Origin of the sequence: Streptomyces tsukubensis (genome assembly GCF_003932715.1) — a bacterium.
GTDB lineage: Bacteria > Actinomycetota > Actinomycetes > Streptomycetales > Streptomycetaceae > Streptomyces > Streptomyces tsukubensis.
Genome location: NZ_CP020700.1, coordinates 4,428,920 through 4,659,009 on the forward strand (window position 1 = coordinate 4,428,920; position 230,090 = coordinate 4,659,009).

Here is a 230,090-nt window from a genome sequence, read left to right on the forward strand (position 1 = left end):
GCGTCCCAGGTGGGGACGAGTTCCTGGAAGGGGAGTTCCTGGGTCTCCTCGATGTAGCCGACGGGGAAGATCAGGCAGACCGGGTAGGTCTCCAGGGCGGCGGCCAGGATCATGACGTCCACCAGGGGCAGGGTGGCGCGGCGGCCGGATTCCATGTTGGCGATCACGTTGCGCGGGATCGGGTGCCCCAGCCCCTCGCAGCGGTCGGCCAGGTCCTGTGCGCTCCATCCCCTCCTCCTCCTTCTGCGCCGGACCTCGCCAGCCACGGTGGCCTTGATCCGGTCCACCCACTCCGGAAAGTCGTCTTCTTCATCATCGAAATCGTGTTGTGTCATACAGACACATTAGCTTGAGGATCATCGGTGGAGTGGCCCGGAGCCGGACGTGATGGACGCGTTCGCCGACGGCTGCATCGAAGAGGGGATGCCGCATGCGCGAACACGCCACGGGTGGGCGGCCGAAGGGGATGAGCCGGGAGGAGTTGCTGGCTCTTCCAGTGGCTGTTGACCTGGACACCAGCAACCGTGCGCTCGGGTTGGGGCGGAGCAAGGGGTACGAGCTGGCGAAGCGGGGCGCCTATCCGTGCAAGGTGCTGCGGCTCGGCAACGCGTACCGGGTTGTGACGGCGGACCTGTTGGGCCTGCTCGGCCTGGCGGCGTGAGGGGCAGGGAGCGTAGCAGGCGGTTCTGCGCTGAGCTGACACAGAATCGCTGGACTGTGAAGGGGCGTGGACGTACTGTCCGTGTTCCCCCGGAGCACGGGGTGGACCTCCGGCGGTGCAACGCCGGAGGCCCCGGCAACCCCCATCGGCCTGTCACGAACCAACCCGGCGGCAAGGGCGTGCAAGCCCGCCACCGCCAGAAGAGGAGCCGCCCAGTGGAACACGCCCCCACCGAGCCCTATTCCACCCCCGCCAAGCCGCCGTGGCCCCCGGTCGCGGTCCCCGGCCACCCCGCCGCCCAAGCGTCCCTGCTGGTCAGCCCGGACGCGACGGAGGCCGCTCCGGCAGACATACCGCCCCACAAGACGGCGCCCGATCCGGAACCGACCGCCGGGTCCGCCCTGCTGGACGAACTACGTGCCCAGATAGCCAGGTTCGTGATCCTGCCCTCGCCCGAGGCCCTGGACGCGGTGACGCTCTGGGTGGCGGCGACGCACCTCCAGCCCGCATGGCAGCACGCGCCGCGCCTCGCGGTCGTCGGCCCGGCGAAACGGTGCGGCAAGTCCCGGCTCCTGGACGTGCTCACCGAGACGGTCCACGAGCCGATGCTCACCATCAACACCACCCCGGCGGCGGTCTTCCGCTCGATCACCGAGGAGCCGCCCACCCTCCTGGTCGATGAGGCGGACACCATCTTCGGCACGCCGAAGCAGGCGGAGAAGAACGAGGAGATGCGCGGCCTGCTGAACGCCGGGCACCAGCGGAACCGTTACGTCACCCGGGTCGTCGGCAACGACCACACCCCGCACAAGTTCGCCACCTTCGCCATGGCCGCCATCGCGGGCATCGGTGACCTCCCCGACACGATCATGGACCGCGCCGTGGTGATCCGCATGCGCCGCCGGGCCGAAGGCGAGCACGTCAAACCCTTCCGCTCCCGCCGCGACATCCCGGCCCTGCACGAACTGCGCGACCGGATCGCCGCCTGGGCCCGCCCGCTGCTGGACGAAGCAGCCGACCTGGAACCGGAACTCCCGGTCGAGGACCGCGCCGCCGACACCTGGGAACCTCTGGTGATCATCGCCGACCTCTCGGGCGGGCCCTGGCCCCGCCTGGCGCGGGCGGCGTGTGCGCGGATGGTCGCCGCCGAGGAGCGGGCGGAGGAGGAGAACCCCAGCGGGGCCAAGATCCTCGCCGACATCCGGCGGATCTTCCACGCCAAGGGCGACCCGGAGAGCCTCAGCACCGACGACCTCCTGTTCGCCCTCAACAGCGACACCGAAGCCCCATGGGCCGAATGGGGCCGCAACGGGCTCACACCACGCGGGCTCGGCGCCATGCTCCGCGACTACACCATCGTCTCCGGCAACGTCCGCGTCGGTGACATCCAGCGCAAGGGCTACACCCGCAACAAGTTCGCCGACGCCTGGCGCCGCTACTGCCCCACCGTCCACCCGCTCGACGCCGACCCCGCCACCGCCGAGGGCTGACCCGGCCCCGCCCCGGTTGCCGTCCGTGCCGTCCCTGCCGTGATCCCGCAGGTCAACAGGCATCCGAATGAGACGGCAACCGGGCCCAAGACGGAAACACGATCACTCCCGCCCGCCTGGGCTGCCCAACCGCGTCCCGATCCGTCTCGTGCCGTCCCAGCCGTACCCGCCGTATCGCCGCAGGTCACAGCCCCGCGCTCTGGGACGGGAGACAGACCACACCCGTCCACGACCCGTCCCACCGGGCATGACACCACCGGGACTCTCACCGCCCGGCTGACGTACCCGCCCTGACCTGCGCCTGCAACGGCCAAGACGGCAAATACGGACCACGCCGACAGCCCCACGCACCACCCCAGGAGCACACACCCCCATGGCCCCATCCGCCATACCGCCCGCGCACCCCGGCACCGGTCGCCGAGTGACCAGTTGGGACCGCGCCGCGATCCTCTGCCTCGGCGCCGCCGCCTGCGCCCTCTCGTACGACGCCCTCCAGCAGATGGCCGTCGCCATCCACGTCCGCGGACTCCTCACCTACCTGTTCCCACTCGTCATCGACGGATTCATCGCCTACGGCGTCCGCGCCCTCCTCGTCCTGCGCACCGCCCCGTTCCGAGCCCGCCTCTACGTCTGGGCCCTCTTCGGCACCGCGACCTGCGCCAGCATCTGGGCCAACGCCCTCCACGCCGTACGCATCAACCAGCAGAACCCGCCCGGCACGCTGCACCTGAGCGACCTCACCGTCGGCATCCTGTCCACCCTCGCCCCACTCGCCCTCGCCGGAGCCGTCCACCTCCACATCCTCATCACCCGCGAAACCACCACCGACACAGCACCCCCGCCGGTACCCTTCCCCGGTCCGGAACAGCCCACCAGCGAACTCGCGATAACCCGACGGGGCGGACGGCCGGCGGACGCAACCCTCGACGAACTCGTCGAGATCGGCCGAATCGCCGTCACCGAGCACGGCCGTATCTCCCGCTCCACCGTCCTCCAAGCGATCAGGGACAAGGGCCTCAAGGTCAGCGGAGAGCGGCTCACCGAGGTCATGAACACCCTCCGAGCCGAGAGCGAGACCACCCCCGCCAACGGCTGACCGCACCCCACCGGAACAAGCACGGGGTGGTCGGAACCCTTCCGACCACCCCGGTCACGGACCACCTGTCGCGGACGGAGCCGAGACGCCTCTGAGCTGCGGTCCCGGATGGCGACGAGAAGTTGGCCTGCCACGGAGCCCCTCTCCGCCTCATGCCTGTGGTCTCAGCACTCGCCGCCGTGGCTTTCCCGGACCTATCCGACGACTCCCACCCACTTCACGAGCACACCCCGAGGAGAACCGCCACATGCCCCACCCGGACAGCCCTCAATCCCTCAACCCCCAGGAGACGACCACTGCGGTCACCAGCGCAGCAAGGTATGCCGCTGGACCGTCCAAGGGCCGGTCCCATGCGGATGCCTCCGCCCCGGGGGTGGCGGAGGAGTTCGGGCACCAGGGGGCGCCCGAGGGGGAACTGGCAGCGTTCCCGGCCGCCAGCCCGTTGCCGCGAGCAGCCGAAGCCGCTGCGTTGCATCGCGTCGCCCGTCGTCGCCGGCGTGATTCGAGCGGCCAGCGCAAGCAGCGTGTCGATGCCCGCTACAGCGTCGACGAGAAGACGGCGATCCTCGCCCGAGCCAGGTCACTGAACATCGCCGGAGCCCACTACGTCGGTGCGGTCGTCATGGCCCACATCCACGGAGACCTTGCCCTACCAGGCCAGCGCACCCCGCTCGACGACTACATCGATGAGCTGACCGCCCTCCGCGGGGAGGTCGCCAGGATCGGCAACAACATCAACCAGATCGCCCGCAAGCTCAACGCCGGTGGTCATCCCCAGCCTGGGGACACCGAGCTCCTGGCCCAAGCCGAGCGCACCCTGGCGGACACCGGAACCACCGTCCGCCGGATCGCAGCAGCCGCGAACCAAGCCCTTACAAGGAAGGAGGGCAGGTGATCGCGAGTATCACCAGCGGCAAGAGCACCGCCGGCCTCATCTGGTACCTGTTCGACACGAAGAAGGCCAAGGACCACACCGCCCCGCACCTGGTCGCCTCCTGGGACGGCTTCGCCCCGGACCCCGGCCGGGCCGAGGACTTCGACGCCGCCAAGAAGCTCCTCGTCGCCGACCTCGACCTGCGGGTCAAACAGGCCGGGCGGCTCGGCCGGGCACCCGAACAGCATGTGTGGCACTGCTCGGTGCGGGCCGCGCCCGAGGACCGAGAGCTCACGGATGACGAGTGGGCCGAGGTAGCACGCCGTATCGTCCACGCCACCGGCATCGCCCCCGAAGGCGACCCGGACGGATGCCACTGGGTAGCCGTCCGCCACGCCCCGGACCACATCCACATCGCCGCCACCAAAGTCCGCGGTGACCTGAGTGGTGCCCGCAACTGGCACGACTACCGCAACGCCGACCGCGAACTCGTCTCTGTGGAAAAGGAGTACGGCCTCCGCCAAGTCGCACGTGGAGATCGCACCGCCGCCAAGCGCCCCACCCGCGCTGAACAGGAGAAGGCCCGCCGTCGCGCCCGGGGAACGACCGCGCGTGAGCAGCTGCGTACCACCGTTCGCACCGCCGTTGCCGCTGCTTCCACCATTGAGGAATTCGCTCACCTGCTCAGCCAGATCGACGGTGTGCTCACCCAGGTCGTCTACTTCCCATCCGGGGACGTACGTGGATACAAGATCGCGCTCAAAGGTGACACCAATGCCCAAGGCGATCCCGTCTGGTTCTCCGGCTCCCAACTCGCCCCGGACCTGTCCTTCCCCAAGATCCGAGAACGTCTGGACACCATCGAGTCGGACGCCGACCAGCAACCCAACCGGGACAGGCCCGACCCATGGCACCAGACCATCACCATGATCGAAATCATTCCCCACCACCTGGACCAAGCCGACGACGAAGCCTCCCAGGCCCACCTCCACGCCTTCGGTGAAGTCCTCGACGCCCTTCCCCTCCTTGCACCCCGGCAGCTTCGGACCCAGCTCCGAGACGCCGCCACCGCGTTCGAACGCGCCACCCGCTCCCGCATCCGGGCCGAGCAGAACCAGGCCCGTGCGCTGCGCAGCGCCGCACGAGCAATGCTCCGGCAGCCGCCGCCAAAGGATGGAGCCTTCCTGGCGATGCTTCTCGACGCCGCCGTCCTCGTTGTCATCGCCGCAACTCGCTGGCATCAGCTCCGTCAACACGACCAACAGGTCGAAGCCGCTCATCAGGCTCTGCTGCATCTCCAGGTCGCCTACGACCAGGCCGCCGTCGCTCCATTGACCGCCCTAGCCCAGGGTCGGCCACCCCAACCGGTCGTAGAGCAGTACATCCACCGCGTACGCCGTGCTGTCCCCAGCCAAGCGGAGCGGGTCCTCGCAGACCCTGCCTTCGACGCCCTCGTCACCGTTCTGTCCGAAGCCGAGGCCGCTGGCCATGATCCGGATCGGTTGCTGCGGCAGGCCACCGATCAGCGTGCCCTGGATGACGCCCGCCACCCCGCCCGAGTGCTGACATGGCGCGTACAGCGACTCAGCACAGGTCAGGCGCCCAGTAGCCGAGACCGTGTGGCTCGGGTACGCAGTACCGCCAAACCGAGTAGCGCTCCGTCTCGTCCAGCAGAGTTCACACCGCCACAGCCTTCGGCGCCGGGGCGCCGACGCTGATCATCGGGGCACGAGGCTGTCCCGGATCACCTTGTCGCTGGCGCGTAGGGCCGCCGCCAGTTCGCCGTGCAGATGACCCGGGATGGCCCCGGCTCCCAGCGCGCAGGCCCTGACCAGGGCCCGGCAGTCCTGCGCTTCCCGATCTGTGGCCAGGGAGAGGAAGAGAGGGTGGGCCAGGACCTCACGGGCCGCGTAGCCGTCCTCGGCTTCGGCCGTCCTGCGGTGGAGGGCGTGCACCATGCGCTGCGCGGCGGGTGTTTCGGCGGGACCGACCGCATCGAGAATGGTGAGGCCCAGCCGGATATCGAAAACGGTCATCCCCGACTCTGGCGACCGTTGAAGGTAGGCCGCGATCAGTTCTGCCAGGTGCTCGTCTACCGGCTGCTGGGCATCGAGGCGGCACAGGACGGTCAGGCACGCCGTGACGAGTTGTTCCCAGGGGTCACCGGGCGTGGTGTCGTGCAGGAGCCCTGCTGCCGAGGTCGTGTCGCCGGACACAAGGGCGGCCAGTACGGCTACCTGGCGGCCGTCGAGCATCCGCTTACCGACGCCCCGGTGCGAATCGATGTGTGTCAGAGCCTCGGCCCAGCGGCCGGCGGTGGTCAGGGTGCGGGTGCCGTCGGCGAGGAGTACGCGCCAGAGCCAAGCACGGACCTCTTGGCAGTCGGCTTCGGTCGCCGTGAGGTCCGCTGGTATCCCGACGCCGTCGAAGCGGGCGTGCGCGCCTGCCTCGACGGCTCCGTACAGGTCGAGCAGTCGTTGCCGTCCCTCGTCGGCGCGGCCGGCGCGGATCTGGAGACGGGCGAGGTTGACGACGGGTTCGAGTCCTCGGATCGCGCTCATCGCTGGCAGCGGACAGGCATGGAGGTACGAGGTGGCGTGCTGGTGGCACAGCTCGCGCGCCAGGTCGGGAAGGCCGAGGTCGGAGGCGATGAGCGCGGCCTGGTTGTAGACGGCCGAAGCCAGGCCCTGGTCGGCCTTCCGTACTGCGGTGTCGGCCAGATCGACGAGCGCGCGGATACGTTGGGGCAGGGGTAAGCAGGCGGGGCGGAATCGGGCGACGAGTGGAAAGCGCTGGGCGGTGGGTCCGTGTGGGTCCATGAGTCCCCCGAGGCGTGGTTTGGCGACGGTGCCCGCCCGCCCTGGGCCGACGGGCACCGTCCTCTATCTGTCGGTTGTCACCGCCAGTCGACGACGATCCGGTTCAGCGGGGTGTCGAGGGCGAAGAGACCGGGACGCTGTTCGATGGACGGCGCGTCGAAGGGCTGGATTTCGAAGGTGGCCTCCCGGCAGCGGTACTCCCGGTCCCAAGTGCGGATGGTGTCGGCGACGGTCGCTGCCAGCTCGTCGCTGCCGGGTCCGTGGCCGATGACGCCAAACTCCCAGAGCTTGCCTCCCTCCGGGGTCCTCTTCTCCAGCAGCCGCCGGGCCAGGTAGGTGACGGCTCCCTGGTCGACGGCCGCGGTGGACGAGGGGTACGGGTCCTCCGTCAGCAGCCCGCCCTTGGCGCTCTGCGGGAAGAGCATGCGGATCAGTCCGGAGGGCAGGGAGCAGGTGAGGAACAGCTCCATCCATTCCGGCGACTCCATGGCGCGGACTGTCATACCGGTCCACTCCTCGGTGCGCGGCTGCTCCAGAACGCGGGCGAGGGCATCGGCGTCGATGTCCTGGCCGGCAGGGGCCTGGAGCCGGACGGTGCCTTCGGCGCTGAGCGGGATGACGCGGCGGTCGTCGTCGGCGATACCCCGCCGGAGCGGCATGAAGGTGTTCATCTCACTGCCGAGGGACACCCATCGGCCGTCGCACTGTTCGTACGCGATGGAGCGGGCGACGCTGCCCTTGAGGCGCTGGGGTACGAGCAGTCGTCCGCCGGGGGCGAGCTGTTCCAGCCAGGCGTGCGGCACACCGTGCGCACCGACCGTGGCGATGATCCGGTCGTACGGTGCTCCCTCCGCGTATCCGAGGGCTCCGTCCCTGGTCACGGCCTCGACGTTGGTGATCCCGGCTGCGGTGAGGTGGGCGCGGGCACCCTCCACGAGGTCGTCGTCCACGTCGAGGGTGGTGACGTGGCCGTGCTCGCCGACCAGGTGCGCGAGGAGGGCGGCGTTGTAGCCGCTTCCGGCGCCGAGTTCGAGGACGCGGTCGCCGGGCCGGACGTCGAGCTGGTCCAGCATGAGGGCGACTACCCCCGGCTGGGATGCGCAGGAGATGGAGGTGCCGTCGGTGTCGTACTTGATGTGCACCGGCGCGTTGGCGTAGGCGTCTTCGAGCGACGCGTCGGGCACGAACGCATGGCGGGGGACGGTCCGCAGGGCGGTCTCGACGGCTGCCGTGCGGGCGTGTCCGTTCGCCCGGATCTGGTCGACCAGGGCGTTCCGGAGGCGCTCGGCCTCCGCCGAGTCGGTGGTGATCGTGTCGGTGTTCACCGCGCCGACGCTATCGACGTCCGTTGCTGCTCCGCTGAGGGACGCGGTGTTGTCACTGGTTCCCATGACTACCTCTCGTGCGATGTTGAACAGAGCGCTCTGGTCGTCCCGAAGGAGACCGGCGCGGTTGGCGTGGAAGATCACGTGGTGGGCGAGCACGGCCCGCAGGCCGCGGGTGAGACCACCGTGGTCCGCGAGATCGGCGAGCGCCGCCCCCATCCGCTCGAAGGCGGTGACCCATTCGTCGTGCCTGTGGAACGGGCCGCCCGGGTGGCAGAGACTGCGGGCGTCGGCCGTCATCAACTTTCGTACGGCGGGAGCAAGCTCGGCGGCGCGTTCGGCCGGCAGCGGATCGGTGGCCGGTCGAAGGGCGGCGACCTTTGACCAGACGTCCCCCTGTTCGAACCAGTCGAGGCCGGCACCGCGCAGCATGGAGCTCACCAGCAGGACGACGGTCTCTCGCCGCCCCAGGTGCTTCGGCCCCGGCTGGTACGCCATTAAGTGATGGGAGTCGCTGTGGAACAGTTCGTGGGCTGCGTCCATGGCGGCCTGGCCGCCGAATGCGTCGGTCTCGGGCTCGTACGTACCAGGCCGCCACGATACGACTGAACCCTCACCGACCAGGTCGTCCAGCAGCGACTCCACGACTGGGGCCGGTTCGTCGGCGCGGTACCGCAGGGGCCAGGGCTGCTTGTTCATGAACCACCAGCCGGAGAGCTGTCCAGCCGCCTCGGCGGTGATCAGCGCGGGGGCGAGGCGTTCGGCGATGACGAGCTGGGCGCGCGAGCGGTCGACGAAGGTGATGTTGTGCTGGTGCCAGCGGTCGGAGGGCATCGGGGGTCCTTCGGTCTGTGGATCAGGCGATGAGCAAGCAGGAGTCCCAGGCGGATCGGGGCGGGGTGGCGGTGCTGGGCGCGATGAGCGCCAGGGCGACACCGGCGGCACCGTCGAGCAGGCCAGGATCTCCGCTCCCAAGCGCTGCGCCCGATGGGTGGATCTTGTCCAGGAGCGCCGGGATCGCGGCGCGTATCCGGTCCACAGTCGTGGCATGGGCGTCGTCGGCGACACGGGCGGCGAGGTGGGCAAGCCCCGTGAAGCCGTGGCAGAGGCCCTTGTCCGTTGTGTCCTTGGGCTGGTCGGCGTTGGTGAGGGCGGCCACGAGGGCGCTTTCGGCCTCGATCCGGCGGTGGGTGTCGCCAAGGGCGAGCGCCGCGAGCTGCCGAGCACGGGCGAGGCCAGCGGTCCCGTAGCACCAGGATGGCCGCCGGGGCGCGGGCGGAGTCAGGCGGTCGGCCCGCAATTCGTCCCGGGTGATCCAGTACGGCCACACCGGGCCTGGCCCGGTCTCCCAGCGGTCCAGCCACGTCAGGATGGTGCGCATTGCCGCGTGGTGCCCGCTGACGACGGTGCCGTGCCGGGCGGCCAGGGCCAAGAGGGCGAGTACGCCGCCGATGCCGTGTGCCATGCCGTGGTTGGCGTGACCGCCGGGGAAGCGGTCGTCCGGGTTGCCCGAGGGGCCGGTCTCCGTCCACCAGCCGGGCAGGGTCTCGTCCTGGTCGGTCAGTGGTTCGGTGAGGCGTACGCAGTAGTCGAGCACGGCACGAGTCGTGGGGCCGTCGGGGCTGCGGCGCAGAAGATAGGCCCCGTACCCGGTGAGTCCTCGGATGGCATCGAACTCGGCGAGCCGCAGTAGCCGTCCGGCGTCGATACGGCGATGAGCGGCCTCCAGACGGCGCCGGACGTCGATCACGATCTGTCGGTCCAACGAGTCCAGGGCACTCTGGTAGGCCCCGGGGAGACAGTCCGCCGCGCAGGCCAGGGCATGGGCGAGGGCGGGAGCCCCGTAGAAGGGGTGGCTGTCAGGACCGCTGGTGAGAGGTTGGCGGGAGGCGGAGGCGAGCCAATCGTGAACGCGCTGCCATGACCCGAGGCCACGCGCGGCCCGTTCGATGTGCAGGAGTGCGATGCCGGGAGGGCCATAGGCCAGGTGTTGTCCGTACGCGGGCATGGCCCAGGACCGGGACACATCGGGATCGGCGAGCTGGGACGCGATGGCGTCGACCAGGTCGAGGGCCGGGTGGGTGGTCATGATGGCCTCCCCTTTGTACGGGCGATCCAGGCGAGAGCGGCAGCGCGCGCCAGGTAGAGGCACACCTCTTCCTCGGGGAAGTTCACCGCGACATGCCGTACGAAGTGGACGTGCAAGAGGGACGTCAGAACGTCATCGACGGCGATTCCCTGGGTGTCCCGGCCCGGCAGATGAGTCCGATAGGCAGCAAGGGCCGCGTCCCGGTCCGCCCACCCGGACACGATGGCTTCCCCGCCCGGTGCTCCGCGCAGCGCCGCCCAGTCGCGGCGGGGGTCGGCCAGCCGTACGGCCTCCGTGAACTGCGGGCGCGGTACAGGCACGGGAGCCGTCGGTGGAATGTGGTCGAGCAGCCACCGCATCCCGGCTTCCGTGCTGCCGAGGAAGGCGGAGGCGATGGCGACGGTGTGCGCCACCACCAGGACGCGTTGGCCGGGACGCTGCCTCTGTGTGAGCTGTGTCACCACGGCCCGCGAGTCAGCCCGGAAAACATCCTCGGCAGCCTCCCACGCCGCTCCGGAACCCCAGCGGCCCATCTCTCGGTACGAGGTGGGATAGCGCAGATCGGCAAGCAGGCCGGCCCGGCGCAGTTCGTCAGCCCACCCGCTCACCGCACGGGCGGTTTCGCCGAAGGCGTCCGGATGGGGAAGGGCGATACGGAGACGGAGGTGCTGGGTCGGGTCGCGGAAGCGGATGAACCACCAGCGAGGACTCCCGAGCCGTTCCAGCAGGCCGGGCAGGTGCTGGGCGAGGACGGTGTCCTGGCGGCGGGCATCTCCGTACAGAGTGGCCAACAGTACGGAGGAGGTGGCTGGCGGCTGCATCTGTGCTGGTGAGAGTGCACGAGCCGGGGTAGGGGCGGGCAAAGGCGGCCACGCTGTCAGCCGTACCGCCTTGAGCGGCAGGACGACCTCGTGGGCACGCCCGCCGCACCAGCCGTATCCCTCCGGGGCTTCGACGAGCAGGGCGGTGTGCGCACGGTCGAGGTGCTCGCGGAGCAGCGTTCGGTGACCGGCCTCGTCAAGGTCGAGGAAGAGGTGCTGGTCCCCCTCCACGAGATAGACCTGCCGCGGCAGCCGCCGCCGAACCCGCCAGTCGGCCAAGGCCGCGTCCCACTTGGCGCCGCTGGCCAGCTCCGACGACTCCAGCCGCCAGCGCGCCGGGGCCAGCACCGTACGTCCGTAGCGGAGGCGAGGAAGGAACGGCATCGCTGCGGCGACGCCCCAGTCGAACACGGTGACCTGCGCGCACTGGGCCCGGGACAGCTCGGTGAGAAACCTTGCCAGCGGCGGGGTGTGCGTGCGCAGGTTCAGCGCGTTCATCCCCACCGCTTCGACGCGGTGGCCCCGCTCGGGGGCGGCCAGGTACATCCGACGTCCGTCGCATGCGACCGCGAGGTCGTCGAGGGTGAGCATGTCGGGGTCCGGGGCGCGGTGTTCCTGAAGGCTGATCACGGTGGGCAGAACCTGAGGTGCACGGGTGACGTGAGCGCTCTCGGGGAGCAGGGGTGGGAAGGAGAGCTGCGCGGGCACGGTGTCGCTGTCCTCGGTCGGGAGATCAGCCAGCTCCGTGCTCAGCGCCTCTCGATCGCCAGGTTCCAGCACACCGAGGAAGCGGCCCGTGGAGACGCCTGCCCCGCGTGACACGCTCACGACCTCCAGCCGGAACCGCCCGCGCCGCAAATCGTCCAAGCCGGCCGAGTGCACCCGTACGCCCACTTCAAGGTGCGGCGGCACCCGCGGGTCGTCGGGCCCCACGTCGAGAGCGCCGATCAGCTCGTCGGTGAGGACGACCTCCTCTTGGCCTTCGAGCGCGGCCGTCTGCGCCAGGCGTACGAGTACGTCGTCCCGAGCGGAGACCTGAGGTCGGCGCGCACCGGCCGGAGTGCCCGGGTAGCCGTCGGGATAGCCGATGCCGCTGTCCGCCACGACCTCTTTGAGGGGCACCATCGTGCCGATGCCGTACCGCTCGTAGAACCGCTGGTGATACTCACCCCACGAGGCGGTTCCGTACGGGCGAGTGCTCAACCGGGTCAGGATGAGCGCGGCACGTTCGACTTCCCGGGCAACTGCCTCCGGCAGTACGAGCCGGGCTTTCAGCCGTAGGTCGAAGGCGATGGGGTGGCCGTTACCGTCTGGCACGAGCTTCCGCATCCGTGCGGCGGCGCCGTCCCGATCACCGCGCGTGGTGCAGCCCTCCAAGGCCGCCCGGATCGCAACCAGCTCAGCCACCGTTTTCGAGATCGGTGCAATGCTCTCGGCTCCGACGGCGTCCAGCTGGTCGACGATGTGCCCCAGAGCATCGGTCCCGGTGCTCGGCGCCCACAGGCTGGTGATCAACACCCGCCGTCGGATCAGCTCCGCCAACAGTCGACGAGTCTTCTCCGGCCCGGCCTCTGGGAACTCCGCCCGGAGCTTGCTTAGAAGCACGCCCACCCTGATCGGCGCCTCGGCCGTAGTGAGGGCCGCCTGCACTGGTGCGGTAAGGGCCAGCGATGCCTCGACAGCGCGGGTCTCGTCGCCTCGGTCATCAGACTGAAACGGCACGATGAGCCGGTCCCCACGGACCGACGCAGTGCTGTTGGCGACGACGGGCAGCCGTTCGAGGAGTTCCGGGCACGACTCCAGTCGCTGTACGACCGTGGCCAGCCAGTCTGCCCCAGCCCTGCCGACAAGCACGTGTTCTTCGCCCCAGCTCGCACTGGCCCGCGGTCTGAACGTCGCGGTTGTCACCCCAGCGAACAGCCCAAAGGGAGTCGCCCGGTGCTGGGCCCGCAACAAGTACCGGATCACGGAAAGCACCGCACGCCGAAGGTCCCGTGGATCGGGCCGTTGCCCTGTGCACAGACTCTGCACTTGCGTGGCCAGCGCCGGACTGGAGTGCTGCAAGGTCTCGACGAGGTCCTCGTTCGCCCAGACCGCACGCAGCCACATTGCTTGAGCTGCTGCGGCACCGGGCAACCTGTCGTCCAGGTCGGGGCACGGAGGGACAGCCAGGGGTGGCCGGGCGATGGCGCGTACGAGGGCGGTTGTTCCGGAGCGGAACGCTGCGGTCGTGGTAACCACCGACTACCTCCGTAGGGTGCGGGAACGGGCGGCTGGTGCCGCTGCGCGGAGGCGGCGGCACCAGCCGAACTGGTCACAGACAGGTCAGGCGACGTTGGTGGTGCAGGCTCCGCAGGTGGTGCCGCAGTTGTCGTCGGTCAGGTTGACCAGCCCGGCCGGGTCGGCGATCTCGACGAGGGAGACGTCCAGGTCGAAGCCGTCCGATGCCTGCGGCACCTGGGGGCGGATCTGGGTGAGACTGGGAATGACGGTGTTGCGCGTCATGGTGACTACCTTCTTGTTTGGTGGGTTCACTGATGGATGTGGCCGACGGGTCGTTGATCCGTCGCCGGTGAGCTGAAGCTCGGCCCAGACCTCCTTGCCCCATGGACACCTGTCCGAGCCGTAGAGGTCATAGCCCCAGCAGTCCGACACCGCGTCGATGAGGAGCAGGCCGCGGCCGGACTCGTCACCGTGGTCCGCGTGGCCGGCGGCGGGCAGGCGCTCCGGTTCCCAGTCCACGACTCCGACACGGACTCGCGACGCGCTTGGGCGTCCCACGGTCAGACGGATGTCGTGGCACGAGGTGTGCTTCGACGCGTTCGCGATCAGCTCCGTGACGATCAGCACGGCACCGTCGGCGAGCTCATCGAGGCACCACGCACCGAGTACACGCTGGACGAGCTTGCGGCAGGTCTCAGCGGTGGACGGCTGGCACGGGATGGTCTGGCTGTAGGCGGGGCGCCCGACACGGGCGGCATGAACAGGTGTGTTGAGACTCGTCATGGGGATGGAGCCTTCGGGTTGTCTCTGCGCCCGGTCCGCCCCTTGCGAGATGTGAGCGTGCGGACCGGGCCGTCAACAGCCGCTCGGGATGGTGGGCGGCCGACACCCAGATAACCCCGGCTTCCGTTCGGCTGGTTAGGACCATCAGGCACCCACTCAACGGGTCGACCTAGGGCGATTTGACCCAGCGTTTACCTGATGACTGGGCGGCGCGAGCGCTACCGTGCCGGGATGGATGCCACGCGCAACACCGTTCTTGAGGTGTGGATGGCAGAGCACGGCTACAGCTCCAACAGCCTCGCCGACGCTGTGAACAGGTCCTTAGAGCAGTTGACCGGAAGGTCCGGAGGGCTCGACGGATCATCGGTCCGGGGCTGGAAGGCCGGCCGTGTGAAGTGGCCGAAGTCGGCCACCCGCAAGGCGCTTGAGGAGATCGCCGGTCTGCCCGCCACCGCTTTAGGGTTCGTTCCACGGGGCAGGACTCCGTCGTCCCTGGTTCCACCGCAGCAGGAGGACCCTGACATGAAGCGCCGCACGCTCGTCGGCGGGATCACGGCGGCTGCCGTCGCCGCGGCGTCACCCGGCACCGCGTCGCCACGCAGGATCGGCATGAGCGACGTCGACCGTCTCCAGAAGCGCTTCGCCGAGATCATCGCCAGCGACCACCGCCACGGCGGACAGCTCGGTATCGAACAGCGAGCCGCCGCCCTAGCCGACGAGGCACTGAACCTCCAGAACGCGGGAAGCGCCACCCAACGCGTACGCAGCAGCCTCTACGCCTCCGCAGCAGCATTCCGTTCCTCCGCGATGTGGGCCGCGATCGACGGCCGGCGCTACGACGACGCCAAGACCCACATGCGGGAGGCTCAGACCCTCGCCGAGATGTCCGGTGACCAGACGATCAAGTTCCGCATCTGGAGCCACACCGGAACCATGTACCGGCACCTCGGCCGTCCCGCCGACGCGCTCGCCGCGAACGATGTGGCCCGGAACCTGTTCCTCACCCGACGCGACCCCTTGTTCGCGTCCCTCGGCCTGGCCCGGCAGGGAGCCATCCTGGGCACGGCCCAGGACCGCAGCGGCATGCGCCGAACGTTCGACCAGGCGCAGGAGGCCATGCTGCGCTCCGACCCCACGGACTACCGCCCCGTGTGGATGCTCGCCTTCTACGACCAGGCCGAGCTGGACTCGCTCGCCCTGTCCGCGAACCTGGCCCTGGGCGACTACCCGACCGCCGAATACCACGCCCACCGCTGCCTGGCCGCGCTCCGCCCCCACATGATCAGATCCCGCGCCATCGCGACGACCCGCCTCGCCCACGCCCAGCTCGCCCAAGGGGCCGCGGACGCCGCCACGGCCACCGCGATGAAGGTCCCCACCGACGTCGCCACCCACCACGCCCGGGTAGCACGCATGCTCCAAGAATTCGGCGCAGCCCTGCGCGCCACCGCCCCCGGCAGCACCACCGCGCAAACCTGGACCGAGCACGCCGCCGCCTGGAGGACCACCGCATGACCAAGGCCCCCACCATCGAACTGCGCACCTTCACCACCCTCGACCCCGCCCGCGGCGACCTCCTCGACGTCTACGCCGACGTACGCGCCCCACTCCTCCACCTGCCGAATTACGCGGTCACCACCTTCGGCGAACGCCTGGACCGCCACGGCACCGAACCGGGCTTCGTCGCGGTCCTCGCGTACGCGGACGACGAACCGGTCGGCTACGCCTACGGCAACACCATCGAACGCGGCGACCGCTACTGGCAGCGCACCACCCCGGAGCCGGCCGAGAAGTACACCGAGCGCCCGGCCCTCGCCCTCAAGGAGATCGGCGTCCGCCCCGCCTGGCGCAAGACCGGCACGGCCCGCCGCATCCACGACGCCCTCCTCGACACCCATGATGAGATGAATGTCACTTTGATGGTGAACCCTGCTGCTGGCGACGGAAGGGTGCATGCGCTCTACAGGTCGTGGGGGTACGAGGATATCGGGCAGAGCCAGCCGTCAGTGGCTTCGCCGGTACTCGCAGTGATGATCTATACAGGGCCTTGATCGGCCGGGGCGCATGCGTGGGACTGTGCTGGCACGCGCCGCCTGCACGACAATGACCAACGGGACCAGACGTCCCCTCGTAGCCCGTACACCTTGATGCTCTTGGAGCTCTGGCCGTGACGCTCTCTGTCCCTTCTTCGCTTACCGCGCTCGAAACCGTGTTCAAGCGGGTCATCGAACGTAAGACTGTCCGCGCCGAAGCGACACTGCAGGCAGACATCCGCCAGTTCCTGCTGGATGCGGACCTCAACCTTGGCGAGCAGGATCTCCTGACTCCCGTGCTGGAAGCCCAGGTGGGCGGCGGCACCGGTCACCGCATCGACATCGAGATGGGCGCGACCATCATCGAGGTCAAGAAGGACATCAGTCGCCCAAAGATCCGTAAGGACGCAGTTGCGCAACTTGCGAAGTACGTGCGGGCGCGCACAGAGCAGCGCGAGCGACGGCACGTCGGCATTCTCACCGACGGTGCCGACTGGCGCGCCTACACCCTGGTCAATGACGAGCTGAACGAGGTAAACCACTTCGATGCGCGAGAGCGCAACGTCAAGACGCTGGATCTGGTCCGGTGGCTCGAAGGTGTCCTGGCGACTTCCGAGGGTGCGGCACCTACGCCAGATGCCATCGCAGCCCGTCTTGGAGCGGACAGCGTTGCCCACTCCATTGACAAGGCCATCCTCACCGCCCTGTACGAGGAGAACAAGAGCCTGCCGACTGTCCAGCTCAAGCGCGACCTGTGGGCGCGCCTGCTGCGCAGTGCCCTGGGCGCCCAGTTCGAGGACAGCGATGAACTGTTCATCGAGCACACTCTCCTGGTGAATACGGCCTCGATCATCGCCCACGCGGTGATGGGCATCGATGTGAAGGACACCCCGCCCGCTTCATTGGTCCACGGCCAACTGTTCACCCAGGCGAGGATCTCGGGTGTGGTCGAGTCAGACTTCTTTGGCTGGCCGTTGGAAACGGAGGGCGGCGAGGGCTTTGTTCAAGACGTATCTCGTCGCCTCGCCGGCTTCGACTGGTCACGGGTCGAGCATGACGTGCTGAAGGTTTTGTACGAGTCTGTGATCGCCGCGGAGACCCGCAAGAAGCAGGGGGAGTACTACACGCCGGACTGGCTGGCGGAAGCGACGGTAGTCGAGGCTGTCTCCGATCCTCTGAACCAGCGGATCATGGACCCCTCCTGTGGCTCGGGCACGTTCCTCTTCCACGGCGTCCGACGCTATCTGGCCGCCGCGCAGGAAGCCGGGTTGCCGTTGCGTGAAGCCCTGGACGGCCTCCATGACCATGTTGCGGGCATCGATCTCCACCCCGTCGCCGTGGCACTGGCCCGTGTCACCTACCTCCTCGCTATCGGCCGCAAGACGCTTACCTCTGAGGAGCGCGGTCCGATAAGTGTTCCCGTCTACTTGGGCGATAGCCTCCAGTGGGACCAGCGCACTGACCTCATCGATCACGGCCATCTCGTCATCCAAACCGGCACGGGCAGCCAACTATTTACCAACGAACTGCGCTTTTCCGAGGCCTTGCTGCAGGACGCCAGTCGTTTCGACGCGATCGTCAACGAGCTCGCCGACAAGGCGGCCGATCCGCACCGTGCTCAAGGCAAGTTGTCTTCTCTCGTCTCCCTATTTAACCGCCATGGGGTTTCCAACGCAGACGACCGGGACGAACTGACCGAGAACTTCCGCGTCCTTTGCGAGCTAGTGGACGAGGATCGCAACCACATCTGGTCCTACTATGTTCGAAACCTGGCCCGCCCCATGTGGCTGTCTCGAGCCGAGAATCGTGTTGACGTTCTTGTCGGCAATCCGCCGTGGCTGTCATACCGGCACATGCCTGAGAGCATGCAAAAGACATTCAAGGCGATGATGCAAGACCGGGGCCTGTGGAAGGGATTCGAGGTCGCTACCCATCAAGACCTGTCGGGCCTTTTCATCGCCCGCGCGGTCCAGCAGTACCTACGCGTGGACGGTTCGTTCGCATTCGTCGTTCCCAACCCCGTGCTGGATCGCCCCTACTGGACCGGATTCCGTAGTGGGGATTGGGCTGACCCTGACCACCCCGTCAAGGTTGACTTCACTGGCTCCTGGGACCTGCGTCGGCTGCGTCCGCACTTTTTTCCCCGTGCCGCTGCCGTCATTTTCGGCCGCCGTCGCCCCCTCTCCATCGGGCAACAGGGCAACGATCCTGTGGCGCTGCCCAGGCGGACCGAGATCTGGACCGGGAAGATCGCCAAGAGCGCCGCCCGCTGGGAACACGCCAAGGGCTGGATCACCCGAAAGGCAGGTGAGCTGCGCTACCCCAAGGAAGGGCTGATTAGCTCGCCGTACCGAGACCGTTTCGGGCAAGGGGCCACTGTCGTCCCTAGAGTCCTCTTCTTCGTTGAGGAACAGGCTGCCAGCCCCCTCGGGCTCGGCGGCGGTCGAGTCTCAGTCCGCTCCCAGCGCAGCACTCTGGAGAAGAAGCCCTGGAAGGGACTCCCTGACCGGGAAGGATCGGTCGAGAAGCAGTTTGTCCGGCCCGTCTTGCTCGGCGAACATGTCGTGCCCTACCGGACTATGGGCGCTGGCAAGGTTGTCCTTCCTGTCGAGGGGCCGAAGACGCTCATGGATGGTGGGCATGACCATCTCGACCGATACCCAGATCTGGCGAAATGGTGGCGGGACGCCGAACGACTCTGGGATGACAACCGATCCAGCGAACGGCTCTCGCTGGCCGAGAGGCTTGACTTTCGCAGGGGGCTGACCGATCAGCTTCCTGGCGCGCCCCTGCGAGTGGTGTACGCGAAGGCTGCCATGTACGTCACTGCCGCGCTGGTGGACAATCCGAATGCGATCATCGACCACAAGTTGTACTGGGGAACCGTCGCCACTCGGCAGGAGGGCACGTACTTGCTCGCGGTGCTCAACGCGCCGTACACGACCGAAGTCGTGCGCCCGCTCATGTCTTACGGGAAAGACGAGCGAGACATCGACAAAGCGGTATGGGAGCTGCCTATTCCGGACTTCGACCCAGCGGACGCCAAGCACGCCCGAATCGCGGAGATCGGTGAGGCCGAGTCTCAGCGGATCGCGGAACTGAAGTTCGAGGACAGTAAGAGTTACATCCAGATTCGCCGCGTTCTGCGCGACTTCCTCCTCAGCTCCCCTGATGCTGAGGAACTAGATCAGCTGGTAACCGAACTACTCGGCTGAGATGTGTACCCGCACCGTCGCCTTCCTTCGCCTCCCTAGGAGGAAGAGGAAGGAAGGGGCGACAGGTCCACCGTTGGCAACATTCTGCGTGAGCGCTGCGTGAGCGCTGCGTGAGCGGACTGGGCGGCACTGGGGCGGACCAGGCGTCATGACCATCGCCGTCGAGCGCCCCTGACATGGGGAAACGGGATTCTGCGGCACCGCCCAGCACCAGCAGCGATGATCTTGCGGGCCCTCGTAATGCGTAGGTCTCGGGTTCGAATCCCGAAGGCGGCTCTGAAGAACCTCAGGACTCACTCGCCGTGACCTGGGGTTTTTCGCTTTTCCGGGGGCAGGGGACGGAGTCCGTAGACCCCCGGGGCGAGGGCGCGTGAGGCAGGGGTGTTCCCGGGGGTGGTGGGCAGTTTGGTGCCGGGCGTCTCGTGCGGGGCCCGTGGGGTCCGGGGGTGGGTTCCGGTCGTTCTCCGGGGGAGCGGCGGAGCGGGCGGCTTCCGGGTGAGTGGGGCGGTGGGCGGTTCGTCGCGGAGTTCTGTGTGCCGGTGGGCCCGGGGCGGGGGTTCGCGGGTGGTCCGGAGGCGCGGGCAGCACGGCCTTCCCGGATCAGGGAGGTATACGCCATTCCGTCTCTGTGCGAGCGCGATGGGCCGTCTGTTCGATTTCCGGTGAGGGTGGGGTGTGGTCGACTGTGCCCGGCTCGGCATGACCGTTTCTTTACCCGCTTTCTGTACAGCGGCTGTTTCTGCCTGGCACTCGCCCCCCTGCGCTCTTGCTTAAAGGGGAGGCCACTGCTTGAGCGCGGTATGCCGGTCCGCGGACTTCACCTTCTCTGAGAGGAGTACGGGTCATGGGGTTCATGCGCTACAAAGCGACCGCCTTCAGCTGGGTGCTGGCAACACCGTCGGGCAGTGAGTGGCGGCTGCTGTTCGGGCGGGGCATGGAAGGTGCCCTGATCAACGAGCAGCAGCGGATCGGTTCGGACTATCTCACCGCGCTGGCACCGCAGTTGGTCAACTTCCAGGGACGGGGTCTCGCCCTCGGCGCCGTGCTGCTGTCCCGCCAGGGAGAGAACCGGCAGAGCCTGTTCTTCTCGGGCAACACCTACTACTGGTACGACTGGGAGCAGAAGGCCACCCTGAGCCAAGGGCCCTGGACGACGCTGGCGAACTGGGGCACCGCGCTCCCGGCCGGCTACCGCTCGCAGGTCGACGTCCTGTTCCAGGCGCCGGACGGAGCGGGCGGTTCCCGGCAGACGTACTTCTTCAAGGGCGGGCGGGTCCTCACCCTGAACTGGTCCACGGGTGTGGTGCGCGAGGCCCTGATCACCGACGGTCCGGACGCCTCGGGCTGCGAAGGCTGGGCGCGGTTACCCGAGGACTTCCGCTCCGGACTCGACCATGTGGCGGCGTACAAGCCCGCGGCCGACGGGACCCGGCAGAGCCTGCTGATCAAGGGTGTCAAGGGTGTCCTGCTGAACTGGAAGACCGGGGTCCTGGCCTCCGGCGCGTTCGACCGCCTCGGGGTGCCCGGCCTCGCCGCGCTCGCCGACCACCACCGCGAGTCCATCCGCCCGGTCACCGGCCGCTGGACGGGCACCCTCGGAAACCAGCGGGTAGAGATCCGGGTCGATCTGGAGGGCGAGCGGACCCTGGGGGTGATCAGCGGCGACCTGTTCACCGGCGATACCTGGACCGACTCCTTCCGTACCGCCGCCGATCTCTCCGTCGTACCGGGCCACAGCGACTTCGTCGTCAGTGCCTCGGGCCTGACCTGGGCGAACAACTCACCGTGGACCGATCTCGTCGTCCAGCTCCCCCATGTCGTCGTGAACAGCCCCGCGCGCACCGCCCATGTGGCCCTCTTTGTGCCCGCCTCCTCCGCGATGCTGCAACTGACCTGCTCCTATGCGGGTCCGGCGCTGCGGTCGGTCGAGATGGAGACCGATGCCATGGCGGGCACCCAGGTCTTCCAGAGCTACGACACCTCCCGGGGGTCCTGGGCTCCGCGCGGCTACCGCCACCGCGTGCTGACCGTCGCCTCCGCCTTCGCCGAGGCCGGAATCGAGCTGAAGAACGCGGGCCAGGTCAATGTCGTCGCGCCCGACGCCTCGGGCGCCGATCTGAAGTGGTCGGCGGCCGAGCTGCACGCTGCGATGGAGGCCAACTTCAGTCTCCACCGGGACAGCGAGCAGTGGAAGATCTGGACCTTCGTCGCCACCTACCACACCCTGGACCCGAGGGTCCTCGGAGTGATGTTCGACCAGATGGGCAGAGAACGCCAGGGCATGGCCGTCTTCCACAGCGGCCTGCAGTACGGCAACTACATCGGAGACGCGATGGAGTTGTTCTGCTATGTGCACGAGCTGGGGCATGTCTTCAACCTGCACCACTCCTGGGAGAAGCATCTGTCGGCCCCGCCCGCTCCGTTGGGGCCGAACAACGGCTTCGGCGATCTGTCCTGGATGAACTATCCGGAGGCCTACAACACCGGTACCAGGGCCGGCGTGCAGCACTTCTGGGAGGACTTCCCGTACTCCTTCAGCGAGAACGAACTCCGTCATCTGCGGCACGGCTTCCACCGCCATATCGTCCCCGGCGGCGATGCCTTCCTCGCCAACACCGCACTCGACCTCAGCGCCACCCCGCAGGCGTTCGCCCTGCCGGGCGCCGGTGAGGACCCGGGGCTGACGCTCACGCTGGGCGGGAAGCAGTTCTTCGGCTACGGCGAGCCGGTCATGGCCGAACTGAGGCTCTCCCGTACCGGGGTACGCGGGGATGTGTCCGTGGCCGAGGCGATCGGCCCGGCGGGCGAGCGCACCAAGATCGTGATCACCGATCCGTACGGCCGGACCCGGGTCTTCCGGCCCATCGCCCGTACCTGCTCCGGGCACGGGGACGCCGAACCCACGGTCACCCTCACCGAGGCGAACCCGGCCCTCTACGAAACCGCCTACCTCGGGTACGGCAGCGACGGGCTGTACTTCTCCGAGCCCGGCACCTACCGGGTCACCGCCGTCCACACCGGTCTCGACGGGGCCCGTACCGTCTCGCCCACCCGGACCATCCGGGTCCGTACCCCGCTCGACCGCGCGGACCAGGAAGTCGGGGAGCTTCTCACCGGCGACGACCAGGGCACCCTGCTGGCCTTCCTCGGCTCCGACGCACCCCATCTCACCGCAGGGAACGACGCCCTCCAGGAGCTGATCGCACGCCACGGCGACCATCCGCTCGCGGCCTACGCCCGGCTCGCGCGGGGCGCGAACGCCGGCCGCCACTTCCAGACCATCGGAGACGGCCGCCTGCAGGTCCGCGGGCCCGACACCAAGACCGCCGTCTCCCAGCTCACCGAAGCGATCACCGTCTCCCGTACCGACCAGGACACCGGTCTGGACAACCTCACCCTCAACGCCGCCTTCCGCCGGCTCGCCACCGTCCACGCCAAGGCGGGCGACCTCGAACGCGCCGAGGCCACCCTCGACACCCTCGTTACCCACTTCCAGGAACAGGGCGTCCCCGCCGCCGTACAGCGGCATATCCAGGAACAGGCCGAAACGGCCCGCGCCGGGATCCGCGAAACCGCCGGGGAGGAGCAGGACTCCTGACGCCCGGGGCACACCCGCCTCTGCCCGCCGGAACACCGTCGGCGGGCAGAGGCAGGCGGGGCTCAGGCGCCCGCGGCGCGTGGGGGCCCCGGGTCCACCGGGTGGGCGGCCAGGGCGTGCACGGTGACGTCCATCCACGGCCAGACCGGGAGGGAGGAGATGATCGCGTGCAGTTCGGTGGGGTCGGCGGCCCGCCACAGGCCCCAGTTCTCGGTACGGCCGGGCACCCGCCACATACGGACCAGATGACCGGCGGCGGCCAGTTCGGCGGCATGTGCGCGCTCGGCGGTGGAGACCGCTTCTTTACGGTCCGGGTCCATGTCCTCGGGCCATCCGATGCGGATGTTGACCAGGAATTCCATGATGTCCTCGCGTTCTTGAGGGGGGCAGCCAGGGGGTCAGTGGGCGAAGGGGTCCGCGGGGGTGCCGTGTTCCGTCACCACCGACTTGGTCTGGAGGAATTCGCGTACGGCCTCCACGCCGTTCTCCCGGCCGAGCCCGGACTGCTTGTGGCCGCCGAACGGGACGGACCAGTGCAGCAGCCGGTAGGTGTTGACCCACACCACCCCGGCCTCCAGCCGGGACGCGACCCGGTGGGCCCGGCTCGCGTCCCGGGTCCACAGGCCCGCGGCGAGCCCGTACTCCAGGGAGTTGGCGAGCGCGACCGCCTCGTCCTCGCCGGAGAAGGACTGGACGGTGGCGACCGGCCCGAAGATCTCCTCCCGGCACACCGCCATATCGGCGCGCACACCGGCCAGGACCGTGGGCCGGTACCAGAAACCGCCGTCGTTGTCGGGGCGCTGTCCACCCGTCAGCACCCGGGCGCCGTCCCGTACCGCGCCCGCGACGTACGACTCCACCCGTTCCAGCGCCGCCGCCGAGGCGAGCGGGCCGACGTGGGTCCCCGGATCGCGCGGGTCACCGACCCGCAGCCCCTCCACCGAGGCGGCGAAACGGGCCAGGAACTCGTCGTACACGGACTCCTCGACGAGCAGCCGCGATCCCGCCACACAGGTCTGACCGGCGGCGGAGAAAGCGCCCTGCCGGGCGGCGGTGACGGCCGCGTCGAGATCACCGTCCGCGAAGACCAGATGGGCGGACTTCCCGCCCGCCTCGCAGACGAAACGCTTCATCCGGGCCGCGGCGAGCGCCCCGAGGACCCGGGCGACGGCCGTACTGCCGGTGAAGGTGACCATGGCGACGTCCGGATGCTCGGTCAGCCGCCGGGCCTCCGCCGCACCGCCGATGACGGTGGTGACGACGCCGGGCGGGAAGCCCGCCTCCAGCGCCAGCTCGGCCAGCCGGACCGAGGAGGCCGGGGCCTGGGGCGGCGGCTTCAGGACGACCGTATTGCCCGCGGCGAGAGCGGGCGCCAGCTTCCAGGAGCCCAGGGACAGCGCGCCGTTGAACGGCGTCAGCGCGGCGACCACCCCGAGCGGCTCCTCGCGGATCACCGCGCTCGCGGTGGCGCTCAGGGCGCGGGAGCGGTCCTCCAGGGTCTCTGCGACGGCCGCGAAGTAGCGGTACCAGCGCACCAGCGCCGCCACCTCGCCGCGGGTCGCGGTGAGGGGCTTGCCGTTGGCGCGGGTCTCCAGGGCGGCGAGTTCGTCGCCGTGGGCGGCGAGCACATCCCCGAGGCGGTACAGCAGATCGGCACGGGCGTGCTGGGGCAGTCCCGCCCAGGACGGGGAGCGCAGCGCGCCGCGGGCGGCGGCCACCGCCCGGTCGACGGCCGCCGGGTCCTGCCAGGCGGTGCCCCAGCGGGCGCCGGTCGCCGGGTCCAGGAGCGGGACCTCGCTGCCGCCGGGGGCCGACCGGCGGTCCCCGGTGAACGAGGTCCACTCGGACAGGGGCGTGGTCCCGGGGGACGGGGACGCGGGCGGGGGCGCTGCCGCCGGGCCGCCGGCGGTGGTCGGGGTCATGGTGTCGTGGTCCTCTCGGTGGTGCGTTCGGCGGGCGCGGTGAGCGCGGCCCGTACGCCGGGTGTGTCGTGGTGGTGGCAGGCCACGGTGTGCTCCGGGGCTGCTGTGCCTTCGGCGGTTCCGGCCGGTACGGCGGTCTGCGGCGGCGCCTCGGTGCGGCACACCTCCGTCGCGAAGGGGCAGGCCCGCTGGAAACGGCAGCCCGGCGGCGGGTCGGCCGGGTCCGGCGGTTCGGCGCGGGGCCGGGCCGCCGCGCCGGTGCCGGGGGCCGGGGCCCGCGGGTCGGGTACGGGCACGGCGGCCAGCAGGGAGTGGGTGTACGGGTGGCGGGGCGTGTCGAACACCTCGGCGCACGGCCCGCTCTCCATCACCCGCCCGCCGTACATCACCACGACCCGGTCCGACAGATGCCGGACCACGCTCATGTCGTGGGAGATGAACAGGAAGCTGACCTCGCTGTCCCGGCACAGATCCTTGACGAGGTTGACGATCTGGCCCTGCACGCTGACGTCGAGGGCGGAGACGATCTCGTCGCAGACGATGAAGCGGGGTTCGACGGCCAGGGCGCGGGCGATGGCGGCGCGCTGGCGCTGGCCGCCGGAGAGTTCGTGCGGGTAGCGGTCGGCGAGTTCGGGGGCGAGGCCGACCTGGGCGAGGAGTTCGGCGGCGCGGTCGGCGGTCCGGTCGCGGGGGACCGTGCGGTGGACCTGGACGACCTCGCGGATCATCGCGCCGATCGTCATCCGGGGGTTGAGACTGGCGTACGGGTCCTGGTGGACGATCTGGGCGACGCGCGGCAGCGACCGGTCGGCCTGGAGCCGGTCCAGGGGGCGGCCCTCGATGAGGATGCGCCCGCCGGCGACCGGGGAGAGGCCGACCAGGGCGCGTCCGGTGGTGGTCTTGCCGCTGCCGCTCTCCCCGACCACGGTGGTGATGGAACGGGCCGGGACGGTGAAGGAGACCCCGTCCACGGCGCGGGCGGTACCGGTCACCCGGCGCAGCACTCCGGTGCGCAGGGGGAAGTGGACCCGGAGGTCCTCGACGGTGACGGCGTCCGGGGGGCGGGCGCCGGATTCCGTGCCGATGGCCGTGCCGGTGCCGGTGCCGGTGCTGGTGCTGGTTCCCGTGCTGGTTTCCGTGCCGGTTTCTGTGCCGGTGCCGGCAAGGGGCGGGCCGTCGCCGGTCGTCTCTCTGCTCGGGCGGGCGCTCATACGGGTGCTCCTGCGGGATGCGGCGCGTCGGCGGCGGACGCGGGGTACGGACAGCGGACCGTGTGCGCGGCATGCGCCCCGGGCAGGCGGCGGAGTTCGGGGACGGCGTCGCCGCAGTCGGGGCGGGCCTCGCCGCAGCGCGGCTGGAAGGCGCAGCCGGGGGGCGGGTCCGACGGGTGGGGCGGGAAGCCCGGGATGGCGGGGAGCCGGTCCACCCGGCGGTCCATCCGGGGGACGGCGGCCATCAGGGCACGGGTGTAGGGGTGGCCGGGGGCGTCGAACAGCGCGGTGGTGGGCGCGGTCTCGACGATCCGGCCGCCGTACATGACCGCGATCCGGTCGGTGACCCCGGCGACCACGCCCAGATCGTGGGTGATCAGGACGAGCGCCATGCGCAGTTCGCGGCGGAGGCGGTCGATCAGGCCGAGCACCTGGGCCTGGATGGTGACGTCCAGGGCGGTGGTGGGCTCGTCGGCGATCAGCAGCCGGGGCTCGCGGCTGACCGCCATGGCGATGAGGACCCGCTGGCGCATTCCGCCGGAGAGTTCGTGCGGGTAGTTGGCGAGCCGGTCGCGGGCGCCGGGGATGCCGACCAGGTCCAGGAGTTCGGCACACCGGTCCCGGGCGGCCCGGCGGCTGTGGCCGTCGTAGCGGACGAGGGGCTCGGCCATCTGCGCGCCGATGGTCATGGCCGGGTTGAGCGCGGACAGGGCGTCCTGCGAGACCAGGGCGATACCGCTGCCCCGTACCTCCCGGAACTGCTTCGGGCGCAGCCCGGTCAGATCGCGGCCGTCGAAGGTGATCCGGCCGTGCACCTCGGCGCCCTCGTGGCCGAGCAGACCGAGGACGGCCAGCATGGTCTGGCTTTTGCCGCAGCCCGACTCGCCGACCACGCCGAGGGACTCGCCTTCGGCGACCTGGAACGAGACGTCGCGGACGGTCTCCACCCGGCCCGGTGCGGGGCCCGGTCCGGCGGCTGCTGAGGGGGCCGGGCGGGTGCGGTCGGGATAGGCGACCCTGAGATGTTCCACTTCGAGGACGGACACGGTGGTGCCTCCCGCTACGCGAGTTTGATCTTGGGGTTGAAGTACGCCTGGACCACGTCGACGAGGAAGTTGATGAGGACGAAGGCGATGGCGATCATCAGGATTCCGCCCTGGACGAGGGGGATGTCCCGGGTGGAGATGGCCTGGTGCAGCGCGAGTCCGATACCGGGCCAGGAGAACACCGTCTCCGTGAGGACCGCCCCGCTGAGCAGGAATCCGGCCTGGAGCCCGATGACGGTGACGACGGAGGGCATCGCGTTGGGCAGCACATGGCGGGTGACGACACGGAGTTCGCCGACCCCGCGCGAGCGGGCGGTGCGGACGTAGTCGTTGCCGATGACCTCCAGGACGGCCGAGCGGGTCATCCGGGCGATCACCGCGAGCGACCAGGCCGACAGGGTGATCACCGGGAGCACCATGTGTGCCAGGACGTCCAGGACCCCGCCCCCGCCGCCGATGGAGGTCATTCCGGTGGCGGGCAGCATCCGGAGCTGGAGGGAGAAGACCACGATGAGGACGAGCCCGAACCAGAACGACGGTACGGAGTTGAGGAAGAGCACCCCGACGGTCAGTCCCCGGTCCCGCGCGGAGCCCGGCTTCATGGCGGCCCAGGTGCCGATGGCGACCCCGGCGACGGCGGCGACGACGATCGCGGTCCCGGACAGCAGGAAGGTGTTGAGCAGCCGTTCGGAGATGACCTCGGAGACGGGGCGGCCGAAGGAGAGGGAGCGGCCGAGGTCGCCGCCGAAGAGGTTGCCGAGATAGGTGAAGTAGCGGGAGACCGCGGGCTCGTCGAGCCCCAGATCGGCGCGGAGCGCCTGCCGGTCCTCCTCGGACGAGGTGGGGCCGAGCAGGGCGGTCGCCTGGTCGCCGGGGATGATCTGGCCGAGCGCGAAGGTGGCGACGGTCACCCCGAGGACGACGGGGATCATCTGGAGCGCCCGGCGCAGGGTGAAGGTCAGCATGGCGCCCCTCCTGGGCTGGTGTCGGTGACGGGGCCGCGGGTGCGGCGGGCGGCCCTCATGACCGGCTCCGGCTGCGCGGGTCGAGCCGGTCCCGTACGCCGTCCCCGAGCAGGTTGAAGCCGATCGCCAGGACGACGATGACCAGGCCCGGGATGGTCGCCACATGCGGTGAGGTGACCAGCAGGGCACGGCCGCCGCTGAGCATCTGCCCCCAGTCGGGGGCGGGCGGCTGGGCGCCCAGGCCGAGGAAGGCGAGGCTGGCGCCGAGGATGACGTTCCGTCCGGTCTGGAGGGTGGCGAAGACGGTCAGCCCGCCGAGGAGGTTGGGGACGATATGGCGCAGGGCGATCCGGCGGTGCCGGTAGCCGAGTACGGCGGCGGCCTCCACGTACTGCTCCTGGCGCAGCGAGACGACGCTGCCGCGGACGATCCGGCCGAACTCGGGGACGGTGACCACGACCATGGCGATCACCATGGAGGTCAGACCGGGGCCGAGGGCGACGCCGATGCCGAGGGCGAGCAGGATGCCGGGGAAGGAGAACATCACGTCGAAGACGCGCATCAGGACGCTGTCCAGCCAGCCGCCGGCATAGCCGGAGACCAGGCCGATGAGACCGCCGATCAGCAGCGCGATCAGGGTGGGCACGACCGCGACGAGCAGGGCGAGCCTGCTGCCGTGCATCAGCCGGCTGAGGATGTCCCGGCCGACCTCGTCGGTGCCGAGGAGATGGCCGCCGCTGAAGGGGGCGAGGCCGATGGCCGACGGATCGGTGGCGAGCGGGTCGGCGGGGGCTGTCCAGGGGGCGAGCAGGGCGACCAGCACGGTCAGGGCGACGATGCCGCCGCCGATGGCCGTGGTGGCGTTGCCGCCGCCGGCCGCGCGCAGCCGTTCGCGCAGTCGTTCGCGCAGACGGGGCCGGGACACGGTGCGGGGCACGGGTGCCGCAGTGGCGTTCATGACGGGGACCTCCTCCTCACCCGCGGCGGATGGTGGTGTAGTCGATGTAGACGGACGGCGCCGCGGTGACGCCCTCGACCTTGAGGCTGAGCAGCCGGGGCAGCCGGTCCTGGTAGAGGAAGACCCAGGGCGCATCGCCGGTGATGGTGTCGGCCGCCCGGCGGTAGAGCTCCATCCGGGTCTCCTCCGCGGGTTCGGCGCGGGCCCGGTCGAGGAGGGTGTCGACGGCGGGGTTGCGGTACCAGCCCCGGTTGACACCGTTGGGCGGGTGCAGTTCCCCGCTGAACATCCGCTCCAGGAAGTCGCCGGAGTCGGCACCGGTGGTCCAGCCGTTGAAGGAGCCGTGGACGCCGTTCTTGTATCCGCCGCCCTCCTCGGCGACGAGTGAGGCGAACTCCATGTACTGGACGTCCAGCCGGACGCCGACCTTTTTGAGGTCCTGTTGGATCAGCGACATGATCTCGGTGGCCTGGGAGAAGCCGGGGCCGCTGTCGGGCGCGAGGAGCCGGAGCGTCACGGGGGTGCGCACCCCGCTCTCGGCGATCAGCCGCTTGGCGAGGGCGGGGTCGTGGGCGTAGCCGCCGGTGCCGGTTTTCCCGCTGTTCCCGCCGGTCCCGGTGGTGTCAGCGGTGTTGGCGGGGGCCTGCCGGTAGGCCTCGTTGCCGAGGGGCAGCGGGCCGTGCGACGGGACGACCTGGTCCGCGGTGAGGGTGGCGATGGCCTCCCGGTCCACGGCGTGGTTGAGGGCCCGGCGGAAGAGCGCGTTGTCCGTGGGGGCGGTACGGGTGTTGAGCCGCAGGAAGTACTGGTTGGCGGGCTCGGGGTACTGGACGGTCATGGTGTCCTGCCCGGCGAGCTGACGCACCTGCTGGGCGCCCGCGCTGAGGATGGCGTCCACCTCGCCGGTCTGGGCGGCGATGGCGAGGGTGGTCGGATCGCTGACCGATTCGACGATGATGGACGGGGTCCTGGGAACCCCTCCCCAGTACGCCGTGTTGCGCTTCAGCTCGACCCGTTTGCCGTGGTCGGCGCGGTGCTGGCGGAAGGGGCCGGTGCCGACGGGGTGCAGGCCGACGTCGTCCGGCGCGTGGGCGCGCAGTACCGCGGGGCTGATGAGGGACATCCGGCGGTCGGTGAGCACGCGGGGCAGTCCGGTGTACGGCTTGGTGAGGCGCAGGGCGACGGTGTGCGGGCCGCGGACCTCGACCCGGTCGATCCAGCGGGTCAGGAATTTCATGTTGCCCGCGGCGGTGGCGTCGTAGACCGGTGACTCCTTGACGGAGATCCGGTCGAAGTTCAGCTTCACGGACTCGGCGTCGAAGGGGGTGCCGTCGGTGAAGGTGACGTTCTCGCGCAGGGCGAGGGTGTAGGTGAGGGCGTCCGGGGACACCTTCCACGAGGTGGCCAGGGCGGGGCGCAGCGCGGGGGCCCGGTCGGTCCTGGTGGCGAGGTCCTCGCGGATCAGCGGGTCGAAGAGGGCGTCCACGACCCGCAGTCCCACGGTGCCGGAGAGCCGCTGGGGGTCGAGTACGGGGATCTCGCCCTCGGCGCCGACGACCAGGGTGTCCCGGTCGCGGCCGAAGGAGGGCGGCGAAGCGCAGCCGGCGAGCGCGCCGGTGAGCAGGACTGCGGTGGCGACGAGGGGGGCCAGGGCGCGGCGCACGCCGGCGCCGGCCGGTCCCGGTGGCCCGGTCGGGCGGGAGAACCTCATGGGTGCGGCCTTTGTTCGAGTACGGATGGGCGCGGGTCCGCGGGCGGGTGGTGGAGATCGCGCAGGACGGCGGCGGCTGCGTTCCTGCCGGGCGTACCGGTGACGTAGCCGCCCGGCCAGGTCCCGCTGCCGCCGGTGTAGAAGCCGGCGAGGGGGGTGCGGTAGGCGGCGAGGGCGGGGTGCGGGCGGGTGCCGAAGAGTTCGGTGGGAAGCATGTCCCCGTGGGTGATGTTGCCGCCTTCCAGGCCGAGTTCGGCCGCCATCTCCACGGGGTTCATGAAGCGGTGGTCCACGATCCGGTCGGCGAGGCCCGGCATCAGCAGGCCGAGCTGTTCGATACAGCGCCGCCCGAACCGCTCCGTCCGTTCGGCGTCCCAGGGGCCGTCGTGCGGGTGGTAGGGCGCGTGCCAGGCGTTGATGCTGATCAGATGGGTGCCGCCGGGGGTGAGCCCGGGGGAGGTGAGGGTCGGTGTCAGCCCCCACATCAGGATCTCGTCGCCGGTGCGGCCCGCCAGCGCGGCGGTGATCGCCGCTTCGATGGACCCCGGTGAGGAGCCGAACCGGAACTGGCAGGCGCGCACCGCCTCGGGGTCGGTGCCTTCGGGCAACCCCGCGTACGGCGGCAGGGCGTCGACCTCCAGGACCACTTTGAAGGCGGAGCCGCGCATCGGCTTGCCGAGGACGGCGGTACGGATCCCGGGGTCCATGGCCTCCGCGTCCAGCAGATCGCGGAAGAGGTGGTGCGGGTTGACCGTGGAGATCACCCGCCGGGCGGTGAACTCCTCGCCGGTGGCGGTGACGACGCCCCGTACCCCGTCGGGCCCGTGCAGCACCCGGGCCACCGGGGTGCCGGTCCGCAGCTCCACGCCGTGCGCCCGGCAGGCCCCGGCCAGGGCGTCGACGATGGCGCTCATCGAGCCGACCGGCAGCCCGGTGGAGCCGCGCAGCGCGAGACGTGCGGCGCCGTCGGGTTCCGCTCCGGCGGCCAGCGCGAAAGGCCGCATCATCAGCCCCACGGCGCTGCCCGGCGCGGACGGCGGTACGAGCTGGGCGTTGAGCGCGAGCAGCATGAGCAGCGCCTTGGCCCGGTCGGTGCGGAGGTGGGCGTCGAGCAGGCCGGTCAGACCGCCCTCGAAGACCGCGTCGAAGAGGCGGAGGTCCGCCGGATCGGACAAACGTTTCTTCAGGGTGGAGAGTCCGGGCGGCGGAGTGTCGAGACGGACCCCGAGCCGGGCGCCCAGCCGCTCCAGCCCGCCGATCAGGGCGCGGTAGCGGGCGGCCTCGCCGGGGGCGAAGGCGTCCAGCTGCGCGTCGACCCGGGCGGGGTCCCGCCAGCCGATGAAGCAGCCTTCGTCGAACCGGTGGACCACGGTCGGATCCACCCTCACGAACCGCAGTCCGTGCCGGGCGAGTTCCAGTTCGGCGACCACGGCCGGATTGAGCGAACCGGGCGAGTTCGTGAAGGAGAGCCGGCGGCCGGGCAGGAACTCGTACGCCCCGCAGGGCCCGCCGAGCCCCGGCCGTGATTCCAGGAGCGCGACCTTCAGCCCCGCGCGCCCGAGGTAGGCGGCGGTCACCAGCCCGTTGTGGCCACCGCCGACGATGACTGCGTCGTAACGGTTCATCCCGGCTTCGTCCTCCTGGTTTCGGTGCTGCGGCCGGGTCCCGGCGCGCGGGGGTTCGGGTGCGCGAGGTGCGCCCGGTCGGGTGCGCGGCAGGCACCGGTCCGGCACGGTCCGGAGGTACCGGACCTCGGCGCACGGGGGCGGGTCTCAGGCCGGGGAGGCGGCGGTGAAGCCGTCCTCGAACAGGTCCACCCAGTTGCCGCCGGAGATCCGCTCGACCTCGGCGGCAGTGAAGCCCCGCTCCAGCAGCCGCTCCCGTACCGCCGTGTAACCGAGCCCGCCCGCGAACCAGTCGGGGAACTCGACCGGGCCGGAGATGGGCACCATCGGACTGCGGCTCCACCGCCCCTGCCGCCACCAGTGCAGTTCCTCGTCGCCGTGGCCCGCGTAGTAGTCGGAGCCGAGGCCGACGTGTTCGATGCCGATGAGGTCGACGGTGTAGGCGACCATGTCGCAGAAGCGGTCGACGGTGCAGCCGACGCCGTCCGGGGCGATCCTCGGGTACATGCTCAGACCGACCACCCCACCGGATTCGGCGGTCTGCTTCAGCACGGTGTCGGACTTGTTGCGGAGCGCCAGTTCGACGTCCTCGCCGACGAACGCGCGCGGGTTGGCGTGGGTGACCGCGACCGGCCGCTCGGAGGCCGCGATGGCCTCCAGGGAGGTGCGCTCGTTGCAGTGGGAGATGTCGACGACCATGCCGACCTGGTTCATCTCGCGGATGAGGTTGATGCCGTAGGTGCGCGAGAGCCCGGCGTCCTCGCCCTCCCAGCAGCCCGCCCCGGCGGAGTTCTGGGTGTTGTACGTGAGCTGGGCGATCCGGACCCCTGCCTGGTGGAAGGCGCCCACCAGGTCCAGGTCGTCCTCGAACGGGCTGCTGTTCTGGAAGCCCAGGACGACGGCGGTACGGCCCTGCTCCTTCGCCCGGCGGATGTCGTCGGCGCTGCGCCCCTCGCAGAGCAGGTCGGCGTTCTCGGCGAGCAGGCGCTGCCAGCGGCCCACTTCGCGCATGGTCTCGGTGGAGTCCTCCCAGATGGCGACGGTGGCGTGGATGGCGTTGATGCCGGCGGCGTGCCACTCCTCGAAGCGTTCGCGGGAGGGCTTGACGAATTGCAGGGCGTCGACGAGCACGGGATGTTCTCCTCGGATACGGGGGAGGGGGGAGTCGGTGGCCGGCGCTCTCAGTACTCGGCGATCGCGCCGAGCCGCCCGAGGGCCGGGATCTCGTCGCGCAGGCCGAGATGGCGCAGGGCCCGCCAGAGGGACGCCTGGTTGCTGGTGACGACCGGCACTCCGGTGTCCAGCTCCAGATAGGGCAGTACCTCGAAGGTGCGGAAGGTGCCGCAGGAGATCAGCAGGGCGTCGGCGTCGGGGGCGGCCCGGTGCAGCCTGCGGCCGAGCCGGTAGGCGCTGTCGGCGTCATGGACGCTGGCCTCGTAGGGGTCGGTGATCTGGAGGCCTTCGATCACGGGGACCTCGAAGCCGACGGCGGTGAGATAGACCCGCAGCGCCTCGTTGACCTCGTCGGTGTAGATGCTGCCGACGGCCACGGACCGGGCGCCGACCGCGCGCAGGGCGTCCACCTGCGCCTGCATCATGGTGATCGCCGGGATGCCGGTCTCCGCCGCGATCTCGGCGGTCACCTTCTCGTCGGTGCCGGGGCCGGGGATGAAGGTGCCGGGGGCGCCGCACTGAACGATGAGGTCCACCTTCGCGGTGGCCAGCTGCCGGGACGCCTCCAGGACCTGGGACATCATCTCCTTCAGCCCCTCGGCGTCGACGCGGGGGACGATGGTCCGCGCGTCGGCGAAGGCAACGCCGGTGGGGGCGACGGAACGCCATTCCTCGGCACCTTCGATGGCCGTTGCGGGACGTATCTGCCCAATACGGGCACGCCAGCCGAGCATCATGGACAACACCTCTTTCTGGTGGCGGACGGAAGGGCCGCCGGGCCGGATTCCGGCCACCGATGTGCCCCTCGGCCAATCTGGGACAGTGGACCAGATTGGTTGGGACAACGTACCCACGGGTGCGGAGGTGGGTCAATGGGGTGAAAGAAAGCGCTGAACACGCCATGTGGGCATCATGTTCCGGCCATACGGCTCAGGAGGCCGTACGGCGGTGGGAAAGAAGCGGGCGCCCGAGGGGCGGCCCGGGCCGTCAGGCCCTGTCCGGGCGATCTTGCCGGGCCCGCGACGGCAGCTACGGCGCTCCCTCCGGGCCCGGCGGCCCGGGTGGAGGCACCCCCGGGCGAAGCCCAGGGGGCGTACCCCCACGCTGCGTTGCCGGAATCGCCCGAGTGCTCACCGCCTTGCGATGCACCGCATCCGGTGCCCCACCCGGCCGCAGGGCCCGGGTCGCCGCGGGCCGATCCTCGGAGACCGCCCGGCAAGATCCGAAAGAGACGACCTAGGCGGGCTGGCGCCAGCGCACGGTGATCTCCGCGGCGGCGGCCCGCAGCACGGGCACCAGTTCGGCCATCCGCTGGTCGGTGAGGCGGGCATCGGGCCCGTAGATGCTCAGCGCCGCGACGATGCTGCCCTGTGTCCCGATGGGCACGGCCACTCCGCAGCCGCCCGGGATCCACTCCTGGTGGCTTACGGCGTACCCCTGCTCGCGCGCGGCGTCGATCCGGGCCCTGACGACGGACTCCGACTCGGGCTCGTCGCCCGCCCCCGCGCGCTCGCGCACCAGCTGATCGACCCGCTCGTTCGGCAGCATCGACAGCAGGACCCGGCCGGTGGCGCCGGAGAAGAGGGAGTAGGGGCGGCCGACGCCCGTGATCAGCCGCAGCGGCTGGGGGCTCTCGGCCTCGTAGACGGTGACCCGGCGCCCGTCGACGACCGTGGAGACACAGGCCGTCTCCCCCGTCATGGCCGCGATCCGGGACGCGGTGCCGGAGGCGGCGCCGACGAGATCGCTGTTGGCCGTGTGCTTCCAGGCGAGGGTGAGGGCGGCGGGCCCGATGACGTACTTCCGGGTCTCGTCGGCTACTGCGAGCCCTTCGTGCTCCAGTGATACGAGGATGCGCTGCACGGAGCTCTTGCTGATCGCCAGATCCCGGCTCAGCTCCCGCACCCCGCGCGGCCGGTCCGCCTCGGCGATGGCCTTGAGCACCTGGAGGGCGTGATCGACGATCTGCACCGTGCCCACGGGGCGCGTCCCGGCAGCGGGCACATCGCCGGCACCGCCGGAGTGCCCCGCTTCTCCGGGGGCTGCGGAATCAGGTGCAGTCGCCATGGAAAGCGGCAATCTCCCTCATAGGCACGGGCAGAACACGACCGAAACGCGCCGTGACGACGGACGCGAGCGACCCGTCGACTCCGTGCGGGGCCTGCCCGACGGGGTCGCCGATTCACCAAAACGGCAGTATCACACAGGGGGCCGTGAGTGCCGCAACGCCGTCCACCGGCCTCTTCGGGTCCGGAGGGACCGGGAGACCGGGAGACCGGGAGAGCCGGCCCCGGCCCTGCCCCGGGGGGACGTCCGACTCGGTACGCCTCCGGGGGCCCGGGGCACGACCCGTCGGTCCCGCCCGGAAGCGGCGCGGGCCGACGGTGGCGTACTGAGCGCCGAATACCTCCTGGACAAGGCGTGGGACGCCACTACGGATCCACTCACCAACGCGGTCCGGCTCGTCGTGTACACCCTGCGCCGCAAACTCGGTGAGCCCCGGCTGGTGCACACGGCGATCAGCGCCGGCTACTACCTGGGCACCGAGTGAGCGCGTCCCCCCGGCACCGGCCGGGCCCGGGACGGCCGGGGCGGACCCGGAGCAGCCATGCCCGGCTCTTCCTCGGCTTCGCGGGGCCCTCGCCGTATCGGCCGTGCTGATGGTCGCCGTGATCTACGCCGGAATGCGGTTCGTTCCGACGTACGACTTCCGGGACACCATCCGCCTCTTCGCCGACACGTTCGACACGATGCCGGCCCGGCTGGAAGAGTCCTTCGCCGCGCACCAGCGCTTCGAGGCCAACGCCTCGCACGAACTGCTCACTCCGCCGGCCACCACCCGCGTCGTCCTGCAGATCGCCGCCGCCGACCCCAGCGGCGAAGAGTTCGCGGAGCCGGTTCCGATGCTCGTCGAGACGAACGAACGCAACATCACCATCGCCCGGTCGATCGTGCACGCCCACCACGGCACCGTCACCGCGCACTCCAACCCCGGTGGCGGGCTGACCGTACGGGCGAAGCTGCCGCCGGGTCCGGGGTGACGGGACAGCCGACGGCGGAAGCGAGATCATCGGCGCGCCACGCACTCGGTTCGGGTGCGGGGGCCGCCGGATTGGCTTGTGCCGAAAGGGACGGTGTGGTGGGCATTTAAAATAGCCCCCTTGCCCCTTCTCATTGACCTGCCTGAGGAACCGGATGCGGCGCCGTATCATTTCAGATGGGTGATCGGTGTCGGAAACGGGCGCTGGTCCGGGCCGACGACGAACGTCGGGGCCGGGGCCGTATCGTCGAAACACCGGACATGTCACGAGGAGCGCACCCATGATTCCGCCCGCCTCCCACTCGCTACGCGAGCAGATTCGAGCCCACATCGTGGAGGGCATTCTCAGCGGGCGGTGGCAGCCCGGCGAGCGGATCGTCGAGCGGCGGATCGCGGCAGAGCTCCATGTCGGCCAGACGACCGTGCGTGAGGCGTTGCGCGAGCTGGAGAGCCTGCGGCTCATCGAGTCCTCGCACTACAAGGGTGTGCGCGTGCGGAGCCTGACCGCTGCCGATCTGGAGGAGAGCTACCTCGTACGGGCAGGGCTGGAGCAGATTGCCGCGGAGCTTGCGGTCGGGCGGCTGGCCGAGGACTGCTCGCTGCTGAAGGTGCATGTGACGGCGTTGTACGAGGCGGATCGCGCGAACGACGGGACGCAGCAGGTTCGGCACACCGTCGCCTTCCACCGCGAACTGGTGCAGGCTGCCGGGAACGGCGTGCTCATGCACACCTGGGAGGGATTGGGCATCGAAGTGCTCACCGCGTTGTCGATCCGGTGGCTGGGGACGGTCCACAAGTCCTACGCCGAGGAACACGACGAACTGATCCAGGCGTTTCAACGGCGCGACCCGGCGATCGGTTCGCTGGTCAGGGATCATGTCCTCGGGTGTGCGCCACGCGCCTGAACACGCCTCAACCGGACACGGATTTCTTGTCCACGGCCGTCCGGTGCATCAATCAGTTCTAGATCACCATGCGAATTCAGTGCCGCCGGCGACTGTCCGGGGAGATCACCGACCCGGGGATACATGGCATGCGTGGTAACATGCGGCAAAAGATTCACTGAATCTGCGAGGATTTCATGGCGACGCCTGCCTTCGACCGGGTAAAGCGAAACGGGCAGCATTTCACTCCTCAGGCGTTGGCCGAATTCCTGGCCGAGAGGGTTGTGGATCAGCTGCCGCGCGGGCGTTCGCTGCGCATCATTGACCCCGCCTGTGGTGACGGCGAACTGCTGCTGGCTGCGAATTCCGTCCTTTCGGCCGAAGGGTGGGAGGTCGCGGAGCTGGTCGGCTGTGAACTCGACCCTGCGGTGGCGGCCGAGGCGGAAGTCCGTATGTCCGGTGTCATCCAGGGGAAAGTGCATGTGGGTGATTTTCTGGAGCTGGCCGAAGACGCCGATGCCTATGGGCTTTTCGATCTGGTCATCACCAACCCACCCTATGTGCGGACCCAGGTGCTGGGGGCGGAGCTCAGTAATGCCCTGGCGGCCCGGTTCGGGCTCAAAGGCCGAGTGGATCTCACCCATGCTTTCATGAATCTGTCGACACGGCTGTTGAATTCGAGTGGCACCCTCGCGCTGCTCTGTTCGAATCGTTTTCTCACCACCAAATCCGGTGAAAACATTCGCCGTGTCCTTGATTCCGACTTCACTGTGCGCGAGATTTACGATCTCGGCGATACAAAGCTTTTCAAGGCGGCCGTGCTGCCGGCCGTTGTGATTGCCGGAAAGAAGACGGAAGACGCCGACGCTTCCGAGGGTGCGCGGTTCGCCCGTGTGTACGAGGCGACGGATCTCGCTGCCGAAAAGGAGGTGTCATCCGTGCTGGAATCCATCACGAGCGGTGCCTCCGGGGTCGTATCCGTCGAGGGAAAGAGCTACAAGATCGAATCCGGCTCTCTTGCGCGAGGAGTATCGGGCGCCCCCTGGGGTCTTCGGACGGAGGAGAGCGCCCAGTGGCTCGACGGGATCGCGGAGGGCACCTGGAAGACCTTCGGCGAGATCGCCAAGACCCGCGTCGGTATCAAGACGACCGCCGACGCGGTCTTTATCGGCGATGACTGGGAAGACCTCCCCTCGGATCGGCGGCCCGAGAGCGAAATCCTTCTTCCGCTGGTCACACACGGGAGTGTGCGGCCATGGTCCATCTCGAATGAATCAGCGACTCGCGTCCTTTACCCATACGATCTTGGAAAGGTCAAGCGTGAGCTTCTGCCCATGACCGCCTTCCCCAAGGCGATGGCGTATCTCCTGGGGCATGAGGAGAGGCTGCGGGGGCGTAAGTACGTCGTCGAAGGGGGGCGGCAGTGGTTCGAGATCTGGGTTCCCCAGCGGCCGGCCCTCTGGGCGCAGCCGAAGATTGTGTTCCCGGACATCAGCGAAGAGGCCAGGTTCGCACTCGACACATCGGGATCCGTGATCAACGGGGACTGCTATTGGATCAGTTTCGCCGATCTGCCGTCGGAAGACATCGGCTTCCTGATGCTGGCCGTGGGGAACTCGAAAATGGGCCTGCGCTTCTACGACACCGTGTGTGGAAACAAGCTGTACTCGGGGAGCCGTAGATGGATCACGCAGTACGTCGACCGTCTGCCGCTGCCGGATCCCTCGAATCCGGCAGCCGTTCGGGCTATCGGGCTGGCCAGAGAACTGTCTGAGACCCCTTGGGGGACGGAGGCTGCGGAGACGTTGCGGTCCCGAATCGAATCCGCCCTGGAGGAAGCTTTTTCCGCGGAACCGGATCGTGCTCCATCCGATGAGCAGCCGGACAGCAAGATCCCCTCGCCCGGCGCGGCCCAGGAATCACTTTTCTGACCGACTCGCCGCATGGTAGCCGACATCGGCGGCACCATGCCGATCCGTGTCTTTCTAGCAGAGGTCGAAAAAATTCGGCGGCAGATGGATCTGAAGCTTCCTGTTCTGCACGTTGCCTTCGAACCGCTGAAACGCGGTGAAGAAATCGCACCCCGTCGTCACGACCACCGAATCGACCACGATCGTCCTCTCTGCGGTCCGCTTGGCGTAGACGACGGCATAGCGGCTGTCCCGGTACTGCACCGTCGGCCCGATTTCTTTGGCGAGCGCGGTGCTGTCGGGTGACACAAGACCGAGGTCGACGGTCGGGGACAGCTGCAGCTTCACCTCCAGTGCCTGGCAGAGGATATCGGGGAACTGGCCGCCGTCGGCGTAGGTGGAGAGCTCCAGGAGTTCGCATACGCGCTGTTGAAGCATCACTCCGCGCAGGCGTTCCTGATCCATGCCGGGGTCGGTGAATTCGTAACCCTCCAGCTGCCGCAGTCTGTCGTACAGTGCCGAAATCCCGAGGACGGCACCCTGCGTCGGACGGTCGACCGGGGAGATGCGGAACCGTGTATCCAGCGGGAGGGAACCCACCGGCCCGAAGGCGTCCGTGAAGTTCTCGGTGTCCTCGGCGCTGACCAGCGTCGAGCTCGCCCCGGTGTATCGCAGCTTTGCCTGGTACTTGGAGGTCAGAGTTCCGGTGGTGTCGAGCAGGGCCAGCTCCTGACCCGACAGAACCCGTACGCTCGTGATGAAGTCCTGGCTGTCCAGGCGAATGATCGCGTACCGGCGAGCGGGATCGACTTCCTCGTTCCAGATCTGAAGATTGTTGGCCTTCTGGACATAGATGTCGAGATTCGCGGCAGGGAAACGCGGCTGGGTCTTCCTGAAAGACTTGGGTATCGCATATCCGAGTGCCTGGCAGACGATTTCCTTGGCCCGCTTCGACCGTGTCCTCAGGGGGAGTCCGGCCAGGGAGTATCCGGCCAGTCGATCGTTGAGGCGATTCTGCAGTGCGGCGTTCGAATAGAAGGCCGGTGACTCCGGCTGCTCCTCGGCTCCATAGATATCGCCTCCGCGCCCTTCGATCAGCTCGGCGATTCTCTCCGCTGCCCGCCCGGTCCGCCCATCGGGTCGGCTCATATGGTCAAAGTCCTTCAACGAGTACTCCGGGGTCGATTCTTTGGGTCGACAGACTATAAGGAGCACCCCTGGACGGGTGCGCCGGTGTCCTCGGGGCCGCTCCCGGAGGAGGAGCTGGTTTCGGCCATCAACTCGGCCCCGGACAACGGGAATCGCTCTCAGCCACTCTTTCCGGCCAGGAGCGGGGAGCGGGGACCGTTCCCGGCATCTTGTCGACCGACCCCGCAGGGCAGGGAGTCACCTTGTTCTTCACCACACGTCAGAGCCGTGGGGCGGCGACCGTTACCGCCGCTGTTACGGCAGCGGCGCTTGCCGCCGGGCTGACCAGTACGCATGCCTTCGCGGCTACCGGCGGTTCCGGGAAGTCCGGCGAGGGTACGACCGCCGGGAGCCCGGGGGCCGCCGGGATGCGGTGGGTCACGCTGATCACCGGGGACCGGGTCGGGGTGGACGCCCGGGGGCGGGTCGTCGCCGTCGAGCAGGGGCCGGGGCGGGAGAAGATACCCGTCAGGAGCTGGGCCCAAAAGGGACGTACCTATGTCGTTCCGGCCGATGCCGAGAAGCTGATCGCGCGGGGGACGCTCGACCGGCGGCTCTTCGATGTGACCACGCTCAGCACGCCCGAGAGCCGGCGGGCGTACCGCAAGGGGCTGAAGGTCATCGTCGCGTACGGGGGTGCTTCGGGTCCGGCCGCCCGCAAGGGGGTACGGGCGGATGCCGCGGTGCAGCGGTCGCTGCCGTCGCTCAACGCGGACGCGGTGACCGTGCCCGAGCGGGACGCGGGCGCGCTGTGGGAGGCCCTCACCCGCAAGGCGGACGGGACCGTGGCGGCGCGGACCGCGCCCGGGATCGCCCGGGTGTGGCTGGACGGCGTGCGCACCGCCAGCCTGGACAAGAGCGTGGCGCAGATCGGCGCCCCGAAGGCGTGGCAGTCCGGGTACGACGGGACGGGTGTCACCATCGCCGTCCTGGACTCCGGTGTGGACGAGACCCACGCCGATCTGAAGGGGCAGGTCAAGGGGGAGGCCAACTTCTCCGACTCCCCGGACACCGAGGACCGCAACGGGCACGGCACGCACGTCGCGTCCACCGCGGCCGGTACCGGTGCCGGGGAGGGCGGCAGGTTCAAGGGTGTCGCCCCCGGGGCCAAGCTGCTCAACGGCAAGGTCCTCGACGACTACGGCAACGGCTCCGACTCCGGGGTCCTCGCGGGCATCGACTGGGCGGTGGCCCAGGGCGCGGACATCATCAACATGAGCCTCGGCGGCGCTGACACCCCCGAAGTGGACCTGCTGGAAGCCCATGTCAACAAGGTGTCGAAGGAGAAGGGGGTCCTCTTCGCCATCGCCGCGGGCAACGAGGGGCCGCTCCCCGGCACCATCAGCTCCCCGGGCAGCGCGGACGCCGCCCTGACCGTCGGCGCGGTCGACGACGCCGACAAGATGGCCGACTTCTCCAGCGTCGGGCCGCGGATCGGCGACGGCGGCGCCAAGCCGGACCTCACCGGACCGGGCGTCGACATCACCGCCGCCTCCGCCCCCGGCAGCGCCCTCGCCCAGCGGTTCGGCGAGAACCCGGCCGGCTACCTCACCATCTCCGGAACCTCCATGGCCACCCCGCACGCCGCGGGCGCCGCCGCCCTGCTCAAGCAGCGCAACCCCGGCTGGACGGGCGAGCGCATCAAGTCCGTGCTCACCGGTTCCGCGAAGGACGGCGGCCACGGAGTCTTCCAGCAGGGCACCGGCCGGCTCTCCGTCGACCGCGCCCTGGAGCAGACCGTCGTCTCCGACGAGACCAGCCTCTCCTTCGGCCACCAACAGTGGCCGCACGACGACGACACGCCCGTCACCCAGCAGATCACCTACCGCAACCTCGGCAGCCAGGACGTCGAACTGGACCTGGCCGTCCGCGGTCTCGACCCGAAGGGGCAGCCCGCCGCGGCCGGATTCTTCACCCTCGGCGCGACCCGGGTCACCGTCCCCGCAGGCGGTACGGTCTCCGTGCCGATGACGGCCGACACCCGGATCGGCGGCGACAACAACGGCGCCTACACGGCCACCGTCACCGCGACCGGGGGCGGCCGGACCGTGCGGACCACCGCCGCCGTGGACCGCGAGGTCGAATCGTACGATCTGACCCTCAACTACACGGGGTCCGACGGCAAGCCCAGCAAGGACTTCATCAGCTACGCGGCCCAGCTCGCCGGGGTCGCGGAGGGGCACTTCTTCGACAACAGCGGCAAGCCCACCGTGACGTACCGGCTGCCGAAGGGCGACTACGTCCTCAACTCCATGCGGCTCACCCAGGTCGGGGCGGCCACCGCGCAGGACCGGCTGGTCCACCCCAAGCTGTCACTCACCAAGAACACCACCGTCGAGGTCGACGCGCGCCTCGCCAAGCCCGTCCGGATGAGCATCCCGGACACCCGGGCCACGCAGACCAATGCCCGCTCCTCGTACACCGTCGACAACGGCCGTCAGTTCATCAACTCCACCGAACTGGTCGGCTCCTTCGACCACTACCGGGTCGGACAGCTCGGCCCGAAGCGACCCACCGGCGTCGTGATCGACGAGTCCTTCAACGCCCAGTGGGAGCGCGGGGCCATCCAGTACAACGGCGCCGCGGGCGGCCGGGTGAAGCAGCTCTCCAACGGCCACACCACGAAGTTCAAGGCCACCGACTTCGCCAAGATCACCGCGACGACGGGCGCCTCCGTCAAGGGCAAGAAGGCGCTCTCCACACTGGTCAACGGGCTGGACGGCTGGTCGTCCGACTCGGAGACCCCGCCGTACGCCCTGCCCGGCTCCCGGACCCACTACGCGGCCACCATCGGCAGGACGAACCGCTGGTCCGTGGAGGTGGAGCAGCTCGACGCCGAGGGTTACGGCGAGACGTGGTACGCCAGCCCGGAACGGGACTACCGGCCCGGCACGACCCACCGCATCACGCTCGGCACCGCCGTCCACTCCCCGCTGATGACCCCGTACAGCGGGGTCTTCCGCCGGGACGACGCCCTCTGGGCCGAGGTACCGCTCTTCTCCGACAGCCGGGGCAACGCGGGCGTCTCCGCGTTCACCTCGGCGAAGACCACGCTCTACCGGGGCACCACCAAGATCGGTGAGAACGCGGACGCGTTGCAGGGCGAGGACGGTTTCCACGTCGGCCCGGAGGACGCCCAGTACACCCTGACCACTTCGGTGCGGCGGGACCCGGCCGTCTCCTCCGCCGGTACCCGTATCGACGGTTCCTGGACCTTCCGCAGCGCGCAGACGGCCCCGGACGAGCTGGTGCGGACGCCTCTGTCCACCGTCCGCTTCGGCGCCCCGGTGGCGCTGGACGGCACCGCTCCGGCGGGCCGCAAGGTCACCTTCCCGGTCACCGTCCAGGGACCCGCGGCCGGCAAGGGGCTGAAGGGCCTCGCGGTCTCCGTCTCCTACGACGGCGGAAAGACCTGGCAGCGGGTGCCCGTCACCAAGGGCAGCGTCACCATCAAGAACCCGGCCAAGGGGAAGACCCTGGCGCTGCGGGGCCAGGTCGCCGACACCAAGGGCGGCAAGGCGAGCGTGACCGTGTACGACGCGTACCGGGGTAAGTAGCGCCGGTACGACGTGTGGTGCCGTGCCGTCCGTCCCGCTGTACGGGGGCGGGCGGCACGGCCTTTCCGGCGGTGGCTCTTCCGGCGGTGGCTTCTCCGACGGCCGCCTGACCGAGTGGCCGAGTGACCGGGTGATCCGCCGGTGTCGGTGACGTGCCCGGCGGGGCGGGTGTCCCACGCTTGCCGGTGTGACAGGTGCCGAGGAACGGGCGGGCGGTGACACCGCAGGTCTTCCGGGACCCGCCGCGGTGCTGCCGGGGCTCAGCGACGAACAGGTCCGGGCCCTGCGCCGGGTGGGGCGGGCCTGGGGGCGGGTGTCGTCGCCGCCGGAGGTATGGCACCGGGCGCTGCCGGTGGAGCCGGATCTGGGCGCGTTTCCGGTACGGGCCGAGGCCGGGTCGGCCTGGTTCGGGCGGCTGGTGCCCCTCTCCCCGCTGCGGGCCCGGTCCCTCAGCGGACGGCGGGCGGTGGAGCCCGCGGCCGCGGCCGGGGCGGTCCCGGCGAGCGCGGGCACGGCCGGAGCGGGTGCGGGTGCGGGCGAGACGGTTCGCAGGCTGCTGCTCGGCGCCCCGCTCGCGAGTTCCGCGTTCGTCACCGAGCGGATGCGGAAGCTGGTGGCGCTGCCGGTGCTCTCCGCCGACGCGCTGTCCTCGGTGGCGTACGGGCCGGAGGCGATGCTCACGGTCCTGGTCCTGGCGGGAGCCGCCGGGCTCGCGTACTCCTTCCCGGTCGCCGCCGTGATCGTCTTCCTGATGCTCGCGGTCGGCGTGTCGTACCGCCAGACCATCCGGGCCTATCCGCACGGCGGCGGCTCCTACATCGTCGCGGGCGACAACCTCGGACCGGCCGCGGGACTGGTGGCGGCGGCCGGGCTGATGACGGACTACGTCCTCACGGTCGCGGTCTCCATCGCCTCCGGGATCGCCGCGATCACCTCGGCCCTGCCGGGCCTGGTCCCCTGGACCGTACCCCTGGGCGTCCTGGTCGTCGTGGTCCTCCTGGCCGGGAATCTGCGGGGCATCCGGCAGGCGGGCGCACTGTTCGCCGCCCCCACCTACGCCTTCGTCATCGCGATGTTCGCCCTGATCGGCGCCGGGCTCGTGGACGCCGCCGAGACCGGGTTCCGTCCGGTGGCGCCGCCCGCGCTGCCGGTCACCGAGGCCGTCGGACTGCTGCTGATCACCCGGGCCTTTTCCTCCGGCGCCACCGCGATGACCGGTATCGAGGCGATCTCCAACGCCGTCCCTGCCTTCCGGCCCGTGGAGTGGCGCAACGCCCGCACCACCCTGAGCTGGATGGTCGGACTGCTGATCGCCATGTTCGCGGGGATCGTCGTACTGATCCATCTGACCGGTGTGGTGCCGCACTCTCGGGAGACCGTGCTCTCCCAGCTGGCCCATCTCTCCTTCGGCGGCGGCTGGATGTACGTGTACATCCAGGCGGCGACGGCCGCGGTGCTGCTGCTGGCCGCCAACACCGCGTACAACGACTTCCCCCGGGTGCTGTCGCTGCTGGCCCGGGACGACTACGCGCCCAAGGCCTTTCTGCGCCTCGGGGACCGGCTCGCCTACAGCCGCAGCATCGTGCTGCTGTCGCTGGCCGCGGCCCTGGTCTACATCGCCTTCGAAGGCCGTACGGACGCCCTCATTCCGCTCTACGCGGTCGGCGTCTTCCTCGCCTTCACGCTGTCGCAGGGCGGGATGGTGGTCCACTGGTGGCGGCGGCGCGATCCGCACTGGCGCAAGAGCCTCGTGTTCAACGCCGTCGGAGCCGTACTCTCCGGACTCGTCCTGCTGACCGCCGGGGTCGGCAAGTTCACCTCCGGTGCCTGGGTCGCGCTGATCGCCGTTCTGTTGTTTCTGCTGGTCACCACCCGGATCAGAAGCCACTACACCGCCGCGCGGGCCTATTTGCGGCTCCGTCCGCACGCTGTGGAACTCCCTGCCCGCACCGGCGCCGGGCCGCTCGCCCCGGCGACTCCCGCCGGGGGCCCGCGGGCCGGCCGGGAGGCGAAGAAGGCCAAGAGGGCCGAGAGGGCCGAGAGGGCCGAGAAGGCCGAGAGAACCGGCGAGCCCGAGGAGGCCGAGGAGATCCCGGGGGAGATCCACCATCTGTCGGTGGTCGCCGTCGCCACGCTCGACCTGGCCGGAATGCGGACCCTCGCCTACGCCGCCTCCCTCGGACAGCCCGCACTTGCCGTCCACATCAGCACCACCGAGGACGAAGAGCGCCGCTTCCGCGCCTACTGGAGTCTGTGGGGCGACCATCTGCCGCTCCAGACCGTCCTCTCCCCCTACCGGGCCGTCGTGGCGCCCCTGGTGCACTACATCGAGACCCTGCACCGGCTCAATCCGGAACTGACGCTCACGGTGATCCTTCCCGAGATCGTCACCCGGCACCGGCGGCATCAGTTCCTGCACAGCCGCACCGCGGCCCGTCTGCGCCGCGCCCTGCGCCACCTTCCGAAGATCGTCATCACCACCGTCCCCTTCCATCTGCCCTGACGGCGGGCCGCCGTCCCGGCCCTTGTTAGCGTGGGCCCATGCCGTACAGCGACAGATGTCTCCTACGCCGGCCCCAGGGCGGGGCGCGTAGGAGAGGAAGACATGGCGCACTCACCGCACCGCCGCCGCAAGGGCTGCGGGCTGTGCCGGCCGCACAAGCTGAGGGGCTACGGGCGTTCCGTCCGTGATCCCTGGCCGGTCGCGAGGAAGCTCGGCAGGAAGCGCCGCTTCGGCCGCCGGGACCTGGGAGACCAGGACTAGACCGGACTGACAGGACCGAACAGGCCCTCGGGGCCGGGCTCCGGCCCGGCCCCGAGGCGTTTCGCGGGCCGGGGGCGGGGCCGGTGACCCGTCCGCTAAAGGTTCCAGTGGTCCAGCAGGGCGTCCGTCAGATCGGGGCCGCCGGACGGCGCGCCGCCGGGGCCCTGGAGGTTCTGTTCGGTCCAGATCGCCTTGCCCCGGGCCGTGTAGCGGGTGCCCCAGCGGTCGGCGAGCTGCGCCACCAGGAAAAGACCGCGGCCGCCCTCGTCGGTGATCGCGGCCCGCCGCAGATGCGGCGCCGTACTGCTGCCGTCGAAGACCTCGCAGATCAGCGAGGTGCTGTGGATCATCCGTACGGTGATGGGCTGGGAGGCGTACCGGATGGCGTTGGTGATCAGTTCGCTGAGGATCAGCTCCGTGGTGAAGACGATCTCCTCCAGTCCCCAGGCCTGCAGTTTGGCGGCGCACTCGGCCCGTACCGGCGCGACGGCCGCCGTATCGGAGGGGACCTGCCATTCGGCGATCCGCTCCGGGTCGAGCCGGTGGATCCGGGCCACGAGCAGCGCGATGTCGTCGCGGGGCTGGGCCCCGGGCAGTGCGGTCAGCACGGCCCGGCAGGTCTCCTCCGGGTCGAGGCCCGGCTGTCCGGCGACGGCGTCGATCAGCAGGCCGAGCCCGGTGTCGATGTCCCGGTCGGGGCGTTCGACCAGACCGTCGGTGTAGAACACGATCCGCGCCCCCTCCGGCAGGGTGAACCGGGCGGTTTCGACGGGGAGTCCGCTGCCGGTGCCGAGCGGCGGCGAGACGGGTACGTCGAGGACGACGACGCTGCCGTCGGGGTGGACGAGCACGGGCGGCGGATGACCGGCCCGCGCCATCACGCAGTCCCCGGTGACCGGGTCGTACACGGCGTACAGGCAGGTCGCCCCGGTCACGTCGGGCCCGTCGTCGCCGGGGGTGCGCTCCTGGTCCATCCGGTCGACGAGTTCGTCGAGGTGGCTCAGGATGTCGTCGGGCGGCAGGTCGAGTGCGGAGAAGTTGTGGACGGCGGTACGGAGCCGTCCCATGGTCGCCGCGGCGTGCAGCCCGTGGCCGACGACGTCGCCGACGACGAGGGCGACCCGGGCGCCCGGCAGCGGGATCACGTCGAACCAGTCGCCGCCGACGCCTGCCTGCGCGGGCAGATAGCGGTACGCGACCTCCACCGCCTCCTGGACCGGGAGGTAGCGCGGCATCAGGCTGTGCTGGAGCGTGACGGCCATGGTGTGCTCGCGGGTGTAGCGGCGGGCGTTGTCGAGGGAGACGGCGGCCCGCGCCGCGACCTCCTCGGCGAGCGCCAGATCGTCCGCGTCGAAGGGCTCGCGCGGCCCGGCGCGCCAGAAGCAGACGACGCCCAGCAGGGTTCCGCGGGCCAGCAGGGGGGCGGCGAGCAGGGAGTGGACCCCGTAGTCCAGGAGCCGCCGGGCGCCTTCCGGGTCCTGGGACAGCCAGCCGGGGGCGTTCCGCAGGACCGGTTTCAGGACCGGGCGGCCGGTGCTCATGGCGCGGGCCTGCGGGGTGGCGGGCGCCAGCTCGATACGGGAGCCCTCCGAGTAGAAGGGGGCGCCGTCCCGGACCCCGGCGACGACGATCCGGCGTACGTCGCGCTCCGCGCCGTGCAGCTCCTCGCCGCGCAGCACCGCGTCCACGAGGTCGACGGTGACGAAGTCGGCGAACCGGCCGACGGCGGTCTCCGCCAGCTCCCGCGCGGTGCGCCGGACGTCCAGGGTGGTGCCGATGCGCATCCCCGCCTCGTAGACGACGCCCAGCCGCCGCTGGGCGGCCTCGGCGCGCCCGGACAGCGTCAGCAGCTCCGTGGTGTCGCGTACGGTCGCCACCCGCCCGGACTCCGCCGCGGGGCCGCCGTCCTCGGTGCTCTCGGTGGGGCGCTGACTGATCGCCAGGGTCCGGTTCCCGACTTCGTACAGCTCGTCGGTGGCCTCCCGGCCCGACACCAGCAGATCCGCGATGCCCGGCGGCAGCTCCAGGCCCGCCGCCGCCCGCCCCTCGGCGTCCTCCGGCAGCCGGAGCAGCCGCCGGGCCTCGTCGTTGACGAGCTGCAGCCGGCCGTCGCGGCCCACGATGACGACGCCTTCGCGGACCGAGTGCAAGACCGCGTCGTGGTGTTCGTACATCCGGGTGATCTCGGTGGGCCCGAGGCCGTGGGTCTGCCGCAGCAGCCGTCTGCTGAGCAGGGCGGCGCCGCCGGTGCTCAGCAGGACCGCGGCGCCCGTGGCGCCCAGGACGGCGGGCAGCTGTTCCCGGGCGGCGGACTGGATGGAGGCGACGGTGACGCCCGCGCCGACCGCGCCGACCACGGTCCCGTCCGGCCCGCGCACCGGTACGTACGCCCTGACCTGCGGTCCGAGCGTGCCCACCCAGTCCTCGACCACCGTCTCCCCGGCCAGCAGCGGTTTGATGTCGGTGGAGGTCATCTTGCCGATCCGGTCGGGCAGCGGGTGGGTCAGCCGGATCCCCTGCCGGTTCAGCACCACCACGAAGCTCACCTCGGCGCCCTTGCGGGCGGCCTCCGCTCTCGGCTGGAGCACGGCGGTCGGATCCGGGGAGACGATGGCCGCGGCGGTTCCCGGGGCGTGGGCGAAGCCCTCGGCGAGCGCGAGGGAGCGGCTCCCGGCCTCCTGGTGGCTCTCCTGCCGGGCCATGAGCAGCAGCAGGAAGATCGCCCCGAGGGCGAGCAGGACCACGACGACGAGCTGGAGCACGAACATCTGCCCCACGACGCTGCGCAGCCCGAACACGGACCGCGCCCCGCCGCCGGTTGCTCCGGAGGAGCGTTCGGATCCCGCCATGAATCTTTTCTACACGTATGCACCGTTATGGTGCCTGCGGGGCGGGCGGCCGGTAGGGGGGTCGAGGAGATGCTCCGGGCGGGCGGTAGGGGCGGGCGAGGGTGCCGGGTCCGGCCCGACGGGGGCGGCCCGGCGGGGCCCCCGCCGCTCAGTCCTGGGTGGAGAGGCAGAACGGATGGCCGGCGGGGTCCAGCAGGACCGTGCGCTGCTCGGGATGCGGTTGGGCCGGGGGCTCCACGGCGCCCAGGGCCAGCATCCGTGCCCGGGCCGCCTCCAGATCGTCGACGCCCAGCTCCATATGCGCCTGCTTCCCCTGGGAAGGGTCCGGCCAGGTCGGACGCCGGTAGTCGGCGACCCGGATGAAGCCCAGCCCCGGCGAACCCTCCCGGCCGAGCAGCACGAAGTCGTCGCTGGAGTGGACGACGGGCAGGCCGAGCGCCTCGCCGTAGAAACGGGCCAGCTCGACGGGGTCCGGGCAGTCGAAGTCGACGGACAGCAGACGGATCGCCGGTGCGGTTGCGGTTCCAGTACTCATGGGAGGGACCCTAGGACGGGACCAGGACAGGTCCGGTCCTGGTCATGAGGAACACTGCGGGACGTGATCAGCACTTCCGCCCGTCTGCTCCGACTGGTCTCACTGCTCTCCACCCGGCCGGTCTGGACCTGCAGCGAGCTGGCCGAACGGATGGCGGTCACCGGTCGTACGGTACGGCGGGACATCGCCCGGCTGCGGGAGCTCGGCTACGGCATCGAGTCCGACCCCGGACCCTGGGGCGGCTACCGCCTCGTCGGCGGTGCCCGGGTGCCGCCGCTGATTCTCGACGACGAGGAGGCGCTCGCGGTGGCCGTCGCACTGCGCGAGGCCGCGCTCAGCGGCATCCTCGGCGGCGACGGGGCGGCCGTGTCGGCGCTGCTGAAACTGCGGCAGGTCCTGCCGCCCCGGATCGCGGACCGGCTGGGTGAGATGGATGCCACCTTCGTCCACACGTCCAGAACCGAGGAGCCGCAGATCTCCCACGGCACGCTGCTGGAACTGGCCGCCGCCTGCCGCCGTGGTGAGCGCGCCTGGCTGTCGTACCGCGACCATGCGGGCAGGGACAGCGTCCGGGACGTCGACCCCTACCGTCTGGTGCACACGGGCATCCGCTGGTACTTCGTCGCCCGGGACGTGGCCCGGGACCAGTGGCGTACGTTCCGGGCCGACCGGGTGCTGCGCATACGGCCGACCGGGCAGCCGGCCGAACTCGTCGACCCGCCCGACCCGGCCCTCCTCGTCTCCCGGGGCATCGCGAGCGTCGTCTATCCCCTCTACGGGCGGATCAGGCTGCCGCACCCCATGGACCGGGCCCTGCGCCTGGTCCCCCCGACGATCGGCACCCACCACCCGGACGGACCCGATGCCACGATCGTCGAAATCGGCGCCAACGACGCGGACCAGCTCGCCCGGTACCTCCTCGGCCTGGGCACGCCCCTACGGGTCCTCTCCCCGGACGGGGTACGGGAGGCTCTGCTGCGCCGAACCCGGGAACTGTTCGAGGACAACAGCGGCCGGTCCTCGCAGTAGGGCTGTGGCGCGGGGTCAGGTCGGGGCTCCGTCGATATGCGCGCTGCGAACGGGCTCACGCAATCAACGGCTCATGAGGCGGGGATGAGAATCAGGCGTGGATTCGAGGAGTCCTGACGGGGGTGGAAAGGGAGACGGGAACACGGCCGGTGTGGGCGTCGAGGATGTGCTCCGGGCAGGCGAGGGCGCCGGGTCGGGCCTCCACCGGGGCGGTGGTGATCCGGCCGCAGACGCAGCAGACGGCGGTGACCGGCGGTGAGGGTTCGGCAAGCAGGCCCTCCGGCGTCATCGGGACAGCCGTTCCACGGGCGGCCCCGGGGCTTCCGCCGGGACGGCGAGGACGCACCAGGTGGTCTCTCCACCGGGGCTGGTGCCCCACTCCCGCGCGAGCGCGGCGACCAGCAGCAGACCGCGCCCGCCCTCCTCCTCGTCCCCTGCCGTCCTGGCGACGGCCCGCTCCTGGGTGCCGTCCGCCACTTCGATCCGGAGTTCGTGGGCGCGGTGCTCGACTCGCAGGGTGATCCGGTGGCCGTCTCCGTGCCGGATCGCGTTGCTGACCAGCTCGGAGACGATCAGTGCGGCGTCGTCGGCGAGGTCGGCGAGGTGCCAGCGGCGGAGCCGGTCCGCCGTGAGATGCCGTAGGGGCCGGACCCGGGATTCGTCGGGGGAGAAGCCGATCTCGAAGGCATGGCGCGCGGCCGGTCGTGTCTCGGCCGGGAACAGCCCGTCGGTCGTCGAGGTCATCGGCGTTCTCCCAGGGGGTGCGTCCGGGAGGCGATCGCCCGGAGGCTGGTGACTGGCTGACGCGCTCCGCCGCGGGCGGCACCTGATGCCGCGCAGGGGAGTGCGTCGCGGAGATCGGCTACTTCACCGAACCGCCCAACTACCGTGCGCTCTGTGCGATTTACTGTGCAAGGGCATTGGTAGAGGTGCCGAAAATGGCACATGCCACGGCACCGGACACGGAGTTGTCCGGTGGGTGACAGGGGGTGGAGCCGACCGGAACAGAGTGCGTCGCGGTACCGGGCACAGCCCATGTTGAGCACCGGCAGGACCGGGGAAAGGGTGAGACAGTGGCAGCGAAGCGCGGAGCGACTTTTCGGCGCAGGGAGTTGGGCAAGGAGCTGCGGAAGCTCCGGGAGGAGAGGGGGCAGACCCTGCAGGAGGTGGCCGAGGCCCTGGGCTTCTCCCATACGAAGCTGGCGCGCGTCGAGATCGGGGAGAACGATCTGCCGCGCGTGACCGATCTCCAGCGGCTGATCGACCTTCTCGGACCGGATATGCCCGAGGAGGATCAGGAGACTCTGCTCCAACTGCACCGGGAGTCCCTGAGTAAGGAGCCGTGGACGCCGTACAAGGCGTACATGCCGTCGCGCATGCCGACGTTCCGCGGGCTGGAGCAGGATGCGACGGTGATGCGGGCCTGGCAGCCGTCATTTGTCTTCGGCCTCTTCCAGACCGAGGACTATGCGACGGCGCTCTACCAGATCGCCAAACCGGTCGACGAGACGAAGACCGAGTACGTCGAACAGAACGTCCGGCTGAGGATGGAGCGGAAGGAACTGATCACCCGCACCGAGGACCCGCTGGAGCTGCGGGTCATCATGGACGAGACCGCTGTACGCCGGGTGGTGGGCAGTCCCGAGGTGATGCGGGCGCAGTACCGGGAGATCGTGGAACTCTCGGAGCTGGACCATGTGACCGTCCAGATCCTGCCGCACGATGTCGTGACCTATCGGGCCGAGAGCAACTTTATTCTGCTGGACTTCTCCGAGACCCTCGCCCCCGTCGTACAGACCGATATGTGGAACACGGTCAGCGTCACCGACGAGCGGCGCGAGGTCCAGCGCAATATCCGCCGCTTCGACGCGATGCGGGACAGCGCGCTGCCGCCGGCTCGTACCGCCGGATTCCTGGAACAACTCACACGAGAGCGGGCTTAGCCATCACTACCGACGACATGGCCCTTGGACTGGCCTCCGCAGCCACTTGGTTCAAGTCCTCCTACAGCAACGACTCGGGCGGCGCGTGTGTCGAGATAGCGGATCTGACCGGCCGGGTCGGTGTCCGCGACTCCAAGGAGCCGGGTGGGCCCGTGCTGCTGTTCGGTGCTGCCGCGTTCGCCCGTTTCCTCGCGGGTGCGGTCGGCCGACCGGAGTGCCCGCGGTGACATGCTGGCCGGTATGGCGACCTTCGACGACCGGCCCGCGACCGCCGACGACCTGCTGCCGCTCGCGCTGACCTCGTACGGCCACTTCACCACCCTGCGCATCGAGGCCGACGGAAGGGTCCGCGGGCTCTCCCTGCACCTGGAGCGGCTGGTACGGGACGCCCGGACGCTCTTCGGTACCGCTGTGGACACCGGCCGGGTGCGGAAGCTGATCCGCGCGGCGACGGCCGGGCGGGACCTGCCGTGCACCGTACGCGTCACCCACTACGACCCGGCCCTGAACCTGACCCGCCCGGCGGAAGCCACCGGTCCGCGGTTCCTGGTGACCGTGCGCCCTGCCGGGGAACTGTCGTCGCCGCCGCTCGCGGTGATGAGCGTGGTGTACGAACGCGATCTCCCCCTGGTCAAACACTGCGGGCTCGTCGGCGCGCTGCACGCCCGCCGCACCGCGCAGCTCGCGGGCTTCGAAGACGCGCTGCTGATCGGCCGGGACGGGCTGGTGTCCGAGGGCGTGACCTGGAACGTCGGCTTCGTCGACGCCGATGGCCGGATCGTCCGCCCCGAAGGCCCGGCGCTGCCCGGGGTGACGGAGGCGCTGCTCCCCGGGGGCGCGTCCGAGCCGGTCCCCCTGGAACGGACCAAGGGCATGCGGACGGCCTTCGCGACCAACGCGGCGATCGGCGTCCGCGCCCTGTCGTCGGTGGACGGCACCCCGCTGGACACGGCGCATCCGGTGCTGGATGAGCTGCGGGAGGCGTATCTGGCGGTGCCGGGGGAGGAGTTGTAGCCGGGGGTCAGATCGGGGAACACGGTCAGCGTCACCGGTCGGCATTCGGCATCCGCCGTCCCGAACAGACAGTGGTTGAAGCACAAGCTGAGCCGAACTCTTGACGGGTGGTTCTCGAATACGCCGGAGACCTGCCTTCTGCCGGCGGCAGAACACCGGCCCGACCGGGTCGACGATCACTACAGTCCGGGCTCATGACGACAGTGACAACGCGCACGATCGAATACCCGGCCGACGGCCTGACGATGATCGGGCACCTCGCGCTCCCGGCCGGTGTCGACCGTCGGCCCGCGGTCCTGGTAGGGCCCGAGGGAGTGGGGCTCAGCGATGTCGAGCGCCGCCGGGCCGATGCGCTCGCGGAGCTGGGATACGTGGCGCTGGCCTTCGACCTCCACGGCGGGCGCTACTTGGGTGACCCTGAGGAGATGCTGGCCCGTTGCCTGCCGCTGCTCGCCGACCCCGACCGGATGCGAGGTATCGGCCACGCGGCACTCGACGTGCTCCGCGCCGAACCGCGGACCGACCCGGACCGCTTCGCCGCCGTCGGCTACGGCACCGGGGGCGCGATCGCGCTGGAACTCGGGCGCGACGGCGTCGACCTGCGTGCGATTGCGACAGTCAACGGACTGACCACGGGCCGACCGGGCGAGGCGGCGCGCATTCGCTGCCCGGTGTGGGCCGGGGTCGGGTCGGAAGACCCGATCATGCCGCCCGCGCAACGGGACGCCTTCACCGCCGAGATGCAGGAGGCGGGCGTCGACTGGCGCCTCGTGGTCTACGGCGGCGCCTTGCACGCCTTCCATCACCCACCGGTCGACCACATCGTGCTTCCCGGGGTCGGTTATCATCCTCAGCACGCGCAGCGAGCTTGGCGGGACGTCGTCGACCTGCTCGCCGAGTGCCTGCCCATAACGGACTGATCTGGGCAGACTGGGGTTTGTTTGCAGGTTTCTGGTCCCCGGGCGACGCGCTGCTGGTCGGCTGGATCGGGATCTTCGCCTTTACCGTCTACGGCATCGCCCTGACGGTCGCCGCCCGCTCGTACTGGCTGCGGACGCGTGCCCTGCCGACAGGGGTTTCGGCAGGGCGCGCACCAGGATGCGTGAGCGCCCCCGTGCGCGCACACGCCGTTCCGTCCGGGGACGCCGTGGGAGCCGGGCTCTTACGATGGGCCGGTACGAGACCGCGGGTGTACGAGAGAGAAGCCGGGATGACGGCGTCGTCGAAGCATCATCTGACCATGCACATGACCGGCGGGGCTGTGCAGGTGCCGGCCACCATCCAAGGGGTGCGTGAGGCACTCCCCGACGCACTCCGCGCGCAGTTCACCGCCGAGATCGAGACTGCTCCGGCCGATCAGCTCCAGGTCGTCCTGGTCCGGTGGGCGATGACCATCCCCACCGTGCACGACGAGGCCGAGGAGGCCCTGGTCGCTCGCGTCAGGTCCGGGGACTTCACCGAGGTCACTTTTGCCGAGGACCTCGGGGACGACGAGTACCGGAGCGCCGGATGAGCTACCGCATCGCGTACTCCGACCCGGCCAAGGCCGGACGGGCGGCGCTCTCGGAGGCCGCCCGTAAGGCGCTCGACGCCGGGGTCGCCGCTGTCGCCCGTGACCCGTACGGCTGTTCATCCCATGCGGTCGGCGGCGACCGGAACCGGCGGGATGCCGCGATCGGAAGCATCGCGATCATTCGCTACGAGGTCAGTCCGAGCGTTGTGACCTTCACTGTCCTGCGTGTTGTCGGTCTATAGACGGACGGATGGTGGCGATCCGGCCTCCTGCCGTCCGTGCCCCTCCGGGAAGCCGGAGGGGCACGGACGGACAACTCAGCTGACGACGGCCGCCTGCCGCTCCGTGTCCGACGCCCGCTCACCCTGGGGCTCCGGCCGGGCCGCGGCGTCGGCAGCGGGCCGCCCGGCTCGGCGCACCGCCGTTGCCGCCGACAGGACCACCGGGACCGCGGCCAGGGCGAAGCACAGCCACAGCGGAAGGCGGCCTACCAGCAGGCCCGTGGCGGCCGTCGCGCCCGCCGAACCGGCGTTGAACGCCGTGTTGACCCACGCGCCCGCCTTGGTGCGGCCCGCCGGGTCGGCGGACTCGTCCGCGATCAGATAGGCCGTCGTGATGGCCGGGGCGATGAACAGGCCGCCCAGCGCCGCCCAGACGATGAGTACGTACGGATGGGGCGAGACGCCCGCCGCGGCCAGGGTCAGGCCCAGCGGCACCACGAGGAATGCCAGCCGCAGCCTGTTCGAGGCGCGCCACGGGAGGGCGCCGTAGACCAGACCGCCGACGGCGCTGCCGCCGCAGAGCGCGGCCAGCACCCAGGCGATCGCCTGGGGCTCGTGGTGCGCTTCGGCGAAGGCGATCACCAGGAGTTCGAAGGCTCCCAGGCAGATGCCGACCGCGGCCGAGACGGTGATCGCCTGGCGCAGACCGGGGTTGCCGCGCAGCAGCCCGCGCGGGGCGGGTTCCCCGGAGGGCTGCGCCGGTCCGGCGGGCGCCTTCTCGCGGCCGGTCCAGCCGCGGGCCGCCGGAGAGGTGACCAGGGCGAGCGTTCCGGTCAGGACGAGTACGGCGCTCACCGCAAGACCGGCCGACGGTGCCGCGATCTGCACCAGCAGCCCCACCAGCAGCGGTCCCGCGACGAAGAGGAGTTCCTCGGCGACCGAGTCCAGGCTGTACGCACGCTGCAGGAGCCGCCGGTCGGGCAGCAGGTCGCTCCACAGGGTCCGCATCACCGGGCCGAGCGGAGGCGTACACGCGCCCGCGGGCGCCGCCAGCAGCCCCAGCAGAACCCCGGACGCCCCCGGCCACCAAGTCGCGAACGCCAGCCCGGCCAGGAGCAGCGCATAGGCGGCGGCCATGGGGAGCAGGGCCCGGCGCGGCCCGTACCGGTCGACCAGACCGGCCCGGGTCGGTGAGAGAAAGACGCTGGTCAGCGCGAAGAGCGCCATGACGGTTCCGGCGACGGCATAGGAGCCGGTGGACTCCTTCACCGCCAGCACCAGTGACAGGGAGACCATGCCGTAGGAGAGCCGGCCCAGCAGGGCGGCACCGAAGGTACGGCAGGCATGGCGGGTACGCAGCACAGCGGCGTACGAAGGCGTCGTGGAAGACGAAGACATGATGATGTCCCTCGAAGACAGCGCCGGTTCGACGGCGCTCAAACGTGCATGGGCAGCGAGAGGCACGCCCGGTGGGGGCGCGGCCGACGCTGACTCCTATGCACGGAAGAAGGACATGCGGGCACCGTAGCAGAACAGGGGTTCGGCCGGAACGTTCTCGTCCGCACGGATGTTGGTGATCTTTGCCCATGAGGGCTGATGGCGGTCCACGCCTGGTCAGCCGTCTCCGATGGTGATGCCGAGTTCGTGCACGAGGGCCTGGGCAAGGTCCGTCTGCTGTCCCGACTCGATGCGGACTTTGGCCAGGTTGGCGACGCCGCGGATCTGCGAGAGTTCGTTTCCGCGGAGGTCGGTGTCCCGGTACCGTCCGCCGCCGAACTCGGTGAGCCGGAGTCCGCAGTCCGAGAACACAGCACCGGACAGGTCGCAGTCGGTGAATACGGCCTCGGTGAAGGCGCAGCCGACAAAGGCAACGGGGCCGTCGGCACGCACGTTCTCGAAGCCGGCGTAGTCGAAACGGCACTTCTCGAACAGCACGTCGTCCAGGACCATGCCGTCCAGAGCGGCGCCCATGACCTTGCAGTCGTGGAAGCGGACCCGGGTGAGCTTGCTCCGGCTCCAGCGTGCCGATCCCAGATCACTGCTGTTGATCTCGACGCCGTGGAGATTCAGCGCGTCGAACTCGACATGTTTCGCGCGGACGTCGCTGACTCTGCCGGTGACGAGCTGGATTCCAGTGAGCGCGAGCGAGCGCAGTTCCACGTTCCCGTACGTGAAGTCCTGCACGGTGCCGCGAGGGCTGTCCAACGAATCGACCACGGACAGGTACAGACCGGGCTCATCGAGATCGGGGGTGGTCACAGTGATGCGGCCGAAGGTACGGCTGGCCATGGTGCTCCTTCAACGTGGTCCGCATCCGGTCAATGTTCCCGGCCTCCGTCCCGGCATGAAATGCCGGAAGAAACAGGTGTTCCCATTACCCGGTACCTTTCTGGCCGGCGCCGGAAACCACCCATCTGGCGCGGGTGGAGATGGTTTCGTCATCATGACGAACCCCAAGCTCTACGGGCGGTAGTCATGGGCAAGCACGAGAAGCCCCCACCGGATCTGTCCCAGGGCAAACCACCACCCGGCAACGCCGATGGACAAGTCCCTCCGCCACCGCCTTCCGACGGGAAGCACAAGAAGAAGTAGGCCATGGACAGGCTCGATGCAAGGCGCGCGGAACTCGACCGGGTCATGGAAGAGCGCGGTGCCTGGCCCGACCGGGCGCCGTGGATCCGGGAGGCCGTACGGGCTCTGCCTCGTGACCGCTTCGCCCCGGAGCGGCTCTGGCGGTGGGACGGCCACACCTACGTTCCCGTGGACCGTACCGATGAGCCCGGGGGATGGGCGGACCTTCTCTTCTCCGATCCCGACGCGGCTGCGGTCACCCAGATCACCGAGGGGCTGCCCACATCGAGCCTGTCCTGTCAGGGCATCGTCGTCGACATGCTCGACTCCCTCCTCCTCGAACCCGGACACCAGGTGCTGGAGCTGGGGACGGGGACGGGCTGGAACGCAGCGCTCGCCGCGAGGCGGACCGGGCCCGGCCGGGTCGTCTCGGTCGAGATGGACCCGGAGGTGGGGGAGACCGCTCGCGCCCGGCTCCTGGCGCACGCGCCCGATATCCGGGTCGAGCCGGGTGACGGCTCCCTGGGCGCGCCCGGCAGCGCTCCGTACGACCGGATCATCGCCACCTATGCCGTCGAACACGTCCCGTGGGCCTGGGTCGCGCAGACCCGGCCCGGTGGGCGGATCGTCTTCCCGTGGGGCCGTCTCGGGCACGTCGCGCTCACCGTCGCCGACGACGGCGCTTCGGCACACGGCTGGGTACAGGGCCTGGCGCAGTTCATGCCCGACCGGACCACCGGATCCGGAGCCCGGCCGGGCTTCGCCGAAGTCCGCGGTACGGGGAGACCGGATGACGAGCGCGTCTGGAACCGGGACATCGCCCCGTTGCGGGACGACTGGGACCTCCGGTTCGCGTTGCGGGTCGCCGAGCCCGGCCTTCATTACACGGTGGCGGAGGACAGCGACGGCTGGAACGCCTGGCTTCATGACCAGGACGCCTCCTGGGCGGTGATCGCCGCTCAGGGGGACGGCACGACGATCGCCTCTCAGGGCGGGCCCCGACGCCTGGCCGATCTCTTGGACCAGGTTTGGGGCGAGTGGACGCGGCTGGGCTCTCCCGACCGCTACGCGTACGGACTGACCGTCACTCCCGACCGGCAGTACGCCTGGGCCCTGGACCCCGGGACCGGGCCCCGCTGGTACCGGTCCGCGGGCCCGCTGGATGAGGGCGCCTGACCGGTTCACGGTGCTGCCCCGGGGGATCTCGGGTGCGGGCCGGAGTCGGCTGAAGCACGGGTCCGGCGCGTGGCCGTTGCCGTTCACCGCAGGAGGCGGCACGGGAACGGCCCTCGTCACCCAACCGGTGCAGGGGCGACCTCAACGAGCCCGAGGGCCCTGCTCAGTCGTCTCCGACGGCGCTGTCGGTGCGTGCGGCTAGCCTCACCGCATGTCTCTCACCGTTGAACAATTGGCCGGGTACGTGGACCGGGAACTGGACGGCGATCTGGCGCGCTGGTTCCCCGACGAGCCGTGGGTCGGCATCCCGGAGTCGACCCGTCCGGTCGATCCCTTCCTCGCCAGGCTGCCGGCCGGTGCCGCGACCGCGCTGGCCGGTTTCGACCGCAGGGTCCGCTCGGGAACCCTGCCGCAGTGCCTCGATATATACGACTGGTCGTACGCCTTCGAATTCGAGGCCAACGACTGCCGGATCCTCGACTCCGACTACGAGACGGAGCTGTCCGACGAGGACGTGTGGTCCATCGGCGCCGACGGCGGAGGCAACTACTACGTCGTACTCGCCAATGGGCGGGTCGCGGTGTGGTTCCACGAGGAGGAGGTCATCGAGGCCGATACGCAGTTCGACAACCTCGACGTCTTCCTGTGGTCGATCGTCCGCTACCACGCGGTGCGCGCCGGTGTTCTCGAACTGGCCGCGGTCGAGGCGGACTTCCGCGCCCTCGGGCAGCCCGGAGTGCTGGCGCCGGAGGTCGGGCTGCTCGCCTCACTGTCCTGAGGCCGCGACACCGGGGGCGGCCGTCAGGCGCCCGGCGGCGGTGGGGTCCGCAGGGCTTCGACCGCCAGCCGGGCCGCCGTGCCGATGACCGCGTCCGCCGCCGGGAGCGTCGCCGCCGGGCTGGCCGCCCGGGTGAAGACCGCCACCGCGTAGCGGCCGCCGTCCGGGTAGGCCACCACTCCGACCTCGTTGCGGAGGGTCGGCGCGCTGCCCGTCTTGCCCGCGACCTGGACGTCGTCGAAGGGGAAGCCCGACGCCAGGCGGTGCGGCCAGACCTGGAGGCCGAGGATCCGGCGCATCGCCGCGCAGTGGTCGGGGGCGCCCGCCTCGTCGCGCCAGACGGCGGCGAGCAGGGTGGTCATATCGCGGGGGGTGCTGCGGTTCGTCCGGGCCGGGTCCAGCGCGCGCAGGCCCGCGATCACCCGGGGGTCGGCGAACGCCCTCGGGCCGGCGGGGCCCGCGTCCTTGCGGAGGCTGCCGAGGAAGGAGCCGAAGGTCTCCACCGCCTCCGTACGCGGCATGCCCAGGCGCCGGGTGGTGGCGTTGACCGCATCGAGGCCGACCCGCTCCAGCAGGACGTCGGCGGCCGCGTTGTCGCTGACGCTCATCATCAGAAACGCCGCGTCCCGCAGCGACAGCCGGGCCCCGTCGAGCATGGAGCCCAGGCCCGTCGGGCCCGGCGTGCGGCCGTGCGCGGGGATCTCCGTCTGCTCGGTGAGGTCCAGCCGCCCGGCCGCCGCCGCCTCGTGCAGCGCGACCAGCACGCACAGCTTGTGGACGCTCGCGGTCACCACGGGACGGTCGGCGCCCGCGTCGACCTCGGCGCCGGTGTCGATGTCACGGGCGTGCAGCCAGCCCGTGACCCCGGCCCCGGTGAAGGCCGCGGCGATCCTGGCCCCGGCGCCGGGCGGCGGGGGCGTACGGGGGTGCGATGTCTGCTCGGTCAAATCCAGTACTCCGCTGCGGGGCGCAGGTGCAGGGGGTGCGAGGGCATCGGCACGGCGGCGTCCGATTCGGGCGCCGCGCTACGGCCGAGGGCCTCGGTGACGGTATCGGCGAACGCCCGTACCCCGGCGTCCTCGCCGCGGCCCCGGGGCCAGGCCGCCGAATGCCGCCAGGCCAGCGGGGCACCGGCCAGCGGCCGCCACACCGTCTGCGGGGAGGGGGTGGGGGCGGATTCGGTACGCGGCGCGAACGCCACCGCCCGGCGCGACAGCAGCAGCCCCCGGGTGAAGCTCGTGCCCTGGCCGTGGCGTACCGCCTGCGGGGTGAAACCGTGGCGGGCGCAGGTGGTCAGCAGATCGTCGTAGACCGCCGGGGCCAGCTCCCGCGGGAACAGGATCAGCTCGTACCCGGCCAGCGCGGCCAGTGGCACCGCGTCGAAACCGGCCGCCGGGGCGTCGCCCGGCAGCAGCACGCCCAGATCATGGCGGAGCACCGGGCCCAGTTCGAGACCGGTCACATCGCAGGGGTGCCGGATCAGGCCCACGTCCAGCTCGTGCCGGGCCAGCCGGTCCACCTGCTCCGCCGTCGACAGCTCGTGCAGTTCCAGTTCGACCCCGCGCCCGCGCTCGGTGAAACCGCCGAGGACCGCCGCGACCGTCTCACCGGCGATATCCGGCGACAGCGCGGCGCGCAGCAGCCCGCTGCGGCCCTCCCGGACGCGCCGGGCCGTGGCCGTCAGCGCCTCCGCGGACGCCAGGAGCTGCCGGGCCTCTTCCAGCAGCAGGGTGCCGCTCTTGGTGAGCGTGACCTGACGGGTCGTCCGGTCGAAAAGCCGTACCCCCAGCTCCCGCTCCAACCGCTGGACACGCTGGGACAGCGGCGGCTGGGCCATGCCCAGTCGCCTCGCGGCACGGCCGAAATGTAATTCCTCTGCTACAGCGACAAAGCACTGGACATGCCGGATCAGGTCCACGAGCAGCAATGATATCCGTGCTTGATAAATCCATGACTGATATCGGTCTTGGACGTAACGCCGGACCCGCTGATCTGCTCGGGGTGTCGAACAGCCACTGTGCAGAGGGGTGCGAAAGATGACGAAGATGGATAATTCCGCTGAAGCTGTGGGGCAGGTGCTCGCCGTGTCCCCGGGGCGGTTCTCCCGCCGCGCCGCGCTCGCCGCCCTCGCCGGTCTGGCGGCCGTACCGCTCACCGGCTGTGCCGGGCGGAACGGACCCGCGGAGGGTGCCAAACCCTCGGTGGCGGTGAGCGGACCCGCTCTCGCCGCCGCTGACACCGGCCGTGCCTTCGCCGCGCTGGAGAAGGAGTTCGCCGCCCGGCTCGGCGTCTTCGCCGTCGACACCGGCACCGGCCGTACCGTGCTCCACCGGCCCGACGAACGCTTCGCCTACGCCTCCACCTGCAAGGCCTTCATCGCCGCCGCCATGCTCCGGAAGTTCTCCCTCCGTGAGATGCAGCGGCGCGTCACCTACGGCCCGGAGGTCCTCCAGCCGCATTCACCGATCACCGAACGGAACGTCGGCAAGGACAAGGGCATGACCCTGAGCGAACTCTGCGACGCCACCGTCCGCTACAGCGACAACGCCGCGGCCAACCTCCTCTTCGACGAACTCGGCGGACCCCGCGGGCTCCAGACCGAGCTGCGGTCCGTCGGTGACCGCGTCACCCGCTGCGACCGTTACGAGGTCGAGCTGAGCGACGCCGTCCCCGGCGACCCCCGGGACACCAGCACCGCCCGCGCCCTCGCCACCGATCTGCGGACGTACGTCCTCGGGAACGCCCTGCCGCCGGAGAAGCGGGCCGTCCTCACCGACTGGCTGAAGCGGAACACCACCGGCGACAACGTGATCCGCGCCGGTACGCCGGACGGCTGGCAGGTCGGGGACAAGACCGGCACCGGAGGCTACGGCACCCGCAACGACATCGCGATCGTCTGGCGTCCCGATGCCGCGCCGATCGCGATCGCGGTCCTGTCCCGCAAGGACGTCAAGGGTGCCGAGCACCAGGACGCCCTGATCGCCCGGGCCGCCGAGGTGGCGCTCAACGCCTTCGCCTGAGTGGGCGTCATGGATAGAGCCGTAAGAGGTACTTAGCCGCTGTTTATCCGATGAAATGATCACGCGTGGGGGAGTGAGCAGTCCGTGGACCAAGGTTCGGTGATCACGGAAGGCACCCCTCATGAGACGCATTCCTGGGCGACGGCCCGCCCCGGGCCGTCGGCGCGGCCGGCGCGGAAGCGGTCTGACGGCAGTCTGCTGCGCGTTGGGAGTGGGGTTCTTCGCACTGGCCGCCCCGCCGGTGAGCGCGAGCGCCGCGGATGCTGCGGACGTGGCCGACATCGCGGAGGTCGCGGACGCTGCGGACAGGACTGACGGGGCGGGCGCCGTGACCTCGGAGGCGCCGCGGTCGGATTCCGGAGCGCGCAGGGCCGGGGGTACGGAAAAGGCCGAGCGCCGCGCCGAGAAGTCCCGTACCGCCGGGGACCGTACCAAGAAGTCCCCCAAGCCCAAGCCCAAGGCCAAGCCCAAGGCCAAGCCCAAGGCCGCCCGCACCGGCCGCGCCGACCTCGCCGTGCACTGGGAAGCCGCCACGGAACCCACCGCCACCGCCACCGATACCGCCACCGCCACCGCCCGGCTCGGTGACACCACCGCCACCGCCGGAGCCGCCGGCGCCGAGGCCACCGACAAGGCCCCCGGCCCCCATCCGGACGGCCCCGAGCCCGTCGGGCCCGAAGCCGACTTCACCTACACCTACCGCGTCTCCGTCGTGAACCACGGCCCTTCCCAGGCCGTCGACGTCGTCGTTACCGACCGGCTCCCCGACTCCCTCGTCTTCGTCTCCTCCTCCGACGGCTGTACGGCCGACGGGCAGACGATCACCTGTGGCCCGCTCGCCACTCTCGCCGTCGGCGAGACCCACACCTGGCTGCTCACCGTCCGGCCCGCCGACGACTACACGGGCGACGGTTCCGACATCACCAACGTCGCCACCGTCACCTCCGACACCGAGGACCCCGACAGTGAGAACAACACCGCCGTCCACACCGGCGTCCCCGTCCCCGGCGGCACCGGCAGGGCCGACCTCTCGCTGACGAAGACCGCGCAGCTCCCCCGGGGCCGGGACACCGTCAAGCCCGGCGAGACCTTCACGTACCGCATCACCGTCTACAACAACGGCCCCTCGACGGCCGCCGGTGTCCGCGTCATCGACCCGCTGCCCGCCGCGCTGGCCTTCGTGGACTCCCCGGACGGCTGCCGGATCTCCGACGAGGACGACCGCACGGTCGTCTGCCCGGTGCTGGACCGGCTGCCCGCCGGGGAGTCCACCACCTACGACCTCGTCGTCCGGGTCCGGGAGGACGCCACCACCCGCGGAGGCGGCGGCGGAGGCGGCGGGGACCACTCCGGGCACAGCCGCTGCGCCCTGGAGAACACCGCCTTCGTCACCGCCCTGACCCGGGACCCGGTGCCCGCCAACAACAGCAACCGGCCCGGCACCACCGGCCCCGACGGCGGACCCCTCTACCTCGAACACCCCGGCCACCGGCCCGCCGAGCCCCACCCGCCTCAGAAGCCCCAGGAACCCCATAAGCCCCCGCACCAGCCCCACCAGCTCGCCCACACCGGCAAGGACCTCCCGGGCTGGCTGCCCTGGTCCGCCGGGCTCACCCTGGCCACCGGCGGCGCCCTCGTCCTGCTCTCCCGCCGACACCTCCGCGCCCCCGGGCTGCCGGGCGACCCGGAGGAGGCCCCGCGCCCATGAGACTCCACCCCCGCCGACTCCTGGCGGCACTCTCCTTCGCCCTGGCCACCACCCTGGCCCTGCTGCTCGCCCCGCCGCCCACTCAGGCCGCGGCCCGTGCCGCCGCGCCCCGCGCGATGCTCAGCTTCCCCGTCCACGAGCCCTTCGACAGCGCCGTCGGCAATCTCGGCAGCCTCACCGGCAACGCCAGCTATCAGAGCGGCGGCTGGCTCCGGCTCACCAGCGCGGCCACCAACCAGGCCGGCGGCTGGGAGATGAACGACACCTTCTCCACCGGTCTGGGCATCGTCGCCGAGTTCACGTACGCCACCTACGGCGGCACCACCTTCGACGGAAAGCGCGGCGACGGCCTCACCTTCTTCCTCGCCGACGGCGCCGCAGTCAACGGCACCGGCGCCCCCGGCGGCAGCCTCGGCTACGCCTGCGGCGGCGGCCCGCCCTGCAACCGCGGGGGTGTCCCCGGCGCGTTCCTCGGCATCGGGCTCGACGAGTTCGGCAACTTCTCCTCCAACGGCGTCGGCAACGGCGGCCCCGGCGCCCAGGCCAACCGGATCGTGCTGCGCGGCGGCGGCAACGGGAACACCGGCTACCGCTTCGGCACCTCGGCCGCCGGACCCGGCGGCACCGTCGAGACCCAGGGGCGCGGCGACTACCGCACCGTCCGCGTCACCGTCACGCCCAGCGGCGGCCGGACCCTGGTCTCCATCTGGTCCGACACCGGCCCCGGCACCCCCCTCAACCAGGTCGTCACCGACTACAACGTCTCCGGCATCGCCAACCAGCCCGCCCTCCCCTCGACCCTGAAGGTCGGCTTCTCCGGCGGCACCGGGCTGGCCACCAATATCCACGAGATCGGCGACCTCAAGATCAACGTCCCGGCGGACCTCTCGGTCACCAAGACCGGCAGCCCCGCCACCGCCCGCGCGGGCACCCCCGTCACCTACACCGTCACCGTCGCCAACAGCGCCGCCAACGACGTCACGGGAGCGATCCTGCGGGACGCCGTACCCGGGCTGACCAATGTGACCTGGACCTGCACCGCGACCACCGGCAGCAGCTGCGTCCAGGCATCCGGCAGCGGCAACAGCATCACCGCCTCGTCCAATCTGCTGCGCAACGGCTCGGCGACGTACACCATCAGGGGCACCGCACCCGGCACCCCCGGCCCGCTCACCAACACCGCCACCGTCTTCCCGCCCTCCGACCGCACCGACACCAACTCCGCCAACGACAGCGCGACCGCGACCACCACGGTCACCGCGGTCGCGGACGTGGCGGTGATGAAGGCGGGCATCGGCACCGGGCCGATCACCCCCGGGCAGACCTTCGGCTACCGGGTGACGGCGGGCAACATGGGCCCCTCCGACACCACCAACGTCAGGATCACCGACACCCTGCCGGCCGGACTGACCTTCGTGTCCTCCCCGGACGGCTGTACGGCCTCCGGACAGACCGTCAGCTGCCCGGCCGCGGCGACGATGGCCGCGGGCGGCTCCCAGTCCTGGACGTTCCGGGTGAAACTCGCCGACACCTATACCGGTGACGGCAGCAACCTGGGCAATGTGGCGACCGTCAGCCACGACGTGGCCGACCCGAATCAGGCCAACAACACCACGGGCGCGGTGACCCCGCCGGGCGGGGTGACCGAGCCGCGCGCCGATCTGAGCACGGTGAAGCAGCCGGTGACCACCACGCCCGTCTCCCCCGGGCAGACCTTCGACTACCGGGTCACGGTCACCAACAACGGCCCGTCGGTGGCCCGGGGCGTACAGATCACCGACACCCTGCCCGCGGCCCTGACGTACGTCTCGTCCGCCGACCCCTCCTGTTCGGCCGGCGGGCAGACGGTGAACTGCGCCTCGGCCGCGACGCTGGCCGTCGGCGCGTCCGTGAGCTGGACGTTCCGGGTACGGATCGACCCCGGGTACACGGCGGACGGTACGGCGCTGCGCAATACCGCCACCGCGTCCGCGACCACCGCCGATCCGGTCCCGGGCAACAACAGCGGCACCGGGGGTGTGCCGGGCGGCCGGGTCACCCCGCCCACGGCCGATGTGAAGCTCACCAAGCGAGCCGACTGACCCGGTCCCGTAACCCCGGTGCCCTCCGCATTCCCGGGGCCGCGCCCGCTTCCGTACCCCCGCCCCGCCCCTCTCCGCCTCCTGCCTCCTGCCTCCTGCCTTCCGACTCCCCGCCCCCACGACCCTCCGAGGAATGGACCCGATACGCAATGAGACCGAGCAGCAGACGAGGGCGGCGGCGCCCGCGACCCGTGGTGCGAGCCGTGGTCGCCGCCCTCCTGGCCGGCGCGGCCGTACCCCTGTGGTCCGGCGCCGCCGCGGCAGCACCCCTGACGCCCGCCCGAGTGGTGACGCAACTGGCGGCCCCGGCCGCCACCCCGCCCGGCGGGCTGGTGACGTACACCCTGACCGCGACGAACAACGGCCCCTCGGTCGCGCGTGACGTGGTGGCCACGGACACCCTGCCGGAGGGGCTGGAGTTCGTGTCGTCGGCCGACGGCTGTACGGCGGCCGGGCTGACCGTCACCTGCGGTCCCGAACCGGAGCTGACCGTCGGCGAGACCAAGAACTGGACCTTCGTCGTCCGGATCAGCCCCTCCTACCAGGGCAACGGTTCCGACCTCGGGAACACCGCCACCGCCACCTCCGAGGCCGTGGACCCCGATCCGGGCAACAACAAGACCGACCCGGTGACCCCGACCGGTCCCTTCGACCCGGTCTCCGACCTCAACACCATCAAGACGGCGATCGGTTCCGGTCCGACCGTGCCCGGTGAGGAGTTCCAGTACCGGGTCACCGTCCAGAACACCGGCCCCTCCGACGCCCGGAACGTCACCGCGACCGACAATCTGCCCGCCGGGCTGAGCTTCGTCTCCTCCGGCGACCCCTGTACGGCCTCCGGGCAGCGGGTCACCTGCGGACCGCTCGGAGTGCTCCGCGCCGGGGACAGCGTCTCCTGGACCTTCAAGGTCAAGCTGAGCGACTCCTACACCGGCGACGGCACCAATCTGCGGAACACGGCCACCTCCACCTCCGACTCCGAGGACCCGAAACCCGAGGACAACACCTCGCCGCCGGTGCTGCCGCCCGGCGGGGTCACGCAGCCGCAGGCCGATATCTGGGTCACCAAGCGGCCGACGACCTCCACGGTCATCGCGCCCGGACAGACCTTCCAGTACGCGGTCACCGTCACCAACGACGGTCCGTCGCGGGCCGTGAACGTCACCGGTTCGGACGTCCTCCCGGCCCCGCTGGCCTTCGTCTCGTCGCCGGACGGCTGCACCGCCACCGGGCAGACGGTGAGCTGCGGACCGCAGCCCGCCCTCGCCCCCGGCGCGTCGAAGACCTGGCTGTTCACGGTCCGGCTGGACCAGAACTACCGCGGTGACGGCTCCGATATCCAGAACGTCGCCGTCGTCGACAGCGACACCGGCGACCCGGTCCCGTCGAACAACACCAGCCCGCCCGCCGGACTCCCCGGCAGCGCGGTCAACCAGCCGTACGCGGACCTCGCGGTCACCAAGGAGGCCGTCGGGACGGTGTCCCCGATCCCCGGCCAGACCTTCGACTACCGGATCACGGTCACCAACAACGGTCCGTCGGCGGACGCGTTCAACGTCCGGATCAGCGACGAACTGCCCGCCGGGCTGACGTACGTCTCGTCGTCGCCCGCCGGCTGCACCGTCTCCGGGCAGGCCGTCAACTGCCGCCGGGCCACCCCGCTCCAGGTCGGCCAGTCCGTCGAGTACGTCCTCACGGTCCGCGTCGACCCCGCCTACAAGGGCGACGGCAGCGATCTGCTGAACACCGCCAAGGTCACCGCCGACAACATCGACCCGGCGAGTGAGAACGACACCGACACGGCCACCGTCCCCGGCGGCACGGTCGCGGCCCCGTCCGCGGACCTCGGCATCGTCAAGCGGCCGGTCACCTCGGCGCCGGTCGCGCCCGGCGAGACCTTCGAATACCAGGTGACGGTCACCAACAACGGCCCGTCGCAGGCGGAGGACGTCGAGGTCGACGACGTACTCCCGACCGCACTCACCTTCGTCTCCTCCGACGACGAGTGCATGTCGGGCGACTCGGTGGTCTGCGGACCGCTGCCGACGCTCGCCCCCGGCGCTTCCACGACCTGGGTCTTCCGGGTGAAGCTGGCGCCGGACTACGAGGGCGACGGCTCGGACATCCGGAACACGGCGACGGTCGACTCGTCGACACGGGACCCGGTGTCCTCGAACAACAGCAGTACGACGGGAACGCCGGGCGGCACGGTCCGCAAGCCGACGGCGGACCTCCAGATCACGAAGAAGACTCCGTGATCCCGTGATCGGGAGCCTTGTCCCGTTGGAGAGTTGAGCCGGTCCCGGAGCGGGAAGCCTCCCGCTCCGGGCCGGGCCGGGGCCCGTACCGCCGCCGAAAGGGTGGTGGTACGGGCCCCGGGGCATGCCGTACGGGGGTCAGGAGCGGGGGCGTATCCGGCGGGCGGCCGCCCCCTGCGGGCCCCGCCGCTGCTCCTTCGCCCGCAGGTCCTCCAGCAGCTGGGCCTGGTCGGTGAGGAGCCCGGTGAGGATGGTCCGGGCGACCCGGAGCAGCTCGGCGACCTCGGGGCTGGCGAGCGCGTAGATCACGGCGGAGCCCTCGCGGCGGGTGACGACGAGCCGGGCCCGCCGCAGCACGGCGAGCTGCTGGGAGAGGCTGGCGGCCTCGACCCGGACCTCGGGGAGCAGCTCCGACACCGCGTGCTCCCGCTCGCTGAGCAGCTCCAGGACGCGGATCCGGACCGGGTGGCCCAGGGTTTTGAAGAACTCCGCCTTCAGCTGGTACAGCGGCGCGCTCATCGGTCCGGCCCCGCCGGACGTGTGCGCACCGTGAGCACCGTGAATCGCGTCCCCTGAGAACTCTTCGCCATGCGCTCATCATCGGGCATGGCCCCGGGTCCGTGGGCGGGGCGGCACGTCGTCGCCCGTTCGGCACGTGGCGCCGCAGGGCGCCCGTCAGAGGGGGAGCGTGATCCAGACCGTTTTGCCGCTGCCCGCTTCGTCGGGGAGGACGGACGCGGTGCCGCCGAGACCGAGGGTCAGCTCCATGACCGTCGCGAGCCCGCTGCCGGGCGCCGGGTCGGCGGCCGTGCGGAGGGTGCCGAGGCCGGGCCGGTCCGGATGCCGGTCGTGGACGCCGAAGGCGAAGCTGTCCGGGCCCGCCCCGAGGATGACCGTGAGGGTGGGGGAGAGGTCCGCCGCGTGCCGGACGCTGTTGGTGACCAGTTCGGTGAGGATCAGCAGGGCCGGGTCGACGACCGGGTGGCGGAGCCCGATCCGCCACTCCACCAGGGCCTGTTCGGCGGTCTCACGGGCGGTGCGGACGGACTGGCCCGTGGTGGGGAGGGTGAGGACGAGACGGCGGGGCAGGGTCCGGAGTTCGGCCAGCCCGGGGAGCGACACGGTTCTCGGATCCCCCTCGTACAGCCGGTTCGGCATCAGCTCCCGATTCGGCGTTGCGGTTCGGTACGGCGTTGCGGCATACGGCGGTTGTGCCCATGGTCATCCGTCGGCTGCGGGCACGGCCGATCCGACGGTCCAGCATCCAGCGGATTGCAGGTTTTTGCAATTCGCCAGTCTGCCGGGCCGGGGAGCCCCGGACCGGCCCCGCCCCACCTCTCCGGATCGTCCGCACTTATCGACGATCGCGGCATATGGTTGATATCGGGACTTTTGCTCTGTTTGGACGATCGTCTTCGAACATTTCTTCGAAAAGGTCTATCGTGGGCCCCATCGACATGGGAGGGAGAGTTGTGGCTGGTGAGAGGAGGTACGGATGTCCTTTACGCATCTCCGTACCGCCTCGGGCTACTCCCTCCGCTACGGCGCCAGCCATGTCCACGACCTGGCCCGCCGCGCCGCCGAACGCGGTCTCGACGCGCTCGCGCTGACCGACCGGGACAGCCTCGCGGGCGCGGTACGGCACGCCAAGGCATGTGCCGCCGCCGGGGTACGGCCGCTGTTCGGCGTGGACCTCGGGGTCCCCGCCGTGCCGCAGCCCGGTGCCGCCGGGAGCGGTGACCCGCACCGGACCAGGACGCCCGCGAAGGGCGGCGTCTTCGTCGCCGAGCCCCGGCAGCGGGCCGTCTTCCTCGCGCGCAGCGCGCCCGGCTGGGCCGCGCTGTGCCGGCTGGTGTCGGCCGCGGCGGGCTCCACTGCGGGCTCCGCGACCACCGGTCCCGGCGAGAGCGCGGGCACGGGCGGAGGTACGGGTGCCGCATGGTCCTGCGACGGATCCGACGCGGCGGCCTGGGCGGCTCTCGACCACGCGGCGGGCGGTCCCGGCCGGGACGGCCTGTTCGTGCTGCTCGGCGCCGACTCCGAACCGGGCCGGGCCCTCGCCCGCGGCCGCCCCGACCAGGCCGCCCGGCTCGTCGGCCCCTGGCGCGAACGCTTCGGTGACGCCCTGCGCATCGAGGTCGCCTGCCATGACCGCCCGGGCTCCGGCCCCGGGTCGCTCCGGCTCGCCGCCCGGCTGCTCGGCTTCGCGGAGGAGCAGGGCATCACCCCCGTACTGACGAACGCCGTCCGCTACGCCGACCCCGGCCAGGGCGAGATCGCGGACATCCTGGACTCGGCGCGGCTGCTCGTGCCCGTCGACGCCCGCGACGGCAGCGCCCTCGACGGCGGCGAACGCTGGCTGAAGGACGCCGGTGACATGGAGCGGATCGCCGAACGCGTTGCCGAGGCGGCCGGTGGTGCCGATGCCGTCCGCCGGGCCCGCGCTCTGCTCGCAGCCACCGAGGAGACCGCCGCGGCCTGTGTGGTCGACCCGGGCGAAGCCTTCGGCCTCGGCCGCCTCCATCTGCCCGAGCCGCACCTCATCGGTGCCACCCGGGACTCCGCCGACCGTGAGCTGGCGGCCCGCTGCGCGGGCGCCATGATGCACCGCGGCCACCACCGCGACCCCGGCCGCTGGGACCGTCTGGAGGGCGAGCTGCGGATCATCGCGGGCCTCGGCCTCGCCGGGTACTTCCTCACCATGGCCGAGATCGTCCGGCTCGTGAAGGACATGGGGGTACGGATCGCGGCGCGCGGCTCCGGCGTGGGCTCCCTCGTCGTCCATCTGCTGGGGATGAGCCCGGTCGACCCCGTCGAACACGGGCTGGTCATGGAGCGCTTCCTCTCCCCGTACCGCACCGCCATGCCCGATATCGACCTGGATGTGGAGAGCGCCCGGCGCGTGGAGGTCTACCAGGCAGTGCTGAAACGTTTCGGCAGTGAGCGGGTGGCGACCCTCGCGGTCTATGAGACCTACCGGGCCCGCGGCGCCATCGAGGCCGTCGCCCGGGCCCGCGGCATCGAACCCGACGAGGCCGGGCGGCTGGCCAAGGCATTCCCCCAGATCCGGGCCAAGGACGTCCGCGCGTCCCTGCGCGAGCTGCCCGAACTGCGGGAGGTCGCGGGCGAGGACCACGGCCGGCTGTGGACCCTCGTCGAGGCGCTCGACGGACTGCCGCACGGTATGGCCATGCACCCCTGCGGACTGCTGATCTCCGACGACGGGCTGCTCGACCGCACCCCGACCGTCCCCACCACCCTCGACGGCATCGCCATGGCCCAGTTCGACAAGGAGGACGTCGAGGACACCGGACACATCAAGGCCGATCTCATCGGCGTCCGGATGCAGTCCACGCTCGCGCACGCCGTCGCCGAGATCGAACGCGCCACCGGTGAGCACCTCGACATCGACGACCCCGCGCAGGTCCCGCTCGACGATCCGGCGACGTACGAACTCATCGGCTCCGCACAGACCATGGGCTGCTTCCAGATCGAATCGCCCGGCCAGCGCGATCTGGTACGGCGGCTGCGCCCGCGCACGATCGACGACATCACCCTCGACATCAGCCTCTTCCGGCCGGGGCCGGTCGCCGCCAATATGATCGACCCGCTGATCGCCGTGCGCGACGGGCGGGCCGCGGTCGGCTGTCCGCACACCGATCTGCGGGACATCCTCGCGGAGACCGGCGGCCAGGTCGTCTTCCACGAGCAGGTCATCCGGATCATGCAGACGATGACCGGCTGCGACCTCGGCCAGGCGGACGAGGCCCGGCGCGCCCTCTCCGACCGCGACCGGCAGGGGCGGCTGCGCGCCTGGTTCGCCGACCGGGCCCGGCAGCACGGCTACCCGGCGCAGGTCGTACGGGACGTCTGGAGGATCCTGGAGGGGTTCGGCGCGTACGGCTTCTGCAAGGGGCACGGCGCGGCCTTCGCCCGGCCCACGTACCAGTCCGCGTGGCTCAAGACCCACCGGGCCGCGGCCTTCTACGCCGGGCTGCTCACCCACGATCCGGGGATGTACCACAAGCGGGTGTTCGTCGCGGACGCCCGGCGGCGCGGGGTGCCGGTGCTGCTGCCGGAGGTGAATCTGTCCCACGCGGACACCAGGATCGAACTGGTGTCCGGCGGAAAGAGTAATAAATGGGGTGTACGGCTGGGGTTGGCCCATATCCGGGGCATCAGCGAGGCGGAGACCGCGCGGATCGTCGCGGGCGGGCCCTATGTCTCCCTCACCGACTTCTGGCGCCGTGCCCACCCGAGCCGCCCGGTCGCGGAACGCCTGGCCCGCGTCGGCGCGCTGGACGCGCTGGGCACGGGTGACCGCAGCGGCCGGCGCGAACTGCTGCTGGAGATCGCGGAACTGCACCGCCAGGGGCGGACGGCGCTGGACCCGGGGCAGCTGCCGCTGGGGGAGGCGGCCGCGGGGGGCCGGGCTCCGGCGGGGGCTGTGGTTTCGGCAGGGGCCGCGGCTCCGGCAGGGGCCTCGGCAGCCGTACCGGAACCACCGGCCCCGGACAGCGGGCCGGTCCCGGACGGCGGGCGGACCGGCGGGCTGCCCGCCATGGACGACTGGGATCAGCTCGCCGCCGAACTCGACGTCCTCGACATGGACATCACGCGCCACCTCCTCGACGACCACCGCGCCCTGCTCACCGATATCGGCGCCACGCCCGCCGCCCGGCTCGGTGAACTGCCGCACGGCACCACCGTGCTGGTCGCCGGGGTGAAGACGGCGACCCAGACACCGCCGATCCGCGGCGGCCGGCGGGTCGTCTTCGCCACTCTCGACGACCCCACCGGCCTGTCCGACCTGGCCTTCTTCGAGGACAGCCACGACCGGTGCGCGGCCACGGTCTTCCACAGCGCGCTGCTGCTGGTCCGCGGTACGGTCTCCCGCCCCCGCAACCGGCCGGGCAGCCTCAGCGTCACCGGCGAGGCGGCCTGGGACCTGGCCGAGCTGATCGAACTCCACCGGGACGGCGGCCCGGCGGCGGTCGCGGACCGGCTGACCCGGCGGCAGCCGGGTCCCGGTCACCACGGTGAGCGGCAGCGCCGGGGCCGTACCCTCACCGAGCCCACCGGCTATGTGATGAACGCCTGGGCGGATCTGCGCCCGCCGGGCGTGCCGCTCGTCGGCGGCCGCGCCCTCCACCACGCCAGCCGCGGAAGCGCGGGGTGACGGGCATGATCCTCTATGTGCACTTCGGGCTGCGGGCCGTCGCCGGACTCGGTGACCCGGAGCCGGTCTACCGCAGGCTGGTCGGCCTGGTCGGCGGGGTCACCCCGCTGGTGCAGGCGCTGCCGCCGGACGCGCTGCTGGCCGATGTGGCCGGGGCCCGCAGGTACTTCGACCGGGACGCCCGCGATCTCGCGGCGCTGGTCCGGATGCGGGTGGCGGCGGTCCACGGCATCGACTGCACGGTCGGCGTCGGCCCGAATCCGCTGCTCGCCCGGATCGCGGCCCAGTCGGGCCCGCCGAACGCGATCCGCTGCGCGCCGGCCGGGCCCGAGGAGATCGTGGCGTATCTGGCGCCGCTGCCGGTGGCCGTACTGCCGGGCGCGGGCCCCGCGACGGTCCGTACGCTCGCGCCGTACGGCCTGGTGACGGTCGGGGACCTCCAGCGGGTCCCGGCCGCGACGCTCCAGCGGATCCTGGGCGGTCCGGCGGCCCGGCGGCTCCAGGAGTACGCGCGGGGCGCGGACCCGGCCCGGGTGGTCGCGGCCGCCCCGCCGGAGACGGTGACCGCGGTACGGGAGTTCCCGCGCGACGAGCTGGATCCCGTACGGCACCGGCAGGCGCTGCTGGGGTGCGTGGAGGAGCTGGGCTGGAAGCTGCGGCGCGAGCACCGGGCGGCGGGCGCGCTCGTGCTGACGGTGGGTTACGCGGACCGCTCCAGCACGGTCCGTACCCGGGCCCTGCGCGAACCGACGGCGCATTCGCGGGCGCTGGCGGAGGAGGCTGACCGGATGTACGGGGCGCTGGCGCTCCAGCGGGCCCGGGTCCGCAGCATCGCGCTGCGTGCGCAGGACATCGCCCCGGAGGACCGGTCCGCGCACCAGCTGACCTTCGACCCGTCCGACGACCGGGCCCGCCGTCTGGAGGCGGCGGCGGACCGCGCCCGCGCCCGCTTCGGCCCGGACGCGGTCCATCCGGCGTCGACGGCACCGAAGCCCGCCCCTTGACCTCAAGCTTGGTTCAGGTTGTGGACTGTTCATAGGCGCCGATCACCGGCGCCCCGGGCGGCGCCCGGTTGTCGAAGGAGCAGTCATGACCAGCGATGTTCTTGTCGTAGGAGAGGTGCCGGAGTCGGTTCGGACGGCGGTGACCGGGGTGGTGAAGGCGCTGGAGCGGGCCTTCAACGACAAGGACCCCGTCGCGCTGAGCGAGCAGTTCGCGGAGCGTACGTCGTGGTCGAACGCGCGGGGGCTGCGGCAGGACGACCGGGCGGCGATCGCGGAGTTCAGCGGCCCGGCGATGAAGAGCTTCCTGCGCGACTCGTACGCGCGCTACGACATCGTGAAGCTGCTGGAGCTGGCTCCGGGGGTGATCGCGGTGAATGTGGTGCAGACCCCGACCGACGCCGCGGGCGAGCCGGTGGAGGGGTTGCACGGGGCGACGCTGTACGTGATCTCCGAGCAGCCGGACGGCTGGAAGATCGTCGCGGGCCAGAACACCGCGGTCGAGGCGCCCGCTGCGTGACCGGAAGACCGGCTGCTCGCGGGCCGGGCGCCCGGGGTGCGCGGGGCGCCCGGGGTGCGCGGCGGCGGTGTCTGAGGGGGGCTGTCGGACCCCGCGCGTACTGTGCGCCCATGGCGAACTTCGTACTGGTGGCAGGCGCGTGGCTCGGATCGTGGGCGTGGGACGACGTGGTGCCCGAGCTGCGCGGGTCGGGCCACGGCGTGCATCCGTTGACCCTGTCCGGTCTGGCCGAGAGAGAGGACGAGCCGGTGGGGCGGCAGACCCACGTCCGGGACATCGTCGACGAGGTCGAGCGCCTCGGTCTGCGCGATGTGGTGCTGGTCGGCCACAGCTACGCGGGCATCCCGGTCGGTCAGGCCGCGGAGCTGATCGGCGACCGGCTGGCACGGGTCGTCTTCGTCGACGCGAACGTTCCGGCGGACGGGGAGTCGTTCGTCTCGACCTGGTGGGAGGGCCCGGCGAAGCTGGAGACCGCCCTCGCGGAGAACGGCGGCCTCTGGGCCCCCCTGGCCGCGGCCGACTGCGAGGGCCAGGGCCTCACCGACGATCAGGTCACCCGGTTCGTGACGGGCGCGACCCCGCACCCGGGCGTGTCCCTGGCCGATCCGGCCGTGCTGCCCCGCCCGCTGGGGGAGCTTCCGGCGACGTACATCAAGTGCCTGCTGGACGGCCCCGAGCCGACCTCGGACGTGGCCGAGCTGCTGAAGGGCGAGCGGTGGCGGCTGGTCGAGCTGGACACGGGCCACTGGCCGATGTTCTCCCGGCCGGCCGATCTGGCGCGGATCCTTCTGGACTGCGCGCGGTAGGCCGCTCCGGAGCCCGGGGCGGTGGGGGTGCGTCAGCCGGATGGGGGATTCGGGGTGAGGCCGGGCTCTCTCCGTCTGCCCGTGTCGAGCCGGTGCTCGGTGAGCCGGTAGATGCCGAAGGGAGGGAAGAGGAGGACTCTGGGCGGGTTGTTGGCGACGGCACAGGGCGCGCAGAGGAGGTCGCGGCCTTCCGAGGTGACGCGGAGGGTGGTGACGGGCGCCGTCCAGCAGGCTTCGCAGTGGGTGACGTCGAGGTGGCCGAAGGGTGAGTCGAGGGCGAGGATCACGGCTGGGCTCCGGGGGCGGTCGTGAGGGCGTCGGTGACGGGGGCGGGGCAGATGGTGCGGCCGGGCTGTACCCCTACAGGTGCGGTGGCGGTGCGTCCGCGGATGCAGTAGTGCGCGGAGGAGTCCTTCGAGGACCGTCCGACCCAGGTCCGGCCGGTCCGGTCCGGGGCGGGCGGCCCGTACGGCGACGGGCCGGTCGGGACGGCTGCCGTGGGGCGCGACGATCGGCCTGCGCCCGGTCCGGACTCGGAGGACGGCCCGGGCCTGTTCCTGGTCGGGGCCGGCCCGGGGACGGCGGTTGGTGCGGGGTGGTGCAGGAATCAGGACGACAACCGGAGCCCGCGGGTTGAGGGAAGTCCGTAACCGGTTGAGGGCCCGGTGGACAAGGTTGCGCATACGACGGATCAGCTCTTCTCGCGTTCGCGTACACGGGGGCGGTTGGTCCCGGCCCCGTGCCAGGGGTCGTCCGCGGGGACGGGAGCGTTCCCGTACGCCGTCGACCGGCCGTGAGGACGTACCCGGTCGGCGCTCTTCATCTGATGATCAGGTGATCGGAGTGATAAGGGGTGACGGAGAGAAACGCGGGGTACTTTCCGGGTCCACGACGAGGAGTGAGGGACACCCGTATGCAGAAGAGAGCCCGGTCCGGACGGTGGCGCACCGTACTCACGGCCGCCCTCACGATGGCACTGCTGCCCCTGTGGGCGACGTCGGCGGGTGCCGCCGGTACGGGCGCCGACAGTACGTCAGCGGTCACCAAGACCCGGGTGACCCTGGCCACCGACAGCGTCATCCACGACGACACGTTCGCCCATGTGCTCCAGCAGACGCTGACCCTCGCCGCGGGTGAGAAGCGGCATCTGCGCGCCCGGGCGGAGAGCACGAACTCCATCACGGGCAACGTCGGCAAGACCGTACGGATCTTCTGCAACGACGCCTCGGGCAACCTGGCGAGCGTGGAGGCCGCATCGGCCCGCAACCACGAGGGCTACGACACCACCAGCTACGCCGTCCCCGGCCGGCTGCCGCTCTACACCGATCTGCTGTTCACCGCGCCCGCCGCGGGCACCTACACCTGCATCCTCAAGGTCAACGCCTACACCTCCCTGCTGGGCAACCCCCATCTGACGGTGAAGGCGGGCAGCACCTGGCTGGAGTCCGACGACAGCGACCGGGCCGGCGCCCACTGGTGGCAGAACCCCGACTGCGCCAGCAATGCCACCACCGGCACCTGCACCTACGTCGGTGCGGCACCGGCCCAGCCGGATGCCTGGGTCTTCTACAACGACGGAACCGTGCGCCACAAGTGGGAGGCGCATCCCGACGCCGTCACCGTCTCCGCCCAAGCCAACCTCGGACTCACCACCTGCTACGACGAGACCGGTTCCTGCCCGCAGAACATGTGGGGTCCCCCCAAGGGGCCGGGTGCCGTCGTGGACACCCGCTTCGAGCTCGTCCAGCTCGACACCACCGGCCATGCCTGCCGCACCCACCAGCACCAGATCTCCCGCACCGTCGGGGACAACGCCCACCACACCACCGGCTACTACGCCCTGAACAACATCACCATCGAACCCTCCTGCGGCACCCGCACCTTCCTCATGCGCATCTACGTCAAGCACGTCTCCGGCCAGCGAGTGAAGATCGACGGCGCCCAGCGCAACGGCCTCACCCCTCTCACCAGCGGCATCGCCTTCAACAACTTCTGACAGCGGCCCGCCGCGGATCCCGTGATTGTCCGAATCGGGGTCTGTTTCCTCTCCGCGGGGCGCCCTAGGGTGTGACCTCTTCAGCCGGAGATCCCCGGGGGAGGACGTCTCCGTGGACATCGTTACGCTCCTTCCTTTCATCCTGGTGATCGGTGCCGCCGCGCTCATCTGGACTTACGGAGGCAGGGGCCGGGATATCCAAGACAGGCTGCGGCGGGAGCAGGCATTCCTGGCCTCCCTGCCGCCCCGGTCCACGCCCGGGGAACAGACGGACCGGCTCGCGCTGCAGGCCCTCGACCATCTCTGCAGCGCGAGCGGGAGCGCCCCCGACGTCTTCATCGACCTGACCGGTTACTTCGTCCGCATGCGCTGGAACGCCGCGGATGTGCACCACATCATGGGGAGGCTGGACGACCTCGGGTTCGCCCACCAGGTCGTGGGCCCCTACTACCCCATCGGCGAGTACCGCTATCGGGCCACCGTGGCCGGAGTGAGGGAGAACATGGCGAACATCGGCCGCAGGGAGTCCCCTCCCGGGTTCACGATCAACCAGACGTCCACTTCGGGACCGAACACCACCACCGTCAACAGCCCCGGGGCGCAGACGAACGTCCATCACCACCAGTCCCAGGAGGTCACCTTCTCCTACGGGGAGCTGTCACGGCTGCTGCGCGAAGAGGCCACCCGCGTGCCGCAGGACGTGGCCGACACGGCACTCAGCCACGCCGATGCCCTGGACGCCGCGGTGGCCAACGACGCCGAGGAGTCACGTGATCTGGCGGTCGGGCGCATCCAGCGGTTCCTGCTGACGGCGGGCGACGGCTTCCAGGCCACCCAGGCACTGCTGGGCCTCCTCGGCAACTGACCGGCAGACGAACGCGATCTGCCGCAGCGCCCGCCGGGCCTCTCAGCCGAACGACTTCCGGAACGTCTCCTCGAAGGCGGCCCGCACGGGAGCCTTCACGTCCTCCCACCGCAGGCCGAGCTCCTCGGCCCGGTCCGGCAGTTCTTCCTGCACCTCGTCCCAGTGCCACGCGCACCAGAAGCGGACGTCGTCGGCGACGGACTCCCAGCCTCCCGACTGCCGGTAGGCGAAGTCACCGGCCCGCCCTTCGGCCTCCTCGCGTGCCTCCCCGACCAGCTCCGCGACCGCCGCCGCATCGGTGCTCTCCGCCCCCACCCGGTGTTCGTCCACGACCCCGTGCCCGCCTTCCTGATGCCTCTTCCCGCCCTGAACGCGGAAGCTAGCAGCCCGTGTTCCTCCGTGTGAGCGCAATCGCCGGGACCGGCGGCCCCGCGCCGTGGGGGCGCGGGGCCCGTACCCGCTACTGCTCCGCGGGCTCCGGCTCGTACGCGTACTGCTCGGACTGGACCCGGTACATCCTCCGGAACGTGCCCACCGCGTCCGGGGACATCAGATCGGTGAAGGAGCCCTCCTCCACCACCCGGCCGCGTTCCAGCACGTAGATCACGTCGGCGTGGCGGACGCTGTGCAGTCGGTGGGTGATCAGGACGACCGTCTGGCCGTCCGCCGCCATGTTCCGGATCTGGTCGAAGACCCGCTGCTCGGCCTCGGCGTCCAGGGCGCTGGTCGGTTCGTCGACGACCAGGATGCGGGCGTCGCGGTGCCGGGCGCGGGCGATGCCGAGGCGCTGCCACTGGCCGCCGGAGATCTGGTGGCCGCCGCGGTAGCCCCGGGCCAGCAGGGTGTTCCAGCCGCGGGGGAGGGACGCGACCGTCTCGTCGGCGCCCGCGTAGGCCGCCGCCTCGTCGAGCAGGGCGTCGTCCTGGGGGGCCGTGGCGCGGCCGATGGCGACGTTGATACGGGCCGTGAAGGGCCACCGGTAGAAGTCCTGGGCGACCAGGGCGATCCGGTCGAACAGCTCCGCCCGGTCGGCCTCCGTCGCGTCGACGTCGTCCCACATCACCCGGCCCGAGTCGGGCGCGTACAGCCCGCACAGCAGCTTCGCCAGCGTCGACTTGCCGCTGCCGTTGTTGCCGACCAGGGCGACGATCCGGCCGGTGGGGATGGTGACGTCGACCCGGTCCAGCGCGGGGGTGTCGTGGTCGCCGGGGTAGGTGAAGCTGACGTCCTCGAAGCGGATGGACCGGAGCTGCGCGGGCAGCGGGCGGCCGGTCTCCGGGATCAGCCGTTTGTCGGCCTCCTTGCAGAGGGTGTCCAGATCGGAGACGAAGAGGCTCTCCTCGTAGAGGTAGTTGAGCTGGATCACGAGCGCGTCCAGATTGGAGGAGCCGGTACGGATCGCGATGACCGCCGTGCCCGCGACCGCCAGATCCATCGTGCCCGTCCACAGGAGCAGTCCGAGGGTGGTGTAGGTGGCGGCGGTGGCCAGCCCCGTCCAGCCGGAGGCGACCAGTCCGGTACGGGCGGCGAGCCCGGCCAGCCGGGTCTGCTCGCGCTCCCCGGTCTCGGCCATCATCCGGAAGTGCCGCAACAGGAACGGGCCGATGTTGTGGACCCGGACCTCCGGCGCCGCCTGGGCGTCGATCAGCAGCCGGCCGAGGAGCTGACCGGCCCTGGCGTGCTGCACCCAGGTGTGGAACGACACGTACCGGCGGCGCGCGATCGTCAGCGAACTCCATGCGCTGGGCAGCGTCATCAGCATCAGCAGCGGCAGCAGCGCCGGGTGCAGGACGGTGAGCACACCGGCCGCGGCGGCCAGCGAGATGCTCGCGCTCACCACCGACGTACAGAACCGGATCATCCGGCGCGCCGATTCCGCGCCCCACTGCGCCGAGTCCAGCAGTTTGTGGAACTGCTCGTCCTCGACGGCGGACAGTTCGACCCGGGCGACCCGTTCCAGATACTCCTCGGTCGCCACCCGGAACACCTTCGGTTCCAGCCGGCCGGTCCCGGCGGTGGACGCGGACCGCAGCAGCGCGCCGATCACGGCCGTGACGGCGACGACGGTCAGCGCGGGTACGGCGGCGATCAGTTTGTCGACGGTCGCTCCGCCGCCGAGGAGATGCACCAGGACCTGATTGACCGCGATCAGGCCCATGGCCTGGGCGATCCCGCCGCCGATCTCGGCGCCCGCGACCTGCCGCAGCGCCCGCCGGTCGGCGCGGTGGGCGAGGCGGACGGTGGCGGCGATCAGGCCCGGCATCCGGGCGATCATGGCGCGCAGGTTCAGTTCGAGGAAGGAGCCGTCGTGGGTGCTCCAGCCGGCTTCGTAGCGCAGGGGGCCGCCGAAGAGGAGGCGTTCGGACTCCGAGACCTCCTCCTCCGCGCCGTGGGCGCGTTTTCCGCCGGGTCGTGGTGGTGGGGGTGAGGCACGGTCGGGACCGGCCGCCGCGGGTTCGGCGTCGGCCGATGAGGAGCCGGGGCCGGTCGGCGGGGTGTTGCGGTCGGCCGGTGCGGGCCCGGCGTCGGCCGCCGCGGGGCCGGGGTCGGCCGCCGCGGGGCCGGGGCCGGGGTCGGTCGGCTTGCTGCCGCTGTCCGTCGGTGCGGTTCCGGAGTCCGTCGGCGTGGGTCCGGAGTCCGCCGGGATCTTTCCGAGGGCTCCCGGCGGGGAGTTCTCCCTCCGGGGGTCGGGCTGTACGGGCGCGGATGCCGGGCGCGGGGCCCGCACGGTCTTCATCCGCAGCCGGTTCCGGCGGTTCTGAAGGTTCTGCCGGTGGTTCTCGGTCGTCCCGGGTTTCTCCGGGGGTGTGGTTTCTGGGGTCTCCGTGGTTCCGGTATCCCGCTGTGTCATACGAGCCACCCGTCTCGGTCAGTGGATACGTCCCCCCTGCCCACACCCTGCTCCGCCGGGTGTGTCCGGCGGAGATAAAGGGCCGTTTCCACCCCGGGACGGGCCCGTCTGTGCCATGGGGCATGCGCGCCGGGCATATACCTGTGGCTACTACATCTGTGGCTACTGCATCTGTGGCCGCTGCAGCTGTGCCCGGTCCAAGGACACCGCGCGTGACTCCGCCGAACCGGCCGCGAGCCGGGCCGGTCGGCCGCGCGCCGGGCCGGTCAGCGGGACATCTTCGCCGGGCCCGACCCCCACGACGTCCGCCGGACCACCAGCACCGCCACATCGTCGTACCCCGGCTGCGCCGGACCGTCCGACACCAGGCTGTCCGCGAGCGCCTCCAGGTCGGCCGCCCGTTCGCCGCCGCCGTGCTGAGGGCGGGTCACCCACGCGGAGAGCCGTTTCGAGACCGCTGCCACCGCCTCCTCGTACGACCGGTCCGGGGTGTCCACCAGACCGTCGGTGTAGAGCACCAGCACCGAACCAGGTTCGAGCTGTCCGTGGTGCACGGGATACCGGTCGGCGGGGGAGTAGCCGAGCGGCAGCGCGCCGGGGACCTCCAGTTCGCGGACCGTGCCGTCGGGTTCGGCCTGGAGCGGGGCGGGATGTCCGGCGCGGACGATCTGGAGATGGCCGGCGCGCGGTGACACGTCCACGATGCAGCAAGTGGCGAAGCGGTCGGTGTCCAGGCCCCAGAGGGTGCGGTTGCCCCGGGCCATCAGATGCTCGGCACGGTAGCCGTCGTCGGCGTGCGCCCTCAGGGCCGTACGCAACTGTCCCATCACGCCCGCCGCCTGGGCGCTGTGGCCCTCGACGTCCCCGATGACCAGGGACGCGCCGCCGTCCTCGCGGGGCAGCAGATCGAACCAGTCGCCGCCGACCTGCATGCCCTCCGCCGCCGGTACGTACCGGGCGGCGATCTCGTAGCCGGGCAGCCGGGGCAGCGCGCGCGGCATCATCAGCTCCTGGAGGTCGGTCATCCGCCGCCGGAAGAGGTCGGAGAGCCGGGCCCGGGCCAGGGACTGGGTGAGGATGCCCGCGATGGCGGCGGTGACGATCTGGTCGTCGGAGCCGAACTCACGAGGCGACGCATAGGAGATCAGACAGCTGCCGACCGTGCCGTCCGCCGAGGTCAGCGGGATGAAGACATAGGCGCCATGGGCCTTCGCGGGCCGGAATCTGGGGTCGGGGAACCGGGCCTCGTACTCCGCGCGGTTGCGGAAGAAGAGGGGGTGCCCGGCGCGCAGCGCCTCCGCCATCGGGTTGTCGTCCACGGTACCCATCACCCGCAGCCGGTCCAGCGTCTCCCGGGGGTAGCCGACCGCGCCCGCGAGCAGCAGTCTGCCTTCGTGCTCCAGGTGGATGGCGAGCGCGTTGGCGCCCAGTTCGGGCAGGACGGTCTCGGTCATGGTGTCCAGCACGTCCTGGGTGGTGAGCGCGGCGGCGAAGGAGTTGGTGACGTTGAGGACGAACTCCCGCCGGCTTTCGCGGCGCTTCGCCCGCTCCCGCTGGGCGGTGGTGTCCCAGATGACGCCGATCAGCAGCCGGGGCTCGCCGGTCGGGCTGTGCTGGACCGTGCCCTTGGACTCCAGCCAGTGGACCGAGCCGTCGGGCCAGACCACGCGGTGCGCGGCATGGTGCTCACCGGTCTTGAGGCTCTCGTCGAGGACGGTGCGGATCCGCTCGACGTCATCGGGGTGGATGGTGCGCAGGAAGGATTCGGCGAGGGAGTCGAAGCGGTCGGGGTCGAGGCCGAAGAGACGGATGGTGCGCTCGTCGGCGATGACCGTGCCGGAGGGGATGTCCCATTCGTACGAGCCGATGTTGCCGCTGGACATGGCGAGGTCGAGCCGGGTGCGGCCGCTCTTGCTGCGGCGCCGGAAGTCGTGGAGGTCGGTGTCGTGGCGGACGTCCCGGGAGGCGGGCGCGGCGCTCCCGTCCCGTACCCCCGGCTCGGCCGCCCGCTCCGCCCGTTCCGCCTGCTCCCGGACCCGCAGATGCTCCAGCCGGTGCGCGTACACCTCCGCGACCATGATCAGCAGCCGGTCGTCGGCGGGCGGCAGCGGCAGCGGGCCGTCGTACTGCACAACGAGCGTGCCCAGTGCCCGTTCGTCGACCAGCAGGGGTACGACCGCGAAGCGGACCGCGTCCCGCAGGGTGGGGAGGTCCGGATAGCGCTCGGCGAGGTCGTCGGAGAAGCCGTAGACGATCCGGCGCTCGCGTACGGCGACGGCGGCGGGGAGCGGGGAGTCGGGGGCGACCACGGGGAAGCGGTGGACGGCCTCCTCGTCCATGCCCTCGTAGCCGGTGAGCCGGAGCCAGCCGTCGTCGTCGGTGAGGAAGACGGCCCCGCCGTACGCGCCGACGCCGGTCCGGCAGATCCGCAGGGCGGTGGTCAGGAGGGAGTCCGGGTCGGGGCAGGCCAGCAGGCGCAGCACGCCCTCGCGGACGGGGTCCCCGCCGGGTGGGCCGGTGCGGGGGCCCGCCTCCGTACTCGTACCGAAGTCCTCCGCCGTCATCGGCGGTCACCTCCCTCCTCGCGGAGAAGGTCGTTCCGTGGACCCAGTCTCCCCGGGGAGACGGGAACTGTCCTCACGGCCGCCGACGCCGGACGGGCGGCGGCGGGACTCCCTAAGAGGGGGTAAAAAATCTGTTTCTGGTGGTTTATATACCATATAGGACTTTTGGCCTTTCTTTGTGGTCGAGGGGGCGGCGACGCTGGTAGGGACCCTCCGCCCGCAGCGGGGCCCGGTGAGGCCCGGGGCGGGCGCCCCCCAGCAGGAAGCGGAACGCCGTGGCCCCCACACCCGTGGCACCCCCCGATGCGGCCCCCCTCGACGAGACGCTGGTCGCAGGCCTGGTCGAGGACGCGACCCAGGCCCCGTCCATGCACAACGCCCAGCCGTGGATCTTCCACTACGACCCCGGCAGCCGTACGTTCCGGCTCCGCGCCGACAGTGCGCGGGAGCTGCCGCTGGCCGACCCGGACCGGCGGGCGCTGCACATCAGCTGCGCCGCCGCCGTACTCAATCTGCGGGTCGCGGCGGTCCACGCCGGATGGGATCCGGTGGTCGGACTGCTGCCCGACCCCGCCGACCCGGATCTGCTGGCCGAGATCACGCTGCTGCCGCGGCGTCCGGAGTCGTACGAGGAACTCGCCGAGCTGTATCCCGCGCTGCACCGCCGCCACACCAGCCGCGCGCCCTACGGGGACGAGCGCATCGAGGGGTCCCTGCTCGACGTGCTGAGCCGGGCGGCCCTCCTCGAAGGCGCGCACCTCGCCTTCCCCGACACCTTCCACCGGCGGACCATCCTCGACCTGAGCACCGAGGCGCTCGTCCGGGAGCAGGAGGACGCGGGCCACCGGGCGGAGATCGCCCGCTGGGCCGGGGACCCGCCGGAGGGCGGGGGAAGGGACGACGGCATTCCGCGGTACGCGTTCGGGCCGCGGGCACGGGGCGGCGGGGTGCCGGTCCGCGACTTCGGGCCCCAGCCGGGTGCGGGCGGGCCCGCTGCCTCCGCCTCCCCGCTGCTCCCCGACCCCGATTTCGTCCGGGAGTCCGCGGTCTTCGAGGAGTCCCCGCAGCTCGCGCTCCTCGGCACGGTCCGCGACCACCCGGCCGACTGGCTCCGGGCGGGCCAGGCGATGGAACGCGTACTCCTCGAAGCCACCCTGGACGGGCTGGCCACCTCCGTCGCCTCGCAGGCGCTGGAGTGGAGCGACCTGCGGTGGGCGATCCGGGACCCGGCGTCGGCGATGGGCCATGTCCATATGGTCATCCGCCTGGGCTACGGCCCGCCGGGCCCGTCCACGCGCCGCCGCCCGGTCGAAGACGTCCTGTCGATCGGCGGCGACGGCTAGCCGGAGGCCGGTGACGGGGCGACCCGGTGGATCCCCCGGCCGGGCGCCCCGGTGGGCCCGTGGCCCGGGGTGGCCCGAAGGCGCGGCGGACCTGCGGAAGCCCGTACGTACTACCGAGCCTCGTAGCCGCGGGCGGACGGCCTTCCGCAGGGACCGCGCCGCGCCGGGGTCCGCCTCCGGCGGCCGGGCAGTGGATACGCTCCGTCGGGGGCGCCGGCGGCCGGCGCACGGACCATCGGCGGCGTCCCGACAGGCCGCGCAGCCGATTGCGGTGACCACCGCACGTACCCGAGGAGATTCCCATGGCCGCCACCCCGCTGACCGCCGCCCAGCTCGACGAGGCCCTGACCGCGCTCCCCGACTGGACCGCCGACGGCGGCAGGCTCACGGCCGCCTTCACGGTGGACCGGGCCGATGTCCCGGCCCTCTACGCGGCCGTGGCGGCAGCGGAGGACGAGGCGAACCACCACGCGGAGGTGACCATCCTCTACGGCACGATCGGCTTCGCCCTCTCCACCCACGACGCGGGCGACGCGATCACCGCCCTCGACACCACCACGGCGGCCCGCCTCACGGCCCTCGCCCTGGCCCACGGCGCCCGCCCGTCGAACCGCTAGCGATCACTGGCACCGGTCCGCAGTCGCCGTCCGCGATCGTTTACCCGACAACGCGAATACCGGGCGCACCCCGTGGACAGGGCCACGAGGCCGTCCTACCGTCGCTTCCGATGACCGGTACCGGGTACCGGTCCCGAAGAGGAGGGGAGGGCCGGCCGGTATGGAGTTGACCCGTCTCACCGGAAAGCTCGACGACCCCAACTGCGACGATGACGACTGTCCGAACGTCTACCAGACGGCGAGCGGCTCGTTCGTTGTCCAGGGTGAGGTCTCCCATGCGTTCGAGCCGCCGGCAGGCGAGGCCCTGGTGGAGATTCCCGAGGATGTTCTGAGGGCGGCTTTCCGTGCGCTTGGCTGGTGAGGACTGGCGTCGGTTCTTCGACGCATTCGGGCGAGAGGCATGGCGTTTCGAGGCGCAGCCCGTCTACACGATGCCCAGAGAGCAGGAGAATGTCGCCCGATTCCTTCGAGGAGAGGCGAAACCCGCAGAACACAACGCCCGATGGCACGAGCGGGTGCATTCCTATGTGCAGTCCGGGCGGACCATCGGACGGGTTCGCATCGTTCGGCAGCCGCTCACCGATTATCAGCGGTATCAGTTCGCCTGGGGAATCCCCGGAAATATCGCCGCCGGTGAGGACATCCGTGTCCTGGACGTGACCTCGCACGACTACGGACTTCCGCTCTCCGGGGGGCGGGACTGGTGGATGTTCGACCGGGCCCGTATCGCCCATCTCAACTTCGGACCGGACGGAACCCAGATTAACCGCGAAGCTTACGAGGGCGATCCTGCCCCCTACCAGGAGTGGCAGCGCATTGCCTTGGAGTATGCGGTGCCCTTCGAGGAGTTCGTGAAAGGCCTTGACGTTTGACCCGGGGCAGTTGGGCAGGTCCAAGGCCGATCTTGCGGAAGCCCTCGGAGCACTGCGCCGACGGGCGGGCCGGACACAGGTCTGGCTTGCCCGTCGCTGCAATATGTCCCAGACCAAGCTCAGCAACATCGAAACCGGTCGGATCACACCAGGCCTCGTGGATGTCGAGCTGATCCTCAAAGCCTTGGGCACACCCCGGGAAACCGCGGCGCAGATGACAGCGCTGGCACGCCTCGCCCACACGGAGTGGCAGGGCAAGCGGGCATCGTGGCGCCGAGGCGTGGACAAGCGGCAGGCGGAGCTGGCCGGTCTCGAAGCGAAGGCAGTAGAGCTTCGGTACTTCCTGCCCGCCATGGTGACAGGGCTCCTGGCAACCCCTGCCTACATGCGTGCCGGTCTGGCCCATGTGCCGGGGGACATGTCCGGCACTCTCGCCAGGAAGCTGGAGCGGCAGGCAGTACTTCATGACAGCGGGAAGCGGTTCACCTTTCTGCTGACCGAGCAGGCAGTGCGATGGCCCGTGACGTCGCACGAGTCGATGGCCGCACAGTTGGACCGTCTGATATCCCTGTCGCATCTGCCTGGTGTTCGCATCGGTGTTCTTCCCTTCGTGCTGCCCGGTGTGCGCGGTCCGATGAACACGTTCACCGTCTACGACGAACGCCTGGTCACTGTCGAGACATTCACCGGGCGGCTCGTCTTCCGTGACGTCAGGGACATTGCCGACCACCTTGAAATCTTCTCCTCGTACGAACGGATCGCTTCGTTCGGCGACGAGGCCAGGGATCTTCTCCGAAAGTGGGCGGGCATCTACCGCTCGTGATCGTTTATCCGGTAACGCGAATACCCTGGCTCTTCGGCTGTCTACTCTGAAAATCTGCTGGAAGGAAGGTCGATGCATCTCGGCTTCAGGAGGAAATGACATGACGACAGCCCGTCGGGGGAGTTCGGATCTTCTGCATCTGATCAGCCCTGAACTACGTGCCGACCTGATTGCCGTCGTTCGTGACGACTACTGGTCCGATCTCTCCGACGAGCTCGGTGAACGTGGCGTCGGCCAGCTCGTCGCCTTCCTGGCGACCGCTGCGAAGACCTCGGGCAGGATGACGCCGAGTCTTCGTGTGGACTTGTTCTGGCACGCCTTCTTACTGCACAGCAAGCCCTATGCCGAGTTCTGCGCTTCCATTGGAGCCGGGTTCATCCACCACGTGCCGGACCGCAACGGACACGACCCCCGCGCGGGAAGGGCGGCCATGGCGCGCACAAGGGACACCATCCGGGCGGCCGGGCACGCCGTCGACCCCGAGTTCTGGCCCGGAGACGGTGCAGCCGACTGCAGTCAGAGCTATGCGGGCTGCTCCGACAGCCCCGTCAACACTTAGCCCGCCCGTCACTCCAGCCGCCCGGACCTGTCCGGGTGGCTTCCGCGGAACGGAAGGAGCAGCACTGCCGTGGCCGAGGCCCCGAGTGCCGCATGGGATGTCTACGCCCGCACAGCGCCGACGCGGCGGGCGGTGAATTCTCGTGGGGAGAAAACCTGGTTCAACTGGACCCAGCACGCCGATCACGGCCCTGGGGCGGAGGTTCTGGGGCTGGGCGCAGGCGGAAAGGCAGTGGACCTGGGATGCGGAAGCGGTGGGAACGCAGCGCACCTTGCCCGGCTCGGAATGCGAGCCGTGGGGGTTGATCTCTCCGCTCGACAGCTCGCCAGGGCGCGTGAGCGGTGGGGGGAGACCGGTGGTGTGGAGTGGGTGGAGCGCGACGCCCTCGACTGGCTGACGGCCGGGCCCGGCGGCTGGGACGCCGTGTACAGCGTCTTCGGAGCCGCTTGGTTCACCGATCCGGAGCTGCTGGCGCCGACAGTGTACGCCGGGCTACGGGACGGTGGCGTATTTGCGTTCTCGCATCGGCCGCCGGTTGAAGGGTGCTACGGGCGGCAAGCGGCCTTCATCCCACGGGGGGAGGGCGAGGACCCCGCTGTTGTCACGCGCTGGGACCACCCACCGGAAACCTGGTGCGAGTTGCTGCAAGGCTGCGGCTACAAGGACGTGACGGCCACGGTGATCCCTCCTCCCGAGCAGGGCCCCCGCCGGGCGGGGACCCTGCTCGTCCGCGGGGTGCGTGGTGCGGGCAGCCGAGCCGGGTGACCGGATCGGACCGGGGTCACGCGGCCGTCGTGTACGGGATCGGGGCCGGTTCGGACGGGGCGGTGGAGCGGGGGGTCGGATGGTCGTTCGGTACGGGCTCCGCGCGGGTCGCCGCCTCCTGGAGCTCGCGGTCGATCGCCCGGTCGCGGGCCGCGCCGAGCAGGGACGGGAGGGTGACGAATGCGGTCAGGGCGGTCACGGCGAGGTAGCTCCAGAGTGTGTTCATGCCCTCAACTGTCCCCGTGCGCACCGCTCGACAGCAGTGGCAGAACTGTCATGAATCTTCGATTTACTGCCACTCTGCCGAGGTGCCCGTGGCACACTGGCGAACATGCTGAGCAATGTGGCGGTACCACTGCTCGACACGGTCCACCCCTTCGAACTCGGGGTGCTCTGTGAGGTGTTCGGCCTCGACCGCAGCGACGACGGCATGCCCGTCTACGACTTCGCCGTCGTCTCCGCCGAAGGGCCCACGCTCTCCACCCACGCGGGATTCACCATCACCACCCCGCACGGTCTGGAGCGCCTGGAAGAGGCCGATCTGATCGCCGTCCCGACCGGCGGCTCCTATCCCACCCGCGGCTATCCCGAGGAGCTCCTCGCCGCGCTGCGCCGCGCCGTCGACCGGGGCGCGCGGGTGCTGAGCGTGTGTTCCGGTGCCTTCGTCCTGGGGGCGGCCGGTCTCCTCGACGACCGGCGGTGCACGACCCACTGGCGGTACAGCGCCGCCCTGGCACGCCGCTTTCCGCGGGCCGTGATCGACCCCGACGTGCTGTACGTGGACGCCGGACCGGTCGTCACCTCCGCGGGTACGGCCGCGGCCATCGACGCCTGCCTGCACATCCTGCGCCAGGAGCACGGCCCCGAAGTCGCCAACTACATCTCGCGCCGCATGGTCGTCCCGCCGCACCGCGACGGCGGGCAGGCGCAGTACATCACGCACCCCCTGCCGCGCAGCCGCTGCGACACCGTGGCCGGGACCCTCGACTGGATGGAGCGCCACCTCCGGGACGACATCACCGTCGACCAGCTCGCCGAACGCGCCCATATGTCCCCGCGGACCTTCGCCCGCCGCTTCCTCCAGGAGACCGGCACCACCCCGTACCGCTGGCTGCTGCGCCAACGTGTCCTCAAGGCGCAGGAGTTGCTGGAGTCCACCGACGAGACGATGGACGTGATCGCCGACCACTGCGGTTTCGGCAACGCGGCCGCGCTGCGCCACCACTTCCTGCGCACCCTCGACACCACCCCGAACGCCTACCGCCGGACGTTCCGCGGCGATCCGGGCGTGAAGGACGGCGGTCGCCGCGCCACCGTCTGAGCGATTCCCCGCCTCCCGGTGTCATTTCGCGTCCGCGTAGCACTCCACCGCCGCCGTCGTGAACGGGAAGCGGACCGGGGTGCCGCCGAAGGCGATCCGGCCCGCCAGGGCGCCCGCCTCGCGGATTGCCTCCGTCACCGCCTCGGTCTCCTCCGCCGGGCAGTGGACCACGACCTCGTCGTGCACGAAGAACACCAGCTCGGCGCGGAGTCCCGCGGTCGCCCGGCGCAGGGCGGCCAGCATCAGCAGGGCCCAGTCCGCGGCGGCGCCCTGGACCACGAAGTTACGGGTGAAGCGGCCGCGGGCACGGGCGTCGGAGCCGCCGGAGCCCGGGGCGCCGCCCTCGTCGTCCTGCGGCAGCCCCGCCTCCTCCGCGTCCGCGGCGCCCGACACCGGGGGACACGTACGTCCGAGGTACGTCCGGACCAGCCGGCCCTCCTCGCCCGCGCGGGCCGCGTCGTCCACATAGGCGACCGCCGCCGGGAAGCGCCGCCGCAGCGCCGCGAGGTTCTTCAGGCCGTCGCCCGACGTCTGCCCGTAGATCGCGCCCAGCAGCGCCAGCTTGGCGTGCTCCCGGTCGCCCGCGAACGCGCGCGTCGACAGCAGCGAGTACAGATCGCCGTCATGGCCCGCGACCTCCATCAGACCGGGGTCGCGGGAGACCGCCGCCAGCACCCTCGGCTCCATCTGGTCCGCGTCGGCGACCACCAGCCGCCAGCCCTCGTCCGCGACCACCGCCCGCCGGATGACCCGGGGGATCTGGAGCGCGCCCCCGCCGTTCGTCGTCCACCGCCCGGAGACCGAGCCGCCGGGCAGATAGCCGGGCCGGAACCGGCCGTCCCGCACCCAGTCCGCCAGCCACCCCCAACCGTGCGCCACCCAGATCCGGTACAGCTTCTTGTACTCGACGAGCGGCTTCACCGCCGGGTGGTCGATCTCCTCCAGCTCCCAGCGGCGAGTCGACCGCAGCCTGACGCCCGCCTCCGCGAACGCCTTGACCACATCCGCCGGCAGATCCGGCCGCACCCGCCGCCCGAACGCCGCCGACACCTCGTCCGCGAGCTGCGCCAGCCGCCGCGGCTCCCCGCCGCCCGCGTACCGCTCGCCGAGCAGCTCCTCAAGGAGCCGCCGGTGCACATCGGCCCGCCACGGCAGCCCCGCCCGGTTCATCTCCGACGCGACCAGCATCCCGGCCGACTCGGCGGCCGTCAGCAGCCGCATCCGGCCCGGATGCGCCGTCGCGTCATGGCGGCGCTGCTGCTCCGCGTACACCTCCAGCAGGGACTCCAGCGGCACCGGCACCGGCCGCGGCTCGAACAGCGACGACTGGGCACCCGGCTCGGCCGCACGCTGCGGCGGATCGGGCGGTACGGGCTGCCGCCGCAGCCGGGCCAGCGCGGCCGCGGCCGACCGGGGCTCCCCGAACCGGCCCTCGTGCCCGAGGAGCAGCAGTTCGGCGTCCTCGATGTCGTAACACCGCTCCACCGGGACCCCGGCCGCCAGCAGCCGGGGATAGACGTCGAACGTGGACCGCCACACCCAGCGGCCCACCTCCGGCCGCGACCGGACCGCCCCGACGAGATCCGGCTCCTCGACCACCGGCCCGGCGGGCAGCCCGTCGGGGCGCAGGGGGACGAGCCGTGCCCCGTCGCCCTCCTCCGCCGCCGCGATCGCCCACCGTTCCGCCATAACGGGAAGTCTGTCAGGAGGGTCCGACAACGCCTCGCGGCGCGCGTACCGGCCGGGCGGGAGGCAGGGAACCGGACCATCACCGGAAAGATCACGGGCAGGCCGGGGCCGAGCCTCACGCACGACCTAGGATCGGCGCTTTCCTGGCCGTCCACTGCCCGGGCGCCGCGGGGAGCGTTGCAGGGATTCACCGAGGGGGACTCATGACACGTCACGGCATCCGTACGGCCTTCACCGGCGGCGCGGCGGTGCTCGCACTGCTGACCACCGGGTGCAGCGACTCCGGCTCCGGTTCGAATTCCGGTTCCGGTTCCGGTTCTCGTCCCGGACCCGACCCGAAGATCAAAACCCAGCGGATCGGCGCGGCGGGCGGCGCCTGCGACCTGCCCTTCACCTTCGACGCGCCCGCCGACTGGAAGGTCGCTCCCGCGAGCGCGGAGGCGATGGGCGGCTTCACCATGGGGATGGCCGAGATGGTCTGCGAACTGGACGCCCGCCACGCCGGGGTCTCCGGTTTCGTCCGGCTCTGGAACGATCCGACGCAGAGCGCGACCTCCCGTCTCGTGCTGGAGGGCTTCGTCTCCGAAAGCCCTCTGAAGAAGGTGCGGAACGTCGAGTACCGGGAGGTGAAGGCGGGCCCCTACCCGGCCGTCGAGGTCTCCTACGAGGGCGACCACGAACTCTGGGGGGAAGGCCAGCAGGAGCGGCATCTCGCCTTCGAGACCGCCAAGGGCTTCACCGTGATCGACATCGACGCCCAGCACACCCCGGCCCACGGGGAACTGCTGCCCGAGTACGAGCGGATCCGGAAGACCCTCCGGGAGTCCTGAGTCGCGGGCGCCATGGGCCTGGTCTCCCGGCCCGCGGCGCCCGCCCCGCATCATGGAGGGATGAGCACCGCCCCCACGCCGCAGACCACCGTCGAGCGGGCCCTGGCGACCGCGCTGTACGCCCGGGACTCCGGGGCCCGGGACCGGTCCGTCGAGACCGCACTCGACACCGCGGCCTCCCTCCTCGCCGCCGACCCCGGCGCCGACGCCGAGCTGGCCCGGCGGGGCGAGGAGTTCGTCCGCAGGGCCTGGGAGCGGGGCTGGCAGCCCGCCGACGTCGTCCGGATCGTCCGCCGCGATCTCGGTGAACCGCAGCTACGGATCGCGGCCGAACTGATCCGCACCGAATCCCGCCGCTACCCGGAGGCGACCCTTCCGGCGCGCTGGGCGGGACAGCTCGCGGCCCTCGGCCCCGACTCCGTACCGCCGTGGCAGGCCCCCGACCGCTTCTCGTACGCCACCGCCGCGCTGGAGCTGTACCGGCTGCTGCTGCGGCTGCCCGCCGTCGAACCCGTCGGCCCGGTGCCGGGGGAGTCCCCCGCGACCGCGGCGCCGCGCTCCGTACACGAACCGAAAGCGCTCACGCGGATACGGGCGCTGCTCGCCAAGGCCGAGGCCACCGACTATCCGGAGGAGGCCGAGGCACTGTCCGCCAAGGCCCAGGAGCTGGCCGCCCGGCACAGCATCGACGCGGCGGCGCTCGACGCGGGCGGCGAGGGGCGGACGGTCCCCGGCGCCTGCCGGATCGGCGTCGAGCCGCCGTACGAGACCGCCAAGGCGATCCTGCTCGACGCCGTCGCCGAGGCGAACCGCTGCCGCGCCGTCTGGAACAGCGCCTACGACTTCTCGACGGTCGTCGGCTACGCGGCCGACCTCGACGCCGTCGAGCTGCTGTACACCTCGCTGCTGGTCCAGGGCACGGCCGCGATGACCCGTGCCGAGGCGTCCCAGCGGGCCGGCGGCCGGAAGCGGACGAAGACGTTCCGGCAGTCGTTCCTGATGGCGTACGCGTCCCGGGTCGGGGAGCGGCTGACCGCGGCGGCCGAAGCGGTGTCGGGGGCGGCTCCCGCGGGGCTGCTGCCGGTGCTCGCGACCCGCGAGGTCGCCGTCGGCGCCCGTACCGACGAACTGTTCCCGCGGACGACGGCGACCCGGGTCCGCGGCGTTGGCGACGAGGCCGGCTGGACCGAGGGCCGCGCGGCGGCCGACGCGGCCCGCGTCCACCCCGAACGCCGCGGGGTGCGGGGGCCGGGGCCGGGGCAGGGCGGCGGCTGAGCGGCGGGGTCGCGGCCGGGCGGGAGCGGGGCGCCGCGCGGTACGGGCGCGGCCGAGGGCGACCGAGGGCGACCGAGCGGCGGGGCGGGGGCGCGGGGGCGCGGGGGCGCGGCTGAGCGACGGGGACGGGGGGCATGGCGCGCCGCGCCGCGCGGCGGGGACGGGGCAAGGCAGAGCAGGGCGCCGTGGGGCCGGGCCCGGCCCGGGCGCCCCGGGGCCGCGGGCCGCGACCGGCCCGAAACTTCCCGCGGCTCCCCGGGAACTCACCCGGCTTGCGGTACGACTACTCAGGCGACAGGGCACGGCCAATGCTCCACCCGGTCCCCTCACCCGGTCCCCCCACCCGGTCCGGCCCGCGCCCCCTTCGCCCCCACCGGAGGACCCCACACCATGCCCGTTCCCCTCCCCCACTGTCCCGGGAAGGCCCCGGCCGTCGTCCACGAGCACATCACCGACGCCCTCAAGGCCCCCGCCTTCGTCCGGCTCACCCCCACCACCGTCCTCGCCCGCTTCGAGACGATGAAGGTGTACGCCGCCCTCGGCGCCGTACGCACCCTGCTGGAGTCCGGCCGGATCGGACCCGGCCACACCGTCGTCGACAGCTCCAGCGGTATCTACGCGCTGGCGCTCGCCCTCGCCTGCCACCGCTACGGGCTCCGCTGCCATATCGTCGCCTCCACCACGGTCGACGCCGGCCTCCGCGCCCAGCTCGACGTCCTGGGCGCGACCGTCGACCAGATGCCCCCGTCGCACAGCCTCCGCCTCGACCAGGAGCGGCGGGTCCGGCACGTCCGGGCGCTCCTCGCCGGGCGGCCCGACGTCCACTGGATGCGGCAGTACCACGACCGGGTCCACCACGCGGGCTACCGCGAGTTCGCCGGGCTCGTCACCGCCGCCCTGCCGCCCGGGCCGCTCACCGTCGTCGGCGCGGTCGGCACCGGCGCGTCCACCGGCGGGCTGACGGCGGCCCTGCGCGAGAGCGGCCGCCGGGTGCGGCTGATCGGGGTCCAGCCCTTCGGCAGTGTCACGTTCGGCAGCGAGGGCTTCAGCGATCCGGAGGCCATCATCGCCGGAATCGGCAGCTCCATCCCGTTCGGCAATGTCCGGCACGAGCTGTACGACACCCTGCACTGGCTGGACTTCCGGCACGCCATGGCGGGCACGGTGGAACTCCTGCGCCGCCACGCCGTCTTCGCGGGGCTCTCGACGGGGGCCGCACATCTCGTCGCCCGCTGGGAGGCCGCCGGGGACCGCCCGGGCTGCGATCCGGACGATCCGGACGCCCCGGCTCCCGGTACGTACCTCGTGCTCGGCGCCGACACCGGCCACCGCTACACCGAACGCGTCTTCGCCCGCCACACCGAGGCGCTGGACCCGGCCGCCCTGCGCCCCGAACGGATCACCGGCCTCGGTGAACTGCGGCCCCCGTGGGCGGTCATGGAGTGGGCGGGCCGCGCCGCCCCGCCGGGCGCGGTGGCCCGCACGGAACCGCTGACCTGCACGGACCCGGCGACCTGCGCGGACCCACTGACCTGTACGGACCCGGCGACCCGTACGGACCCGCTGATCCGTACGGAGGACACGGCGGCCCGTAGAGACCCTGTGACCTGTACGGACCCGGTGACCTCCGGAGGCCCCCGATGACCATCGCCGCCCTCGAAGCCCTCTCCTTCGGCCTCGAACGCCTCGCGCTCGCCGCCGCCGTCGCCGGACACCGGCTCGTCCTCCTCACCTCCGACCGCACGGTCTACCGCCACGAGCTGGCGGCCATGCCCGACGGCATCCTCGACGTCGTCGACACCGACACCACCGACCAGGACGCCGTACGCCGCGCCCTGGCCGCCCTCCCCGATCTCGCCGGACTGGTCAACACCACCGACACCTGGAGCGTCCCGGCCGCCGATCTCGCCGCCGAGCTGGGGCTGCCCGGGCCCGATCCGGCGGCCGTACGCGTCCTGCGCGACAAGGCCCTCGTCCGGCAGCGGCTGTACGCGGCCGGGCTCAGCCGGGGCACCGCGACCGGGGACCTCGGCGCCGTCGAACTGCCCGCCGTGCTGAAGGACTCGGCGGGCACCTCGTCGCGGGCGGTGTGGATCGTCCACGACGAGAGCGGGCTGCGGACCGCACTCGCCGAGGCGGCGTCGGGCCGGGCGGGCCTGAAGGGGCGGCTGTTCGCCGAGCCGTTCCTCGCCGGGCCGCTGTACAGCGCGGAGACCCTGAGCTGGAAGGGGGAGACCCGGCTGCTGGGCGTCGCCAGCAGGCTGACCTCGCGGTCCCCCGCCGTACGGGAGGAAGGCGCGGCCTTCCCGGTCGCCCTGCCGCCCGGCGAACGCGAGGCCGTCGCCCGCTGGGTCGCGGAGGTCCTCGCCGCCGCCGGACACGACCGGGGCTTCGCCCATGTCGAGTACGTCCACACCGCCCACGGCCCCGAACTCGTCGAGATCAACCGGCGGATCGGCGGCGCCCTGATCGGTGAGGCGCTCTGCCGGGCCCTGGGCGCGGACGTCTACGACGCCCTGGTCGAAACCACCCTCGGCCGGCGGCCGTCCCTGATGGACGGGCCCCTGGTGGCCCCCTTCGAGGGGCCCGCCGTCGCGTTCGTCCTCGTCTACCCGGACCGGCCCGGGACCCTGACCGGATGGCAGGGCCTCGACGGGCTCGCCGCGTTCCCCGGCACGGTGGAGTGGTATCCCGTACGCGCCCCGGGGGACACCGTCACGGACCTCGGGGACCAGCGCGGCTGCACCGGGATGGTGCTCGCGGAGGCGGCCACGGCCGAACTGGCGCAGCACCGGGCGTGGTGCGCGGCGGCGACCGTACGGCCGCTGATGGCGGATGGCTAGGCCGGCACGGCCCAGGGCCCGGGCGTTGTGAGGGCCGGAACGGCAGGCAAGGGGGCGGGGCGCCGTGCGCCGCTCACCCGCCACCAGTTGCTGCTCCTGGGCGCCTCGTTCCTGATCACGGTCGGCAGCTTCGCCGTCCTGCCGTATATGTCCGTTCTCCTCCACGGCAGGTGGGGGCTGGGGCTCGGCACGGTCGGCGCGGTATTGGCGGCCGCCTCCCTCATCCAGTTCGGCGGGGGAGTGTTCGGGGCCGCGCTGGCCCGCCGGATCGGGCTGCGGGCCACGATGCTGACCGCGCTGACGGTCCGTACGGCCGGCTTCGCCTGTTTCGCCCCGGGCGGCGGCGGGCCGGTGCTCGCGGTGGTGGCGCTGCTGCTGGTGTCGGCCGGTGCGGCGCTGTACCTCCCCGCCAACAAGGCGTATCTGGTCGCGGGCCGGCCGGAGGAGGAGCGGCCGAGGCTGCTGGCGCTCAGCGGCTCGGCGTTCACCACGGGCGTCGCGCTGGGGCCGGTGGCGGCGGCGCCGTTCGTCCTGAGCGAGCCGACGGCGCTGTTCGGTGCGGTCGCGCTGCTGTTCGCGGCGGTGTGCGGGGCGCATGCGCTGCTGCCGCCGGTACAGGACGGCGACCGGACGAGCCGGACGGGCCGGACGGGCCGGACGGACCGGGGTACCGGGGTGCGGGGGCGCCCGCCGCGGGAGCCCTTCGCGCCCGCGGAGCGTGCCCCCTTCGCGTACGCCCTCCTCTCGGTCTACGTCTTCATGTACTTCCAGCACTATCTGGCGCTGTACGCGATCCCCCGGATGTCCGCCGCCTCCTACGGTTTCCTGCTGATGGCGTACGCGCTGCTGCTCGCCGTCCTCCAGCCGCTGCTGGCCCGGTGGACGGCGGAGCTGCCGTACGGGCGGGCGCTGCGGCTGGGCTTCGGCGCGATGGCGCTGGGCACGGCCGGGCTGGCGACCGGCGGGCCGGTGGGGATCGCGGCGGGGGCCGCGCTGATGTGCTGGGCCGAGGCCGTGCTGTTCCTCCGCAACGAGCTGGAGGCGCTCGCCGGATCGGCCGCGCCCGCCGCGACCGTCTTCGGCCGTCAGCGGCTGGCGGCGGGCTTCGGCGCGGCGGCGGCCGCCCTGTTCGGCGGCCCGCTGTACGGGGCCGCCGAACGGGCGGGTGACACGGGCCTGTTCTGGCTGGCGGTGGCCGCCCAGAGCCTGCTGCTGCCGGTGGCGGGGTGGGCGGTGGGCCGGGCCCGGCGGGATCAGGCGGCGGCGAGAACCACAGCCCCGGCCGCGGTTCCGGCACCGGGCTCCGGGCCTGCCTCCGCTTCCCCTTCCGGTTCCGGTTCCGGTTCGGGGAGCTGATTCAGCCAGACCCCGGCCAGCTCGCGCCGGGCCCTGGCCACCCGGGATCTTATGGTCCCCACCGGGCAGCCCAGGAGGTCCGCGGCCTCCGCGTAGGAGAGGCCGAGGAGCCGGGTCAGTACGAACGCCTGGCGGCGCCCCGGCTCCAGTGCGCACAGCGCGTCCCGGAACGCCACGGACTCCTCGAAGCCGGGTGTCTGCCGGAGCTGCTGGGCGTGTTCGGCCGCGCCCAGCCAGTCGTCGGCGGTATCGGCGATCCGGGGCCGGGCCGCGGCCCGCCGGATGCCGTCGACGACCACCCTGCGGGCGATCGTCAGCAGCCAGGTCCGTGCCGAACTGCGTCCGGCGAAGCCGCTGAGGCTGGTCAGGGCGCGGGCGTAGGTCTCCTGCGCCAGATCGTCCGCGCCGCCGGGCGCGTCGAGGGGGCCGCCGCCGTACGTCAGACGGCTGACGAAGCGTCGTACGTCCTCGTACGTCGCCTCCACGAACAACTCCGTGGCCCGGCGGTCGCCGGAGCCCGCGGCCAGGGCCCAGTCGGTGATCTGGGCGTCCCGGCGGCCCGGGCCGTGGTCCTGCGCGGCACGGATGTCAACGGGTGAATAGAGCATGACAAAAAGTCCTTCGCGTCCGAGCTGTCCCCGGGGAGGTGGGGGAGGGGAAAGGGGGAGTCAGGACGGAAGGAGCGGGGGCCCGCGGCGGGTGACCGCCCGCAGCAGGAGCAGGGATGCGGGGAGGCGTACCCGCTGCGGGCGCGGTCGGGGCGGGCGGACGCTCTCCGGCGGCAGTACGGCGTACGCGCCGTGGAGCACCGCGCGGGCGAGGCGCAGCCGGCCGCGCAGGAAGAGGTGGAGCGCCAGGGCGATCCGGGCGAGGGCGCGTTGGCCGTGCCAGAACCACCAGCCGCAGACGGCTCCGGCGGCGAGGTGCGCGGCGGTCATGGAGGCGGTCGGGCCGGAGGTGAAAGCGGCCGTGAGTCCGGAGACGAACCCTGATGCGAAACCGGAGGCGAACTCGTAGACCGAGGAGATCGCGGAAAGTGCCGATGCCGTGGCGGACGCGCCGTCGGGCGGCAGCCCGGACGGTGGCCCGGAGGTGGATCCGGGCACCGGGAGCGGCAGTTCACCGGCCGTACCGTACGGAGCGGTGTGCCCGGCCCCGTGGTGCGCCCCGCCGGATCCGGAGCCGTGCGGTACGGCCCCGAAGAGCAGATGGAGGAAGGCCTGGACCGCCGCGCCGACGGAGACGACGACCCCGGCGGAACGTTCCTTTCGGGTCAGCCGCCAGGCCAGTAAGCAGACCGGGGGTACGGCGATGCCGTAGGCGGCGGCGGGCAGTGAGGTGCCCGAGGCCAGGGCGTGTCCGGTTCCGGACACCACGACGCACACCGCGACGAGTACCGCGGTGTGCGCGAGGCGGAGTCCCGATCCGGCTCTCATGCGGCTCATGGTGCCAGCGCGACACGAGGCTTCGGGAGTGTCGGTACCACGGCGATATCGCTGTTTGGAGGGCTTTCACGCGACTGGCGAAGCTGTGACGCACATCACGGAAGCTCCTCGGGAACTCGATGGCCATTCGGGACGACCACTAGGTGGACGAGCACCCTTTTGAGCCAAGGAGCGGATCCGATGCAGCCCCCGCCGGAGCGCACCGCTCCCGACGCCGAGAACGCGCCCCCGACCGGCCCCGGGCCGGGGCGGACCCTCGGTCAGGAGGCCGCAGGGGGAGGCGCGCCCGGGGACGCCCGCGCCACCGGGAGTCCGTCCGCCGAGGGCTCCTCCGTGCCCGGCCCCCGGACCGGAGCGGCCAAAGCCGGCCGGGTGACCCTCCGCTCCGACCTCCGGGCCAGTTGGCCCGACGGGCTCGTGGCCCTCGCCATCACCGCCGCCCTCTCCGCCCTGATCTGGGCCCGGATCAACTCCCGCGCCTCGTCCACCGCCACCGTCATGCCGTTCATGGCCGACGACCCCGAGGCCTTCCTGCTCTACTTCCTCAGCCAGGCCTTCGGCTGGTCCGCGCTGCTGTGGGCGTGGATCACCGTCGTCCTCGGGCTGCTGCTGTCCGGCCCCCGGCCCGCCCGGCTGCCCCTCTCCGGCCCCCGGCTGGAACGCCTCCACCGCACCACCAGCCTCAACACCATCGCGCTGATCGCCGCCCACGCCCTGCTGTTCGCCGCGGAGCTGATCCGGCACAACGACGCCGCTTGGTACGGGGCGGCCTGGACCGCCTTCGTCGAGACGTTCGTCCCCGGCGGCTACGAATCCGGCACCGGCCGGATCGCGATCCCCGTCGGCCAGGCCGCGCTCTATCTCGCGATCCCGCTCGGCCTGCTGTTCTACATACGCCACCGCATCGGCCCGAAGACCTGGCGGGTCCTGCACCGCTTCGTCCTCGTCGTCTACGTCCTGAGCGTCTGGCACACCCTGCTGTACGGCACGAACGTCTGGTACGACGGCTGGTTCCGCACCTCCGTCTGGCTGCTCCAGATCCCGATCGCCGCGCTCTTCCTGGCGCGGCTCCTGTCTCCGGCCCGCCGCTCGGAGCGTCTCCCCGCGCTCGCGGCGGTCCCCGGCGGCGGCAAGCCGCTGTGGACGGCGCGCGCTGCGGGCCGGGCAGCCGCCGCGGCGGTCCTCGTGGTCCTGGTCGCAATCCTCGTCACCGGCCGCGACGGCGGCCGGGAGGAGCCCCCGGCGGACACCACCTCCACCCACAACCACGACTGATCCGCCAGGGCTCGCGCCGCGCCCGGACCCGGGCGGCCCGAGCCGCCGCGAAACTTCCCTGCGGTACGGGTCCGCGGGCCCTACCGTGGCCCCATGCCGCACTCCGCCGCGCTCCTCGTCATCGACCTCCAGAACACCCTGGTGTCCATCGCCCACCGGCCGGACCCGGTACTCACCGCCGTCGCCGGGCTGCGGGCCCGGGCCCTGGCCGCCGGGGTGCCGGTGGTGACCGTCCAGCACCGGGGCGACGGGCTGGAGCCCGGCACGGACGGCTGGCGGGTCGCGCCCGGGATCGCACCCGGCGAGGACGAGCCGGTCGTCCACAAGACCAGTGCCGACAGCTTCCTGGGCACCGACCTGGACACGGTGCTCCGGGGGCTGGGTGTCACGGAGGTCGTCGTCACCGGCTTCGCCACGGAGATCTGTGTGGACACGACGGCCCGTCAGGCGCTGAGTCACGGCTACGACCTGCTGCTCGTCGAGGACGGCCACCTCACATCCGTACGGCCGGAGCAGAGCCCTTTTGCGGCGCCGGAGGCGTCCGTGGCCCATCACAACGCGATATTCCGGTCGATCCGCTTCCCGGGCCGCAGCATCCGGGTACTGCCCGCGGCCGACATCGACTTCTCGCCACCCCCGGCACCCCCGGCGCGCTGAGGCCCCGTACCGCCCCCCTCGTACCGCCCCTTCGTACCGCCGGTCCTACCGCGCCTCGCCGTCCGGACCGAACTCCTTGAACATGTGGACGTCCTCCGCCCCGCCCGGAATGCCGAGCGTGCGGCCCGTCTCCCGGTAGCCGTGGCGCTGGTAGAAGCCCGGCGCCTGGAAGGTGAACGAGGAGACGCAGGCCCGGTCGCAGCCGCGCCGCCGGGCCTCCTCCTCGGCGGCCAGCAGCAGCTTCCCGCCCCAGCCGTCCCGGCGGCTGTCCTCGCGGATCCACAGCATGTCGATACCGAGCAGCCCGCCCCAGGTCCAGCCGGTCAGCCCGCCGATCAGCCGGCCCTCGCCGTCCACGGCCTTCACCGACAGGCCGGTCTGGTCGGCCGCCGTGGTCCCGGTCGCGGGGAAGTTGACCTCGTCGAGCCCGTCCGAGAGGTTCTTGCTCAGCTCGGCGTCCCGGTCTCCGACGCTCAGCACGGCGCCGCTCTGGTGATCATGTGACATGGCGGAAAGTTTTCCATGCGTGATCAGGGAATGCCGATGAGTTTCCCCGATGATGAACGTCTTACTCGTGTCGGCAACCCCGCCGGCCGCCCGTTCGACGAAGGAATCCCGCCATGACCGAGAGCGCCGCCGCCACCCCGCCGAAGGGCCCCGCCTTCTACTTCCCCTCCATCGAGAAGAAGTACGGGCGTCCGATCGCGGAATGGCAGGAGCTGATCCGCGCCTCGCCGCTGACCAAGCACTCGGAGCTGGTGACCTGGCTGAAGACCGAGCACGGTCTGGGGCACGGCCACGCCAACGCGCTGGTCGCGCACACGCTCAAGGAGGACGCGGCCGGGTCCTGACACCACGGCGGCGCATCGCTTCGGGCAGCTGCCGGGCGCGCCCCGGTCCGGCGCCGCCCGCCGTCCGCCGCGGCTTAACGGCCTTCCGCCGGCAAGCCGGCCCGGGTCTGCCCGGACTACTGCGGAGCTCTCTCCGGAACCTCGTCCTCCGGCGACGGTCGCTGCTCCCGGACCTGCGGACCGGAGACCTGCTGCTCCGTGACCTGCTGCCCCGGGCCCTGAGGATCCGTGCCCCCGGCCGCCCGGTCGCCCCCGCCCCGTACCGTCAGCGATCTGACCTGTCTGCTGCACAGCGCCCCCGCCGTGGCCGCCGTGCTCAGCAGCACCCCGCCCAGCAGCGTCGTCCGCGTCCCGTACTCCTCGGCCAGCGGCCCGGCCGCCATCTCGCCGATCGGGAGGGCGAGGACGGAGCCCAGGATGTCGTACGAGTAGACCCGGGCCAGCTTGTCCGCCGGGACGTTCTCCTGGAGGGACAGGTCCCAGGCGACCCCGAACTGCTCGATGGCCATGCCGTTGACGAACATCGCCGCGAACAGCAGCGCCAGCGGTGCCGCCTCCGCCAGGGCGATCAGCGGGAGCGCGTCCAGGGCGACGACCGCGACACCGATGCGGAGCATATGGCGCGAGCGGGAGCGGGCCACGACGAAACCGCCGACGAATGCCCCCACCATCTGCGCCGCCAGGACGAAGCCCCAGGCCGTACGGCCGAAGGTGGAGTCGGCGATGGTGGGGCCGAGGACATGGATGCTGCCGGAAGCGACCGCGTTCACCACGAAGAACTGGCAGACCACCACCCACACCCAGGTACGGGAGGTGAATTCGGTCCAGCCCTCGCGCAGTTCGCGCAGCGGCCGGGAGCGCGGCCCGTCGGCGGGCGGGCGCGGGGCCCGGACACCGTGGTAGGCGGCCCCCGCGCCCAGGAACACCAGCGCGCTGACCGCCATGCCCCAGCCGGGACCGGCCGTCGACGCCAGCAGCCCGCCGAGGGAAGCGCCCGCGATCACGCCGAGGTTGACGCCCATCCGGGTCACCGCGTTCGCCCCGCGCAGCAGGTCCTTCGGCGCCACCTGGGGCACCAGCGCGGCGGTCGCCGGGAGGGAGACCGCGGCCAGCGCGCCGTTCATCACGCTCAGGAACACCAGCAGCCCCATGGACGTCAGGTCCAGCAGGACCCCGGCCGCGACCGCCGCCTGGGACAGGGCCGCGCCCACGCTCGCGCCCTGGAGGATGACCGCGCGGGGCAGCCGGTCGGCGAGGAGCCCGCCGAACAGGATGAGCAGGACGTTCGCGATCGACCTGGCGCCGACGACCAGGCCCAGCATCACCGCGGAGCCGGTCAGGTCGAGCACGGCGAACGCGAGGACCACCGGGGCCATCGCATTGGCGAGCTGGGTCGTCGTCCGGCCCACCACCAGATTGCGGAAGGGGCGGCTCCGGAGGGGGGCCAGCAGGGACCGGGTGTCGACCGCACCCGTGCCCGCGGCCGCTTCCGGCGGGTTCACGGGCGCTTCCGGCGGTTTCACGGGTGGATCCGGTGGGCTCAGGGGCGGTTCCGGTGCGGTCACGGGCGGATCCGGTGCGCTTCGGCAGCGGGCATGCCCGTCAGTCTGTGATCGGCCCATCCCACCGTCAAACGATTACTCCGGCGATACGGACCGGGGTGCCGACGCGCCCAGCCCTCATGGGCAAAGCGGTCGATATAGCCTCAGACCATGACCTGGTACCGGGCGTTGAAGGAGACCGCACGCTCCGGACTCACCATCGACCGCACCGGCCTCGAACCCCTTCTCGCCCTCCGCGGCGCCCTCGGTCTGGCCATCGTCGTCGTCGGTACGCTCGCGCTCTTCGGCCCGCTGGCCGCCGTCAGCTCCGCCTTCGGCGCCTTCCAGGCCGTCATCGCGACCTTCCAGCGCAGCTGGCGGCCCCGGCCCGTACTCGCCCTCGCCTCCGGCGGCTCCCTCGCCGTCTCCACCTTCGTCGGCTATCTCACGGTCGGCCATCTCGCCCTGTTCATCCTCCTGATCGCGGTCTGGACCCTGGCCGCGGGGCTCGCCTGGGGACTCGGCCCGACCGTCGGCATCATCGCCTCGTCCAATGTGGCGATCATGCTGGTCACGATCACCCTGCCGACCTCCGTCGCCACCGCCGCCGGACACGCCGCCGTGATCGCCGCGGGCGGAGTCGTCCAGGCCGCGCTGATCGTGCTGCTGCCCGTCCGCCGCTGGGGCGCCCAGCGCGACGCCCTGGCCGACGCGCTCGCCGCCGAGGCCGACTACGCCCGCAGGCTCCGCCGCGACCCGACCGCCGCCTTCGACCCGGAACCGCTGATGCGGGCCCGCAGCGCCGCCGCCGTCAGCCCCCGGCAGGCCCGCCGCCGCCCCGCCGAACTCCATGGCGCCCGGGGCGTCGCGGAGAAGCTCAGGCCCGTCCTCGCCTCCCTCGCCGACCCGGCGTTCGGCGTCCCCGAGCAGGGGCCGGAGCGGGAGCGCGTACGGGAACTGCTGGCCGCCGCCGCGACCGTACTGGACGCCGCCGCCCAGGCCGTACGGCACGGCGAACCGCCCCGGCTGCCCGCCCCCGCCCTCGCCGCCCTGCGTACCCCCGACACGGACGCCCTGCTGACCGGCCCGCCGCGCCGGGCCGCGCTCCGCCTCTCCGCCCTGCTCGCCGACGTCACCGAGACCGCCCGAGGCGAAGGCGCAGCCGCAGGCCACCGCGACCGGCCCTCCCTGCTGAAGCTGCTGCCCGGCGCGCTGCGGACCGTCCGGGCCGAACTGCGGCGCGGCTCACCCGTACTGCGGCATGCCGTCCGGGGCGCCACCGTCGTCGTCGCGAGCTATCTCGCGGGCACCGCCCTGCCCCTCGGCCACGGCTACTGGGCGCCCATGACCGCGGTGATGGTGATGCGGCCCGACTTCTCCCAGACGTACGCCCGCTCCGTCGCCCGCTTCGGCGGCACCCTGGTCGGCGTCGGGGTCGCCACGGCCGTCGTCGAGACCGCGAACCCGGGCACGTACGCGGCCGCCGCGCTCGCCGTGCTCTGCGCCTTCGGTACGTATCTGGTGCTGCGCACGGGATACGCGGCCGCCAACGTCGGCATCTCCGCCTATGTCGTCTGCCTGCTGTGGATGGGCGGCGAGGAGGCCGGGCAGACCGTGCCGGAACGGATCGTGCTGACCCTGATCGGCGGACTGCTGGCGATGCTGTCGTACGCGGTCTACCCGGCCTGGGAGACGCCCCGGCTGCGCAACCGGCTCGCGGACTGGCTGCTCGCGGACTGCCGTTACGCCGCGGCCGTCGTCGACCACTACGCGAGGCCCGGCGAACCCGACGACGCCGGGCAGGACATCCGCCGGGCCCTGCTCGCGGCCCGCGATGCCCGCCTGGCCTGGCAGGACGCCCTGAGCCGGGCGGCGGACGAGCCGGTAAGGAACCGGGGCCTGTCCCATGCGGCGGCGGACGCGGCCGGGGAAGCCCTCGGCAAACTGGGCCGGGGCGCCATGCTGATGGAGGCCCATCTGCCCGCCCACGAGGACACCCCGGTACCGGCGGCGGCCGGCCTCGCGAAGGCCCTGCGCGCCGACGCCGAACGGGCGGCCAAGGCGGTCCGGGAGCGCCGGCGGCCCGAGTGGCGGCGGGTCGAGGAGGCGCTGGCCGCCTGGGAGGAGAGCCACGAGATCATCGACCCCGGCGCGGCCCTCGTCGGCGAGGCGCTCGACGAACTGTCCGACGCGCTCCCGCCGAAGGCCGGGCCGGACCCGAAACCCACGCCGCCCCGGCCCGATCCACCGGAAAGACCTTAGGAGCCCTGGCCCGTGTACTGCGGCAGGTCCTTCAGCTTCTCCAGATCCTTCAGCTCCTTCGGCAGCGTGCCGCCCGCGACCTTGGTGAAGGTGTCCTTGATCCCGCCGTCCCAGACCACGGTCAGTTCCCCGTTCGCGACTGCGACCGTTCCCATCGTGCGCGTCTTCGAGCCGTCGGCGCACTTCAGGGCGAGCATCAGCGAACCGTGGTCGGCCAGCTCGCCGGTGCATGCCGCACCCTCCGCCATCAGGACGGCCTTCCCCTGGGTGACGGCGAGGCTCAGCGGTTTGCCGTCCGTGACACCGGTCCAGGCGCCCTCGACATCGGCCGGAGCGGTCTTGGCGCCGTCCGTGCCGCCGTCGGCGCCGCTGTCCGTGCCGCCGTCGGCCCCGGGCTCCGCCGGGCCCGATGCCGCGGGCTTGTCCCCGGTGCCGCCGGAACCACCGGCCTTCTCCGACGACGACTTTCCGTCGTCGCTGCTGCAACCGGTCAGTACGAGCGCCGCACCGAGCGCGGCCGCGGCCGCGACCGCCGCCATGGACACGGACGTCCTTGCACGCATCTGGGGTCCCCCGGGGTGTCGGATGGAAAGTGCGCGCCAAGGTAGCAGGCACCGGACCGTCCCACTGTCCGGACTGTTACCTGAAAACGGGAGCCTGACAGCTCGCTTACGCGTCTTTCTCCTATGTACGAGGGAACCCGCCCGTACGCCCCACCCCCGGAGCCGACCGTGGCACGGCCGGCCGGATCCGGGAGGCCCTTCATGTGCGTAACCGCAGCACCACCCCGCGTGCACGTGCATCTGCCCGTGCGAATGCTCATGCAGATGCACGCGAAACACAGCTATGATCCCCGACAGTTGACACATGCACCTTGTACCTCGGGAGCTACTCGTGCACCACGCGTACAACGGCATGGCGGCCGCGGAGCTTCACGGGGTCGTCTGGCAGAAGAGCAGGCACAGCAATTCCCAGGGATCGTGCGTGGAATTCGCCAAGCTGCCCGGAGGGGGCGTGGCGGTACGCAATTCCCGGTTTCCGGACGGTCCGGCGCTGGTCTACACGCCCGCCGAGATCGAAGCGATGCTCCTGGGCATCAAGGACGGGGAGTTCGACCATCTGATCGCGGAGAACTGACGGCCCCTGCTGCATCCCGTCCGGAAACGCGGGAGCGGGCCCGCCCGAAGGCGGACCCGCTCCCGTGGCCCGGCCGCGCTCGCCCCGGAGTCTCAGGACCCCGGGGGCGCGGCCCGGCCCTCCCCGCTCAAGCCAGCCTGAACAGCGCCCACACGACCTTGCCGTGCAGCGCTCCGGCGAGCGGATGCCAGCCCCAACTGTCGGCATAGGCGTCGACCAGGAAGAGCCCCCGGCCGGACTCGGCCGTACCGTCGGGATCAGGGAAGCGTCCCCCGAGGCCCTCCAGCCCCTCGAAAGGGCTCTCGGTCCGCTCCAGGACATCCACCCGGCCCGGCCCGTCGAAGCTGTCGCGCCCGTCCATCCGGCCCGGCCCGTCCATCCGGTCGAGCCCGTCCACGCGGTCGAGACGGTCGAGCCGCTCGGCGCCGCTGCGCCGGTCGGTGCCGCCGGGACCCTGCGCGCTGGGATCCCGTACCGCCACCACCAGCCGCCCGGGCCACCGCATCAGATGCAGGCGTACGGGAGGCAGGAAGGTCTCACGGGCCGGCTCGTCCGGCAGGGCGTGCCGCAGCGCGTTGGTGACCAGCTCCGAGACGACCAGGGCGATATCGTCGAAGTGGTCGTACAGATCCCATTCCTTGAGCGTCGCCTTGGTGAACTGCCGCGCCCCGCGCACCGCTTCGTAGCGGGAGGACAGGGAGCAGGCGGCCGAGCTGAGGGCCTGTGCGGGATCAATCGGGGGAAGCCCTTGCCTTAACGGCTCTAGCATGGTCGATCCATTCGTCCCCATGCGAGGCACTCCCGGGAATCGCGGCTGTGACGCTTCAGTGACGTTTCAACACGAACGAGCACGCAGGTGCGCGGGGACCATGGTTCCCAATGCGTAGGGCAGATGCAAGGGCAGATGCACGTGCACGCAGGACCGCTGTCCGCTCTTGTAGCCATTGAGGCGGATATCTTCCTCTCATCTGTTCCATGGGCTCCCCAAGTGCTTCCCATTTCAGTAACCGGATGAGTACGGCCCGGAGTGATTTGGTGGCAGAATCCGGCACTTGGGGTTCCGGGGGTACTCCACGCCGAGGTGAAGAACCTGTAGAGATGAAGCAGCGGGGAACGGCGGCAGCGCCGTCGGCCGTGAGTCCCGCCGGGAGGCGGGCCGCTCGGGGTGCCCCGAAGCGTCGGACGACAGGACGGACGGGACAGAAGGATGGGGAGGGTCGAGTCGTGACCGCAGGTGAGTCCTGGGCCCAGGGCCCGGGTGGCGGATCCGTGGTGCGGCGCATCCTGCTGGGCTCTCAGCTCAGGCGGCTGCGGGAGTCGCGCGGCGTCACCCGCGAGGCGGCCGGCTATTCGATCCGTGCATCGGAATCAAAGATCAGCCGCATGGAGTTGGGTCGTGTGAGTTTCAAGGCGAGGGACGTCGAGGACCTGCTGACGCTCTACGGAGTGGCCGACGAGACCGAACGGGAAGCACTGCTCGGACTGGTCAAAGAGGCCAATATCGCCGGCTGGTGGCAGCGGTACGGCGATGTGCTGCCCGGCTGGTTCCAGACATATGTCGGACTGGAGGCCGCGGCCTCCCTGATCCGTATCTACGAGGTGCAGTTCGTCCACGGGCTGCTCCAGACCGAGTCGTACGCCCATGCCGTCGTGATGCGCGGCACCCCCGACGCCACCCGCGCCGACGCCGACCGCCGGGTCGCCCTGCGGCTTGAGCGGCAGAAGGTGCTCGTCTCCGAACGCGCCCCGCATCTGCACGCGGTCCTCGACGAGGCGGCGCTCCGCAGGCCGTACGGTGACCGCGCGGTGATGCAGGGACAGCTGAGGCACCTGATCGACATCTCCGAGATGCCGAACGTCACGCTCCAGGTGATGCCGTTCAGCTTCGGCGGCCACTCGGGCGAGAGCGGCGCCTTCACCATGCTCCGCTTCCCGGAGTCCGACCTCTCCGACATCGTCTATCTGGAGCAGATGACCAGCGCGCTCTACATCGACAAGGCCGAAGAGGTGCAGCAGTACGAGAAGGCGATGAAGCGGCTCCAGGAGGACAGCCCCGATCCCGCCGAGAGCCGGGACATCCTGCGCGGACTGCTCCAGCTCACCTGACCCCTTCCCGCTCCCGCGAAGCTCCCCCTTCCCTCGAACCCCTCCCGCCCCCCCGAATCCTTTCCCTTTCTCTCCCCCTTCTCTCCCCTTCGCCCTCGGTTCTCCCCGGCCTCTTCTTTACGTCCGGTGCCGCCGCCCGGACGCCCTCGCCGTCCGGCCGCGACCGGTCCCGGCCTGCCCATGGGCCGTTTTTTGCCGACGTGGTCTACGCCAACTCCGGCTTACCGAACGTATAGTGACGTGACATCAGTGACACGACCCGTCATGCGATTCAGGGGAACCCGAGGGTAAGGATTCGACTCACCATGTCCTTGTTCACCGAGCTGGCCCAGCAGTACATCGACGGCGAGTGGAGGCCCGGGACCGGTTCCTGGGACATCATCGACTTCAACCCCTTCAACGGGGAGAAGTTGGCCTCCATTCCGGTCGCGACCGCCGCCGAGGTGGACCAGGCGTACCGCGCCGCGGAACGGGCCCAGACGGCGTGGGCCGAGACCAATCCCTATGCCCGACGCGCCGTCTTCGAGAACGCCCTGCGGATCATCGAGGACCGTGAGGCCGAGATCACCGAGGCGATCATCGCCGAGCTGGGCGGCACCCATATCAAGGCCGGATTCGAACTCCACCTCGCCAAGGAGTTCCTGCGCGAGGCCATCCAGCTGTCGCTGCGGCCCGAGGGCCGGATCCTGCCGTCACCGGTGGACGGCAAGGAGAACCGGGTCTACCGCCTCCCCGTCGGGGTCGTCGGTGTGATCAGCCCCTTCAACTTCCCCTTCCTGCTCTCCATCAAGTCCGTCGCGCCCTCACTGGCGCTCGGCAACGCGGTGGTCCTCAAGCCCCACCAGAACACCCCCATCTGCGGTGGCTCCCTGGTCGGCAAGGTCTTCGAGGACGCGGGGCTGCCGCCGGGCCTGCTCAATGTCGTGATCACCGATATCGCGGAGATCGGTGACGCGCTGATCGAGCACCCGGTGCCGAAGGCGATCTCCTTCACCGGCTCGGACAAGGTGGGCCAGCACGTGGCCACGGTCTGCGCCGCCAACTTCAAGCGGGCGATCCTGGAGCTCGGCGGCAACAGCGCGCTGATCGTCCTGGACGACGCGGACATCGACTACGCGGTCGACGCGGCCGTCTTCAGCCGGTACGTCCACCAGGGCCAGGTCTGCATGGCCGCCAACCGCGTCCTGGTCGACCGCAGCGTCGAGCAGGAGTTCACCGAGAAGTTCGTCGCCAAGGTGCGCACGCTGAAGGTCGGGGACCCGGCCGACCCGGCCACCCATATCGGCCCCCTGATCAACTCCCGCCAGGCCGACGCCGTCACCTCCCTGGTCGAGCAGACCGTCGCGGCCGGCGCGACGGCGCTGCTGCACGGCGGCGCGGACGGCAATCTGGTCGAACCGTCGGTCCTCACCGGAATCGCCACCGACTCCCCGGTGCTCGGCCAGGAGATCTTCGGCCCGGTGGCCCTGATCGTCCCGTTCGACGGCGAGGACGAGGCGGTACGGATCGCCAACGACACCCCGTACGGGCTCAGCGGCGCGGTCCACACCGCCGATGTGGAGCGCGGGGTCGCCCTGGCCAAGCGGATCAACACCGGCATGATCCACATCAATGACTCCACGGTCCACGACGAGCCGATCGTGCCCTTCGGCGGCGAGAAGCACTCGGGCAGCGGACGCCTCAACGGCGAGTCGATGATCGAAGCGTTCACGACCCAGAAGTGGATCTCCGTCCAGCACGGCAGGTCCCGCTTCCCCTTCTGACTCGCAGCCGACCGGCCATCGAGGACAGCATCTGTCCTCGATGGCCCGTAGCGTTTGCGGTGTCGGAAGGAGGGCGGGAGCCTCTTCTTGAAAGCGGGCGGAAGGCGATTCCATGGTCATCCACGTTCCCTCGGGCGATCCCGGTGACGAGCGGGGCACCCTGCTCTCCTTCGTCGAGGCCCAGCGCGGTGCGATCCGCCGCTCGGTGCTCGGGCTCGGCCGTGAGCAGGCCGTCAGCAGGCCGAGCGCAAGCGAACTGACGCTCGGCGGGCTGCTGAAGCATGTGGCCGAGGTGGAGCTGAACTGGCTCCGGCTGGCCCAGCAGCGGGAGAACGAGCGGGCCCGCACCCGGGAGACCTGGGGCGAGGCCTTCGTCCTCCAGGACGGCGAGACCGTCGAGGAGACGTTGGAGTTCTGGGCCGGGATCGCCGCGGAGACGGAGGAGTTCATCCGCGCCGTACCGTCCATGGACGACACCTTCCCGCTGCCCGAAGCCCCCTGGTTCCCCCAGGGCGAGCGGGTGTCGATGCGCTGGTTCCTGGTCCATCTGGTGGAGGAGTTCGGGCGCCACGCGGGGCATGCGGACATCGTCCGCGAGTCCCTCGACGGACAGACGGCCTTCGCGCTGGTGGCCCTGGAGCAGGAGGCGGCGGAGGCGAAGGCGGCGGGGGCCGCCTGAGGGTCCCACGGGGTCCCTGGGGGCCGCGCGCCTGCCCGGCCCCGCCCTCTGGGGCGCCCGGCCGTCAGCCCGCCGTGTCCGTCAGCTCCGCGAGCCGGGCCAGGTCGTCCCGTACCGCCTCCCGCTCCTCCGCGGACAGCGGCACCGCACCGGCCCGGGCCAGCAGCTCCCGGGCCGCCGTGTCGTCCCCCTGCCGCTGCGCGATATCGCCGCCCAGCACCAGCAGCTTCAGCAGCTGTACGGCAGCGGGGGTACGGTCCGTACGGTCCAGCGCCCGGCCGACGACCCGCGCGGCGGCCGGCAGGTCCTCCTTGGAGTCGGCGAACAGCACCGCATGGTGGAGCGCCCGCTCGAACGGCTCCTTCGGCGCGGGCGGAATGGTGCCGTCCGCGCCTTCCTCACCCGTGAGCTGCCCGATCCGCAGGCTGTTTCCGGTCGGATCCGTCACCAGGAACTGCCGTACCCCGTACGACATGTCCTTCACGGGCCCGATACGAGGCAGGCCCCGGGAGGGGATCCGGCCGTACGCCGCCTTGAGCCCCGCGCGGAACGCGGTGTGCATACCGTCCACATCCTCGGTCAGGACATAGACGCCGGAGTACGAGGCGGCGGGGTCGTACTCCTTCATCCCGAAGAACTGGAGTTCGATGTCGTCGCGCTCGACGACGGCATAGGCGTAGGGGCTGGTCTGGCGGAGGGTCGTGATGAAGCCGAGGGCTTCGTAGAAGGCGACGACGTCCGCCATGAGAGGGGAGTGACACGGGAGGAGTGGGATCGTCTTCTCGGCCATGGGTGCAGAGTATTCAAAATTGAGTACTCTAGTCAAAGTTGAAGAGTCTTCCTCGGTGAGGAGGGCCGGGAAGAGAGAAGAGGTGGTCCCGTCATGTCGGCGATCCGGCTGCTGGTCCTCGGCTCCGTGCGCCAGCACGGACGGGCGCACGGCTACCAGGTCCGCAACGACCTGGAGTACTGGGGCGCCCACGAATGGTCCAACGCCAAACCCGGGTCGATCTACCACGCCCTCAAGCAGATGGCGAAGCAAGGGCTGCTGCTCGCCCATGAGATCGCCCCCTCCACGGCGGGCGGCCCCCCGCGCACCGAGTACGAGATCACCGCGGCCGGCACCGAGGAGTTCTTCTCCCTGCTCCGCGAATCGCTGATCAACTGGGAGCAGAAGATGGACTCCCTCTCCGCGGGTCTCGGCTTCATCGTCGAGCTGGAGCGCGCCGAGGCGGTCGGCCTGCTGCGGCGGCGGATCGACGCGATGGAGGGCTGGAAGACCGCGACCGCCGAGTACTACGACCCGGCGCAGGGGCCGGAGCAGCTCGGTCATATCGGCGAGATCATGAACCTCTGGATTGCCTCCGCCGACTTCGGCAGGGAGTGGACGCTCGCCCTGATCGCCCGCATCGAAGGCGGGGCGTACGTCTTCGCGGGCGAGGGGGAGCCGTTCCGCGGGATCCTCGGAGAGGGCGAGGAGAACCCGTACGCGACGGGCGTTCCGCACCGGGGCGACGAGGAGTAGCCCACCGGGCGTGTGCAACCGTTCCGGGCCGCCCGGCGTCGTTTTGATCAAGAACGGAAGCCGCCCGGTGCGCCCGGGCGCAGGAGCGGAACGGGGTCGGGGACCTATGGAGGAGCTGGGAGGCGCCGTGGTGCGCACCGTCGTCTGGGTCGGCCGGAATGCCTTGGCGATCGGGGAGGCCGTTCTGCTGGGTCTGGACATCAAGGATGTCGCCGACCACCAGCGCAGCGAGCGGAGGCGCCGCCGCCGCCGCGGCAGCCGCTGAGCCGGAAGGCCACGTATATCCACTGCCTGACCTGCGCGAAGACCGCTCCGACGGCATAGGGTGAGTGGTCGGAACCGAGGTCGGGGGGCAGGGCGTGGAGGAACTGATCGACGCGGTCGTGCGCGGCGCGAGCCGGATCGGCCGCGGAGCCGTCCGGCTGTACGAGCTGGTGGGTCCGACGCCGGACGAGGAGCGGGACCCGAGCCGTCCGCGCGAACGCCGCGGGGACGGCGGACCGCGGCTCACGGAGGACGAGATCCGCGAGGCGGAGGCGGAGTTCGGCATCACCTTCCCCGCGGAGTACCGGACGTATCTCCTCGAACCATTCGGTGTGCGTGGGGTCAACCCGCTGCGCCGGACCCCCGAGGGCTGGCGCTGGGAGACCTCGTACACCATCGACTACCACCTCCTCGCCACCGACTTCCCGCATCCCGACACGGATCCGGACGCCCTCATGCCGTCCCGGGACGACTTCTCCGACCCCGCGGCCTTCGATGCGGCGTACGAGGCCTGGGACGCGGAGATGAACGCGTACATGGACCGGATGACGGCCGGCTGCGTGGTGATCCAGGACGACGGCTGCGGATTCTCCACCCTGCTGGTCGTCACCGGCCCGCTGGCGGGAACCGTGTGGTTCGACGCCACGGCGACGACCGAACGGATCATGCCGCTGAAGTCCGGCGGCCGGTCGTGCACCTTCGACAACTGGGTGAGGGGAAGGACCCGGAGCACCCCCTTCTGACGGTCGGCCCCGGCCGCGCCGCGCCTCAGTGGTGGAACGCGGTCGCCTTCCCCCGGTCCCGCGACAGCGGTCCGCTCTGCGCCCGCAGCTCCGGCAGCAGCCGGGCCAGGTCCTCCGCCAGGAGCTCCGCCAGATCGGCCGAGAAGCCGTTGCGGCACACCACCCGCAGCACCGCCAGATCCTCCCGGTTCTTCGGGAAGGTGTAGGCGGGTACCAGCCAGCCGGACTCGCGCAGCCGCCGGGAGACGTCGAAGACGTCGAAGGCGGTCACGTCCGGTGCCGTGGTCACCGCGAAGACCGGCAGTTCGTTGCCGTGCGTCAGCAGCCGGAAGTCGTCGTGCTCGCCGAACTTCGCGGCCAGCCCGGTGGCGATGTCCCGGGCCGACTGCTGGACCGCCCGGTAGCCGTCCCGGCCCAGCCGCAGGAACGTGTAGTACTGGGCGACGACCTGTGCCCCGGGCCGGGAGAAGTTCAGGGCGAAGGTCGGCATGTCGCCGCCCAGGTAGTTGACCCGGAACACCAGCTCCTCGGGCAGTTCGGCCGCCGACCGCCACAGCGCCCAGCCGACACCCGGATAGACCAGCCCGTACTTGTGGCCCGAGGTGTTGATGGACGACACCCGGGGCAGCCGGAAGTCCCACACCAGGTCCTCGTCGAGGAAGGGGGCCACCATTGCGCCCGACGCGCCGTCCACATGGACCGGGATGTCGAGGCCGGTCCGCCGCTGGAGTTCGTCGAGCGCCGCGCAGAGCTCGGCCACCGGCTCGTACGAGCCGTCGAAGGTGGAGCCCAGGACGGCGACCACCCCGATCGTGTTCTCGTCGCAGAGTTCGGCAGCGGCCTCCGGGTCGAGATGGAACCGTTCGCCTTCCATCGGCACCAGCCGCGGCTCCACCTCCCAGAAGGTGCAGAACTTCTCCCAGCACACCTGCACATTGACGCCCATCACCAGATTGGGCCGGGCGGACGACGGATAGCGGTCCGCGTTCCGTTTGGCCCAGCGGCGTTTGAGCGCCATCCCGGCCAGCATGCAGGCCTCACTCGACCCGGTCGTGGAGCAGCCGACCGCGCCGGCCGGGTCCGGCGCGTGCCACAGGTCCGCGAGCATCGCCACACACCGCTTCTCCAGTTCGGCGGTGCGCGGGTACTCGTCCTTGTCGATCATGTTCTTGTCGCGGCACTCGTCCATCAGGACGCCCGCCTGCGGCTCCATCCAGGTGGTGACGAAGGTGGCGAGGTTGAGCCGCGAATTGCCGTCGAGCATCAGCTCGTCCTGGACGATGCGGTACGCGGTCATCGGCGGCAGCGGCCCGTCGGGAAGCCGGTGCGTGGGCGGCGCCTCCTCCATTCCGCTGACCGGGTTGGCCTCTCCGTAGAACGGGTTGAGCGACAGCTCGCGCCGTCGGTGCTCCTGCCGGGAGTCGCCGCCGGAGGTGTCCGCGCCCTTGTGGAGTGCCATCAGCGTCTGCCGCCTTTCGCACGTGCGTGCGCCGCGCGGCCCCGGCGGGGCCGTCGGACCCAGGCTGGTACGGGGGCGGGGGGCCCGCAACGCGAGCCGCACCGAAGGGCGTAACCGGAGGATGCAGACAGGGCCCAAGGGGAGGGCCGGGATGCGGCCTACACCGTATCGGCGGGTTCGATCACCACGGCCGTGCCGTAGGCGCAGACCTCCGTCCCCACGTCCGCCGCCTCCGTCACGTCGAACCGGAACATCAGCACCGCGTTCGCCCCCCGCGCCCTGGCCTGCTCCACCAGCCGTTCCATGGCCTGGTTGCGGGTCTCCACCAGCGTCTTGGTCAGCCCCTTCAGCTCGCCGCCGATCATCGACTTCAGACCGGCGCCGATCTGGCTGCCCAGATGGCGCGAGCGCACGGTCAGCCCGAAGACCTCCCCGATCACCTGCCGGACCCGGTAGCCGGGTACGTCGTTCGTGGTCACGACGAGGACGTCCGAGGACGGGGCCTGGCCGCCGCCGTAATCCGTGATGCCCATGTTCGTTCGCCTTTCGTCCGACGGTCCGCCGCCGGGCCGTCCGCCCGGGCGGACGCCCGTACCGCACAAGCTTTCCCGTGCGGAGGGCAGCGTGCATCCCGGGAAGGCCGGAGGAACGCCTTACGGGGCCGATGCGTTGATAGCTTTGGCCGAACGGCAGTTGTCGCGCCCCGTTCGACGCGCGCGAACCCGTCCCTCTCCTACTCCGACGACTCTCACAGGAGCCCGGACCTCGTGACTACCCTTTCGCTCGGCCCGAGCTGGCTGGACCCGGACTATCTGATCGGTACCTTCGGCCTGATCGGTGTACTGATCATCGTCTTCGCCGAGTCCGGTCTCCTCATCGGCTTCTTCCTGCCGGGCGACTCCCTGCTCTTCACCACCGGCCTGCTGGTGACCAGCGGCAAGCTGGACACCCTGCCGCTGTGGGCGGTCTGCACCCTGATCGTCCTCGCCGCCGTCATCGGCGACCAGGTCGGCTATCTCTTCGGGCGCAAGGTCGGCCCGGCGCTCTTCAAGAAGCCCGACTCCCGCTTCTTCAAACAGGAGAACGTGGAGAAGGCGCACGACTTCTTCGAGAAGTACGGGCCGAAGTCCCTGGTCCTGGCCCGCTTCGTGCCCATCGTGCGGACGTTCACCCCGATCATCGCGGGCGTCTCCCGGATGAACTACCGCTCCTTCATCACGTACAACATCGTCGGCGGTGTGCTGTGGGGCGCGGGCGTCACCCTGCTGGGCGCGGCCCTCGGCAATGTGGAGTTCGTCCACCAGAACATCGAGGCGATCCTGATCCTGATCGTCGCGCTCTCGGTGCTCCCGATCGTGATCGAACTGCTGCGGGCCCGCAAGCAGGGCAAGAAGGCGCGTGCCGAGGAGGCGCAGCAGCCCGGAGGCCCGGCGGGTGACACCCCCGACGCCCCGGGGCCGCGCGGCCGCCACGCGAAGCGCTGAGGCGCGGCAGTACGACGGCGAGAGCCGCGCCCGTCGACGTGACGGGCGCGGCTCTCGCCGTCTGCGTACACCTGTGTACGGGACTGCGGTCCCGCGCGGGACCACGCCATGGACGGGCGCCGGGACACCCCCGCGCCCGCCCGGAACCGGTCTAGAAGCCCCTCGTCCGCTTCGCCGCGCGGCGGCGGAGGGACGGACCCGGAAGACCGGCCGCGACCGCCGGAACCCGCAGGAACAGCCGGGACAGCTCGCTTCCCAGGTTCACCCCGATGGCGATCGCCAGTGCCAGCGCCACCGCCTTCGACAGCGAAGCGAGCCCGGTGTTCAGCTCGCCGCGGGCCATCGCCAGCAGCGCGAAGTACGTGGCGCTACCGGGCAGCAGCGGACCGATCGCCGCCGTGATGTACGGCAGGGCCGAAGCGTGCTGCGCGCGCGACAGCATCTGCCCGAACAGGCCCACCAGACCCGCCGCGACCGCCGTCGCCGCCACCGGCGGAACGTCCGCGGTCAGCGCCAGGGCCCCGTACACCGACCAGGCCACCCCGCCGTTCAGGGTCACCAGCAGCACGGTGTCCCGGTCCTGCTGGAGCAGGATCGCGAAGCAGAACACCAGGGCCATCGCCGCCAGCAACTGCACCGCGGGCCGCTCCACGGTGTGCAGTGCCGTCTCCGGGGTCAGCTCGGCGCCCAGCGCGATGCCCAGATAGAGCACGCTCAGCACGCCCGTGACGATGCCGACGACCAGATACCCGACCTCCAGCAGCCGGGCGGCGGCCGTGATGTAGAAGCCGGTCAGCCCGTCCTGGACGCCCGCCACCAGCGCCCGCCCCGGGATCAGCGCGAACAGGCCACCGGTGATGACCGCGGAGGCCCGGACGTCCAGCGAGGAGAGCGACAGCGCCACCCCCATCGCGGCCGGGGGCATCGCCGCCACCACGAACTGGTAGAACTCCGGCAGTCCGCGCCCGGCGCAGAGCCACGCCAGCCGGTCGCCCAGCATCGCCGAGACGGCCGCCGCGACGAACACCAGATAGCCGCCGCCGACGAGGACGGACGCCGCCCCCGCCAGCAGCCCGCCCGCGAGGGTGAGCGCCCAGCCGGGGAAGGGGTGCCGGTTCCGGCGGATCTCCGCGAGCCTGCGGTACGCCTCCTCCAGCGATACCTCGGTGTCCGGGGTGCTGATGTCGTGGACCAGCTTGAAGACCGCCGACAGCCGCGTGTAGTCGGTGCCCCGGCGCCGTACCGTCCGGTTCGCCGTCACCGGATCGTCCACCAGGGACGGCTGATAGGTGATCGACAGCAGGGTGAAGGTGACCGTCGGCTCGCAGCGGTCGAGCCCGTACGAGCGCGAGATCGCGAACATGGCCGCCTCGACGTCCTCGGCGCCCTCCCCGCCCGCGAGCAGCAGCTCGCCGATCCTCAGGGTCAGGTCGAGGACCCGGGGCACGGCGGGCCCGGATTCGTCGTGCCGCTGTACGACCTCCGGAACGGGCCGTTCCCCGACCGGCATCCGCAGCATCGTGCGCATCCGGTCCTGCCAGGGCGCGTCCTTCGTCAGCGTGACCTTGGGGATGCCGTCCGCGGGCGTGAAGGCGGTGGGGGAGCGGCGCGCCCGGTATGTGGACGGCGTGGCGAAGGCGGAACCTTCCTGCTCCGCCACGGCGGGCTCGGCGACCCCGGTGGGCACGGCGAACTCCGACGTCGTGTGCTCCTCCTCGGCCCCCTCGGGCGGCGCGATGCCGTCGGGGACGGAGAACTCGGAGGAGGGGTGGTCGTCGGCGGGCGGCGCTTCGGAGGGCCGGGGGCGGTAGGAGTCGGCGCCGGACTTCGCCGTACCGGACCCCGTACCCGAGCCCGTACCCGAGCCCGTACCCGCGTCCGCATCGGACCCGGACGGCGGCCCACCCGCGTCCGTACCCTCGCCCGTGCCGTCCGTACCCTCGCCGGTGCCTTCGCCCTCGTCCCTGTCACGTGCCGCTCCGGACTCCTCGGCCACGCCCCTTCCCTTCCTTCACTCCTCGTTCCGATCAGTATGTGCGGGGATCGCGCAGGCGACGACCCCGGGATGACGCCTGCCCCTCCCGCCGCCCGGGACACCTCGGGACACAGCAGTGCGGGCGGGACACCCCGAGGGTGTCCCGCCCGCACACGCCGGCGTACGGCTCGCGGTCAGTGGCCGCCGTGCGCCTCGAAGCGCTTGTACGAGGCTTCGATCTCGGCCTCGGCCTCGGTGCGGCCGACCCAGTCCGCGCCCTCGACGGACTTGCCGGGCTCCAGGTCCTTGTAGACCTCGAAGAAGTGCTGGATCTCCAGGCGGTCGAACTCCGAGACGTGGTGGATGTCGCGGAGGTGCTCGACGCGCGGGTCGGATGCCGGGACGCACAGCAGCTTGTCGTCGCCGCCCGCCTCGTCCGTCATCCGGAACATGCCGATGGCCCGGCACTTGATGAGGCAGCCCGGGAAGGTCGGCTCGTCGAGAATGACGAGCGCGTCCAGCGGGTCGCCGTCCTCGCCGAGGGTGTTCTCGACGAAGCCGTAGTCGGCCGGGTAGCTGGTCGAGGTGAAGAGCCGACGGTCCAGGCGGATACGGCCCGTCTCGTGGTCGACCTCGTACTTGTTCCGCGAACCCTTCGGGATCTCGATGGTGACGTCGAACTCCACGGGTGGCTCCTCCATGATCAACACATACGTCTGGTACGTCAGGGTGGTGCTGTGCCCTTCCGGGCAATAACCCCGGACCCCCGGCCGGGCGGTCTCGGCCCGCCGACCGGGGTGCCATGTTCGCGGCAAGACGCAGTTCTGGTGATTAAGTGTCTCTCACGCAGGTGTGTGATCGCGAAAGGGGCTGGTGCGAGGTGCCGGACATCCGAACGTGGCAGCTCGCGACGGGTGCCGCCGTGCTGGGACTGGTCCTGGCCGCCGGAGCCGTCACCGCGGCGGGACCCTGGGAATCCGGCCGGCGTACGGCGGAGCTGGACCGGGCCGCCGAGGCCCGCACCGAACCCGGCGGCGGCCACCGCAGACCCGCGGGCCCGGCACCCGCGCCCAGCGCCCCGCCCGTCCTCACCGCGCTCGGCACCGCACCCGCGCCCGCGACCGCCGGCCGCGGCGAAGCCGCCGGGAATCCGGCCCGGGAACTCGCCCGCCGCCTCGAACCGCTCCTGCGCGACCGCGGGCTCGGGCCGCGACCCGGAGTGTCCGTCGTCGACCTGACGACCGGACGGGAGCTGTACGGACGCGATGCGGACCGGACGATGATCCCCGCCTCCACCGTCAAGATCGCCACCGCGGCGGCGGCGCTCTCGGCCCTCGGGCCGTACCACCGCATCCCCACCACGGTCAGCGCCACGCCCGACGCCCGGACGCTCACGCTGGTCGGCGGCGGCGACGCCACCCTCGACCGGGCGGGACTGCGCACCCTCGCCCGGCGCACCGCCGGGGACCTCCGCGCGCGCAAGGTCACCGCGGTGACCCTCGGCTACGACACCTCGGCCTACCGGGGCCCCGATCTGCACCCCATCGGCGTCAACGGGAACATCGCCCGGGTGACCCCGCTGATGGTCGACCAGGGGCGGACCGACCCCGGGTCCACGGGCGCGGCGGACCGGGTCGCGGATCCGGCCGGGGACGCCGCCAGGGTCTTCCGGGAGCTCCTGGAGAAGGAGGGCATCGCCGTCGGCGGTGACACCGCTCCCGGCCGCCCGGCCGCCGGATCGAAGCCGCTCACCGAGGTGCTGTCGCCGCCGCTGGCCGATGTCGTCGAGCAGATGCTCACCCGGTCCGACAACGACATCGCCGAATCTCTCGCCCGGCAGACCGCGATCGCCCGGCACGAGGAACCGAGCTTCGCCGGAGCGGGCCGGGCGGTGCAGCAGCAGCTCGCCGTGCTGAAGGTCCCGCTGGCGGGGGCCCGGTTCGCCGACGGCAGCGGACTGGACCGGGCGGGCCGGGTCACGCCCCGCCTGCTGACGGCCCTGCTGACCCGGGCGGCCGAACCGGCCCACCCGGGCCTGCGCCCGGTCCTCACCGGCCTCCCGGTCGGCGGCTTCACCGGCACGCTGGAGTCCCGCCACACCGGCACGGCGCCCGGCAGCGGTCTGATCCGGGCCAAGACGGGCACGCTGACGGGCGTCAACGCACTGTCCGGCACGGTCCCGTCCCCCGACGGCACGCTGCTGGGCTTCGCGTTCCTGGCAAACGAAACGCGCTCCCCGACGGAAGCCCAACCCGCCCTGGACCGCCTGACAGCTGCGCTGACCTCCTGACCGGCGCGGGTGACCCTGCGGGTGGCCGGGGTGACGTGCGCGGGTCGCTTCCCCGCGGCCGGATGTGACGCCCCGCGCCCAGCCGGGCCTATGCGGTCCGACGTCCCCCCGGCCACTCACAGCCCGCGGCCGCATCGCGACCTTCCCCAGCCGGGGATCGGTGCTCTTCCGAAGGACCTGGAGGGGAAGCACTCAGGGGCGCGAGGAACTGCGCGACAAGCCACCCACGGCCCGCGGCCGCATCGCGACCTTCCCCAGCCGGGGATCGGTGCCCTACGGAGGACCTGGAGGAAAGTACCTAGGGGCGCGGGGAACTGCGCGAACACCCACCGGCGGCCCGCGGCCGCATCACTACAGCACCACGCCGGGCGCTCGGCGCCGCACAGGCCTCCCGCACCCCGCAACGCGCCGCCCCCCGGGCCGGAGGCCCAACGCGCGGGCGCCCCGCCCACCGCCCCCCGCCCCGGGGGACCGGGGGACCCCGGGCCCGAGGCCCTGGAACAACCTGCGACCTCCCCGGAGGGGACCACGTACCGTTGACGCCATGACGCGCATCGGTGGAACCGAGATGGTCGACTGGAATCTCGCCGTGGCGACCGCGACCCGCTTCGTACGCCCCGGCCCCGACGTGAGCAAGGACGAGGCCCGCGCCGTCGTCGCCGAGCTCCGACGGCACGCCAAGGCTTCGGAGGAGCACGTCCGGGGCTTCACCCGGATGATCCCCGTGACGCACGAACCCGAGGACACCCCCGTCCTCGTCGTGGACCGGGCCGGCTGGATCCGGGCGAACGTCGCCGGGTTCCGCCAGCTCCTCCAGCCGCTGCTGGCGAAGATGCAGGACCGCAGGCCCACCGGCCCCACCGGCGCCGTACTCGGCGCCGTCGGCGGCAAGGTGACCGGCGTGGAGCTGGGCATGCTGCTGTCGTTCCTGGCGTCCCGGGTCCTCGGGCAGTACGAGACCTTCGCCCCGCCCACCCGGGACCTCCCCGCGGGCAACGGCGGCGGACGCCTCCTCCTGGTGGCGCCGAACATCGTGCACGTCGAGCGGGAACTGGACGTCGACCCGCACGACTTCCGGCTCTGGGTCTGCCTGCACGAGGAGACCCACCGCACCCAGTTCACCGGGGTGCCGTGGCTGCGCGACCACCTCGAAGGAGAGATCCAGTCGTTCCTGGACCAGACCGAGGTCGACCCGATGACCGTGCTGGAGCGGCTGCGGGAGGCCGCCCAGTCGCTCGCGGGCGCCCGCCCGGAGGGCGAGGAGAACGACAGCGGGCGCTCCTTCGTGGAGCTGGTGCAGACACCGGCGCAGCGCGAGACCCTCGGCCGGCTGACGGCCGTGATGTCCCTCCTGGAGGGCCACGCCGACTTTGTGATGGACGGCGTCGGCCCCGCGGTCGTCCCGTCCGTGGCCGAGATCCGGGAGAAGTTCCAGCAGCGCCGGGCGCGCGGGGCGAGCAGACTGGACGTGGCACTGCGCAAGCTGCTCGGGCTGGACGCCAAGCTGCGGCAGTACCGGGACGGCGAGCGGTTCGTCCGGGCCGTGGTCCAGGAGGTCGGCATGGACGGTTTCAACCGGGTCTGGACCTCCCCGAACACCCTCCCCACCAAGACGGAGATCGCCAAACCGGCGGACTGGGTCGCGCGGGTGCACGGGAAGACGGAGTCATGAGCGCACCAGGGGCGTACGCCGTCAGGGGGGCGGGAGCCGCCCCCTGGAGGGCACAGCATCACCCGTCCGAGGGACCGTAGGGCCGGGGATAGGCGTGCGATGCTCGGAGAACGGCCCGCTTCTGTCACCATCGACGCACTCTGAGTGACGATTTCTGAGTCGGCAGCGCAACGCCAGCCGGAGGCGCCCCCAGAGGCCCCCTCCCGAAAACCTCTCCACGAAGGGCACCGGATATGGGTCCCCATCCAGCGGTCGCGGCGATACGCCTGGCGGTCCGCCGCGTACTCCACGACATTCTTACCGAATACGCCGCAAGCCAGGCGACCACGGCAACCACCACGGCAACGGCCCAGGCCACCACCGCCACAGCCACTTCCACGGCAACGGGCACGGGCACGGGCACCGGCATCGCGGCCGGAGCACCGGCCGGAGTCGGCGCCACCGCCGGACCCGGGACCGCCCGGTCACCGGAGCCCGGCACCGCAGCCGCCGGGACCACCACCGCCCCCGGCGCGACGGGCCCCGCCGATCAGGGCCGCCCCGCCCCGGCGTTCCGCCCCGAGCGGCCCCTGCGCCTCGACCACCCCCCGGCCCCCTCGTCCCGGCTCCCCGAAGCCGCCGCGACCGCGCCCGTATCCGCGCTGCCGCGCCCCTCGACCCCCGCCTCCCACGCCGCGGCCACCGCCGCCACCGGCCCGCTGGTGCTCGTCGCCTGCTCCGGCGGCGCCGACTCGATGGCGCTCGCCTCCGCGCTCGCCTTCGAGGCCCGCAAACTCAATATCCGCGCCGGCGGCATCACCGTCGACCACGGCCTCCAGGACGGCTCCGACCTGCGCGCCGCCGAGGTCGCGAGCCGGCTCTCCGCCATGGGACTCGACCCCGTCGAGGCGGTCTCCGTCCGGGTGGGCCGGGACGGCGGCCCCGAGGCCGCGGCCCGCGACGCCCGCTACGGCGCGCTCGACGCCGCCGCCGAACGCCACGGCGCGGTCGCCGTACTCCTCGGCCACACCCGCGACGACCAAGCGGAAACCGTCCTGCTGGGACTCGCCAGGGGCTCCGGCATCCGGTCGCTCTCCGGAATGGCCGCCGTCTCCGGCCACCGCCGCCGCTACCGCCGCCCCTTCCTGGAGCTGGACCGGCAGACCGCCCGCAAGGCGTGCATGGTCCAGGCGCTGCCCGTCTGGGACGACCCGCACAACGCCGACCCCGCCTACACCCGCTCCCGGCTGCGCCACGAAGGCCTCCCGGCGCTGGAGAAGGCGCTCGGCAAGGGCGTCGTCGAAGCCCTCGCCCGTACCGCCCAGCTCTCCCGCGACGACGCCGACGCCCTCGACACCTGGGCGGCCGACGCGGACACCGCCGTACGGGACGAAACCGGGCATCTGGAGTGCGCCAAGCTGTACGCGCTGCCGCCCGCCGTCCGCCGCCGGGTGCTGCGCCGCGCCGTCATCGACGCCGGTTCGCCCGCCGGTTCGCTGTTCGCCCGCCATATCGAGGAAGTCGACCGGCTGATCACCGGCTGGCGGGGCCAGGGTGCCATCAATCTGCCGGGCCGCGTCGAGGCCCGCCGGCAGAGTGGCAGACTTGTCATCCGGCAAGGCTGACAAGGCCCGCGGCCGACCAGGCCGAGGCGCCCCGGCGTCCGGGGTCACCAGCGCCTCCCCCGGCGAGACAGAAAGCGACCGCGTGAACGAGAAGGACATGGGTACCGACCTCCAGTCGGTGCTCATCACCAAGGAAGAGATCGACGCGAAGCTGGCGGAGCTGGCCGCGAAGATCGACGCGGAGTACGCGGGCAAGGACCTCCTGCTCGTCGGTGTCCTCAAGGGCGCTGTGATGGTGATGGCGGACCTGGCACGGGCCCTGTCCAGCCCGGTCACCATGGACTGGATGGCCGTGTCGTCGTACGGCGCGGGCACCCAGTCCTCCGGTGTCGTCCGGATCCTCAAGGACCTCGACACCGACATCAAGGGCCGTCATGTCCTGATCGTCGAGGACATCATCGACTCCGGACTGACCCTGTCCTGGCTGCTGTCGAACCTGGGATCGCGCGAGCCCGCGTCGATCGAGGTCTGCACGCTGCTGCGTAAGCCGGATGCCGCAAAGGTGTCGATCGACGTGAAGTGGATCGGCTTCGACATCCCGAACGAGTTCGTCGTCGGTTACGGCCTCGACTACGCCGAGAAGTACCGCAACCTCCCCTTCGTCGGCACCCTCGCGCCGCACGTCTACGGCGGCTGAAGCCCCCTCGTCGCCCCCGCCCGGTTCCCGCCGGGAAACCCGGTGGGAACCAACCGGCCCCTCTCGCCGTTGATGCGTGGGAGGGCGGGTTTGTCGCCGTACCGTGCGGTCACGGTTGTCAAGCTGGGGTACCTTCCGAAGAACAGTCTTTTCTCACAGCAGCATTTACCTACGGGCAGGAGGAACGGGGCGAGTCCGCCCCGTATGGATGGACGTGAAGCGATACTTCCGTGGGCCGGTCATGTGGATCGTGCTGGTCGTCCTTGCCGTGGTCGTGGTGATGCAGGTCGTCGGCTCCTCGGGCGGCTACAAGACGGTGGACACCGGCCAGGTCATTCAGGCGATCGACAAGAACCAGGTCGAACAGGTCAAGCTGACCACCGGAGACGACCAGATCATCAAGGCCGAGCTGAAGGACGGCCAGAAGATCAAGGGCAGCTCCAAGATCCAGGCGAGTTATATCGGGACCCAGGGCTCCGATCTCGCCGCGAAGCTCCAGCAGAAGTTCGAGGCCGGGGACATCTCCAAGGGCTACACAGTCTCGCCCTCGAAGCAGAGCCCGTTCGTCTCGATCCTGCTCTCGCTGCTGCCGTTCGTGCTGATCGTGCTGGTCTTCCTCTTCCTGATGAACCAGATGCAGGGCGGCGGCTCCCGAGTGATGAACTTCGGGAAGTCCAAGGCCAAGCTGATCACCAAGGACACCCCCAAGACGACCTTCGCCGATGTGGCGGGGTCCGACGAGGCCGTCGAGGAGCTCCACGAGATCAAGGAGTTCCTCCAGGAGCCGGCCAAGTTCCAGGCCGTCGGTGCCAAGATCCCCAAGGGTGTGCTGCTGTACGGCCCGCCCGGTACCGGCAAGACCCTGCTGGCCCGCGCCGTCGCCGGTGAGGCCGGGGTCCCGTTCTACTCGATCTCGGGCTCCGACTTCGTCGAGATGTTCGTCGGTGTCGGTGCCTCCCGGGTCCGCGACCTCTTCGAGCAGGCCAAGGCCAATGCACCCGCGATCGTCTTCGTCGACGAGATCGACGCCGTCGGCCGGCACCGCGGAGCGGGCCTCGGCGGCGGCCACGACGAGCGCGAGCAGACCCTCAACCAGCTGCTGGTCGAGATGGACGGCTTCGACGTGAAGGGCGGCGTCATCCTGATCGCCGCCACCAACCGGCCCGACATCCTCGACCCGGCGCTGCTGCGCCCGGGCCGCTTCGACCGGCAGATCGCCGTCGACCGCCCCGATATGCAGGGCCGTCTGGAGATCCTCAAGGTCCACCAGAAGGGCAAGCCGGTCGCCCCGGACGTCGATCTGGGCGCCGTCGCCCGTCGCACCCCGGGCTTCACCGGTGCGGACCTCTCCAATGTGCTGAACGAAGCCGCGCTGCTCACCGCGCGCAGCGACAAGAAGCTGATCGACAACCACGCGCTGGACGAGGCGATCGACCGGGTGGTCGCGGGACCGCAGAAGCGGACCCGGATCATGTCGGACAAGGAGAAGAAGATCACCGCGTACCACGAGGGCGGTCACGCCCTGGTCGCGGCGGCCTCTCCGAACGCCGACCCGGTCCACAAGATCACCATCCTGTCGCGCGGCCGGGCCCTCGGTTACACGATGGTTCTGCCGGACGAGGACAAGTACTCCACCACCCGCAACGAGATGCTCGACCAGCTCGCGTACATGCTGGGCGGGCGCGCGGCGGAGGAGCTGGTCTTCCACGACCCGACGACCGGCGCGGCCAACGACATCGAGAAGGCCACCGCCACCGCCCGGGCGATGGTCACCCAGTACGGCATGACCGAGCGCCTCGGCGCGATCAAGTTCGGCGGCGACAACACCGAGCCCTTCCTGGGCCGGGAGATGGCGCACCAGCGCGACTACTCGGAAGAGGTCGCCGCGCTCGTCGACGAAGAGGTCAAGAAGCTCATCGAGACCGCGCACAACGAGGCCTGGGAGATCCTCGTCGAGAACCGCGACGTCCTCGACAACCTGGTTCTCGCGCTGCTGGAGAAGGAGACCCTCGGCAAGGAGGAGATCGCCGAGGTCTTCCGGCCGATCGTCAAGCGCCCGGCCCGCCCCGCGTGGACCGGATCCTCCCGCCGTACGCCCTCCACCCGGCCGCCGGTCCTCTCCCCCAAGGAGCTGGCCCTGACGAACACCGCCGGAGCGAACGGCACCCCCGACACCACCACGGGCCCCGGCCTTGAGGTGGCCCCGGAGGACCGCCCCGAGCCCAGCTGACGGAAAGGGTGAACGGGCCGTGTCGCCCGTGTCACACCCCGCCCCGGGATGGCTGCCGCGTCCCCCCAGGTTTTAGCCTGGGGGGACGCGGCATTTCGCACGCCCGTGCGGAGCAACGAGGAACGAGGCACTGATGACCGACCCGGTGACGCTGGACGGCGACGCGCATCCGATCGGCGAGTTCGACGAGAAGCGCGCCGAGAACGCGATCCGCGAGCTGCTCATCGCGGTCGGTGAGGACCCCGACCGGGAGGGGCTGCTGGAGACCCCGGCGCGGGTGGCCCGGGCGTACCGCGAGATATTCGCCGGGCTCTGGCAGCGCCCCGAGGATGTTCTCACCACCACGTTTGACCTGGGCCACGACGAGATGGTCCTGGTCAAGGACATCGAGGTGATGAGCTCCTGCGAGCACCACCTGGTGCCGTTCGTGGGCGTGGCCCATGTCGGATACATCCCGTCCGCCGACGGCAAGATCACCGGCCTGTCGAAGCTGGCCCGCCTGGTCGACGTCTTCGCCCGCCGCCCCCAGGTCCAGGAGCGCCTGACCACCCAGATCGCGGACTCCCTGATGGAGATCCTCGAACCGAGGGGCGTGATCGTGGTCGTCGAGTGCGAGCACATGTGCATGACGATGCGGGGCGTCCGCAAGCCCGGTGCGAAGACGATCACCTCCGCGGTCCGCGGCCAGCTCCGCGACCCGGCGACCCGCGCGGAGGCGATGAGCCTCATCATGGCCCGCTGACCCCGCGCCGCTGGGGGCCTGGGGCTTCCGGCCCCTGCGGTGCAGGGCCCTGCGATGTGCAGGGTCCCCGAAGGCCCGGGGGTGCGGGCACCTGTGGTGTGCGGGCCCTGCGCTGGTCGAGTCGCGTTACCCCGTGGGGTAGGCCCGGGGCCTTGTCAGGCGCGGCCGGGTCGGTGGCCTCCGGGCTCACCTCCTCGCGGCCTGCGATGCACTGCCCTCCGGCGAACCCTCCTTGTCGCAGCCCACTGCGGGGGCGACCCTGCACCCCCCTCCCGAGACACCCCACTTGACCAGGGGGACAATGCCCCACATCATCCGAGCGCCAGGGGCGCGGGCTCGTCGGTGCTCAGCCCAGGGCGGTCTTGAGCGCCTCATCGAGGGCTTGGCCCGCCGGGACCGGAACGTCCGGGGCGACCCCCACGCCCTCCCAGTTGGTGCCCGTGACAGTGCTGATGGTCCGTGCCGTCGGTACCGTCACCAGGATGTGCTCGGTGATCGGGTGGCGGTCCGTGGGGTGGGCGCCGCCCCGGGTGGTCGCGCCGACGACGACGGCCCGGCCGTGGGCCTGGAGGGTGTAGGCGATGTCCTCGGCCGCGGAGAACGTGGCCTCGCCGGTGAGTACGTACACCGGGCGGTCCAGGTAGCGCGGTGCGGGAAGGTGCCCGGCCGTCCAGAGCTGGCGGGTCGTATCCGTACACCGGTCGTAGATATCGTTCAGATGCACCTGGTCGTCCGGGAAGAAGTAGCTGCACCACATCGCGGCCCCTTCCGGGGACCCGCCGCGGCAGGCCCGCAGGTCCAGTACCAGCGCGGAGGTGCCCGCGACCAGCTCCATGGCCGCGCCGATTGCCCTCGCGCCCTCGACGGCGGTCGCGATCCGCCGCAGCTCGATGAGCCCGATGTTCCCTTCCAGCCGCTCGACGCGGTGAATCCCCTGCCCCTCGGCCCGGAGCAGCGCGCGGAACGCGGCGTCCCCTCCGTCGTCGTCCACGGGCTCCAACGACCGCGGCTCCTCGGTCCAGAGCAGCCGCAGATGCCTGTCCGGACACGCCCTTTGGAGATCTTCCGTCACCGCCTCGCAGAGAGCGGGCCCGTCGAGCCCCTCGTAGGCGCCGTCCGCGAGACGGTCCCGGATCATGCTCTCGACGGCGGCGGTCTTCTCGGGGAAGACGTATCCCGCGTCGATCCGCTCCAGGGCCTGCTCGACTATGTGCTGGTTGGAAGGCATAACGGATCATGCTAGGTGCCGGGTCCCCTTCGGCCACAGGCGTTTTCCCGGGGCCGCTCGTGGCGGCAGTCGACGATCGCCGTGGAACGGCGGGCGCCCGGCCGTAGCCCGCCACGGACCACGCCGTTTCGCCAGGCTCCGTCCTGTGGCGAACTACGGCGGTCAGGCGCCCGCAACCAGCGTGCCGAGGGCCGTGCGCCGGTGGGTGACCGAGCGGCCTGTGCGGGTCGTTGTCACCATGCCCGCCGATCTGAGCGCCGCCGCGTGGGACGAGGCCGTCGCGTTGCTGACGTGGAGGGCGCGTGCCAGGGATGTCGTGGTGTGAGGTTCGGCGAGGAGGCGCAGGGCGTCCAGCCGGGTGCGACCCAGGACGGCGGCCAGGGCCTCGGCGGGGACGGCCGGGCGCCCCGCGGTGGGCGGGAGCCCGGGACCGGCCGGGTACGTCAGGACCGCAGGACGGCCCGGGGTGTCGTGGAGAAGGGGGCCCGCCGGGTGGTGGAAGGTGGGCAGCAGAACCAGGCCGCGCCCGTTGAGGCGGACATCGCGGTCCGGCGCTGCGCCGGGCCATTCCCACACACCCTCGTGGAGCCGGCTGCCCGGGGCCAGGCCGGTCAAGGCGGCGGCCACGCCGTGCTCGGCGACCGTCAGGGCGTAGCGGGTGAACTCCTCACGGTGCAGATCCTGTACGACGGACCAGACCGGGGCGAGGACCGTCTGGTACGCGGCCTGCTGGGCGCGGTGCAGGGTGCGCCAGGCAGTCTCGTCGCCCGCGTGCAGGTCACGGACCCAGCGAGGTGCGGGCATCGTCCCGTAGACCCGTTCCAGCTCGGAGCGGACGAGTGTGGGGCCGGTGGCGCGGATCTGTTCGAAGCCGTCGGCCATGGTGTCGCCGAGGACGTCGAGGAAGGAAGGAGGGCGGCCCGCCGGAACCAGTTCGGCGAGCGGGCCGGTTGCGGTCGGGAGGGAGCGCAGGACGCGTCCGCGCCACGGCGCGAACAGCGGCCCGCCGCGCTGGGCCACGGCTGTCGTCAGGGCGGCGTGCAGCTCCTGGAGCGGTGCCGGGCGGGGTGTGAAGCGGATCCGGACGAAGTCCTCTGCGGTGAAGTGGATGCGCAGCACTCTCACGGCTCCTCGCCCTGGGCCGGCCTTTCGGCCAGGGCCTGAACCTTCGCACCGTGATGGCCCCCGCCTCAAGGATGTTCGTATGACTTCTCGACGCATTCTCTTGAAAGGCACGCTGTTCGGGGGTGCCGCCGCCCTGCTGCCCGCGGCTGCGTCAGCCTCCGGTGACGGCTCGATCCTCCGGTTGCCCGCGCCCGTCGGCCCGTACCCCGTAGGCATGCAGAGGGTCCATCTGACGGACCCGTCCCGGACCGACCCATGGGTGGGCGGCGTCCGGGAGTTGATGCTGACCGTCCTGTACCCGGCCCGATCGGTACGCGGCTTCTCCCGGGCTCCGCAGCTCACCCCGGCCGAGGCCAGGGAGTTCGCCGGCCTCGCGCCCCGTATCCGTCCCGGGCTGCCGGAGCCGGGAACGGTGGACTGGGGCGCGGTCCTCACTCACGGGTACATGGGCGCGCCGCCGCTGCCCGGGCGGCGGCCGGTGCTGGTGTACTCACCCGGCGGTGGTGACTCCCGCACGCTCGGCACGACCCTCGCAGAGGATCTGGCGAGCCACGGCCGGGTGGTCGTCCTCGTCGACCATCCCGGTGACGCTTCTCAGGTGGAGCTGCCCACCGGAATGCGGACGACCGTCCTGATCGGACCCCCGGATCCGGCGACCTTCCGCATGATGGTGGACACCCGGATCGCGGACCTCCGCCTGGTCGTGGACCGGCTCGACGACCTGCCGCTCGCACCGGTTGTGGACTTGCGCCGGATCGGGATGTACGGGCACTCCGCAGGCGGCACGGCGGCGGTGTACGCGGCCCGCCGCGACCGCAGGGTCGGCGCGGTGGCGAACCTGGAGGGCTATCTCGACCTGTACCCGACACCGGTCGTGTACCCGACACCGGTCGGCCTCGGCCGGCCGCTGCTGCTGTTCCGCACCGACGGATTCGATGGTGCCGCCCGTATCGCATCGTCCTGGGCAAGCCTTCCCGGGCACCGCAGGCTGCTCCCCGACGCGAACCACTGGGCGTTCACCGACTACGGCTCGTTCGTCCCTCGGCTCCGGACTTCCGGCCTTGTGACAGCGACGGCGCGGAACGCGCTCGTCGGCCCCGGCGACCCTGCGGTGACACTCACTGAGGTGCGGCGCCGGGTGGGGACCTTCTTTGCCTGTCATCTGGAGTAACGGAACTACTCGGAGAGCGTCGGTCGGGCGCAGGAGGAGCCCCGTTCGGCAGGTGCCGAACGGGGCTTGTTCTCTGCCCTGAGACCTAGCGAATCTCGTCGGCCGGTGATGGCCCGGCGCCGTACCTCACCGCGTCCTCGGGGCATGCGTACTGGACCAGCGGGGCACTGCTTCCACGCTCCATGACCCCGACTTCAACAGGGGCGGACGTCCGGCGTCCGCAGTGCACGCACCAGGCGGTGAGCGGTTCCGGGGTGTCGTTCACAAGGGCATCGCGGGTCATGCGGCCACCCCCCTCGTGACCTGGTGGACGCCTTCGGCGACGTACGGATAGTCGACCCCCGCGAGAGCGAGGACGACGGCCAAGCGGCGTTCCCGTTGCTTCCAGGCTTCTCGCCGCCGTTCGATGTGCTCCGGAGCCATATAGGGCGGGATGCGGAACGGCTCGCGTGTGGGCACGGTCCGGGCGAGGACATGAACCGGGACGGGGCTGCGGGGGGTGCAGATGACGACCGGTGCGGGTGGCTCGGGGGTGCGGTGTCGTCCCCGAGCGGGTAAGCAGAAGCAGAGCACCCATGCGAATGCACGGGCGATAGAGTCGCGCATGTCGTTTCAGCTCCCTTGAAGCTGATCGGCGGAGCCCCGAGCGGACCGGTCCTAAGCGGTCCCTCGGGGCGTTTTCGTGTTTGACGCTAGACCAACCTGTATAGGTCCGTCTAGCCCTGTTCAACTCTGTCTAGTCGGGTGACGGTACAGGGCGGTGGCTACGCTCTGCGGTATGGCAGCGCGTGAAATCGACCCCCGGGCCCCGGAGCCCCCTTATCGGCAGATCGCTGCCGACTTGACCGCCGAGATCGCGCGAGGCGACTTGGCCCCGGGCAGTCCCCTGCCGTCCGAGAAGGAACTCACGGAGCGGTACGGGGTCGCGCGGAACACGGCGCGGAGCGCGCTCGGCGTTCTTCGGGAAGCGGGTCTCGTATACACCGTTCCGGGGCGGGGCACGTACGTGACCGACCGGCCCGAGGGCGTCGTGTAGCGGCGCCGTTTCCGACCCGGTGTCTGCATGAGCACGCGTACGAGCCCCATAGCCTGGTGACACTCTGTCAGGCTTCGGAATGGGGTCCCTGTGGCCACGTACCTTGTCGGTTCCCGCGCCAGCAACCTCGCCAAAGCGCAAGTGCGCGAATATCTGCGCCCCTTGCGCGAACGGCTCCCCGGAGTCACCTTCACGCATCGGGTGATCCTGGAAGGGGGCGACAAGGACCGTAAGTCGGCTCTGTCCGCCGTATCGGCTGTCAGCGGCGGATCGGCGTTCAGCAGCGAACAGGAAGCGGCGCTCGCCCGGGGTGACGTCGATGTGGTGGTTCACTCGTTGAAAGACCTTCCTACGTCGAACCCGCAGGGGCTTACCTTGTTGGCCCCGCCCGGACGTGAGGACGTGCGCGACGCTCTGTGCGGGTCCACCCTCGCGGGGCTCCGGAAAGGGGCCCGGGTCGGCACGGGAGCTCCTCGCCGCGTTGCTCAGCTACTCGCCGTGCGTCCCGATCTCGACGTTGTGCCCATCCGGGGGAACGTCCCACCCCGCCTCAAGAAGATCGAAACCATGGGGCTCGACGCCGTGGTCCTCGCGGTGGCGGGGCTTCGCCGGCTCGGGCTCGATGACGCCATCGGGGAAGTGCTGCCGCTCGACCTCTTCCCGCCGAGCCCGGGACAGGGCGCGCTCGGTATTCAGGTCCGGACGGATGACGATTCAGCGCCATTGCGCGCTCTGCTGTCCGCGGTTGGGGATGCGGCCGCCGATGCTGCGGTCCGGGCCGAGCGCGCGCTTCTTGCCGAACTGCACGGGGGGTGCAGTGTGCCCGTGGGCGCGTACGGTGAGACCTTGCCCAATGGGGAACTCTCCCTCGCGGGTCAGGTCACGTCACTGGACGGACGCGTACGGGTCGCAGGGACCGTGACAGGTCCGTCTGCGGAACCGGAGAAGCTCGGCGCATCCCTGGCCACTCTGCTCATCGACCAGGGAGCGCATGCGATCCTCGACGAGGTCCGGGCCGCTCTCGGCTCTAGGTGAGCCGACGCGCGATGTCGAGAGCTGCATAGGTCAGGCTCGCGGATGCGCCCGCGCGTTTCAGCATGGTGAACAGCTCGACCAACAGCCGTAGGTCTCGCGTCCCTGTTGCCGGGTCCATGCGGGCCAGGGTCTGGTACTCCCCGGACACCGAGAACGGGAACAGGGGCGCGCGAGTCTGTGTCCGTAGCGTGGCGAGTACGTCCGCCGTGAATTGCGCGGGCTCCAACAAGATCATGTCGGCCCCGTTCGTTTCCATCTGTAAGGCCGTGTCGACGAACTGATCGGCCTTGCCGGGGTTGATCTGGAACTCTCGGTCGAGTCCTGCTTTCGGAGTCGCACCCATCGTTTCGCGGAACGCGTCGTACAGGGAACTCCAGAAGATCACGTGGGGCATCACGCTGACCCCGTAGTGTCCGGTCTCGTCCAGCGCCTTGCGCGCGGCGCCCACGGTTCCGAGCACCATGGACGCCGGACCGACGATGTCCGCTCCCGCCTCCGCGTGGGCGAGTGCCTGCGCAGCAGTAGCCCGGACGGTGGCCCTGATGTCTGGGCGTCCGTGCTGGTCCGTGAGATAGCAGAGCCCATCCGGGGTGTACGAGCACAGGCATGTTTCCGTCATGACCGCGAGGGCTGGCGCGGTGTCCTTACAGGCATGGATGGCGCGGGACATCAGCGAGTCGGCAGCCAGTGCGACTTCGCCGAGGGTGTCCCGCTCTGCGGACTCCGCGAACAGTTTTACGGACCGGATGCCGAGTTGTGCGGCCTCCCGCACCACGGCGGGAATCTCGGCGGTGGTGACGGTGGGCATGGGCCGGTCGGCGGGTTCTTCGGTGACCAGGAGCACCATGCCGAGATCGGCAGGAGTGAGAGTCTGCGGTTCCAGCAGGTTCCGAACGGCTCGGCGGGTACGTAACGGGCTGGTCGCCTTGGTCGGGGGTGGAAGCTGCGATGGTTCGGTAAGGGTCACGGTGTCCATCCCTGGCTAGTCGGGTTCGGTCGTACGGCACTTGCGGACAGGCTTCGTGGATTCCGCCCCGCCGGGTGTGTCGCATGGGTGGGTGACGTCCCTTGTGTGTGGGGGCGCCGGGATTGCATGGGCGATCCGAGGTCTGCTCATGTCTGCTCGGTGAGGCCCCGGACGGAAGTGATGCGGGGGTCGTACTGACCGAGGAAGTAGGCCGCGCCGACGGCTGCGATGAAAACGGCCTGTTCGTCGCTCGGTTCATACGAGTGCCCCGGGTCGTGGCCCTCGTACAGACCACAGTCGGTTCCCCTGTTCAGGCAGTTCCGGCAGTGCGTCCGGGCGTGCATCCCCCACTCGAAGCTATTGCCGACGCGCCACCATGTGAGCCAGACATGCCCTGGGTCCGGTTGCACCAGTTCCCACACCAGGCCGACGTGTCGGCCACTGTGACGAGTGCCGAGCGGACATTGGATCCGCGCCTTGAATCGTGCGGGATCCTCACCCGGGAAGCACGGGATCACCAGTTCCCGTATCTCTTCGCACACCACCAGCTCTTCCCCGCAGACAAAGGAGGCCCCCTTCCCCGGGGCAGTCACAGTTGCCCGAGGATGGAGAGGGCGATCACGAAGGCGGCGGTGATGATCTGCACGGTCATCCACACCGCCTCCGTCACTGCTGCCCGCCGGTCGATGATCTTCATGGAACTCCCTTGCTGCTGCGCTGGTTTGTTTTGGCGACGGCTGCACTGAGCAGGTCGGACGTGGTGACCGGGCGAAGATCGCCGGATCGTGCTTCCCATTCGCGTCCGCCTGTGAGCGGCCGGAGGGAGTAGCGGGCACCAAAGCGGTCCATGACCCGTCCGATCCGGTTGGACCCGGCATCCCGGACGATGTCGTCGACCTGTGGTTCCCACGAGCTGTCAGTGACCACGGCCGTACCTCCGGCGTGCACTGATCGACTCGCCCTGAAGGATCCGGACCAGCCCGGCCCGGCAGCGGATCAGGGTGTCCCGGTCCCGGACATAGCCGGCACGGGGCACCCACGCCGGGGCGAGCCCCCAGAAACCGCCCGCCGTAAGGAGATCTGCGAGTGCGTCTGGATCGCGGGTCTGCCCGCGGAGTCTGCTGTGCCGGTTCACGTCGCCCTCCTTTCGTAACCTTGCTCGCAACAGGTAACCGGTCAGCTACGCGGAGCGGTAGCGTGGAGGGCGAGGCAGGACTTAAGAGCTTTAAGCCCCCGCTTGACGCAGAGGTGATGCGCACATGGTCATGAACGAACCGACCAGGTTTGAGCGCCTGTACCAGCAGACCGGTTGGACCATGCGGCAAATGGCGCAGGCTGTGAACCGACTCGGCACGGAGTGCGGTATCCCGCTGAGATACCGGGAGCCGTCAGTGCACCAGTGGCGCGGCGGCGCTCTGCCTAGGGATGTCGTGCGCCCGCTCGTACTGGAGGTTCTATCGCGGCGATTAGATCGTCCGGTGACCGACTTAGAAGCCGGCTTTCCTGTCGCATGCACCCAACTCGCCAGTACCGTAGAAGGATTACTAGACCTGGGGAGCTGTGACATGGATCCGTCCCGGCGTGGCGTCATGGGAGCAGCAACTGCCTTTTCCGTAGCTATGGCTACTCCAGCGTGGGCCGATGTGGCCGGACGGATGGAAGCAGTACAGAGTGGGCGGCGCATCGGCATGCCCGACGTCGACATGGTCACGAGAATGACCGATCGCCTCGCCAAGCTCGACGGTGAATTCGGTGGACGTCGAGTGCGCCCTATGGCGTCTTCTTTCCTCGTCAACACGGTCGTTCCGTGCTTGCGCGCCGAAGCGCCGTCCGACGTACGGAGCGCCATGCTGTCCGCCGCAGCCTTTCTGAGCTATCTCACCGGGTGGATGGCCGTTGACGAAGGCGCACACGGGCTTGCCCAGCGTTACTACACCAAGGGCCTTGAACTTGCCGGAGCCGCCGGGGACCACAGCACGTACTGCCATATCCTCCGCGGCATGTCCGTCCAGGCCGCAGGGCTCGGACACGGCCCATCCGCGGTACGCCTCGCCAACGCTGCAACCGCATCAGCGCCGATCACCGGGCCGCGGATGGTTGCCTTCATGGCGGGCCAGCAGGCACATGCCTACGCCGTAGCCGGAGACAAAACGGCCGCGTTCGGCTCCCTCCGGGAGACCGAAAAGGCTCTGGACCAGGCGAGTACGACGACCACGTTCGGGGGGTTCAGCGCATCCACCCTGGCCTACCTGTCCGCGCAGGTTCGCTACTCCCTGGGAGACGTGCCGGGCAGCATCCGGTCCTTGGAGGAGCACTTCCGGGTACGCGACGACGGGGATTCGCATCGCAGTTTCCTGCGGTTCAGCGCGCTCCTGGCGGAGCGGCGCCTTGAAGTCGGTCACCTGGAGTCTGCGTGTGCCACATGGAACGCTGTGCTCGACGACTATCCGACGATGCAGAGCGGCCAGGTCGACCGGCACGTTCAGCAGATCGCGGTCCGACTGCGGCCGTACCGTTCCAACGCCGTCGCGAGAGCTACCTATGAGCGGGCAGCGAGCGCTGCTTAGCCCTTGTTAGGGCAGGATCGTGGTGGTCGGCCGAGTGCGAGATCAGAAGCATCTCGGTGGCGTGGGGCAGCTTGTGTGATCAGACCCCTCAGTGGAAGGTACCCCCGCCGGAGGCGTTACGCCGGGGCGTGGCCCTTCGGGTGTGCACCCGGCTCCGGGTCGTCCGGGAGTTTGCAGACCCGTTCCAGGAACAGCGCCGCCGCCACCACCGCGGCGCCCGCGAGGACCGAAGCGCCCGCGTAGATCGCCTGGTCGCGGCGGGCCGGGACGTCCAGGGAGCCGAGGAGGAAGACGCCCACGCCTCCGTACATCCCGCTGATGAGCGCCGCGACCAGCGCACTGGCCTGGCCGAAGACCAGCGCCCGCGCGGCCATCAGCGGCTCGACGCCCTTCGCGTCGGGCCGCCGCTCGCGCTGGGCCTTGAGGCGGGAGCGCAGGGAGAGCGCCGTCGCCGTGAGGACCGCGGCGATCACGGCCAGCACGATCGGCGCGGCCAGCGGCACCGCGGGCAGGGTGCCCAGGGAGTCCCACAGCCGGGCCGCCGCCCAGGAGAGCACTCCCGCCACGGCGAAGAGCCCGGCCAGCACCCCGAGGTGTAGCTGCTTCACCGGGCGCCCACGTCCTTCCGTCCTTCGTATGTCTGCAACGAGCCTAACGACTACTCGGGCAGCCGGAGTTCCAGATCGGCACGGACGGTGACGCCGTCCCGGCCCACCGCGGCCAGCAGCCCGGCGACCGCGCCCCGGCCCGGCAGCTCGGCGGCGGGTTCCACGTCGTGCCACGGGGCGAGCACAAAGGCGCGCTCATGGGCCCGGGGGTGCGGCAGGGTGAGCACGGGGTCGTCCGAGACCACGTCCGCGTACGCCACGATGTCGACGTCGATGGTCCGCGGGCCCCACCGCTCGTCGCGCACCCGGTCGTACGCCTCCTCGATGGCCTGGCCCCGCTCCAGCAGGGACTTCGGCGGGAGGGTGGTGCGGACGACGACGACCGCGTTGAAATACGCCGGCTGGGAGCCGGGCTCGACGCCCCACGGCTCCGTCTCGTAGACCGGGGAGACCGCCTTGACCCGGACGCCGGGGGTGTCCTCCAGCGCGTCGACCGCGCCCTGGAGGGTCTCCAGCCGGTTGCCCAGATTGGCGCCGAGGGCGATGACCGCCCGGCGGGGGTTGGACAGGGTGGTGTCCGCGGCGTCGACCTGCTCGACGACGGACGCGGGGACCGGCTGCACCGTGGGGTCGCTCATACTCGGCTCCGCCTGATCGTGATCGTCACATCGTCGAAGGGCACGGTGATCGGCGCGTCCGGCTTGTGCACGACGACCTCCACCTCCTCCACGCCGTCGTACTTCAGACAGGCCTGGGCGATCCGCTCGGCGAGGGTCTCGATGAGGTCCACCGGATCGCCCTCGACGATCGCGACGACCTCCTCGGCCACGACCCCGTAGTGGACGGTCTTCGCGAGATCGTCGTCGGCGGCCGCGGGCCTGGTGTCCAGTCCCAGCTCCAGGTCGACGATGAAGGTCTGGCCCTCCTCGCGCTCCCGGGGGAAGACGCCGTGGTGCCCGCGGGCCTTGAGGCCGCGCAGCGCGACACGATCCACGCGAATCACTCCTGCTGTCGATAATCGGTAAGCCGTCTGTTGTGCTTCTGCGTCGTGGTCGGCCGGAAGGCCGGCGGGGCGAGCCGCGTACCGCGGGTGCCTCTGCCCGTTTCGAATCTACCTGCGCCCACTGACAGCATTCGCGCCCGGGGGGTTCAGCGCCCCGCGGCCTCGTCGTCGTCCGGCGCCGGGCCCGCGTCGTCGGCTGTCTCTTCCATGAGCACCGGCGATCCGTGGTGCGACCAGAGCCGCCAGCCCTCGGGGGTGCGGCGGAACACGTTCGTGGCGACGGCGTGCTGGCCGACCAGCGGTCCCAGCTCCCCGGCCGACTCCGCGGGCCCGCCGCTGAGGATGTTCTCGGTGCAGGTGACCACCGCGGTGTCCCCGGCGACCTGGGCCCGGACATCGGTGAGGAAGAACTGGATGTACTCCGTGTGCGCCATGATCAGCGCGTACGAGCGGAGCACCTCGCCCCGCCCCGACAGCACCGGCCAGCCCGGGTGGACGCACGACACCCCGTCGTCGAGGAGCCACAGATCGTCCATGGCGGCGGCGTCGCCGCGCTCCAGGGTCTCGTAGAAGGCGGCGTTCGCGGCCTCGACCTCGGCGGTCCGGGGATCCCGGGTCTCCTCGGGGCTCACCGGGCGGCCCCGATAGCCCGGGCGACCCGGACGGCGTCGGCCGTGGCCCGTACCTCGTGCACCCGGACCGCCCAGGCGCCTTCGTACGCGGCGATCGCGGAGACCGCGGCCGTGGCGGCGTCCCGCTCCCGGGCCCGCGGCGGCAGCCCGTCCCTGGTGTCCCCGGCCAGTACGCTGCCGAGGAATCGTTTCCGGGAGGCGGCGACCAGCAGCGGGCGGCCCAGCTCCTTGAGGGCGTCGATCCTGGCGACCAGCGCGAGATCGTGCGCGGCCTCCTTGGCGAAGCCGAGACCGGGGTCGATGACGATGAGCTCCGGCGGGATCCCGCCGTCGACGACCGCCTCCATCCGGGTCCGCAGCTCCCCGACGACCTCGGTGACCACGTCTGTGTAGACGGCCCTGCTGTTCATGTCGTGGCTGAAACCACGCCAGTGCATGACCACGAAGGGAACACCCGCGGCGGCGACCGCCGGGACCATCCCCGGGTCGGCGAGGCCCCCGCTGACATCGTTGACGAGGACGGCCCCGGCGGCGACGGCCCGGTCGGCGACGCTCGCCCGCATGGTGTCGACGGAGACCGTGACGCCCTCCGCGGCCAGCCCGCGCACGACGGGGACCACCCGCCGCAGCTCCTCCTCCTCGTCGACCCGGCTGGCGCCGGGCCGGGTGGACTCGCCGCCGACGTCCACCAGGTCGGCGCCGTCCGCGACGAGGTCTATGCCCCGTTTGACGGCGGCGGTGGTGTCGAACCAGCGACCGCCGTCGGAGAAGGAGTCCGGGGTGACGTTGACCACGCCCATGACCGCACAGCGGTCCCACTCCGGCAATCCGCGCAACGTACTCATAGGGCCAGCGTAGGCCGTGCCCCGGTGGATCACGCGGGGTGCCGTCCGGGCCCGCCGGGCCTGCGTACGGTTCAGGCCGCGCGGCCCACCCCGGACGCGGCGCGGGCGGCCACCGGGATCACATGGGTGCAGGGGCGCTCGGGCCGTGGCGACCGGCGGGCCGAGAAGGGGCGGGGCGGACCGGGCGGGACGAAACCTTCCGCCTGCATCGCCGCGAACCCGATCCGCGGCAGGTCGCCGCTCTTGCGGAAGACCACGAACCGCGGCTCCCACCGGGGCCGGAACTTGGCGTTGAACTTGTACAGCGATTCGATCTGGAACCAGCGCGACAGGAACACCAGCAGCCCCCGCCACAGCCGCAGCACCGGCCCCGCGCCGATCTTCTCGCCGCGGGCGAGCGCCGAGCGGAACATGGCGAAGTTGAGGGAGACCCGGGCCACCGAGAGCCCGGGCGCGGCCTGCAGGGCGGCCACGATCAGCAGCTCGTTCATTCCGGGGTCGGCGGAGCGGTCGCGCCGCATCAGCTCCAGCGACATCCCGTCCGTACCCCACGGAACGAAGTGGATGATCGCCTTCAGATCGCCGTACGGGGAGTCCGGATCGTCCTTGTGGGCGGTGGCGATCACCGCGTCGCCGTCCGCCGGATCGCCGATCCGCCCGAGCGCCATGGAGAAGCCGCGCTCCGTGTCCGTACCGCGCCAGTCCTCGGCGGCCCGCCGGACCTGCGCCAGCTCCGCGGCGGAGAGGTCACGGGCGCGGCGGACGCGGGTGGTGTAGCCGTTGCGTTCGATCCGTTTCACCATCTGGCGCACATTGCGCATCGCGCGCCCGCCGAGGGAGAAATCCGCGACGTCCACCACCGCCTCGTCGCCCAGCTCCAGGGCGTCGAGGCCGGTCTCCCGGGTCCAGACCTGGCCGCCGGTCTCGGAGCAGCCCATCACGGCGGGCGTCCACGAGTGGGCCTTCGCCTCGTCCATGAAGCGTTCGATCGCGCCGGGCCAGGCCTCGACGTCACCGATGGGGTCGCCGCTGGCGAGCATCACACCGGACACCACGCGGTAGCAGACCGCGGCCTTGCCGCTGGGCGAGAAGACGACGCTCTTGTCCCGGCGGAGCGCGAAGTGGCCGAGGGAGTCGCGGCCGCCGTGCTGGGCGAGCAGCTCGCGCAGCCGGCGCTCCTCGTCGTCGGTGAGCCGGGCCGTGGGGTGCTCGGGCCGGAAGGCGAAGTAGATGGTGGTGACGGCGGTCAGCAGGCCGAGCGCGCCCAGGGAGTAGCCGACGGTCCAGGAGTCGTCGCCGGTGTAGGCGATGGGGCCTTCGAAGCCGAAGAGGCCGTAGAGGGTGTGCTCCAGCCGGTCGGCCAGTCCGGCGCTGCCGATCTCGTGGCCGGAGTGGGTGCTGACGACGACCAGTCCGAGGCCCAGTGAGCCGCTGCCCATCAGGACGAAGTTGGCCAGCGCCTTCCAGCGGCTGCGGGGGTCGGGCAGGGCGGAGAACTGGCCCCGGTGGAGCAGCAGCAGGGCCAGCACGGCCAGGGAGACGACCGTACCGATGACGGACTGCCGGTAGGCGAACTGGAGGTACGCGCCGAGCGGCAGCAGGACGACCGCGGCCCGCCAGGCCCGCCGCTTGTGCCGTTTGAGGCCGTGGGCGAGGAGCAGCAGCAGGACGCCGACGGAGAGGGAGAGCGCGGCGGCGAAGGGGCCGGTCGCGCCGGGGAGGACCTCGACGAGGGCGTGGGCGGAGCTGTGCCGGAAGCGGGGAAGGATTCCGGAGGCGATGTCGATCAGGCCGACGAGGGTGCAGGCGGTTCCGACGAGGGCGGGTACGGCTTCGGGGCGGGGGCCGCGCAGGATCCGCCGGGCACCGGTCGTGGCCCGCTGTATTCGTTCCCTCATCATCCGTTTCCGTTCCTTCTTCGTTCTCTGCGCCGCCGTCCGTCGCGCCGTCCGTCCCGCCGTCCGTCCCGCGGTGCGGGCTGTGGGCTGCCCGGTGGGCCGGGTCGTTTTCCGGCCCCGGTGACTCTCCGTACCGCCGATCGGGTCCGCCGCTGGGGAACCGATGATGATTTGTCACCATCTAGGGGGTCGGACATGGCAGTGCTGTGCTCCGGTGCGTCTCGTGTTGCGCGAGAGGTTGCTGTGCCCGGGGGCCGTTGGTCGGACGGCACGGGCGATGTGCGCCCTGTAGGACGGAAGTCCTTCTGACCGGGTTCCGTACCCGAAGGGGATTTCTGATCGGATCGACAGGTCCCGGTTTCCGGGGCCCGGACAAGGAAGGCCGTGCTCATGGGGCTGACCAGTACCCCCGTCCTGGCCCTGGCCGTCACGGCGGCCGTGCTGCTGTTCGCGGTGACGATCTGGCAGTGGCCGCGGCTCGCGGGCCCCGGCTGGCGGGCGCTGACCGGCCGGATCGGTCTCTTCCTCGCCACCCAGGTGGCCGTCTTCGCCTCCGTCGGCCTGGCGGCGAACAACGCGTTCCTCTTCTACGGCTCCTGGGCGGACCTCTTCGGCCAGGAGCAGGACCTGGGGGTCGTCGTCGACCATTCGGCGGGCGGCAAGCGGGTCAAGGTGATGGGGGTCCAGTCGCTCGACGTCCCCGGCGGCGGCCGGCCCGAGAAGGGCGGCCGGATCCAGAAGGTCGCGGTGGAGGGCGAGAAATCGGGCATCAAGAGTCCGGCGTACGTCTATCTGCCGCCCGAGTACTTCCAGCCCGCGTACGCGAAGAAGCGCTTCCCGGCGGCGATCGTCCTCACCGGCTACCCCGGCACCGCGGAGAACCTGATCAAAGGGCTGAAGTATCCGCGGACCGCCCACGAACTGGCGGCGAAAGGCCGGATGCAGCCGATGGTCCTGGTGTTGCTGCGGCCGACCGTGGCACCGCCCCGGGACACCGAATGCGTGGACATCCCGGGCGGTCCGCAGACCGAGACGTTCTTCGCGTCCGATCTGCCCGCCGCGGTCTCCGGGGCCTACCGGGTCGGCACCGGGCCCGCGAACTGGGGCGTCATCGGCAACTCCACCGGCGGCTACTGCGCCCTGAAGATCGCGCTCCACCACCCGGACCGGTTCGCGGCCGGGGCCGGACTGTCCGCGTACTACAAGGCCGCCGAGGACACCACGACCGGCGACCTCTTCCACGGCAGGCAGGAGCTGCGGAACCACGCCAACCTGCTGTGGAGCCTCGACAACAAGCCGCCGGGGAAGACGTCCTTCCTGGTCGCCACCTCCAAGAAGGGCGAGTCCAACCTGAAGGACACGCTCCGGTTCATTGAGAAGGTGAAGGAGCCCGCCCGGGTGTCGTCGATCACCCTGGACAGCGGCGGGCACAACTTCACGACCTGGCGGCGGGAGATCCCCCCGGCGCTGGAGTGGCTGAGCGGCAGGCTGACGGCGGGGTGACCACTCCGGGCCGACCCCGGGCGCGCCGGAGTGTTGTCCGCGCCCGGGGGCGGTACGGCCTCGCGGCCCGTTGCGGTCCGGGCCCGGGGCCGTACCCGCTCAGGCCCGGCGGCCGGCCGGGGCCGTACCTTCGCCCGGACAGAGCCCGGGCCCGGCGGTCGGCAGGGCCCGGGGTCCGTACCGGTTCAGGCCCGGCGGTCGGCCGGGCTCGGGGTCCGTACCGGTTCAGGCCCGGCGGTCGGCCGGGGCCGGGAGGCTTTCGACCGATTCGAGGGCGACCTCGGTACGGGGGACGGCCCGCTCGTCCGCGTCGATGGAGCGCCGCAGCGCCTCGTGCAGCCGCGCCGGGGTGAGCACCCCGAGGAAACGTCCCTTCTCCTCCTTGTCGATCACCGCTATCCACCCCGCGTCGTGCTGGAGCATCGTGGCGAACGCCTGCTTCAGGGAGGCGCCCAGCGGCAGCCAGGCGTCCATCCGGCGGGCGTGTTCGCGTACGGTGCCGCCCGCGCTGGTGCCCGCCGCACCGGTCCCCCGGGCGTGTTCCGCAGCGATCCAGCCGTGGAGGTTGTCCTGTCCGTCCAGGACGACGGCCCAGCGGGCGCCCAGATCGCGGGGGAGGGGATCGTCGAGGTGGACCACCGGCGGCTGCTCCAGGTCGCCCTCTTCGATGGGGGTGACCGACAGCCGCTTCAGCCCGCGGTCCGCACCCACGAAATCGGCGACGTACGGGGTGGCGGGGGCGCCCAGGACGGCGGCGGGGGCGTCGAACTGCTCGATCCGGCCCTGCCCGTAGACGGCGATCCGGTCGCCGAGGCGGACCGCCTCCTCGATGTCGTGGGTGACGAACAGGACGGTCTTCCGCATCTGCTGCTGGAGGCGGAGGAACTCGTTCTGGAGGTGCTCGCGGACCACCGGGTCGACCGCCCCGAAGGGCTCGTCCATCAGCAGCACCGGCGGGTCGGCGGCGAGCGCCCTGGCCACCCCGACCCGCTGGCGCTGACCGCCCGAGAGCTGGTCGGGGTAGCGGTCGCCGTGGACGGCCGGGTCGAGGCCGACCAGGTCGAGGAGTTCGGCGGCCCGGGCGCGGGCCTTCTTCCGGGGCCAGTTCAGGAGGTGCGGGACGGTCGCGGTGTTGTCGAGGACCGTACGGTGCGGGAAGAGCCCGACCTGCTGGATGACGTAGCCGATCCGGCGCCGCAACTTCACCGGGTCGACCGTGGATATGTCCTCGCCGTCGAGGAGTATGCGCCCGCTGCTGGGCTCGATGAGCCGGTTGACCATCTTCATGGTGGTGGTCTTGCCGCAGCCGGACGGGCCGACGAGCGTGATCAGTTCGCCCTCGTTCACCTCGAACGACAGATCGTCGACGGCCGTCGTGCCGTCCGGATACCGCTTGGTGACGTGCTCGAAACGGATCATGGTTCCCCATTGTGGCGGGTGGTGTGTGAAGCCCATGTTGCCGTCGGATGGCACCCCAGGGCGATTGTCGGTGGCGGGAGTTAGGGTCTTTCCAGGCGGCGGACATATGTTCGCCGGCGCGGGGGAGGTGGGGGATATGAGCATCGGCGCGGCCGCGCGGCAGAACTGCCTGACGGCCAACGACTGGGTCTGCGGGGAGTATCTCCGCACCCGGAGCGAGGAGCTGACCGAAGCGACGGTCCAGCATGTGTGGATCACGGTCGTCTCGGTGCTGATCGGGCTGCTCGTGGCCTTTCCACTGGCCCTGCTCGCCCGGGCCAGGCCCGGATTCGCGGGCCCGGTCCTCGGCCTGACGACCCTGCTGTACACGATTCCGTCGCTGGCGATGTTCTCCCTGCTGCTGCCCGTGTTCGGGCTCTCCGCGGCCCTGGTCGTCACCGGTCTGGTGCTGTACTCCCTGACCATCCTGGTACGGAACATCCTGGCCGGACTGGACGCGGTGCCCGCCGAGGTGCGGGAAGCCGCCCGCGGTATGGGGTACGGGACGTGGCGGCTGTTCCGCGAGGTGGAACTGCCCCTGGCGCTCCCCGCGCTGATGGCCGGCCTCCGGATAGCCACGGTGTCGACGATCGCGCTGACCACCGTCGGCGCGCTGGTCGGCAAGGGCGGTCTGGGCAATCTCATCGACGAGGGCGTGCAGACCACCTTCAAGGCGCAGGTGCTCACCGCCTCGGTGATCTGTGTGCTGCTGGCGGTCACCGCCGATCTGCTGCTGCTCGGGGCGCAGCGGCTGCTGACGCCGTGGACCCGGGTGCCGAAGGCGGCAGGCAGGAGCCGCCGCCTCCTGATGCCCCGGATACCGGCGGCGGGGAAGGGGGCCTGATGGGGGTGCTGGCCGATGCCTGGACCTGGCTGGCCACCGGGTCCAACTGGTCGGGGGAGAGCGGTGTCTGGCACCGGCTGGGCGAGCATGTGTACGTGAGCGGCGCCGCCCTGGTGGTGGCCGCCGCGATCGCCCTGCCGCTCGCCTTCTGGCTGGGCCATATCGGCCGGGGTGGCGCCCTCGCGGTGAACATCTCCAACGTGGGCCGGGCGATTCCGGTGTTCGCCGTCCTCGCGCTGCTGATGCTCACCCCGCTGCGCAGCGAGGGCTATCTGCCGACGATCATCGCCCTGGTGCTGTTCGCCGTGCCGCCGCTGCTGACCAACGCCTATGTCGGGATGCGCGAGGTCGACCGGTCGGTGGTGGAGGCCGCGCGCGGTATGGGCATGTCGGGGCCGCAGGTGTTCCGCCGGGTCGAGCTCCCGCTGGCCTACCCCCTGCTGATGACCGGGATCCGGTCGGCGTCCGTCCAGGTCGTCGCCACGGCCACCATCGCGTCGATGGTCGGCCAGGGAGGTCTCGGCCGGATCATCACCGCCGGATTCGCCACCTACAACACCCCTCAGGTGGTGGCCGGGGCGCTGCTCGCGGCGCTGCTGGCGCTGGTGGTGGAGGCGGTGCTGCTCGCGGTGGACCGGCTGGCGGGCCCCGGTGCCGCGCGCCGCAGGGCCCGGCGCGGGGAGGCCCGTCCGCTGCCTTCCGGGGCCGGTGCATGAGGCGTATCCGTATCCCGTGCGGGCCTACTGCTTCCCGTCGGCCCCGTACCGCCCGGTGTGCCGTTGCGGGCACCGCGCGGCGCCGACCGGTCCCGTGCGCCGCCGGGCGTCCGACCGCCTGTTCCATGACCCGGTGTCCGGCCCGGCCGGTCCCCGGCCGACAGGGGTCCCTCTTCCGGACCGGACCGGGCCGGTGAGCCCGGCGATTTCCGCCAGACCCCGGCTGTACGAGCCGCAGGGCCGCAGCCTTCCGAACGGAGAAACAGTCATGTCCCTGAGCTTCCGGCCGTCTCGGCCGCTGCGTGCCGCCGCTGCCGCACTGACCGCTGTTGCCCTCGCGGGCTCCCTCGCCGCCTGCGGTGACGGTGACAGCCTGGAGAAGTCGAAGAACGGGTCGGGAGGAGGTTCGGAAGGAAAGGGCGGCTCCCTGGTCGTCGGGGCCGCGTCCTTCACCGAGTCCAAGATCCTCGCCGAACTGTATGCACAACTCCTTGCGGATAACGGCTATAAGACGTCCGTCACCACGGTGAAGAACCGCGAGCTGTACGAACCGGCGCTGGAGAGAGGCGAGATCGACATCGTTCCGGAATATGCGGCGACCCTCGCCGAATTCCTGAACGCGAAGGCGAACGGCCCGAAGGCGCCGGAGGAGAAGCCGGTCGCGTCCAGCGATGTCACGGCCACCGTCGCCGCCCTCACCGAGCTGGCCGGACCGCGCGGGCTGAAGGTCCTCCCCGCGGGCGGCGCCGTCGACCAGAACGCCTTCGCCGTGAGCAAGGAGTTCGCGGAGAAGAACAGCCTGAAGACGCTCTCCGATCTGGGCCGGGCCAAGCTGAAGGTGCGGATCGCTGCGGGCGACGAGTGCGCGGTACGGCCGTTCTGCGCGCCCGGACTGAAGAAGATGTACGGCATCGACGTCTCGGGGATCGACCCCAAGGGCGTCGGCACCCCGCAGTCCAAGCAGGCGGTGAAGGACGGCGCGGCGCAGTTGGTGCTCACCACGACCACGGATGCGGTGATGGACGGTCTGGTCTTCCTCGACGACGACAAGAAGCTCCAGAACGCCGACAACGTCCTTCCGGTGGTGAACGCGAAGGACGCGGGCGACCCGAAGATAGCCGCCGCCCTCGACCGGCTGACCAAGGTGCTCACTACCGGCGACCTCGCCGCGCTGAACCGCAAGGTGGACGCCGAGCGGGCCAAGCCGGAGGACGTGGCGAAGGAGTACCTCCGGTCGAAGTCGCTGCTGAAGTAGGGCCTGCGGGGCGGCGCTGACGTCGTGCTCGCGGGCGGCTTCCGGGCGGCTTGCGGGCGGGCGGCACCGGGCCGGTGGCCGCCCGCTGCCGCAGGCGCCTCGGGGTCCGGGCCGGGTTGTCGGCGGGACTGTCCGGCGGGCCGGGGCAGGTCTCTTGGGGCCGGGGCCCCGGTTGCCCGGCGGGCCGTCCGCGCCCGGCTCGAACACCGTCGGCCCCATCCGCCCCGGCTATCCCGGCCGTAACGCCCAAGGCGTTCCCTAAGCGCCGTGGAGAGAAGGTGAAGAAGCGGCAGAACATCCCGCTCATGGCCGAGTTCGCCCTACACGGAGTTGCCTGTCCGGTGAATCGGAGGGTGTCGGGGACGGCGATCCGGCCTTAGCGGCGGGATATTTGCCGACCCGCCATCCCATTCCCGCTCAACGCACGGTAAATTTCGGGCCATGCCCCGTGGACGCCACCGCCATTCCCCTCCCCTGCACAGGCTGCTGCCGCCGTCGGCGGTGGCCGGAGCGTCGGTGCTGAGTGCCGCCGGCGCATGGCTGCTCACCGATCCGGTGCTGCTGCGGTCCTTGGCCGCGGTGGCCGCCGCGGCCGCCGTCAGCGGCGCGGTGCTGATGCGCCGCTGGGACCGGTCCGCGGGCCGCCGGGTCGCTGAGGTCACCCGGGGCCGGGCCAACGACGCCTGGCAGCACGAGGAGCGGGTGGCGGAGCTGGAGTCCGAGGTCGACGAGGCGCGCGAGCTGCGGGCCAAGCTGGAGACCAAGCTCCGGGCCAAGCGGGTCGAGCTGGCCAAGCTCCGCAACGAGCACGCCGAGCTGCTCCGTCGCTATGCCGCCGCGGAGACCGGCCGGGCGAGCGCCCTGGAAGGCCGCCGCAAGCTCGCGGTGGAGGCCACGGCGCCCCAGGACCCCAAGGAGCTTGCGGTGCCGGGCGCGAGCCCCACCGCCGCAACGTATCTGCGCGCTGCGAAGGCGCTGGAGGCCTTGACCCGTAACGCCGAGGCCCAGGGGCGGCGCGCGGCCGGGGCGACGGCCCGCCCGGGCGGAAGGCCCGCGCTGGAGCCGGTGGCCGCGCCGGGGACGAAAGCCCGGCCCGGAGGCACCGGAGGCACCGGAGGCACCGGCGGCAACCCGGCGGGCCCCGGGTCGGGCAAGAAGGCCGCGGCGAGTGCGCCGAAGGAGGCCAACACCCCCGCGGGCGCCCCGAAGGCCCCGGCAGGCAGCAGCGACTCCACAGCGGACGCCGCTCCGAGCACCACAGCGAACACCGCCGCTCCGGACGCAGGAGCCCCGGCCGACGGTGCGGCCGAGGCAGCCGCGGGCCCGGTTCCCGCCCCGCGGCCCGACGGCACCCCGGACGGCGACGGCGGCGGCAGCCGTACCCCCGCGAAGCCGGACGCCCCCGCCGCCCCGCAGACCGCTCCCCGTACCGCCGCGGCCACCGGCCCCCGTACGGCACCGGCACCGGCAACCGCGCCCGCGCTTCCGGCCGGTCCCGCCGCCCGCGCCCTCCCCGCCGCCCCGGCACCGGCCGCCGGGCCCGGCGCGATCGTTCCGTACGGCCCCCGCCGCGTCCCCGGTACGACCGTGCGCAGGCCCGAGGGCGGATTCGACTTCTTCGGCGCGAACACCGGCGCCCCGGCCCCCGGACAGCGCCCCGACGACACCGCGGCCGACGACGGAGAGGCGGCGATCGCCGCCGCCCAGCGGGCGGACCTCGCGGACGTCGTCGGTGACGAGGCCCTCGCCGAGCACCGGCAGCACACCGGCCGCCCGCACCCGGCCCCCGCTCCGGCGGGCGAGGTCATCGACCTCACCGCGCACGACGAGACCGAGAAGCTGGACATGTCCGGCCTGCGGAACGCCCTCAGCTCGTAACCCCGGCGGATAGAACCCCCAACGCGAGGCACCCGGCCCGGACCGCACGGTCCGCACCGGGTGCCTTCGAGTTATCCCAGCTACTTCGCCCTGCTCGGCCTTACTTGTCGATGTCTCCGACGACGAAGAACAGCGACCCCAGGATCGCCACCATGTCCGCGACCAGCGTCCCCGGCAGCAGTACCGCCAGCGCCTGGATGTTGTTGTACGACGCCGAGCGCAGCTTCAGCCGGTAGGGCGTCTTCTCGCCCTTGGAGACCAGGTAGTAGCCGTTGATCCCGAGCGGGTTCTCCGTCCAGGCGTACGTATGCCCCTCGGGCGCCTTCAGCACCTTCGGCAGCCGCTGGTTCACCGGCCCCGGCGGCAGTTCGGCCAGCCGGTCGAGACAGGCGTCCGCCAGGTCCAGGGAGTTGTGCGTCTGCTCCAGCAGCACCTCGAACCGGGCCAGGCAGTCCCCGTCGGGCCGGGTCACGACCTTCAGGGTGTCCGCGAGTTCCCCGTACGCCAGATACGGCTCGTCGCGCCGCAGGTCGAAGTCGACGCCCGAGGCACGGGCGATCGGACCGCTGACGCCGTACGCGTGGACCGCGTCCGCGCCGAGCACCCCCACGCCCCTGGTACGGCCCCGGAAGATCTCGTTGCCGAGCACCAGCTTGTCGTAGACGTCCATCCGGGACCGTACGTCGGCGACCGCGTGCCGCACCCGGCCCGCCCAGCCCGCCGGAAGGTCCTCCTTCAGCCCGCCGACCCGGTTGAACATGTAGTGCATCCGGCCGCCGGACACCTCCTCCATCACCGTCTGGAGCTCCTCGCGCTCCCGGAAGGCGTGGAAGACGGGCGTGATCCCGCCCAGCTCCAGCGGATAGGAGCCGAGGAACATCAGATGGTTCAGCACCCGGTTCAACTCGGCGAGCAGGGTCCGCAGCCAGACCGCGCGCTCCGGCACCTCCATGCCGAGCATCCGCTCCACGGCCATCACGACGCCCAGCTCGTTCGAGAACGCGGACAGCCAGTCGTGGCGGTTGGCGAGCATGACGATCTGGCGGTAGTCGCGCGCCTCGAAGAGCTTCTCGGCGCCGCGGTGCATATAGCCGATGACGGGTTCGGCGTGCCGCACGATCTCGCCGTCGAGGACCAGCCGGAGCCGGAGCACCCCGTGGGTGGACGGATGCTGGGGCCCGATGTTGAGCACCATGTCGGTGCTTTCCGCGGTGCCGCCGAGGCTGAACGTCGTCTCCGTCATGGGCTCAGTATCTCCCGCGGTACCGCCCGCCGGGTCCGCCCTGCTGTCGCCGTCCCTGCCCGCTCCGTCCCCGTCACGGTACGGGCTGGTGCAGCCAGAGGAAGTCGCCGAGACCGCCGCGGGCGAGCAGCTCCCCGGCCTCCCCGGCCGCGGACAGCGCCCGCAGATACGCCCCCGGGTCGGTGGAGGCCAGCGCCAGCGGCGGCCGGGCGGCGGTGACGCCGAGCGCGGCCAGGGCCTCGCGCTGGGTGGTGAGCCGGGCCCCCGGCAGGGCGCAGGCGTCCAGGGCGACGTGCGAGGTCAGATCGCAGGTGCCGTCCGGTACGGGGGGTACCTCGCGCCCGCCGCGGAAGCCGGTGAGGGTGCCGTACGGGGGCCGGGCCCCCGCGAGGTGCCCGTAGTCGACGGCGACCGCGAGCCCGGCGCGCAGACTGCCGACGGCCGCCGCCCAGGCCTCGTCGCGCGGCCGCCCGATCTCGGCCCGGGCCCCGGGCCCGTCCGGCGGCCACCAGCGGGCCAGCCACGCGGCGTCCGCACCGGCGACGGGCGGGCCGAGCCGCTCGCTGCCGTCGGCCCGGACCTGGACCAGCCGCGGTACGCCCGCTTCGTCGGTCTCGGCGATGTCGACGGGCACATTGTCGAGCCACTCGTTGGCGAAGAGCAGCCCGCCGACCCCTTCGGGCGGTGTCGCCGTCCAGACGATCCGCGGGTCGAGACCGGCGGGCCGGGGCGCCAGCTCCACGGCGTACGCCCGTACCGGAAAGTCCTCGGGAAGGGCCGCCAACACCCCGCCGGCCAGCTCGCCCCGGCCCGCGCCCAGATCGACGAAGGCGGGCGGCCCGGCGGCGGGGTCCAGACCGGCGGCCGTCTCGACGAGCAGCCGGGCGACGGCGGCGGCGAAGAGGGGGGAGGCGTGGACGGAGGTACGGAAGTGGCCCGCGGGCCCCTCGGGACGGAGATAGAACCCGCCGGGGTCGCCGTAGAGGGCCCGCTCGGTAGCTTCCCGCCAGCCGAGCCACCCGTCCCCTCGGCCCTTGTGGCTCTCGTGGGCGACGCGACCCGGGCCGCGACCCGGGCCGGATGCCATCGGGCCACCTCTGGAGGGAACTCCGGACGGAACCCCGGATGAAACGTGTCGTACTTCACTTTCGTCCGGGTGACACCCGGCTTCGCCGCCGCTCACCACCGGGAGTTCCCTCCGGTCCCCGCCACCATCGCCGTCCGGACCGCCGGACCTCCGCCCCGCCCGCTCACCGATTCGGCGGTCAGGGCCCTGACCAGCGGACTCTTCCGCCACACCGATCGTCTCCTCGTCCGTCACGCCCAGCAGTCTCCACCTTGTGGAGTATGCCCTCGCGATCGGGATCGCTCTGACGGTTGACCTCTACACCTGTCGGCCTTCCCTACGCTGGGTTACGTGCAGCGTTTTTACGACTTCCTCCGCAGACACCCCACGGGCGTCGACTGCTTCTGGGCCGTCGTCCTCATGGGGTTTTCGGTCCTGGCGTGGGCCGAGCCGGCCGGCCCGGTCGAGCGGTCATGGGTCATGCTCCCGCTCGGTGTGGGGCTGAGCCTCGTCGTGGCGCTGCGCCGCAAGATGCCCGAGAAGATGCTGGTGCTGGCGGCCCTGATCGGCGTCGCCCAGCTGGTGACCGATGTCGAGCAGGGCCCCGGCAACTTCGCCATGCTGGTGATCATCTACACCGTCGCGGCGCAGTCCACCTCGCGGTGGGCCTCGCGGTTCGCGCTGATCGGCGGGTTGAGCGCGGCCACGTTCTCGCAGATCCGCTGGCCGCAGCCGAACACCACCGCCCTCGGCCAGATCTTCATCACCATCATCCTGACGGTGCCCTTCGCCCTGGCCTGGGTCCTCGGTGACTCCATCAGGACCCGCCGCGCCTACTTCGCCGAGCTGGAGGAGCGGGCCCACCGGCTGGAGAAGGAGCGCGAGGCCCAGGGGAAGGTCGCCGTGGCCGCCGAGCGCGCCCGGATCGCCCGCGAGCTGCATGATGTCGTCGCGCACAACGTGTCCGTGATGGTGGTCCAGGCCGACGGCGCCGCCTATGTCCTCGATGCCGCCCCCGACCAGGCCAAACAGGCCCTGGAGACGATCTCCACCACGGGCCGCCAGGCGCTGGCGGAGATGCGGCGGCTCCTCGGCGTACTGCGCACCGGGGACGACCCCGAGAGCGGCGAGTACGTGCCGCAGCCGGATGTCCAGCAGATCGAAGACCTGGTGGAACAGGTCCGCAGGTCCGGACTGACCGTCGACTTCAAGATCGAAGGGACGCCGCGGCAGCTGCCGAGCGGGGTGGAGCTGACCGCGTACCGCATCGTGCAGGAAGCCCTGACGAACACCCGGAAGCACGGCGGGCCGGAGGTGGGGGCCAGTGTCCGGCTCGTGTACTTCGACGACGGGCTCGGACTGCTCGTCGAGGACGACGGCCGTGGCGCGGCGCACGAGCTGTACGAGGACGGCGGCGCGGACGGGCAGGGCCACGGGCTCATCGGCATGCGCGAGCGCGTCGGTATGGTCGGCGGCACGCTGGACGCCGGCCCGCGCCCCGGCGGAGGGTTCCGGATCAGCGCGCTGCTCCCCCTCCGTACCGCCTGACCGGCCCCTCCACGACGCGTCACGACGCACCACACGACAGCTCACTACAGATATGAGGAACCAGCAGACATGTCCATCCGGGTGATGCTCGTCGACGATCAGGTGCTGCTGCGGACCGGATTCCGGATGGTGCTCGCCGCCCAGCCGGACATGGAGGTCGTCGCGGAGGCCGGGGACGGCGCGGAGGCGATCGACATCCTCCGTGCCACGGCGGTCGACGTCGTCCTGATGGACGTCCGCATGCCGCGGCTGGACGGGGTGGAGGCCACCCGGCGGATCTGCGCCGAGCCGAACGCCCCGAAGGTGCTGATCCTGACCACCTTCGACCTCGACGAGTACGCGTTCTCCGGGCTGAAGGCGGGGGCCAGCGGGTTCATGCTGAAGGACGTACCGCCCGGGGAGCTGCTGGCGGCGATCCGCTCCGTGCACAGCGGGGACGCGGTGGTGGCGCCGTCGACCACCCGGCGGCTGCTGGACCGGTTCTCCCCGATGCTGCCGAGCCACGGCGCGGAGCCCGCCAACAAGGACATGGAACGGCTCACCGACCGCGAGCGCGAGGTGATGCTGCTGGTCGCGCAGGGCATGTCGAACGGCGAGATCGCCGCGAGGCTGGTGCTCTCCGAGGCGACGGTGAAGACGCACGTGGGACGGATCCTGACCAAGCTGGGGCTGCGGGACCGGGTCCAGGTGGTGGTGCTGGCGTACGAGTCCGGGCTGGTGCGTGCGGGCGGCGGCGGCCCGGTCGGCGGGCGCTGAACCGGGCGGGCGGCTCCGTGGGTCCGGCTCGGTAGGGCCGGCTCGGTAGGGTCGGCCGCATGCTGCTGTGGATCAACGGCCCCTTCGGGGGCGGCAAGACCCAGACCGCACACGAGCTGCTGCGCAGGCTGCCCGGCGGCTTCGTCGCGGATCCGGAGCGGGTGGGCTTCGGGCTGCACGGTATGACCCCGAAGGCCCTCAGAACCGACTTCCAGACCTATCCGGCCTGGCGGCAGGGGGTTTTCGAGGCCCTGGACCGGACGCTGAGGTCGTACCGGGGGGTGGTCATCGCGCCCATGACGGTGGTCGAACCCCGCTATTTCGAGGAGACCGTCGGCCGACTGCGGGAGGCGGGCCACGAGGTGCGCCACTTCGCGCTTCTCGCGGAGCGGGAGACGGTCCTGCGGCGGCTGCAGGAGCGCGGTCTGGGGCGCGGGCTGAAGAGTGAAAGTTTCGCGGTGGGGATGCTGGACCGCTGTCTGGAGGGGCTGCGGGATCCGATGTTCGCGGAGCACATCCGGACCGACGGGATCGGGGTGCCGCAGGTCGCGGACCGGATCGCGGCCTCGGCGGGCCTGGCGCTGCGGCCCAACACGGACGGGCCGCTGACCCACCGGCTGCGGAAGGCGTGGACGGGCCTGCGGCATATCCGCATCGTCTGACCGGCGGCCCCGGCGGCTTCTGCGGCGGTTTTCAGCGGAGTACGGTCTCCAGGAAGTCGCTGCCGAGCCTGGCGACGACGGCGACATCGAGCTGGTGCAGTACGTAGCGGCCCCGGCGCCGGGTGGTGATCACCCCGGCCTTCTTCAGTACGGCCAGATGGCGGGAGACCTCGGGAGCGGTGATGCCGTGCGCCTCGGCCAGCTCGCTGGTGGTGTGCGGGGTGCGCGCCAGATTGCGGCAGAGCTGGATGCGCATGGGGTGCGCGAGGGCCTCCATCCGGAGCTTCAGCAGCTCGACGGAGCCCGGGCCGGTGAATTCGGGACCGCCGCCGACCGGGTAGAGGATCACCGGCCGCCAGCCGGGGGCGTGCAGCACCAGGAGATGGGGCCGGCCGAAGACCGAAGGGACCAGCATCAGCCCGGTGCCGACGGCCGGATCCACCGCGGTGGTCCGGCCGAGGACGAGCTTGTCGACGGTGATCCGGGTCAGCCCCTCGTCCACGGAGACCGCGGGCGACACGGCGTGCAGCGCCTCGGCGAGGCCCTTGTGGCGCAGGATCTCCGCCTTGTGCCGGGCGTCGGCCGCGAGCTGCGGCGCGACCCGGCGCCAGGCGTCCGCGAAGAAGGCCTCGTCGCAGTCCTCCAGGAGCCTGCGCAGCCAGGCCCGGAAGGCCGGGAGGTCGTCCAGGAGCTGCCGGGCGGCGGCCAGCACCTGGGGCCCGCGGGCGGCGGCCAGGGCCAGCATCCGGTCCCGGTACACCGGATCGCCCAGTACGTCGCCGCCCTTCCCGTACGACATACCGCAGGTGAAGTCGAGGGCGGCCGCGGCGAACCGCTCGTCGTCGAGCCGGTCCACCAGGTCCAGCTCCTCGGCGAGCGTGGCGCCCGGCCGCCGGGGGGACGACAGCAGCCCCGCGAAGGGCATGAGCACATCGGAGTGGGTGGTCTGCCAGAGGAACTCGGCCTCGTGGAGACGGTCCGCGAGATCGGGCGCGAGCCCGGCGGCGGTGGCGGTCGCCCAGCCGTGCAGCCCGGGGTGGTGCCCGGGCGTGGACAGGGCGTGCAGGGCCATCCCCAGCTCCGCGAGGGGGGAGATCTCGAAGGCGGTGTGCTCGCGGGGGAGCCCGGCGATGTCGATGGTGACGCTCACGCATCCCATTCTGCGGGCCCGCCGAGCCCGTCGGGACGACGGTTGACGGGGGTCGTCAATCGACGTGACGGAGCCGGAGGGCCGGGCGGAGCGTGAAGGACATGAACGCTCTCCACCAGCACATGATCGACAGCTACCGCACCACGGCCCACGGCACCCGCATCCCGCCCCACCCCGGCACCCTGGACTGGCAGGCAACCCGCGAACTGGTCTCCCAGGCCGCACTCACCCGCCGCCGGAAACGCTCCCTCCGCGAACGCTGGGCCGGTCGGCGCGGCTCGGGGGAGCGGGGGTGAGCCCGGCGGAGCCCCGTACGGGATGGGTCCGTCCGCACCCTCTGCGTCCGCTGCGGGCGCGAGACCGCCGCGCCCGTCGTCGTCGGGGCGGTGGAGCGGGCCAGCGGGCCACCGGCCGTCCAGTACGCCTGCCCGCAGGACGCGGCCAGGTACGGCGCCGGGCCGTCACCGGACGACCTGATCACCTAGGTCGTCTCTTTCGGATCTTGCCGGGCTCGCGTGCCTCCCCCAGCTACCGCTGGGGGTGCCCCCAGCCACGCCCTCCCCCTGTGCCCTTCGGGCACGGGAGGTGCCCCCACGCCGCGTTGTCGTCAGTCGCCGACGGCCCCCTGGGCCTGGCGGCCCGGGTGGTACCCCCACCGCGTGGACTCCCTCCTCCGCCTTGCGATCGAACGCACCAGACCCTCCCCCTACGCCCAAGGGCGTGGGTGGTGCCCCCACTCGCTGATCCGGCCTGATCCGAAAGAAACTCCCTGGCCCGGCCCCCGGCGCGGCCCGGCCTGTCGGTGGGGGGTGGCATGCTGGCGGCCGCCGGGACCGGCAGGGCGAGGGGAGATCACGGATGGGTGCCGACTATTACAGGGCCGACAGCGAAGACGGCGACCGGATCGACGACCCGTCCGAGGACGCGCTGTTCATGATGATCAGCGACCTCAACGGCTCCGACAACACCTTCCTTAATGTCCGGCCCGACGGGCCCGCCCCGCACTGGTCCGCCACGGTGACCCTCGTGGGCACGGTGGGCGGCAACGCCTACGAGGTCATCCGGCGCGACACGGCGAGGAACGAGCACGAGGTCACCGTCTCCTCCGATATCGACGGCATCGCCCGCGAACTCACCATCTGGATGGCCGCCCGCGACCGGCCCGGCGGGCCCGTCTGAGCCGACCGACCCCGCGACCGGCCCGGGCAGGCGGGCTGAACCCGGCCCGCCCGGGCCCGGGCACGGCCCGCCCTGCTCAGTCGTCCTCCTGCGCCGCGGCTTCCCTGAGCACTCTCACCATGAACTCCGCCACCGCCTCCTTCACATCGGCCTCCGTCCACTCCAGGCCCGCCTCGGCCACCGTCACCTCCGATGCCGAGATCCCCGGGACCCGGGACTCCTCGGACCAGAAGTGGAAGAGGGTCGTCCCGGTCTCCTCGGACAGGGCGAGGGACGCCGCCATCAGCACCTCCGGCGGATACGGCAGCCACACCAGGAACTGGTGCGTATGCGGTGTCCCCGGGTGGACCCGGAACCAGGGCGCGGGGGACTCCCCGAACGCCTCCGTCATCGCCGCCGCGACCACCTTCGCCTGCGCCGCGTACGACGGGAGCTTCGGCAGCTCCCGCTCCAGGCCGATCAGCGCCGAGAGGACCGCCGGGAACTGCTGGAAGGCCAGGCCCCCGTACCGGTGGCGCCAGGCGCGGGCCTCCGCGACCACATCCTCCGGACCCGCCAGCGCCGCACCCGCCAGACCGCCCAGCGATTTGTAGAACGACACGTACACACTGTCCGCGAGGGCCGCGATCTCGTGCAGCGGGCGGCCGAAGTGCGACGGGCACTCCCACAGCCGCGCCCCGTCGAAGTGGACCACCGCATCCCGCTCGCGCGCCGCCTCCGTGACCTCGGTCAGCTCCTCCCAGGACGGCAGCACGAACCCCGCCTCCCGCAGCGGCAGCTCCAGCATCAGCGCCCCGAACGGCTCCTCGAAACCCCGGACCTCCTCGGCCGTCGGCAGCCGGGGCTCCGCCGTCGGATGCACCGTACGCAACCCGCTGACCGCGCCGAACGCACCCCGCTCGTGCAACTCGGGATGGGCCAGCGGATGCAGCGCCACCGTCCGGCTGCCGGTCCGCTCCGCCCAGCAGCGGAGCGCGACCTGCTGCGCCATCGTGCCCGTCGGGAAGTAGACCGCGGCGGGCAGCCCCAGCAGCCCGGCCACCCGGCGCTCCAGCTCCTCGACCACCCCGCTGCCGTACCAGTCGGGGAAGGCGCCGAGATCGGACACCTCGCCCGCCCCGGCCGTCAGCTCAGCGAGGCGCTCGCCCATCGTGAGCTCCGTCGGCCGCCGCCACAGCGCCCGCTCGGCCGCCCGCCAGACGGTCCTCCTGCGCGTCTGGAGATCCTCTTCGTCCGTCACTGCCGATTCCCCCGTCCACACCGTGCGAGGCCGTGCGGACGGAGCCCGTCCGCACGGTCCCGGTGGATCCGCCACCGGTCCCTCCAGGATCACCAACGATCGTTCCCCCGATGATTCACCAGCCCCCGGCAGCCGTCCACGCCCTGTGGATAACTCGCCTGTGGACAACCGGAGGGGCGCCGACAGCGCTGGCGTAGCATGACGGAACATCGTCCGGTACCCGCCGCGGACTGGAACGGAAGGCCCCACCGCGTGAACGCATCAGCCCCCCAGCAGCAACCGCCCGACCCCCGCGACCGCCCCGCCCGGCTGACCGTGGGCGTCGTCGGAGCAGGCCGGGTCGGACCGGCGCTCGCCGCCGCGCTCCGGCTCGCCGGACACCGTCCCGTCGCGGTCTCCGGAGTCTCCGACGCCTCCCGCCGCCGGGCCGCCGAGCTCCTCCCCGATGTGCCCCTGGTCCCGCCCGCCGAGGTGCTCGCGCGCGCGGAGCTGGTCCTGCTGACCGTCCCCGACGACGCCCTGCCCGCGCTCGTCGAAGGCCTCGTCGGCACCGGCGCCGTCCGCCCGGGACAGCTCCTCGTCCACACCTCCGGCCGGTACGGCACGGCGGTGCTCGACCCGGCGACCCGGGTCGGCGCGCTGCCGCTCGCCCTCCATCCGGCGATGACGTTCACCGGCACCGCGGTGGACGTCCAGCGGCTCGCGGGCTGCTCCTTCGGTGTCACCGCGCCCGAGGAGCTGCGGCTGGCCGCCGAGGCGCTGGTCATCGAGATGGGCGGCGAGCCCGAGTGGATCGCCGAGCAGGCCCGTCCGCTTTATCACGCGGCGCTCGCCCTCGGCGCGAACCACCTGGTGACCCTGGTGGCCCAGTCGATGGAGCTGCTCCGCGCGGCGGGCGTCGCCGCCCCCGACCGGATGCTCGGCCCCCTCCTGGGCGCCGCTCTCGACAACGCCCTGCGCTCGGGTGACGCGGCCCTCACCGGCCCTGTCGCCCGCGGTGACGCCGGTACGGTCGCGGCGCACGTCGCGGAGCTGCGCAAGCACGCCCCGGGGACGGTCGCCGGATATCTGGCCATGGCCCGCACCACCGCGGACCGCGCCCTGGCCCACGGCCTGCTCAAGCCCGAACTGGCCGAGGACCTGCTGGGCGTCCTCGCCGACGGCCGCGACTCCCGCGACGGCGGCCGCGACGGGCAGGAGGACGACCGCCCATGAGCCGCGACCTCGACCACGCGCCCGACCACGCGCCCGACCAGGTGTCCGGCCATGCGCCCGACCAGGTGCCGGATGTGCCCCAGGGCCTCGCCCTGCTCCGTACCAAGACCGAACTGCACACCTGGACCGCCCCCGGCCGGGCGGACCCGGCGTCCCGTACCGCCGTCGTCATGACGATGGGCGCCCTCCACGAGGGCCACGCCACCCTCGTCCGCACCGCCAGGGCCCGGGTCGGAGCCGCCGGCCGCGTCGTCGTCACCGTCTTCGTCAACCCCCTCCAGTTCGGCGCGGGCGAAGACCTCGACCGCTATCCCCGCACCCTCGCCGCCGACCTGGCGGTCGCCGCCGCAGCGGGCGCCGACGCCGTCTTCGCCCCCTCCGCCGCCGAGATGTATCCCGGCGGGCAGCCGCAGGTCCGGATCACCGCGGGCCCGATGGGCGAGCGCCTCGAAGGCGCAAGCCGGCCCGGACACTTCGACGGCATGCTGACGGTCGTCGCCAAACTCCTCCAGCTCACCCGCCCCGACCTGGCCTTCTTCGGCCAGAAGGATGCCCAGCAGCTGGCGCTGATCCGGCGGATGGCCCATGACCTCGACTTCCCCGTGGAGATCGTCGGCGTCGACACCGTCCGGGAGCCCGACGGCCTGGCCCTGTCCAGCCGTAACCGCTATCTGTCGACGGCCGAGCGGCACACCGCGCTCGCCCTGTCCGCCGCCCTGTTCGCCGCCCGCGACCGGCTCGCCGCCCAGCAGGCGCTCTACGCCAGAGCGGCCTCGGGTAAACACCCCCAGGCCCGTGCCGAGGCGCTGTCCAAGATGGGCGAGGCCCGCGCCGCGGCCGATGCCGCGGCGGTCGCCCTCGCGGGTCCCGGCGGCGCCGACGCGGTCCTGGCCGCCGCCCGTACCGTCCTCGACGACGCGACCCGCGCCACCACGCCGCTGACCGTCGACTATCTGGCCCTCGTCGACCCCGCCGACTTCACCGACGTCCCCGACGACCACCGGGGCGATGCCGTCCTCGCCGTCGCCGCCAGAGTCGGCACGACCCGGCTGATCGACAACATCCCGCTGAGTTTCGGAGCCGCGCCGTGACCGCCCGCCACCGCCACCCGGCCCCGGTGCTCCCCGCCCCCGGGATACGGCTCGACGCGCCCGCGCCCGGCTGGGCGATCGACGCCGACGTCGTCGTGGTCGGCTCCGGCGTCGCCGGACTCACCGCCGCCCTGCGCTGTGCCGCCGCCGGTCTGTCGACCGTCGTCGTCACCAAGGCCAGGCTCGACGACGGCTCCACCCGCTGGGCCCAGGGCGGCATAGCCGCCGCCCTCGGTGAGGGCGACAGCCCCGAGCAGCATCTCGCCGACACCCTGGTCGCGGGCGCGGGCCTCTGCGACGAGGAGGCCGTACGGCTGCTCGTCACCGAGGGCCCCGGTGCCGTCCGCAGGCTCATCGCCACCGGCGCGCACTTCGACACCTCCCCCGAGACGGGCGAGATAGAACTGACCCGCGAGGGCGGCCACCACCGCCGCCGGATCGCCCACGCGGGCGGCGATGCGACCGGCGCCGAAATCTCCCGCGCCCTCGTCGAAGCGGTCCGCACCGCCGGTCTGCGCACCATCGAGAACGCCCTTGTGCTCGACCTCCTCACCGACGCCTCCGGGCGCACCGCGGGCATCAGCCTCCATGTCATGGGCGAGGGACAGCACGACGGAGTCGGCGCCGTCCGCGCCCCCGCGGTCGTCCTCGCCACCGGCGGCATGGGCCAGATCTTCTCCGCGACCACCAACCCCGCCGTGTCCACCGGCGACGGCGTCGCGCTCGCCCTGCGCGCCGGGGCCGAGGTCTCGGACCTGGAGTTCGTCCAGTTCCACCCCACCGTGCTCTTCCTGGGCGCGGGCTCGGAGGGCCAGCAGCCGCTGGTGTCCGAAGCGGTACGGGGCGAGGGCGCCCATCTCGTCGACGCGTCCGGCACCCGCTTCATGCTCGGACAGCACGAGCTGGCCGAGCTGGCGCCCCGGGACATCGTCGCCAAGGCGATCATGCGGCGGATGCGGGAACAGGGCGCCGACCACATGTATCTCGACGCCCGGCACTTCGGCGCGGAGATGTGGGAGCACCGCTTCCCCACCATCCTCGCCGCCTGCCGGGCCCATGGCATCGACCCCGTCAGCGAGCCGATCCCCGTCGCCCCCGCCGCGCACTACGCCTCCGGCGGCGTCCGGACCGACTCGTACGGCCGGACCACCGTCCCCGGTCTCTACGCCTGCGGGGAAGTCGCCTGTACGGGGGTGCACGGCGCGAACCGCCTCGCCTCCAACTCCCTCCTCGAAGGGCTGGTCTTCGCCGAGCGCATCGCCGCGGACATCGCAGAAGGCGACGGCGGCGCCGACGGTGACGGTACGGCTTCCGGCACCGCCCCGGCCGGTGCCCCGGTCCCCGTAGCGGCCACCGTCCTCCCGCTGATCGACCCCGGCGCCCGCGCCCATATCCAGCGGGTCATGTCCCTCGGGGCGGGTGTCCTGCGCTCCGCCGAGAGCCTCGCGGAGGCGGCCCGCGCCCTGGAGGCCATCCGGGCGGAGACCGAGCCCGCGCCCGGCCCCACGGCACCCGCGCCCGGCCCCGCAGCCGCACCCGCCCCCGGCCCGGGCTCCGAGGAGCCCCTCGGCACCCACTCCGCCCCGGACCCCGATACCGTCTCCGGTACGGCCAAGCCCGCCGTCCCCGGTGTCGACGCCTGGGAGACCACCAACCTCCTCTGCGTCGCCCGCGTCCTCACCGCCGCGGCACTGGAGCGCGAGGAGACCCGCGGCTGCCACTGGCGGGAGGACCGTCCCGACCGCGACGACCGGGCCTGGCACCGCCATCTGGTGATCCGTCTCGCCCCCGACCGGACGCTCGTCGTCCACCGCACCGAGAGCACCGCTTTCCCCCCGACATCCTCCAGGGAGCACCAGCCGTGAGCACGCCCGAAGAACGTCCGGTCCCCGTGGACGTACCCCTCATCCAGATCGGCGTCCCCGCCGCGGGCGGAGGCTGCGGGGACTCCTGCGGCTGCGGCGGCGCGGCGGACGGCGGAGCACCCGACGACGAGCTGTACGAATGCGGTCTCGACCCCGCCCTCGCCGTCCTCCTTGCCGAGGCCGGTCTCGACCCCGTCCAGGTCGAGGACATCGCCCACCTCGCGCTCAGCGAGGACCTCGACGGCGGCGTGGACGTGACGAGCGTGGCGACCGTCCCCGGCGACGCCGTCGCCACCGGCGACTTCACCGCCCGCGAAGCAGGCACGGTCGCGGGCATCCAGATCGCCGAGGCCGTCCTCTCCATCGTCGCCACCGACGAGTTCGAGGTGGAGCGGCACGTTGCCGACGGCGACCGCGTCGAGGCGGGGCAGAAGCTGCTCTCCGTCACCACCCGCACCCGCGAACTGCTCACCGGCGAGCGCAGCGCGCTCAACATCCTCTGCCGTCTCTCCGGTATCGCGACCGCCACCCGCGCCTGGGCCGACACCCTGGAGGGCACCGGAGCGAAGGTCCGCGACACCCGCAAGACGACGCCCGGACTGCGCGCCCTGGAGAAGTACGCGGTGCGCTGCGGCGGCGGCGTCAACCACCGGATGTCCCTCTCGGACGCGGCCCTGGTCAAGGACAACCACGTGGTCGCGGCGGGCGGTGTCGCCGAGGCGTTCAAGGCGGTACGGGACGTCTTCCCCGGCGTGCCGGTGGAGGTCGAGGTCGACACCCTCGACCAGGTCCGGGAGGTCATCGAGGCGGGCGCGGACCTGATCCTGCTCGACAACTTCACCCCCGCGCAGACCGCGGAGGCCGTGGCGCTGGTCGCGGGCCGCGCGGTCCTCGAATCCTCCGGCCGGCTCACCCTGGACAACGCCCGGGCGTACGCGGACACCGGCGTCGACTATCTCGCGGTCGGCGCCCTCACCCACTCGTCGCGCATCCTCGACATCGGCCTCGACCTGCGCGAACCCGATCCCGCAGGGACCGGCGGCGCCGGCCCGGCGGACCCCCGCGAGGGGACTGCCTGATGCTGCTCACCATTGATGTCGGCAACACCCATATGGTCCTGGGGCTCTTCGACGGCGAGGAGATCGTCGAACACTGGCGGATCTCCACCGACGCCCGCCGCACCGCCGACGAGCTGGCGGTCCTCCTCCAGGGGCTGATGGGAATGCACCCCCTGCTCGGGATGGAGCTGGGGGACGGCATCGAGGGCATCTGCATCTGCTCCACGGTCCCCGCGGTCCTCCACGAACTGCGCGAGGTCACCCGCCGCTACTACGGCGACGTACCGGCGATCCTGGTGGAGCCGGGCGTCAAGACCGGGGTGCCCGTCCTCACCGACCATCCCAAGGAGGTCGGCGCGGACCGCATCATCAACTCCGTCGCGGCGGTCGAGCTGTACGGCGGCCCGGCGATCGTCGTCGACTTCGGCACGGCGACCACGTTCGACGCGGTCAGCGCGCGCGGGGAGTACGTGGGCGGGGTCATCGCCCCCGGTATCGAGATCTCCGTCGACGCGCTCGGCGTCAAGGGCGCCCAGCTCCGCAAGATCGAACTGGCCCGGCCGCGGAGCGTCATCGGCAAGAACACGGTCGAGGCGATGCAGTCGGGCATCGTGTACGGCTTCGCGGGCCAGGTCGACGGCGTCGTCCACCGCATGAAGCGCGAGCTGAGCCCCCAGGACCCCGACGAGGTCACCGTGATCGCGACCGGCGGTCTTGCGCCGATGGTGCTGGGGGAGTCGTCGGAGATCGACGAGCACGAACCGTGGCTCACGCTGATCGGCCTCCGCCTGGTGTACGAGCGCAACATCACGCGCCTCTGACGGCCCGGGCGCCCGCCGCCCGGGCCGCCCGGCCGTCCGGGCACCCGGTGCCGTCCCGCCCCGGGCCCGTACCCCTTGCCTCGTACTTTCCCCTGCTTCCCCCGGCTTCCCCGTGCCCTCCGCGCCACCGCCGAGGGGACGCGCCCGGGGAATAGGAATAGCCCGATATTGCCGAAAAATGCGCCTATCGTCGGGCCATGCCCACGCCTTACGGTTCCCGCGGCGGTATGGCCTTCAGCGCAGACGAGCTGCGTGTGCTCCGACGCGCCCTCGCCGTTGCCCTTCATCCCGTCCCACTCGCCGACGAGGACGTCCAGGACTGTCTGCGGCTCGCAGGCTCCGTGGACGAGGCGGCGCTGGAGGCCGGACGGCTGCGCGCGTTCCTGCTCGCCGATCTCGACCGGTACCGCGCGGCCCTGCCCGGCGCCGGTGCCGGATATCTGGAGCTGCTCCAGGACGCGCTGGCCGCCGGGTACGACCCCCGTCCGGAGGATCTCGCCGCCCTGCGCGGACTGCGCGGGCACGTCGTCGCCGAAGCCGTACTGGAACGGTGCCAGATCCTGGCCGAGCGTTCGGTACGCGCCCGGCTCGCCGGACGGCAGGTCACCACTCCCGCGCCCCGCACCCGGCTGCTCGCCCTGCCCGGCGGCCGGGCCGAGGCCGCCGGGTCCGACGAAGGGGCGGAGGAGAAGCCTCAGCCGCGCCCGGTGCCCAAGCCCGCCCCGAAGCCGGCACCCGAACCGGCCGCCCCGCCGGCGCCCGGCGAGCGCCCGGTGCCCAAACCGTCCGAGGTCTTCCCGCCCCGCCGCAGGCCCGTACCCCCGCCGGAGCAGCTGGCCACGGCCTGAGCGGTGTTCCGCGCTGCCGCGCCTCCGGGTCGCCCGGGGTGACCCGGCCCCCGGCGGTGGCGCGGAACGGCCCTTGGCTACCCTGAATCCATGGACTACGTATCGGCGCTCGTGCCTCCCGTGGTGATGGCCACCTTTTTCACGATCCTGATCGTGACGATCGTGAAGAGTCAGGGCGGCCCGAACAAGACCAAGGAAGACGCCTACGTGGACGCCGCGCTGGCGCGATCCGAAGCCGGCCCGCAGTCCTCCGCGGGCGACGGCGCCGCCGTCCCGGCCACGGCCGGCAGCGACTGATCCCAGCGGCTTCCGCAGCCCCGACCGGGTGCATCGCGCGCCCGGCTCCGCGGGCATGCGGGCACGCGCGCACAGGACGTACGGCAGGGTCACAGCGCCCACCGTGCGTCCTTTTTGTTCCGGTATTGCGAAATATATAGAGTTGTTCATAGCTTTTGGGGTTTCCGCCGCTATGGTGGCAATGTGCCCCGTCAATTGGGAGAGCTCGAAGACGCCGTGATGACACGCGTCTGGCAATGGAACCGGCCGGTCACTGTCCGGGAAGTCCTGGAAGACCTTCAACAGGATCGTTCCATCGCCTACACGACCGTCATGACCGTCATGGACAATCTCCACCAGAAGGGCTGGGTCCGCAGGGAAGTCGAAGGCCGCGCCTATAGATACACGGCGGTCTCCACCCGGGCCGCGTACTCGGCCGCTCTGATGAACGAGGCCTGGGCCCAGAGCGACAACCCCGCCGCCGCGCTCGTTGCCTTCTTCGGGATGATGTCGCCGGAGCAGCGGGAAGCCCTCCAGGCGGCCGTCCGCATGGTGCAGACCGAACCTTCTCCTTCCCCGGAACAGAACCCGGAACCCGCTCCGGAACAAGCGCCTGAACAGGCCCCCGAACCGGCCCGCGAACCTGAATCGCCACCCGAAACGCCATCCGAAACGCCCTCCGAAACGAAGACGGCCGGGGAGGCGGCCCCGGAAGCCGGAAGTGCCCCGGAAGACGCCCCGGCGCCCGCGGCCGAAGAGCCCGGCGACGACCCCGGAGAGGGTGCCGACGAGGACCGTTCCCCGGGGCGATAGCGTCTGGCCCATGTCGAATCCCGCAGCAAATGCCATCACCGTCCGCCGCGCCCGGACGGTCGATGTGCGCGCGGTCCGCCGGCTCCTCGACCCCTACGTGACTGCGGGCATCCTGCTCGACAAAGCGACTGTCACTCTTTACGAAGACATCCAGGAGTTCTGGGTAGCGGAAGGCGCGGACGGCACCGTCGTCGGCTGTGGCGCGCTCCACGTCATGTGGGAAGACCTCGCGGAAGTGCGCACTCTCGCCGTCGACCCCCGCCACAAGGGGTCCGGCATCGGCCATCGGCTGCTCGACGAGCTGTTGCACACAGCGCGCAGGCTCGGCGTCAGCCGGGTTTTCTGTCTCACCTTCGAAGTCGACTTCTTCAGCAAGCACGGCTTCGTCGAGATCGGTGAGACCCCGGTCGACGGAGATGTCTACACCGAGCTGCTGCGCTCCTATGACGAGGGTGTCGCCGAGTTCCTCGGACTCGAACGCGTGAAGCCGAACACCCTCGGCAACAGTCGCATGCTTCTCCAGCTCTGATCCGGCTCCGATCACCCGTCCGCGTGACCCGCCGAGGCATCACCGAGACATCGGCGGGGCATCAGCGAAGCGATCCCTATGTCCGAATCGCGCACGTTTCCCGCCCTCTCCGCCTTCTGAACCTGTCCCAAGGGTTTGAGTTTTTCAGAGAAAAGCGGTTTCCTTTCCGCGTACTGCATTTTCGATGAAAGGAAATCCGGTGGCACAGAAGGTTCAGGTCCTTCTTGTCGATGACATCGACGGCGGCGAAGCGGACGAGACCGTGACGTTCGCGCTGGACGGCAAGACGTACGAGATCGACCTCACCACCGCCAATGCGGACAAGCTCCGCTCGCTGCTGGAGCCGTACGCCAAGAACGGCCGCCGCACCGGCGGTCGCGCTTCCACGGGCCGCAGCAAGGGCCGGGCCGCGAGCGACAACAAGAACACCGCGGAAGTCCGTGCCTGGGCCAAGGCGAACGGTTACGAGGTCAACGACCGCGGGCGCGTCCCCGCCACGGTCCGCGAGGCCTACGAGAAGGCCAACGGCTGACAACGGCCCACCAGGGCCGATCGGCGGGCGCCGGCGCCCGCTAATCGGCCGCGTATTCACAGGCTGCGCATTCGTACACGTATCCGGTTCCGGTGGGCGGTCCGGTGCGGGTATTCGTCCGCAGCAATCGGGCCCGGTGGCATTCCGTTGCCGCCGTGTCCAGGAGTCTCACGAGATCGGGCCCCCGTACGCGTCCGGGGTGCCCGTCCGCTCCGGTGCCCGGCAGGCCCGGCAGCTCCGACTCCGGCTCGCGCCCCGGCGCGGGGGGTCGCAGCCATACGGCGGCCCCCCGGGGGCCCGTCCAGCCTGGCGGCAGGGGTGCGGGCATCCGGCCCCCCGCCCCGACGGCGACCAGGTCGAGGGTGACGCCGCCCCACTCCAGCCAGGACAGCAGCCCCGGCACCTCATCGGCGGAACCGGCGGCGACGAGCAGTCGCATCCGGTCCCCGTGCAGGGCGACCGGTCCGGTCCGCACCCCCCGCCGCAGCACCGCCGCACCCGCGTCGGCAGGCAGCTCCAGCACGTCGAAACCGATCCCCGTGAGCAGCCGCACCGGCTCCCCGGGCCCGGCAGGCCCGGCGACCGGCCACCCCAGCCGGGTGCCGTACCAGCGCGCCACGGCCGCCCGGGCGGCCACAGGGCGCCCACGGCGTCCGGAGCCGCCCGGAAGGCCGAGAGGTCCGCGCGGGGACGGCAGCACGGCCGGAGCCGGTCCGGACGCCGGTGGCGGCGGAGGAGCCGGCCGCCGGGACGCCCGGGGTGGCAGCGGAGGCGGTACGGGCGGCGCTGCGCTCATGATTCCGGGAACTCCCCGAACCCCCCGAGGGTTACGCAGAGTGGCGAATCGTACGCACTCCGTGGCCCCGTGGCGGGCGATCACGGTCGTTCGGCCCCCGGACCTTGTTCGCCCGTAGCTGAGGGAACCGGGGCGTGCCGCATGGAGTGTCAGTGCTTACGGGTAAGACATTCCTAGTGAGGAGGGGCGACACGCTCGCACGGAGGCCGTGCGTTCGCCATCGGCGTACAGATGGTGAGAGTAACTGCCTGGCCTGCGGGAACATCGTCTCGCACCATCGGGTTGGAGCAGGTGTCGGCGTTCAGGGGTCAGGAGGCCACAGACGGGTGTCGGCAGTTGGAATGAGCGGTCCCCGCTTGCGGGACTAAGCTGCGGAAGGACAGGGAGGGGACCGACCCCTTACTGCCTGACCGCTCTGAGGAGCGATTAACGATGTTCGAGAGGTTCACCGACCGCGCGCGGCGGGTTGTCGTCCTGGCTCAGGAAGAAGCCCGGATGCTCAACCACAACTACATCGGCACCGAGCACATCCTCCTGGGCCTGATCCACGAGGGTGAGGGTGTCGCCGCTAAGGCCCTGGAGAGCCTCGGGATTTCGCTCGAGGCGGTCCGCCAGCAGGTTGAGGAGATCATCGGCCAGGGCCAGCAGGCCCCGTCCGGGCACATCCCCTTCACGCCCCGTGCCAAGAAGGTCCTGGAGCTGTCGCTCCGCGAGGCCCTCCAGCTCGGGCACAACTACATCGGCACCGAGCACATCCTGCTCGGCCTGATCCGCGAGGGCGAGGGCGTCGCCGCCCAGGTCCTGGTGAAGCTGGGCGCCGATCTGAACCGGGTCCGGCAGCAGGTCATCCAACTGCTCTCCGGCTACTCGGGCAAGGAGGCCGCCACCGCAGGCGGCCCCGCCGAGGGCACGCCGTCCACGTCCCTCGTCCTGGACCAGTTCGGCCGCAATCTCACGCAGGCCGCCCGCGAGTCCAAGCTCGACCCGGTCATCGGGCGCGAGAAGGAAATCGAGCGGGTCATGCAGGTGCTGTCCCGCCGCACCAAGAACAACCCCGTGCTCATCGGCGAGCCCGGCGTCGGCAAGACGGCCGTCGTCGAGGGCCTGGCGCAGGCCATCGTCAAGGGCGAGGTGCCCGAGACCCTCAAGGACAAGCACCTCTACACCCTCGACCTGGGCGCGCTGGTCGCCGGCTCCCGCTACCGCGGTGACTTCGAGGAGCGCCTGAAGAAGGTCCTCAAGGAGATCCGCACCCGCGGCGACATCATCCTGTTCATCGACGAGCTGCACACGCTCGTCGGCGCGGGTGCCGCCGAGGGCGCGATCGACGCCGCCTCCATCCTCAAGCCGATGCTGGCCCGCGGCGAGCTGCAGACCATCGGTGCCACGACGCTCGACGAGTACCGCAAGCACCTGGAGAAGGACGCCGCGCTGGAGCGCCGCTTCCAGCCGATCCAGGTCGCCGAGCCGTCGCTGCCGCACACCATCGAGATCCTCAAGGGCCTCCGCGACCGTTACGAGGCCCACCACCGGGTCTCCATCACGGACGAGGCCCTCGTCCAGGCCGCGACCCTGGCCGACCGGTACATCTCGGACCGCTTCCTGCCGGACAAGGCGATCGACCTGATCGACGAGGCCGGTTCCCGGATGCGCATCCGCCGGATGACCGCGCCGCCGGACCTCCGCGAGTTCGACGAGAAGATCGCGGGCGTGCGCCGCGACAAGGAGTCGGCGATCGACTCCCAGGACTTCGAGAAGGCGGCTTCCCTCCGCGACAAGGAGAAGCAGCTGCTGGCGGCGAAGGCCAAGCGCGAGAAGGAATGGAAGGCCGGCGACATGGACGTCGTCGCCGAGGTCGACGGCGAGCTCATCGCCGAAGTCCTCGCCACGGCCACCGGCATTCCCGTCTTCAAGCTGACGGAGGAGGAGTCCTCCCGCCTGCTCCGTATGGAGGACGAGCTCCACAAGCGCGTCATCGGGCAGAAGGACGCCATCAAGGCGCTCTCCCAGGCCATTCGCCGGACCCGTGCCGGTCTGAAGGACCCGAAGCGCCCCGGCGGCTCGTTCATCTTCGCCGGGCCGTCCGGTGTCGGTAAGACCGAGCTGTCCAAGACGCTCGCCGAATTCCTCTTCGGCGACGAGGACGCGCTGATCTCCCTCGACATGTCGGAGTTCAGCGAGAAGCACACGGTTTCCCGCCTCTTCGGCTCCCCGCCCGGATATGTGGGCTACGAGGAGGGCGGCCAGCTCACCGAGAAGGTGCGCCGCAAGCCGTTCTCCGTCGTCCTCTTCGACGAGGTCGAGAAGGCCCACCCCGATATCTTCAATTCCCTTCTCCAGATCCTGGAGGACGGTCGACTGACCGACTCCCAGGGCCGGGTCGTGGACTTCAAGAACACGGTCATCATCATGACGACCAACCTCGGGACCCGGGACATCTCCAAGGGATTCAACCTCGGCTTCGCCGCCCAGGGTGACGTCAAGACCGGCTACGACCGGATGAAGGCAAAGGTCAACGAGGAGCTGAAGCAGCACTTCCGCCCCGAGTTCCTGAACCGTGTCGACGACACCGTCGTCTTCCACCAGCTCTCCGAGGACGACATCATCCAGATCGTCGACCTCATGATCGCCAAGGTGGACGAGCGGCTGAAGGACCGCGACATGGGCCTGGAGCTGAGCTCCACCGCCAAGTCGCTCCTCGCCAAGAAGGGCTACGACCCCGTGCTGGGCGCCCGGCCGCTGCGCCGCACCATCCAGCGCGAGATCGAGGACATCCTCTCCGAGAAGATCCTCTTCGGTGAGCTGCGCCCCGGTCATATCGTGGTCGTCGACACCGAGGGCGAGGGCGAGGAGAAGAAGTTCGTCTTCCGCGGTGAGGAGAAGGCGGCGCTTCCGGACGTGCCTCCCATCGAGCAGGCGGCCGGCGGCGCCGGGCCGAACCTGTCGAAGGACGCGTAACAGCACCGCCGCGGGGACAGCCCCTCTGCGGCGTTGACGATTGAGGCCTTGGCCCGTACCGACGAGGTACGGGCCAAGGCCTCGGTCATGTCACGGGCGGTTCAGGCTCCGGCGGCGGAACTGCCGCCCGGGGGTCTTTCGCGGGCCAGACGGAGGGCCAGCCGTTCGGCGTAGACGCGGGCGGCGGGATCGTCGATGCGGCGCACCAGACGGGCGGTGGGGGCGAGGGCCTCGGCGGGCAGCTCCTCGGGCTCGGGCAGCAGGGTCAGTACGGACAGGCCGAGGCCGGACAGGACGTCCGCCATGGTCGTGCTGAGCGGCGGCAGGTACGCGTACAGAGTCCGCTCCACGGTCTCGCGGACATCGGGTTCGAGTGTGCTCGCGTGCTGAATGCAGAGTGCAGCCAGGACGGAGAGCCGTGCCTTGCCGTTCAGGTCCCGGGCGCTGTCCGCGGTGGCGAGGAGCCCCAGGGCCAGCCGGGCCAACTGCAGGCGGCTGCACTGACCGGCTGCCAGCAGGACGACATCGGACCACTGCTCGTCCTCGGCCCGGATGAACAGCTCCCCCAGGTAATCCCCTTCGACGACTTCCTTCGCCGTAAGGAAGGACTGGAAGGCGCGGTGCAGGAAGCGGAGGGAGCCGTCCGACTGTTCTGTGAGGAGGCCGCTGCGATTGAGGAGGTACCTCAGCAACCGGTCGGCGGGGCCCTGCGAAAGGAGGGCGGGGGCGGCGATGAGGGCGCTTTCGAGTTGGACGAGGGCCTGTGCCCGGCTGATCTCGCTCCGGTCGTTGCGCATCAGCCAGACGGCCAGCTGCTGAAGCAGGTGGCAGTGTTCCTCGATGGAGAGAGCGACGCCTTCGGACGGTCTGGAGAGGTGCACCACCCCCCAGGAGTCCCCGTCCCCCAGCAGCATCCTCAGGGCTTGGCCGTAGAGCACCCAGGGCTGCTCGGGGGGATCACCGCCGTGCTGCAGATGGAGAGCACAGACGACGCCGCAGAGCAGAGGGGTGCGGGCGAAGTCTCGCAGGGTGCGGTCGTGGGCGAGCCGCCGGAGCAGCCCGGCTTCCAGGAGGGACGGTTCCGAACCGGATCTGCCACAGGCGCGCGCCGCTGCGAACCAGGCGCTGACGAACCCCTCGATATCGGAGTCGCCCAACGGCAGGAGGAGCCCCTCGTCGAAATCATCGGAGGCCAGCCAGTCCTGGACCACGGCCGACGGCCGTACGGTGACGACGCAGCGGGTCTCCGGGAACTCCCGCAGCAGCTCGCCCAGCCAGTGGCGGGCGGCCTCCCGCTCCCTCGCCGGTACCTCGTCCACCCCGTCGACCAGGAGCAGCGCCCGGCCTTCTGACAGAACGCGCAGTGCCCAGCCTTCGGGGGCATCTGGTCCGACTATCCGTGTCACTTTGGGAAGCCGCTCGGGCCCCGGCAGGCCCGGTTCCTTTCCGGACACGCTGCACAGCGGAATCAGGAAGGGGACCAAGCCGTTGAGTTCCCTCAACTCGGAGGGGAAGCTACGGGTGACTGCCCGGGCCGCGAGCCACATCAGCAAGGTGGTCTTTCCGGAGCCCGCTTCACCGCGCAGCAGTACCCGGTGGCGACCCCCGAGCAAGGTGTCGACCCTCTCGACATCACTCGGATCGGTCGTCGGGGCCCGGCCCTCGAATGCGGCCGCCAGGCTCAGATACGCAGTGTCGAGATCCCACTGGGACTCCAGTACGTCGAGCGCGTCCAGACCGAAGACCATGGTCTTGCGGTAGGCGTGGACGAGGGCCGCTCCGTACTCCTCCTCGTACCGGATGTCGTCGGGGCGGCCGTGGACGACCGTCTCCAGGGACGACGGAATCCAGGGCGCCAGCGCGCACAGGCCCGGGTGCTCGGCCAGGCGCCGGGTGGGGAGGCAGTGGGCGCGGATCCGGCCGCCGTTGCCGGAGAGCCGCTGGACCAGGCCGAGAAGGGTGTCCCCGGCGAAGAGGGGTGCGCCGATCAGACTGGTGACGGAGTGGGGGTCGGTGGGGTCGGCGGGGTCGGCGGGGTCGTCCTCGGGAGGGGTGTCGAAGTCGAAGAGCAGTGTCCCGGGGTCGGTGACCGGCGGGACGGTGCCGGTGAACCAGCGGGCCTTGAACCCGCCCCGGGCGGAACCGCGTCCCACGGGGTGGCCGATGATCCGGCCGGGAACGGGCCGGTCGGTGGCGAGGGCACCGAGCCGGGGCTGGAATCCGAGCCGCCCGTTGCCCGCGAGGAGGACCGCCGCGTCGAGCCGGGAATCGGACCAGATCACCGGATGGTCGCCCCGGCCGACGCTGGTCGCGGGGTTGATGACGCGGGCGCTCTGCCGGGCACCGACGACCCGGGCACAGGTCAGTACGAGATGGGGCGAGATGCGCACCCCGGTGCCCTGGACCTCGCCCGCGACCATCACCACCAGGTCCTCGTGCCCGGGGCGGCCGGGGGTCACGGCAGATCCGGGCCGGGGTGGGTGCGGCCGAAGTCGCTGGTGTCGCCCAGGTCGTCGTGGCCGACCAGCCAGGCGCCGCCGGTCCGGGGGTCCTGCGGTCTGAGGGTGAGGGCCACGCGGTGGGTGCCGGTGCTGCCGCGGGTGTGGTCGGCGCCCGCGTCCACGACCCAGGCCCTCACCCTGCCCCCGGCGGTGGTGTCGCGGCGCAGTTCGACGGTGAACTCCAGCTCGACGTCGCCGACCTGGAACTGGACGGCGGAGCCGTTGCCGCGGGCGGCGGCGGTGATGAGCTGGGCCCGGACGGCGTCGACGGCGTCGGCGAGGTCGATGAGGGGGGAGGGGAGGGTGGGGTCGGTGGAGGACATGGTCAGCCTTCCGGTGGTATGGGCTTGAGCAGGGGGAACGTGAGCCGGCTGCCGAAGTGTTCATGACCGGTCAGTTGGAGTGGATTGGTGCAGAAAATCTTGATGCGCAGTTGATCCGCAGCGCTGTGCAGCGGGGTGAGGTCGATTTCGTATGGGGGCGCTGCGGTGAGGTCGAATTGAAGGGCTTCCAACTCGGGGAAGGCGCGGGCAATGATGTCCAGCTCGGTGGCGGAGGGGAAGTGGTGGAACCCGAGGCGTTTGATCCAGGAGGAGAGGACGCCAGCGCTGTCGATCTCCACTTGCCGGTTCAACCGGAGGTCGCGCAGGGATCGGATCGGGTTCGCCGTCCCGATCAACGAGGAGAGCCGGGCCGGTCCCTCCAGGGACAACATCTGAGGCATCCAGCTTTCCAGGGCGCGATAGGGAATTTCCTGGTTGCCGAGCACATGGAGCTGATCGACCATCGGCCGGGGGCCGGGCAGACTCAGCGCTTGGATATCAGTGGTGAAGGAGGAGAGCCGCTGGTTCGACAGTGCGCTCAACGAGGTCAACGCCGGGCAGTCCTCCAGTTCGAGGTGGAGGACGGACCGACGTTCGGCTACGGCCCGGAGATCGGTGAGGACGGTGTTCCCCCGGAGGCCGACTCTGAACAGCCCGTTCTCCGGTAGTCCGGAGTGCAGCTCGTCCGATGAGTGGTCTCCGTACACCGTGACGATGGTGATCGACCCCAGGCCTTTGAGCAGGTCGAGATGCTCTCGTGTGGTGACGGGCACATTCACGTTGTGCAGAGAGACGCGGGACAGCACCTCGTGGGCGTACCGTCGCGCGGGGAAGCCGGACCAGGCATCGGCGAGGGCCCAGACATGTCCTGGACGTTCGGCCTCGGTGAACTTGCCCAGGCGGGGGATCGCGGATTCGTCGCCCACGAAGGCATACACGCGGATGACGCGCCGGTCGGCGTAATGGTCGCCGGAAGGGCCGGGTAGCAGCGGCAGGATGTAGTCCCCCAACTCGGCCAGGAGCCGGACCTCCCGCTCGTTCCGGGGCGGCATCACGCTCCGTACCGCCCCCTCCGCCCTCGCCCTCGTCCCGGCGTCCAGAAAGACGGCGTTGGCTGCGCACTGGCCCGCGAGGATCAGCAGGGCACGATCTTCCGGGCCGCCGTCCGGGGCGACCTTGTCGATCAGGCCGTTGACGAGGCGGCCCACCCGGCGGTCCAGATGGCCGACCGAGAGCAGGATGACGTCCCGCCACAGCTCGTCCCCGGCGCGGATCACGATCTCCTCGACGCTGTCGGTCTCGGCCAGCTCCTTCGCCGCCAGATAGTCCTGGAAGGTGCGGTGGATGAACTGGATCGCGTCGTCGGCGCGCTGCTGGAGCAGTCCGCTGCGGTTGATCAGGTGGGTCAGGATCCGGCGGGCGTCGGCCTGCTCCCTCACCTGGGGCATATAGCCCGTGGCCTGGTCGATCCGCTGGACCGCCTCGTCGGGGGTGAACTGGGTCCGGCCGCAGCGCACCAGCCAGACGGCGATGTGCTGGAGCAGCAGCCGGTGCTCGTCGACGCCGATGTTCAGGCCCTCGGGGGCGTCGATGCCCCGGTCCCGGTCGCGTTTGCCCAGCAGCATGTCGAGGGTGGCCCGGTACAGCTCCCAGCGGGTGTGCGGGAGCCGGCCGCGGCGTTTGCGGTGCAGCGCGCAGATGACGGCGCAGAGCAGGGGCGTACGGGCGAGATCGCGCAGGACGCGGTTGCCGGTGAACTCGCGGGTGAGCTGCTGCCGCAGTTCGTCCAGGCGCCGGGCTTCGGCGGCGGCGCGGCCCTGGTCGCGTCCGGCGTATTCAAGGTGGGCGGCGCGGTGCCAGGCGGCGACGAAGGCGGTGATGTCGTCGTCGCTCATCGGCAGGAGCAGCAGATCGGTGAAGCCCTCGCCGGTCAGCCAGTCCCTCTCGACGGCGCCCGGGCGGACGGTGGCCAGGCAGCGGGTGTCGGGGTAGCGGGCCAGGAGCCGGGTCAGCCAGGCGCGGGCCCGGTCGCGGTCGTCCTGGGGAAGCTCGTCGACCCCGTCGACCAGGAGGAAGCCGCGGCCGGATTCGAGGATGCGTTCCGCCCAGCCGTCCGGGGCGCGGCCGACGGCGAGCCCGGCGACGTGCCCCAGCTCGTCGGGAGTGGGGAAGGCAACCTTCTGGTCCGGGAGCCTGCGCAGGCTGCGCATCGGGACGACGAGGGGGACCAGGCCGTTCAGCTCGTCCAGCTCGCCGGGGAGGGTGCCGCAGGCGGCGTGGGCTGCCAGCCACCACACCAGGGTGGTCTTGCCCGCCCCGGCCTCCCCGCGCAGCAGGATGCGGTTGCTGCGGCCGAGTAACTGCTCCACCCGGCGTGGGCGGTCGTCGAGGGAAGGGCCGGACCGGACGCCCACGCCCACGACATCGTCAAAGTCGCGGAGGGTGACGGCGTCGGGCTCGTCCGGCAACGGTTCGCGCATCCCGGCCGACAGCTTCCCGGGCCCGCGCCGCAGCTCCTCGTCCCGCCCCGTCGCCTCCAGGCTCAGATACGCGGTGTCCAGGTCCCAGCTCGACTCGCTGACGCCCAGCTCGTCGATGCCGAAGATCTCCGTCTTGCCGTACTGGGCCTTCACCGCGTCCGCGTACCGCTCCTCGAAGGGGGCGTCCGCGGGGTCGAAGCCGGACATCCGCTCCAGCCGGGGGGTGGCCGGGAGGCTGCCGAAGGCCCAGCTCGCCAGGGCTTCGATGGGGACGGCTTCGAGCTGCTGGCCGTGGACCCCGCTGACCTTCGCGACGATGCCCAGCAGGACGGGGCCCGCGAGGACGGGGGCGCCGGAGAGCCCGGCGAGGGGGGAGCGGCCGTCGGGGGACGGCGGGCCCGGGGTGTGGTCCAGCCAGAGGGTGAGGGCGCCCCGGGCCTGTCCGGCGGCGGGCAGGACGGTCCCCGTGTACTGGCCGAAGTCGAGCTTGTTGCCGCCGTAGCGCTGATGGCCGGGGAAGCCGGTGGTCTGGATGTGGTGCAGGGGATCGTCCCTGGTCAGAGCGGCGATACGGAGGCGGCCGAGGCGATCGGCGGAGACGATGTCCTCGCCCGCGCGCAGCAGGACCGCATCCCGGCCCGGCCAGACCTTCACCACGTCGCAGGGGAAGGGCCGGCTGCTGGTCAGATGCAGCACGCTCGGCCCGCCGCGCCGGCCGTTCAGGACATGTGCGCAGGTCAGCACGTGTCTGGGGGTGAGAAGGACGCCGGTGCCCTGCTGACTGCCGAGGACGGCGACCACTCGCATGGAAGGGCCGTTCCGCACGCTTTCCACCCCCGTTTACGCCCCCGCTTTCCCCTCCGACATTAGTGGCGGGGGCCACAATGGCGCCGCCGAATCCGTGACAAGGCACACAGGCCGTTTCGGGCCTACTAGCCGTTTTAGGAGTGCGGTCCGGGTGGGCCCGGGGAGCCGGGGGCGGTGCGGGGCCCGGGGCGGGGCCGGTTTCGCGGGTACGGGCGCCGGGGCCCGGTTCCGGGGTGCGGCGGGTGCCCGGGGGGACCGGGCGTACATGCGGTTAAACCCCATTTCAGGGCGGAAATTCCGGGCCTTTTGATCATGCCTGAAGTAAATGATCGAAAGGTGTCAATGGGGTGAATCACCACGTCGCCGCTACGACGGAATGTCGTAGTTGGGGGGTTTGAGGTGAAGTGCCGGGGTCGGTTACCAAGGGATGGCGACAACGCACCCCCGGCGCAATTCCGCGTCGGGTCACTTTCTGCCCGGAGGCATTTCTCTTATGACGCGCGTCACTTCCCGATTCCCCCGCCCGGCGTTTCTCCGCACCCGCGCCGGCATCCTGGTCGCAGGCCTGGGAGCAACCGCCGTGCTCGGAACGGGCGCCGCGTTTGCCGTAGAGGCCACCGGCTCCCCGTCCGCCGCCCCCGTCAAGGCCGCCGAGAAGGCCCCTGCGGCCGCCAAGGCCGCCGCGCCGGTCAAGGCCGTCCCGCAGGCCGCCCCCAAGGCTGCTCCCCAGGCCGCCCCGAAGGCCGCCGCCCCGGCCTGGGTGAAGCCCCTCGGCTCGTACACGCTGAGCGCCACCTACGGCAAGGCCGGCGGCATGTGGGCCAGCAACCACTCCGGCCAGGACTTCGCCGTCCCGACCGGCACCCCGGTCGTCTCCATCGGCGCCGGTACCGTCGTGAAGGCCGGCCCGAACGGCGCCGGTGACGGTCCCGCCTACGGCAATGCCGTCGTCGTCAAGCACAACAACGGCATGTACTCGCAGTACGCCCACCTCTCCACGGTGAACGTCTCCGCGGGCCAGACCGTCAAGGCCGGTCAGCTGATCGCCAAGTCCGGCAACACCGGAAACTCCAGCGGTCCGCACCTGCACATGGAGATCCGTACGACCCCGAACTACGGCAGCTCCGTCGACCCGGTCGGCTTCCTGCGCTCCGTCGGCGTCAGCATCTGACCCGAGGCGTACGCCACCGTGTACCGGCCGTAACGGCCGGTACCCCCCCGTGTGCCACGACCCCGAGAACGGCTTCCCGCCGTCCTCGGGGTCGTGGCGTTTCCCCCGCGCACTCCCGGTGCCGGTGCCGGTGCCGGGGCCTGGTCCGATGCCGGTCAGGGGTCGAGCGCCCGCAGCTCGTCCTCCGACAGCATCGGGAAGCTGCCCGTGTTCGTCGGAGCGTGTTCGGGCAGCCACAGCACGGCGATCGCGCCACCCGGCTCCGCCGCGGGAGCGGCGCCCGTGGGACCGGCGCCCGCCGACGGCCCGGAGCCCCGCCGGGACGCGCAGTCCCGCCGGGGCCCGGATCCCGTCCCCGTACCCGAGCCGTCTCCCGCACCGGCCCCCGCCGCCTTCCGCGGCACCGGCCCGCTCGGCCCGGCGTTGCGGAACGTCAGCCGGGCGCCCAGCACCCGCGCCTGCCCCGCCGCGATCGTCAGCCCCAGCCCATGGCCCGTACCCGCCCGGTCACTGGCCCCGGTACGGAACCGGCTCGGCCCGTCCCGCAGCAGTGCCTCCGGGAAACCGGGCCCGTGGTCCCGTACCCGTACCACCCGGCCCTCGACGGTGACCTCCACCGGCGCCGCCCCGTACTTCACCGCGTTCGTCAGCAGATTCAGCAGAATGCGCTCCAGCCGCCGCGGATCGGTCGCCACCCACGACTCGTGCACCACCTGGACCCGGACATCCGGATTGAGCAGGGCCACCCGGCGGCTGACGAACTCGCCCAGCGCGATCTCCTGAAGCTCCGCCCGCTCCGAAGCGCCGTCGAGCCTGGCCACCTCCAGCACGTCCTCCACCAGCGTCCGCATCGCCTGCGCCCGGTCCCGTACCAGCTCCGAAGGCCGCCCCGGCGGCAGCAGCTCGGCCGCCGTCAGCAGCCCCGTCACCGGGGTCCGCAGCTCGTGCGCGATATCGGCGGTGACCCGCCGCTCCGCCTCGATCCGCTCGTGCAGCGCGTCCGTGAGCGCGTCCACGGCCCGCGCGAGATCGTCCGTCTCGTCCCGGACGACCCCGCCGATCGCATCCCGGACCCGGACCTCCGTCCGGCCCGCGGCCACCGTCGCGGCGGCCGAAGCCGCCTTCCGCAGCCTCCGCGAGATCTGCCCGCCGACCAGCACCCCGAGCGCACAGCCGCCGAAGACGACCGACACCGAGCCGATGATCAGCGCACGGTTGAGATCGCCCAGGACGGTCGCCGTACGCCCGGTGAACTGGATCCGCAGGGACAGCACGTGTCCGTCGGTGGTCGGGACCGCAGCCCACACCTCCGGCGGCCCGTCGCCGTCGTCCACGACATACGTCCCCTGGCGGTGCTGCGCCGTGAGCCGCCGCAGCTCCCGCGGCAGCTCCCGGTCGTCGATCTTGGCGCCGAAGCGGGGCTCCTTGTTCTTGGTCGTCTCGTACCAGCGCTGGGCCAGCAGCACCCGGTCCATCTGGACGTCACGGGTGTTGTCGAGCATGGAGACCCGCGCCGCGTTGTGCACCACCAGACTGAGAGTGACCGCGATCAGCGCGCCCACGGCCGCGATCGCGATGCTGATCTTCCAGCGGATGCCGGTACGGATCACGGGCCGCCGGAACAGCGGCGGCCGGGCCGCCGGCTCCGTCCCGCCCGGGCGGGGATCCGGCACCCCGGCGGATGCCGTAGTTTCGGCGGGCCCGGCAGCCTCAGCGGCCGCGGCGGGCTTGTTCGGTGGCCGCTTCATGCCTTGAGCTTGTAGCCGAACCCGCGGACCGTTTCGATCCGGTCCTGGCCGATCTTGACCCGCAGCCGCTGGACATGGACGTCCACGACCCGGGTGTCGCCGCCCCACCCGTAGTCCCAGACCCGCTCCAGCAGCTTCTCGCGGGAGAGCACGGTCCCCGGCGCCGACGAGAACTCCAGCAGCAGCCGCATCTCCGTCGGCGTCAGCGCCACCGGCACCTCGCCCCGGCGGACCTCCATACCCTCCGTGTCCACCACCAGATCACCGAAGGTGAGCACCGGCCCCTGGCCCCCGGGACCGTCGCCCGCCGCGCCGTCGCCGCCGCCCGCATGGCCGAAACGGCGCAGGACCGCCCGGATCCGGGCGACGAGCACCGCACCGTCGAACGGCTTCGTGACGTAGTCGTCGGCACCCGCCTCCAGACCGAGGACCACGTCGATGGAGTCCGCGCGCGCCGACAGCATGATGACCGGCACGGTCGACTCGTCCCGGATCCGGCGGCACAGGCTGACCCCGTCCAGCCCGGGCACCATCACATCGAGCAGTGCGATATCCGGCCGGTCCGCGCGGAACGCCTCCAGCCCGAGGAGCCCGTCGGGCATCGCCGTCACCGTGAAACCCTGCCGTTCGAGGGCGAGTTGGGTGGCTTCCCGGATGACGTCGTCGTCCTCGACGAACAGGACATGGGTCTCGGCCATCGGGTCTCTCAGCTCTTCTCTCGGTCGGCAGCCGGGGCCTGGGCGGCCGTGGTCGGGGGGATCGTGGCACGGTGCGGAAACGGGGCGGCGGGCAGGACGGTGGTGACGGGCCCGGACCGGCCGCCCTGCACGATGGTGCGCCCCGGGTTGACGGGCTGTGAGCCGGGCTCGAACACGCCGCCGTCCGCCGACGGCAGCCCGCCGTACTCGGTCCGGGTCCAGTGCGCCCGCGTGAACCGTCCGGAGGTGCCGCCGGACCAGCGGTACGTCGACACCTCCTCGGCCGTCGGCGTGGCGACCGGATCGGACTTCCCGTACACCTGCTTGGTGACCACCAGCTCGTCCCGGTCGATCGACGAGTAGACGGCGGGCTCCGACGTCCCGAACACCTGCACATAGCCGGTGCCGTTGGACCGGTACACAAAGGACCCGATGGCCACCCCGTCCCCGCAGGACGTGACGTTGACGACGACATCGGGCACCGAACCGCCGGTGAGATGGCCGAGCGCCACATCCACCGGGAACTGGTCCTCGACGCAGGGCTTGAGGCTGTCTTTGATCGACGGATCCACCTTGGGGTCCTTGCGGAGCAGCGCGACCGCGTCGGGCGCCTTCGCGCCGGTGCCCGGCGCCTGACCCGGCGGCGAGGAGGCGGGCCCGCCCGGGTTCTTCGCCGCCTCGCCGGGCGCCGGTCCGCTGTCCCGCAGACCCGTACCGCCCGCCGAACACCCCACCGCGAACACGCCGAGGACGGCGAGCGCGGCCACTGCCTCAACGCTCGCCGTCCACCGGCGCCTGCCGCGTCCTCTTCTCAGGCCGCGCACCGCTCCTGCCCCCGTCCGTCCTGCTGCTGTCCCGGCCGTACCGCCCGCCGCACCTGTCGCGGCACCCGCCGCTCCTCGGCGGCCGAAAGCTCCGCCCGGCCGCGGACCGGGGTCTCGCGGGCCGCCGGGCGCTCCCGGCCCGGGGCGTCACCGCCGCCGGTCCGCACCGAACGCAGCGACCGCTCCCCGATCCCCAGGTCCCGGCACTCCGCCGCCCGGCTCTCCAGCTCCTGACGGAGTCTCGCGAGCGCCCGGTGCAGGGTGCTCTTCACCGTACCGGTCGACATACCCAGCGCGGCGGCGGTTTCCTCCGTGCTCATCTGCTCCCAGTGCCGCAGCACGACGACGCTGCGCTGCTTGGGCGCCAGCACCTTCAGCGCGTCCAGCAGCAGGGCGCGGTCCGCGCGCTGCTCGGTGCCGTCGTCGACCGAGGCGTCCGGCAGCTGCTCCGTGGGCACCTCGTCGAGCTTGCGGGCCCGCCACCACTCCGTCCGGGTGTTGATCATCACCCGGCGCAGATAGGCGTCGGCGAGCGACTTGTCGGCGATGCCGTCCCAGCGGCCGTACGTCCGCACCAGCGCGGTCTGGAGCAGGTCCTGTGCATCGACCGGATCCGGAACCAGACGGCGGGCACTGCGCAGCAGCGCATCCTGCCGAGTGCGTACGTACTCCTCGAAGCCGAGCACCTCACCCTGCGCCGTCATTCCGACCGCCTCCACCCCGTGTCCCGTCCCTCCGGCCCTTGCAGAACCGAAACTACGGAGCGGTTGTCACGGCACTGTGGTGTGCACCCGACGGCGGACGCACGGCCGTCCATCGGTTGTGTAACAGCCGAGGTTTCAGGGTGGGGCCGGTGGGGAAAGGCGCCTGGTCATCGTCGTTTTCGCGATGTTTCAGCGGCTGCGGCGGTGCGGCGGATGCAGTGGTGAATGTGACGGCGAAGGCGACAGGAGCGGGTCGTCCCGGGGGACGGCCGCAGGCGCCGGACGGTCCGCCCCCGCGGACGGTCCGGCGGTACGGGGTGTCCGTCCGGCAGCCCGGAGACGCGGGACCGGCGGGAAGCCGGGGAGCACGGGCCGGAACGGCCCGGCGCGGGCCCGCCGGGGGTGGCCCGGATCAGCCCGGCAGCCGGTACAGCCCGCCGTCCAGCGGCTCGACCAGCCCGTCCGCGACCAGCCCGTCCAGCGCCCGGGCCCGCTGCACCGGCTCGTGCCACACCGAGTCCAGCGCCGACTGCGGCACCGGCTCGCGCGACGCCCGCAGCACCGCCAGCAGCTTGCCCCGCACCTGACGGTCCGTACCCGCGTACGTCTGCCCGCGCCGGGCCGCGCCCTGGTGCGCGGGCTTCCCGGCCAGCCGCCAGGCGCACTGCGCGGCGATCGGGCAGCGTCCGCAGTCCTCGCCGCGAGCCGTGCAGACCAGCGCGCCCAGCTCCATGGAGGCGGCGGCCCAGCGCGCCGCGGTCGCGTCGTCGTCCGGCAGCAGGGCCCGGGCCAGCTTCCGCTCGGCGGCGGTGGTCGCCGTCGGCGGGTACTGGATACCGGTCGACGCACGGGCGAAGACCCGCCGCACATTGGTGTCGAGGACGGCGTGCCGCTGGCCGTATGCGAAGGAGGCCACCGCGGCTGCCGTGTACTCGCCGATCCCGGGCAGTGCCAGCAGCTGCGCATGGTCGCTCGGTACGTCACCGCCGTGCCGCTCCGCTATCGCCTGCGCCGCTCCGTGCAGCCGCAGGGCACGGCGGGGATAGCCGAGCCGGCCCCAGGCGCGGACGGCCTCGCCCGAGGGCTCGGCCGCGAGATCGGCGGGCCGGGGCCAGCGGGCCAGCCACTGCTCGTACACGGGAAGCACCCGGCTGACGGGGGTCTGCTGGAGCATGAACTCGGAGACCATCACACCCCACGCGCCCGCTTCGGGGCGGCGCCAGGGCAGATCGCGGGCGTGCTCGTCGAACCACGCGATCACAGGGCTGTGGAGGGACGCGGCGTCGGAGGCGGAGGGCTCGCCGGCGGACCCGGCGGCGGGGGCGGGGGCAGTCGTCGTGTCAGTCATGGCCCTTCGATCCTGACACGTCGCCGGGGGCGGTCATCGCAACTGCCCCGGACCGTGGGCCAAGCGGTGCCGGGGGTCCGGCCGTGTGGCGCAGTGCCTTGGACCAAGTGGTCCACCCGCCCCGCCCCGGCCGCCACCGGTCGGAGCAGCGGGCGGGGGAGCTGCGGGGACCGGGCCGGACAGCGGGCCGACTGCCGGGGTCGAGCCGTACAAGCCGTACAAGCCGTACGGCCGCCCGGATCGGACAGGGGCGTACAGCGGTACGGCCGCGGGGGCCGGGGTCGTACGGCGGTACGGTCCTCGGCGCCAAGGCGGTACGGCCCGGTCCGCACCGCCGAGGGACGCCGGGTCAGCGGCGGTGGGACGCTCCCGACCGCCCCCGCCGCCCGGCCACGGGCTCCGGCCCCGGCCCGGCGAACCAGGCGATCACTCCCGTACGGCTCGTCCGCATGCTCGTCAGCAGGGCCGTCGCGGGCCGGGTCAGCACCCGGACGAACACCACGGTCACGACCCCGCCCAGCACCAGCCCGACCGCCACGTCATGCGGATAGTGGACGCCGACGAAGACCCGGGAGAACGCCATCAGCAGCGCCATCGGCACCACCAGCGCCGCGATCCTCGGCCAGGCCAGCACCAGGGCGACGGCCGCGGCACCGGCTATGGAGGCGTGGTTGCTGGGGAAGGACCAGTCCCCGGTCGGCGGGCACTCCACCAGGGACGTCGCGGCGTCCTTGACCGTGCGGCAGGGGCGCTCCTCGTCGAACAGCGACTTCAGCGATTCGCTGACGACATATCCGGTGGCGGTGGCGAGCGGCGCCAGGACGGCGACGGCGACGGCCCGGGCGGAGCCCGTACGCTGCCGCCACCAGGCGACGACGAAGAGCACACCGAACAGCAGCAGCCCGGCCTCGGTCCACACCTCGGCGGCGTGCTGGAGCCACGAGGGCGAGTCGTCGGCGAGGTCGGTGATATCGCGGTAGAGGCCGCGGGTGAGGGAACTGTCCATGACAGTGACCGTATCGAGCGGGCCCGGCCCGTCCCCCGGCCGATCGGCAACGACCACCCCCGACGAAAGTAAGGGGCCGGCCGTGCGGTCCGGGCGCCCTCTCCGGGATGATGATCCGTAGAACTTCGGACGAGTGCGGCGGGTGGGACGGGAGTTGGGCCCGACCTCTCGTAGAGTTTGACCCGTGGGATCTCTGCGCAATCCGATCGGGCCGCTTCCCTCCTCCATCTACTGGCGACGGAGGGCGGTGGCGTTCGCGCTGGCCGCGGTACTCCTTCTGCTCGCCTTGTGGGTGTTCACCGCGGGCGGAGGTGACGGCGACCGCAGCGACGGGGCCAACAAGAGCTCCTCACCCGCGTCTTCGATCACCCCGGGGCCCAAGCAGTCGGGCCCGGCGATCAGCCGTCAGCCCGGCGGCCGGGACGAGCCCGGTGCCACGGGCGGTGACAGCGCGGGCGGCGACTCCGCCGGAAGCGAAGGCTCCGGCGGCACGGAGGGCTCCGGCGGAGACACCGGCGGTACGGACGGCGGTACGGGGCAGACGTCCGGCTCCGGCGAGGGTACGGGCGGAGCGGGCGGGACCGCCGAACGCGTACCGGCCGGATCCGCACTCCCCGACTGCCCAGCGGACGCCCTGGCGTTGAGCCTGGCACCCACCCGACTCACCTACGCCATCGGTGAGAAGCCCGCGTTCCGGCTGACCGCCCGGAACGCGTCGGCCGCGGACTGCAAGGTGGACCTGGGCCGTTCGTCCGCCGTGCTGACGGTCACCGACTCGGCGGACGAGGAGGTGTGGTCGTCCGACGACTGCCCGCGGGACCAGGCCAGTGTGCTGCTGAAGGTTCCGGCGCGGACGACGATCAGCCACACGTACGAGTGGGACCGCGCCCGCAGCACCGGGCAGTGCGCCACCCCGCCCGCGGGCCGCGTCGGCGCCGGGACCTATCTGCTGGAGGCGAAGTTCGCGGGCGAGACGGTCAGCCCGGCGTCCTTCGTCCTGGCGAAGGACTGAGCGGCCGCAGGCCCCTGGCCCGGGTCTCCGGGCCGGGGGCCTGCCGGGGCCCGCACGGCCGGGGCCCGGCCGGTGCCCTCAGACGTAGCGCTCCAGGATGGACGACTCCGCCAGCCGCGACAGGCCCTCCCGGACGCTCCTGGCCCGCGCCTCACCGACACCGTCGACCGTCTGGAGGTCGTCCACGCTCGCCGCGAGCAGCTTCTGCAGACCGCCGAAGTGCTCCACGAGCCGTTCGATGATCGCCCCCGGCAGTCTCGGCACCTTCGCCAGCAGCCGGTAGCCGCGCGGCGAGAGCGCCGAGTCGAGGGTCTCGGGCGAGCCGCTGTAGCCCAGGGCACGCGCCACATTGGCCAGTTCCAGCAGCTCGGGGTGGGTGAGCGCATCCAGCTCGGCCAGCGCCTCGTCGACCGTGCGCGGCCGCTGGGCCCGGCCCGGGACGGCCCTGGGCGAGTTCGGCTCGGGCACATAGTCCCGGACGACCAGCTCCCGCTCGGGTTCCACGCCCGCGATCAGCTCGTCGAGCTGGAGGGCGAGCAGCCGTCCGTCGGTGCCCAGCTCCACCACGTACTCCGCGATCTCGGTCGCGATCCGGCGGACCATCTCCAGCCGCTGCGCCACGGCCGTGACGTCCCGGACCGTGACCAGATCCTCGATTTCCAGGGCCGAGAGGGTGCCCGCGACCTCGTCCAGCCGGAGCTTGTACCGCTCCAGGGTGGCCAGCGCCTGGTTGGCCCGGGACAGGATCGCCGCGGACTCCTCCAGCACCCGCCGCTCACCGTCCACGTACAGCGCGATGAGGCGCATGGACTGGGAGACGGAGACCACGGGGAAACCGCACTGCTTGGAGACCCGGTCGGCGGTGCGGTGCCGGGTGCCGGTCTCCTCGGTGGGGATCGACGCGTCCGGGACGAGCTGCACCCCGGCGCGGAGGATCTTGGTGATGTCCTTGTCGAGGATGAGCGCGCCGTCCAGTTTGCACAGCTCGCGCAGGCGGGTCGCGGTGAACTCGACGTCCAGCACGAACCCGCCCGTACACATGGAGTCGACGGACTTGTCCATGCCGAGGACGATCAGACCGCCCGTGTTGCCGCGGAGGATGCGCTCCAGGCCGTCCCGGAGGGCGGTGCCGGGCGCGACCGAGCTCAGGGCGGCGCGGATCTGTGCTTCGGTGCCGGAGCCCGCGCCGGACTTTCCGGGTGCTGCTGCCCGGTCGTTGGCTGCCACTGCACTCCTCCGGCTCGTACGGATGGGCGAGACCAGGGCAAAGTCTACCGGCGCGTGTCCGCGCCCCGTGGGCTGTCCGCGCGCTCTGTGCGCCGGGCGCCTTCACCGGGCCTCCTCAGAAGGGCTCGCGGTCCTCGTCACGGGCGGCACCGCGGCCGCTGTCACGGCCCCCGCCCCTGCCGCCCCGGGCGGCGGCTTCCCGGGCACCCCAGGGCGCACTCTCCGGTCCCTTGCCCGGGCCGTCGTTGTCGCCCCGCCGTCGGCCGCGCGGCAGGACCCGCAGGGCGTCGCCCATGTTCGCCACCTCGGTGACGGTCATTCCGGCCGGGACCTTGCCCGGATCGGCGGGCACCAGCGCATGGGTGAAGCCCAGGCGGTGGGCCTCGGCGAGCCGCCGCTGGACGCCGGTGACCCGCCGGACCTCGCCCGCCAGCCCGACCTCGCCGATGGCGACCAGGTTCTTCGGCAGCGGGGTGTCACTGGCGGCCGAGGCCAGCGCCAGCGCGATCGCCAGATCGGCGGCGGGCTCGGACAGCTTCACCCCGCCGACGGTGGCGCTGTAGATGTCCCGTTTGCCGAGGGCGCTGATCCGGCCGCGCTGCTCCAGCACCGCCAGCATCATCGACACCCGGGAGGTCTCCAGACCCGAGGTGGTGCGCCGGGGCGAGGGGATCTGGGATTCGACGGTCAGCGCCTGCACCTCGGCCACCAGCGGTCGGCGGCCCTCCAGAGTGACCGTCAGACAGGTGCCGGGCACGGGCTCGTCGCGGCGGGTCAGAAAGAGCCCGGAGGGGTCGGTGAGACCGGTGATGCCCTCGTCGTGCAGTTCGAAGCAGCCGACCTCGTCCGTCGCCCCGTAGCGGTTCTTCACACCGCGCACCAGGCGCAGCCGGGCGTGCCGGTCGCCCTCGAAGTGCAGTACGACGTCGACCAGGTGCTCCAGCAGCCGGGGACCGGCGATCGCGCCGTCCTTGGTGACATGGCCGACGAGCAGCGTCGACATGCCCCGCTCCTTGGAGGCCCGGATCAGGGCCCCGGCGACCTCCCGCACCTGTGCCATCCCGCCGGGCGCGCCGTCGATCTCCGGGGAGGCGATCGTCTGCACCGAGTCGAGGATCAGCAGGGACGGCTTCACCTCGTCGAGATGGCCGAGAACGGACGCGAGATTGGTCTCCGCGGCCAGATACAGATGGTCGTGCAGGGCGTTGATCCGGTCGGCCCGCAGCCGGACCTGGCCCGCGGACTCCTCGCCCGTCACATACAGCGTCGGATGCTCGGGGCCCGCGGCCTTGGCTGCGACGTCCAGCAGCAGCGTCGACTTGCCGACGCCAGGCTCCCCGGCGAGCAGCACCACGGCGCCCGGGACCAGCCCGCCGCCCAGCACCCGGTCCAGCTCGGGCACACCGGTGGAGCGGGCGGTCGCCTGCCGCCCGTCGACCTGGCCGATCGGGAGCGCGGGGGCGGAGACCCGCCCGGCGGCCGTGGTGCGCACAGCGGGCGCGGCCCCGTACTCCTCGACCGTCCCCCAGGCCTGGCACTCGGGGCAGCGGCCGAGCCACTTGGCGGTCGTCCAGCCGCATTCGGTGCAGCGGTAGGACGGACGGTCCTTCGCGGATTTGGTACGGGCAGCCATGGGGAAACCGTAGCCGCCGCCACCGACAGCCACGGCCCCGGCGCTGCGGGGGCGGGCAGGCCGGCGGCGGGGTGCCGGGGGCGCGAGGCGGGTGGCCGCCGACCGCGCAGGGCCCGCAGCGCGGTACATCCGGTCCATGAATCGGCCCCAATGCCCAAGAAAGAGTGGGTGGAATGAACGATCCCTGTCCCCTTTTGAGCGAACTGTTCACCCGTAAGAATTAAAAGCTGGAAAGCGGTAAGAACGCCGTGCCCGGCCTGCCTACGGTCACCTGATGACGAGCAGCTGGCCGAACCAGAGCAGTTGGCCGAACCAGGCCTCCCGCGCCCCGCGCGGTACCGGTGCCCACCGGTCGCGCCGCCGTACGCCCGGCGCGGCGCAGCAGCCGATGCCGCCCGCCGGGCCCGGCCGCGCCGGGGCGCAGCTGCCCGCGTCCCCGGCGGAATCCCGTGACCCGGGACGCCCGGCGGGACGGGACGGTGCCTTGGGCAGAGACCTGAACGGTGGCCCGGACGGTGGCCCGGACGGTGGTCGGGGCAGCGGCCCGGGCGGAGGCTTCGACGGGGGTCGGCACGGGGGGCGACACGGTGGCCCGGGCGGCAGCCCGCACAGTGCTCCGAGCGGTGGCACCGACGGCGTCCCGGTCGGCGGGCGCGCGGACCTCGGCCCGGAGACCGTCCCCGACCGGGCCCGGGACGCCGACCGCGGCCGGGACCCCGACCGGGCCCGTCCCCCGGGCCGGGCACGTTACGGACAGCGGTACGAGCCGTATCTCGACGGCCTCTTCACCTACTGCCTCTCCGTGCTCTGCGACCACGACAGCGCCACCGCCGCCCTCGGCGAGGTGCTCGCCACCGCCGAACGCCACCACGGACGCGCCCCCGGCGAAGGCCCCGCAGACCGGCCCGCAGACCGGCCCGCAGACCGGCCCGCAGACCGGCCCGGGGCCCGGCCCGGCGACGGCCGTACCGCGGACGACGACCCCGCCCCCGGCCGGAAGGCCTGGCTGTACGCCCTGGCCCGCTGGACCTGCCGGCGGCGCCTCGCCGAACAGCGGCGGGCCCGCCACGGAGCGCACACCGGCAGGCGCGCCCGCGTGTTCCGTACCTCCCCCGCACCCAGCCCCGCGCCCGGTGCCGAACCGGGCACCGGCCAGGCCGCGGAGTCCGACCCCGCCGCCCGCCACCGCGCACAGCTCGCGCTCCTCGCCTGGCCCGAGGCCGCGGGCACCACCCCCGAGCAGCGCGAAGCGCTCGAACTCTCCGTCCGCCACGGACTGGGCCCCCGCGAGATCGCCGCCGTCCTCTCCCTCGACCCGGCCCGGGCCCGTGAACTGATCGCCACCGCCGGCTGCGAGCTGGAACGCACCCGCGCCGCCCTCGCCGTCGTCGGCTCCGGCGACTGTCCCGCCGTGGCCGGACTCATCGGGGACGACCGCGTCCTGCTCTCCGCCGCGCTCCGCACCGAGCTCGTCCGCCATGTCGACGACTGCCCCCGCTGCCGCCGCGCCGCCGAACGCGCCGAGGCCCGCGGCCCCTGGCCCGGCGCGGCCCCCCGCCCCGGCACCCTGCCGGTGCCGGCGGCCGAGCGCCCGGCCGCGTACGCGGCGATGCGCACCGCCCGCGCGGGCCGCACCCGCGCCACCACACCCCGTTTCGGCCCCGGCGGCTTCCCCCGCGACCCCAAGGACCACGCGGCCCGGCGCGAGAAATTCCGGGCCCGCGCCCTGACCACCACGGTCGTCGCCACCGTCGTCGCGGCACCCGTACTCGCCCTGTGGGCCGCCTACCGCGGCGCCCCGCTCACGGGCGAGCCCCATGCCGGGCCCGCCGTCACCGCGTCCGAGGAAGCCGACGGCGCGCACCGGGGCCGCTCCGGCCACCCCTACACCCCCGGCGATCGGTACGACCGCCACGAGAACACCGGCAGCGCCGTGCCCGGCAGCCACCGCGGGGTCTCCGTGGAGGTCGTCAGCAGCGGCACGCCCGTACCCCCGGCGCGCCCCGGCGCACCCGCTCCCGGCCGCCTCGGCCTGACCGCGCGGGCGTACGGCGACACCACCCGGCTCACTCTCACCGCCTCCGGCGCCGCCCCCGTCGTCTGGTCGGCCCGGACGGGTGTCTCCTGGCTGCAGCTCAGCCGCTCCTCGGGGGTGCTGCACCCGGGGGAGTCCGTCACCGTGCTGGTGACCGTCGTGCCGGACCGGGAACCGGCCGGCCCGTGGCGCGCGTATCTGCGGGTCGAGCCGACGGGTGCCGTGCTCCGCATCGACGGCCGGGGCGCCCCGGAACACTCCCCGGACCCGGGCCCCCATCCCACCAGGCCCACCCGGCCGGGTCTGCCGACCGGACGGCCCTCGTCACCCGGCCCGGACCCGAGCCCCACGGCGACCGCGAGCCCGACGCCCACCCCGACTCCGTCCCCGACCGCGAGCGAACCGCAGGCGTCCCCGTCGCCCACCCCGAGCCCCACGGACCCGGACCCGGGCGCCTCGCCCACCGACGGAGCCCCGCCCCCCTAGGCCGTGTCAGCTCCCGCCGCAGCCCCCGGCACCCGCGCCGTCCGCCGGATGCGGTGCCAGCAGCGGAAGCTGCGACGCCAGCCGCGCCTCGCACAGCTCCACCAGCACCCCGTACGCCTCCTTGCCCATCAGCTCCGTCAGCTCGGGCCGGTACGACACGTACACCGGCTCGCCCGCACCGTGCGCCGAGGTCGCCGACGTGCACCACCAGTGCAGATCGTGACCGCCGGGGCCCCAGCCCCGGCGGTCGTACTCACCGATGGAGATCTGGAGCACCTTGGTGTCGTCGGGCCGCTCGATCCAGTCGTACGACCGGCGGACCGGCAGCTGCCAGCACACGTCCGGCTTGGTCTCCAGCGGCTCCCGCCCTTCCTTCAGCGCCAGGATGTGCAGCGCACAGCCCGCGCCCCCGGCGAACCCGGGACGGTTCTGGAAGATGCACGACCCCTTCCAGCGGCGGGTCTGCCGCGCCCCGCCCTCACCTTCGTCGTCATCAGCGTCATCATCGGGGGCTTCCTCCACCCAGCCTGTCGCCGTCCCCTCACCGTGGAACTGCCACAGCTCCGGCGTGAGCCTGGCCACATGGCCGGCGACCCGCTCCTCGTCCTCCTCGTCCGAGAAGTGCGCCCCGAGCGTGCAGCAGCCGTCGGCCGCGCGACCCGCCTGGATGCCCTGGCAGCCGCTGCCGAAGATGCAGCTCCAGCGCGAGGTCAGCCAGGTCAGATCGCAGCGGAAGACCTGTTCGTCGTCGGCGGGATCGGGAAACTCCACCCAGGCCCGCGGAAAGTCCAGTCCGACCTCGTCACTGGGGGCCGGGGCCGGACCCCCGGAGCGCTCTGCTTTGCCCGGCTTCGCCTTTTTCGTCTTTGGCACAGGTCAAGGGTATGTCCGCGACCGCAGTAGCGTTCGTACTCATGAGACTCGGAGTCCTCGACGTCGGTTCGAACACAGTGCACCTGCTGGTGGTGGACGCCCACCCCGGCGCCCGCCCGCTGCCCGCCCACTCGTACAAAGCGGAACTGCGCCTCGCCGAACTGCTCGACGAGCACGGCGCGATCAGCGCCGCCGGGATAAAGCGGCTGATCGGCACCATCGGCCGGGCCATGCAGACCGCCGAGGACCAGGGCTGCCAGCAGGTGCTCTCCTTCGCCACCTCCGCGGTGCGCGAGGCCAGCAACGCCGATCTCGTCCTCGCCCGGGTGAAGGCGGAGACCGGCGTCGAGCTGGAGGTACTCACCGGCGCGGACGAGGCCCGCCTCACCTTCCTCGCCGTCCGCCGCTGGTTCGGCTGGTCCGCGGGGAAGCTGCTGGTCCTCGATATCGGCGGCGGTTCGCTGGAGATCGCCTACGGCATCGACGAGGAGCCCGACGCGGCCGTCTCGCTGCCGCTGGGCGCCGGACGGCTGACCGCCGGAATGCTGCCCGGCGACCCGCCGGACGCCGAGGCGGTACGGGCGCTCCGCCGCCATGTCCGCGCCGAGATCGCCAGTACGGTGGGCGAATTCAGCCGCTTCGGGCGCCCCGACCACATCGTGGCCACCTCCAAGACCTTCAAGCAGCTGGCCCGGATCGCGGGCGCCGCCCGGGACGCCGACGGGCTCTATGTCCACCGCGAGCTGAGCCACAAGGCCGTCACGGACTGGGTTCCCAAGCTGGCCGCGATGACCGCCGACCAGCGCGCCGAACTGCCCGGGGTCTCCGTGGGCCGCGCCCGCCAGCTGCTGGCCGGGGCCCTGGTCGCGGAAGGCGCCATGGACCTCTTCGGCGCCCAGGAGGTCGAGATCTGCCCGTGGGCGCTGCGCGAGGGCGTCATCCTGCGCCGTCTGGACCACCTCCCGGCCGCCCCCGCGGTGGGCCCGGCGGTCCGCTCGTAAGCACCCGGCCCCGCCCGGCACCCCGCCCGGCCTCCCGCTCATCAGCGCCCCGCCCCGCCCGGCGCCCGGGCGGGCCCGCCGGGCTGTGTTTCGCGCTGCGGTTCGCGCCGCATTGCGCACCGCCCGGAGCCGGGGCCCGGGCCCGTACCCTGTCTCCGTGGCAGAAGTGGCGACAGGGACGGGCACGGACGGGACGGCGGACCGCGCCCCACGGGCGGACGGCGCCGTGCGCCGGGACATCCTCCGGGCGCCCGGCCCCCAGGTGCTGCTCTCCACCGCCTCCGTCTATCCGGAGTCCACCGCCACCGCCTTCGAGATCGCCGCCCGCCTCGGCTACGACGGCGTCGAGGTGATGGTCTGGACGGACCCGGTCAGCCAGGACGTGGAGGCGCTGCGCGGCCTCGCCGACTACCACGCGATGCCGATCCGGGCGGTCCACGCGCCCTGTCTGCTGATCACCCAGCGGGTCTGGTCCACCGACCCGTGGGTCAAGCTCCAGCGGGCCCGGGCCGCCGCCGAGACCCTGGGCGCGTCGACCGTCGTCGTCCATCCGCCGTTCCGCTGGCAGCGGCAGTACGCCCGCGACTTCGTCGAGGGCATCTGGCGGATGGCGGACGAGACGGATGTCCGGTTCGCGGTGGAGAACATGTACCCGTGGCGCTACCGGGACCGCGAGATGCTCGCGTACGCCCCCGAATGGGACGTCACCAAGGACGACTACCGCCACTTCACGATCGACCTCTCCCATACGGCGACCGCCCGGACCGACACCCTGGCCATGGTCGACCGCATGGGCGACCGGCTCGGCCATGTGCACATGGCCGACGGCAAGGGGTCCGCGAAGGACGAACACCTGGTGCCGGGCCGCGGCGACCAGCCCTGCGCGGAGCTGCTCAGGCGGCTCTCCGACAGCGGCTACGAAGGCCATGTGGTCATCGAGGTCAATACCCGGCGGGCGATGTCGTCGGCCGAACGCGAGGCCGATCTCGCGGAGGCGCTGGCCTTCACCCGGCTCCATCTGTCCGCCGCGGCGGCGGAGCGCCCGGACGCCGGGGCGGGCCTCGCGGATGGCGGCGGCACAGGCCGGGGAGTGCGCCGCGCATGACGGACGCCACAAACACCCCAGAACCCCCAAACACCCCGCCCGACTCCTCCCGCTCCGGAGGTACGGCCGCTTCCGCGGGAGCACCGCCCCGCCGCGGCCGCGGCCGCCCGGCCCGTACCGAAGCCCCCGAGGGCCCCGGCGCCCGGGAGCGGATCCTGTACGCGGCCCGGGAACAGTTCGCCGAGCGCGGCTACGACAAGGCCACCATGCGCGGGATCGCCCGGGCGGCGGGCGTGGACGCGGCCCTGGTCCACCACTACTTCGGTACGAAGGACGACGTCTTCGCCGCGGCCGTCGAGACCTCCTTCGAACCCGCGGCGGCGCTCGCGGCGATCTTCGGCGACACACCGCCCGGGGGGCCCGCGGCCGGAGCGGCCCCGGACCTGGACGGTATCGGCGAGCGGCTCGCCCGCTTCTACCTGGGAGTATGGGAGAACCCTGGCTCCCGCGCCCCGCTCCTCGCGATCGTCCGGTCGGCCCTCACCAACGAGGCCGCCGCGGCCGTCTTCCGGGATTTCGTACTGAACAGGCTGCTGGCGCGGGTCGCGGAGCGGCTCGCGGTCCCGGACCCGCGGCTGCGGGCCGAGCTGGCGGCGGCCCAGATGATCGGGGTCACGATCCTGCGGTACGTGCTCCGCACCGAGCCGCTCGCGTCGGCCGATCCGGAGGAGGTCGTCCGGCTGGTGGCCCCGGCCCTCCAGCACCATCTGACCGGGGAGGGCCCGGCCGGGCCCTGAGACGCGAGACCCCCGCGCCCGCCCGCCGCGGTGCCACGGACCCGTACCCCGTCTCGTCCCGTCCCGTATCCGATCCCGTATTCCGGACAGAATGTCCAGATCTTGGAGTCCGGGCGTAGGATTTCTCCATTGACCGACCTACCGAGGAGCGAGCGACGATGCCCGAGCTGAGGTCCCGCACAGTCACCCACGGCCGGAATATGGCAGGGGCCCGCGCCCTGATGCGCGCCTCGGGCGTAGCGAGCGCGGACATCGGCAAGCCGATCATCGCCGTGGCGAACTCCTTCACCGAGTTCGTCCCCGGGCATACCCACCTCCAGCCGGTCGGGCGGATCGTCAGCGAGGCGATCAAGGCCGCGGGCGCGGTCCCGCGCGAGTTCAACACCATCGCGGTCGACGACGGCATCGCCATGGGCCACGGCGGAATGCTGTACTCCCTCCCCTCCCGCGACCTGATCGCGGACAGTGTGGAGTACATGGTCGAGGCGCACTGCGCCGACGCCCTGATCTGCATCTCCAACTGCGACAAGATCACCCCGGGCATGCTCAACGCCGCCCTGCGCCTGAACATCCCGACGGTCTTCGTCTCCGGCGGTCCGATGGAGGCCGGCCGGGCGACCCTGGTCAACGGCACGGTCCGCAAGCTCGACCTGATCAACGCCATGGTCGACGCGGTCGACGAGAGCGTCTCCGACGAGGACCTGCTCCGCGTCGAGGAGAACGCCTGTCCGACCTGCGGCTCCTGTTCCGGCATGTTCACCGCCAACTCGATGAACTGCCTCACCGAGGCCATGGGGCTCTCCCTGCCGGGCAACGGCTCGGTCCTCGCCACCCACACCGCCCGCCGCGCCCTGTACGAGAACGCGGGCCGTACGGTCGTCGAGATCACCCAGCGGTACTACGAGCAGGACGACGCGAGCGTCCTGCCCCGGAACATCGCGACCCGCGCCGCCTTCGACAACGCCATGGCCCTCGATATCGCCATGGGCGGCTCGACGAACACGATCCTCCATCTGCTGGCCGCCGCGCAGGAGGCCGAGCTGGACTACGGTCTCGACGACATCGACGCCGTGTCGCGCCGGGTGCCGTGCCTGGCGAAGGTCGCGCCGAACGTCGCGCCCCAGGGCACGTACTACATGGAGGACGTCCACCGGGCCGGCGGCATCCCCGCCATCCTCGGCGAGCTGTACCGCGCCGGGCTGCTGAACCAGGACGTCCACACCGTCCACTCGCCCTCCATCAAGCAGTGGCTGGACACCTGGGACGTCCGCGGCGGCTCCCCGTCCGCCGAGGCCGTCGAGCTGTGGCACGCGGCCCCCGGCTGCGTCCGCTCCGCCGAGGCGTTCTCCCAGTCCGAGCGGTGGGAGACCCTCGACACCGACGCGGCGAACGGCTGCATCCGCGACGCCGCCCACGCGTACAGCAAGGACGGCGGTCTCGCCGTGCTGAAGGGCAATCTGGCGGTCGACGGCTGTGTGGTGAAGACCGCGGGCGTCGACGAGTCGATCTGGACCTTCGAGGGCCCGGCCGTGGTCTGCGAATCGCAGGACGAGGCCGTCGACAAGATCCTCCGCAAGGAGATCACCGCGGGCGACGTCGTCGTCATCCGCTACGAGGGCCCCAGGGGCGGTCCCGGGATGCAGGAGATGCTCTACCCGACGTCCTTCCTCAAGGGCCGGGGCCTGGGCAAGGTCTGTGCGCTGGTGACCGACGGCCGGTTCTCCGGCGGTACGTCGGGCCTGTCCATCGGTCATGCGTCGCCCGAGGCGGCTTCGGGCGGCACGATCGCCCTGGTCGAGGACGGCGACCGGATCCGTATCGACATCCCCGGCCGTTCGATCGAACTGCTGGTGCCGGAGGAGGAGCTGGCGGCCCGCCGGGAGGCGCTGGGCGGGGTGTACGCGCCCAAGTCGCGCGAGCGGAAGGTGTCGGCGGCGCTGCGGGCGTACGCGGCGATGGCGACGAGCGCCGACAAGGGTGCGGTGCGGGACGTCTCCCGCCTGGGCTGACCGCGGCGGCGCTCCCGCCCGGCCCCGCGCGGGTCCTTCTCTGTCCGGCCGGTGGCCGGGATCCCTCACCGGGGGTCCCGGCCACCGCCGTATCCGGCGCCCCGGCGGGACCGGGCCCGCCGTTCAGAACCGTGCCGGGTCCGACGACGCCATCGCGTAGACCGAACCGTCCGGAGCCGTACCGAACACCCGGTCTCCGGCCGCGACCGGGGCGGGCAGGAAGGACGTGTAGGTACGGGCTCCGCCGTCCATCCGGGGGTCGGTCTGGCCGAGGAGCCTGCCGCGGTCCGCGTGCACCGCGAGCAGCCGGCCGTCCCCGGCGCCGACGAAGACCGCGGGCCCGCCGGTGACCGGCCGTGACAGATGCGTCGCCCCGGTCTCCAGCCGCCACGACTGCGCCGCCGCCGGTCCGCCGGCCCGCCCGAGCCGTACGGCTACCAGGGATCCGCCCGCCCCGCTGAGGTACACCGCTCCGCCGGAGACCACGGCCTGTGCCTGCGGAACCGGCGCGTCCAGTGCGATGCGCTCCACCGCGCGCCCGCGCGCGCCGTCCCCGGGAGTGAGCCGGACGACCGCGTCCGTGCTTCCGCTCGCGTCGGTGGTGATCAGGAGGAGCGCGCCGGACGCGTATCCCGCGGGCCGCAGGGTGCCTTCCAGCCGGTGCTGCCGCAGCAGCAGGCCGGTGTCCGGGTCGACCGCGCGGACGGTGGTGCCCGCCCCGCTGGTCTCCGGTGCCACGGCGTAGACGGTACGCCCGCCGTCGACCCACTCGGCGACGCCGCCCGAACCGTGCCGGGCCTGCCACCGCTCACGGCCGGTCCTGGCGTCCAGGGCCCGTACCCGCCCGTCGTTCCGGACCAGCAGCACCAGATCGCCGACATGGCGCACGGCCTCGTAGGGCCGGACCGGAGTCGACCAGCGCGGGGTGCCCGTCGCCGGGTCGAGCGCTTCGGCCGGTCCGCCGCCGGGGGGCCGGACATGGACCAGGCCGCCCGCGAAGACCGGGGCGCGCGGTCCGATGTCCGCCGGGGCGCCCTTGCCCGCGGGCCGGGACCACACCGTGCGGCCGGTTGCCGGGTCGAGCCGGGCGGCCCGCACCCCGGGCGCGGCACAGAAGAGCGCCGCCGCATCGGGCGCGAGCGTGCACGCCGGGGTACGTTCCTCGCCGCGCGCCTCCCCGAGCCGGACGCTCCACTTCTCCGGAGCACCGGCAGCGGCGTCCGACCGTGCCGCGGCCGTACCGGACCGGGCAGCGGAACCGGAACCCGATCCCGATCCGGAATCCGGTCCGGAACCGTCCCCGGCGGTCCGGGCCACCACGGCACCGCCCGCCACGAGCACGACGAGCGCGGCCGCCGCGACGGCCCACCGCCGCCGCTTCCGCTTCGGACCGGCGGCCCCACCCCCGGACGGCGGCTCCGAAGGACCGCCCGCCCCCGCTCCCACCTCAGGAAACACCGAACCTGTACCCGTACCCGACCCGGAACCGGCCTCCCCGTCCGCGAACAGCGGCCCCGGCACGCTCTCCCGCGGATCCGGCGACCTCGGCACCGGCACATAAGCCTGGGTGTCGTACGACGCCGAAGGCGATGCCTCCCGCAACGCCACCATCAGCTCGTACGGCGTCGGCCGCGCCGCCGGATCCTTCGCCAGACAGCGCCGGATCAGCGGTACGAGACCCGACGGCACCCCCGCCAGATCGGGCTCGTCGTGCACGACCTGGTAGGCGACGATGTACGGGCTGTCGGAGTCGAAGGGCCCCCGCCCGGTCATCGCGTGGACCAGCACCGCGCCCATCGCGAACACATCGGCGGCCGGCCCGACCTCCCGGGGCCGCTGGAACTGCTCGGGCGCCATGAACGGCGGCGTACCGATCAGCTTCCCCGTCTCGGTCCGCAGATCGCTGTCCACGGGCCGGGAGATCCCGAAGTCGATGACCTTCGGCCCGTCCGGCGCGAGCAGCACGTTGCTGGGCTTCAGATCGCGGTGGACCACCCCCACCCGGTGGATGTCGCGCAGCGCCTCGGCCAGCCCGGCACCCGCCCTACGGGCCTCCTCGGGATCCATCGGACCGTTCCGCTTGACCCGTTCGGAAAGGGTGGGACCGTCGATGAAGAGGGTCGCCATCCAGGGCCGTCCGGCCTCCGGGTCGGCATCGACGACCGGGGCGGTAAAGGCCCCGCTGACCCGTCTGGCCGCCGCGACCTCCTGCCGGAAACGCGCCCTGAACTCGGGGTCCGTGGCGTGCTCGGCATGAATGACCTTGACCGCGAGCCGCAGCCCCGACGCGGAGGTCGCCAGATGGACCACGCCCATGCCGCCGGTCCCGAGAGAGGCTTCGAGCCGGTACTGGCCTGCGTATTCCGGTTGTCCTGATTCCGACGCCTGACCAGTGCTGCGCAGCGGTGGCATCCCCACCCCCGATGGTCGATCGTGCGCACCCGCGAACTTCGGAGCCTAGTCGATGGTGAGTACGACACCGCAGTGGTTGGGCGCCGGGGCGGGGCGTACCGTACCCGTACGCAGATACACCAACGGGGGAGATTTCCATGGCAATCGACGAAGCCCGTCCGGAAACCGACGTTCCGCTCGCCGGTCCGGCCGCCCTCGCCGAGGCAGGGGCGGCGGCCTCCGACGTCACGGCATCGGTCCGCTACTACCCGGTCGCCCCGGGCGTCGCGCTCCACGTCCGGACGGGCCCCGGCACCCAGTACGACATCATCCGCACCCTGCCCGTCGGCTCCCGGGTGCCGATCTTCTGCCAGAAGCCGGGGCAGGCCGTGAAGGGCCCGTACGGCACGTCGAGGATCTGGGACAACATCGGCAACGGCGAGTTCGTCTCGGACGCCTACATCCGGACCGGCAGCGACGGCTACGTCGCCATCCGCTGCTGACACCCGCCGTCCGGCCCCCGGACCCCCGGCCCGTGGGGGACGGCCGCCCGCGGGGGATAATCGGGCTCGTGAGCGAGCAGCAGAAGACCACCGATGACGGGGCGACCCCGAGCGGTCCGCAGCCCGAGCCCATCCGTTTCTTCGGTACGACGTGGGTCGACCACGACGGCGGGTACGGGCTGCGCCGTGCGGGCGTGGCCGTGGGCGCGGCCGCCGCGGCGGCCGTCGGCGCCCTCGCCCTGCGCCTGGGCTACCAGGGACTGACCATCGCCGATGTCGGGGGCATTCTGAACGCCCTCGTCATCGTCATGTTCGCGGTGTGCAGCGCGATCGCGTTCCGCAAGACCTGGGAGGGCTTCACGCGCCGCCCGTCGGGTGCCGTCGGCCCGGACGCACTGCGCAGCGTGCGGACGGTCGGCTTCGTCGGCGTGCTGCTCGCCTGGTGCTTCCGGGCCCTGAAGGAGGCACCGGGGGAGGGCCTGTACCGCCGGGAGTACGAGACGGCCCGCGCCCAGTACGACAAACGCCGCCGCACCCGCACGGGCAACCCGGCCGCCCGCGGCACCACCGAGTCCCCGGGCAGGTCCGCCCGCCCGAAGCGCAAGCGCTGAACGCCCGGCCCGCACGGGCCGGACGCTGCACGAGCGGGGCGTAGAACCCCCGCTTCCCGGCCAGGATCCTCACCATGACGAACTCCCCGCCACAGCAGCCCCATCCACCCCGGCAAGCACCGCCGGACCAGGCTCCCGGCCCGGTCCCGCCCGCCGGAACGCTCGCCGGTTCGCCGCGCGCCCGCTCCTTCGACGCCGCGGCCGCCCAGTACGCCGCGGCCCGCCCCACCTATCCGCCCGCGCTCTTCGACGCGGTCGAGGAGATCACCGGCCGGCCGCTGCGCGGGGCGCGCGTCGTCGACGTCGGCGCGGGCACCGGGATCGCCAGCGGGCTGCTGGCCGGGCGCGGTGCCCGGGTCACGGCCGTGGAACCGGGCGCGGGCATGGCGCGGGAGTTCCACCGGGCGCTCCCGGAGATTCCGCTGGTACGGGGTGTGGGCGACGCCCTTCCACTGGCCGGCGGCTGGGCGGACCTGATCACCTACGCACAGTCGTGGCACTGGACGGACCCCGCACGCTCCCTCCCCGAAGCCGTCCGGGTCCTGCGGCCCGGCGGCTCCCTGGCGCTGTGGTGGAACGCCGCCGACTACTCCGTGCCCTGGCTCGCCGCCCAGGGAGCCCGCTTCCGGCAGTGGATCCCCGAGTGGACGAACGGCTCACCGGGAGCCGCCCGCGAACTGCCCGCGGCCTTCCCCGCAGTGCACCGCACCCTCCGCTGGACCCGTTCCGTACCGCTCACCACCCATCTCGACAACATCGGCAGCCACTCCCTGCTGCTGACCCTCGGCCGGGACCGGGCCGCCGAACTGCTGGACCGGGAGCGGACGGAACTGCTGAAGGTCTTCCCCGGCGGAACGGTCCCCGAGGCGTACACGGTCGAACTGACGGTCACCACCACCGAAGCCGCCCAGCGGCACCGCATCCGGAATCCGTAGCCCGAAAACCCACGCAACCTGAGGACCGGGGACATGGCCGAGCTGTCCGAGTTCGAGAAGCACCGCCGCCGACTGTGGGCCATCGCCTACCGCATCACCGGCTCCGTCTCGGACGCCGACGACGCCGTACAGGAGACCTGGCTGCGCTGGCAGAAACTGCCGGACGGCACGGCGGACTCCCCGGGCGCCTTTCTGACCACCGTGGTCAGCCGGATCTGCTACGACCAGCTCACCTCGGCCCGCGCCCGGCGCGAGACGTACATCGGAACGTGGCTCCCCGAGCCGCTGGTCACCGTCACCGAAGGCGGGCCCGAGGAGCGGGCGACGCTCGACGAGTCCGTGGGCACCGCCCTGCTCACCGTCATGGAACGGCTCAGCCCGCCCGAACGGACCGCGCTCGTCCTCCACGACGTCTTCGCCGTACCGTTCGCCGAGATCGCGGACGTGGTGGGCCGCAGCCCCGACTCCGTACGGCAACTGGCCTCCCGGGCCCGCCGCCGGGTCCGCGACGAGGAGCCCCGCCGCTCGGTCGACCGCGCCGAGCACCGCCGTACCGTCGAGGCCTTCCTCGCCGCCGTCACCGGCGGCGAACTGGAACAGCTTCTGGAGATCCTCGACCCCGAGGTGGTCTGGCGCTCCGACGGCGGCGGCAAGGTCATGGCGGCCAGGATCCCGGTCGTGGGCCGCGAGAAGGTCGCCCACTTCCTCGGCAAGGTGCTGCGCAGGTTCGTCCCCGGCCGCTCCTGGATCGCGGTCCGCGATATCAACGGAGCCCCGGGGCTGGTCGCCGCCGATCCGGTCGGAGACTGGGCCGCCGTGTACTCGTTCACGGTCCGCGACGGCCGCATCGCCCGTATCGACTGCATCATCAACCCCGACAAACTCGCCCACCTCGACTTCGCCGCCCTGCGCGGCGTGCCGCCCGCCGGAGGTGCCGGCGGCCCGGAGTGACACCGGCGGCGGAGAAAAATGCGCCGTCCTGTCACATCGGCCTCCGCCGTGTCGTCACCCGGGTATGACGACGACACAGCAGCAGCGCAGCTCTCTCGAAAAGCCGCAGGTGACGGTTCTGGGGGCCGGGTACGGGGGGCTGCTCGCCGCACTGCGGCTCGCCCCGCACGCCCGGGTCACCCTGGTCGACCCCGCCGACCGCTTCACCGAGCGGGTCCGCCTCCATGAGCGCGCCGCGGCCCGTACCGATATCAGCCACCCCCTGGCCGGGCTGCTGCGCGGTACCGGGGTCCGGCACGTGGCGGCCCGGGCCGCGGCCCTGGACCCGGCGGCACGGACGGTCACCACCGACGACGGGCAGGTGCTTCCCTACGACCGCCTGGTCTACGCCCTCGGCAGCCGTACGGGCACCCCGGCTGCCGCCGAAGCCGCAGTCGAATCGCAGGGCCGTCTCCACACCGCCGAGTCGGCCGCGGCCCTGCGCGACCGGATGCGCGGAGCCCCGGGGTCGGTCGCCGTCGTCGGAGGCGGGCTCACCGGTATCGAGATGGCCGCCGAACTGGCCGAGACCTACCCCGACCGGTCCATACGCCTCCTCTCCTCGGGGCCCGTCGCCGCCGGGCACTCCGCCCGCAGCCGCGACCACATCCGCACGGTCCTCTCGGGTCTCGGCGTCCGGATCGAAGAGGGCATCGACGTCCCCGGCCCCGAGGCGGTGGACGCCGACACCGTCGTCTGGTCGGCGTCGATGGTCCCCAACACCGGCCTGGCCTCCGCCGCCGGACTGACGCTCGACCCCGCGACCGGCCGGATCGCCGTCGACGAGACCCTCCGCTCCGTCAGCCACCCCGAGATCTACGCCGCCGGGGACGCCGCCGCAGCCCACAACGCGACCGCGGGCGCCCTGCGCATGGGCTGCGCGACAGCCCTCCCCACCGGCTCGCGCGCGGCCTCTTCGATCATCTCCGGGATCCGGGGCGAACAGCCCGCACCACTGAAGTTCGCCTATGTCGTCCAGTGCGTGAGCCTCGGCCGCCGGGACGGGGTGGTCCAGTTCGTCAGAGGGGACGACTCCCCGCGCTCCCGTTCCCTCACCGGCCGCACGGCGGCCCGCTTCAAGGAGCAGATCGTGCTCTCGACGATCCGCACGTTCCGGCTGGCCCGCCGCACCCCCGGCCTGATCCCCGCCGTCCCCGGTATGAGCTGACCCCCCGGACGCTTGACGGCCGGCACCCCCAGGAGCAGTATTCATCGCATGATGAATAAATCCGGGGGTGCCTTCGTCGATGCCTCGGGCATCGCCGTACTCGCACGCGGCCTCACCGTCGCCCGCGGCGACCGCACCGTCCTCCACTCACTCGACTTCACCGTCCCGCCCGGCCGCATCACCGGTCTCCTGGGCCCCTCCGGCTGCGGCAAATCCACCCTGATGCGTACGCTCGTCGGCGCCCAGGCCCGGGTCACCGGCACTCTCGACGTCCTCGGCCGGCCTGCGGGAAGCGCGGCCCTCCGCTCCCGCATCGGCTACGTCACCCAGGCCCCCTCCGTCTACGACGACCTCACCGTCCGCCGGAACCTGGAGTACTTCGCCGCCGTCCTCCGGCCCGGCCGCCGGCACCGCGCCGGCCGCCGGGCCGATGTCACCCGCGCCATTGCCGACGTCGACCTCACCTCGCACACCGACACCCTCGCCGGACGCCTCTCCGGCGGCCAGCGCAGCCGGGTCTCCCTGGCCGTCGCCCTGCTCGGCACCCCCGAGCTGCTCGTCCTCGACGAACCCACCGTCGGCCTCGACCCCGTACTCCGCCGCGACCTCTGGACCCTCTTCCACCGCCTCGCCGCCGAACGCGGCACCACGATCCTCGTCTCCTCCCATGTCATGGACGAGGCCGAACGCTGCCACCGCCTCCTCCTGATGCGCGACGGCCGGATCCTCGCCGAGGACACCCCCGACGGCCTCCGCGAACGCACCCGCACCCCCTCCGTCGAAGCGGCCTTCCTCCACCTCGTCGACGAGGCCGCCGCCCGCCCCCGGCCGGTATCCACAGCCGTACCCGGCCACCCGCGGACACCGCAGCAGCACCACAGCCGTCACCGCATCAACGGCAACACCGGCAGCACCGGCATCAACGGCAGCACCGACCAGGAGGCCACCCGATGAGCACCGCCCGCACCCTGGCCACCGCCGCCCGCGTCCTGCGCCAACTGGCCCACGACCGCCGCTCCATCGCCCTGATGCTGCTCGTCCCCTGCGTGATGCTCCTGCTGCTCCGCTACGTCTTCGACGGCAGCCCCGACACCTTCGACTCCATCGGCGCCTCCCTCCTGGGCATCTTCCCCCTGATCACGATGTTCCTGGTGACCTCCATCGCCACCCTCCGCGAACGCACCTCCGGCACCCTCGAACGCCTCCTGGCCATGCCCCTGGCCAAAACCGACCTCATCGCCGGCTACGCCCTCGCCTTCGGCCTGGTCGCCGTCGTCCAGTCGCTCCTCGCCACCGGCCTCGCCCTCTGGGGCCTCGGCCTCGACATCACCGGCTCCGCCCGGCTCCTCCTGGTGGTCGCCGTTCTCGACGCCCTCCTCGGCACCGCACTCGGACTCTTCGTCTCCGCCTTCGCCACCTCCGAATTCCAGGCCGTCCAGTTCATGCCGGCCGTGATCTTTCCCCAGCTGCTGCTCTGCGGACTCTTCGCCCCACGCGCCTCCATGCAGCCCGTCCTCGAAGCGGTCTCCAACGCCCTGCCCATGTCGTACGCCGTCGACGCCATGCGCGAGGTCCAGCAGCACACCGACACCACCGAAGCCTTCGTCGCCGACACCCTGGTCGTCGCGGGCTGCGCCCTCCTCGTCCTCGCCCTCGGCGCGGCCACCCTGCGCCGCCGCACCCCCTGAGCCCCGGTCACGGACTCACCGCCCGTCCACCGGTGCAAGGATGGGGCCAGAACCCCCCAGCGGCGAGGTGAACAGAGCCATGACCCAGACAGTCGCAGTCCTCGGCACCGGCAAGATCGGCGAAGCCCTTCTCAGCGGAATGATCCGCGGGGGCTGGCGGCCGGCCGATCTGCTGGTCACCACCCGCCGCACCGACCGCGCCGAGGAGCTCCGCACCCGCTACGGAGTCGAACCCGTCACCAACCTCGAAGCCGCCAAACGGGCCGACACCCTCATCCTGGCCGTCAAGCCCCAGGACATGGGCAAGCTCCTCGACGAACTGAGCCCCCATCTCACCCCCGACCGCCTGGTCATCAGCGCCGCCGCGGGTATCACCACCTCCTTCATCGAGGAGCGCCTCGGCGCCGGCACCCCCGTGGTCCGTGTCATGCCCAACACCCCCGTACTCGTCGACGAAGGCATGTCCGTCATCTCCGCCGGGCACCACGCCTCACCCGGACACCTCGCCCACACCGAGGAGATCTTCGGCAGCGTCGGCAAGACCCTCCGTGTCCCCGAGTCCCAGCAGGACGCGGCCACCGCCCTCTCCGGCTCGGGCCCCGCGTACTTCTACTTCCTCGTCGAGGCCATGACCGACGCGGGCATCCTCCTCGGCCTGCCCCGCGCCCAGGCCCACGACCTCATCGTCCAGGCCGCCATCGGCGCCGCGGTCATGCTCCGCGACAGCGGCGAGCACCCCGTCAAACTCCGTGAAGCAGTCACCTCCCCCGCGGGCACCACCATCAGCGCCATCCGCGAACTCGAAAACCACGGCGTCCGTGCCGCCCTGATCGCCGCCCTCGAAGCCGCCCGCGACCGCAGCCGCGAACTCGCCTCCGGCAACGGCTGACCACCCACCCCCGTCGGTGGCCGTGCCCACCCACGGCCACCGACGAGGAGAGGCTCCAGCCGACTACCAACTACCGACTATCGGCTACCGGCTACTTGCTACCGACCAGCGACGGCCGCGGCAGCAGCCCGACCGCCGCATACGCCGCGTCCACTCGCGGCCGGGCCAGCTCTCCGGCCCGCTCAGCCCCCTTCCTCAGCACCTCGTCGACGTATCCCGGATCCGCCGCCAGCTCCGCATGCCGCTCCCGCACCGGCCTCAGCAGCTCCACCACCGCATCCGCGGTATCCCGCTTCAGCGCCCCGTACGACTCGTATACACCGGCCAGCTCCTCCGGGTTCCCACCCGAACAGGCGGAGAGAATCTCCAGCAGATTCGCCACCCCCGGACTGGTCTCACGATCGTGGACGACCTCGGTCCCGCTGTCGGTGACCGCGCGCATGACCTTCCGCCGCACCTGGTCCGGATCGTCGAGCAGATAGACGATCCCCGCCCCCGAATCGTGCGACTTCCCCATCTTCGACGTCGGGTCCTGCAGGTCCATCACCCGAGCCGCCACCCCCGGATGCACCGCCTTCGGCACGGTGAACGTATGCCCGTACCGCTGGTTGAACCGCACCGCCAGATCCCGGGTCAGCTCCACGTGCTGCGCCTGGTCGTCCCCGACCGGCACCTCGTCCGTCCCGTAGACCAGGATGTCCGCCGCCATCAGCACGGGATACGTCAGCAGCGACAGCCGCACGCTCTCCCCGGACCGGAGCGCGAGCGCGCTCTTCTCCTTGTACTGGATCATCCGCCGCAGCTCCCCGTCGGAAGCCGTGCACTCCAGCAGGTACGACAACCGGGTGTGCTCGTCCACATGACTCTGTACGAAAACGGTGCACAGCTCCGGGGCCAGCCCCGCCGCCAGCAGCAGCGTCGCCGTCTGCCGGCTGAGCCGCCGCACCCTCGCCGGATCGTGCGCCACGGTCAGCGCATGCAGGTCGACCACGCAGAAGAGCCCGTCCGCCCGGTGCTGGTCGCTCTCCACCCAGCGGCGCATGGCCCCCAGGTAGTTCCCCAGCGTCAGATGCCCCGTGGGCTTCACCCCACTGAAGATCCGTGTCATCGCCGTTCTCCTCTCCCTCGTCTCCGTGGGACCACCGCCCCGGCGGCCCGGCTCCCGGAGGGGGAGAAACGACTACGGCCGCCGAAGCGGCGGCCGTGATGCAGTACGTGCGCAGTTGGCGGCCGCCGTCAGGCGGGCCACCACTGAAGAAGGCACGTACGCGTTGTCATGGGCAGGAGCGTAGGGCACCCGACCCCGGGTTTGACAGTGGGCACGGCGACTCCGTAGTGTTCTCCGAGTTGCCCGACGAGAGCGCCGACTCCGGTTGGTCCCCGGGCAGCCATTCCGCAAGACCACACGACGAACGAGCGACAGTCTCTGTCGCCCGCTTTTCGATGTGTTTTACGGAATGAGGAATCGCGTTCGACAGGACGCAGACCCGATTAGCTTCGGAGAAAAGATTCCGCTAGAGTTTGAAACGTCGGAACGGCCGCAGGGCCGGAAAGACAAACCCGAGTTTCGACCGGGAATCAGGCCCGAAAGGATCTGATAGAGTCGGAAACGCAAGACCGAAGGGAAAAGCCCGGAGGGCCTGGTGAAAAGGGCCTGAAGGAAGCGTCCGTTCCTTGAGAACTCAACAGCGTGCCAAAAATCAACGCCAGATTAGTTGATACCCCGTTCCCGAGCCCTTGTGGCTGGGGGATGAGGTTCCTTTGAAGAAACACATACAGCGAGGACGCTGTGGACGGTCGGATTATTCCTCCGGCTGTCCCGCTCTCGTGATGTGTGGACCCGATTACGGGTAAACATTCACGGAGAGTTTGATCCTGGCTCAGGACGAACGCTGGCGGCGTGCTTAACACATGCAAGTCGAACGATGAAGCCGCTTCGGTGGTGGATTAGTGGCGAACGGGTGAGTAACACGTGGGCAATCTGCCCTGCACTCTGGGACAAGCCCTGGAAACGGGGTCTAATACCGGATAATACCTTCGGGGGCATCCTTGAAGGTTGAAAGCTCCGGCGGTGCAGGATGAGCCCGCGGCCTATCAGCTTGTTGGTGGGGTGATGGCCTACCAAGGCGACGACGGGTAGCCGGCCTGAGAGGGCGACCGGCCACACTGGGACTGAGACACGGCCCAGACTCCTACGGGAGGCAGCAGTGGGGAATATTGCACAATGGGCGAAAGCCTGATGCAGCGACGCCGCGTGAGGGATGACGGCCTTCGGGTTGTAAACCTCTTTCAGCAGGGAAGAAGCGAGAGTGACGGTACCTGCAGAAGAAGCGCCGGCTAACTACGTGCCAGCAGCCGCGGTAATACGTAGGGCGCAAGCGTTGTCCGGAATTATTGGGCGTAAAGAGCTCGTAGGCGGCTTGTCACGTCGGGTGTGAAAGCCCGGGGCTTAACCCCGGGTCTGCATTCGATACGGGCAGGCTAGAGTGTGGTAGGGGAGATCGGAATTCCTGGTGTAGCGGTGAAATGCGCAGATATCAGGAGGAACACCGGTGGCGAAGGCGGATCTCTGGGCCATTACTGACGCTGAGGAGCGAAAGCGTGGGGAGCGAACAGGATTAGATACCCTGGTAGTCCACGCCGTAAACGTTGGGAACTAGGTGTTGGCGACATTCCACGTCGTCGGTGCCGCAGCTAACGCATTAAGTTCCCCGCCTGGGGAGTACGGCCGCAAGGCTAAAACTCAAAGGAATTGACGGGGGCCCGCACAAGCAGCGGAGCATGTGGCTTAATTCGACGCAACGCGAAGAACCTTACCAAGGCTTGACATACACCGGAAAGCATTAGAGATAGTGCCCCCCTTGTGGTCGGTGTACAGGTGGTGCATGGCTGTCGTCAGCTCGTGTCGTGAGATGTTGGGTTAAGTCCCGCAACGAGCGCAACCCTTGTCCCGTGTTGCCAGCAAGCCCCCTTGTGGGGTGTTGGGGACTCACGGGAGACCGCCGGGGTCAACTCGGAGGAAGGTGGGGACGACGTCAAGTCATCATGCCCCTTATGTCTTGGGCTGCACACGTGCTACAATGGCCGGTACAAAGAGCTGCGATGCCGTGAGGCGGAGCGAATCTCAAAAAGCCGGTCTCAGTTCGGATTGGGGTCTGCAACTCGACCCCATGAAGTCGGAGTTGCTAGTAATCGCAGATCAGCATTGCTGCGGTGAATACGTTCCCGGGCCTTGTACACACCGCCCGTCACGTCACGAAAGTCGGTAACACCCGAAGCCGGTGGCCCAACCCCTTGTGGGAGGGAGCTGTCGAAGGTGGGACTGGCGATTGGGACGAAGTCGTAACAAGGTAGCCGTACCGGAAGGTGCGGCTGGATCACCTCCTTTCTAAGGAGCACTTCTTGCCGGTTTTTGCCGGTCAGGGGCCAGTACACCGGCGAGTGTCCGGTGCTGGTTGCTCATGGGTGGAACGTTGATTATTCGGCACACGATCATGGTTCATGAAGTCAGTACTGCTTCGGCGTGGAAAGCTTCTGGGGATCATGGTCGGGTGTTGGGCGCGCTGTTGGGTGTCTGAGGGCACGGACGAGAGTCTGTTGGTCTTCGGTGCCGGCCCCGGTGTTCTCACTGCTGATGTGGTGGGGTGACGGGTGGCTGGTCGTTGTTTGAGAACTGCACAGTGGACGCGAGCATCTGTGGCCAAGTTTTTAAGGGCGCACGGTGGATGCCTTGGCACCAGGAACCGATGAAGGACGTGGGAGGCCACGATAGTCCCCGGGGAGTCGTCAACCAGGCTTTGATCCGGGGGTTTCCGAATGGGGAAACCCGGCAGTCGTCATGGGCTGTCACCCGCTGCTGAACACATAGGCAGTGTGGAGGGAACGAGGGGAAGTGAAACATCTCAGTACCCTCAGGAAGAGAAAACAACCGTGATTCCGGGAGTAGTGGCGAGCGAAACCGGATGAGGCCAAACCGTATGCGTGTGATACCCGGCAGGGGTTGCGTATGCGGGGTTGTGGGATCTCTTTTCTGCGGTCTGCCGGCCGTGGGACGAGTCAGAAACCGTATGGATAGGCGAAGGGCATGCGAAAGGCCCGGCGTAGAGGGTAAGACCCCCGTAGCTGAAATTCATGCGGCTCGTTTAAGAGACACCCAAGTAGCACGGGGCCCGAGAAATCCCGTGTGAATCTGGCGGGACCACCCGTTAAGCCTAAATATTCCCTGGTGACCGATAGCGGATAGTACCGTGAGGGAATGGTGAAAAGTACCGCGGGAGCGGAGTGAAATAGTACCTGAAACCGTGTGCCTACAAGCCGTGGGAGCGTCGGAGCGTGAGGTTTGCCTTGCGTTCTCGTGACTGCGTGCCTTTTGAAGAATGAGCCTGCGAGTTTGCGGTGTGTTGCGAGGTTAACCCGTGTGGGGAAGCCGTAGCGAAAGCGAGTCCGAATAGGGCGATTTAGTAGCGCGCTCAAGACCCGAAGCGGAGTGATCTAGCCATGGGCAGGTTGAAGCGGCTGTAAGAGGTCGTGGAGGACCGAACCCACCAGGGTTGAAAACCTGGGGGATGACCTGTGGTTAGGGGTGAAAGGCCAATCAAACTCCGTGATAGCTGGTTCTCCCCGAAATGCATTTAGGTGCAGCGTCGTGTGTTTCTTGCCGGAGGTAGAGCACTGGATAGGCGATGGGCCCTACCGGGTTACTGACCTTAGCCAAACTCCGAATGCCGGTAAGTGAGAGCGCGGCAGTGAGACTGTGGGGGATAAGCTCCATGGTCGAGAGGGAAACAGCCCAGAGCATCGACTAAGGCCCCTAAGCGTACGCTAAGTGGGAAAGGATGTGGAGTCGCAGAGACAACCAGGAGGTTGGCTTAGAAGCAGCCACCCTTGAAAGAGTGCGTAATAGCTCACTGGTCAAGTGATTCCGCGCCGACAATGTAGCGGGGCTCAAGCGTACCGCCGAAGTCGTGTCAATCCAGCAATAGGGCCAACGCCCGTTGGGTTGGGTAGGGGAGCGTCGTGTGCCGGGTGAAGCCGCCGCGTAAGCGAGTGGTGGATGGTACACGAGTGAGAATGCAGGCATGAGTAGCGATACACACGTGGGAAACGTGTGCGCCGATTGACTAAGGGTTCCTGGGTCAAGCTGATCTGCCCAGGGTAAGTCGGGACCTAAGGCGAGGCCGACAGGCGTAGTCGATGGACAACCGGTTGATATTCCGGTACCCGCTTTGAAGCGCCCAGTATCGAATCCTCTGATGCTAAGGCCGTGAAGCCGCCTTTGATCTCTTCGGAGTGATGGGGAGTGGTGGAGCCGCTGAACCGAGGTGGTAGTAGGTAAGTGATGGGGTGACGCAGGAAGGTAGTCCAGCCCGGGCGGTGGTTGTCCCGGGGTAAGGGTGTAGCCCGTGTGGTAGGTAAATCCGTCACACATGAGGGTGAGACCTGATGCCGAGCCGATTGTGGTGAAGTGGATGATCCTATGCTGTCGAGAAAAGCCTCTAGCGAGTTTCAAGGCGGCCCGTACCCTAAACCGACTCAGGTGGTCAGGTAGAGAATACCGAGGCGTTCGGGTGAACTATGGTTAAGGAACTCGGCAAAATGCCCCCGTAACTTCGGGAGAAGGGGGGCCATTCCTGGTGATCGTCTTTACGATGTGAGCTGGGGGTGGCCGCAGAGACCAGCGAGAAGCGACTGTTTACTAAAAACACAGGTCCGTGCGAAGCCGTAAGGCGATGTATACGGACTGACGCCTGCCCGGTGCTGGAACGTTAAGGGGACCGGTTAGTGACCTTTCGGGGTTGCGAAGCTGAGAACTTAAGCGCCAGTAAACGGCGGTGGTAACTATAACCATCCTAAGGTAGCGAAATTCCTTGTCGGGTAAGTTCCGACCTGCACGAATGGCGTAACGACTTCTCGACTGTCTCAACCATAGGCCCGGTGAAATTGCACTACGAGTAAAGATGCTCGTTTCGCGCAGCAGGACGGAAAGACCCCGGGACCTTTACTACAGTTTGATATTGGTGTTCGGTTCGGCTTGTGTAGGATAGGTGGGAGACTTTGAAGCGGCCACGCCAGTGGTTGTGGAGTCGTTGTTGAAATACCACTCTGGTCGTGCTGGATGTCTAACCTGGGTCCGTGATCCGGATCAGGGACAGTGTCTGATGGGTAGTTTAACTGGGGCGGTTGCCTCCTAAAGAGTAACGGAGGCGCCCAAAGGTTCCCTCAGCCTGGTTGGTAATCAGGTGTTGAGTGTAAGTGCACAAGGGAGCTTGACTGTGAGACCGACGGGTCGAGCAGGGACGAAAGTCGGGACTAGTGATCCGGCGGTGGCTTGTGGAAGCGCCGTCGCTCAACGGATAAAAGGTACCCCGGGGATAACAGGCTGATCTTCCCCAAGAGTCCATATCGACGGGATGGTTTGGCACCTCGATGTCGGCTCGTCGCATCCTGGGGCTGGAGTCGGTCCCAAGGGTTGGGCTGTTCGCCCATTAAAGCGGTACGCGAGCTGGGTTTAGAACGTCGTGAGACAGTTCGGTCCCTATCCGCTGTGCGCGTAGGAGTCTTGAGAAGGGCTGTCCCTAGTACGAGAGGACCGGGACGGACGAACCTCTGGTGTGCCAGTTGTCCTGCCAAGGGCATGGCTGGTTGGCTACGTTCGGAAAGGATAACCGCTGAAAGCATCTAAGCGGGAAGCCTGCTTCGAGATGAGGACTCCCACCCCCTTTGAGGGGTTAAGGCTCCCAGTAGACGACTGGGTTGATAGGCCGGATCTGGAAGCCAGGTAACTGGTGGAGGTGACCGGTACTAATAGGCCGAGGGCTTGTCCATATTTGCTCGCGTCCACTGTGTTAGTTCTGAGGCAACGACCGTGTTGATTCCGGTTTGTTTGTTTCATAGTGTTTCGGTGGTTATTGCGTTAGGGAAACGCCCGGTTACATTCCGAACCCGGAAGCTAAGCCTTTCAGCGCCGATGGTACTGCAGGGGGGACCCTGTGGGAGAGTAGGACGCCGCCGAACAATTTTTGATGGGAAGGCCCCGCACACTGTGCGGGGCCTTTCTGCATTTCCAGGCAAGTATTCCGGCAGATCTTCCGGACCGGAGGCCCTCAGGGTCGGCTTCTAGGCTGGACGCATGACCTACGACCTGATCATCTTCGACAACGACGGAGTACTCGTCGACAGCGAGCCGGTGGCCAACGCCATCCTCGCCGGGTATCTGACGGAGCTGGGGCATCCCACCACGTACGAGGACTCGCTGCGGGACTACATGGGCGCCGCGGTGCACCGCGTACACGACCTGGTCAGGGAACGGACCGGGCAGCGGCTGCCCCCGGAGTTCGACGAGACCCTGCACGAGCGGACCTTCGCCGCCTTCGAGCGGGAGCTGGAGACCGTCGACGGAGTGACCGACGTACTGGGCGCACTGTCGGCCGCCCAGGTGCCGTACTGCCTCGCCTCCTCCGGAACGCATCAGCGGATCCGGGTCGGGCACCGGAAGACCGGGCTCGACCTCTGGTTCCCCCAAGAGATCGTGTTCAGCGCCCAGGACGTCGGCCGGGGCAAGCCGGCCCCGGACCTCTTCCTGCACGCCGCCGAGCGCATGGGAATCGCGCCCGAGCGGTGCGCGGTCGTCGAGGACAGCGCGCTGGGCGTCCGCGCCGCGGTCGCGGCCGGAATGGACGTCTACGCCTTCACCGCGATGACGCCCGCCGCCGCACTCCAAGGCGCCACCGGCTACTTCGCGTCGATGAAGGAACTCCCGGAACTGCTCGGCCTGCGCTGACACGAGCCGACCGGGTCGGTGACCGCCGGACGGGCCGGATACGGTGGCGGGCATGAGCGGCCGGGCGATGCTGATGTGGGACGAGGCGGTAACGGCGTACGACTTCGGGGACGGCCATCCCATGGACCCCGTACGACTCGCGCTGACCATGGGCCTGGTACGGGACCTCGGGCTCGACCGTGCCGTCGACGTCGTCGCCGCCAGACCGGCCGGGGACTCCACGCTCCGGCTCGTCCACCGGGCGGACTACGTGGCCGCCGTACGGGCCGCATCGGCGGATCCCCGTACGGCGGACCAGGCCTACGGGCTCGGTACGGTCGACGACCCCGCCTTCGCCGGAATGCACGAAGCCTCCGCGCTGATCGCCGGGCAGTCCGTGGCCGCAGCCGAGGCCCTCTGGCGCGGGGACACCGCGCACGCCGTGAACTTCACCGGCGGACTGCACCACGCGATGGCCGGCTCCGCGGCCGGATTCTGCATCTACAACGACGCCTCCCTCGCCATCGCCCGGCTGCTCGAACTCGGCGCCGAACGCGTGGCGTACGTCGATATGGACGTCCACCACGGAGACGGCGTACAGGCCGCTTTCTGGGGAGATCCGCGCGTACTGACGATCTCCCTGCACGAACACCCGAGGACCCTCTTCCCCGGCACCGGTTGGCCCGAGGAGACCGGGGCCGGAGGGGTCGCGGAAGGCGGGGCGGTCAATGTGGCGCTGCCGCCGGGCACGGGCGACGAGGGCTGGCTGCGGGCCTTTCACGCCGTGGTACCCGAACTCCTGGCCGACTTCCGGCCCCAGGTGCTGGTCACCCAGCACGGAGCCGATACGCACTTCGAGGACCCGCTGGCGCATCTCGCGGTATCACTGGACGCCCAGCGCCTCGTCCAGGAGGCCTGCCACGCGCTGGCGCACGAACACGCCGAGGACGGGCGGTGGCTGGCACTCGGCGGCGGCGGGTACGCCGTCGTGGACGTCGTCCCGCGCTCCTGGACGCATCTCGTGGGGATCGCCGCGCACGCGCCCGTCGACCCGGAAGCGATGGTGCCGCAGGAGTGGCGGGACCGGGTGTACGCGCTGACGCGGCAGCCCGGGCCCCGGCGGATGACGGACGGGCGGACACCGCAGTGGCGGGACTGGGACGCCGGATACGACCCCGCCGACCGGCTGGACCAGGCCGTGCTGGCGACGCGGCGGGCCGTGTTCCCGCTGCGGGGGCTCCTTCCGTAACCGGTGCAGTATGCCGAGTCCGCGCAGCGGTGCCGTACGCCCGTCCCGTACGCCGGGACGGGCCGCGGCCCGCACACCGCCCCGAAACGCGGCATTCGGCCGCCCGCCGGGTCCGTGCTGTGCGGAGGAAGGCGTGAAAAGGGCTTCTACGGGGCCGTGTTGGGCCGAACGCGGGACCCGGGCGGGGAAACCCCGCCGACCGCCCCGCGCTGCGGCAGCCTCGTCCCTGTGGCGATGAGTCGAAGGGCACTGCGGGCCCATCTGGTGGCCGCCGGACTGGCCGGCACCGTCGCGACGAGCCGCGAGAACAGCCTCCGCCGGTACCGGCTGTTCGCCGCGGGCGACCCCCGGGCCAGGCTCGGGCTCGTCCCCGAACGCGACTGGACCGAACGCGACCTGCTCGCGCTGATGGCCGAACGGTGCGGGGTGCCCGCCGATCCGGGCCGGGTCTCCGGGCCCGAGACCATCGACCCCGACCGGACGCTCGACGCACTGGACGCCTTCTCCGGAGAGCTCGCTTCCGTCGCCGCACGGCGGGGCGCCGTCCTGTTCGGAACCGGCCATCCCCATCGGCTCCTGCGGTTTTACGGCGGCCTCGCAGACGCTTTGTCGGCGGCGGGCTGTCTCGTACTCACACCCGCGCAGGGCAGAAGTGTCGACATAACGACCCGGTTCGGCGTACGTCAGGGCACGCTCGCGTACGTACAAGGGGTCGCGCTGGTGCGGGAAGACGGCGCACGGGGCGCAGTGGCGGGAACCGGCGCACACACCCACTCGCCGCTGCCGCTGCGGCTGGCTCTGGAGGGCCTGGTGGCCGCAGGGGGGCCGTTGCCCGATCTGGTCGTAGGGGACCACGGCTGGGTCTGCGGGGCTGGTCAGCTGGGTTTTCCGGCCATCGGCCCGGCGGACGCCGACGATCCGGCCGTCTTCGTGGGCGAGGCGGAAGGCCGGATCGCCGTCGCGGTGCCGCTCGACGACGCCGTACGGTCGGCGCATTACCGGCCCCTCATGCGCTATGTACTCAAACGCGCCTGTCTGTCAGGTTAGGCCGCCGTTGGCTGCTCCTCTTCCCCACTCGTACCACGCGCCCCTAGTCTGGGGAGTGAGCGCACAGCGACGAAGAGTCACCGGAGGGGAAGCCGGTGGGCGTCATGTGCGGAAGGTACAGGTGGGTCATGGCTGCTGGCAGCGAGAGGCCTCTCAACGAGGTCAAGTTCCTTACCGTGGCGGAAGTCGCCTCGGTGATGCGGGTGTCGAAAATGACTGTGTACCGGCTGGTGCACAGCGGGCATCTGCCGGCGATCCGGGTGGGGAGGTCCTTCCGAGTTCCGGAGCAAGCGGTGCACGAGTATCTCCGCGAATCCTTCGTGGGGGTCGAATCCGCTTAGCGGGAAGTCCCGCAGGCGACCTGCGGGAGTCCCGCGGGTGCCGGCGGAGCATGCGGCGACCCTCGGATTACGGGCTCGGAGCTCGGGCGGGTAGGCTAGGCCGACGTAGGTCGTGTGGGCCCAGACGCCCCGCACCGAGTGAAGAGAAGTGAGCGAGGGTAGTCGTGGGCTCTGTTATCAAGAAGCGGCGCAAGCGGATGGCCAAGAAGAAGCACCGCAAGCTGCTCAAGCGCACCCGCGTTCAGCGTCGTAACAAGAAGTAAAGCTTCAACGACGGCTGTACGTGTTGTACGTATCACCGTGGCCCTCCCGCCCTTGTGGCAGGAGGGCCACAGTGTTTCCCGGGTGTGCCCGGACGCGTTTCGGGGTCGGCATGCCCCCGGATGCGCGCCGCGGAACAGAAGGGGACCGGTCCGGACATCCCCCGGCAACGCCGAGCCGCTACCGTGGCGTCTGAACGTGTGAACGCATTCATCTGATGTTCGAGACGGCCGAGGGAAGGCGCTGATCTTGGGGAAGGTCGTGCTCGTGACCGGGGCCGCCCGGCAGCTCGGCGGCCGTCTGGTGCGCAGCCTGCGGCGGGACGCCCGGATCGACCGGGTGATCGCCGTCGACGCGGTGGTGCCCGAGCACGGTCTCGGCGGCGCGGAGTTCGTCCGTACGGATATCCGGCAGCCCGCGATAGGACGGGTCCTGGCCGAACACGGGGTCGACACGGTCGTCCATCTCGATGTCACCGGCACCCCGCTGGGCGCGGGCGGCCGGACGGCCGTCAAGGAGACCAACGTCATCGGCACGATGCAGCTCCTCGGCGCCTGCCAGAAAACGCCCACGGTCCGGCGGCTGGTGGTCAAGTCGAGTACGAGCGTCTACGGCTCCGCACCCCGCGATCCGGCGGTCTTCACCGAGACCACCCCGCCCAAATCCCTGCCGAGCGGTGGCTTCGCGAAGGACGCCGTGGAGGTCGAGGGATATGTCCGGGGCTTCGCCCGGCGCCGTCCCGACGTCGCGGTCTGTGTGCTGAGGTTCGCCAATATCCTCGGGCCGGGCGCCGACTCCCCGCTGGCCGAGTTCCTGTCGCTGCCGGTGCTGCCGACGGTGTTCGGCTACGACCCGCGGCTCCAGTTCGTCCACGAGGACGATGTGATCGACGTCCTGCTGCTCGCGCTGCGCGAACCGCGCCGGGCCACCCTGAACAGCGGCACCTTCAATATCGCGGGCGACGGGGTGCTGCTGCTGTCGCAGTGCTCACGGCGGCTGGGGCGGCCGACCCTGCCGGTGCCGCTGCCCGCCGTCACCTGGGTGGGCTCCGCGTTGCGTACGGTGGGGGTCACGGACTTCTCGCCCGAGCAGATCCGGCTGCTGACCCACGGCCGGGTGGTCAGCACCGAGCAGATGCGCCGCACCCTGGGGTTCACCCCCCGCTACACCACCCCGGAGACCTTCGCCGACTTCGCCCGCGCCCGTGGGGCCGGTCCGTTGCCGCCGCAGACGCTGGCACGGGCGGTCGACCGGGTGGGGGAGGCGCTGGGGGCCCGCCGGGCCGGGCCGGCGGCGGCCCCGACGCAGAGCGACGCCGGATAAGGAGCGCACCCACGATGGCGGACGCCAAGGTCATTCCCTTCGACTCCTTCGACCCCTTCGACGGCGAACGGGCGCGCGGCGGTGCGCCGCGGTCCGGGCGGCGGCGCACGCCCGGAGCGGCCGGGAGCGGGGCGGCCGATCCGGCGGAGGCCGGTGAGGTCGGGGAGGTTCCGGAGGCCAGGGACGGCCGGAGCCGTCGCCCGGTGCGGCCGGTGGCCGTACCCGGGCAGACGTCCGGAGCCGCCCCCGCGACGGCTACCGAAACGGGGCCGGACACCGGTTCCGGGGCCGCCGGGTGGGAGCGGAAGCTGGCGGGCGGACTGGCGTTCCTGCGCCGGCGGGTCACCGGCGAATACGAGGTCGACGAGTTCGGCTACGACAAGGAGCTCACCGACCAGGTCCTGATGTCGCTGCTGCGGCCGCTGTACGACAAGTACTTCCGGGTCGAGGTCAAGGGCATCGAGAACATCCCCGCCGAAGGGGGTGCCCTGGTCGTCGCCAACCACTCCGGGACGCTGCCGCTCGACGGGCTGATGCTGCAGGTCGCCGTGCACGACCGGCATCCGGCGGGCCGCCATCTGCGGCTGCTCGCCGCGGATCTGGTCTTTATGCTGCCGGTCGTCAACGAGCTGGCGCGCAAGGCCGGACACACCCTGGCGTGTGCGGAGGACGCGGAGCGGCTGCTGGAGCGCGGTGAGGTCGTCGGGGTGATGCCGGAGGGCTTCAAGGGCATCGGGAAGCCGTTCGGGGAGCGGTACAAGCTCCAGCGGTTCGGCCGTGGCGGCTTTGTGTCGACGGCGCTGCGGGCGGGCGTGCCGATCGTGCCCTGTTCGATCGTGGGGGCCGAAGAGATCTATCCGATGATCGGGAACGCGAAGACCCTGGCGCGGGTGCTGGGGCTGCCGTACTTCCCGGTGACGCCGACGTTTCCGCTGCTCGGCCCCCTGGGCGCCGTACCGCTGCCGACGAAGTGGACGATCCAGTTCGGGGAGCCGATTCCGACGGACGGCTATCCGGCGGAGGCGGCGGAGGATCCGATGCTGATGTTCAACCTCACGGATCAGGTACGGGAACAGATTCAGCACACGCTCTACAAGCTGCTGGTCCAGCGGCGGTCGGTCTTCTTCTGATCCGTACGCCATCGGACTCCGCACCGCACAGAGGCACGGAAAGGGGTCCCGGATCATGATCCGGGACCCCTTTCCGTACCCCTGGAGCGTCACCGCGCTCCGGGGGAGTTCCTCAGCGGTCCTCCTCCGCGCTCAGACCGAGGCCGGGGAGAAGGCCGGGCAGCAGCGGCGGGAGGGTGATGTCCGGCTTCGGTGTCGGCGTCGCCCGGCCGTCGGCCGGAGGCGTGGTGCCCTTCGCCGGAGGGTCGAGCAGATCGCCCGCCCCGCCGAGGAGCCCCTGGTCCTTCGGGGTGGCCTGGCCCGATCCGGTGTCCGAAGGGCCGGGCCGGCGGTCGCTGCCGGAGGCGGGCGCGGAGCCGGTCGCGGACGGGGTGGTACGGGCGTCCCCGGAGGGCCGTTCACTCGTCTTCGGCGCGGACGCGCCGGGACCCTCGGAGCCACGGCCCTGCTCCGGCGGAGCGGGCAGCAGCGACTGCAGCGGCTCGACCTCCTCCTCCATGGCCGTGAAGACGTCGTCGACCTCGCCGGAGACGTCCGACAGCTGGACCGGGAGGCGCTCGCGCAGGCCGTTCCACTTCTCGCGGTGGGACTGGGAGAAGGAGTTCAGCTTCCGGATCGGGCCCAGCGAGCCGTTCCGCTCGTAGGCGGAGTGGAGCAGGCGGTGGGCCTCGCGGACGTCGTGGCGCATGCCGTTGAGCGCGCGGCGGACCTCGCCGATGGACTCGTGGTCCATCGAACCGGACCGGGCCCGCTCCATCAGCCTGCGGGCCTCGTTGAGCCGGGTCGACGCCTGGTCCAGATAGAGCTCGCCGCGGTCGGTCTCACCGTCGGCCAGACCGAGGCGGATGTCCTCCATGCCCCGTTTGAGCCCGTAGAGCGAATCACCGGGGAGGGCGTCGGAGCTCGCCGCCGCCACCCCTCCGAAGGCGCCCGCCGCGACCCCGACCGTGAGGCCGCCGGCCGCGAGGCCCTTGGACCAGCGGGAACGGGGCCGCAACTTCCTCAGGGGGGACGCCCGATGGGCACCGCGGCTCGCCCTGCGCTGCTCGGGCACGGTAGGCCCCGTGGATGGCGTCGCCTCGTTGGCCGCCGCGCCCGCAGTGCCCTCCCGGAACATGGCCTCCATGGCGGCCACGAGCTGCGCCCGCTGCACCACTTTGACCTCGGGATCCAGCTCCGGCTTCGGCAGTTCGCCGAGGCCGGTCGCCAGGGCCAGCATCCGCGCCTGCTCCGGTCGCCCCGCCGCAGCCGGTGCGACCGGTGCGGCGGACTCCGGACACTGCGGATCACCGGGGGCGTCGGAGCCGTCCGGTGTCGGGTCGGCGCCCTCGTCGTACCGCTGCGCGGCCGCCTGATCTTCCAGAGCCTGGGCGAAGGCGTTCGCCCGCCGGTGCGCCGAAACGTTCGCGATCACTGGCGGCACCTCCTCTCGTCATGACGATCGACTCCCCTGGGGGTCCGGAAGGTTGCACGATCTACGCGCATCCACACGATCGGGTGAGTGGCTGCGGGCAGGGCGTGACCACAGGGAGCCTGCATCCCGCACAACGAGCGGCGCGGCACTTGGGTTACGCGCGAAAGATGATCGGACCAGTGCGTCATCGAGGCGTCACCGATGGGTGTGTTGGGGTCGGGGGACGGGCGGGGGGAGGGGTGGTCGCGGTACGGCTGGAGCGCCGGCGGGGCCGGGGTGCTCCGGACTGCTTCCGTACCGCGGACCGGTGGTGGTGCGGGGTGCTGTGCTGCGGGTTGCCGTGGTGGGACGGGACGGCGGTGGCGGTGGCGGTGGGACGGTGGCGGGGCGCCCACGGCTCAGCGGGCGTCTTCCGGCAGCAGCCGGGCGAGGGTGCGTACGGCGCGGTACTGGAGGGTCTTGATGGCCCCCTCGTTCTTGCCCATCACCCGCGCGGTCTCGGCGACGGACAGTCCCTGCAGGAAACGCAGGGTCACGCACTCCTGCTGCTGAGGGTTGAGTTTGCGGACGGCTTCGAGCAGTGCCGCGTTCGACAGGGATTCGAGGACCGAGTCCTCCGGGCTGCGCTCGACCTCGTTGGCGTCGAGCATCTCCCCGGTGGTGACCTCCAGCCGGAAGCGGCTGGACTTGAAGTGGTCGGCGACCAGATTGCGGGCGATCGTCACCAGCCAGGCGCCGAAGTCCCGGCCCTGCCAGGTGAAGGTGGAGATCCGGCGCAGGGCGCGCAGGAACGTCTCGCTGGTGAGGTCCTCGGCGGTCGCTTTGCCGCCGACGCGGTAGTAGATGTAGCGGTAGACGGTGTCGCTGTACTGGTCGTAGAGGCGGCCGAAGGCATCGGCCTCGCCCGCCTGCGCCCGTTCGACCAGCTCCATCATGCGGGCGCTGTCGCTGTCGGCGGTGGGTCGGCGGACCGTTCCGGCGGCCGGGGCGGAGGAGGCGGTGCCGGAGCCGGTCCTGCTGCTCCGTCTGGCGACCGCACGGCCGCCGCCGGCCCGCCTGCCCTCCACGAGGGCGCTGCGCGCCGGTCCCTCCTTGTAGCCGTCGGCCAGGGCATAGCAGGGGGCGGCGGGGCCGCCGGTGGTGGCGAGGCGGGGCATGGCGAGGGCGGGGACGGCGTACGCGGTGGGGACGAAACCGCGCAGGTGTTCAAGGACCGTCGCGCGGAGCGTAGCCAGGCCCGAGGCGTCAACCCCGACGTGTGGGTACACGGGACTCCCAGAGGCAGAGCTTCCATCACGTGCAGTGCGGGACCGTTCACCCGTCGTGGCGACGGGCGGATCTCGTATGCGTCTGAGGAGAATAACGCTTCGTACAGGCAGTGCTACGCCCAGTTGCTCAAATCGTCGTTTCCGTTGTTTCTGTTACCTCAGGACGACGCATTAGCTAGTCGAAAATGAGCATTTGGCGATCGGAAACGTTCGAGATCGGCCGAGTGGGGTGCGGCGGGAGCGGTCGCTTTCGTAGCCGTGTTCGCATGCCCGGCCCTCGGCGCGGGGGCGGCCGAGACGGCTCTTCCGGGGCGGGAGGGGTCTGCCGGGAGGCCCGGCAGGCGCCGGGGCGCAGGGGTGTTCTGCGGCCCGTGGGGCGGGTGTTGAACGGGTGCCGTACGGAGACCGGGCAGGTACGGCACGGGATGCGGGCCCGTGGGCCGGGAGTGCCGGAGGTGGGGCCGTGGGTCAGCGGCGGCGGCGGTGGAGGGCCACCGCGGCGGCCGTACCGCCCGCGATCGCACCCACTCCGGCGGCCGCCGGGATGCCGACCTTGGCCGCCTTGCGGCCGGTGCGGTAGTCGCGCAGCCGCCAGTCGCGTTCGCGCGCGTGTTTGCGCAGCTTGGTGTCCGGATTGATCGCGTATGGATGTCCTACGAGCGACAGCATCGGAATGTCGTTGTGCGAATCGCTGTACGCCGCGCAGCGCGCGAGGTCGAGGCCCTCGGCGGCGGCGAGGGCCCGGACGGCCTCGGCCTTCGCCGGGCCGTGCAGGGGCTCGCCGACGAGCCGGCCCGTATAGACGCCGTCGACGGACTCGGCCACCGTGCCGAGCGCACCGGTCAGTCCGAGGCGGCGGGCGATGATCGTCGCGGTCTCCACCGGGGCCGCGGTGACCAGCCAGACCTTCTGGCCCGCGTCGAGATGGGCCTGGGCGAGGGCGCGGGTGCCCGGCCAGATGCGGTCGGCCATGTACTCGTCGTAGATCTCCTCGCCGATGCTCATCAGCTCGGAGACGCGGTGGCCCTTGACGATGGAGAGCGCGGACTCCCGTACGTCCGCCATATGGTCCGGGTCCTCGACGCCGGCCAGCCGGAACCAGGTCTGCTGCCAGGCGAACCGGGCCAGCTCGCTGCGCTGGAAGAACTTCCGCTTGTAGAGGCCGCGGCCGAAGTGGAAGATCGCGGCGCCCTGCATCACGGTGTTGTCGAGGTCGAAGAAGGCGGCGGCGCGGGTGTCGCCCGCGACGGGGAACTCGCTTTCGGGGGCGTCGGCGTCGGCCGCGGTGGTGGCGGGGGCGGCGTCGATCGGCTCGCCTGCCGCCTTGCGCGCGGCCTCGGCCGCCGCCTCGCCTGCGAGCACGCTGCGCGCGGTCGCGGAGCGCCGTCGGGGGGTGAGCCATCCACGTGCGGCCATAACGCGAGCATAGCCAGTCTGTTCGGGAGTTCCCGACCGGCCCGGACGCGGCCGGGTGAACACTGCGCGGCGCGGTTGTTACGGGGAGGCGGGGGAGGGGGGAGGGGTGCGGCGCGGGGTTCGGCGGGCCGGGCGGAGAATGGTGTGCATGAGTCCACTGCTGCGGCGTACGAAGAAGAAGGCCGCGCGTGACCGGGTGGTCACGCTCATCGGCAAACCCGGGTGCCATTTGTGCGACGACGCGCGCGCGGTGGTGGAGAAGGTGTGCGCCGAGGTGGGGGCCTCGTGGGAGGAGAAGGACATCACCCGGGACGAAGCGCTGCACCGGGAGTACTGGGAGCAGATTCCGGTGGTGCTGGTGGACGGGGAGCAGCACACGTTCTGGAGGGTGGACGAGGCGAGGTTGCGCGGGGCGCTTCGTTGAGGTGGGGCCCGTCCGGCGGGGTGCTGTAGTCGGCCGGGCGCGGGCCGTGGTCGCTTCTCGCGCAGTTCCTCGCGCCCCTACGCCCGGCGGCGTGGGTGGTGCCCCCAGCGCCCCTAACTGCCTGCCCTGGGCCGCCTTGGTGCAGTCACGCCCCTGGAATGCCGGTGGAGTGGGGGTGCAGGGGGGTACCCCGGAGGGGGTGGGGCGGGGCAGAGTAAAGGGACTCGGGGGCGTGCGGGAGGAGTGTGGGTTGCTTTGCCCCCATCGGGTGGGAAACGGTTCGACGCTGTGTGCGGTTCCATGTTTACGGGATCCTCATGCGTGACCCCGGTCACTTTGACTGGACAAAACGGACACTATCTTTGTGCACGCGTTCACAAAGACATAGCCTGCTGTCGACGGGGCGGTCTTGGTACACACGGCCGCCTAGAGCCTCGCTCATCCCGCAGGAGCACCGTGGCAACTGGCCGAAATCACCGACCGGCGACTCGCAGCCGAGGAATCCCCGAGGCCACCGTCGCCCGGCTTCCGCTGTACCTGCGGGCGCTGACCGCGCTTTCCGAGCGGTCCGTACCCACGGTCTCCTCCGAGGAACTGGCCGCGGCGGCGGGGGTCAACTCCGCGAAGCTGCGGAAGGACTTCTCGTACCTCGGCTCCTACGGCACCCGCGGTGTGGGGTACGACGTCGAGTACCTCGTCTACCAGATCTCCCGTGAGCTGGGGCTCACCCAGGACTGGCCCGTGGTCATCGTCGGTATCGGCAACCTCGGCGCCGCGCTCGCCAACTACGGCGGATTCGCCTCCCGCGGCTTCCGGGTCGCCGCGCTGATCGACGCGGACCCGGCGATGGCCGGGAAGCCCGTCGCGGGGATCCCGGTCCAGCACTCCGACGAGCTGGAGAAGATCATCAGCGACAACGGTGTGTCGATCGGTGTCATCGCCACGCCCGCCGGTGCCGCGCAGCCGGTGTGCGACCGGCTGGTGGCCGCCGGGGTCACCTCCATCCTGAACTTCGCGCCGACCGTGCTCTCCGTGCCGGAGGGCGTCGACGTGCGCAAGGTCGACCTGTCGATCGAACTCCAGATCCTCGCCTTCCACGAACAGCGGAAGGCCGGGGACGGTGGCGAGGTGTCCCCGGGGGCCGCCCCCGCCGTGTCCGTTCCGGCGGACGGCGGGGCGGGCGCTGCTCCGGCGGGCGCCGAGGGCGTCGGCCGGAAGGGACCTGACGGGGACATGCCCGCCGTGATGCCGGCATGAGTCTTCTGGTCGTCGGACTGAGCCACCGCAGCGCTCCGGTGAGCGTGCTGGAGAGAGCCGCGCTCTCCGCGGACGCGCAGGTCAAGCTGGCGCAGGACATCGTTTCCGCCGAGCCCGCCGCGGAGGCGGCGGTGCTCGCCACCTGCAACCGCATCGAGCTGTACGCGGACGTCGACAAGTTCCATGCGGGCGTCGCTGAACTGTCCACGCTTCTCGCCCAGCACAGCGGGGTGGGGTTGGAGGAGCTGACCCCCTATCTCTACGTGCACTACGAGGACCGCGCCGTCCACCATCTCTTCTCGGTGGCCTGCGGTCTGGACTCGATGGTCGTCGGGGAGGGCCAGATCCTCGGCCAGATCAAGGACGCCCTCGCGCGCGGCCAGGAGCTGCACACCGCCGGGCGGCTGATCAACGACCTCTTCCAGCAGGCCTTGCGGGTCGGCAAGCGCGCCCACAGCGAGACCGGTATCGACCGGGCCGGACAGTCCCTCGTCAGCTTCGGCCTGGAGCAGCTGGCCGACGGCGCGGACGTCCCCGGCTGGGTGGCCGGGCAGCGGGCCCTGGTCATCGGCGCCGGTTCGATGTCGTCGCTCGCCGCGACGACCCTCGCGCGGCTCGGCGTCAGCGAACTCGTCATCGCCAATCGCACGCTCGACCGGGCGGAGAAGCTGGCCGCGTCCCTCGCGGCGCTCGGCCAGGGGACCGTACGGGCCGTGCCGATGAGTGCGGTACCGGATGAACTGACACGTGCATCCGCGGTGGTGTCCTGCACCGGTGCGACCGGTCTCGTCCTCACTGCCGAGGCCGTCGCCGACGCTCTCGCCGTGCCCGAGGGCGCCTCCGCCGTCATGGCGGGCGCCGTCGTTGCGGAGGGTGCCCTGCGTGCGCCCGACGGCAGTCTGGTGGCCCGGCTCGCGGAGACCGCGAGCCGCGACGGCCGGGTCCGGATCCGGGACCTCGGCGGCCGGCCCGCCGAGAGCGGCGACACGGGCTGCCCCGTCGGCCTCGACGACAGCCCCGCTGCCGCGGGTGCGGGCGATCCGGTCCAGCACGGCGTGTGGATGGAGAACGCAGGCGGTGCCGCGGTCGTCGCGCCCCGCCAGGCCGTACGCCACCGCGGCGGCTCCGTCCGGATGGCCCTGCTCGACCTCGCCATGCCCCGCGACATTGATCACGCCGTCCACCGCATCCCCGGTGTCCGGCTGGTCGACATCGAGTCCCTCGCCGATGCCTCCGCCGACGCGCCCATGGCGGCCGACGTCGACCAGGTCCGTGACATCGTCGCGGCCGAGGTGGCGGCCTTCGGGGCGGCCCAGCGCGCCGCCCGGATCACGCCCACCGTCATCGCGCTGCGCGCCATGGCCGCCGATGTCGTCGCCGGTGAGCTGGCGCGGCTCGACGGCCGGCTCAGCGGGCTGGACGAGAAGCAGCGCGGCGAGATCCAGCAGACCGTACGGCGTGTGGTGGACAAGCTGCTGCACGCGCCGACGGTACGGGTGAAGCAGTTGGCCGGTGAGCCCGGCGGTGCCGGATACGCCGACGCCCTGCGCACCCTTTTCGACCTCGACCCGGAGACCGTGGCGTCCGTCAGCCGGGCCGATCCGACCGACCGCGAGACCGACGCCGAGAACCGAGGGCGATCATGACCGACAGGGCACTGAGGCTCGGGACCAGGCGCAGCAAGCTCGCCATGGCCCAGTCCGGGCAAGTGGCACGGGCGGTGGAGGCGCTGACCGGCCGTTCCGTCGAGCTGGTCGAGATCACCACGTACGGCGACACCTCCCGCGAACATCTGGCGCAGATCGGCGGCACCGGTGTGTTCGTGGCCGCGCTGCGCGAGGCGCTGGCCGCGGGAGAGGTGGACTTCGCGGTTCACTCGCTGAAGGACCTTCCGACCGCGCAGCCCGCCGAACTGGTGCTCGCGGCGATCCCGAAGCGCGAGGATCCGCGGGACGTGCTGATCGCCCGGGACGGCCTGACCTTCGACCGGCTGCCCGAGGGCGCCCGGGTCGGTACGGGCTCCCCGCGGCGCGCCGCCCAGCTCAACGCGTATGCGCGGGCGCACCACACCCGCATAGAGACCGTCCCGATCCGGGGGAACGTCGACACCCGGATCGGATATGTGCACAGCGGGGAGCTGGACGCGGTGGTTCTCGCCGCGGCCGGTCTGAACCGCATGGGCAGAAGTGCGGAGGTGACCGATTTCCTTTCGGTCGACTTCGTCCTGCCCGCCCCCGGCCAGGGGGCCCTGGCGATCGAGTGCCCCGCGCACGATACGGAGCTGATCGCCGTTCTCGCCGAGCTCGACGATCCGGTCACCCGGGTCGCCGTGACCGCCGAGCGTTCCCTGCTCGCCGCCCTGGAGGCCGGCTGCAGCGCACCCGTGGGGGCGCTCGCCGACCTGTTGGGCGACGGCCAGGCTGTCACCGAAATGCGCCTGCGGGGCGTCGTCGGCACCACCGACGGCGCGACGCTGGTGCAGCTATCCGTCACCGGTCCCGTACCCACGTCGCACGGCGACGCCATCGCGCTCGGTCGCGAACTCGCGTCCGAGATGCTCGCCAAGGGTGCGGCCGGTCTTATGGGGGAGCGAGCGTCTTGAGCCCCACCACCAACCTGTCCACGGCGTACGACTCGGCACACGGGCACGTCACTTTCCTCGGCGCCGGTCCCGGTGATCCGGGACTGCTGACCCTGCGGGCTGTCGAGGCACTCGCGGGAGCCGATGTCCTGATCGCCGAGCCCGATGTGCTCGACGTGGTTCGCGGCCACGCGCGGGCGAGCGTCAGC

Annotated in this window: 196 protein-coding genes, 3 rRNA genes and 2 pseudogenes (2 of these 201 running past the window's edge); 121 read left to right on the plus strand and 80 right to left on the minus strand. The window is 71.3% G+C overall.

Going from position 1 to position 230,090, the window contains the following annotated elements:
- On the minus strand, positions 1–335 hold the 5' end (the start) of the coding sequence (locus tag B7R87_RS18100; protein ID WP_040915214.1) for a helix-turn-helix domain-containing protein. Its footprint begins 343 nt before the window's first position; 335 of the gene's 678 nt are visible here — the first part of the coding sequence; it begins with the start codon at positions 333–335; its stop codon lies beyond the left edge, outside the window.
- A 95-nt stretch (positions 336–430) separates the two neighbouring features.
- Here B7R87_RS18100 and B7R87_RS18105 point away from each other — a divergent pair, with 95 nt between their 5' ends.
- The 5 genes from B7R87_RS18105 (at position 431) to B7R87_RS18125 (ending at position 5,839) form a co-directional block, all read left to right on the plus strand.
- Entirely contained in the window at positions 431–661 is a 231-nt protein-coding gene (locus B7R87_RS18105) for a hypothetical protein (RefSeq protein ID WP_006347628.1), read from the plus strand.
- Positions 662–876: 215 nt separating this feature from the next.
- A complete protein-coding gene (locus B7R87_RS18110; RefSeq protein ID WP_006347627.1) occupies positions 877–2,151 on the plus strand; it encodes a DUF3631 domain-containing protein in 1,275 nt (424 codons plus the stop codon).
- A gap of 421 nt (positions 2,152–2,572) precedes the next feature.
- The gene (locus B7R87_RS18115; protein WP_006347626.1) at positions 2,573–3,247 is read left to right on the plus strand and encodes a DUF2637 domain-containing protein; all 675 of its coding nucleotides are present in this window, start codon (positions 2,573–2,575) and stop codon (positions 3,245–3,247) included.
- 247 nt (positions 3,248–3,494) lie between these two features.
- The gene (locus B7R87_RS18120; protein WP_078902214.1) at positions 3,495–4,142 is read left to right on the plus strand and encodes a MobC family plasmid mobilization relaxosome protein; all 648 of its coding nucleotides are present in this window, start codon (positions 3,495–3,497) and stop codon (positions 4,140–4,142) included.
- Positions 4,139–5,839: a relaxase/mobilization nuclease domain-containing protein gene (locus B7R87_RS18125; RefSeq protein WP_006347624.1), complete on the plus strand. Its 1,701-nt coding sequence runs from the start codon at positions 4,139–4,141 to the stop codon at positions 5,837–5,839. Before B7R87_RS18120 ends, B7R87_RS18125 begins: the two co-directional genes overlap by 4 nt.
- On the opposite strand, the gene B7R87_RS18130 is transcribed toward B7R87_RS18125, so the two are convergent.
- The 6 genes and pseudogenes from B7R87_RS18130 to B7R87_RS18155 all read right to left on the minus strand — a co-directional run.
- A complete protein-coding gene (locus B7R87_RS18130; protein ID WP_006347623.1) occupies positions 5,840–6,940 on the minus strand; it encodes a hypothetical protein in 1,101 nt (366 codons plus the stop codon).
- 77 nt (positions 6,941–7,017) lie between these two features.
- Positions 7,018–9,099 (minus strand): methyltransferase, FxLD system, encoded by a 2,082-nt coding sequence (gene fxlM, locus B7R87_RS18135; RefSeq protein ID WP_006347622.1) that lies wholly within the window; start codon positions 9,097–9,099, stop codon positions 7,018–7,020.
- Between the two features lie 22 nt (positions 9,100–9,121).
- Entirely contained in the window at positions 9,122–10,354 is a 1,233-nt protein-coding gene (locus tag B7R87_RS18140; protein ID WP_006347621.1) for a lanthionine synthetase C family protein, read from the minus strand.
- On the minus strand, positions 10,351–13,284 hold the full coding sequence (locus tag B7R87_RS18145; RefSeq protein ID WP_006347620.1) for a lantibiotic dehydratase: 2,934 nt from the start codon (positions 13,282–13,284) through the stop codon (positions 10,351–10,353). The genes B7R87_RS18140 and B7R87_RS18145 overlap by 4 nt, the downstream gene beginning before the upstream one ends.
- A gap of 216 nt (positions 13,285–13,500) precedes the next feature.
- Positions 13,501–13,680 (minus strand): FxLD family lanthipeptide, encoded by a 180-nt coding sequence (locus B7R87_RS18150; protein WP_078902216.1) that lies wholly within the window; start codon positions 13,678–13,680, stop codon positions 13,501–13,503.
- 60 nt (positions 13,681–13,740) lie between these two features.
- Positions 13,741–14,181 (minus strand): annotated as a pseudogene (locus B7R87_RS18155) (ATP-binding protein); the annotation flags it as partial.
- Between the two features lie 231 nt (positions 14,182–14,412).
- On the opposite strand from B7R87_RS18155, the gene B7R87_RS18160 reads away from it, so the two are divergent.
- The 4 genes from B7R87_RS18160 (at position 14,413) to B7R87_RS18175 (ending at position 23,027) form a co-directional block, all read left to right on the plus strand.
- Positions 14,413–15,696: a Tat pathway signal sequence domain protein gene (locus tag B7R87_RS18160; protein ID WP_100249128.1), complete on the plus strand. Its 1,284-nt coding sequence runs from the start codon at positions 14,413–14,415 to the stop codon at positions 15,694–15,696.
- The gene (locus B7R87_RS18165) at positions 15,693–16,232 is read left to right on the plus strand and encodes a GNAT family N-acetyltransferase (protein WP_006347617.1); all 540 of its coding nucleotides are present in this window, start codon (positions 15,693–15,695) and stop codon (positions 16,230–16,232) included. Before B7R87_RS18160 ends, B7R87_RS18165 begins: the two co-directional genes overlap by 4 nt.
- Positions 16,233–16,348: 116 nt before the next feature.
- A complete protein-coding gene (locus tag B7R87_RS18170) occupies positions 16,349–19,429 on the plus strand; it encodes an N-6 DNA methylase (RefSeq protein WP_006347616.1) in 3,081 nt (1,026 codons plus the stop codon).
- Positions 19,430–20,273: 844 nt separating this feature from the next.
- Positions 20,274–23,027, plus strand: coding sequence for a hypothetical protein (locus B7R87_RS18175; protein WP_006347615.1), 2,754 nt, complete (start codon positions 20,274–20,276; stop codon positions 23,025–23,027).
- 62 nt (positions 23,028–23,089) lie between these two features.
- Here B7R87_RS18175 and B7R87_RS18180 read toward each other — a convergent pair whose 3' ends face one another.
- The 11 genes from B7R87_RS18180 to B7R87_RS18230 form a co-directional block, all read right to left on the minus strand.
- Positions 23,090–23,389, minus strand: a complete 300-nt coding sequence (locus tag B7R87_RS18180; protein WP_006347614.1) for a muconolactone Delta-isomerase — start codon at positions 23,387–23,389, stop codon at positions 23,090–23,092.
- 36 nt (positions 23,390–23,425) lie between these two features.
- A complete protein-coding gene (locus B7R87_RS18185) occupies positions 23,426–24,949 on the minus strand; it encodes an aldehyde dehydrogenase family protein (RefSeq protein WP_130584958.1) in 1,524 nt (507 codons plus the stop codon).
- The gene (locus B7R87_RS18190) at positions 24,946–26,160 is read right to left on the minus strand and encodes an oligopeptide/dipeptide ABC transporter ATP-binding protein (protein WP_130584957.1); all 1,215 of its coding nucleotides are present in this window, start codon (positions 26,158–26,160) and stop codon (positions 24,946–24,948) included. The genes B7R87_RS18185 and B7R87_RS18190 overlap by 4 nt, the downstream gene beginning before the upstream one ends.
- On the minus strand, positions 26,157–27,206 hold the full coding sequence (locus tag B7R87_RS18195; protein ID WP_006347611.1) for an ABC transporter ATP-binding protein: 1,050 nt from the start codon (positions 27,204–27,206) through the stop codon (positions 26,157–26,159). The genes B7R87_RS18190 and B7R87_RS18195 overlap by 4 nt, the downstream gene beginning before the upstream one ends.
- Before the next feature lie 14 nt (positions 27,207–27,220).
- Positions 27,221–28,171: an ABC transporter permease gene (locus B7R87_RS18200; protein ID WP_006347610.1), complete on the minus strand. Its 951-nt coding sequence runs from the start codon at positions 28,169–28,171 to the stop codon at positions 27,221–27,223.
- A gap of 55 nt (positions 28,172–28,226) precedes the next feature.
- Positions 28,227–29,129, minus strand: coding sequence for an ABC transporter permease (locus B7R87_RS18205; protein WP_006347609.1), 903 nt, complete (start codon positions 29,127–29,129; stop codon positions 28,227–28,229).
- 16 nt (positions 29,130–29,145) lie between these two features.
- Positions 29,146–30,840: an ABC transporter substrate-binding protein gene (locus B7R87_RS18210; protein WP_006347608.1), complete on the minus strand. Its 1,695-nt coding sequence runs from the start codon at positions 30,838–30,840 to the stop codon at positions 29,146–29,148.
- Entirely contained in the window at positions 30,837–32,465 is a 1,629-nt protein-coding gene (locus B7R87_RS18215) for a phytoene desaturase family protein (protein WP_006347607.1), read from the minus strand. The genes B7R87_RS18210 and B7R87_RS18215 overlap by 4 nt, the downstream gene beginning before the upstream one ends.
- Before the next feature lie 147 nt (positions 32,466–32,612).
- Positions 32,613–33,596: a dipeptidase gene (locus tag B7R87_RS18220; RefSeq protein ID WP_006347606.1), complete on the minus strand. Its 984-nt coding sequence runs from the start codon at positions 33,594–33,596 to the stop codon at positions 32,613–32,615.
- 50 nt (positions 33,597–33,646) lie between these two features.
- Positions 33,647–34,375, minus strand: a complete 729-nt coding sequence (locus B7R87_RS18225) for a maleate cis-trans isomerase family protein (protein ID WP_006347605.1) — start codon at positions 34,373–34,375, stop codon at positions 33,647–33,649.
- Between the two features lie 499 nt (positions 34,376–34,874).
- Entirely contained in the window at positions 34,875–35,705 is an 831-nt protein-coding gene (locus B7R87_RS18230) for an IclR family transcriptional regulator (RefSeq protein ID WP_040915206.1), read from the minus strand.
- Between the two features lie 307 nt (positions 35,706–36,012).
- Between B7R87_RS18230 and B7R87_RS18235 the strand changes: the two are divergent.
- From B7R87_RS18235 to B7R87_RS18250, 4 genes and pseudogenes are all read left to right on the plus strand, one after another.
- A pseudogene (locus B7R87_RS18235) lies at positions 36,013–36,189 on the plus strand (helix-turn-helix domain-containing protein); the annotation flags it as partial.
- A 103-nt stretch (positions 36,190–36,292) separates the two neighbouring features.
- Positions 36,293–36,679: an ATP-binding protein gene (locus B7R87_RS18240; RefSeq protein ID WP_006347602.1), complete on the plus strand. Its 387-nt coding sequence runs from the start codon at positions 36,293–36,295 to the stop codon at positions 36,677–36,679.
- Between the two features lie 280 nt (positions 36,680–36,959).
- Complete coding sequence (locus tag B7R87_RS18245) at positions 36,960–37,583, plus strand: GntR family transcriptional regulator (RefSeq protein WP_006347601.1); 624 nt, start codon at positions 36,960–36,962, stop codon at positions 37,581–37,583.
- 176 nt (positions 37,584–37,759) lie between these two features.
- On the plus strand, positions 37,760–39,493 hold the full coding sequence (locus tag B7R87_RS18250; RefSeq protein WP_006347600.1) for an Eco57I restriction-modification methylase domain-containing protein: 1,734 nt from the start codon (positions 37,760–37,762) through the stop codon (positions 39,491–39,493).
- Positions 39,494–39,547: 54 nt separating this feature from the next.
- On the opposite strand, the gene B7R87_RS18255 is transcribed toward B7R87_RS18250, so the two are convergent.
- Positions 39,548–40,621, minus strand: coding sequence for a hypothetical protein (locus B7R87_RS18255; protein WP_006347599.1), 1,074 nt, complete (start codon positions 40,619–40,621; stop codon positions 39,548–39,550).
- Between the two features lie 407 nt (positions 40,622–41,028).
- Here B7R87_RS18255 and B7R87_RS18260 point away from each other — a divergent pair, with 407 nt between their 5' ends.
- The 3 genes from B7R87_RS18260 to B7R87_RS33135 all read left to right on the plus strand — a co-directional run bounded on the left by B7R87_RS18260 (position 41,029) and on the right by B7R87_RS33135 (position 46,981).
- A complete protein-coding gene (locus B7R87_RS18260) occupies positions 41,029–44,217 on the plus strand; it encodes a S8 family peptidase (protein ID WP_006347598.1) in 3,189 nt (1,062 codons plus the stop codon).
- Between the two features lie 247 nt (positions 44,218–44,464).
- Complete coding sequence (locus B7R87_RS18265) at positions 44,465–46,720, plus strand: APC family permease (RefSeq protein ID WP_130585011.1); 2,256 nt, start codon at positions 44,465–44,467, stop codon at positions 46,718–46,720.
- A 102-nt stretch (positions 46,721–46,822) separates the two neighbouring features.
- Positions 46,823–46,981: a hypothetical protein gene (locus B7R87_RS33135; protein ID WP_006347595.1), complete on the plus strand. Its 159-nt coding sequence runs from the start codon at positions 46,823–46,825 to the stop codon at positions 46,979–46,981.
- Positions 46,982–47,076: 95 nt separating this feature from the next.
- On the opposite strand, the gene B7R87_RS18270 is transcribed toward B7R87_RS33135, so the two are convergent.
- Positions 47,077–49,830 carry a SpoIIE family protein phosphatase gene (locus B7R87_RS18270; protein WP_006347594.1) on the minus strand — a complete coding sequence of 918 codons (2,754 nt, stop codon included), beginning with the start codon at positions 49,828–49,830 and terminating at the stop codon, positions 47,077–47,079.
- 148 nt (positions 49,831–49,978) lie between these two features.
- Positions 49,979–50,365: a VOC family protein gene (locus tag B7R87_RS18275; protein WP_006347593.1), complete on the minus strand. Its 387-nt coding sequence runs from the start codon at positions 50,363–50,365 to the stop codon at positions 49,979–49,981.
- 63 nt (positions 50,366–50,428) lie between these two features.
- Here B7R87_RS18275 and B7R87_RS18280 point away from each other — a divergent pair, with 63 nt between their 5' ends.
- Complete coding sequence (locus tag B7R87_RS18280; protein WP_006347592.1) at positions 50,429–51,394, plus strand: helix-turn-helix transcriptional regulator; 966 nt, start codon at positions 50,429–50,431, stop codon at positions 51,392–51,394.
- A 91-nt stretch (positions 51,395–51,485) separates the two neighbouring features.
- On the opposite strand, the gene B7R87_RS18285 is transcribed toward B7R87_RS18280, so the two are convergent.
- A complete protein-coding gene (locus tag B7R87_RS18285; protein ID WP_006347591.1) occupies positions 51,486–51,683 on the minus strand; it encodes a hypothetical protein in 198 nt (65 codons plus the stop codon).
- A complete protein-coding gene (locus B7R87_RS18290) occupies positions 51,680–52,138 on the minus strand; it encodes an ATP-binding protein (protein WP_006347590.1) in 459 nt (152 codons plus the stop codon). The genes B7R87_RS18285 and B7R87_RS18290 overlap by 4 nt, the downstream gene beginning before the upstream one ends.
- A gap of 329 nt (positions 52,139–52,467) precedes the next feature.
- On the opposite strand from B7R87_RS18290, the gene B7R87_RS18295 reads away from it, so the two are divergent.
- The 6 genes from B7R87_RS18295 to B7R87_RS18320 all read left to right on the plus strand — a co-directional run bounded on the left by B7R87_RS18295 (position 52,468) and on the right by B7R87_RS18320 (position 56,106).
- Positions 52,468–53,337 (plus strand): helix-turn-helix domain-containing protein, encoded by an 870-nt coding sequence (locus B7R87_RS18295; protein WP_040915185.1) that lies wholly within the window; start codon positions 52,468–52,470, stop codon positions 53,335–53,337.
- A 17-nt stretch (positions 53,338–53,354) separates the two neighbouring features.
- Complete coding sequence (locus tag B7R87_RS18300; protein WP_006347588.1) at positions 53,355–53,564, plus strand: DUF397 domain-containing protein; 210 nt, start codon at positions 53,355–53,357, stop codon at positions 53,562–53,564.
- Between the two features lie 13 nt (positions 53,565–53,577).
- Entirely contained in the window at positions 53,578–54,351 is a 774-nt protein-coding gene (locus B7R87_RS18305; protein ID WP_040915196.1) for an aminotransferase class IV, read from the plus strand.
- Positions 54,352–54,545: 194 nt separating this feature from the next.
- The gene (locus B7R87_RS18310) at positions 54,546–55,271 is read left to right on the plus strand and encodes a dienelactone hydrolase family protein (protein ID WP_006347586.1); all 726 of its coding nucleotides are present in this window, start codon (positions 54,546–54,548) and stop codon (positions 55,269–55,271) included.
- A gap of 368 nt (positions 55,272–55,639) precedes the next feature.
- On the plus strand, positions 55,640–55,864 hold the full coding sequence (locus tag B7R87_RS18315) for a hypothetical protein (RefSeq protein ID WP_157997788.1): 225 nt from the start codon (positions 55,640–55,642) through the stop codon (positions 55,862–55,864).
- Positions 55,861–56,106: a hypothetical protein gene (locus B7R87_RS18320; protein WP_006347584.1), complete on the plus strand. Its 246-nt coding sequence runs from the start codon at positions 55,861–55,863 to the stop codon at positions 56,104–56,106. Before B7R87_RS18315 ends, B7R87_RS18320 begins: the two co-directional genes overlap by 4 nt.
- Positions 56,107–56,181: 75 nt before the next feature.
- Here the strand turns inward: B7R87_RS18320 and B7R87_RS18325 are convergent, their stop codons facing one another.
- Both B7R87_RS18325 and B7R87_RS18330 read right to left on the minus strand, forming a co-directional pair.
- Positions 56,182–57,483, minus strand: a complete 1,302-nt coding sequence (locus tag B7R87_RS18325) for an MFS transporter (RefSeq protein ID WP_045852930.1) — start codon at positions 57,481–57,483, stop codon at positions 56,182–56,184.
- A 216-nt stretch (positions 57,484–57,699) separates the two neighbouring features.
- Positions 57,700–58,374 (minus strand): pentapeptide repeat-containing protein, encoded by a 675-nt coding sequence (locus B7R87_RS18330; RefSeq protein ID WP_006347582.1) that lies wholly within the window; start codon positions 58,372–58,374, stop codon positions 57,700–57,702.
- 306 nt (positions 58,375–58,680) lie between these two features.
- Here B7R87_RS18330 and B7R87_RS18335 point away from each other — a divergent pair, with 306 nt between their 5' ends.
- Together B7R87_RS18335 and B7R87_RS18340 are read left to right on the plus strand one after the other, a co-directional pair.
- The gene (locus tag B7R87_RS18335) at positions 58,681–59,832 is read left to right on the plus strand and encodes a methyltransferase domain-containing protein (RefSeq protein ID WP_006347581.1); all 1,152 of its coding nucleotides are present in this window, start codon (positions 58,681–58,683) and stop codon (positions 59,830–59,832) included.
- Between the two features lie 211 nt (positions 59,833–60,043).
- Positions 60,044–60,610, plus strand: coding sequence for a hypothetical protein (locus B7R87_RS18340; RefSeq protein ID WP_040915183.1), 567 nt, complete (start codon positions 60,044–60,046; stop codon positions 60,608–60,610).
- Between the two features lie 23 nt (positions 60,611–60,633).
- On the opposite strand, the gene B7R87_RS18345 is transcribed toward B7R87_RS18340, so the two are convergent.
- Both B7R87_RS18345 and B7R87_RS18350 read right to left on the minus strand, forming a co-directional pair.
- A complete protein-coding gene (locus B7R87_RS18345; protein WP_130584956.1) occupies positions 60,634–61,557 on the minus strand; it encodes a serine hydrolase in 924 nt (307 codons plus the stop codon).
- Complete coding sequence (locus tag B7R87_RS18350) at positions 61,554–62,528, minus strand: LysR family transcriptional regulator (RefSeq protein WP_078902211.1); 975 nt, start codon at positions 62,526–62,528, stop codon at positions 61,554–61,556. Before B7R87_RS18350 ends, B7R87_RS18345 begins: the two co-directional genes overlap by 4 nt.
- Positions 62,529–62,655: 127 nt before the next feature.
- Here B7R87_RS18350 and bla point away from each other — a divergent pair, with 127 nt between their 5' ends.
- From bla to B7R87_RS18370, 4 genes are all read left to right on the plus strand, one after another.
- Complete coding sequence (gene bla / locus B7R87_RS18355) at positions 62,656–63,630, plus strand: class A beta-lactamase (RefSeq protein ID WP_187144547.1); 975 nt, start codon at positions 62,656–62,658, stop codon at positions 63,628–63,630.
- Between the two features lie 271 nt (positions 63,631–63,901).
- On the plus strand, positions 63,902–65,338 hold the full coding sequence (locus B7R87_RS18360) for a DUF11 domain-containing protein (RefSeq protein WP_157997789.1): 1,437 nt from the start codon (positions 63,902–63,904) through the stop codon (positions 65,336–65,338).
- Positions 65,335–67,419, plus strand: a complete 2,085-nt coding sequence (locus B7R87_RS18365) for a DUF11 domain-containing protein (protein ID WP_130584953.1) — start codon at positions 65,335–65,337, stop codon at positions 67,417–67,419. The genes B7R87_RS18360 and B7R87_RS18365 overlap by 4 nt, the downstream gene beginning before the upstream one ends.
- 203 nt (positions 67,420–67,622) lie before the next feature.
- Positions 67,623–69,677, plus strand: a complete 2,055-nt coding sequence (locus B7R87_RS18370; RefSeq protein WP_233168870.1) for a COG1361 S-layer family protein — start codon at positions 67,623–67,625, stop codon at positions 69,675–69,677.
- 138 nt (positions 69,678–69,815) lie between these two features.
- Here the strand turns inward: B7R87_RS18370 and B7R87_RS18375 are convergent, their stop codons facing one another.
- Entirely contained in the window at positions 69,816–70,196 is a 381-nt protein-coding gene (locus B7R87_RS18375; protein ID WP_006347572.1) for an ArsR/SmtB family transcription factor, read from the minus strand.
- Positions 70,197–70,352: 156 nt separating this feature from the next.
- On the minus strand, positions 70,353–70,835 hold the full coding sequence (locus B7R87_RS18380; protein WP_006347571.1) for an ATP-binding protein: 483 nt from the start codon (positions 70,833–70,835) through the stop codon (positions 70,353–70,355).
- 337 nt (positions 70,836–71,172) lie between these two features.
- Here B7R87_RS18380 and B7R87_RS18385 point away from each other — a divergent pair, with 337 nt between their 5' ends.
- From B7R87_RS18385 to B7R87_RS18400, 4 genes are all read left to right on the plus strand, one after another.
- Complete coding sequence (locus B7R87_RS18385) at positions 71,173–74,856, plus strand: DNA polymerase III subunit alpha (RefSeq protein WP_130584952.1); 3,684 nt, start codon at positions 71,173–71,175, stop codon at positions 74,854–74,856.
- The gene (locus tag B7R87_RS18390; RefSeq protein ID WP_006347567.1) at positions 74,853–75,860 is read left to right on the plus strand and encodes a DNA polymerase Y family protein; all 1,008 of its coding nucleotides are present in this window, start codon (positions 74,853–74,855) and stop codon (positions 75,858–75,860) included. The genes B7R87_RS18385 and B7R87_RS18390 overlap by 4 nt, the downstream gene beginning before the upstream one ends.
- 85 nt (positions 75,861–75,945) lie before the next feature.
- Positions 75,946–76,377 (plus strand): SgcJ/EcaC family oxidoreductase, encoded by a 432-nt coding sequence (locus tag B7R87_RS18395; protein ID WP_006347566.1) that lies wholly within the window; start codon positions 75,946–75,948, stop codon positions 76,375–76,377.
- Positions 76,378–76,487: 110 nt separating this feature from the next.
- Entirely contained in the window at positions 76,488–77,183 is a 696-nt protein-coding gene (locus B7R87_RS18400) for an alpha/beta fold hydrolase (RefSeq protein ID WP_006347565.1), read from the plus strand.
- Positions 77,184–77,215: 32 nt separating this feature from the next.
- On the opposite strand, the gene B7R87_RS18405 is transcribed toward B7R87_RS18400, so the two are convergent.
- Complete coding sequence (locus tag B7R87_RS18405) at positions 77,216–77,470, minus strand: hypothetical protein (protein WP_006347564.1); 255 nt, start codon at positions 77,468–77,470, stop codon at positions 77,216–77,218.
- Between the two features lie 626 nt (positions 77,471–78,096).
- On the opposite strand from B7R87_RS18405, the gene B7R87_RS18410 reads away from it, so the two are divergent.
- Both B7R87_RS18410 and B7R87_RS18415 read left to right on the plus strand, forming a co-directional pair.
- Positions 78,097–79,179 carry a hypothetical protein gene (locus tag B7R87_RS18410; protein ID WP_006347563.1) on the plus strand — a complete coding sequence of 361 codons (1,083 nt, stop codon included), beginning with the start codon at positions 78,097–78,099 and terminating at the stop codon, positions 79,177–79,179.
- A gap of 112 nt (positions 79,180–79,291) precedes the next feature.
- Positions 79,292–80,044 (plus strand): hypothetical protein, encoded by a 753-nt coding sequence (locus tag B7R87_RS18415; RefSeq protein ID WP_006347562.1) that lies wholly within the window; start codon positions 79,292–79,294, stop codon positions 80,042–80,044.
- Between the two features lie 42 nt (positions 80,045–80,086).
- On the opposite strand, the gene B7R87_RS18420 is transcribed toward B7R87_RS18415, so the two are convergent.
- The 3 genes from B7R87_RS18420 to B7R87_RS18430 form a co-directional block, all read right to left on the minus strand.
- Positions 80,087–80,374: a hypothetical protein gene (locus B7R87_RS18420; protein WP_006347561.1), complete on the minus strand. Its 288-nt coding sequence runs from the start codon at positions 80,372–80,374 to the stop codon at positions 80,087–80,089.
- Positions 80,375–80,504: 130 nt separating this feature from the next.
- Positions 80,505–82,895 (minus strand): ABC transporter ATP-binding protein, encoded by a 2,391-nt coding sequence (locus B7R87_RS18425; RefSeq protein WP_332903353.1) that lies wholly within the window; start codon positions 82,893–82,895, stop codon positions 80,505–80,507.
- Positions 82,896–83,161: 266 nt separating this feature from the next.
- On the minus strand, positions 83,162–85,459 hold the full coding sequence (locus B7R87_RS18430; RefSeq protein ID WP_006347559.1) for a SpoIIE family protein phosphatase: 2,298 nt from the start codon (positions 85,457–85,459) through the stop codon (positions 83,162–83,164).
- 275 nt (positions 85,460–85,734) lie between these two features.
- Between B7R87_RS18430 and B7R87_RS18435 the strand changes: the two genes are divergently transcribed.
- From B7R87_RS18435 to B7R87_RS18465, 7 genes are all read left to right on the plus strand, one after another.
- Positions 85,735–86,802 (plus strand): Acg family FMN-binding oxidoreductase, encoded by a 1,068-nt coding sequence (locus tag B7R87_RS18435; protein WP_233168871.1) that lies wholly within the window; start codon positions 85,735–85,737, stop codon positions 86,800–86,802.
- 302 nt (positions 86,803–87,104) lie between these two features.
- Complete coding sequence (locus tag B7R87_RS18440) at positions 87,105–87,419, plus strand: 4a-hydroxytetrahydrobiopterin dehydratase (protein ID WP_006347557.1); 315 nt, start codon at positions 87,105–87,107, stop codon at positions 87,417–87,419.
- Positions 87,420–87,579: 160 nt separating this feature from the next.
- Positions 87,580–87,780, plus strand: coding sequence for a hypothetical protein (locus B7R87_RS18445; protein ID WP_006347556.1), 201 nt, complete (start codon positions 87,580–87,582; stop codon positions 87,778–87,780).
- The gene (locus B7R87_RS18450; protein WP_006347555.1) at positions 87,764–88,291 is read left to right on the plus strand and encodes a DUF6879 family protein; all 528 of its coding nucleotides are present in this window, start codon (positions 87,764–87,766) and stop codon (positions 88,289–88,291) included. Before B7R87_RS18445 ends, B7R87_RS18450 begins: the two co-directional genes overlap by 17 nt.
- Positions 88,281–89,114: a helix-turn-helix domain-containing protein gene (locus tag B7R87_RS18455; RefSeq protein ID WP_078902209.1), complete on the plus strand. Its 834-nt coding sequence runs from the start codon at positions 88,281–88,283 to the stop codon at positions 89,112–89,114. The genes B7R87_RS18450 and B7R87_RS18455 overlap by 11 nt, the downstream gene beginning before the upstream one ends.
- A gap of 100 nt (positions 89,115–89,214) precedes the next feature.
- Positions 89,215–89,673 carry a glycine-rich domain-containing protein gene (locus tag B7R87_RS18460; RefSeq protein ID WP_006347553.1) on the plus strand — a complete coding sequence of 153 codons (459 nt, stop codon included), beginning with the start codon at positions 89,215–89,217 and terminating at the stop codon, positions 89,671–89,673.
- A gap of 132 nt (positions 89,674–89,805) precedes the next feature.
- The gene (locus B7R87_RS18465) at positions 89,806–90,438 is read left to right on the plus strand and encodes a class I SAM-dependent methyltransferase (RefSeq protein ID WP_269847476.1); all 633 of its coding nucleotides are present in this window, start codon (positions 89,806–89,808) and stop codon (positions 90,436–90,438) included.
- Positions 90,439–90,454: 16 nt separating this feature from the next.
- Here the strand turns inward: B7R87_RS18465 and B7R87_RS18470 are convergent, their stop codons facing one another.
- On the minus strand, positions 90,455–90,664 hold the full coding sequence (locus B7R87_RS18470) for a hypothetical protein (RefSeq protein ID WP_006347551.1): 210 nt from the start codon (positions 90,662–90,664) through the stop codon (positions 90,455–90,457).
- A gap of 105 nt (positions 90,665–90,769) precedes the next feature.
- Between B7R87_RS18470 and B7R87_RS18475 the strand changes: the two genes are divergently transcribed.
- Positions 90,770–91,759 (plus strand): GlxA family transcriptional regulator, encoded by a 990-nt coding sequence (locus B7R87_RS18475; RefSeq protein WP_006347550.1) that lies wholly within the window; start codon positions 90,770–90,772, stop codon positions 91,757–91,759.
- A gap of 21 nt (positions 91,760–91,780) precedes the next feature.
- On the opposite strand, the gene B7R87_RS18480 is transcribed toward B7R87_RS18475, so the two are convergent.
- Positions 91,781–93,448, minus strand: coding sequence for a bifunctional 3'-5' exonuclease/DNA polymerase (locus B7R87_RS18480; RefSeq protein WP_006347549.1), 1,668 nt, complete (start codon positions 93,446–93,448; stop codon positions 91,781–91,783).
- Positions 93,449–93,651: 203 nt separating this feature from the next.
- Between B7R87_RS18480 and B7R87_RS18485 the strand changes: the two genes are divergently transcribed.
- From B7R87_RS18485 to B7R87_RS18505, 5 genes are all read left to right on the plus strand, one after another.
- Positions 93,652–94,278: a lipoprotein gene (locus B7R87_RS18485; protein WP_006347548.1), complete on the plus strand. Its 627-nt coding sequence runs from the start codon at positions 93,652–93,654 to the stop codon at positions 94,276–94,278.
- Between the two features lie 60 nt (positions 94,279–94,338).
- A complete protein-coding gene (locus B7R87_RS18490; RefSeq protein ID WP_130584951.1) occupies positions 94,339–95,553 on the plus strand; it encodes a DUF2786 domain-containing protein in 1,215 nt (404 codons plus the stop codon).
- Between the two features lie 390 nt (positions 95,554–95,943).
- Entirely contained in the window at positions 95,944–97,197 is a 1,254-nt protein-coding gene (locus B7R87_RS18495) for a pyridoxal-phosphate dependent enzyme (RefSeq protein WP_006347546.1), read from the plus strand.
- A complete protein-coding gene (locus B7R87_RS18500; protein WP_006347545.1) occupies positions 97,194–98,396 on the plus strand; it encodes an ATP-grasp domain-containing protein in 1,203 nt (400 codons plus the stop codon). Before B7R87_RS18495 ends, B7R87_RS18500 begins: the two co-directional genes overlap by 4 nt.
- Positions 98,397–98,423: 27 nt before the next feature.
- Positions 98,424–99,752: an MFS transporter gene (locus tag B7R87_RS18505; protein WP_130584950.1), complete on the plus strand. Its 1,329-nt coding sequence runs from the start codon at positions 98,424–98,426 to the stop codon at positions 99,750–99,752.
- On the opposite strand, the gene B7R87_RS18510 is transcribed toward B7R87_RS18505, so the two are convergent.
- Together B7R87_RS18510 and B7R87_RS18515 are read right to left on the minus strand one after the other, a co-directional pair.
- On the minus strand, positions 99,650–100,360 hold the full coding sequence (locus B7R87_RS18510; RefSeq protein WP_006347543.1) for a sigma-70 family RNA polymerase sigma factor: 711 nt from the start codon (positions 100,358–100,360) through the stop codon (positions 99,650–99,652). The genes B7R87_RS18505 and B7R87_RS18510 overlap by 103 nt on opposite strands.
- A 60-nt stretch (positions 100,361–100,420) precedes the next feature.
- Positions 100,421–101,188 (minus strand): hypothetical protein, encoded by a 768-nt coding sequence (locus B7R87_RS18515; protein ID WP_006347542.1) that lies wholly within the window; start codon positions 101,186–101,188, stop codon positions 100,421–100,423.
- Between the two features lie 426 nt (positions 101,189–101,614).
- Here B7R87_RS18515 and B7R87_RS18520 point away from each other — a divergent pair, with 426 nt between their 5' ends.
- Complete coding sequence (locus B7R87_RS18520) at positions 101,615–102,472, plus strand: ferric reductase-like transmembrane domain-containing protein (protein WP_391117541.1); 858 nt, start codon at positions 101,615–101,617, stop codon at positions 102,470–102,472.
- 93 nt (positions 102,473–102,565) lie between these two features.
- Positions 102,566–103,129, plus strand: coding sequence for an isochorismatase family protein (locus tag B7R87_RS18525; RefSeq protein WP_006347540.1), 564 nt, complete (start codon positions 102,566–102,568; stop codon positions 103,127–103,129).
- Between the two features lie 45 nt (positions 103,130–103,174).
- Here the strand turns inward: B7R87_RS18525 and B7R87_RS18530 are convergent, their stop codons facing one another.
- Entirely contained in the window at positions 103,175–103,636 is a 462-nt protein-coding gene (locus tag B7R87_RS18530; protein ID WP_006347539.1) for a GNAT family N-acetyltransferase, read from the minus strand.
- A gap of 113 nt (positions 103,637–103,749) precedes the next feature.
- On the opposite strand from B7R87_RS18530, the gene B7R87_RS18535 reads away from it, so the two are divergent.
- Positions 103,750–103,980: a DUF4287 domain-containing protein gene (locus tag B7R87_RS18535; RefSeq protein WP_006347538.1), complete on the plus strand. Its 231-nt coding sequence runs from the start codon at positions 103,750–103,752 to the stop codon at positions 103,978–103,980.
- 116 nt (positions 103,981–104,096) lie between these two features.
- On the opposite strand, the gene B7R87_RS18540 is transcribed toward B7R87_RS18535, so the two are convergent.
- The gene (locus B7R87_RS18540) at positions 104,097–105,482 is read right to left on the minus strand and encodes an MFS transporter (protein ID WP_006347537.1); all 1,386 of its coding nucleotides are present in this window, start codon (positions 105,480–105,482) and stop codon (positions 104,097–104,099) included.
- Positions 105,483–105,692: 210 nt separating this feature from the next.
- Between B7R87_RS18540 and B7R87_RS18545 the strand changes: the two genes are divergently transcribed.
- Complete coding sequence (locus tag B7R87_RS18545; RefSeq protein WP_130584948.1) at positions 105,693–107,783, plus strand: FUSC family protein; 2,091 nt, start codon at positions 105,693–105,695, stop codon at positions 107,781–107,783.
- Here B7R87_RS18545 and B7R87_RS18550 read toward each other — a convergent pair.
- Positions 107,780–108,322 carry a hypothetical protein gene (locus B7R87_RS18550; RefSeq protein ID WP_006347534.1) on the minus strand — a complete coding sequence of 181 codons (543 nt, stop codon included), beginning with the start codon at positions 108,320–108,322 and terminating at the stop codon, positions 107,780–107,782. The two genes, B7R87_RS18545 and B7R87_RS18550, sit on opposite strands and share 4 nt — an antisense overlap.
- Positions 108,323–108,677: 355 nt before the next feature.
- On the opposite strand from B7R87_RS18550, the gene B7R87_RS18555 reads away from it, so the two are divergent.
- Positions 108,678–108,920 (plus strand): DUF397 domain-containing protein, encoded by a 243-nt coding sequence (locus B7R87_RS18555; protein ID WP_006347533.1) that lies wholly within the window; start codon positions 108,678–108,680, stop codon positions 108,918–108,920.
- 127 nt (positions 108,921–109,047) lie between these two features.
- Here the strand turns inward: B7R87_RS18555 and B7R87_RS18560 are convergent, their stop codons facing one another.
- Entirely contained in the window at positions 109,048–109,689 is a 642-nt protein-coding gene (locus B7R87_RS18560; protein ID WP_078902207.1) for an ATP-binding protein, read from the minus strand.
- A gap of 503 nt (positions 109,690–110,192) precedes the next feature.
- Here B7R87_RS18560 and B7R87_RS18565 point away from each other — a divergent pair.
- The 3 genes from B7R87_RS18565 to B7R87_RS18575 all read left to right on the plus strand — a co-directional run bounded on the left by B7R87_RS18565 (position 110,193) and on the right by B7R87_RS18575 (position 113,468).
- Positions 110,193–111,026, plus strand: a complete 834-nt coding sequence (locus B7R87_RS18565) for a helix-turn-helix domain-containing protein (protein ID WP_187144621.1) — start codon at positions 110,193–110,195, stop codon at positions 111,024–111,026.
- Between the two features lie 305 nt (positions 111,027–111,331).
- Complete coding sequence (locus tag B7R87_RS18570) at positions 111,332–112,789, plus strand: aldehyde dehydrogenase family protein (protein ID WP_006347530.1); 1,458 nt, start codon at positions 111,332–111,334, stop codon at positions 112,787–112,789.
- A gap of 112 nt (positions 112,790–112,901) precedes the next feature.
- Positions 112,902–113,468 (plus strand): DinB family protein, encoded by a 567-nt coding sequence (locus tag B7R87_RS18575; protein ID WP_006347529.1) that lies wholly within the window; start codon positions 112,902–112,904, stop codon positions 113,466–113,468.
- Positions 113,469–113,532: 64 nt separating this feature from the next.
- Here B7R87_RS18575 and B7R87_RS18580 read toward each other — a convergent pair whose 3' ends face one another.
- Entirely contained in the window at positions 113,533–114,258 is a 726-nt protein-coding gene (locus tag B7R87_RS18580; RefSeq protein WP_006347528.1) for a bleomycin resistance protein, read from the minus strand.
- Between the two features lie 93 nt (positions 114,259–114,351).
- Here B7R87_RS18580 and B7R87_RS18585 point away from each other — a divergent pair, with 93 nt between their 5' ends.
- The 3 genes from B7R87_RS18585 to B7R87_RS18595 all read left to right on the plus strand — a co-directional run bounded on the left by B7R87_RS18585 (position 114,352) and on the right by B7R87_RS18595 (position 116,000).
- Entirely contained in the window at positions 114,352–114,993 is a 642-nt protein-coding gene (locus tag B7R87_RS18585) for a PadR family transcriptional regulator (protein ID WP_006347527.1), read from the plus strand.
- 106 nt (positions 114,994–115,099) lie between these two features.
- Positions 115,100–115,258 (plus strand): hypothetical protein, encoded by a 159-nt coding sequence (locus tag B7R87_RS18590; RefSeq protein ID WP_157997790.1) that lies wholly within the window; start codon positions 115,100–115,102, stop codon positions 115,256–115,258.
- A 94-nt stretch (positions 115,259–115,352) separates the two neighbouring features.
- A complete protein-coding gene (locus B7R87_RS18595) occupies positions 115,353–116,000 on the plus strand; it encodes an SMI1/KNR4 family protein (RefSeq protein ID WP_233168872.1) in 648 nt (215 codons plus the stop codon).
- Between the two features lie 25 nt (positions 116,001–116,025).
- Here the strand turns inward: B7R87_RS18595 and B7R87_RS18600 are convergent, their stop codons facing one another.
- Positions 116,026–117,459, minus strand: a complete 1,434-nt coding sequence (locus B7R87_RS18600; RefSeq protein WP_006347525.1) for a glutamate decarboxylase — start codon at positions 117,457–117,459, stop codon at positions 116,026–116,028.
- A gap of 158 nt (positions 117,460–117,617) precedes the next feature.
- Positions 117,618–117,992: a YbjQ family protein gene (locus B7R87_RS18605; RefSeq protein WP_006347524.1), complete on the minus strand. Its 375-nt coding sequence runs from the start codon at positions 117,990–117,992 to the stop codon at positions 117,618–117,620.
- 234 nt (positions 117,993–118,226) lie between these two features.
- Between B7R87_RS18605 and B7R87_RS18610 the strand changes: the two genes are divergently transcribed.
- Entirely contained in the window at positions 118,227–118,943 is a 717-nt protein-coding gene (locus B7R87_RS18610) for a DedA family protein (RefSeq protein ID WP_006347523.1), read from the plus strand.
- Positions 118,944–119,094: 151 nt separating this feature from the next.
- Here B7R87_RS18610 and B7R87_RS18615 read toward each other — a convergent pair whose 3' ends face one another.
- Both B7R87_RS18615 and B7R87_RS18620 read right to left on the minus strand, forming a co-directional pair.
- Positions 119,095–120,939, minus strand: coding sequence for a threonine/serine exporter family protein (locus B7R87_RS18615; protein ID WP_006347522.1), 1,845 nt, complete (start codon positions 120,937–120,939; stop codon positions 119,095–119,097).
- Between the two features lie 173 nt (positions 120,940–121,112).
- Positions 121,113–121,604: an inorganic diphosphatase gene (locus tag B7R87_RS18620; protein WP_006347521.1), complete on the minus strand. Its 492-nt coding sequence runs from the start codon at positions 121,602–121,604 to the stop codon at positions 121,113–121,115.
- A gap of 194 nt (positions 121,605–121,798) precedes the next feature.
- Between B7R87_RS18620 and dacB the strand changes: the two genes are divergently transcribed.
- The 6 genes from dacB to folE all read left to right on the plus strand — a co-directional run bounded on the left by dacB (position 121,799) and on the right by folE (position 130,093).
- Complete coding sequence (gene dacB, locus B7R87_RS18625) at positions 121,799–123,208, plus strand: D-alanyl-D-alanine carboxypeptidase/D-alanyl-D-alanine endopeptidase (RefSeq protein WP_130584947.1); 1,410 nt, start codon at positions 121,799–121,801, stop codon at positions 123,206–123,208.
- Between the two features lie 544 nt (positions 123,209–123,752).
- Positions 123,753–124,880, plus strand: coding sequence for a zinc-dependent metalloprotease (locus B7R87_RS18630; protein WP_006347519.1), 1,128 nt, complete (start codon positions 123,753–123,755; stop codon positions 124,878–124,880).
- 233 nt (positions 124,881–125,113) lie between these two features.
- Positions 125,114–126,484, plus strand: a complete 1,371-nt coding sequence (tilS, locus tag B7R87_RS18635) for a tRNA lysidine(34) synthetase TilS (protein WP_233168873.1) — start codon at positions 125,114–125,116, stop codon at positions 126,482–126,484.
- Positions 126,485–126,581: 97 nt separating this feature from the next.
- Positions 126,582–127,121 (plus strand): hypoxanthine phosphoribosyltransferase, encoded by a 540-nt coding sequence (gene hpt, locus B7R87_RS18640; RefSeq protein WP_006347516.1) that lies wholly within the window; start codon positions 126,582–126,584, stop codon positions 127,119–127,121.
- A gap of 208 nt (positions 127,122–127,329) precedes the next feature.
- On the plus strand, positions 127,330–129,351 hold the full coding sequence (gene ftsH / locus B7R87_RS18645; protein WP_006347515.1) for an ATP-dependent zinc metalloprotease FtsH: 2,022 nt from the start codon (positions 127,330–127,332) through the stop codon (positions 129,349–129,351).
- 133 nt (positions 129,352–129,484) lie between these two features.
- Positions 129,485–130,093, plus strand: coding sequence for a GTP cyclohydrolase I FolE (gene folE, locus B7R87_RS18650; protein WP_006347514.1), 609 nt, complete (start codon positions 129,485–129,487; stop codon positions 130,091–130,093).
- A gap of 346 nt (positions 130,094–130,439) precedes the next feature.
- On the opposite strand, the gene B7R87_RS18655 is transcribed toward folE, so the two are convergent.
- Both B7R87_RS18655 and B7R87_RS18660 read right to left on the minus strand, forming a co-directional pair.
- The gene (locus B7R87_RS18655; protein WP_006347513.1) at positions 130,440–131,321 is read right to left on the minus strand and encodes a S41 family peptidase; all 882 of its coding nucleotides are present in this window, start codon (positions 131,319–131,321) and stop codon (positions 130,440–130,442) included.
- Between the two features lie 162 nt (positions 131,322–131,483).
- Complete coding sequence (locus tag B7R87_RS18660) at positions 131,484–132,440, minus strand: ArsR/SmtB family transcription factor (RefSeq protein WP_006347512.1); 957 nt, start codon at positions 132,438–132,440, stop codon at positions 131,484–131,486.
- A 220-nt stretch (positions 132,441–132,660) separates the two neighbouring features.
- Between B7R87_RS18660 and B7R87_RS18665 the strand changes: the two genes are divergently transcribed.
- The gene (locus B7R87_RS18665; RefSeq protein WP_233168874.1) at positions 132,661–133,617 is read left to right on the plus strand and encodes an alpha/beta hydrolase family protein; all 957 of its coding nucleotides are present in this window, start codon (positions 132,661–132,663) and stop codon (positions 133,615–133,617) included.
- A gap of 279 nt (positions 133,618–133,896) precedes the next feature.
- On the opposite strand, the gene B7R87_RS18670 is transcribed toward B7R87_RS18665, so the two are convergent.
- Positions 133,897–134,223 (minus strand): hypothetical protein, encoded by a 327-nt coding sequence (locus B7R87_RS18670; RefSeq protein ID WP_078902203.1) that lies wholly within the window; start codon positions 134,221–134,223, stop codon positions 133,897–133,899.
- A 172-nt stretch (positions 134,224–134,395) separates the two neighbouring features.
- On the opposite strand from B7R87_RS18670, the gene B7R87_RS18675 reads away from it, so the two are divergent.
- A complete protein-coding gene (locus tag B7R87_RS18675; protein ID WP_040915101.1) occupies positions 134,396–134,653 on the plus strand; it encodes a GntR family transcriptional regulator in 258 nt (85 codons plus the stop codon).
- A 90-nt stretch (positions 134,654–134,743) separates the two neighbouring features.
- Positions 134,744–135,688 carry a hydroxymethylbilane synthase gene (hemC, locus tag B7R87_RS18680; protein ID WP_006347509.1) on the plus strand — a complete coding sequence of 315 codons (945 nt, stop codon included), beginning with the start codon at positions 134,744–134,746 and terminating at the stop codon, positions 135,686–135,688.
- On the opposite strand, the gene B7R87_RS18685 is transcribed toward hemC (B7R87_RS18680), so the two are convergent.
- Positions 135,681–136,664 (minus strand): hypothetical protein, encoded by a 984-nt coding sequence (locus B7R87_RS18685; RefSeq protein ID WP_078902202.1) that lies wholly within the window; start codon positions 136,662–136,664, stop codon positions 135,681–135,683. The two genes, hemC (B7R87_RS18680) and B7R87_RS18685, sit on opposite strands and share 8 nt — an antisense overlap.
- A 907-nt stretch (positions 136,665–137,571) precedes the next feature.
- Complete coding sequence (locus tag B7R87_RS18690) at positions 137,572–137,790, minus strand: hypothetical protein (protein WP_040915099.1); 219 nt, start codon at positions 137,788–137,790, stop codon at positions 137,572–137,574.
- A 580-nt stretch (positions 137,791–138,370) separates the two neighbouring features.
- On the opposite strand from B7R87_RS18690, the gene B7R87_RS18695 reads away from it, so the two are divergent.
- Positions 138,371–139,222 (plus strand): transcriptional regulator, encoded by an 852-nt coding sequence (locus tag B7R87_RS18695; protein ID WP_332903354.1) that lies wholly within the window; start codon positions 138,371–138,373, stop codon positions 139,220–139,222.
- Between the two features lie 116 nt (positions 139,223–139,338).
- Here B7R87_RS18695 and B7R87_RS18700 read toward each other — a convergent pair whose 3' ends face one another.
- From B7R87_RS18700 to B7R87_RS18725, 6 genes are all read right to left on the minus strand, one after another.
- Complete coding sequence (locus tag B7R87_RS18700) at positions 139,339–139,830, minus strand: DUF3180 domain-containing protein (RefSeq protein WP_006347505.1); 492 nt, start codon at positions 139,828–139,830, stop codon at positions 139,339–139,341.
- Positions 139,831–139,880: 50 nt separating this feature from the next.
- Complete coding sequence (folK, locus tag B7R87_RS18705; protein WP_006347504.1) at positions 139,881–140,468, minus strand: 2-amino-4-hydroxy-6-hydroxymethyldihydropteridine diphosphokinase; 588 nt, start codon at positions 140,466–140,468, stop codon at positions 139,881–139,883.
- A complete protein-coding gene (gene folB, locus B7R87_RS18710) occupies positions 140,465–140,824 on the minus strand; it encodes a dihydroneopterin aldolase (RefSeq protein ID WP_006347503.1) in 360 nt (119 codons plus the stop codon). The genes folK and folB overlap by 4 nt, the downstream gene beginning before the upstream one ends.
- 155 nt (positions 140,825–140,979) lie before the next feature.
- On the minus strand, positions 140,980–141,465 hold the full coding sequence (locus B7R87_RS18715) for a nuclear transport factor 2 family protein (protein WP_006347502.1): 486 nt from the start codon (positions 141,463–141,465) through the stop codon (positions 140,980–140,982).
- Entirely contained in the window at positions 141,462–142,310 is an 849-nt protein-coding gene (gene folP / locus B7R87_RS18720) for a dihydropteroate synthase (RefSeq protein WP_040915097.1), read from the minus strand. The genes B7R87_RS18715 and folP overlap by 4 nt, the downstream gene beginning before the upstream one ends.
- Before the next feature lie 71 nt (positions 142,311–142,381).
- On the minus strand, positions 142,382–144,211 hold the full coding sequence (locus B7R87_RS18725; RefSeq protein WP_006347500.1) for a phosphatidylglycerol lysyltransferase domain-containing protein: 1,830 nt from the start codon (positions 144,209–144,211) through the stop codon (positions 142,382–142,384).
- Between the two features lie 387 nt (positions 144,212–144,598).
- Here B7R87_RS18725 and B7R87_RS18730 point away from each other — a divergent pair, with 387 nt between their 5' ends.
- Complete coding sequence (locus tag B7R87_RS18730; protein ID WP_006347499.1) at positions 144,599–145,711, plus strand: alpha/beta hydrolase; 1,113 nt, start codon at positions 144,599–144,601, stop codon at positions 145,709–145,711.
- Positions 145,712–145,936: 225 nt separating this feature from the next.
- Here the strand turns inward: B7R87_RS18730 and B7R87_RS18735 are convergent, their stop codons facing one another.
- A complete protein-coding gene (locus B7R87_RS18735) occupies positions 145,937–147,130 on the minus strand; it encodes an ABC transporter ATP-binding protein (protein WP_006347498.1) in 1,194 nt (397 codons plus the stop codon).
- Positions 147,131–147,266: 136 nt separating this feature from the next.
- On the opposite strand from B7R87_RS18735, the gene B7R87_RS18740 reads away from it, so the two are divergent.
- The 4 genes from B7R87_RS18740 (at position 147,267) to B7R87_RS18755 (ending at position 151,862) form a co-directional block, all read left to right on the plus strand.
- On the plus strand, positions 147,267–148,013 hold the full coding sequence (locus B7R87_RS18740) for an ABC transporter permease (protein ID WP_045852923.1): 747 nt from the start codon (positions 147,267–147,269) through the stop codon (positions 148,011–148,013).
- Positions 148,013–148,729 carry an ABC transporter permease gene (locus B7R87_RS18745; protein ID WP_006347496.1) on the plus strand — a complete coding sequence of 239 codons (717 nt, stop codon included), beginning with the start codon at positions 148,013–148,015 and terminating at the stop codon, positions 148,727–148,729. Before B7R87_RS18740 ends, B7R87_RS18745 begins: the two co-directional genes overlap by 1 nt.
- Before the next feature lie 268 nt (positions 148,730–148,997).
- The gene (locus B7R87_RS18750; RefSeq protein ID WP_006347495.1) at positions 148,998–149,984 is read left to right on the plus strand and encodes an ABC transporter substrate-binding protein; all 987 of its coding nucleotides are present in this window, start codon (positions 148,998–149,000) and stop codon (positions 149,982–149,984) included.
- Between the two features lie 441 nt (positions 149,985–150,425).
- The gene (locus tag B7R87_RS18755; RefSeq protein ID WP_130584946.1) at positions 150,426–151,862 is read left to right on the plus strand and encodes a cell division protein ZapB; all 1,437 of its coding nucleotides are present in this window, start codon (positions 150,426–150,428) and stop codon (positions 151,860–151,862) included.
- Between the two features lie 100 nt (positions 151,863–151,962).
- Here the strand turns inward: B7R87_RS18755 and B7R87_RS18760 are convergent, their stop codons facing one another.
- Both B7R87_RS18760 and B7R87_RS18765 read right to left on the minus strand, forming a co-directional pair.
- Entirely contained in the window at positions 151,963–153,105 is a 1,143-nt protein-coding gene (locus B7R87_RS18760; RefSeq protein ID WP_006347494.1) for an NADH-quinone oxidoreductase subunit D, read from the minus strand.
- A 73-nt stretch (positions 153,106–153,178) separates the two neighbouring features.
- Positions 153,179–154,192, minus strand: a complete 1,014-nt coding sequence (locus B7R87_RS18765) for an SAM-dependent methyltransferase (RefSeq protein ID WP_130584945.1) — start codon at positions 154,190–154,192, stop codon at positions 153,179–153,181.
- 330 nt (positions 154,193–154,522) lie between these two features.
- Between B7R87_RS18765 and B7R87_RS18770 the strand changes: the two genes are divergently transcribed.
- The 3 genes from B7R87_RS18770 (at position 154,523) to B7R87_RS18780 (ending at position 157,137) form a co-directional block, all read left to right on the plus strand.
- On the plus strand, positions 154,523–155,719 hold the full coding sequence (locus B7R87_RS18770; RefSeq protein WP_006347492.1) for a sensor histidine kinase: 1,197 nt from the start codon (positions 154,523–154,525) through the stop codon (positions 155,717–155,719).
- A gap of 69 nt (positions 155,720–155,788) precedes the next feature.
- Positions 155,789–156,475, plus strand: a complete 687-nt coding sequence (locus B7R87_RS18775) for a response regulator transcription factor (protein ID WP_006347491.1) — start codon at positions 155,789–155,791, stop codon at positions 156,473–156,475.
- A 59-nt stretch (positions 156,476–156,534) separates the two neighbouring features.
- Positions 156,535–157,137, plus strand: coding sequence for an AAA family ATPase (locus tag B7R87_RS18780; RefSeq protein WP_006347490.1), 603 nt, complete (start codon positions 156,535–156,537; stop codon positions 157,135–157,137).
- Positions 157,138–157,168: 31 nt separating this feature from the next.
- Here the strand turns inward: B7R87_RS18780 and B7R87_RS18785 are convergent, their stop codons facing one another.
- The gene (locus tag B7R87_RS18785) at positions 157,169–158,296 is read right to left on the minus strand and encodes a DUF5937 family protein (protein ID WP_040915090.1); all 1,128 of its coding nucleotides are present in this window, start codon (positions 158,294–158,296) and stop codon (positions 157,169–157,171) included.
- Between the two features lie 92 nt (positions 158,297–158,388).
- On the opposite strand from B7R87_RS18785, the gene B7R87_RS18790 reads away from it, so the two are divergent.
- Positions 158,389–158,583: a hypothetical protein gene (locus tag B7R87_RS18790; protein WP_130584944.1), complete on the plus strand. Its 195-nt coding sequence runs from the start codon at positions 158,389–158,391 to the stop codon at positions 158,581–158,583.
- Between the two features lie 562 nt (positions 158,584–159,145).
- The gene (locus B7R87_RS18795) at positions 159,146–159,466 is read left to right on the plus strand and encodes a hypothetical protein (RefSeq protein ID WP_006347487.1); all 321 of its coding nucleotides are present in this window, start codon (positions 159,146–159,148) and stop codon (positions 159,464–159,466) included.
- A 76-nt stretch (positions 159,467–159,542) separates the two neighbouring features.
- Here the strand turns inward: B7R87_RS18795 and B7R87_RS18800 are convergent, their stop codons facing one another.
- Positions 159,543–160,706, minus strand: coding sequence for a threonine aldolase family protein (locus B7R87_RS18800; RefSeq protein ID WP_006347486.1), 1,164 nt, complete (start codon positions 160,704–160,706; stop codon positions 159,543–159,545).
- A 252-nt stretch (positions 160,707–160,958) separates the two neighbouring features.
- On the opposite strand from B7R87_RS18800, the gene B7R87_RS18805 reads away from it, so the two are divergent.
- From B7R87_RS18805 to B7R87_RS18850, 10 genes are all read left to right on the plus strand, one after another.
- The gene (locus tag B7R87_RS18805) at positions 160,959–161,921 is read left to right on the plus strand and encodes a Rossmann-like and DUF2520 domain-containing protein (protein ID WP_040915084.1); all 963 of its coding nucleotides are present in this window, start codon (positions 160,959–160,961) and stop codon (positions 161,919–161,921) included.
- Positions 161,918–163,012: a pantoate--beta-alanine ligase gene (gene panC, locus B7R87_RS18810; RefSeq protein ID WP_006347484.1), complete on the plus strand. Its 1,095-nt coding sequence runs from the start codon at positions 161,918–161,920 to the stop codon at positions 163,010–163,012. Before B7R87_RS18805 ends, panC begins: the two co-directional genes overlap by 4 nt.
- Positions 163,009–164,877 carry an L-aspartate oxidase gene (locus B7R87_RS18815; RefSeq protein WP_233168876.1) on the plus strand — a complete coding sequence of 623 codons (1,869 nt, stop codon included), beginning with the start codon at positions 163,009–163,011 and terminating at the stop codon, positions 164,875–164,877. Before panC ends, B7R87_RS18815 begins: the two co-directional genes overlap by 4 nt.
- Complete coding sequence (gene nadC / locus B7R87_RS18820) at positions 164,874–165,956, plus strand: carboxylating nicotinate-nucleotide diphosphorylase (protein ID WP_040915071.1); 1,083 nt, start codon at positions 164,874–164,876, stop codon at positions 165,954–165,956. Before B7R87_RS18815 ends, nadC begins: the two co-directional genes overlap by 4 nt.
- On the plus strand, positions 165,956–166,756 hold the full coding sequence (locus B7R87_RS18825; RefSeq protein ID WP_006347480.1) for a type III pantothenate kinase: 801 nt from the start codon (positions 165,956–165,958) through the stop codon (positions 166,754–166,756). Before nadC ends, B7R87_RS18825 begins: the two co-directional genes overlap by 1 nt.
- A gap of 227 nt (positions 166,757–166,983) precedes the next feature.
- The gene (locus tag B7R87_RS18830) at positions 166,984–167,604 is read left to right on the plus strand and encodes a hypothetical protein (protein WP_130585009.1); all 621 of its coding nucleotides are present in this window, start codon (positions 166,984–166,986) and stop codon (positions 167,602–167,604) included.
- 90 nt (positions 167,605–167,694) lie between these two features.
- Positions 167,695–167,901, plus strand: coding sequence for a hypothetical protein (locus B7R87_RS18835; protein ID WP_006347478.1), 207 nt, complete (start codon positions 167,695–167,697; stop codon positions 167,899–167,901).
- Between the two features lie 219 nt (positions 167,902–168,120).
- Positions 168,121–168,693, plus strand: coding sequence for a BlaI/MecI/CopY family transcriptional regulator (locus B7R87_RS18840; protein ID WP_045852921.1), 573 nt, complete (start codon positions 168,121–168,123; stop codon positions 168,691–168,693).
- 10 nt (positions 168,694–168,703) lie between these two features.
- Positions 168,704–169,222, plus strand: a complete 519-nt coding sequence (locus tag B7R87_RS18845; protein WP_006347476.1) for an amino-acid N-acetyltransferase — start codon at positions 168,704–168,706, stop codon at positions 169,220–169,222.
- 199 nt (positions 169,223–169,421) lie between these two features.
- Complete coding sequence (locus B7R87_RS18850; protein WP_006347475.1) at positions 169,422–169,754, plus strand: histone-like nucleoid-structuring protein Lsr2; 333 nt, start codon at positions 169,422–169,424, stop codon at positions 169,752–169,754.
- Between the two features lie 40 nt (positions 169,755–169,794).
- Here B7R87_RS18850 and B7R87_RS18855 read toward each other — a convergent pair whose 3' ends face one another.
- Positions 169,795–170,391 carry an SCO3374 family protein gene (locus B7R87_RS18855; RefSeq protein ID WP_130584943.1) on the minus strand — a complete coding sequence of 199 codons (597 nt, stop codon included), beginning with the start codon at positions 170,389–170,391 and terminating at the stop codon, positions 169,795–169,797.
- 591 nt (positions 170,392–170,982) lie between these two features.
- Between B7R87_RS18855 and B7R87_RS18860 the strand changes: the two genes are divergently transcribed.
- Positions 170,983–173,508, plus strand: a complete 2,526-nt coding sequence (locus tag B7R87_RS18860) for an ATP-dependent Clp protease ATP-binding subunit (RefSeq protein WP_006347474.1) — start codon at positions 170,983–170,985, stop codon at positions 173,506–173,508.
- Positions 173,509–173,609: 101 nt separating this feature from the next.
- Here B7R87_RS18860 and B7R87_RS18865 read toward each other — a convergent pair whose 3' ends face one another.
- Genes B7R87_RS18865 through B7R87_RS18875 form a run of 3 tightly spaced genes read right to left on the minus strand, consistent with a single transcriptional unit; the run spans position 173,610 to position 179,619 of the window.
- Positions 173,610–175,967 carry an NACHT domain-containing protein gene (locus B7R87_RS18865; RefSeq protein ID WP_006347473.1) on the minus strand — a complete coding sequence of 786 codons (2,358 nt, stop codon included), beginning with the start codon at positions 175,965–175,967 and terminating at the stop codon, positions 173,610–173,612.
- Positions 175,964–176,332 (minus strand): trypco2 family protein, encoded by a 369-nt coding sequence (locus B7R87_RS18870; RefSeq protein WP_006347472.1) that lies wholly within the window; start codon positions 176,330–176,332, stop codon positions 175,964–175,966. The genes B7R87_RS18865 and B7R87_RS18870 overlap by 4 nt, the downstream gene beginning before the upstream one ends.
- A gap of 2 nt (positions 176,333–176,334) precedes the next feature.
- Entirely contained in the window at positions 176,335–179,619 is a 3,285-nt protein-coding gene (locus tag B7R87_RS18875) for a serine protease (protein ID WP_045852919.1), read from the minus strand.
- Positions 179,620–180,112: 493 nt separating this feature from the next.
- Between B7R87_RS18875 and B7R87_RS18880 the strand changes: the two genes are divergently transcribed.
- Entirely contained in the window at positions 180,113–180,790 is a 678-nt protein-coding gene (locus tag B7R87_RS18880) for a M23 family metallopeptidase (RefSeq protein ID WP_006347470.1), read from the plus strand.
- Positions 180,791–180,945: 155 nt separating this feature from the next.
- Here the strand turns inward: B7R87_RS18880 and cseC are convergent, their stop codons facing one another.
- The 6 genes from cseC to B7R87_RS18910 all read right to left on the minus strand — a co-directional run bounded on the left by cseC (position 180,946) and on the right by B7R87_RS18910 (position 187,118).
- A complete protein-coding gene (gene cseC, locus B7R87_RS18885; protein ID WP_130584942.1) occupies positions 180,946–182,538 on the minus strand; it encodes a two-component system sensor histidine kinase CseC in 1,593 nt (530 codons plus the stop codon).
- A complete protein-coding gene (gene cseB / locus B7R87_RS18890; RefSeq protein WP_006347467.1) occupies positions 182,535–183,236 on the minus strand; it encodes a two-component system response regulator CseB in 702 nt (233 codons plus the stop codon). Before cseB ends, cseC begins: the two co-directional genes overlap by 4 nt.
- Before the next feature lie 8 nt (positions 183,237–183,244).
- On the minus strand, positions 183,245–184,003 hold the full coding sequence (locus B7R87_RS18895; protein ID WP_006347466.1) for a hypothetical protein: 759 nt from the start codon (positions 184,001–184,003) through the stop codon (positions 183,245–183,247).
- Between the two features lie 44 nt (positions 184,004–184,047).
- Entirely contained in the window at positions 184,048–184,764 is a 717-nt protein-coding gene (locus B7R87_RS18900; protein ID WP_130584941.1) for a SigE family RNA polymerase sigma factor, read from the minus strand.
- Positions 184,765–185,176: 412 nt separating this feature from the next.
- Positions 185,177–186,112, minus strand: coding sequence for an HhH-GPD family protein (locus B7R87_RS18905; protein WP_233168878.1), 936 nt, complete (start codon positions 186,110–186,112; stop codon positions 185,177–185,179).
- Between the two features lie 349 nt (positions 186,113–186,461).
- The gene (locus B7R87_RS18910) at positions 186,462–187,118 is read right to left on the minus strand and encodes a phosphatase PAP2 family protein (RefSeq protein WP_006347463.1); all 657 of its coding nucleotides are present in this window, start codon (positions 187,116–187,118) and stop codon (positions 186,462–186,464) included.
- 184 nt (positions 187,119–187,302) lie between these two features.
- Here B7R87_RS18910 and B7R87_RS18915 point away from each other — a divergent pair, with 184 nt between their 5' ends.
- Positions 187,303–188,130, plus strand: a complete 828-nt coding sequence (locus B7R87_RS18915; protein WP_100249120.1) for a hypothetical protein — start codon at positions 187,303–187,305, stop codon at positions 188,128–188,130.
- Between the two features lie 78 nt (positions 188,131–188,208).
- Here the strand turns inward: B7R87_RS18915 and disA are convergent, their stop codons facing one another.
- Together disA and radA are read right to left on the minus strand one after the other, a co-directional pair.
- Entirely contained in the window at positions 188,209–189,357 is a 1,149-nt protein-coding gene (gene disA / locus B7R87_RS18920; protein ID WP_006347461.1) for a DNA integrity scanning diadenylate cyclase DisA, read from the minus strand.
- Positions 189,358–189,472: 115 nt separating this feature from the next.
- On the minus strand, positions 189,473–190,990 hold the full coding sequence (gene radA, locus B7R87_RS18925) for a DNA repair protein RadA (RefSeq protein ID WP_006347460.1): 1,518 nt from the start codon (positions 190,988–190,990) through the stop codon (positions 189,473–189,475).
- Between the two features lie 274 nt (positions 190,991–191,264).
- Between radA and B7R87_RS18930 the strand changes: the two genes are divergently transcribed.
- The gene (locus B7R87_RS18930) at positions 191,265–193,511 is read left to right on the plus strand and encodes a BACON domain-containing protein (protein WP_130584940.1); all 2,247 of its coding nucleotides are present in this window, start codon (positions 191,265–191,267) and stop codon (positions 193,509–193,511) included.
- Positions 193,512–193,517: 6 nt separating this feature from the next.
- On the opposite strand, the gene B7R87_RS18935 is transcribed toward B7R87_RS18930, so the two are convergent.
- Positions 193,518–194,384 (minus strand): hypothetical protein, encoded by an 867-nt coding sequence (locus tag B7R87_RS18935; RefSeq protein WP_078902195.1) that lies wholly within the window; start codon positions 194,382–194,384, stop codon positions 193,518–193,520.
- Between the two features lie 41 nt (positions 194,385–194,425).
- Between B7R87_RS18935 and B7R87_RS18940 the strand changes: the two genes are divergently transcribed.
- From B7R87_RS18940 to ilvD, 4 genes are all read left to right on the plus strand, one after another.
- Entirely contained in the window at positions 194,426–195,385 is a 960-nt protein-coding gene (locus tag B7R87_RS18940; RefSeq protein WP_006347457.1) for a Ppx/GppA phosphatase family protein, read from the plus strand.
- A 226-nt stretch (positions 195,386–195,611) separates the two neighbouring features.
- Positions 195,612–196,490 carry a sugar phosphate isomerase/epimerase family protein gene (locus B7R87_RS18945; RefSeq protein ID WP_006347456.1) on the plus strand — a complete coding sequence of 293 codons (879 nt, stop codon included), beginning with the start codon at positions 195,612–195,614 and terminating at the stop codon, positions 196,488–196,490.
- Positions 196,487–197,227 (plus strand): TetR/AcrR family transcriptional regulator, encoded by a 741-nt coding sequence (locus B7R87_RS18950; protein WP_006347455.1) that lies wholly within the window; start codon positions 196,487–196,489, stop codon positions 197,225–197,227. The genes B7R87_RS18945 and B7R87_RS18950 overlap by 4 nt, the downstream gene beginning before the upstream one ends.
- A gap of 158 nt (positions 197,228–197,385) precedes the next feature.
- Positions 197,386–199,236, plus strand: coding sequence for a dihydroxy-acid dehydratase (gene ilvD, locus B7R87_RS18955; RefSeq protein WP_006347454.1), 1,851 nt, complete (start codon positions 197,386–197,388; stop codon positions 199,234–199,236).
- 123 nt (positions 199,237–199,359) lie between these two features.
- On the opposite strand, the gene B7R87_RS18960 is transcribed toward ilvD, so the two are convergent.
- The gene (locus tag B7R87_RS18960; protein WP_157997791.1) at positions 199,360–201,648 is read right to left on the minus strand and encodes a protein kinase domain-containing protein; all 2,289 of its coding nucleotides are present in this window, start codon (positions 201,646–201,648) and stop codon (positions 199,360–199,362) included.
- A gap of 137 nt (positions 201,649–201,785) precedes the next feature.
- On the opposite strand from B7R87_RS18960, the gene B7R87_RS18965 reads away from it, so the two are divergent.
- The 8 genes from B7R87_RS18965 to proC all read left to right on the plus strand — a co-directional run bounded on the left by B7R87_RS18965 (position 201,786) and on the right by proC (position 208,411).
- Positions 201,786–202,130, plus strand: a complete 345-nt coding sequence (locus B7R87_RS18965; RefSeq protein WP_006347451.1) for a hypothetical protein — start codon at positions 201,786–201,788, stop codon at positions 202,128–202,130.
- A gap of 68 nt (positions 202,131–202,198) precedes the next feature.
- The gene (locus B7R87_RS18970) at positions 202,199–202,741 is read left to right on the plus strand and encodes a hypothetical protein (RefSeq protein WP_006347450.1); all 543 of its coding nucleotides are present in this window, start codon (positions 202,199–202,201) and stop codon (positions 202,739–202,741) included.
- A gap of 74 nt (positions 202,742–202,815) precedes the next feature.
- Complete coding sequence (locus tag B7R87_RS18975) at positions 202,816–203,676, plus strand: class I SAM-dependent methyltransferase (RefSeq protein WP_130584939.1); 861 nt, start codon at positions 202,816–202,818, stop codon at positions 203,674–203,676.
- A 33-nt stretch (positions 203,677–203,709) separates the two neighbouring features.
- On the plus strand, positions 203,710–204,627 hold the full coding sequence (gene sigJ / locus B7R87_RS18980) for an RNA polymerase sigma factor SigJ (protein WP_006347448.1): 918 nt from the start codon (positions 203,710–203,712) through the stop codon (positions 204,625–204,627).
- Between the two features lie 64 nt (positions 204,628–204,691).
- The gene (locus B7R87_RS18985; protein WP_040915022.1) at positions 204,692–205,834 is read left to right on the plus strand and encodes an NAD(P)/FAD-dependent oxidoreductase; all 1,143 of its coding nucleotides are present in this window, start codon (positions 204,692–204,694) and stop codon (positions 205,832–205,834) included.
- 48 nt (positions 205,835–205,882) lie between these two features.
- Positions 205,883–206,788, plus strand: coding sequence for an ABC transporter ATP-binding protein (locus B7R87_RS18990; protein ID WP_006347446.1), 906 nt, complete (start codon positions 205,883–205,885; stop codon positions 206,786–206,788).
- The gene (locus B7R87_RS18995) at positions 206,785–207,522 is read left to right on the plus strand and encodes an ABC transporter permease (RefSeq protein ID WP_006347445.1); all 738 of its coding nucleotides are present in this window, start codon (positions 206,785–206,787) and stop codon (positions 207,520–207,522) included. The genes B7R87_RS18990 and B7R87_RS18995 overlap by 4 nt, the downstream gene beginning before the upstream one ends.
- Positions 207,523–207,601: 79 nt before the next feature.
- Positions 207,602–208,411, plus strand: a complete 810-nt coding sequence (gene proC / locus B7R87_RS19000; RefSeq protein ID WP_006347444.1) for a pyrroline-5-carboxylate reductase — start codon at positions 207,602–207,604, stop codon at positions 208,409–208,411.
- A 91-nt stretch (positions 208,412–208,502) separates the two neighbouring features.
- Here the strand turns inward: proC and trpS are convergent, their stop codons facing one another.
- Complete coding sequence (trpS, locus tag B7R87_RS19005) at positions 208,503–209,519, minus strand: tryptophan--tRNA ligase (protein ID WP_006347443.1); 1,017 nt, start codon at positions 209,517–209,519, stop codon at positions 208,503–208,505.
- Positions 209,520–210,268: 749 nt separating this feature from the next.
- Here trpS and B7R87_RS19010 point away from each other — a divergent pair.
- From B7R87_RS19010 to B7R87_RS19055, 10 genes are all read left to right on the plus strand, one after another.
- Positions 210,269–211,799: ribosomal RNA gene (locus B7R87_RS19010) — 16S ribosomal RNA — on the plus strand.
- Between the two features lie 310 nt (positions 211,800–212,109).
- Positions 212,110–215,236, plus strand: a 23S ribosomal RNA gene (locus tag B7R87_RS19015).
- A gap of 72 nt (positions 215,237–215,308) precedes the next feature.
- Positions 215,309–215,425: ribosomal RNA gene (gene rrf / locus B7R87_RS19020) — 5S ribosomal RNA — on the plus strand.
- Together the 16S, 23S and 5S rRNA genes form the textbook arrangement of a ribosomal RNA operon.
- Before the next feature lie 115 nt (positions 215,426–215,540).
- Complete coding sequence (locus tag B7R87_RS19025) at positions 215,541–216,191, plus strand: HAD family hydrolase (protein ID WP_006347442.1); 651 nt, start codon at positions 215,541–215,543, stop codon at positions 216,189–216,191.
- Positions 216,192–216,243: 52 nt separating this feature from the next.
- Complete coding sequence (locus B7R87_RS19030; RefSeq protein ID WP_006347441.1) at positions 216,244–217,419, plus strand: acetoin utilization protein AcuC; 1,176 nt, start codon at positions 216,244–216,246, stop codon at positions 217,417–217,419.
- 234 nt (positions 217,420–217,653) lie between these two features.
- Positions 217,654–218,466, plus strand: a complete 813-nt coding sequence (locus B7R87_RS19035; protein ID WP_040915019.1) for a phosphatase — start codon at positions 217,654–217,656, stop codon at positions 218,464–218,466.
- 128 nt (positions 218,467–218,594) lie between these two features.
- Positions 218,595–218,807 (plus strand): helix-turn-helix domain-containing protein, encoded by a 213-nt coding sequence (locus B7R87_RS19040; RefSeq protein WP_014046653.1) that lies wholly within the window; start codon positions 218,595–218,597, stop codon positions 218,805–218,807.
- 164 nt (positions 218,808–218,971) lie between these two features.
- A complete protein-coding gene (locus B7R87_RS19045; protein ID WP_003948845.1) occupies positions 218,972–219,070 on the plus strand; it encodes a 30S ribosomal protein bS22 in 99 nt (32 codons plus the stop codon).
- 247 nt (positions 219,071–219,317) lie between these two features.
- Positions 219,318–220,391: an NAD-dependent epimerase/dehydratase family protein gene (locus B7R87_RS19050; protein WP_130584919.1), complete on the plus strand. Its 1,074-nt coding sequence runs from the start codon at positions 219,318–219,320 to the stop codon at positions 220,389–220,391.
- 14 nt (positions 220,392–220,405) lie between these two features.
- Positions 220,406–221,521: a lysophospholipid acyltransferase family protein gene (locus B7R87_RS19055; RefSeq protein WP_130584918.1), complete on the plus strand. Its 1,116-nt coding sequence runs from the start codon at positions 220,406–220,408 to the stop codon at positions 221,519–221,521.
- A 112-nt stretch (positions 221,522–221,633) separates the two neighbouring features.
- On the opposite strand, the gene B7R87_RS19060 is transcribed toward B7R87_RS19055, so the two are convergent.
- From B7R87_RS19060 to B7R87_RS19070, 3 genes are all read right to left on the minus strand, one after another.
- Entirely contained in the window at positions 221,634–222,935 is a 1,302-nt protein-coding gene (locus tag B7R87_RS19060; protein WP_006347436.1) for a DUF5667 domain-containing protein, read from the minus strand.
- A 398-nt stretch (positions 222,936–223,333) separates the two neighbouring features.
- Positions 223,334–224,203, minus strand: a complete 870-nt coding sequence (locus tag B7R87_RS19065; protein ID WP_006347435.1) for an ECF subfamily RNA polymerase sigma factor, BldN family — start codon at positions 224,201–224,203, stop codon at positions 223,334–223,336.
- Positions 224,204–224,671: 468 nt separating this feature from the next.
- A complete protein-coding gene (locus B7R87_RS19070; RefSeq protein WP_130584917.1) occupies positions 224,672–225,619 on the minus strand; it encodes an HAD family hydrolase in 948 nt (315 codons plus the stop codon).
- A 148-nt stretch (positions 225,620–225,767) separates the two neighbouring features.
- Here B7R87_RS19070 and B7R87_RS19075 point away from each other — a divergent pair, with 148 nt between their 5' ends.
- The 5 genes from B7R87_RS19075 to B7R87_RS19095 all read left to right on the plus strand — a co-directional run.
- Positions 225,768–226,043: a glutaredoxin family protein gene (locus B7R87_RS19075; RefSeq protein ID WP_040915014.1), complete on the plus strand. Its 276-nt coding sequence runs from the start codon at positions 225,768–225,770 to the stop codon at positions 226,041–226,043.
- Between the two features lie 456 nt (positions 226,044–226,499).
- Complete coding sequence (locus tag B7R87_RS19080; protein WP_006347432.1) at positions 226,500–227,300, plus strand: redox-sensing transcriptional repressor Rex; 801 nt, start codon at positions 226,500–226,502, stop codon at positions 227,298–227,300.
- A complete protein-coding gene (locus B7R87_RS19085; protein WP_006347431.1) occupies positions 227,297–228,946 on the plus strand; it encodes a glutamyl-tRNA reductase in 1,650 nt (549 codons plus the stop codon). The genes B7R87_RS19080 and B7R87_RS19085 overlap by 4 nt, the downstream gene beginning before the upstream one ends.
- On the plus strand, positions 228,943–229,902 hold the full coding sequence (gene hemC / locus B7R87_RS19090) for a hydroxymethylbilane synthase (protein WP_006347430.1): 960 nt from the start codon (positions 228,943–228,945) through the stop codon (positions 229,900–229,902). The genes B7R87_RS19085 and hemC (B7R87_RS19090) overlap by 4 nt, the downstream gene beginning before the upstream one ends.
- Positions 229,899–230,090, plus strand: partial view of a bifunctional uroporphyrinogen-III C-methyltransferase/uroporphyrinogen-III synthase gene (locus B7R87_RS19095; protein WP_006347429.1) — the beginning only. Its footprint extends 1,473 nt past the window's final position; only the first 192 of its 1,665 coding nucleotides appear in the window; the start codon lies at positions 229,899–229,901; the stop codon falls past the right edge of the window. The genes hemC (B7R87_RS19090) and B7R87_RS19095 overlap by 4 nt, the downstream gene beginning before the upstream one ends.

Coding starts and splice junctions, on each gene's coding strand:
- B7R87_RS19075 (WP_040915014.1), top strand. CDS start 225,768: ATGAGTCCACTGCTGCGGCGTACGAAGAAGAAGGCCGCGCGTGACCGG.
- B7R87_RS18205 (WP_006347609.1), bottom strand. CDS start 29,129: ATGAACGCCACTGCGGCACCCGTGCCCCGCACCGTGTCCCGGCCCCGT.
- B7R87_RS18490 (WP_130584951.1), top strand. CDS start 94,339: ATGAGCACCGCCCCCACGCCGCAGACCACCGTCGAGCGGGCCCTGGCG.
- B7R87_RS18245 (WP_006347601.1), top strand. CDS start 36,960: ATGATTCCGCCCGCCTCCCACTCGCTACGCGAGCAGATTCGAGCCCAC.
- B7R87_RS18365 (WP_130584953.1), top strand. CDS start 65,335: ATGAGACTCCACCCCCGCCGACTCCTGGCGGCACTCTCCTTCGCCCTG.
- B7R87_RS18145 (WP_006347620.1), bottom strand. CDS start 13,284: ATGTGGCTGCGTGCGGTCTGGGCGAACGAGGACCTCGTCGAGACCTTG.
- B7R87_RS18665 (WP_233168874.1), top strand. CDS start 132,661: ATGCAGAGGGTCCATCTGACGGACCCGTCCCGGACCGACCCATGGGTG.
- B7R87_RS18260 (WP_006347598.1), top strand. CDS start 41,029: ATGCGGTGGGTCACGCTGATCACCGGGGACCGGGTCGGGGTGGACGCC.
- folK (WP_006347504.1), bottom strand. CDS start 140,468: ATGAGCGACCCCACGGTGCAGCCGGTCCCCGCGTCCGTCGTCGAGCAG.
- B7R87_RS18860 (WP_006347474.1), top strand. CDS start 170,983: ATGTTCGAGAGGTTCACCGACCGCGCGCGGCGGGTTGTCGTCCTGGCT.
- B7R87_RS18440 (WP_006347557.1), top strand. CDS start 87,105: ATGGCCGCCACCCCGCTGACCGCCGCCCAGCTCGACGAGGCCCTGACC.
- B7R87_RS19055 (WP_130584918.1), top strand. CDS start 220,406: ATGGCGGACGCCAAGGTCATTCCCTTCGACTCCTTCGACCCCTTCGAC.
- B7R87_RS18485 (WP_006347548.1), top strand. CDS start 93,652: ATGACACGTCACGGCATCCGTACGGCCTTCACCGGCGGCGCGGCGGTG.
- B7R87_RS18460 (WP_006347553.1), top strand. CDS start 89,215: ATGACGACAGCCCGTCGGGGGAGTTCGGATCTTCTGCATCTGATCAGC.
- B7R87_RS18395 (WP_006347566.1), top strand. CDS start 75,946: ATGACCAGCGATGTTCTTGTCGTAGGAGAGGTGCCGGAGTCGGTTCGG.
- B7R87_RS18150 (WP_078902216.1), bottom strand. CDS start 13,680: ATGACGCGCAACACCGTCATTCCCAGTCTCACCCAGATCCGCCCCCAG.
- B7R87_RS18380 (WP_006347571.1), bottom strand. CDS start 70,835: ATGCCGAACCGGCTGTACGAGGGGGATCCGAGAACCGTGTCGCTCCCC.
- trpS (WP_006347443.1), bottom strand. CDS start 209,519: ATGACACGGATCTTCAGTGGGGTGAAGCCCACGGGGCATCTGACGCTG.
- B7R87_RS19070 (WP_130584917.1), bottom strand. CDS start 225,619: ATGGCCGCACGTGGATGGCTCACCCCCCGACGGCGCTCCGCGACCGCG.
- B7R87_RS19030 (WP_006347441.1), top strand. CDS start 216,244: ATGAGCGGCCGGGCGATGCTGATGTGGGACGAGGCGGTAACGGCGTAC.
- B7R87_RS18500 (WP_006347545.1), top strand. CDS start 97,194: ATGACCATCGCCGCCCTCGAAGCCCTCTCCTTCGGCCTCGAACGCCTC.
- B7R87_RS18140 (WP_006347621.1), bottom strand. CDS start 10,354: ATGACCACCCACCCGGCCCTCGACCTGGTCGACGCCATCGCGTCCCAG.
- B7R87_RS18995 (WP_006347445.1), top strand. CDS start 206,785: ATGAGCACCGCCCGCACCCTGGCCACCGCCGCCCGCGTCCTGCGCCAA.
- B7R87_RS18210 (WP_006347608.1), bottom strand. CDS start 30,840: ATGAGGTTCTCCCGCCCGACCGGGCCACCGGGACCGGCCGGCGCCGGC.
- B7R87_RS19035 (WP_040915019.1), top strand. CDS start 217,654: ATGAGTCGAAGGGCACTGCGGGCCCATCTGGTGGCCGCCGGACTGGCC.
- B7R87_RS18780 (WP_006347490.1), top strand. CDS start 156,535: ATGCTGCTGTGGATCAACGGCCCCTTCGGGGGCGGCAAGACCCAGACC.
- B7R87_RS18225 (WP_006347605.1), bottom strand. CDS start 34,375: ATGATGCTCGGCTGGCGTGCCCGTATTGGGCAGATACGTCCCGCAACG.
- B7R87_RS18385 (WP_130584952.1), top strand. CDS start 71,173: ATGTCCTTTACGCATCTCCGTACCGCCTCGGGCTACTCCCTCCGCTAC.
- B7R87_RS18560 (WP_078902207.1), bottom strand. CDS start 109,689: ATGCTAGAGCCGTTAAGGCAAGGGCTTCCCCCGATTGATCCCGCACAG.
- B7R87_RS18940 (WP_006347457.1), top strand. CDS start 194,426: ATGAGACTCGGAGTCCTCGACGTCGGTTCGAACACAGTGCACCTGCTG.
- B7R87_RS18410 (WP_006347563.1), top strand. CDS start 78,097: ATGCAGAAGAGAGCCCGGTCCGGACGGTGGCGCACCGTACTCACGGCC.
- B7R87_RS18175 (WP_006347615.1), top strand. CDS start 20,274: ATGGGGTTCATGCGCTACAAAGCGACCGCCTTCAGCTGGGTGCTGGCA.
- hpt (WP_006347516.1), top strand. CDS start 126,582: ATGGGTACCGACCTCCAGTCGGTGCTCATCACCAAGGAAGAGATCGAC.
- B7R87_RS18975 (WP_130584939.1), top strand. CDS start 202,816: ATGACGAACTCCCCGCCACAGCAGCCCCATCCACCCCGGCAAGCACCG.
- B7R87_RS18290 (WP_006347590.1), bottom strand. CDS start 52,138: ATGACCTCGACGACCGACGGGCTGTTCCCGGCCGAGACACGACCGGCC.
- B7R87_RS18730 (WP_006347499.1), top strand. CDS start 144,599: ATGGGGCTGACCAGTACCCCCGTCCTGGCCCTGGCCGTCACGGCGGCC.
- B7R87_RS18570 (WP_006347530.1), top strand. CDS start 111,332: ATGTCCTTGTTCACCGAGCTGGCCCAGCAGTACATCGACGGCGAGTGG.
- B7R87_RS18870 (WP_006347472.1), bottom strand. CDS start 176,332: ATGTCCTCCACCGACCCCACCCTCCCCTCCCCCCTCATCGACCTCGCC.
- B7R87_RS18785 (WP_040915090.1), bottom strand. CDS start 158,296: ATGGGATGCGTGAGCGTCACCATCGACATCGCCGGGCTCCCCCGCGAG.
- B7R87_RS18875 (WP_045852919.1), bottom strand. CDS start 179,619: ATGCGAGTGGTCGCCGTCCTCGGCAGTCAGCAGGGCACCGGCGTCCTT.
- B7R87_RS18535 (WP_006347538.1), top strand. CDS start 103,750: ATGACCGAGAGCGCCGCCGCCACCCCGCCGAAGGGCCCCGCCTTCTAC.
- B7R87_RS18950 (WP_006347455.1), top strand. CDS start 196,487: ATGACGGACGCCACAAACACCCCAGAACCCCCAAACACCCCGCCCGAC.
- ftsH (WP_006347515.1), top strand. CDS start 127,330: ATGGACGTGAAGCGATACTTCCGTGGGCCGGTCATGTGGATCGTGCTG.
- B7R87_RS18750 (WP_006347495.1), top strand. CDS start 148,998: ATGTCCCTGAGCTTCCGGCCGTCTCGGCCGCTGCGTGCCGCCGCTGCC.
- B7R87_RS18325 (WP_045852930.1), bottom strand. CDS start 57,483: ATGTCTTCGTCTTCCACGACGCCTTCGTACGCCGCTGTGCTGCGTACC.
- bla (WP_187144547.1), top strand. CDS start 62,656: ATGGATAATTCCGCTGAAGCTGTGGGGCAGGTGCTCGCCGTGTCCCCG.
- B7R87_RS18880 (WP_006347470.1), top strand. CDS start 180,113: ATGACGCGCGTCACTTCCCGATTCCCCCGCCCGGCGTTTCTCCGCACC.
- panC (WP_006347484.1), top strand. CDS start 161,918: ATGAGCCGCGACCTCGACCACGCGCCCGACCACGCGCCCGACCAGGTG.
- B7R87_RS18495 (WP_006347546.1), top strand. CDS start 95,944: ATGCCCGTTCCCCTCCCCCACTGTCCCGGGAAGGCCCCGGCCGTCGTC.
- cseC (WP_130584942.1), bottom strand. CDS start 182,538: ATGAAGCGGCCACCGAACAAGCCCGCCGCGGCCGCTGAGGCTGCCGGG.
- folP (WP_040915097.1), bottom strand. CDS start 142,310: ATGAGTACGTTGCGCGGATTGCCGGAGTGGGACCGCTGTGCGGTCATG.
- B7R87_RS18795 (WP_006347487.1), top strand. CDS start 159,146: ATGGGTGCCGACTATTACAGGGCCGACAGCGAAGACGGCGACCGGATC.
- B7R87_RS18475 (WP_006347550.1), top strand. CDS start 90,770: ATGCTGAGCAATGTGGCGGTACCACTGCTCGACACGGTCCACCCCTTC.
- B7R87_RS18840 (WP_045852921.1), top strand. CDS start 168,121: ATGACACGCGTCTGGCAATGGAACCGGCCGGTCACTGTCCGGGAAGTC.
- B7R87_RS18825 (WP_006347480.1), top strand. CDS start 165,956: ATGCTGCTCACCATTGATGTCGGCAACACCCATATGGTCCTGGGGCTC.
- B7R87_RS18985 (WP_040915022.1), top strand. CDS start 204,692: ATGACGACGACACAGCAGCAGCGCAGCTCTCTCGAAAAGCCGCAGGTG.
- B7R87_RS18470 (WP_006347551.1), bottom strand. CDS start 90,664: ATGAACACACTCTGGAGCTACCTCGCCGTGACCGCCCTGACCGCATTC.
- B7R87_RS18250 (WP_006347600.1), top strand. CDS start 37,760: ATGGCGACGCCTGCCTTCGACCGGGTAAAGCGAAACGGGCAGCATTTC.
- B7R87_RS18655 (WP_006347513.1), bottom strand. CDS start 131,321: ATGCCTTCCAACCAGCACATAGTCGAGCAGGCCCTGGAGCGGATCGAC.
- B7R87_RS18425 (WP_332903353.1), bottom strand. CDS start 82,895: ATGACACAGCGGGATACCGGAACCACGGAGACCCCAGAAACCACACCC.
- B7R87_RS18310 (WP_006347586.1), top strand. CDS start 54,546: ATGACGACAGTGACAACGCGCACGATCGAATACCCGGCCGACGGCCTG.
- B7R87_RS18845 (WP_006347476.1), top strand. CDS start 168,704: ATGTCGAATCCCGCAGCAAATGCCATCACCGTCCGCCGCGCCCGGACG.
- B7R87_RS18670 (WP_078902203.1), bottom strand. CDS start 134,223: ATGCGCGACTCTATCGCCCGTGCATTCGCATGGGTGCTCTGCTTCTGC.
- B7R87_RS18200 (WP_006347610.1), bottom strand. CDS start 28,171: ATGCTGACCTTCACCCTGCGCCGGGCGCTCCAGATGATCCCCGTCGTC.
- B7R87_RS18445 (WP_006347556.1), top strand. CDS start 87,580: ATGGAGTTGACCCGTCTCACCGGAAAGCTCGACGACCCCAACTGCGAC.
- B7R87_RS18480 (WP_006347549.1), bottom strand. CDS start 93,448: ATGGCGGAACGGTGGGCGATCGCGGCGGCGGAGGAGGGCGACGGGGCA.
- B7R87_RS19025 (WP_006347442.1), top strand. CDS start 215,541: ATGACCTACGACCTGATCATCTTCGACAACGACGGAGTACTCGTCGAC.
- tilS (WP_233168873.1), top strand. CDS start 125,114: ATGGGTCCCCATCCAGCGGTCGCGGCGATACGCCTGGCGGTCCGCCGC.
- B7R87_RS18745 (WP_006347496.1), top strand. CDS start 148,013: ATGGGGGTGCTGGCCGATGCCTGGACCTGGCTGGCCACCGGGTCCAAC.
- B7R87_RS18735 (WP_006347498.1), bottom strand. CDS start 147,130: ATGATCCGTTTCGAGCACGTCACCAAGCGGTATCCGGACGGCACGACG.
- B7R87_RS18165 (WP_006347617.1), top strand. CDS start 15,693: ATGACCAAGGCCCCCACCATCGAACTGCGCACCTTCACCACCCTCGAC.
- B7R87_RS18285 (WP_006347591.1), bottom strand. CDS start 51,683: ATGACGCCGGAGGGCCTGCTTGCCGAACCCTCACCGCCGGTCACCGCC.
- hemC (WP_006347430.1), top strand. CDS start 228,943: ATGACCGACAGGGCACTGAGGCTCGGGACCAGGCGCAGCAAGCTCGCC.
- B7R87_RS18130 (WP_006347623.1), bottom strand. CDS start 6,940: ATGGACCCACACGGACCCACCGCCCAGCGCTTTCCACTCGTCGCCCGA.
- B7R87_RS18905 (WP_233168878.1), bottom strand. CDS start 186,112: ATGACTGACACGACGACTGCCCCCGCCCCCGCCGCCGGGTCCGCCGGC.
- folE (WP_006347514.1), top strand. CDS start 129,485: ATGACCGACCCGGTGACGCTGGACGGCGACGCGCATCCGATCGGCGAG.
- B7R87_RS19040 (WP_014046653.1), top strand. CDS start 218,595: ATGGCTGCTGGCAGCGAGAGGCCTCTCAACGAGGTCAAGTTCCTTACC.
- B7R87_RS18990 (WP_006347446.1), top strand. CDS start 205,883: ATGATGAATAAATCCGGGGGTGCCTTCGTCGATGCCTCGGGCATCGCC.
- B7R87_RS18185 (WP_130584958.1), bottom strand. CDS start 24,949: ATGACCCCGACCACCGCCGGCGGCCCGGCGGCAGCGCCCCCGCCCGCG.
- B7R87_RS18375 (WP_006347572.1), bottom strand. CDS start 70,196: ATGAGCGCGCCGCTGTACCAGCTGAAGGCGGAGTTCTTCAAAACCCTG.
- B7R87_RS18320 (WP_006347584.1), top strand. CDS start 55,861: ATGAGCTACCGCATCGCGTACTCCGACCCGGCCAAGGCCGGACGGGCG.
- B7R87_RS18740 (WP_045852923.1), top strand. CDS start 147,267: ATGAGCATCGGCGCGGCCGCGCGGCAGAACTGCCTGACGGCCAACGAC.
- B7R87_RS18550 (WP_006347534.1), bottom strand. CDS start 108,322: ATGGCGGCGGTCGCGGCCGCGGCCGCGCTCGGTGCGGCGCTCGTACTG.
- B7R87_RS18190 (WP_130584957.1), bottom strand. CDS start 26,160: ATGAGCGCCCGCCCGAGCAGAGAGACGACCGGCGACGGCCCGCCCCTT.
- B7R87_RS18305 (WP_040915196.1), top strand. CDS start 53,578: ATGGCGACCTTCGACGACCGGCCCGCGACCGCCGACGACCTGCTGCCG.
- fxlM (WP_006347622.1), bottom strand. CDS start 9,099: ATGCCCTCCGACCGCTGGCACCAGCACAACATCACCTTCGTCGACCGC.
- B7R87_RS18600 (WP_006347525.1), bottom strand. CDS start 117,459: ATGGCACTCCACAAGGGCGCGGACACCTCCGGCGGCGACTCCCGGCAG.
- B7R87_RS18585 (WP_006347527.1), top strand. CDS start 114,352: ATGTCGGCGATCCGGCTGCTGGTCCTCGGCTCCGTGCGCCAGCACGGA.
- B7R87_RS18965 (WP_006347451.1), top strand. CDS start 201,786: ATGGCAATCGACGAAGCCCGTCCGGAAACCGACGTTCCGCTCGCCGGT.
- B7R87_RS18160 (WP_100249128.1), top strand. CDS start 14,413: ATGGATGCCACGCGCAACACCGTTCTTGAGGTGTGGATGGCAGAGCAC.
- B7R87_RS18330 (WP_006347582.1), bottom strand. CDS start 58,374: ATGGCCAGCCGTACCTTCGGCCGCATCACTGTGACCACCCCCGATCTC.
- B7R87_RS18105 (WP_006347628.1), top strand. CDS start 431: ATGCGCGAACACGCCACGGGTGGGCGGCCGAAGGGGATGAGCCGGGAG.
- B7R87_RS18340 (WP_040915183.1), top strand. CDS start 60,044: ATGTCTCTCACCGTTGAACAATTGGCCGGGTACGTGGACCGGGAACTG.
- B7R87_RS18300 (WP_006347588.1), top strand. CDS start 53,355: ATGGCCCTTGGACTGGCCTCCGCAGCCACTTGGTTCAAGTCCTCCTAC.
- B7R87_RS18270 (WP_006347594.1), bottom strand. CDS start 49,830: ATGGCGGGATCCGAACGCTCCTCCGGAGCAACCGGCGGCGGGGCGCGG.
- B7R87_RS18775 (WP_006347491.1), top strand. CDS start 155,789: ATGTCCATCCGGGTGATGCTCGTCGACGATCAGGTGCTGCTGCGGACC.
- proC (WP_006347444.1), top strand. CDS start 207,602: ATGACCCAGACAGTCGCAGTCCTCGGCACCGGCAAGATCGGCGAAGCC.
- B7R87_RS18835 (WP_006347478.1), top strand. CDS start 167,695: ATGGACTACGTATCGGCGCTCGTGCCTCCCGTGGTGATGGCCACCTTT.
- B7R87_RS19085 (WP_006347431.1), top strand. CDS start 227,297: ATGAGTCTTCTGGTCGTCGGACTGAGCCACCGCAGCGCTCCGGTGAGC.
- B7R87_RS18790 (WP_130584944.1), top strand. CDS start 158,389: ATGAACGCTCTCCACCAGCACATGATCGACAGCTACCGCACCACGGCC.
- B7R87_RS18960 (WP_157997791.1), bottom strand. CDS start 201,648: ATGCCACCGCTGCGCAGCACTGGTCAGGCGTCGGAATCAGGACAACCG.
- B7R87_RS18400 (WP_006347565.1), top strand. CDS start 76,488: ATGGCGAACTTCGTACTGGTGGCAGGCGCGTGGCTCGGATCGTGGGCG.
- B7R87_RS18575 (WP_006347529.1), top strand. CDS start 112,902: ATGGTCATCCACGTTCCCTCGGGCGATCCCGGTGACGAGCGGGGCACC.
- B7R87_RS18180 (WP_006347614.1), bottom strand. CDS start 23,389: ATGGAATTCCTGGTCAACATCCGCATCGGATGGCCCGAGGACATGGAC.
- cseB (WP_006347467.1), bottom strand. CDS start 183,236: ATGGCCGAGACCCATGTCCTGTTCGTCGAGGACGACGACGTCATCCGG.
- B7R87_RS18275 (WP_006347593.1), bottom strand. CDS start 50,365: ATGAGTACTGGAACCGCAACCGCACCGGCGATCCGTCTGCTGTCCGTC.
- B7R87_RS33135 (WP_006347595.1), top strand. CDS start 46,823: ATGGCGCACTCACCGCACCGCCGCCGCAAGGGCTGCGGGCTGTGCCGG.
- B7R87_RS18590 (WP_157997790.1), top strand. CDS start 115,100: ATGGAGGAGCTGGGAGGCGCCGTGGTGCGCACCGTCGTCTGGGTCGGC.
- B7R87_RS18215 (WP_006347607.1), bottom strand. CDS start 32,465: ATGAACCGTTACGACGCAGTCATCGTCGGCGGTGGCCACAACGGGCTG.
- B7R87_RS18510 (WP_006347543.1), bottom strand. CDS start 100,360: ATGCTCTATTCACCCGTTGACATCCGTGCCGCGCAGGACCACGGCCCG.
- B7R87_RS18525 (WP_006347540.1), top strand. CDS start 102,566: ATGCCGCACTCCGCCGCGCTCCTCGTCATCGACCTCCAGAACACCCTG.
- B7R87_RS18605 (WP_006347524.1), bottom strand. CDS start 117,992: ATGGGCATCACGGATTACGGCGGCGGCCAGGCCCCGTCCTCGGACGTC.
- B7R87_RS18725 (WP_006347500.1), bottom strand. CDS start 144,211: ATGATGAGGGAACGAATACAGCGGGCCACGACCGGTGCCCGGCGGATC.
- B7R87_RS18230 (WP_040915206.1), bottom strand. CDS start 35,705: ATGGCGACTGCACCTGATTCCGCAGCCCCCGGAGAAGCGGGGCACTCC.
- B7R87_RS18695 (WP_332903354.1), top strand. CDS start 138,371: ATGACCGATCGCCTCGCCAAGCTCGACGGTGAATTCGGTGGACGTCGA.
- B7R87_RS18630 (WP_006347519.1), top strand. CDS start 123,753: ATGACGCGCATCGGTGGAACCGAGATGGTCGACTGGAATCTCGCCGTG.
- B7R87_RS18930 (WP_130584940.1), top strand. CDS start 191,265: ATGACGAGCAGCTGGCCGAACCAGAGCAGTTGGCCGAACCAGGCCTCC.
- sigJ (WP_006347448.1), top strand. CDS start 203,710: ATGGCCGAGCTGTCCGAGTTCGAGAAGCACCGCCGCCGACTGTGGGCC.
- B7R87_RS18760 (WP_006347494.1), bottom strand. CDS start 153,105: ATGACGGAGACGACGTTCAGCCTCGGCGGCACCGCGGAAAGCACCGAC.
- ilvD (WP_006347454.1), top strand. CDS start 197,386: ATGCCCGAGCTGAGGTCCCGCACAGTCACCCACGGCCGGAATATGGCA.
- B7R87_RS18120 (WP_078902214.1), top strand. CDS start 3,495: ATGCCCCACCCGGACAGCCCTCAATCCCTCAACCCCCAGGAGACGACC.
- B7R87_RS18685 (WP_078902202.1), bottom strand. CDS start 136,664: ATGGACACCGTGACCCTTACCGAACCATCGCAGCTTCCACCCCCGACC.
- B7R87_RS18545 (WP_130584948.1), top strand. CDS start 105,693: ATGACCTGGTACCGGGCGTTGAAGGAGACCGCACGCTCCGGACTCACC.
- B7R87_RS18765 (WP_130584945.1), bottom strand. CDS start 154,192: ATGGCATCCGGCCCGGGTCGCGGCCCGGGTCGCGTCGCCCACGAGAGC.
- B7R87_RS18580 (WP_006347528.1), bottom strand. CDS start 114,258: ATGGCCGAGAAGACGATCCCACTCCTCCCGTGTCACTCCCCTCTCATG.
- B7R87_RS18910 (WP_006347463.1), bottom strand. CDS start 187,118: ATGGACAGTTCCCTCACCCGCGGCCTCTACCGCGATATCACCGACCTC.
- B7R87_RS18755 (WP_130584946.1), top strand. CDS start 150,426: ATGCCCCGTGGACGCCACCGCCATTCCCCTCCCCTGCACAGGCTGCTG.
- B7R87_RS18515 (WP_006347542.1), bottom strand. CDS start 101,188: ATGAGAGCCGGATCGGGACTCCGCCTCGCGCACACCGCGGTACTCGTC.
- radA (WP_006347460.1), bottom strand. CDS start 190,990: ATGGCTGCCCGTACCAAATCCGCGAAGGACCGTCCGTCCTACCGCTGC.
- B7R87_RS18530 (WP_006347539.1), bottom strand. CDS start 103,636: ATGTCACATGATCACCAGAGCGGCGCCGTGCTGAGCGTCGGAGACCGG.
- B7R87_RS18335 (WP_006347581.1), top strand. CDS start 58,681: ATGGACAGGCTCGATGCAAGGCGCGCGGAACTCGACCGGGTCATGGAA.
- B7R87_RS18430 (WP_006347559.1), bottom strand. CDS start 85,459: ATGACGGCGGAGGACTTCGGTACGAGTACGGAGGCGGGCCCCCGCACC.
- B7R87_RS18255 (WP_006347599.1), bottom strand. CDS start 40,621: ATGAGCCGACCCGATGGGCGGACCGGGCGGGCAGCGGAGAGAATCGCC.
- B7R87_RS18675 (WP_040915101.1), top strand. CDS start 134,396: ATGGCAGCGCGTGAAATCGACCCCCGGGCCCCGGAGCCCCCTTATCGG.
- B7R87_RS18900 (WP_130584941.1), bottom strand. CDS start 184,764: ATGACGGCGCAGGGTGAGGTGCTCGGCTTCGAGGAGTACGTACGCACT.
- B7R87_RS18830 (WP_130585009.1), top strand. CDS start 166,984: ATGGCCTTCAGCGCAGACGAGCTGCGTGTGCTCCGACGCGCCCTCGCC.